The 226,056-nt window shown below is 61.6% G+C and carries 220 protein-coding genes, 2 tRNA genes, 1 other RNA gene and 1 pseudogene (1 of these 224 only partly in view); 127 read left to right on the top strand and 97 right to left on the bottom strand.

What is annotated here, in order from left to right; all coding sequences use genetic code 11:
- Positions 1-310: the 3' portion of a nucleotide exchange factor GrpE gene (locus M8744_RS07400; protein WP_251411772.1), read on the top strand. The gene continues 254 nt to the left of window position 1, outside the view; 310 of the gene's 564 nt are visible here — the last part of the coding sequence; its start codon lies beyond the left edge, outside the window; it ends in the stop codon at positions 308-310.
- 4 nt (positions 311-314) lie between these two features.
- Here the strand turns inward: M8744_RS07400 and mutS are convergent, their stop codons facing one another.
- Entirely contained in the window at positions 315-2,921 is a 2,607-nt protein-coding gene (gene mutS / locus M8744_RS07395) for a DNA mismatch repair protein MutS (protein ID WP_251412448.1), read from the bottom strand.
- A gap of 149 nt (positions 2,922-3,070) precedes the next feature.
- On the opposite strand from mutS, the gene M8744_RS07390 reads away from it, so the two are divergent.
- Both M8744_RS07390 and M8744_RS07385 read left to right on the top strand, forming a co-directional pair.
- Positions 3,071-5,326 carry an NADP-dependent malic enzyme gene (locus M8744_RS07390; protein ID WP_251411770.1) on the top strand — a complete coding sequence of 752 codons (2,256 nt, stop codon included), beginning with the start codon at positions 3,071-3,073 and terminating at the stop codon, positions 5,324-5,326.
- A gap of 49 nt (positions 5,327-5,375) precedes the next feature.
- Positions 5,376-6,248, top strand: coding sequence for a ribokinase (locus M8744_RS07385; RefSeq protein WP_251411768.1), 873 nt, complete (start codon positions 5,376-5,378; stop codon positions 6,246-6,248).
- On the opposite strand, the gene msrA is transcribed toward M8744_RS07385, so the two are convergent.
- The 3 genes from msrA to M8744_RS07370 form a co-directional block, all read right to left on the bottom strand.
- Positions 6,245-6,907, bottom strand: coding sequence for a peptide-methionine (S)-S-oxide reductase MsrA (gene msrA / locus M8744_RS07380; RefSeq protein ID WP_251411766.1), 663 nt, complete (start codon positions 6,905-6,907; stop codon positions 6,245-6,247). The two genes, M8744_RS07385 and msrA, sit on opposite strands and share 4 nt — an antisense overlap.
- A 190-nt stretch (positions 6,908-7,097) precedes the next feature.
- Entirely contained in the window at positions 7,098-7,379 is a 282-nt protein-coding gene (locus M8744_RS07375; protein WP_251412446.1) for an SCP2 sterol-binding domain-containing protein, read from the bottom strand.
- Between the two features lie 76 nt (positions 7,380-7,455).
- Positions 7,456-8,685: an argininosuccinate synthase gene (locus tag M8744_RS07370; RefSeq protein ID WP_251411764.1), complete on the bottom strand. Its 1,230-nt coding sequence runs from the start codon at positions 8,683-8,685 to the stop codon at positions 7,456-7,458.
- Between the two features lie 132 nt (positions 8,686-8,817).
- On the opposite strand from M8744_RS07370, the gene ilvA reads away from it, so the two are divergent.
- Complete coding sequence (gene ilvA, locus M8744_RS07365) at positions 8,818-10,056, top strand: threonine ammonia-lyase IlvA (RefSeq protein WP_251411762.1); 1,239 nt, start codon at positions 8,818-8,820, stop codon at positions 10,054-10,056.
- Here the strand turns inward: ilvA and M8744_RS07360 are convergent.
- Complete coding sequence (locus M8744_RS07360) at positions 10,053-10,382, bottom strand: Hpt domain-containing protein (protein WP_251411759.1); 330 nt, start codon at positions 10,380-10,382, stop codon at positions 10,053-10,055. The two genes, ilvA and M8744_RS07360, sit on opposite strands and share 4 nt — an antisense overlap.
- A 148-nt stretch (positions 10,383-10,530) precedes the next feature.
- On the opposite strand from M8744_RS07360, the gene M8744_RS07355 reads away from it, so the two are divergent.
- Positions 10,531-11,814 (top strand): PP2C family protein-serine/threonine phosphatase, encoded by a 1,284-nt coding sequence (locus M8744_RS07355; RefSeq protein WP_251411757.1) that lies wholly within the window; start codon positions 10,531-10,533, stop codon positions 11,812-11,814.
- Here the strand turns inward: M8744_RS07355 and M8744_RS07350 are convergent.
- Entirely contained in the window at positions 11,811-12,248 is a 438-nt protein-coding gene (locus M8744_RS07350; protein WP_251411747.1) for an NUDIX hydrolase, read from the bottom strand. The genes M8744_RS07355 and M8744_RS07350 overlap by 4 nt on opposite strands.
- Positions 12,249-12,324: 76 nt before the next feature.
- On the opposite strand from M8744_RS07350, the gene hslO reads away from it, so the two are divergent.
- From hslO to M8744_RS07315, 7 genes are all read left to right on the top strand, one after another.
- Entirely contained in the window at positions 12,325-13,317 is a 993-nt protein-coding gene (gene hslO / locus M8744_RS07345; RefSeq protein WP_251411745.1) for an Hsp33 family molecular chaperone HslO, read from the top strand.
- Complete coding sequence (locus tag M8744_RS07340; protein WP_434481353.1) at positions 13,307-13,906, top strand: CoA pyrophosphatase; 600 nt, start codon at positions 13,307-13,309, stop codon at positions 13,904-13,906. The genes hslO and M8744_RS07340 overlap by 11 nt, the downstream gene beginning before the upstream one ends.
- Complete coding sequence (locus M8744_RS07335) at positions 13,906-15,054, top strand: CCA tRNA nucleotidyltransferase (RefSeq protein ID WP_251411743.1); 1,149 nt, start codon at positions 13,906-13,908, stop codon at positions 15,052-15,054. Before M8744_RS07340 ends, M8744_RS07335 begins: the two co-directional genes overlap by 1 nt.
- 53 nt (positions 15,055-15,107) lie before the next feature.
- Complete coding sequence (locus M8744_RS07330; RefSeq protein ID WP_251411741.1) at positions 15,108-16,937, top strand: ABC transporter ATP-binding protein; 1,830 nt, start codon at positions 15,108-15,110, stop codon at positions 16,935-16,937.
- 39 nt (positions 16,938-16,976) lie between these two features.
- On the top strand, positions 16,977-18,200 hold the full coding sequence (locus tag M8744_RS07325; protein WP_251411739.1) for a class I SAM-dependent RNA methyltransferase: 1,224 nt from the start codon (positions 16,977-16,979) through the stop codon (positions 18,198-18,200).
- Positions 18,201-18,233: 33 nt separating this feature from the next.
- Positions 18,234-19,013, top strand: a complete 780-nt coding sequence (locus M8744_RS07320) for an ion transporter (RefSeq protein ID WP_251411737.1) — start codon at positions 18,234-18,236, stop codon at positions 19,011-19,013.
- A gap of 77 nt (positions 19,014-19,090) precedes the next feature.
- On the top strand, positions 19,091-19,579 hold the full coding sequence (locus M8744_RS07315) for a L,D-transpeptidase family protein (protein WP_251411735.1): 489 nt from the start codon (positions 19,091-19,093) through the stop codon (positions 19,577-19,579).
- On the opposite strand, the gene dalA is transcribed toward M8744_RS07315, so the two are convergent.
- A complete protein-coding gene (dalA, locus tag M8744_RS07310) occupies positions 19,580-20,086 on the bottom strand; it encodes a divisome-associated lipoprotein DalA (RefSeq protein WP_256474140.1) in 507 nt (168 codons plus the stop codon).
- 173 nt (positions 20,087-20,259) lie between these two features.
- Here dalA and M8744_RS07305 point away from each other — a divergent pair, with 173 nt between their 5' ends.
- Both M8744_RS07305 and M8744_RS07300 read left to right on the top strand, forming a co-directional pair.
- A complete protein-coding gene (locus tag M8744_RS07305) occupies positions 20,260-20,871 on the top strand; it encodes a L,D-transpeptidase (protein WP_251411733.1) in 612 nt (203 codons plus the stop codon).
- Positions 20,872-21,016: 145 nt separating this feature from the next.
- On the top strand, positions 21,017-21,199 hold the full coding sequence (locus tag M8744_RS07300; protein ID WP_251411731.1) for a hypothetical protein: 183 nt from the start codon (positions 21,017-21,019) through the stop codon (positions 21,197-21,199).
- A 132-nt stretch (positions 21,200-21,331) separates the two neighbouring features.
- Here the strand turns inward: M8744_RS07300 and hemH are convergent, their stop codons facing one another.
- Both hemH and M8744_RS07290 read right to left on the bottom strand, forming a co-directional pair.
- Complete coding sequence (hemH, locus tag M8744_RS07295; protein ID WP_251411729.1) at positions 21,332-22,399, bottom strand: ferrochelatase; 1,068 nt, start codon at positions 22,397-22,399, stop codon at positions 21,332-21,334.
- A 76-nt stretch (positions 22,400-22,475) separates the two neighbouring features.
- Positions 22,476-23,300, bottom strand: a complete 825-nt coding sequence (locus tag M8744_RS07290; RefSeq protein WP_251411727.1) for an SAM-dependent methyltransferase — start codon at positions 23,298-23,300, stop codon at positions 22,476-22,478.
- Between the two features lie 25 nt (positions 23,301-23,325).
- On the opposite strand from M8744_RS07290, the gene M8744_RS07285 reads away from it, so the two are divergent.
- The 4 genes from M8744_RS07285 to M8744_RS07270 are packed head-to-tail and all read left to right on the top strand — an operon-like array spanning position 23,326 to position 25,622.
- Entirely contained in the window at positions 23,326-24,048 is a 723-nt protein-coding gene (locus tag M8744_RS07285) for a ComF family protein (protein WP_251411725.1), read from the top strand.
- Between the two features lie 39 nt (positions 24,049-24,087).
- Positions 24,088-24,348 (top strand): glutaredoxin 3, encoded by a 261-nt coding sequence (gene grxC / locus M8744_RS07280; RefSeq protein ID WP_251411723.1) that lies wholly within the window; start codon positions 24,088-24,090, stop codon positions 24,346-24,348.
- A 4-nt stretch (positions 24,349-24,352) separates the two neighbouring features.
- Complete coding sequence (locus tag M8744_RS07275) at positions 24,353-25,189, top strand: carbon-nitrogen hydrolase family protein (protein WP_251411721.1); 837 nt, start codon at positions 24,353-24,355, stop codon at positions 25,187-25,189.
- Complete coding sequence (locus M8744_RS07270; protein WP_251412437.1) at positions 25,182-25,622, top strand: MarR family winged helix-turn-helix transcriptional regulator; 441 nt, start codon at positions 25,182-25,184, stop codon at positions 25,620-25,622. Before M8744_RS07275 ends, M8744_RS07270 begins: the two co-directional genes overlap by 8 nt.
- A 121-nt stretch (positions 25,623-25,743) precedes the next feature.
- Here the strand turns inward: M8744_RS07270 and ubiG are convergent, their stop codons facing one another.
- A complete protein-coding gene (gene ubiG, locus M8744_RS07265; protein WP_251411718.1) occupies positions 25,744-26,490 on the bottom strand; it encodes a bifunctional 2-polyprenyl-6-hydroxyphenol methylase/3-demethylubiquinol 3-O-methyltransferase UbiG in 747 nt (248 codons plus the stop codon).
- A gap of 49 nt (positions 26,491-26,539) precedes the next feature.
- Between ubiG and pip the strand changes: the two genes are divergently transcribed.
- The 5 genes from pip (at position 26,540) to infB (ending at position 32,997) form a co-directional block, all read left to right on the top strand.
- The gene (gene pip, locus M8744_RS07260) at positions 26,540-27,523 is read left to right on the top strand and encodes a prolyl aminopeptidase (RefSeq protein WP_251411715.1); all 984 of its coding nucleotides are present in this window, start codon (positions 26,540-26,542) and stop codon (positions 27,521-27,523) included.
- A gap of 130 nt (positions 27,524-27,653) precedes the next feature.
- Positions 27,654-28,226 carry a ribosome maturation factor RimP gene (rimP, locus tag M8744_RS07255; protein ID WP_251411712.1) on the top strand — a complete coding sequence of 191 codons (573 nt, stop codon included), beginning with the start codon at positions 27,654-27,656 and terminating at the stop codon, positions 28,224-28,226.
- A 4-nt stretch (positions 28,227-28,230) separates the two neighbouring features.
- On the top strand, positions 28,231-29,865 hold the full coding sequence (nusA, locus tag M8744_RS07250; RefSeq protein WP_251411709.1) for a transcription termination factor NusA: 1,635 nt from the start codon (positions 28,231-28,233) through the stop codon (positions 29,863-29,865).
- A gap of 22 nt (positions 29,866-29,887) precedes the next feature.
- Positions 29,888-30,520 carry an RNA-binding protein gene (locus tag M8744_RS07245; protein ID WP_251411706.1) on the top strand — a complete coding sequence of 211 codons (633 nt, stop codon included), beginning with the start codon at positions 29,888-29,890 and terminating at the stop codon, positions 30,518-30,520.
- A complete protein-coding gene (gene infB / locus M8744_RS07240) occupies positions 30,517-32,997 on the top strand; it encodes a translation initiation factor IF-2 (protein WP_251411703.1) in 2,481 nt (826 codons plus the stop codon). The genes M8744_RS07245 and infB overlap by 4 nt, the downstream gene beginning before the upstream one ends.
- A 66-nt stretch (positions 32,998-33,063) precedes the next feature.
- Here infB and M8744_RS07235 read toward each other — a convergent pair whose 3' ends face one another.
- From M8744_RS07235 to M8744_RS07220, 4 genes are all read right to left on the bottom strand, one after another.
- Positions 33,064-33,201: a hypothetical protein gene (locus tag M8744_RS07235; RefSeq protein ID WP_251411701.1), complete on the bottom strand. Its 138-nt coding sequence runs from the start codon at positions 33,199-33,201 to the stop codon at positions 33,064-33,066.
- 89 nt (positions 33,202-33,290) lie between these two features.
- Positions 33,291-33,689, bottom strand: a complete 399-nt coding sequence (gene mutT, locus M8744_RS07230; protein WP_251411698.1) for an 8-oxo-dGTP diphosphatase MutT — start codon at positions 33,687-33,689, stop codon at positions 33,291-33,293.
- The gene (gene argJ / locus M8744_RS07225; RefSeq protein ID WP_251411695.1) at positions 33,686-34,912 is read right to left on the bottom strand and encodes a bifunctional glutamate N-acetyltransferase/amino-acid acetyltransferase ArgJ; all 1,227 of its coding nucleotides are present in this window, start codon (positions 34,910-34,912) and stop codon (positions 33,686-33,688) included. Before argJ ends, mutT begins: the two co-directional genes overlap by 4 nt.
- A 3-nt stretch (positions 34,913-34,915) precedes the next feature.
- Complete coding sequence (locus M8744_RS07220; RefSeq protein ID WP_251411692.1) at positions 34,916-35,761, bottom strand: peptidylprolyl isomerase; 846 nt, start codon at positions 35,759-35,761, stop codon at positions 34,916-34,918.
- 176 nt (positions 35,762-35,937) lie between these two features.
- Here M8744_RS07220 and secA point away from each other — a divergent pair, with 176 nt between their 5' ends.
- From secA to M8744_RS07205, 3 genes are all read left to right on the top strand, one after another.
- On the top strand, positions 35,938-38,670 hold the full coding sequence (gene secA, locus M8744_RS07215; RefSeq protein WP_251411689.1) for a preprotein translocase subunit SecA: 2,733 nt from the start codon (positions 35,938-35,940) through the stop codon (positions 38,668-38,670).
- A 117-nt stretch (positions 38,671-38,787) separates the two neighbouring features.
- A complete protein-coding gene (locus tag M8744_RS07210) occupies positions 38,788-39,816 on the top strand; it encodes a hypothetical protein (RefSeq protein WP_251411686.1) in 1,029 nt (342 codons plus the stop codon).
- A gap of 29 nt (positions 39,817-39,845) precedes the next feature.
- A complete protein-coding gene (locus M8744_RS07205) occupies positions 39,846-41,405 on the top strand; it encodes a substrate-binding domain-containing protein (RefSeq protein ID WP_251411683.1) in 1,560 nt (519 codons plus the stop codon).
- On the opposite strand, the gene radC is transcribed toward M8744_RS07205, so the two are convergent.
- From radC to dnaK, 3 genes are all read right to left on the bottom strand, one after another.
- Positions 41,402-42,169 (bottom strand): RadC family protein, encoded by a 768-nt coding sequence (gene radC, locus M8744_RS07200; protein WP_251411680.1) that lies wholly within the window; start codon positions 42,167-42,169, stop codon positions 41,402-41,404. The genes M8744_RS07205 and radC overlap by 4 nt on opposite strands.
- 96 nt (positions 42,170-42,265) lie before the next feature.
- On the bottom strand, positions 42,266-43,423 hold the full coding sequence (dnaJ, locus tag M8744_RS07195) for a molecular chaperone DnaJ (RefSeq protein ID WP_251411677.1): 1,158 nt from the start codon (positions 43,421-43,423) through the stop codon (positions 42,266-42,268).
- Positions 43,424-43,500: 77 nt separating this feature from the next.
- Positions 43,501-45,420, bottom strand: coding sequence for a molecular chaperone DnaK (dnaK, locus tag M8744_RS07190; protein WP_251411673.1), 1,920 nt, complete (start codon positions 45,418-45,420; stop codon positions 43,501-43,503).
- Positions 45,421-45,602: 182 nt separating this feature from the next.
- Here dnaK and M8744_RS07185 point away from each other — a divergent pair, with 182 nt between their 5' ends.
- The 6 genes from M8744_RS07185 (at position 45,603) to M8744_RS07160 (ending at position 52,142) form a co-directional block, all read left to right on the top strand.
- On the top strand, positions 45,603-46,211 hold the full coding sequence (locus tag M8744_RS07185; protein ID WP_251411670.1) for an alpha-ketoglutarate-dependent dioxygenase AlkB family protein: 609 nt from the start codon (positions 45,603-45,605) through the stop codon (positions 46,209-46,211).
- 120 nt (positions 46,212-46,331) lie between these two features.
- Positions 46,332-47,177: a flagellar motor protein MotB gene (locus M8744_RS07180; RefSeq protein WP_251411667.1), complete on the top strand. Its 846-nt coding sequence runs from the start codon at positions 46,332-46,334 to the stop codon at positions 47,175-47,177.
- Between the two features lie 88 nt (positions 47,178-47,265).
- Entirely contained in the window at positions 47,266-48,567 is a 1,302-nt protein-coding gene (locus M8744_RS07175; RefSeq protein WP_251411665.1) for a flagellar hook protein FlgE, read from the top strand.
- A 21-nt stretch (positions 48,568-48,588) separates the two neighbouring features.
- Entirely contained in the window at positions 48,589-50,037 is a 1,449-nt protein-coding gene (gene flgK / locus M8744_RS07170; protein ID WP_251411662.1) for a flagellar hook-associated protein FlgK, read from the top strand.
- Between the two features lie 3 nt (positions 50,038-50,040).
- Positions 50,041-51,042 (top strand): flagellin, encoded by a 1,002-nt coding sequence (locus tag M8744_RS07165; RefSeq protein ID WP_251411659.1) that lies wholly within the window; start codon positions 50,041-50,043, stop codon positions 51,040-51,042.
- Entirely contained in the window at positions 51,042-52,142 is a 1,101-nt protein-coding gene (locus M8744_RS07160; protein ID WP_251411656.1) for a flagellar basal body P-ring protein FlgI, read from the top strand. The genes M8744_RS07165 and M8744_RS07160 overlap by 1 nt, the downstream gene beginning before the upstream one ends.
- A 100-nt stretch (positions 52,143-52,242) precedes the next feature.
- Here the strand turns inward: M8744_RS07160 and fliP are convergent, their stop codons facing one another.
- Genes fliP through fliF form a run of 4 tightly spaced genes read right to left on the bottom strand, consistent with a single transcriptional unit; the run spans position 52,243 to position 55,454 of the window.
- Positions 52,243-52,980, bottom strand: a complete 738-nt coding sequence (fliP, locus tag M8744_RS07155) for a flagellar type III secretion system pore protein FliP (protein WP_251411653.1) — start codon at positions 52,978-52,980, stop codon at positions 52,243-52,245.
- Positions 52,977-53,270, bottom strand: coding sequence for a FliM/FliN family flagellar motor switch protein (locus tag M8744_RS07150; RefSeq protein ID WP_251411649.1), 294 nt, complete (start codon positions 53,268-53,270; stop codon positions 52,977-52,979). Before M8744_RS07150 ends, fliP begins: the two co-directional genes overlap by 4 nt.
- Entirely contained in the window at positions 53,263-53,853 is a 591-nt protein-coding gene (locus M8744_RS07145) for a FliH/SctL family protein (protein ID WP_251411646.1), read from the bottom strand. The genes M8744_RS07150 and M8744_RS07145 overlap by 8 nt, the downstream gene beginning before the upstream one ends.
- Positions 53,850-55,454: a flagellar basal-body MS-ring/collar protein FliF gene (gene fliF, locus M8744_RS07140; RefSeq protein ID WP_251411643.1), complete on the bottom strand. Its 1,605-nt coding sequence runs from the start codon at positions 55,452-55,454 to the stop codon at positions 53,850-53,852. The genes M8744_RS07145 and fliF overlap by 4 nt, the downstream gene beginning before the upstream one ends.
- A 128-nt stretch (positions 55,455-55,582) precedes the next feature.
- Here fliF and M8744_RS07135 point away from each other — a divergent pair, with 128 nt between their 5' ends.
- From M8744_RS07135 to M8744_RS07095, 9 genes are all read left to right on the top strand, one after another.
- Positions 55,583-56,110, top strand: coding sequence for a flagellar basal body-associated FliL family protein (locus tag M8744_RS07135; protein WP_251411640.1), 528 nt, complete (start codon positions 55,583-55,585; stop codon positions 56,108-56,110).
- An 11-nt stretch (positions 56,111-56,121) separates the two neighbouring features.
- Positions 56,122-56,478, top strand: a complete 357-nt coding sequence (locus M8744_RS07130; RefSeq protein ID WP_251411637.1) for a hypothetical protein — start codon at positions 56,122-56,124, stop codon at positions 56,476-56,478.
- Positions 56,475-57,065: a MotE family protein gene (locus M8744_RS07125; protein WP_251411634.1), complete on the top strand. Its 591-nt coding sequence runs from the start codon at positions 56,475-56,477 to the stop codon at positions 57,063-57,065. The genes M8744_RS07130 and M8744_RS07125 overlap by 4 nt, the downstream gene beginning before the upstream one ends.
- A gap of 71 nt (positions 57,066-57,136) precedes the next feature.
- Positions 57,137-58,006, top strand: coding sequence for a flagellar motor stator protein MotA (gene motA, locus M8744_RS07120; RefSeq protein WP_251411631.1), 870 nt, complete (start codon positions 57,137-57,139; stop codon positions 58,004-58,006).
- Positions 58,003-60,249, top strand: a complete 2,247-nt coding sequence (locus tag M8744_RS07115) for a hypothetical protein (RefSeq protein ID WP_251411629.1) — start codon at positions 58,003-58,005, stop codon at positions 60,247-60,249. The genes motA and M8744_RS07115 overlap by 4 nt, the downstream gene beginning before the upstream one ends.
- Positions 60,250-60,504: 255 nt before the next feature.
- Positions 60,505-62,595: a flagellar biosynthesis protein FlhA gene (gene flhA / locus M8744_RS07110; protein WP_251411626.1), complete on the top strand. Its 2,091-nt coding sequence runs from the start codon at positions 60,505-60,507 to the stop codon at positions 62,593-62,595.
- Positions 62,592-63,365: a flagellar biosynthetic protein FliR gene (locus tag M8744_RS07105; protein WP_251411623.1), complete on the top strand. Its 774-nt coding sequence runs from the start codon at positions 62,592-62,594 to the stop codon at positions 63,363-63,365. The genes flhA and M8744_RS07105 overlap by 4 nt, the downstream gene beginning before the upstream one ends.
- Positions 63,362-64,447, top strand: coding sequence for an EscU/YscU/HrcU family type III secretion system export apparatus switch protein (locus M8744_RS07100; protein ID WP_251411619.1), 1,086 nt, complete (start codon positions 63,362-63,364; stop codon positions 64,445-64,447). The genes M8744_RS07105 and M8744_RS07100 overlap by 4 nt, the downstream gene beginning before the upstream one ends.
- Positions 64,444-64,824 (top strand): hypothetical protein, encoded by a 381-nt coding sequence (locus M8744_RS07095; RefSeq protein ID WP_251411615.1) that lies wholly within the window; start codon positions 64,444-64,446, stop codon positions 64,822-64,824. The genes M8744_RS07100 and M8744_RS07095 overlap by 4 nt, the downstream gene beginning before the upstream one ends.
- Before the next feature lie 12 nt (positions 64,825-64,836).
- Here M8744_RS07095 and M8744_RS07090 read toward each other — a convergent pair whose 3' ends face one another.
- From M8744_RS07090 to M8744_RS07050, 9 genes are read right to left on the bottom strand one after another with little or no spacing between them, the layout of a single operon-like run.
- On the bottom strand, positions 64,837-65,343 hold the full coding sequence (locus M8744_RS07090) for a flagellar basal body-associated FliL family protein (RefSeq protein WP_251411613.1): 507 nt from the start codon (positions 65,341-65,343) through the stop codon (positions 64,837-64,839).
- Positions 65,344-65,354: 11 nt separating this feature from the next.
- Positions 65,355-66,083: a flagellar basal body L-ring protein FlgH gene (flgH, locus tag M8744_RS07085; protein WP_251411609.1), complete on the bottom strand. Its 729-nt coding sequence runs from the start codon at positions 66,081-66,083 to the stop codon at positions 65,355-65,357.
- Entirely contained in the window at positions 66,083-66,502 is a 420-nt protein-coding gene (gene flgA / locus M8744_RS07080) for a flagellar basal body P-ring formation chaperone FlgA (RefSeq protein WP_251411607.1), read from the bottom strand. The genes flgH and flgA overlap by 1 nt, the downstream gene beginning before the upstream one ends.
- Positions 66,503-66,507: 5 nt before the next feature.
- Positions 66,508-67,293: a flagellar basal-body rod protein FlgG gene (flgG, locus tag M8744_RS07075; protein WP_251411604.1), complete on the bottom strand. Its 786-nt coding sequence runs from the start codon at positions 67,291-67,293 to the stop codon at positions 66,508-66,510.
- 15 nt (positions 67,294-67,308) lie between these two features.
- Positions 67,309-68,022, bottom strand: coding sequence for a flagellar hook-basal body complex protein (locus tag M8744_RS07070; RefSeq protein ID WP_251411601.1), 714 nt, complete (start codon positions 68,020-68,022; stop codon positions 67,309-67,311).
- Positions 68,023-68,043: 21 nt separating this feature from the next.
- Positions 68,044-68,313: a flagellar biosynthetic protein FliQ gene (locus tag M8744_RS07065; protein WP_251411598.1), complete on the bottom strand. Its 270-nt coding sequence runs from the start codon at positions 68,311-68,313 to the stop codon at positions 68,044-68,046.
- Positions 68,313-68,600, bottom strand: coding sequence for a flagellar hook-basal body complex protein FliE (gene fliE / locus M8744_RS07060; RefSeq protein ID WP_251411595.1), 288 nt, complete (start codon positions 68,598-68,600; stop codon positions 68,313-68,315). The genes M8744_RS07065 and fliE overlap by 1 nt, the downstream gene beginning before the upstream one ends.
- Positions 68,601-68,627: 27 nt before the next feature.
- Positions 68,628-69,017 carry a flagellar basal body rod protein FlgC gene (gene flgC / locus M8744_RS07055; protein WP_251411592.1) on the bottom strand — a complete coding sequence of 130 codons (390 nt, stop codon included), beginning with the start codon at positions 69,015-69,017 and terminating at the stop codon, positions 68,628-68,630.
- A gap of 10 nt (positions 69,018-69,027) precedes the next feature.
- Complete coding sequence (locus M8744_RS07050) at positions 69,028-69,375, bottom strand: FlgB family protein (RefSeq protein ID WP_251411589.1); 348 nt, start codon at positions 69,373-69,375, stop codon at positions 69,028-69,030.
- Between the two features lie 123 nt (positions 69,376-69,498).
- Between M8744_RS07050 and M8744_RS07045 the strand changes: the two genes are divergently transcribed.
- The gene (locus M8744_RS07045) at positions 69,499-70,857 is read left to right on the top strand and encodes a FliI/YscN family ATPase (RefSeq protein WP_251411587.1); all 1,359 of its coding nucleotides are present in this window, start codon (positions 69,499-69,501) and stop codon (positions 70,855-70,857) included.
- Here M8744_RS07045 and M8744_RS07040 read toward each other — a convergent pair.
- The 6 genes from M8744_RS07040 to M8744_RS07015 form a co-directional block, all read right to left on the bottom strand.
- The gene (locus M8744_RS07040) at positions 70,854-71,657 is read right to left on the bottom strand and encodes a DUF1217 domain-containing protein (RefSeq protein ID WP_251411584.1); all 804 of its coding nucleotides are present in this window, start codon (positions 71,655-71,657) and stop codon (positions 70,854-70,856) included. The two genes, M8744_RS07045 and M8744_RS07040, sit on opposite strands and share 4 nt — an antisense overlap.
- Positions 71,654-72,055, bottom strand: coding sequence for a flagellar biosynthesis repressor FlbT (gene flbT, locus M8744_RS07035; RefSeq protein WP_251411581.1), 402 nt, complete (start codon positions 72,053-72,055; stop codon positions 71,654-71,656). Before flbT ends, M8744_RS07040 begins: the two co-directional genes overlap by 4 nt.
- Positions 72,052-72,429 carry a flagellar biosynthesis regulator FlaF gene (gene flaF, locus M8744_RS07030; protein WP_251411578.1) on the bottom strand — a complete coding sequence of 126 codons (378 nt, stop codon included), beginning with the start codon at positions 72,427-72,429 and terminating at the stop codon, positions 72,052-72,054. The genes flbT and flaF overlap by 4 nt, the downstream gene beginning before the upstream one ends.
- A gap of 76 nt (positions 72,430-72,505) precedes the next feature.
- The gene (locus tag M8744_RS07025) at positions 72,506-73,714 is read right to left on the bottom strand and encodes a flagellin N-terminal helical domain-containing protein (protein ID WP_251411575.1); all 1,209 of its coding nucleotides are present in this window, start codon (positions 73,712-73,714) and stop codon (positions 72,506-72,508) included.
- A 228-nt stretch (positions 73,715-73,942) separates the two neighbouring features.
- The gene (locus M8744_RS07020; protein WP_251411572.1) at positions 73,943-74,224 is read right to left on the bottom strand and encodes a flagellar biosynthesis protein FlgN; all 282 of its coding nucleotides are present in this window, start codon (positions 74,222-74,224) and stop codon (positions 73,943-73,945) included.
- A 58-nt stretch (positions 74,225-74,282) separates the two neighbouring features.
- Positions 74,283-74,555: a rod-binding protein gene (locus M8744_RS07015; RefSeq protein ID WP_251411569.1), complete on the bottom strand. Its 273-nt coding sequence runs from the start codon at positions 74,553-74,555 to the stop codon at positions 74,283-74,285.
- 111 nt (positions 74,556-74,666) lie between these two features.
- On the opposite strand from M8744_RS07015, the gene fliK reads away from it, so the two are divergent.
- The 3 genes from fliK to M8744_RS07000 all read left to right on the top strand — a co-directional run bounded on the left by fliK (position 74,667) and on the right by M8744_RS07000 (position 77,922).
- Positions 74,667-76,301: a flagellar hook-length control protein FliK gene (gene fliK, locus M8744_RS07010; protein ID WP_251411566.1), complete on the top strand. Its 1,635-nt coding sequence runs from the start codon at positions 74,667-74,669 to the stop codon at positions 76,299-76,301.
- Between the two features lie 10 nt (positions 76,302-76,311).
- Positions 76,312-76,980: a flagellar hook capping FlgD N-terminal domain-containing protein gene (locus tag M8744_RS07005; protein WP_251411563.1), complete on the top strand. Its 669-nt coding sequence runs from the start codon at positions 76,312-76,314 to the stop codon at positions 76,978-76,980.
- A 69-nt stretch (positions 76,981-77,049) separates the two neighbouring features.
- Positions 77,050-77,922 (top strand): phosphotransferase family protein, encoded by an 873-nt coding sequence (locus M8744_RS07000; RefSeq protein WP_252409403.1) that lies wholly within the window; start codon positions 77,050-77,052, stop codon positions 77,920-77,922.
- Here the strand turns inward: M8744_RS07000 and ubiB are convergent.
- Both ubiB and ubiE read right to left on the bottom strand, forming a co-directional pair.
- Positions 77,919-79,454, bottom strand: a complete 1,536-nt coding sequence (gene ubiB / locus M8744_RS06995; RefSeq protein ID WP_251411560.1) for a 2-polyprenylphenol 6-hydroxylase — start codon at positions 79,452-79,454, stop codon at positions 77,919-77,921. The genes M8744_RS07000 and ubiB overlap by 4 nt on opposite strands.
- Position 79,455: 1 nt before the next feature.
- Positions 79,456-80,208 (bottom strand): bifunctional demethylmenaquinone methyltransferase/2-methoxy-6-polyprenyl-1,4-benzoquinol methylase UbiE, encoded by a 753-nt coding sequence (gene ubiE / locus M8744_RS06990; protein WP_251411557.1) that lies wholly within the window; start codon positions 80,206-80,208, stop codon positions 79,456-79,458.
- A gap of 90 nt (positions 80,209-80,298) precedes the next feature.
- On the opposite strand from ubiE, the gene mutM reads away from it, so the two are divergent.
- The 7 genes from mutM to gyrB all read left to right on the top strand — a co-directional run bounded on the left by mutM (position 80,299) and on the right by gyrB (position 89,278).
- Positions 80,299-81,150, top strand: coding sequence for a bifunctional DNA-formamidopyrimidine glycosylase/DNA-(apurinic or apyrimidinic site) lyase (gene mutM / locus M8744_RS06985; protein ID WP_251411554.1), 852 nt, complete (start codon positions 80,299-80,301; stop codon positions 81,148-81,150).
- 64 nt (positions 81,151-81,214) lie between these two features.
- A complete protein-coding gene (locus tag M8744_RS06980; RefSeq protein ID WP_251411551.1) occupies positions 81,215-81,991 on the top strand; it encodes an enoyl-CoA hydratase in 777 nt (258 codons plus the stop codon).
- A 199-nt stretch (positions 81,992-82,190) separates the two neighbouring features.
- Complete coding sequence (gene rpsT / locus M8744_RS06975) at positions 82,191-82,454, top strand: 30S ribosomal protein S20 (RefSeq protein ID WP_251411548.1); 264 nt, start codon at positions 82,191-82,193, stop codon at positions 82,452-82,454.
- A gap of 530 nt (positions 82,455-82,984) precedes the next feature.
- The gene (gene dnaA, locus M8744_RS06970; RefSeq protein ID WP_251411545.1) at positions 82,985-84,367 is read left to right on the top strand and encodes a chromosomal replication initiator protein DnaA; all 1,383 of its coding nucleotides are present in this window, start codon (positions 82,985-82,987) and stop codon (positions 84,365-84,367) included.
- 156 nt (positions 84,368-84,523) lie between these two features.
- Complete coding sequence (dnaN, locus tag M8744_RS06965) at positions 84,524-85,642, top strand: DNA polymerase III subunit beta (RefSeq protein ID WP_251411542.1); 1,119 nt, start codon at positions 84,524-84,526, stop codon at positions 85,640-85,642.
- Positions 85,643-85,656: 14 nt separating this feature from the next.
- Positions 85,657-86,769, top strand: coding sequence for a DNA replication/repair protein RecF (gene recF / locus M8744_RS06960; protein ID WP_251412422.1), 1,113 nt, complete (start codon positions 85,657-85,659; stop codon positions 86,767-86,769).
- Positions 86,770-86,860: 91 nt separating this feature from the next.
- Complete coding sequence (gene gyrB, locus M8744_RS06955; protein WP_251411539.1) at positions 86,861-89,278, top strand: DNA topoisomerase (ATP-hydrolyzing) subunit B; 2,418 nt, start codon at positions 86,861-86,863, stop codon at positions 89,276-89,278.
- 76 nt (positions 89,279-89,354) lie between these two features.
- On the opposite strand, the gene M8744_RS06950 is transcribed toward gyrB, so the two are convergent.
- Positions 89,355-90,179 carry an ABC transporter permease gene (locus tag M8744_RS06950; protein WP_251411536.1) on the bottom strand — a complete coding sequence of 275 codons (825 nt, stop codon included), beginning with the start codon at positions 90,177-90,179 and terminating at the stop codon, positions 89,355-89,357.
- 133 nt (positions 90,180-90,312) lie between these two features.
- On the opposite strand from M8744_RS06950, the gene cysQ reads away from it, so the two are divergent.
- From cysQ to M8744_RS06910, 8 genes are all read left to right on the top strand, one after another.
- Complete coding sequence (cysQ, locus tag M8744_RS06945; protein ID WP_251411533.1) at positions 90,313-91,110, top strand: 3'(2'),5'-bisphosphate nucleotidase CysQ; 798 nt, start codon at positions 90,313-90,315, stop codon at positions 91,108-91,110.
- On the top strand, positions 91,107-91,907 hold the full coding sequence (locus tag M8744_RS06940) for a 3-deoxy-manno-octulosonate cytidylyltransferase (RefSeq protein WP_251411530.1): 801 nt from the start codon (positions 91,107-91,109) through the stop codon (positions 91,905-91,907). The genes cysQ and M8744_RS06940 overlap by 4 nt, the downstream gene beginning before the upstream one ends.
- Complete coding sequence (locus M8744_RS06935) at positions 91,904-93,130, top strand: glycosyltransferase family 2 protein (protein ID WP_251411527.1); 1,227 nt, start codon at positions 91,904-91,906, stop codon at positions 93,128-93,130. The genes M8744_RS06940 and M8744_RS06935 overlap by 4 nt, the downstream gene beginning before the upstream one ends.
- Before the next feature lie 161 nt (positions 93,131-93,291).
- Positions 93,292-94,185, top strand: coding sequence for a UTP--glucose-1-phosphate uridylyltransferase GalU (galU, locus tag M8744_RS06930; protein ID WP_251411524.1), 894 nt, complete (start codon positions 93,292-93,294; stop codon positions 94,183-94,185).
- A 17-nt stretch (positions 94,186-94,202) separates the two neighbouring features.
- On the top strand, positions 94,203-95,441 hold the full coding sequence (locus M8744_RS17815) for a glycosyltransferase family 4 protein (RefSeq protein ID WP_251411522.1): 1,239 nt from the start codon (positions 94,203-94,205) through the stop codon (positions 95,439-95,441).
- A 49-nt stretch (positions 95,442-95,490) separates the two neighbouring features.
- Positions 95,491-96,501 (top strand): glycosyltransferase family 2 protein, encoded by a 1,011-nt coding sequence (locus tag M8744_RS06920; protein ID WP_251411519.1) that lies wholly within the window; start codon positions 95,491-95,493, stop codon positions 96,499-96,501.
- 16 nt (positions 96,502-96,517) lie between these two features.
- Positions 96,518-98,215, top strand: a complete 1,698-nt coding sequence (locus M8744_RS06915; protein WP_251411516.1) for a beta-1,6-N-acetylglucosaminyltransferase — start codon at positions 96,518-96,520, stop codon at positions 98,213-98,215.
- 3 nt (positions 98,216-98,218) lie between these two features.
- A complete protein-coding gene (locus M8744_RS06910; protein WP_251411513.1) occupies positions 98,219-99,646 on the top strand; it encodes a nodulation protein NodH in 1,428 nt (475 codons plus the stop codon).
- Between the two features lie 22 nt (positions 99,647-99,668).
- On the opposite strand, the gene M8744_RS06905 is transcribed toward M8744_RS06910, so the two are convergent.
- From M8744_RS06905 to M8744_RS06870, 8 genes are all read right to left on the bottom strand, one after another.
- Positions 99,669-100,133 (bottom strand): PTS sugar transporter subunit IIA, encoded by a 465-nt coding sequence (locus M8744_RS06905; RefSeq protein WP_251411509.1) that lies wholly within the window; start codon positions 100,131-100,133, stop codon positions 99,669-99,671.
- A gap of 48 nt (positions 100,134-100,181) precedes the next feature.
- Positions 100,182-100,748 (bottom strand): ribosome hibernation-promoting factor, HPF/YfiA family, encoded by a 567-nt coding sequence (gene hpf, locus M8744_RS06900; protein ID WP_251411505.1) that lies wholly within the window; start codon positions 100,746-100,748, stop codon positions 100,182-100,184.
- A 241-nt stretch (positions 100,749-100,989) separates the two neighbouring features.
- Positions 100,990-101,748 (bottom strand): LPS export ABC transporter ATP-binding protein, encoded by a 759-nt coding sequence (gene lptB / locus M8744_RS06895; protein ID WP_251411502.1) that lies wholly within the window; start codon positions 101,746-101,748, stop codon positions 100,990-100,992.
- 5 nt (positions 101,749-101,753) lie between these two features.
- Entirely contained in the window at positions 101,754-102,242 is a 489-nt protein-coding gene (gene lptA / locus M8744_RS06890) for a lipopolysaccharide transport periplasmic protein LptA (RefSeq protein WP_256474136.1), read from the bottom strand.
- Positions 102,239-102,859: an LPS export ABC transporter periplasmic protein LptC gene (gene lptC / locus M8744_RS06885; protein WP_251411499.1), complete on the bottom strand. Its 621-nt coding sequence runs from the start codon at positions 102,857-102,859 to the stop codon at positions 102,239-102,241. Before lptC ends, lptA begins: the two co-directional genes overlap by 4 nt.
- Positions 102,860-102,869: 10 nt before the next feature.
- Complete coding sequence (locus M8744_RS06880; protein ID WP_251411496.1) at positions 102,870-103,481, bottom strand: ribonuclease D; 612 nt, start codon at positions 103,479-103,481, stop codon at positions 102,870-102,872.
- A 76-nt stretch (positions 103,482-103,557) separates the two neighbouring features.
- Complete coding sequence (locus M8744_RS06875) at positions 103,558-104,856, bottom strand: malonyl-CoA decarboxylase (RefSeq protein WP_251411493.1); 1,299 nt, start codon at positions 104,854-104,856, stop codon at positions 103,558-103,560.
- Between the two features lie 113 nt (positions 104,857-104,969).
- Positions 104,970-105,056: transfer RNA gene (locus M8744_RS06870), tRNA-Leu, on the bottom strand.
- 142 nt (positions 105,057-105,198) lie between these two features.
- Here M8744_RS06870 and M8744_RS06865 point away from each other — a divergent pair.
- The gene (locus M8744_RS06865) at positions 105,199-106,179 is read left to right on the top strand and encodes a complex I NDUFA9 subunit family protein (protein ID WP_251411491.1); all 981 of its coding nucleotides are present in this window, start codon (positions 105,199-105,201) and stop codon (positions 106,177-106,179) included.
- Here the strand turns inward: M8744_RS06865 and M8744_RS06860 are convergent, their stop codons facing one another.
- Positions 106,180-106,983 (bottom strand): undecaprenyl-diphosphate phosphatase, encoded by an 804-nt coding sequence (locus tag M8744_RS06860; protein WP_251411488.1) that lies wholly within the window; start codon positions 106,981-106,983, stop codon positions 106,180-106,182. It abuts the gene before it with no gap.
- A gap of 222 nt (positions 106,984-107,205) precedes the next feature.
- Here M8744_RS06860 and M8744_RS06855 point away from each other — a divergent pair, with 222 nt between their 5' ends.
- From M8744_RS06855 to queG, 6 genes are all read left to right on the top strand, one after another.
- Positions 107,206-108,648 carry an NAD(P)-dependent oxidoreductase gene (locus M8744_RS06855; RefSeq protein ID WP_251411485.1) on the top strand — a complete coding sequence of 481 codons (1,443 nt, stop codon included), beginning with the start codon at positions 107,206-107,208 and terminating at the stop codon, positions 108,646-108,648.
- Positions 108,649-108,716: 68 nt separating this feature from the next.
- The gene (locus M8744_RS06850) at positions 108,717-109,259 is read left to right on the top strand and encodes a hypothetical protein (RefSeq protein WP_251411482.1); all 543 of its coding nucleotides are present in this window, start codon (positions 108,717-108,719) and stop codon (positions 109,257-109,259) included.
- A gap of 14 nt (positions 109,260-109,273) precedes the next feature.
- A complete protein-coding gene (gene gltB, locus M8744_RS06845) occupies positions 109,274-113,803 on the top strand; it encodes a glutamate synthase large subunit (protein ID WP_251411479.1) in 4,530 nt (1,509 codons plus the stop codon).
- A gap of 114 nt (positions 113,804-113,917) precedes the next feature.
- Entirely contained in the window at positions 113,918-114,688 is a 771-nt protein-coding gene (gene mtgA, locus M8744_RS06840; RefSeq protein WP_251411476.1) for a monofunctional biosynthetic peptidoglycan transglycosylase, read from the top strand.
- Positions 114,689-114,753: 65 nt separating this feature from the next.
- Entirely contained in the window at positions 114,754-115,419 is a 666-nt protein-coding gene (fzlA, locus tag M8744_RS06835; protein WP_251411473.1) for an FtsZ-binding protein FzlA, read from the top strand.
- Between the two features lie 93 nt (positions 115,420-115,512).
- The gene (gene queG, locus M8744_RS06830) at positions 115,513-116,562 is read left to right on the top strand and encodes a tRNA epoxyqueuosine(34) reductase QueG (RefSeq protein ID WP_251411470.1); all 1,050 of its coding nucleotides are present in this window, start codon (positions 115,513-115,515) and stop codon (positions 116,560-116,562) included.
- Here the strand turns inward: queG and M8744_RS06825 are convergent.
- Both M8744_RS06825 and rbfA read right to left on the bottom strand, forming a co-directional pair.
- Positions 116,559-117,302, bottom strand: a complete 744-nt coding sequence (locus tag M8744_RS06825) for a phosphodiester glycosidase family protein (RefSeq protein WP_251411467.1) — start codon at positions 117,300-117,302, stop codon at positions 116,559-116,561. The genes queG and M8744_RS06825 overlap by 4 nt on opposite strands.
- Positions 117,299-117,712, bottom strand: coding sequence for a 30S ribosome-binding factor RbfA (rbfA, locus tag M8744_RS06820; protein WP_251411465.1), 414 nt, complete (start codon positions 117,710-117,712; stop codon positions 117,299-117,301). The genes M8744_RS06825 and rbfA overlap by 4 nt, the downstream gene beginning before the upstream one ends.
- 83 nt (positions 117,713-117,795) lie before the next feature.
- On the opposite strand from rbfA, the gene dapB reads away from it, so the two are divergent.
- Positions 117,796-118,605, top strand: coding sequence for a 4-hydroxy-tetrahydrodipicolinate reductase (gene dapB / locus M8744_RS06815; protein ID WP_251411462.1), 810 nt, complete (start codon positions 117,796-117,798; stop codon positions 118,603-118,605).
- A 68-nt stretch (positions 118,606-118,673) separates the two neighbouring features.
- Positions 118,674-119,033 (top strand): dihydrodipicolinate reductase, encoded by a 360-nt coding sequence (locus tag M8744_RS06810; RefSeq protein WP_251411459.1) that lies wholly within the window; start codon positions 118,674-118,676, stop codon positions 119,031-119,033.
- A gap of 18 nt (positions 119,034-119,051) precedes the next feature.
- Here the strand turns inward: M8744_RS06810 and M8744_RS06805 are convergent, their stop codons facing one another.
- Complete coding sequence (locus tag M8744_RS06805; protein ID WP_251411456.1) at positions 119,052-119,231, bottom strand: DUF1674 domain-containing protein; 180 nt, start codon at positions 119,229-119,231, stop codon at positions 119,052-119,054.
- A gap of 63 nt (positions 119,232-119,294) precedes the next feature.
- Here M8744_RS06805 and M8744_RS06800 point away from each other — a divergent pair, with 63 nt between their 5' ends.
- On the top strand, positions 119,295-120,560 hold the full coding sequence (locus M8744_RS06800) for an RsmB/NOP family class I SAM-dependent RNA methyltransferase (protein WP_251411453.1): 1,266 nt from the start codon (positions 119,295-119,297) through the stop codon (positions 120,558-120,560).
- 67 nt (positions 120,561-120,627) lie between these two features.
- Positions 120,628-121,878 carry a Zn-dependent hydrolase gene (locus M8744_RS06795; RefSeq protein ID WP_251411450.1) on the top strand — a complete coding sequence of 417 codons (1,251 nt, stop codon included), beginning with the start codon at positions 120,628-120,630 and terminating at the stop codon, positions 121,876-121,878.
- A 99-nt stretch (positions 121,879-121,977) separates the two neighbouring features.
- Here M8744_RS06795 and M8744_RS06790 read toward each other — a convergent pair whose 3' ends face one another.
- Both M8744_RS06790 and M8744_RS06785 read right to left on the bottom strand, forming a co-directional pair.
- The gene (locus M8744_RS06790; protein WP_251411446.1) at positions 121,978-123,297 is read right to left on the bottom strand and encodes an ammonium transporter; all 1,320 of its coding nucleotides are present in this window, start codon (positions 123,295-123,297) and stop codon (positions 121,978-121,980) included.
- A gap of 26 nt (positions 123,298-123,323) precedes the next feature.
- Positions 123,324-123,662, bottom strand: a complete 339-nt coding sequence (locus tag M8744_RS06785) for a P-II family nitrogen regulator (RefSeq protein WP_251412397.1) — start codon at positions 123,660-123,662, stop codon at positions 123,324-123,326.
- 143 nt (positions 123,663-123,805) lie between these two features.
- Between M8744_RS06785 and M8744_RS06780 the strand changes: the two genes are divergently transcribed.
- Together M8744_RS06780 and M8744_RS06775 are read left to right on the top strand one after the other, a co-directional pair.
- Positions 123,806-124,210, top strand: coding sequence for a hypothetical protein (locus M8744_RS06780; RefSeq protein WP_251411443.1), 405 nt, complete (start codon positions 123,806-123,808; stop codon positions 124,208-124,210).
- Complete coding sequence (locus M8744_RS06775; RefSeq protein WP_251411440.1) at positions 124,128-126,125, top strand: transglycosylase domain-containing protein; 1,998 nt, start codon at positions 124,128-124,130, stop codon at positions 126,123-126,125. Before M8744_RS06780 ends, M8744_RS06775 begins: the two co-directional genes overlap by 83 nt.
- Before the next feature lie 36 nt (positions 126,126-126,161).
- On the opposite strand, the gene M8744_RS06770 is transcribed toward M8744_RS06775, so the two are convergent.
- Positions 126,162-126,800, bottom strand: a complete 639-nt coding sequence (locus tag M8744_RS06770; RefSeq protein ID WP_251411437.1) for an MlaC/ttg2D family ABC transporter substrate-binding protein — start codon at positions 126,798-126,800, stop codon at positions 126,162-126,164.
- Positions 126,763-127,554: an MlaA family lipoprotein gene (locus M8744_RS06765; RefSeq protein ID WP_251411434.1), complete on the bottom strand. Its 792-nt coding sequence runs from the start codon at positions 127,552-127,554 to the stop codon at positions 126,763-126,765. The genes M8744_RS06770 and M8744_RS06765 overlap by 38 nt, the downstream gene beginning before the upstream one ends.
- 186 nt (positions 127,555-127,740) lie before the next feature.
- On the opposite strand from M8744_RS06765, the gene M8744_RS06760 reads away from it, so the two are divergent.
- The 6 genes from M8744_RS06760 to M8744_RS06735 all read left to right on the top strand — a co-directional run bounded on the left by M8744_RS06760 (position 127,741) and on the right by M8744_RS06735 (position 133,687).
- Complete coding sequence (locus M8744_RS06760; RefSeq protein ID WP_251411431.1) at positions 127,741-129,474, top strand: type I secretion system permease/ATPase; 1,734 nt, start codon at positions 127,741-127,743, stop codon at positions 129,472-129,474.
- 35 nt (positions 129,475-129,509) lie between these two features.
- Positions 129,510-130,778, top strand: coding sequence for an HlyD family type I secretion periplasmic adaptor subunit (locus tag M8744_RS06755; protein WP_251411428.1), 1,269 nt, complete (start codon positions 129,510-129,512; stop codon positions 130,776-130,778).
- Positions 130,779-130,934: 156 nt separating this feature from the next.
- Positions 130,935-131,396 (top strand): RidA family protein, encoded by a 462-nt coding sequence (locus M8744_RS06750; RefSeq protein ID WP_251411425.1) that lies wholly within the window; start codon positions 130,935-130,937, stop codon positions 131,394-131,396.
- Positions 131,393-132,157 (top strand): glycerophosphodiester phosphodiesterase family protein, encoded by a 765-nt coding sequence (locus tag M8744_RS06745; protein ID WP_251411423.1) that lies wholly within the window; start codon positions 131,393-131,395, stop codon positions 132,155-132,157. Before M8744_RS06750 ends, M8744_RS06745 begins: the two co-directional genes overlap by 4 nt.
- Positions 132,158-132,206: 49 nt before the next feature.
- Entirely contained in the window at positions 132,207-133,394 is a 1,188-nt protein-coding gene (locus tag M8744_RS06740) for a GNAT family N-acetyltransferase (protein ID WP_251412396.1), read from the top strand.
- Positions 133,391-133,687 carry a 4a-hydroxytetrahydrobiopterin dehydratase gene (locus tag M8744_RS06735; RefSeq protein WP_251411420.1) on the top strand — a complete coding sequence of 99 codons (297 nt, stop codon included), beginning with the start codon at positions 133,391-133,393 and terminating at the stop codon, positions 133,685-133,687. Before M8744_RS06740 ends, M8744_RS06735 begins: the two co-directional genes overlap by 4 nt.
- Before the next feature lie 97 nt (positions 133,688-133,784).
- Here M8744_RS06735 and M8744_RS06730 read toward each other — a convergent pair whose 3' ends face one another.
- Together M8744_RS06730 and M8744_RS06725 are read right to left on the bottom strand one after the other, a co-directional pair.
- On the bottom strand, positions 133,785-135,761 hold the full coding sequence (locus M8744_RS06730) for an acetoacetate--CoA ligase (protein WP_251411417.1): 1,977 nt from the start codon (positions 135,759-135,761) through the stop codon (positions 133,785-133,787).
- Between the two features lie 77 nt (positions 135,762-135,838).
- Positions 135,839-136,327, bottom strand: coding sequence for a peroxiredoxin (locus M8744_RS06725; protein WP_251411414.1), 489 nt, complete (start codon positions 136,325-136,327; stop codon positions 135,839-135,841).
- 103 nt (positions 136,328-136,430) lie between these two features.
- Between M8744_RS06725 and M8744_RS06720 the strand changes: the two genes are divergently transcribed.
- Positions 136,431-137,642 carry an NAD(P)/FAD-dependent oxidoreductase gene (locus M8744_RS06720; RefSeq protein WP_251411411.1) on the top strand — a complete coding sequence of 404 codons (1,212 nt, stop codon included), beginning with the start codon at positions 136,431-136,433 and terminating at the stop codon, positions 137,640-137,642.
- Complete coding sequence (gene rsmD, locus M8744_RS06715) at positions 137,639-138,199, top strand: 16S rRNA (guanine(966)-N(2))-methyltransferase RsmD (protein WP_251411408.1); 561 nt, start codon at positions 137,639-137,641, stop codon at positions 138,197-138,199. Before M8744_RS06720 ends, rsmD begins: the two co-directional genes overlap by 4 nt.
- Positions 138,200-138,224: 25 nt before the next feature.
- Here the strand turns inward: rsmD and map are convergent, their stop codons facing one another.
- Positions 138,225-139,034, bottom strand: coding sequence for a type I methionyl aminopeptidase (gene map / locus M8744_RS06710; RefSeq protein ID WP_251412394.1), 810 nt, complete (start codon positions 139,032-139,034; stop codon positions 138,225-138,227).
- 94 nt (positions 139,035-139,128) lie between these two features.
- Entirely contained in the window at positions 139,129-139,830 is a 702-nt protein-coding gene (sfsA, locus tag M8744_RS06705) for a DNA/RNA nuclease SfsA (protein WP_251411406.1), read from the bottom strand.
- A 48-nt stretch (positions 139,831-139,878) separates the two neighbouring features.
- Between sfsA and M8744_RS06700 the strand changes: the two genes are divergently transcribed.
- From M8744_RS06700 to M8744_RS06685, 4 genes are read left to right on the top strand one after another with little or no spacing between them, the layout of a single operon-like run.
- Positions 139,879-140,601, top strand: coding sequence for a competence/damage-inducible protein A (locus tag M8744_RS06700; RefSeq protein ID WP_251411403.1), 723 nt, complete (start codon positions 139,879-139,881; stop codon positions 140,599-140,601).
- Positions 140,601-141,329, top strand: coding sequence for a GNAT family N-acetyltransferase (locus tag M8744_RS06695; protein ID WP_353049788.1), 729 nt, complete (start codon positions 140,601-140,603; stop codon positions 141,327-141,329). Before M8744_RS06700 ends, M8744_RS06695 begins: the two co-directional genes overlap by 1 nt.
- Entirely contained in the window at positions 141,326-141,898 is a 573-nt protein-coding gene (locus M8744_RS06690) for a peroxidase-related enzyme (protein WP_251411397.1), read from the top strand. The genes M8744_RS06695 and M8744_RS06690 overlap by 4 nt, the downstream gene beginning before the upstream one ends.
- Positions 141,895-142,818: an OmpA family protein gene (locus tag M8744_RS06685; RefSeq protein WP_353049787.1), complete on the top strand. Its 924-nt coding sequence runs from the start codon at positions 141,895-141,897 to the stop codon at positions 142,816-142,818. Before M8744_RS06690 ends, M8744_RS06685 begins: the two co-directional genes overlap by 4 nt.
- A 57-nt stretch (positions 142,819-142,875) precedes the next feature.
- On the opposite strand, the gene M8744_RS06680 is transcribed toward M8744_RS06685, so the two are convergent.
- The 3 genes from M8744_RS06680 to M8744_RS06670 all read right to left on the bottom strand — a co-directional run bounded on the left by M8744_RS06680 (position 142,876) and on the right by M8744_RS06670 (position 145,159).
- Entirely contained in the window at positions 142,876-143,256 is a 381-nt protein-coding gene (locus M8744_RS06680; RefSeq protein ID WP_251411394.1) for a rhodanese-like domain-containing protein, read from the bottom strand.
- Between the two features lie 13 nt (positions 143,257-143,269).
- Positions 143,270-144,166 (bottom strand): MBL fold metallo-hydrolase, encoded by an 897-nt coding sequence (locus M8744_RS06675; protein WP_251411392.1) that lies wholly within the window; start codon positions 144,164-144,166, stop codon positions 143,270-143,272.
- Positions 144,167-144,244: 78 nt separating this feature from the next.
- Complete coding sequence (locus tag M8744_RS06670) at positions 144,245-145,159, bottom strand: LysR family transcriptional regulator (protein ID WP_251411390.1); 915 nt, start codon at positions 145,157-145,159, stop codon at positions 144,245-144,247.
- 96 nt (positions 145,160-145,255) lie between these two features.
- On the opposite strand from M8744_RS06670, the gene M8744_RS06665 reads away from it, so the two are divergent.
- Positions 145,256-146,482: a urate hydroxylase PuuD gene (locus M8744_RS06665; protein ID WP_251411387.1), complete on the top strand. Its 1,227-nt coding sequence runs from the start codon at positions 145,256-145,258 to the stop codon at positions 146,480-146,482.
- Here the strand turns inward: M8744_RS06665 and mbfA are convergent.
- Positions 146,479-147,453 (bottom strand): iron exporter MbfA, encoded by a 975-nt coding sequence (gene mbfA / locus M8744_RS06660; protein WP_251411384.1) that lies wholly within the window; start codon positions 147,451-147,453, stop codon positions 146,479-146,481. The two genes, M8744_RS06665 and mbfA, sit on opposite strands and share 4 nt — an antisense overlap.
- A 117-nt stretch (positions 147,454-147,570) precedes the next feature.
- Between mbfA and M8744_RS06655 the strand changes: the two genes are divergently transcribed.
- Positions 147,571-148,191 carry a TetR/AcrR family transcriptional regulator gene (locus tag M8744_RS06655; RefSeq protein WP_251411381.1) on the top strand — a complete coding sequence of 207 codons (621 nt, stop codon included), beginning with the start codon at positions 147,571-147,573 and terminating at the stop codon, positions 148,189-148,191.
- A gap of 6 nt (positions 148,192-148,197) precedes the next feature.
- Here M8744_RS06655 and M8744_RS06650 read toward each other — a convergent pair whose 3' ends face one another.
- From M8744_RS06650 to M8744_RS06635, 4 genes are all read right to left on the bottom strand, one after another.
- Entirely contained in the window at positions 148,198-149,922 is a 1,725-nt protein-coding gene (locus tag M8744_RS06650; protein ID WP_251411378.1) for a hypothetical protein, read from the bottom strand.
- A gap of 99 nt (positions 149,923-150,021) precedes the next feature.
- Positions 150,022-150,735 (bottom strand): NYN domain-containing protein, encoded by a 714-nt coding sequence (locus tag M8744_RS06645; protein WP_251411375.1) that lies wholly within the window; start codon positions 150,733-150,735, stop codon positions 150,022-150,024.
- Positions 150,736-150,828: 93 nt separating this feature from the next.
- Positions 150,829-151,311 (bottom strand): GNAT family N-acetyltransferase, encoded by a 483-nt coding sequence (locus M8744_RS06640; protein ID WP_251411373.1) that lies wholly within the window; start codon positions 151,309-151,311, stop codon positions 150,829-150,831.
- An 86-nt stretch (positions 151,312-151,397) separates the two neighbouring features.
- Complete coding sequence (locus M8744_RS06635; RefSeq protein ID WP_251411370.1) at positions 151,398-152,528, bottom strand: S-(hydroxymethyl)glutathione dehydrogenase/class III alcohol dehydrogenase; 1,131 nt, start codon at positions 152,526-152,528, stop codon at positions 151,398-151,400.
- Positions 152,529-152,674: 146 nt separating this feature from the next.
- On the opposite strand from M8744_RS06635, the gene M8744_RS06630 reads away from it, so the two are divergent.
- Entirely contained in the window at positions 152,675-154,336 is a 1,662-nt protein-coding gene (locus M8744_RS06630) for a Y-family DNA polymerase (protein ID WP_251411367.1), read from the top strand.
- A 5-nt stretch (positions 154,337-154,341) separates the two neighbouring features.
- On the opposite strand, the gene M8744_RS06625 is transcribed toward M8744_RS06630, so the two are convergent.
- Complete coding sequence (locus M8744_RS06625) at positions 154,342-154,809, bottom strand: SRPBCC family protein (protein WP_251411364.1); 468 nt, start codon at positions 154,807-154,809, stop codon at positions 154,342-154,344.
- A 66-nt stretch (positions 154,810-154,875) separates the two neighbouring features.
- Entirely contained in the window at positions 154,876-155,868 is a 993-nt protein-coding gene (nudC, locus tag M8744_RS06620; protein ID WP_251411361.1) for an NAD(+) diphosphatase, read from the bottom strand.
- Positions 155,869-156,050: 182 nt separating this feature from the next.
- Between nudC and M8744_RS06615 the strand changes: the two genes are divergently transcribed.
- Both M8744_RS06615 and ffs read left to right on the top strand, forming a co-directional pair.
- Positions 156,051-157,928, top strand: a complete 1,878-nt coding sequence (locus M8744_RS06615) for a bifunctional 2',3'-cyclic-nucleotide 2'-phosphodiesterase/3'-nucleotidase (protein ID WP_256474134.1) — start codon at positions 156,051-156,053, stop codon at positions 157,926-157,928.
- A 43-nt stretch (positions 157,929-157,971) separates the two neighbouring features.
- Positions 157,972-158,068, top strand: an RNA gene (ffs, locus tag M8744_RS06610) — signal recognition particle sRNA small type.
- Positions 158,069-158,086: 18 nt separating this feature from the next.
- Here the strand turns inward: ffs and M8744_RS06605 are convergent.
- Together M8744_RS06605 and M8744_RS06600 are read right to left on the bottom strand one after the other, a co-directional pair.
- On the bottom strand, positions 158,087-159,136 hold the full coding sequence (locus M8744_RS06605; protein ID WP_251411355.1) for a zinc-dependent alcohol dehydrogenase family protein: 1,050 nt from the start codon (positions 159,134-159,136) through the stop codon (positions 158,087-158,089).
- Positions 159,137-159,204: 68 nt separating this feature from the next.
- A complete protein-coding gene (locus tag M8744_RS06600) occupies positions 159,205-160,191 on the bottom strand; it encodes a zinc ABC transporter substrate-binding protein (protein WP_251411352.1) in 987 nt (328 codons plus the stop codon).
- A 113-nt stretch (positions 160,192-160,304) separates the two neighbouring features.
- Between M8744_RS06600 and M8744_RS06595 the strand changes: the two genes are divergently transcribed.
- The 8 genes from M8744_RS06595 to M8744_RS06560 all read left to right on the top strand — a co-directional run bounded on the left by M8744_RS06595 (position 160,305) and on the right by M8744_RS06560 (position 168,329).
- Positions 160,305-160,784 carry a Fur family transcriptional regulator gene (locus M8744_RS06595; RefSeq protein ID WP_251411349.1) on the top strand — a complete coding sequence of 160 codons (480 nt, stop codon included), beginning with the start codon at positions 160,305-160,307 and terminating at the stop codon, positions 160,782-160,784.
- A complete protein-coding gene (locus tag M8744_RS06590) occupies positions 160,781-161,533 on the top strand; it encodes an ATP-binding cassette domain-containing protein (RefSeq protein WP_251411345.1) in 753 nt (250 codons plus the stop codon). Before M8744_RS06595 ends, M8744_RS06590 begins: the two co-directional genes overlap by 4 nt.
- Complete coding sequence (locus M8744_RS06585) at positions 161,533-162,333, top strand: metal ABC transporter permease (RefSeq protein WP_251412379.1); 801 nt, start codon at positions 161,533-161,535, stop codon at positions 162,331-162,333. Before M8744_RS06590 ends, M8744_RS06585 begins: the two co-directional genes overlap by 1 nt.
- Positions 162,334-162,460: 127 nt before the next feature.
- Entirely contained in the window at positions 162,461-164,551 is a 2,091-nt protein-coding gene (locus M8744_RS06580; RefSeq protein ID WP_251411342.1) for a 3-hydroxyacyl-CoA dehydrogenase NAD-binding domain-containing protein, read from the top strand.
- A gap of 10 nt (positions 164,552-164,561) precedes the next feature.
- Entirely contained in the window at positions 164,562-165,749 is a 1,188-nt protein-coding gene (locus tag M8744_RS06575; protein ID WP_251411339.1) for an acyl-CoA dehydrogenase family protein, read from the top strand.
- 3 nt (positions 165,750-165,752) lie between these two features.
- Positions 165,753-166,823, top strand: a complete 1,071-nt coding sequence (locus M8744_RS06570; RefSeq protein WP_251411334.1) for an acyl-CoA dehydrogenase family protein — start codon at positions 165,753-165,755, stop codon at positions 166,821-166,823.
- 62 nt (positions 166,824-166,885) lie between these two features.
- The gene (locus M8744_RS06565) at positions 166,886-167,638 is read left to right on the top strand and encodes a class I SAM-dependent methyltransferase (RefSeq protein WP_251411331.1); all 753 of its coding nucleotides are present in this window, start codon (positions 166,886-166,888) and stop codon (positions 167,636-167,638) included.
- 40 nt (positions 167,639-167,678) lie between these two features.
- Positions 167,679-168,329, top strand: a complete 651-nt coding sequence (locus tag M8744_RS06560) for an RluA family pseudouridine synthase (RefSeq protein WP_251411328.1) — start codon at positions 167,679-167,681, stop codon at positions 168,327-168,329.
- Between the two features lie 89 nt (positions 168,330-168,418).
- Here M8744_RS06560 and M8744_RS06555 read toward each other — a convergent pair whose 3' ends face one another.
- Positions 168,419-169,858 carry an aldehyde dehydrogenase family protein gene (locus M8744_RS06555; RefSeq protein ID WP_251411326.1) on the bottom strand — a complete coding sequence of 480 codons (1,440 nt, stop codon included), beginning with the start codon at positions 169,856-169,858 and terminating at the stop codon, positions 168,419-168,421.
- 253 nt (positions 169,859-170,111) lie between these two features.
- On the opposite strand from M8744_RS06555, the gene M8744_RS06550 reads away from it, so the two are divergent.
- The 4 genes from M8744_RS06550 (at position 170,112) to M8744_RS06535 (ending at position 173,426) form a co-directional block, all read left to right on the top strand.
- On the top strand, positions 170,112-170,765 hold the full coding sequence (locus M8744_RS06550; protein WP_251411323.1) for a peroxiredoxin: 654 nt from the start codon (positions 170,112-170,114) through the stop codon (positions 170,763-170,765).
- A gap of 212 nt (positions 170,766-170,977) precedes the next feature.
- Positions 170,978-171,481: an ATP-dependent zinc protease family protein gene (locus M8744_RS06545; protein WP_251411319.1), complete on the top strand. Its 504-nt coding sequence runs from the start codon at positions 170,978-170,980 to the stop codon at positions 171,479-171,481.
- Positions 171,478-172,383, top strand: a complete 906-nt coding sequence (rimK, locus tag M8744_RS06540) for a 30S ribosomal protein S6--L-glutamate ligase (protein ID WP_353049786.1) — start codon at positions 171,478-171,480, stop codon at positions 172,381-172,383. The genes M8744_RS06545 and rimK overlap by 4 nt, the downstream gene beginning before the upstream one ends.
- Entirely contained in the window at positions 172,380-173,426 is a 1,047-nt protein-coding gene (locus M8744_RS06535; RefSeq protein ID WP_251411313.1) for a succinylglutamate desuccinylase/aspartoacylase family protein, read from the top strand. The genes rimK and M8744_RS06535 overlap by 4 nt, the downstream gene beginning before the upstream one ends.
- Positions 173,427-173,433: 7 nt before the next feature.
- On the opposite strand, the gene M8744_RS06530 is transcribed toward M8744_RS06535, so the two are convergent.
- Positions 173,434-174,006, bottom strand: coding sequence for a L,D-transpeptidase (locus M8744_RS06530; RefSeq protein ID WP_251411310.1), 573 nt, complete (start codon positions 174,004-174,006; stop codon positions 173,434-173,436).
- Positions 174,007-174,276: 270 nt separating this feature from the next.
- On the opposite strand from M8744_RS06530, the gene rnr reads away from it, so the two are divergent.
- From rnr to rpsO, 3 genes are all read left to right on the top strand, one after another.
- Positions 174,277-176,550: a ribonuclease R gene (rnr, locus tag M8744_RS06525; protein WP_251411307.1), complete on the top strand. Its 2,274-nt coding sequence runs from the start codon at positions 174,277-174,279 to the stop codon at positions 176,548-176,550.
- Positions 176,551-176,705: 155 nt separating this feature from the next.
- On the top strand, positions 176,706-178,010 hold the full coding sequence (locus M8744_RS06520) for a lytic murein transglycosylase (protein WP_251411304.1): 1,305 nt from the start codon (positions 176,706-176,708) through the stop codon (positions 178,008-178,010).
- Between the two features lie 137 nt (positions 178,011-178,147).
- Positions 178,148-178,417: a 30S ribosomal protein S15 gene (gene rpsO, locus M8744_RS06515; protein ID WP_251411301.1), complete on the top strand. Its 270-nt coding sequence runs from the start codon at positions 178,148-178,150 to the stop codon at positions 178,415-178,417.
- A gap of 67 nt (positions 178,418-178,484) precedes the next feature.
- Here the strand turns inward: rpsO and M8744_RS06510 are convergent, their stop codons facing one another.
- Positions 178,485-179,201, bottom strand: a complete 717-nt coding sequence (locus M8744_RS06510; protein WP_251411298.1) for an SGNH/GDSL hydrolase family protein — start codon at positions 179,199-179,201, stop codon at positions 178,485-178,487.
- A 347-nt stretch (positions 179,202-179,548) separates the two neighbouring features.
- On the opposite strand from M8744_RS06510, the gene pnp reads away from it, so the two are divergent.
- Genes pnp through M8744_RS06495 form a run of 3 tightly spaced genes read left to right on the top strand, consistent with a single transcriptional unit; the run spans position 179,549 to position 183,343 of the window.
- Positions 179,549-181,687 (top strand): polyribonucleotide nucleotidyltransferase, encoded by a 2,139-nt coding sequence (gene pnp / locus M8744_RS06505; RefSeq protein ID WP_251411295.1) that lies wholly within the window; start codon positions 179,549-179,551, stop codon positions 181,685-181,687.
- A gap of 13 nt (positions 181,688-181,700) precedes the next feature.
- Positions 181,701-182,603 (top strand): glycosyltransferase family 2 protein, encoded by a 903-nt coding sequence (locus M8744_RS06500; RefSeq protein WP_251411292.1) that lies wholly within the window; start codon positions 181,701-181,703, stop codon positions 182,601-182,603.
- Positions 182,600-183,343: an FkbM family methyltransferase gene (locus M8744_RS06495; protein ID WP_251411289.1), complete on the top strand. Its 744-nt coding sequence runs from the start codon at positions 182,600-182,602 to the stop codon at positions 183,341-183,343. Before M8744_RS06500 ends, M8744_RS06495 begins: the two co-directional genes overlap by 4 nt.
- Positions 183,344-183,388: 45 nt before the next feature.
- Here M8744_RS06495 and dapE read toward each other — a convergent pair whose 3' ends face one another.
- Entirely contained in the window at positions 183,389-184,552 is a 1,164-nt protein-coding gene (dapE, locus tag M8744_RS06490; protein ID WP_251411286.1) for a succinyl-diaminopimelate desuccinylase, read from the bottom strand.
- Between the two features lie 292 nt (positions 184,553-184,844).
- On the opposite strand from dapE, the gene M8744_RS06485 reads away from it, so the two are divergent.
- Positions 184,845-186,443, top strand: a complete 1,599-nt coding sequence (locus M8744_RS06485; RefSeq protein WP_251411283.1) for a Hint domain-containing protein — start codon at positions 184,845-184,847, stop codon at positions 186,441-186,443.
- Complete coding sequence (locus M8744_RS06480) at positions 186,443-187,537, top strand: Hint domain-containing protein (protein WP_251411280.1); 1,095 nt, start codon at positions 186,443-186,445, stop codon at positions 187,535-187,537. The genes M8744_RS06485 and M8744_RS06480 overlap by 1 nt, the downstream gene beginning before the upstream one ends.
- On the opposite strand, the gene M8744_RS06475 is transcribed toward M8744_RS06480, so the two are convergent.
- The 5 genes from M8744_RS06475 to M8744_RS06455 form a co-directional block, all read right to left on the bottom strand.
- Complete coding sequence (locus M8744_RS06475) at positions 187,534-187,857, bottom strand: DUF8846 family protein (protein ID WP_251411277.1); 324 nt, start codon at positions 187,855-187,857, stop codon at positions 187,534-187,536. The two genes, M8744_RS06480 and M8744_RS06475, sit on opposite strands and share 4 nt — an antisense overlap.
- Positions 187,858-187,903: 46 nt before the next feature.
- A complete protein-coding gene (locus tag M8744_RS06470) occupies positions 187,904-188,302 on the bottom strand; it encodes a rhodanese-like domain-containing protein (RefSeq protein WP_251411274.1) in 399 nt (132 codons plus the stop codon).
- 107 nt (positions 188,303-188,409) lie between these two features.
- The gene (locus M8744_RS06465) at positions 188,410-189,444 is read right to left on the bottom strand and encodes a sodium:calcium antiporter (RefSeq protein WP_251411272.1); all 1,035 of its coding nucleotides are present in this window, start codon (positions 189,442-189,444) and stop codon (positions 188,410-188,412) included.
- A gap of 81 nt (positions 189,445-189,525) precedes the next feature.
- Entirely contained in the window at positions 189,526-190,353 is an 828-nt protein-coding gene (gene dapD, locus M8744_RS06460; RefSeq protein WP_251411268.1) for a 2,3,4,5-tetrahydropyridine-2,6-dicarboxylate N-succinyltransferase, read from the bottom strand.
- A 129-nt stretch (positions 190,354-190,482) separates the two neighbouring features.
- Positions 190,483-191,403 (bottom strand): threonine/serine dehydratase, encoded by a 921-nt coding sequence (locus M8744_RS06455; protein WP_251411265.1) that lies wholly within the window; start codon positions 191,401-191,403, stop codon positions 190,483-190,485.
- A 76-nt stretch (positions 191,404-191,479) separates the two neighbouring features.
- Between M8744_RS06455 and M8744_RS06450 the strand changes: the two genes are divergently transcribed.
- Complete coding sequence (locus tag M8744_RS06450) at positions 191,480-192,322, top strand: LOG family protein (protein WP_251411262.1); 843 nt, start codon at positions 191,480-191,482, stop codon at positions 192,320-192,322.
- 46 nt (positions 192,323-192,368) lie between these two features.
- Here M8744_RS06450 and M8744_RS06445 read toward each other — a convergent pair whose 3' ends face one another.
- The 5 genes from M8744_RS06445 to M8744_RS06425 form a co-directional block, all read right to left on the bottom strand.
- On the bottom strand, positions 192,369-192,578 hold the full coding sequence (locus M8744_RS06445) for a hypothetical protein (protein WP_251411259.1): 210 nt from the start codon (positions 192,576-192,578) through the stop codon (positions 192,369-192,371).
- A 115-nt stretch (positions 192,579-192,693) separates the two neighbouring features.
- Positions 192,694-193,413 (bottom strand): gamma-glutamyl-gamma-aminobutyrate hydrolase family protein, encoded by a 720-nt coding sequence (locus M8744_RS06440; RefSeq protein ID WP_251411256.1) that lies wholly within the window; start codon positions 193,411-193,413, stop codon positions 192,694-192,696.
- Positions 193,410-194,360, bottom strand: a complete 951-nt coding sequence (locus M8744_RS06435; RefSeq protein WP_251411253.1) for an amidoligase family protein — start codon at positions 194,358-194,360, stop codon at positions 193,410-193,412. The genes M8744_RS06440 and M8744_RS06435 overlap by 4 nt, the downstream gene beginning before the upstream one ends.
- Positions 194,361-194,363: 3 nt before the next feature.
- A complete protein-coding gene (rlmN, locus tag M8744_RS06430; RefSeq protein ID WP_251411250.1) occupies positions 194,364-195,557 on the bottom strand; it encodes a dual-specificity RNA methyltransferase RlmN in 1,194 nt (397 codons plus the stop codon).
- Positions 195,558-195,777: 220 nt separating this feature from the next.
- Complete coding sequence (locus tag M8744_RS06425; RefSeq protein WP_251411247.1) at positions 195,778-197,106, bottom strand: amidase; 1,329 nt, start codon at positions 197,104-197,106, stop codon at positions 195,778-195,780.
- 53 nt (positions 197,107-197,159) lie between these two features.
- Between M8744_RS06425 and M8744_RS06420 the strand changes: the two genes are divergently transcribed.
- Positions 197,160-198,416, top strand: a complete 1,257-nt coding sequence (locus tag M8744_RS06420; protein WP_434481351.1) for an FAD-dependent monooxygenase — start codon at positions 197,160-197,162, stop codon at positions 198,414-198,416.
- Between the two features lie 87 nt (positions 198,417-198,503).
- Positions 198,504-199,088, top strand: a complete 585-nt coding sequence (locus M8744_RS06415) for a glutathione S-transferase family protein (RefSeq protein ID WP_251411241.1) — start codon at positions 198,504-198,506, stop codon at positions 199,086-199,088.
- A gap of 109 nt (positions 199,089-199,197) precedes the next feature.
- Here M8744_RS06415 and M8744_RS06410 read toward each other — a convergent pair whose 3' ends face one another.
- On the bottom strand, positions 199,198-200,364 hold the full coding sequence (locus M8744_RS06410; RefSeq protein WP_251411238.1) for a TIGR03862 family flavoprotein: 1,167 nt from the start codon (positions 200,362-200,364) through the stop codon (positions 199,198-199,200).
- 148 nt (positions 200,365-200,512) lie between these two features.
- On the opposite strand from M8744_RS06410, the gene M8744_RS06405 reads away from it, so the two are divergent.
- A complete protein-coding gene (locus M8744_RS06405) occupies positions 200,513-200,836 on the top strand; it encodes an HNH endonuclease (RefSeq protein ID WP_251411235.1) in 324 nt (107 codons plus the stop codon).
- Between the two features lie 105 nt (positions 200,837-200,941).
- Here M8744_RS06405 and M8744_RS06400 read toward each other — a convergent pair whose 3' ends face one another.
- Positions 200,942-201,553 (bottom strand): enoyl-CoA hydratase/isomerase family protein, encoded by a 612-nt coding sequence (locus tag M8744_RS06400; protein WP_251411232.1) that lies wholly within the window; start codon positions 201,551-201,553, stop codon positions 200,942-200,944.
- Positions 201,550-202,305 (bottom strand): SDR family oxidoreductase, encoded by a 756-nt coding sequence (locus tag M8744_RS06395; protein WP_251411229.1) that lies wholly within the window; start codon positions 202,303-202,305, stop codon positions 201,550-201,552. Before M8744_RS06395 ends, M8744_RS06400 begins: the two co-directional genes overlap by 4 nt.
- Positions 202,306-202,440: 135 nt before the next feature.
- On the opposite strand from M8744_RS06395, the gene M8744_RS06390 reads away from it, so the two are divergent.
- The 5 genes from M8744_RS06390 to lpxK all read left to right on the top strand — a co-directional run bounded on the left by M8744_RS06390 (position 202,441) and on the right by lpxK (position 208,621).
- Positions 202,441-203,955: a DUF2125 domain-containing protein gene (locus M8744_RS06390; RefSeq protein WP_251411226.1), complete on the top strand. Its 1,515-nt coding sequence runs from the start codon at positions 202,441-202,443 to the stop codon at positions 203,953-203,955.
- Between the two features lie 194 nt (positions 203,956-204,149).
- Positions 204,150-205,496 carry a TldD/PmbA family protein gene (locus M8744_RS06385; RefSeq protein WP_251411223.1) on the top strand — a complete coding sequence of 449 codons (1,347 nt, stop codon included), beginning with the start codon at positions 204,150-204,152 and terminating at the stop codon, positions 205,494-205,496.
- Positions 205,483-206,268: an inositol monophosphatase family protein gene (locus M8744_RS06380; protein ID WP_251411220.1), complete on the top strand. Its 786-nt coding sequence runs from the start codon at positions 205,483-205,485 to the stop codon at positions 206,266-206,268. Before M8744_RS06385 ends, M8744_RS06380 begins: the two co-directional genes overlap by 14 nt.
- Before the next feature lie 152 nt (positions 206,269-206,420).
- Positions 206,421-207,623 carry a 3-deoxy-D-manno-octulosonic acid transferase gene (locus tag M8744_RS06375; protein WP_251411217.1) on the top strand — a complete coding sequence of 401 codons (1,203 nt, stop codon included), beginning with the start codon at positions 206,421-206,423 and terminating at the stop codon, positions 207,621-207,623.
- Positions 207,624-207,625: 2 nt separating this feature from the next.
- Positions 207,626-208,621 (top strand): tetraacyldisaccharide 4'-kinase, encoded by a 996-nt coding sequence (lpxK, locus tag M8744_RS06370; RefSeq protein ID WP_251411214.1) that lies wholly within the window; start codon positions 207,626-207,628, stop codon positions 208,619-208,621.
- A 24-nt stretch (positions 208,622-208,645) separates the two neighbouring features.
- On the opposite strand, the gene M8744_RS06365 is transcribed toward lpxK, so the two are convergent.
- Positions 208,646-209,293: a GntR family transcriptional regulator gene (locus M8744_RS06365; RefSeq protein WP_251411211.1), complete on the bottom strand. Its 648-nt coding sequence runs from the start codon at positions 209,291-209,293 to the stop codon at positions 208,646-208,648.
- 31 nt (positions 209,294-209,324) lie between these two features.
- Positions 209,325-210,017 (bottom strand): M48 family metallopeptidase, encoded by a 693-nt coding sequence (locus tag M8744_RS06360; RefSeq protein WP_251411208.1) that lies wholly within the window; start codon positions 210,015-210,017, stop codon positions 209,325-209,327.
- Between the two features lie 112 nt (positions 210,018-210,129).
- On the opposite strand from M8744_RS06360, the gene M8744_RS06355 reads away from it, so the two are divergent.
- From M8744_RS06355 to M8744_RS06345, 3 genes are all read left to right on the top strand, one after another.
- Complete coding sequence (locus tag M8744_RS06355) at positions 210,130-210,456, top strand: TIGR02300 family protein (RefSeq protein ID WP_251411205.1); 327 nt, start codon at positions 210,130-210,132, stop codon at positions 210,454-210,456.
- 85 nt (positions 210,457-210,541) lie between these two features.
- Positions 210,542-210,617: transfer RNA gene (locus tag M8744_RS06350), tRNA-Ala, on the top strand.
- Between the two features lie 184 nt (positions 210,618-210,801).
- Entirely contained in the window at positions 210,802-211,092 is a 291-nt protein-coding gene (locus M8744_RS06345; protein WP_251411202.1) for a hypothetical protein, read from the top strand.
- A gap of 36 nt (positions 211,093-211,128) precedes the next feature.
- On the opposite strand, the pseudogene M8744_RS06340 reads toward M8744_RS06345, so the two are convergent.
- From M8744_RS06340 to M8744_RS06315, 6 genes and pseudogenes are all read right to left on the bottom strand, one after another.
- Positions 211,129-212,121: pseudogene (locus tag M8744_RS06340) on the bottom strand (recombinase family protein); the annotation flags it as partial.
- Between the two features lie 26 nt (positions 212,122-212,147).
- Positions 212,148-212,495 (bottom strand): hypothetical protein, encoded by a 348-nt coding sequence (locus tag M8744_RS06335; protein WP_251411200.1) that lies wholly within the window; start codon positions 212,493-212,495, stop codon positions 212,148-212,150.
- Positions 212,496-212,613: 118 nt separating this feature from the next.
- The gene (locus tag M8744_RS06330; RefSeq protein WP_251411197.1) at positions 212,614-213,324 is read right to left on the bottom strand and encodes a hypothetical protein; all 711 of its coding nucleotides are present in this window, start codon (positions 213,322-213,324) and stop codon (positions 212,614-212,616) included.
- 24 nt (positions 213,325-213,348) lie between these two features.
- A complete protein-coding gene (locus M8744_RS06325; RefSeq protein WP_251411194.1) occupies positions 213,349-213,726 on the bottom strand; it encodes a hypothetical protein in 378 nt (125 codons plus the stop codon).
- Entirely contained in the window at positions 213,723-215,399 is a 1,677-nt protein-coding gene (locus M8744_RS06320; protein WP_251411191.1) for a type IV secretory system conjugative DNA transfer family protein, read from the bottom strand. Before M8744_RS06320 ends, M8744_RS06325 begins: the two co-directional genes overlap by 4 nt.
- Before the next feature lie 387 nt (positions 215,400-215,786).
- Entirely contained in the window at positions 215,787-216,209 is a 423-nt protein-coding gene (locus M8744_RS06315) for a hypothetical protein (RefSeq protein ID WP_251411188.1), read from the bottom strand.
- Positions 216,210-217,236: 1,027 nt separating this feature from the next.
- On the opposite strand from M8744_RS06315, the gene M8744_RS06310 reads away from it, so the two are divergent.
- From M8744_RS06310 to M8744_RS06290, 5 genes are read left to right on the top strand one after another with little or no spacing between them, the layout of a single operon-like run.
- Positions 217,237-218,280 (top strand): DNA adenine methylase, encoded by a 1,044-nt coding sequence (locus tag M8744_RS06310; protein WP_251411185.1) that lies wholly within the window; start codon positions 217,237-217,239, stop codon positions 218,278-218,280.
- The gene (locus tag M8744_RS06305; protein ID WP_251411182.1) at positions 218,277-220,502 is read left to right on the top strand and encodes an Eco57I restriction-modification methylase domain-containing protein; all 2,226 of its coding nucleotides are present in this window, start codon (positions 218,277-218,279) and stop codon (positions 220,500-220,502) included. Before M8744_RS06310 ends, M8744_RS06305 begins: the two co-directional genes overlap by 4 nt.
- A complete protein-coding gene (locus M8744_RS06300; protein ID WP_251411179.1) occupies positions 220,492-221,067 on the top strand; it encodes a hypothetical protein in 576 nt (191 codons plus the stop codon). Before M8744_RS06305 ends, M8744_RS06300 begins: the two co-directional genes overlap by 11 nt.
- Positions 221,060-222,178 (top strand): AAA family ATPase, encoded by a 1,119-nt coding sequence (locus tag M8744_RS06295; protein ID WP_251411176.1) that lies wholly within the window; start codon positions 221,060-221,062, stop codon positions 222,176-222,178. The genes M8744_RS06300 and M8744_RS06295 overlap by 8 nt, the downstream gene beginning before the upstream one ends.
- Positions 222,179-222,183: 5 nt before the next feature.
- Positions 222,184-223,476 (top strand): McrC family protein, encoded by a 1,293-nt coding sequence (locus M8744_RS06290; RefSeq protein ID WP_251411173.1) that lies wholly within the window; start codon positions 222,184-222,186, stop codon positions 223,474-223,476.
- Here the strand turns inward: M8744_RS06290 and M8744_RS06285 are convergent.
- A complete protein-coding gene (locus M8744_RS06285; RefSeq protein ID WP_251411170.1) occupies positions 223,462-225,774 on the bottom strand; it encodes an AAA family ATPase in 2,313 nt (770 codons plus the stop codon). The two genes, M8744_RS06290 and M8744_RS06285, sit on opposite strands and share 15 nt — an antisense overlap.
- Positions 225,775-226,056: the final 282 nt, after the last annotated feature.

Genomic DNA, 226,056 nt, shown 5'->3' with positions numbered 1-226,056 from the left:
TTACGACAATCTCAAGCGCGCACTCGATGCTGCCACCGATGAACAGCGCGAAGCATTTGGCCCGTTGCTTGAAGGCGTGGAGCTGACGCTGCGCGAGCTGCAGAATGTTTTCAAGAAGCATGGCATCGAACGTATCAGCCCCGTCGAAGGCGACCCGTTCGATCCGCAGCTTCACCAGGCGATGTTCGAAGCGCCCGTGCCCGGCACGACACACGGGCAGATCATTCAGGTTTCGGCCGAGGGGTTCATGCTCTATGACCGCCTGCTGCGTCCGGCACAGGTGGGCGTGTCGTCGAATACCGGCGGCTGACGGCCTATCCGTCGTTCAGCTTGGCGCGCAGGTCATACAAGACCTGTAGCGCCTCGCGCGGGCTAAGGTCATCGGGGTGAATTTCGCGCAATTGGGCCTCGATCGCGCTTGATCTGAGGGGCGCGTGCGGCTCCGGGGCCGGCGCCGCGGCGAAAAGCGGCAAATCGTCAATCAACGCCTTGGGTTTGGTCGCGCCTTCACGCTCGCCCTTTTCCAACGCATCAAGAACCACCCGTGCACGGGCGACCACGCTGTCGGGCAGGCCCGCCAGCTTTGCCACCTGCACGCCATAAGACCGGTCGGCCGCGCCCTTGCGAACCTCGTGCAGGAAGATCACCTCGCCTTCGTGTTCACGCACGGAGACGGTGGCGTTGTCCACGCGGCCCAGTTTACCGGCCAGTTGCGTCAGTTCGTGGTAATGCGTGGCGAACAGCGCGCGGCACCCGTTGACCTCGTGCAGGTGCTCTAATGTGGCCCATGCGATGGACAGCCCGTCATAGGTGGCCGTGCCGCGCCCGATTTCATCCAAGATCACCAGTGCGCGATCATCGGCCTGGTTCAGGATGGCCGCGGTCTCCACCATTTCCACCATGAAGGTGGACCGCCCCCTCGCCAGGTCGTCCGAGGCGCCGACGCGGCTGAAAAGCTGGCTGACCAGCCCGATATGGGCGCGCGTCGCCGGCACGAAACTGCCGGCCTGGGCCAGAAGGGCGATCAGCGCGTTCTGTCGCAGGAATGTTGATTTACCGGCCATGTTAGGGCCGGTCAGCAGCCATATATCCGCCTGATCCCCCAGCGCGCAGTCATTGGCGATAAAGGGCGCGCCGCCCTGTTGGCGTAGCGATTGTTCCACGACCGGGTGTCGCCCGCCCTCAACCTCGAGCGCGCGACCATCGTCAACAACTGGACGCACCCAATTTTCACCGCGCGCAAGGTCGGCCAGGGCGGTTGCCAAGTCGATCTCGGCCAGCGCGCGGGCGGCTTGTGCCACCTCGGCTGCATGGCTGAGAATCTCTGACTTCAGCCTGTCGTAGAGCCACTTTTCGATCTCGATCGCACGGCCGCCCGCGTTCAGGATGCGGGTTTCCATTTCGGACAGTTCGACCGTGGTAAACCGCACTTGGTTTGCCGTGGTCTGGCGATGCTTGAACCGTTCGTCGGCGTGCATCTTGTCAGCATGGGTGGCTGTCACCTCGACGAAATAACCCAAAACGTTGTTGTGCTTTACCTTGAGCGAGGCGATGCCCGTCGCCGCTTGATACTCCGATTGCATCTTGGCGATCACGCCGCGCCCTTCGTCGCGCAGTTGGCGCATCTCGTCCAGTTCGTCATCATACCCGGCGGCGATGAATCCGCCGTCGCGCGCCAGCAAGGGCGGTTCGGCAATCAGGGCCTGGCCCAGCAAATCCAGCACTTCATCATGGCCCGAAAGGTTCTGTTTCGCCTGAAGCAGGACTCTGGGCAGGTCGTCGGGCAGGGTGCCGGCGATATGCACGGCCTGTTCCAGCCCGTTGCGGATTGCCGCCAGGTCACGCGGGCCGCCCCGGTCCAGCCCCAATCGCGATAACGCGCGATCAAGGTCGGGCACCTTTCGCAAGGCATCGCGCAAATCACGGCACAACAGGGCCTGTTCGGTCGCGAACTGCACCGATTCCAAGCGGGCCTGCACAACGTCCAGCACGCGCGACGGGCTGGAAAGTCGCCTTTCAAGCAGGCGTGCGCCCCCCGCTGTCATCGTTCGGTCGACGGCGGCCAGCAAAGACCCGGCCCGCCCGCCAGACAAGGCGTGCGTGATCTCAAGATTTCGGCGCGTGGCCGCGTCGATCTGCATCACGCGGGTCTCGGCCTCGCGCACAGGCGGGCGCAGCAAGGGCAGTTTGCCCTTTTGCGTAATCTCCAGGTATTCGACGATCGCGCCCATCGCCGAAACCTCGGCGCGGCAAAAGGCACCGAACGCATCAAGCGAGCCGACGCCAAACAGGGCACAAAGGCGCTTTTCGGCCCCTTGGCTGTCAAACGCGGCGCGGCCCAAGGCTGTAAGCGATGCACCGGATTCAGACACTGTTTCGGCCAAATCGGTTTCTTGCGCCTCGGATACGATCAGTTCTGACGGGGAGAGCCGCGCCAGCTCGGGTCCCAGTCGAACGGGCGTCAGCGGCATCACGTGAAATTCGCCGGTGGAAATATCGACCCAGGCCAACGCGCTGACGTCGCGCACCGTCACGAAGGCGGCGAGATAGTTGTGACGCCGCGCCTCCAGCAGCGATTCCTCGGTCAATGTGCCGGGCGTGACGAGCCGCACGACATCGCGCTTCACCACTGATTTCGAGCCGCGCTTCTTCGCCTCTTCGGGGCTTTCCATCTGCTCGCAGACGGCCACGCGAAACCCCTTGCGGATCAGTGTCAGCAAATAGCCTTCGGCCGAATGGACGGGCACGCCGCACATCGGGATATCCTGATCAAGGTGCTTGCCGCGTTTTGTAAGGGCGATATCCAGCGCCTCGGCGGCTGCCACGGCGTCGTCGAAAAACAGCTCGAAAAAATCGCCCATGCGATAAAATAGCAGCGCATCGGGGTATTGCGCCTTGATTTCGAGATATTGCGCCATCATCGGCGTGACGTTCGACACCGTAGACCCCCTTTGGTTTCGCGCGACCTTACAAATGGCGGGCACCACGTCCAAGACCAAACCGCAAAAGGTTGAGGCAAAACCAACGGCCATGTAAGAAGCATAAGCCCCATGCAATCAAAGGCCATCAGATGTCGAAAAACCGTATCACCCGCGAAGAGGCATTGGCCTTTCATCTTGAACCCACCCCCGGCAAGTGGGAGGTGAACGCAACCGTCCCCATGACAACGCAGCGCGACCTTTCGCTGGCCTATTCGCCCGGCGTGGCCGTTCCGTGCGAGGAGATCGCGGAAAACCCCGAACTGGCCTATGACTACACCAACAAGGGCAACCTTGTGGCGGTCATTTCCAACGGCACCGCGGTTCTCGGTCTGGGTAACCTGGGCGCGCTGGGCAGCAAGCCGGTGATGGAGGGCAAGTCGGTTCTGTTCAAGCGGTTTGCCGACGTGAATTCGATCGACATCGAGCTTGATACCGAAGACGTTGATGCCTTTTGCAACGCCGTGCGGCTGATGGGGCCGACATTCGGGGGGATCAACCTCGAAGACATCAAGGCGCCGGAATGTTTCATCATTGAACAGCGCCTGAAAGAGGAAATGGATATTCCCGTTTTCCATGACGATCAGCATGGGACAGCGGTGATTTGCGCGGCGGGGCTGATCAACGCGCTGCACCTTTCGGGCAAGAAGATCGAAGATGTGAAAATCGTGCTGAACGGGGCCGGTGCCGCGGGCATCGCCTGTGTCGAACTGCTGAAACGCATGGGCGCGCGGCACGAAAACTGCATCGCCTGTGACACCAAGGGCGTGATCTACCAGGGTCGGACCGAGGGTATGAACCAGTGGAAATCGGCCCATGCCGTCAAAACCGAGGCGCGAAGCCTGGAAGAGGCGATGGTGGGCGCCGACGTGTTTCTGGGGGTCAGTGCCAAGGGTGCGGTAACTCAAGCGATGGTTGCCAGCATGGCCGACAACCCGGTTATTTTTGCCATGGCCAACCCTGACCCGGAAATCACCCCCGAAGAGGCGCACGAGGTTCGCCAGGACGCCATCGTTGCCACGGGGCGCAGCGATTACCCCAACCAGGTCAACAACGTGCTTGGCTTTCCCTATCTCTTCCGTGGGGCGCTGGATATCAACGCGCGCGCCATCAATGACGAGATGAAGATTGCCTGCGCCGAGGCGCTGGCCGAGCTTGCACGCGAAGATGTGCCCGACGAGGTTGCGATGGCCTATGGCCGCAAGCTGACTTTCGGGCGCGATTACATCATTCCCACGCCTTTTGACCCGCGCCTGATTCACCGTGTACCGCCAGCCGTGGCCCGCGCCGGGATGGAAACCGGCGCCGCCCGCCGCCCGATCATCGACATGGATGCTTATGAGCTGGGCCTGAAAACCCGGATGGACCCGACAGCCAGCATATTGCGCGGCATTAACGCCCGGGCCCGCAACGCACAGGCCCGCATGATCTTTGCCGAAGGCGACGATGTGCGCGTGCTGCGCGCTGCCGTGATGTATCAGCGCCAGGGCCTGGGCAAAGCGCTGGTCGTTGGCCGTGAAAAGGACGTGAAGGAAAAGCTGGAAGCCGCGGGTTTGGGTGACGCCGTTCGTGAGCTCGAGGTCGTGAACGCCGCCAACACCCGGCATTTGGAAACCTACAAGGAATTCCTGTATCAACGCCTGCAACGCAAGGGGCACGACCGGCACGATATTCACCGCCTCGCCGCGCGCGACCGGCACGTGTTTTCGGCGCTGATGTTGGCGCATGATCATGGCGATGGGATGATCACCGGCGCGACCCGGAAATCGGCCCACGTGATGGAGCTGATCAACCACGTCTTCGACGCGGATGCCGCCAATGGTGCTGCCGGCGTGACGGCACTGCTGCACAAGGGCCGAATAGTTCTGGTGGCTGATACGCTGGTGCACGAATGGCCGGATGAGGAAGACCTGGCAAACATCGCCCAGCGTGGCGCCGACGTCGCCCGCCACCTTGGGCTTGATCCGCGTGTTGCCTTTGTTTCGTTTTCCACGTTCGGCTACCCCCGGTCAGAACGGGCCGAAAAGATGCACCTGGCGCCCCGCGTGCTGGAGCGTCGCGGCGTGGATTTCGAGTTCGAAGGCGAAATGACCGTCGACGTTGCCCTGAACCCGCAGGCGCAGGCGAATTACCCGTTTCAGCGCCTGTCGGGCCCGGCGAACATCCTCGTGGTGCCGGCGCGGCACTCTGCCTCGATCAGCGTGAAATTGATGCAGGAAATGGCCGGTGCCACCGTGATCGGGCCGATCCTGTCGGGTATCGATGCCTCGATCCAGATCTGTTCGTCCAACGCCACCGCAACCGATATTCTGAACATGGCGGTTCTGGCCTCGTGCAAGGTGGGGTGATGAGTGCACCCCGTGCCGGCCACGATAACCTTGGTGCCGGGGGCGCCGCATGACGATCTATAACCTGGGCTCGATCAACGCCGATCATTTCTATGCCGTCCCGCATTTGCCGGGTGCGGGCGAAACGTTGGCGGCCACCGCGCTGACAACCGGGCTGGGCGGCAAGGGAGCCAACCAATCGGTGGCCGCCGCGCAGGCCGGTGCCGAGGTTGTGCATATGGGTGCGGTCGGGCGCGATGGCGCCTGGGCTGTCGACCGTCTGGCCAGCTACGGGGTGCAGACGCAGGCGATTGCGGAAACGGAAACGCCCACCGGCCATGCCGTCATCTGTGTCGATCCGGCTGGCGAGAACCAGATCATACTCTATCCCGGCGCGAACCATGCGCTTGGCGCCGATCAACTGGCGGTTCTGGATGCTGCGGGTTCGGGCGATTGGCTGATTTTGCAAAACGAAACCAACCTTCAGGCCGAGGCCGCAAAGCGGGCGCGGGGGCAGGGGGCGCTGGTTGCCTATTCCGCCGCGCCTTTCGCAGTGGATTCGGTGCGGGCCATGATGCCGCATGTCGATCTGTTGCTTTTGAACGCTGTCGAGGCACGGCAATTGTCGCGGGCGCTGGGCGTGGCGGTGGCTGACCTGCCTGTGCCGCAGATCGTGGTTACAAAAGGTGCAGACGGCGCCGAGTGGATCGGGCCGAACCGTGGTGAAACAGTCTCTGTTCCCGCGCAAGAAGTGGATGCGGTCGACACCACCGGCGCGGGCGATACATTTGCCGGGTACATGGTCGCCGGATTGTCGCAGAGCATGGTGCCGGGCGATGCGCTGCGCCTTGCGGCAGCGGCCGCCGCGTTGAAGGTTACGCGCGCAGGCACCGCCGATGCGATTCCTACCAGGGTCGAGGTTGACGCATTTCTAAAGATCTAGCTGGCAAAGGGTGCTGCGCCGCCCCACAATTGCCGCACGCGGTCATCGCGCCCGCAGGCTTCGCGATAGCGTTCATAGGCTTTTGACTGGCGAATTGGACCGAACCGGGTGACCATCAGCCTGTCGCCCTTGTAGTAATCCTGGTGATAGGCCTCGGCCTTGTAAAACGTCTTTGCATCCACGATCGGCGTGACGACCTTTTGCCCCAACTCTTGCCGCGCGTTGGCAATGGCTTGCTGTGCAAGCTCCTTTTCAGCTTGATCAGAGACGAAAATAGCCGTTCGGTAGCTTTCGCCGCGGTCGCAGAACTGGCCGCCCGCATCGGTTGGATCAACCGAACGCAGGAACATGTGCAGCAGTTGCGCCCGGCTTACCTGTTCCGGGTTGAACATGATCTGCACCGCTTCGTAATGCCCGGTACCGCCGCGCGTGACCTGCTTGTAGGTCGGGTTTTCGGTGCTGCCCCCGGTATAGCCCGAGACAACTTCCTCCACGCCTTTTACCTTTTCGAAATCGGCCTCGACGCACCAGAAACACCCGCCCGCCACGGTCAGAACGCGTGTTTCGGCGGCGTGGGCCTCGCCGTTCTGTGCGATCCATCCCAGCGCGATGGCCAGGGTCAGGGTGATTGCCTTCAGATTCGCCAGTTTGTTTTTCATTGGCTTGTCCTCCGTATGCTTTCACGCAGGATGCCCCTGTCGCGGCTGTCTGCATAGCCGTTGCAACGCAATGTCACGCAACGGTGACAGCGCGTGACGGGCTGTGCGCGCCGGTCGAAAGGTCGCGTGGTCGCGGACGCTGGCGTGGCAGCCACGTCTTTTCCACGCAGGAATCGCGCTGAAACAGGCTCTATTTCAGCAGCGACCCTAGTTTCATCGCCACCGCCGGGTTTCCGCTTATCTTCAGCTTGCCCATCATCACCCCGGTCATCGGGTTCAGTTTGCCCGCCAATAGCGCCTTGAGGTTCTCAAGGCTTAACCGGATGGTGCAATCAGTGTCACGGTCAACGGTCGATGCCATGTTGTCGGCCAGCACCAGAACACCATCGGCACCGCAATCGAATTTTAGCGAGCCCTCAAAGCCCTGGCCGTTCAGCCCGGTGTTGATCCGCTCGGCGATGGTGTTCAGCATGGTAGCCTCGGAATGAAAAATGCCCGGCAAGGGTGCCGGGCATTTGCCGCCTTGTGCAAGGGTGACGTTGCCGCCCCTAGCCTTTGAGCCGCCGGTCGCGCGCTGCCAACAATTTCAGCCGCAACGCGTTGAGCTGGATAAAGCCCTGCGCATCGGTTTGATCGTAAGCGCCGGCATCTTCTTCAAAGGTCACATGCGCCTCGGAATACAGCGAATGATCTGACCAGCGCGCAACGGTGCGCGCGGCGCCCTTGTAGAGCATCAGTTTGACGGTGCCGGTCACGTGCTCCTGGCTTTTGTCGATCAGGGCTTGCAGCATTTCGCGTTCGGGGCTGTACCAAAACCCGTTATAGATCAGTTCAGCATAGCGGGGCATGATCGAGTCTTTCAGGTGCCCGGCGCCGCTATCCAGCGTAATCTGCTCGATTCCGCGATGCGCTTCGAGCAGGATGTCACCGCCCGGGGTCTCGTAGATGCCACGTGATTTCATACCGACAAAGCGGTTTTCAACGAAATCCAGCCGTCCGATGCCATGCTTTTTGCCATATTCGTTTAGCTTGGTCAGGATCGTTGCCGGGCTCATGGCCGTTCCGTTGATCGAAACGGCGTCACCCTTTTCAAACCCGATCTCGATATACTCGGGCTCATCCGGCGCTTGCGTGACCGGATCATCGGTGCGCTGATAGACATATTCGGGCGCCATTTCACCCGGATCTTCAAGCACCTTGCCCTCGGAAGATGTGTGCAACAGGTTCGCATCCACGCTGAACGGCGCCTCGCCGCGTTTGTCCTTGGCGATGGGAATCTGGTTCTGCTCGGCAAATTCCAGCAACTTGGTGCGGCTGGTCAAATCCCATTCGCGCCAGGGTGCGATAACCTTGATATCGGGGTTCAAGGCATAGGCCGAAAGTTCGAACCGAACCTGGTCATTACCCTTGCCCGTGGCGCCATGCGCCACGGCGTCGGCGCCGGTTTCTGCGGCGATCTCCACCAGCCGTTTTGAAATCAGCGGCCGCGCGATCGAGGTGCCGAGAAGATACAGGCCTTCGTAAACCGCGTTGGCGCGGAACATGGGAAAAACGAAATCACGCACGAATTCTTCGCGAATATCTTCGATATAGATATTCTCGGACTTGATGCCCAGCATCTCGGCCTTCTTGCGGGCGGGCTCCAACTCTTCGCCTTGGCCAAGATCGGCGGTGAATGTCACCACCTCGCAACCATATTCGGTTTGCAGCCATTTGAGGATGATCGAGGTATCAAGGCCACCGGAATAGGCCAGCACGACTTTCTTGGGCGCGGACATGGGACTCTCCAAGGAAAACAGGTTCGCCATCGCCTAGCGTCTTTATGCGCCGGGCGCAACATGGGCCCCGTATGCCAAAGAATACCGTGCGTCGTCTTGCAAAGGCCCGATTTGCCCGCCATCACGTAAGACATGACAAGTTTTCAGGATATGGCCCGCGTGGCCGAACGCGCCATGCGCGAGGTGTTTCCAGAAACGCCGCTGCAATTGAATGCGCATCTTTCTGATCGCTTCGATGCCGAGATATGGCTCAAGCGCGAAGATCTGACCCCGGTCCGCAGCTACAAGTTGCGCGGGGCGTTCAATGCCATGCGCAAGGTGCTTGAGGGCCAGCCCGACCAACAGTTGTTCGTGTGCGCAAGCGCGGGAAACCACGCACAAGGCGTGGCCTACATGTGCAGCCATTTCGGTGTGAAGGGCGTTATCTTCATGCCGGTGACAACACCACAACAGAAAATCCAGAAAACCGAGATTTTCGGGGGCGATGCCGTTGAGATACGCCTGACAGGTGACTTTTTCGACGACACGTTGGCCGAGGCGCAGGCGTTTTGTGCCGATCAGGGCGGGCATTTCCTGGCACCGTTCGACGATGACGACGTGATCGAGGGGCAGGCCAGCGTCGCGGTGGAAATCGCGGTGCAGATGGGCGGCGCGCCTGACCATATCATTCTGCCCGTCGGTGGCGGCGGGCTGAGCGCGGGGGTGCGTTCGTTTTTCGGGACGCGCTGCGCATACACCTTCGTCGAACCGGCCGGTGGGCGCAGCCTTTATGCCGCGGTACAGGCCGGCAAGCCGGTAACACTGGATCGGGTCGATAGTTTTGTTGATGGCGCTTCTGTAGCGCGGATCGGCGCCCGACCGTTCGAGCGTCTGCGCGATGTGTCGGCCACGGATGTCATGGCGGCACCGGAAAACCGGATATGTGGCACAATGCTGGACATGCTCAATGTCGAAGGCATCGTGTTGGAACCCGCCGGCGCACTGGCCGTGGATGCGCTGGTGGATGTGGCCGATGCGATCCGTGGCAAGCGCGTGGTCTGCGTGACATCGGGTGGGAATTTTGATTTCGAGCGCTTGCCCGAAGTCAAGGAGCGGTCAATGAACTGGCAGGGATTGAAGAAGTATTTCATCCTGCGCCTGCCGCAACGCCCCGGTGCATTGCGCGATTTTCTGGATATGCTGGGACCAGATGACAATATCACCCGGTTTGAGTACCTGAAGAAAAACAGCCGAAACTTCGGGTCGGTCCTGATCGGGATCGAGACCAGCCAGGCCGATAATTTCCCGATCTTGTTCGAGCGCGTGAACGCCCGCGGCTTTGCCTTCCGCGATGTGACGGATGATGAAATCCTTGCTGATTTCCTGATTTAGGCCGGTCGGCCCTGAACCGAGGAAAGAAAGCTGGCGCGCGACGCATCATAGCATTGAAATAGCCCGGTCATATCGACCTTGTCCTGTTCGCCGGCTTTGCACCGCACCTCGCCGGTCTGGCAAAGCTGCGAGAATTCTGAAAACCCGAGGTTCAACGCGCATCCCTTCAAGAAATGCAGCTCGGGGCCAAGCGCATTGGGCGCCACGCCATTGCGCAACCTGTCAATGCCTTCATCGACCTCTTCCAGGAACAGGTCGACGATTTCGCAAAAGCAATCTGCGCCAACCTCGTCTCGCAAACAATTGACGCGTGTCCAGTCGATCATGAGGCAACCTCCGCTGCGCAGTGTTCACGGCTGGGGTTAACAGAACCCAAGCTCCGGAAGACCGGATACGGCAAATTCTACCGTTTACATTTTCTTAAAGCGCCAGGAGCCAAGACGGAGGAAACCGAAAAACCGAAAGGCGGGTTTCTTGCAGGTGTCACCACTCAGGCGAATAACAGACAACCCCTGCGATGCAGGGGCCTTGTCTGTCCTCGTGGTGGATGACAGCCGTGTACAGCGGCGAATATTGGTGGCGTCGCTGCGCCGATGGGGTTTCGTTGTGAATGAGGCCGACAGTGGGCAAGCGGCGCTGAAACAGTGCCGATCCAGACCGCCCGACCTGGTGCTTAGCGATTGGATGATGCCGGGCATGGATGGGTTGGAGTTCTGCCGGCACTTCCGTGCGTTGCCGCGCGACGGTTACGGGTATTTCATTCTTTTGACGTCAAAAACCGAGAAGGACGCCGTGGCGCAAGGGCTGGATTGCGGGGCAGATGATTTTCTGACCAAGCCCGTCAATACATCCGAATTACGCGCGCGCATCAATGCCGGGCAGCGCGTCCTTCGGATGGAGCGTGAATTGAAGGGAAAGTCCAAGCGTCTGGCCGGCGCTCTGGAAGAAATCCAGGGGTTGTACAACGCGGTTGACCGCGATCTTCTCCAGGCGCGAAAGATACAGGAATCCTTGGTGCCTGACCGGTTTTGCAGCTTCGGGAAAACGCAGGTCTCGATGCTGCTGAAACCCTGCGGCCATGTGGGCGGTGATCTGGTCGGGTTGTTCTGCCCGGGCGAAAACCGGCTGGGCGTCTATTCGATCGACGTGTCGGGCCATGGCATCACGTCAGCGTTGATGACGGCGCGCCTCGCCAGTTACCTGAGTGGCCGTTTCCTTGACCAGAATATCGCGTTGATGCGCAGGCTGGAACGGTTTCACGTCATGCGCCCGCCGGGCGAGGTGGCGCGCATCCTGAACGACCGACTGCTGTCTGATACCGGGGTCGAGGAATACCTTACAATGGCTTATGCCAATGTCGATCTTCGGTCTGGTCATGTGGAAATGGTGCAGGCCGGGCATCCGCACCCCGTGGTGCAACGCGCCAATGGCCGGGTTGAATTTCTGGGCAAGGGCGGCCTGCCAATCGGGTTGCTGCCCGGCGCTGAATACAGCTCTTTCAATATAAGGCTGCAGGCGGGTGATCGGCTTTTGCTTTATTCCGACGGCTTCACGGAAAGCGAAAGCGCAACGGGCGATATGCTGGGCGAAGAAGGGTTGGTAACGCTTCTAAAAGCGCAAACGGCGCGCAAGGGCCCTGAAATGTTGGATGACATGCATTGGCAATTGACCCAACACGAGGGCGGCAGGCAGGCTGATGACGTTTCCGCCGTTCTGCTTGAATATGGCGGCCCGGAAAATGAAGACAGGGCCCTTTAGGCCACGAACCGTGTGACGAAATGGCGGTCACCGCTATTGCCCAACTCTTGCGCGGCGCGGTGTGACGACACCCAGACATCGCGGTGGTCAGGTTCGGTTGGTGGGCCGATCCGCCTGACAGGTCGCGCGTGGTAGATCACGCACAGCTTCTCGGCCCATAGATCGTACTCGGGCATATAGACGAAACGTCGAAAGGCCCCGAGGCGGCGCGGCGCGGCGATTGTCCATCCGGTTTCTTCAAATACCTCGCGGTGCAAAGCGGCCAGGGGCGATTCGCCCGGATCGATTCCCCCGCCGGGCAATTGCAACTCGGGCCTGGGTTGGGCCTGAAAGGTCAGCAGCAATTCCTCGCCGCGCGGCAGAATTGCATAGGCGCCCGGCCTGAGACGGTACTTGACGTCGTGTCGCGGTGTGGGGCCGAAACGCGGGATCATTACACCCTCCTTGGACAGCGCCTTGCGACGCCTATATGGAGACGGTATGCCAAAGCTAGGCCCCAAAGGAAATCCCATGACCATCGGTTCGAAACTCGCCTGGGACGACGTCGTTTTGCCGTTCCAGCTGGACAACTCGGATATGCGCGGCCGCGTTGCGCGGCTTGACGGGGTGCTGGATGGCATCCTCAAGCAACATGACTATCCGCCGCAAGTCGAAGCGCTGGTCGCCGAAATGGCGCTACTGACCGCGTTGATCGGGCAGACGATCAAACTGCGTTGGAAGCTGTCACTACAGTTGCAGTCGAATGGCGCTGTTCGGATGATTGCCACCGACTATTTCGGCCCGCAGGCCGATGGGCAGCCTGCGCGCATCCGCGCCTACGCCAGCTATGACCCCGAAAAGCTGTCTAAAGGTACGCCGTTCGGCCAGGTGGGCGAGGGGTATTTCGCCATCCTTATCGACCAAGGCAAAGGCATGGCCCCCTACCAGGGCATAACGCCCCTGGCAGGTGAATCGCTGGCCTCGTGCGCCGAGGCTTATTTTGCCCAGTCCGAGCAGTTGCCGACGCGCTTCGCGCTGTCATTCGGCAAATCGACCGAGGCCGGCGGCCAGGAACATTGGCGCGCGGGCGGCATCATGCTGCAGCACATGCCCAAGGCTTCGCCTCACGTTGCCGGGGGTGGTTCGGGCGAAGGCGGGTTGCTGAAATCGGATGATGTTGTCGCGCAGGACAAGCGCGAAGACTGGAACCGGGTGAACATCCTTCTGGACACGGTCGATGAGCTTGAGTTGATCGGCCCAACGATCACCTCGACTGACCTGTTGGTGCGCCTGTTTCACGAGGAACAGCCACGCGTATTCGATGCCCAGCCTGTTCGGTTTGGCTGCACCTGTTCCGAAGATCGCGTGCGGCAAAGCCTTTCGATCTACTCGGCCAAGGATATCGAAAAGATGACCACCGAAGAGGGCCGCGTGACGGCCGACTGCCAGTTCTGTGGTGCGCATTATGACCTTGACCCGCAAACACTGGGTTTCGAGGCGACAAAGGACCCGGATAGTGAGTGACCCCCTTGCCGCTGTGATGGCCGCCTTGGGCCGGAACAGTGCCGCATCATCGGATTTCGACCTGAATCCCGATACGGTTCTGCCCGAGGGCCGCAAGCTGCGTCCGGCTGGTGTTTTGGTGGGGCTTCTGTCGCGGCCGAACGGGGTACAGGTGATACTGACCAAGCGGTCCAGTCACCTGAAACACCATCCCGGCCAGATCGCCTTTCCGGGCGGCAAGGTCGATCCGGGCGATGCCGACGAGGTTGCCGCTGCCCTGCGCGAGGCGCAAGAGGAAATCGGGCTTGACCCCGCGAACACCGAAGTTCTGGGTACGCTGCCCAGCCATGAAACCGTTACGTCGTTTCTGGTCACGCCGGTTATCGCCCGCATCCACGAGCCTTTCGAATTCATTGCCGAGCCCGGAGAAGTGGACGAGGTGTTCGAGGTGCCGTTGGCCCATGTCACCGACCCCGCGCAATTCAGCGTGCAATCAAGGCGCTGGCGCGGCACGATGCGGCACTATTTCACCGTTCCCTGGGGCCCCTACTATATATGGGGCGCCACCGCGCGTATCCTGCGCGGAATGGCGGACCGGATGCAGAATTGATGCGGATCACCGATGATTGGATAAATGAACCGGGTTTGCAGCGTGTTTTCGCGCTACTGACCGATGCGGGGCATCAAGCGCTCCTTGTGGGTGGGTGCGTGCGCAACGCGCTGTTGGGCGCGCCCGTTTCTGATATGGACATTGCCACCGATGCCCGCCCGGAAACCGTTCTGCGCCTGGCGAAAGGGTCGGGCATCAAGGCCGTGCCTACGGGAATCGATCATGGCACCGTGACTTTGGTGGAAAACGGTATCCCACACGAGGTAACGACCTTTCGGCGCGACGTGGCAACCGACGGCCGCCGTGCCGTCGTCGCCTTTGCCGATGACGTGGCCGAGGATGCGCGCCGTCGTGATTTCACGATGAACGCCCTTTATGCCCGCGCCGATGGCACGGTGATCGACCCGTTGGGCGGCCTGCCCGATCTGCAGGCGCGGCGCGTTCGTTTTATCGAAGATCCAACCCAGCGCATCGAAGAGGATTACCTGCGGATATTGCGGTTTTTCCGCTTTCACGCCTGGTATGGCGATGCGCAGGCGGGCCTTGATGCGGACGCGCTGGCCGCCATTGCAACACATCTGGATGGTTTGCCCAAACTGTCGCGCGAACGGGTCGGGGCGGAAATGACCAAGCTGTTGGCAGCGCATGATCCGGCACCCGCGGTCGCGGCGATGCGCGGCGTTGGCGTGTTGGCCGCGGTGCTGCCCGGTGCCGATGACACGGCACTTGCGCCACTTGTGCATCTCGAGGGGCAACATGCGATTTCGCCCGATCCCATGCGCCGTCTGGCCGCGCTGGGCGGGCACGAGGTTGACGAACGTCTGCGCCTGTCCAAGGCAAACGCACGGCGGCTGGCAGAGTATCGGGCCGGGTTGGAGGCTGACCTGCCCCCGGCCGCCTTGGGGTATCGCCACGGCGGCGACGCGGCCCGCGATATCTTGCTATTGCGCGCCGCGATGATGGGGCAGCCGCTCGATCCGCTCGCGGTCGCACGGGCATCCGAGGGCGCGGCGCAGGTGTTCCCCGTCAAGGCCGCCGACCTGATGCCGGAGTACCAGGGCCCTGCTCTGGGTGTGCGCCTGAACGAGTTGGAACAACGCTGGATCGACTCGGGCTTTGCCCTGACGCGTGATCAGCTATTGCGTTGACCCTGCGGCGCATTGCGCCAGTATTCAGCGGGTTCGCTGCAAAGAGAGGCCCATTGCAACATCTGATCAATCCGTTTGCCCGCGCCGATGGCCCGCCGCCGCAAAAGCTGGCGCGTTTCTTCGGTTGGGCGCTGAAAGGCGCGTGGCCGGTGTTGATCCTGGCCACGATCGCCTCGGCGGTGGCGGGGATGATGGAGGCGGGGACCGCCTTGATCCTTGGTTGGGTGGTGGATGGCGCGATTGATGCCGGGCGCGACGGTTTCCTGACACCGGCGAACATCGCGCTGTTGGCGGGATCGGTCTTGTTTTTCATGATGTTGCGCCCGGTGGCCTTTGGCCTGTCTTCGGCGGCGAACGCCATGCTTGTGCAGCCGAACCTGAACCCGCTTGTCCTGTCGCGGCTGAACCGCTGGACGCTGGGGCAGGCGGTGCGCTTTTTCGACAATGATTTCGCAGGCCGTATCGCGCAGAAACAGATGCAAACCGCGCGGGCCATAACCGATGTGGTGGCCGAAACCATCAACGTGGTGGCGTTTGCGCTTGCCTCGCTGTTGGGTTCGGTCGCGCTGCTGGTGGCCATTGATGGGCAGGTGGCGTTGGCCTTCATGGGGTGGCTGGTCGTTTATTTCGCGGCAATCCGCTGGTTCTTGCCGCGCGTGCGCGAAAGGGCCGGCCGGCGGGCCGGGGCGCGTGCCCATGTATCGGGGCAGATCGTTGACACGATCACGAACATCAAGACGGTCAAGCTGTTTGCCCATGACGCCCACGAAGACCGTGCCGCCCTGACCGCAATGGAGGGGTATCGCGCCAGTGCGCTGCATTTCGGGCGTTTGGCGGCGGGGTTTCGGTTGGTTCTGATGACGCTGGCGGGGGTATTGCCGGTGCTGCTTGTGGGGCTGACCCTTTGGAACTGGCAGTCAGGCAGCGCCAGCGCGGGCGATATCGTGGCCGCCGGCGCCGTGTCGATCCGAATTGCGCAGATGACCGGGTGGGTCAGTTTCACGCTGATGACGATCTATTCCAACGTGGGCGAGGTCGAGGATGGGATGCGCACGCTGGCCCCGCCCGTGCGGCTGGAAGATGCGCCCGATGCGGCCGAATTGAACGTGCCGCGCGGCGAGATCCGGTTTGACCATGTCAGCTTTGCCTATGGACGTGATGTGGGCGGCGTGTCGGATATCGATCTGACCGTGCGCCCGGGCGAAAAGCTGGCCATCGTGGGGGCATCGGGTGCGGGCAAATCGACGCTTGTGTCTTTGCTTCTGCGGCTGCACCAGCCCGAACAGGGCCGCATCCTGATTGATGGACAAGATGTCGGCATGGTCACGCAGCAAAGCCTGCGCCACGCTATCGGGATGGTCACGCAGGAAACTGCCATGTTCAACCGCTCGGCGCGCGACAACATCCTTTATGGCCGCACCGATGCCGGCGACGATGCGATGATCGTTGCCGCGAAAAAGGCCGAGGCGCATGACTTCATTGAAGACATGCAAGATCACAAGGGCCGGCGCGGGTACCAGGCCCACCTGGGGGAACGGGGTGTGAAACTGTCGGGTGGCCAGCGGCAACGCATCGCGCTGGCCCGTGCCATCCTGAAGGACGCGCCGATCCTGGTTCTGGACGAGGCGACGTCGGCACTCGATTCCGAGGTCGAGGCCGCGATTCAAAGCGCGCTTGAACGCGTGATGGAGGGCAAGACAGTGCTGGCCATCGCGCACCGCCTGTCGACGATCAGCCAGATGGACCGCATCATAGTGTTGGATCGGGGCCGCATCGTCGAACAGGGCACCCATGACGAGCTGTTGGCAGCCGACGGGCTTTATGCACGGTATTGGAACCGGCAGTCAGGCGGGTTCATGGGGATGAGCGACGCCGCCGAATAGGGCTTTGCCCGCGCGGTTTGGCGCGATATGTGCGCGCTCATGGAACGTCATGAAATAAAGCGCCTGGGCCATCAGGGAGACGGGATCGCACCGGGCCCCGTTTTCGCGCCGCTGACCCTGCCGGGCGAGGTGGTCGACGGCACGCGTGACGGTGCGCGACTGGACGATGTAAAGATCGTCACGCCCTCGCCGCACCGGGTTGCACCGCCCTGCCGGCATTTCAAATCCTGTGGTGGTTGCCTGCTTCAGCACGCCAGTGATGATTTCGTGGCCGAATGGAAACAAGACGTGGTGCGCACCGCGCTTGAATCGCAGGGGCTGGAGGCTGAATTTCGGCCCATGCATACCTCGCCCCCGCGCAGCCGCAGGCGTGCAGGGCTGTCTGCGCGGCGCACGAAGAAGGGCGCGATTGCCGGGTTTCACGGCCGCGCTTCGGGCACGATCGTTGAAATTCCGGATTGCCAGTTGGTGCATCCCGATCTTCTGCCTGCGCTTGCGTTCGCACAACGGCTGGCGATCCTGGGCGGCAGCCGCAAGGGCGAGCTATCGGTGATGGTGACCCGTACGCTCAACGGTTTGGATATTGCCGTGACGGGCGGCAAGTCGCTTGACGGGCCGTTGCGATTGGCGCTTGCGCAAGAGGCCGAGGCCGCCGGGCTGGCCCGCATCGCCTGGGAGGACGAGGTGATCGCCACCCGCATGCCGCCCACGCAGCGCTTGGGCAGGGCCGAGGTGTCGCCACCGCCCGGGGCCTTTCTGCAAGCAACCGAGGATGGCGAAGCGGCCTTGCTGGCCGGTGTCGCGCAGGCGGTGGGCGATGCCGCGCGGGTGGTCGACCTGTTTGCGGGCTGCGGCACGTTTTCCTTGCCGCTGGCCGAGCGGGCCGAGGTGACAGCCATCGAGGGTGACGCCGAGATGCTGCGCGCGCTCGATGGCGGATGGCGGATGGCGCAAGGGCTGAAAAAGGTCACGACCCGGCCACGCGACCTGTTTCGCAACCCGCTTATGGCTGACGAATTGGCACGGTTCGATGCCGCGGTGATCGACCCGCCCCGTGCCGGTGCTGCCGCGCAGGTGGCCGAGCTGGCCCAAAGCGATTTGCCGGTGGTGGCGATGGTATCATGCAACCCCGTGACATTCGCCCGCGACGCACGCGTGATGGTTGAAGCGGGCTGGCGATTGGATTGGGTGAAGGTTGTCGATCAATTCCGCTGGTCGCCACATGTGGAGCTTGTGGCCCGTTTGACGGCCCCCCATATCTAGGCGCAAATCAAATCACCGAGGGGACGGTTTCACATGCGGGCACGGCTGGCCGAATTTCTGGAAACGGCATTGGTAAGAAACGGCATTATCGCCGTTATCATATTCAATGCCGTGATCCTTGGGTTTGAAACCTCGGACAGCGTTATGGCGCAGGCTGGCGGTTTGATCCTGGCTTTGGATACGATTTGCCTTGCCATCTTCATCGTCGAGATCGCGCTGAAGCTGGTGGCGCATGGGCGGCGCTTTTTCACCTCGGGCTGGAACCTGTTCGATTTCACGATCGTGGCCATTGCGCTGGTGCCGGCGGGGCAGGGGCTATCGGTACTGCGCGCGCTGCGCATCCTGCGGGTTTTGCGCGTTGTCTCGGCCACCCCGCGTTTGCGCCGCGTGGTCGAGGGGCTGTTTTCCGCCCTTCCCAGCATGGGGAGCGTGTTCCTGTTGACGACGCTGGTGTTCTACATCGGGGCGGTCATGGCGACAAAGCTGTTCGGCGATGCCTTTCCGGACTGGTTCGGAACCTTGGGGCGGTCGGCCTATTCGTTGTTTCAGATCATGACGCTGGAAAGCTGGTCGATGGGCATCGTGCGCCCGGTGATGGAGGTCTATCCTGCGGCCTGGACGTTCTTTGTGCCGTTCATCCTGGTCACCACCTTTGTCGTGGTGAACCTCGTGGTCGGCCTGATCGTGAATTCGATGCAGGATGCGCACCACCAGGAAGACGTGGAACGCACCGATGTCTATCGTGACGAGGTGCTGAGCCGCCTTGCCGCGATCGAGGCCAAGCTGAATGCGCGTGACGACAGCCAGGGCTGAATTTTCTGGCGCGGCGTGTGCGTGGTGGTGTAGTCATGCGCCACAGGAAATAACGATACGTGGCAGGGCGTCAGGCGATGGTTCGAATACTGGTCATTCTGGCAACGATGCTGGCCCTTACGGGCTGCGCCAGCAAGTTCAAAACCTATACAGGCCCCGAGGTGACGCATGTCGTCGTCAACAAGGGCGCGCGCAAGATGTATCTGCTGCATCACGAGAAAGCGTTGAAAGCCTACGATGTCGGGCTGGGCTTTAACCCGGTAGGCCACAAGCAGCACGAGGGCGATGGGCGCACGCCCGAAGGCACCTACATCATCGACCGGCGCAACCCCGATAGCGAGTTCCACCTGTCGATCGGAATCAACTATCCGCGCAATACTGACCGCCGATCGGCCCGCGAGGCCGGGGTCAGCCCGGGCGGCGATATCTTCATTCACGGACGCCCGTGGCAATACCGCAAGGGCGGGCGCGACTGGACGGCGGGTTGCATCGCCGTGACCAACGGCGAGATGGAAGATATCTATGCAATGGTCAGGAATGGCACGCCGATCACGATAAACCCGTGATCAGCTGCCCATTATCAGGGTCCACCAGATCTTGCCGTTTTCTTCCTGGTGCCAGCTGAACCCCATTTTTCGCGCCTTTGGCTCGACGATCACGCGGCGGGTGGTTGGCTGCTCCATCCACGCGGCAAGGGTTTCCAGTTCGGTTTCGTAGGTTTCCGAGATGTTTTCGCCCAGCATCGTGCCCGTATAACCCACGCGGCGCACCCGATCGATGGGCGACGAGCCATCAGACCCGAAATGCCAAGGCCGGTTCTGCACCGACATGTCGCGCGAATGGGTGGTGGCAGCGGCCGTCAATTGTGCGTCAAGCTCTACCTCGGGGGCGCCGGCGGCCCGTCGCAGCGCGTTGACCGAGTCGAGCATCCGGTACTGAACGCGGGCCTTGTCGGCCGCGCCTATCCTGTACACCTTCGGCAAGGGTTTGCCGTCGGGCCCCAGCGTCTGCGTGGTCGGTGCGCAAGCGGTTACGCCAAGGGCAAGGGTCAGCAATAGGGCTGCAATACGCATGATATCGTCCGCCATTTGAATGTGAAGGTGCCCTGCCATATCGCGGCCGGCGTTGTGTTTCCAACCCACTTCGGCGTGAGTTGGCCAAATGACGCCAGTTTGATTTGCGACTGCGGCTTTCGCGCCATAATATACCTGCTGGAACAACAGAAGCCATGTCTTCGGAGAATGAAATGACCAAGTACTCGCCCAAGCCCATGAACCGGCGCGCTTTTCTTGCGGCGGGCACCGCGATGTTGGCAACCCCGTCCCTGGCGCAAACGCAATCCGGCATGAACCCGAATGATACTGTTGTTGTCGAGCGCGACATAAGCCCGGCGGTGCGTCGCAATGTATCCAGCTTCCGAACGCTTGAATGGAAGCCGTATTTCTCGGATCTCAAGAATGGGGCAATCCTTGTCGATATCGACAGCCGCGCGCTGCATTTCTGGTCGGAAGACGAAAGTATCTACAAACTTTACCCGTCATCCGTGCCGCTGAGCGAGGATCTGACCCGCCGCGGCCGTACGCGCGTGACGGTGAAAGATCCGTCACCGGACTGGCGCCCGACACCGTCTATGAAAGAGCGCAATCCCGACTGGCCGGATTACGTGCCGCCGGGGCCGGACAACCCGCTGGGCACACGCGCCCTTCATCTTAGCTGGACATATTACCGGATCCATGGCACCCACGATACGCGCAAAATCGGGCGGCAATCATCGAATGGCTGCATTGGCCTTTACAATGAACATATCGAGGAATTGTTCGAACTGGCCAAAGTGGGCACGCAGGTGTTGCTAATTTGACGACATTTTGGCCGTACCTGCGAAGCCCCGTTAAACGGGGTTTGCAATCGCGGGTTTTTACTGCTTTACCAAATGTTACGAGGTAAGTCTTGGGTGCTTGTCGTCGCATTATCAGTGTGCGACAGGCGAATATCTGGAGGATAACATGAAGAAACTCGTTCTGGCCGCCGCTCTGTCCGCAGCCGCAACAACCGCTTTCGCCGGCAACATGTCGGAACCCGTGATCGAAGCACCGGTCGTGGTGGAAGAAACTGCAAGCTCGTCGGCTGGTGGCATTGCCATCCCGCTGATCCTGCTGGCAATCGTCGCAGTTGCTGCTGCCGACTAAGCCTGCGGAAACGCAAGAAGAAAGGCGGTGGATTTTCCACCGCCTTTTTTTGTGCCTTTGCCCCGGAAATTCGCGTTGCCTGGTGGTCGCGCAGATGGGAAAAGACCCATCCGCGCAATTCGCATCACCCGATCAGGCGGTTTCAATCCAGCCTTCAAGCTCGGTGTTGATCACGTCGCACAACGCCTCGATATGCGCGGGCTCGTCATTGAGGCAGGGAATATAGGTGAATTTCTCGCCACCCGCCTCTTCAAAGCTTTCCTTGATCTCTTCGTTGATCTCTTCGAGCGTTTCGATGCAATCGGCCGAAAAGGCCGGGGCAATGACGGCGATGTTCTTTTTGCCTTCCTCGGCCAGGTGCGCAACGTGTTCCACCGTATAGGGGCGCAGCCATTCTTCTGACCCGAATACCGACTGGAAGGTGGTACAGATCTGGCTGTCGTCCCATCCCAGCCGTTCTTTCAGAAGGCGCGTGTTTTTCTGGCACTGGCAATGATAAGGGTCGCCCTCAAGCAGGTACCGCTTAGGCATCCCGTGATAGGAACACACCAGCATGTCGGGCTTGGTTTCCATCTGGGCGTAGGCGCGATCTACCGATTGGGCCAGCGCATCGATATATTTCGGATGGTCGAAATAGGCCGGAATCGTGCGCGCGGCGGGTTGCCATTTCTCTTGCATCAGCGCGCGAAAGAACTCGTCATTCGCGGTGGCCGAGGTGGCGCCGGCCTGTTGCGGATATAGCGGAACGAACAGGATGCGGCGGCATCCCGCCTCAACCATCTTGCGCACCTTCGACTTGGTCGAGGGGTTGCCGTAACGCATGCAGAAATCAACCATGACCTTGTCGCCATACTGCTCTTGCATGGCCTTGGAGATTGCGGCGGTCTGATCCTTGGTGATCGTCATCAGCGGGCTTTCGCCCTGCTCTTCGTTCCAGATGCTTTTGTAGGCTGCACCGCTGGTAAAGGGGCGCTTGGTCAAGATGACCAGTTGCAGAAGTGGCTGCCACAGCCACGGGCTGTAGTCGATCACCCGGCGGTCCGACAGAAATTCATTCAGATAGCGCCGCATCGACCAGTAATCGTAGTTGTCAGGTGTGCCAAGGTTGGCCAGCAGAATGCCGATCTTTTCTTTCGGAATGGCGGGGTGATCCGCCGGTGCATGTTCGGGGCGTATGGCCGTGTTTGTCGCATCCAGCATGGCGGGCCTCTTGGTTTTTGTTCTATTCGTGAATTTGCATGAGTTCCTGCGGGAAATAAGCGTTATTCCGCCCAGGTCAATCGCGAAGCTTGGTTTCCTGTGTGCCCAGCGCATCGGCCAGGCGGCTTTGGGCCGACCCGGGGCGCAGGGGTTTCGGTTGGCTGTCGTCGGGTGCCCAGCCGGTAAGAATGACCAGCTCGAAGGTTTCGGTCATGCGCCCTGCGGCGTCAGCGGCCAGTTCGGCATGGATAGCCGAAGCACGGGCAAACACGGCGCGGCGGGTAGGGTGACGCAACCGTGCCGCCAAGGCGTTGCCCTCGCCCATGGCGCGCAGGTCGCGCATCAGGGCCAGCGTATCGGCATAAGATACTTTCAGCGGCACCGAGTCGGCCACGGGCAGCGCCAGCCCGGCCCGCTGCAGCAACGCCCCCATGCCGCGTATCTCGGCCATCGGGGCAACGCGCGGCGACAATCCGCCCGTGATCTGTGACTCGGCCTCGGCCAGCGCGGTGCGCAGATGGGCAAGCGTTTGGCCGCCAAAGGCCATGGAAAGGAACATCCCATCGGCTTGCAGCGACCGTCGGCATTGAATCACCTGGCCGACAGGGTCATTCGCCCAGTGCAACGCCATGGCATGTATCACCAGGTCGTGCGCGCCCTGATCGAGGGCCAGAACCTCGTCATCCGGCACGATCTTGGCATGCGGCATGGCCGATGACCAGAAATCGGGAAAGCCGGTGACGATGGCTGGCTTGGTAAACGCCCTGTTAACCATGGACAGGCGATCCTGAACCTCGTCTAGCGCAGCCTCGTGCAGGAACAGCTCCGGGCCTTGCGCAATGGCGCGGGCTCGGTTGCGCGCCAGGGCGCTACGGTCTGTCAGGCGGGGCGTGTCTGTCATGTGACCGGGATATAGAGGCAGGGCGATGACACTTCAAACCTTGATCCGCATGGTCTATCCGCCGCGCTGCTTGCAATGCGGCGACATGGTGGAAAGCGATTTTGGCCTCTGCGGGCCTTGTTGGCGCGATACACCCTTTATCGGCGGCGTGGTTTGCGACTTGTGCGGCATGCCTCTTCCCGGGGGCGAGCCGGGCGAAATCGCCCATTGTGACGACTGCCTTGCCATTGCACGGCCCTGGGCACGCGGGCGCGCCGCGCTGTTGTACGAAGGCAACGGTCGGCGCCTGGTACTGGCGCTCAAGCATGGCGATCGTCACGAAATTTCCCGGCCCGCGGCGCGCTGGATGGCCCGGGCCGCCCGGCCGCTTGTCCGGCCCGGTGTCATCCTTGCACCCGTTCCCTTGCACTGGTCGCGCCTTTTGCGTCGTCGGTTCAACCAGTCGGCCTTGCTGGCACAGGCCCTGTCGCGTGAAACCGGGTTGCCCTGCTGCCCTGATCTGCTGTGCCGCCATCGCAGGACGGAGCCGCTGGAATGCAAGTCGCGCGATGCCCGCTTTGCCGCGCTGTCCGCGGCCATTTCCGTGCACCCGAAACGCGCGAACATCTTGCCCGGCCGCGCGGTTTTGCTGGTCGATGACGTAATGACATCCGGGGCTACCCTGGCCGCCTGCACCGAGGCCTGCCTGGCCGCCGGCGCGGCACAGGTTTGCACGATCGCACTGGCACGCGTTGCCAAGCGCCCCTAAATCCCCTTAAGACATTGGAAATTCAAAAAGGGGTCTTTCATGCAACAAATCGAAATCTACACGTCACCGCTTTGCGGCTTTTGCCACGCGGCAAAACGCCTGCTGGGCCAAAAGGGCGTGACCTTTTCCGAAATCGATGTCTGGGCCAACCCTGACCGCAAACCCGAAATGATCGAGCGTGCAAATGGCGGGCGCACGGTGCCACAGATTTTCATCGGTGCGACGCATGTTGGCGGTTGCGACGAGCTTTATGCCCTGGAACGCGAGGGCAAACTTGATCCGCTCCTGACCGGGCGCTGACGAAATGCGCGCGGCGCTGCTGCAACTCAGTTCAGGGGATGACCCCGAGGCGAACCTGCCCGTCACGATGGGCATGGTGCAGCGGGCCGTTGACCAGGGCGCCCAGCTGGTGCTGACGCCCGAGGTGACGAACTGCGTTTCGGCCAGCCGCACCCGCCAGCAACAGGTTCTGCGCCACGAAAACGATGACCCGACGCTTGCGGCGATGACAGGCGCCGCGAAAAAGGCCGGCGTCTGGATCTTGATCGGATCGCTTGCGTTGAAAACGGATGATGCAGATGGGCGTTTTGCCAACCGCTCGTTTCTGATTGCGCCTGATGGTCAGGTCGCGGCGCGCTATGACAAGATCCACATGTTCGATGTTCAGGTCAGCGAAACCGAAACCTACCGCGAAAGTGCAGGCTACCGTCCGGGCGATCGTGCCGTGCTGGCACGGGCGGGTGATGCGATGCTGGGCATGACCATCTGCTACGATCTGCGGTTTGCGCATCTTTATCGCGATCTCGCGCAGGCGGGCGCCGATGTCCTGGCGGTGCCCTCGGCGTTTTCCCCCGTCACGGGCGATGCGCATTGGCAACCGCTCCTGCGTGCCCGGGCCATCGAGACGGGGTGTTTCCTCCTGGCGCCCGCGCAAACCGGCACCCATGCCGCCAGTCGTGGCCGGGCACGCCAGACCCACGGCCATAGCCTGGCCGTCGCGCCCTGGGGCGAAGTGCTGCTGGATGCCGGCACCGACCCGGGTGTGCATGTTGTCGATCTAGACCTGTCCCGGGTCGCGCAGGCCCGGAGCCGTGTGCCATCGCTGACACATGACCGAGATTACGAGCCGCCCGATGCCTGACGCCACCAGCCCCTTGGCAATTGCGCTCTTCAGCGAATTGCTGACCGCGGACCAACTGGTGCGCAACCGCCTGTCACGTGTCCTGCCCAAGGGAATGGAGATTTCGCATTTCTCGGTTCTCAATCACCTGGCCCGCGCCGGGGGTGAGCGCAGCCCGGCCCAGCTTGCCAAGTCTTTCCACGTCACACGCGGCGCCATGACCAACACGCTCGGCAAGCTGGAATGGGCAGGTTACGTGCATATCCGCCCCGACTGGGATGACGCGCGGCGCAAGATGGTCGCGATCAGCCCGGCGGGCCGAAAGGCGCGTGATGCCGCCCTGGCCGCAATCTCGCCGATGATCTCCGAACTGGCCGACGAATTGGGCGAGGAAAAAGTGCGCGCCGTACTTCCCATCCTGCGCGAGTTGCGCGTGAAGCTGGAAGATGATTGATATCTTCCTCTTGCGCCAAATACCCCGGGGGTGAGGCCGAAGGCCGAGGGGGCAGCGCCCCCTGACCGGCATCGCGCAGGCGATGCGAAACCGGTGCGCGCGGCACGCGCGCTCCTTCGGGTCAGGCGGGCTTGGTGCTGGCGGTGACGTAGTTCACGCTCAGGTCGCGCGCTGACAGCGACCAGTTCCAGGTGACGGGGTTGAACACGAACCCCTTGCGGTCGACGGGCGTCAGCCCTGCGTTGCGGATCAGGTCATACAATTCGTCGGGCGTGATGAATTTCTGCCATTCATGCGTTCCCTTGGGCAGCCAGCGCATCACGTATTCCGCGCCGACGATCGCCATGGCAAAGCTCTTGGCATTGCGGTTGATGGTTGAACAGATCATCAGCCCGCCGGGCTTCAGCAACTGCCGGCAGGCGGTCAGATAGGCCAGCGGGTCGGACACGTGTTCGACCACCTCCATGTTCAGCAACACGTCGAACTGCTCACCCGCCTCGGCCATCGCTTCGGCGGTGGTGTGGCGGTAATCGATATCCAGGCCCGATTGCTCGGCATGGATCTGTGCAACGGGAATGTTGCGCTCGGCCGCGTCCGCGCCCACAATGTCAGCGCCAAGGCGCGCCATCGGTTCGCTCAACAGCCCGCCGCCACACCCGATATCCAGGATACGCAGCTCGGCAAAGGGCGCCTCGGCCGTCAGGTCACGGCCGAATTCCCCGGCTATCTGCTGCGTGATATAGTCCAACCTGCACGAGTTCAGCATGTGCAACGGCTTGAACTTGCCCTTCGGATCCCACCATTCGGCGGCCATCGCCTCGAATTTGGCGACTTCGCCCGGGTCCACGGTCGTTTGAGCGGTTTGCATTCTGCTCTCCGTATGCTCTTTTGTATCTGGCAACCTATATAGGGCGCTTATGGATAAATACTCAGGTCAAAACAGCGCGGTTCGTCACCTTTACCCGTCTATCGATCCATTTGATCAGCGGATGTTGCAGGTGAGCGACGGGCATACGCTTTATGTCGAGCAGTCGGGAAATCCGGGCGGCTTGCCTGTCGTCGTGCTGCATGGCGGGCCCGGCGGTGGGTGCAGCCCGGTGATGCGCCGTTTTTTCGATCCCGAAATCTATCGCATTGTTCTGTTCGACCAGCGCGGTTGCGGGCGGTCGCGGCCCAATGCCAGCGTGCGTGCCAACACGACCTGGCACCTGGTCGAGGATATCGAGACGATCCGCTCCGAGCTGGAAATCGAAAGCTGGATGGTGTTCGGTGGGTCCTGGGGGGCGACGCTGGCGCTGATCTATGCGCAGGCGCACCCGATCACGGTGCGCCACCTGATCTTGCGCGGCGTATTCCTGGCCACGCAAGCCGAGCTTGATTGGTTCTACGGCGGGGGAGCAGGCAAGTTCTGGCCCGAGGTCTGGGCACGATTCGTCGATCCGATCCCCGAGGATGAGCGTGATGACCTGATCGCGGCCTATCACCGGCGGCTGTTTTCCGGCGACATGCATACCGAGATGCGTTTTGGAAAGACATGGTCAGCCTGGGAAAATGCGCTGGCCTCGATGGGTATGAACGGCCGCGCGGGCGAGGCGCCGGGCGATTACGCACGCGCATTTGCCCGGTTGGAAAATCATTTCTTCACCAACAAGGCCTTCTTGGAGCGTGACGGCCAGATCTTGCAGGACATGGGGCGGATCGCGCATATTCCCGGCGATATCGTGCAGGGCCGGTATGACATGATCTGCCCGCCACATTCCGCCTGGATGTTGGCGCAGCGATGGCCCGAGGCCGAACTGCACATGGTGCGCGATGCCGGTCACGCCCTGAGCGAGCCTGGAATCAGCTCGGAACTGCTGCGGATCATGGACAGCCTGGCCGAGGCGGAAAAAGAAGGTTGAGGGAAACCGCTTGCAGACTCGGGCATGACGGCCTATATCCCCATCAACAGCGGCGCGCTGGGGTCCACTCCCGGCGCCCACCGGAACGTTGAACGGGCCGCGCGCCCGTTTTTTTGTGTTTGGAGCACGCATGAGCGACCTGATCGCCAAAACCGCCATTGACCGGCGCATTGCCGAGATCATCGGCCCCGTGATCGAGGACATGGGGTTCGAGCTGGTACGCGTTCGCCTGATGGGCGGCAAGACGAACACCCTGCAGATCATGGCCGAGCGTCCCGCAGGCGGGATCGAGGTTGATGAATGCGCCGAGATTTCGAACGCCGTCAGCGCCGTTCTGGATGTCGAAGACCCGCTTACCGATCAGTATGTTCTGGAAGTTTCCAGCCCCGGCATCGACCGGCCCCTGACCCGTCTCAAGGATTTCGAGATGTACGAGGGCTACGAGGTCAAGCTGGAGACCTCGGAAACGATTGATGGCCGCCGCCGGTTCAAGGGCGTGTTGGCCGGGGTCGAGGGTGACGAGGTGCTGGTCAACGTGACCGAGGGCACGATTGGCCTGCAATACGACTGGCTGTCCGAAGCCAAGCTGGTGCTGACCGACGACCTGATCAAGGAAATGTTGAAGGCGCGCAAGGATGCGGGCGTTTTGAACGAAACATCGTTTGACGAAATAGAAACCGAAGACGGTTCCCAGGAGGACTGAAACAATGGCCATCACTTCTGCAAACCAGCTTGAGCTTCTGCAAACGGCCGAGGCCGTGGCCCGCGAAAAGATGATCGACCCCTCGCTGGTGATCGAGGCGATGGAAGAGTCGCTCGCGCGGGCGGCCAAGTCGCGCTATGGCAGCGAAATGGATATTCGCGTGTCGATCGACCGCAAGACCGGGCGCGCAACCTTTACCCGTGTGCGCACGGTGGTCGAGGACGAAGAGCTTGAGAACTACCAAGCGGAAATGACGGTCGACCAGGCGCGTCAATACATGGAGAACCCGCAGGTCGGCGATACCTATTCCGAAGAGATCCCGCCCGTCGACATGGGCCGGATCGCGGCCCAAAGCGGCAAGCAGGTGATCATTCAGAAAGTGCGCGAGGCCGAGCGCGACCGCCAGTTCGAAGAGTTCAAGGATCGCGTGGGCACCATCATCAACGGCGTCGTCAAGCGCGAAGAGTTCGGCAATGTCATCGTCGATGTCGGCCGGGGCGAAGCGATCCTGCGCCGCAACGAGAAAATCGGGCGCGAGGCGTATCGCAATGGTGATCGTATTCGCTGCTACATCAAGGATGTGCGCCGCGAAACGCGTGGCCCGCAGATCTTCCTGTCGCGCACGGCACCGGAATTCATGGCCGAGCTGTTCAAGATGGAGGTGCCTGAAATCTACGACGGTATCATCGAAATCAAGGCCGTGGCCCGCGACCCCGGTTCACGCGCGAAGATCGCGGTGATTTCCTATGATGGTAGCATCGACCCTGTCGGCGCTTGCGTTGGTATGCGCGGCAGCCGCGTGCAGGCCGTGGTGAACGAACTGCAGGGCGAAAAGATCGACATCATCCCCTGGAACGAGGATATGCCGACCTTCCTTGTGAACGCGCTGCAACCGGCCGAAGTGTCCAAGGTGGTTCTGGATGAAGATGCCGAGCGCATCGAGGTTGTCGTGCCCGACGATCAGCTTTCGCTGGCTATCGGTCGCCGTGGCCAGAACGTGCGCCTTGCCAGCCAGCTGACCGGGCTGGATATCGACATCATGACCGAAGCCGAGGAATCCGAGCGCCGCCAGAAGGAATTCGAGGTGCGCACCAAGCTGTTCATGGATACCTTGGACCTGGACGAGTTCTTTGCCCAGTTGCTGGTGGCCGAAGGCTTTACGAACCTCGAAGAAGTCGCCTATGTCGAACTGGACGAACTGCTGGTGATCGACGGCGTGGACCAAGATACCGCGAACGAATTGCAGGCACGTGCCCGCGACGTGCTGGAAGAGCAAGCGCGCGCCGCGATGGAACGTGCCCGCGAACTGGGGGTCGAAGACAGCCTGGTTGAGTTCGAGGGCCTGACGCCGCAGATGATCGTTGCGCTGGCCGAGGATGACGTCAAGACGCTGGAAGATTTCGCCACCTGCGCCGACTGGGAACTGGCCGGCGGCTGGACGACGGTGAATGGCGAGCGCGTCAAGGATGACGGCCTGTTGGAGCCTTTCGAGGTAAGCCTTGAAGAAGCCCAGGCAATGATCATGACGGCGCGCGTGCAACTGGGCTGGGTGGACCTGGCCGATCTTGAATCGGATGACGCCGAAGCCGGCGAGGCTGACGAGGACGAGGACGCCGATACCGAGGAGGCAAGGGCCTGACCCAGGTCTCGGGGGCGCACGCATGACGCGGGGCGGGAAAAAGAAAGCGTCGGTTGACGGCGCGGAACGCAAGTGCATCGTCACCGGTGAAACCGCGCCCAAGGCCGGGCTGATCCGGTTCGTCGTCGGGCCAGATGCCACCATCGTGCCCGACCTGGCCGAAAAGCTGCCCGGTCGGGGTATCTGGGTCAGCGCGGATCGCGCGGCCATTGACAAGGCGGCACGCAAGGGCCTTTTCTCGCGCGCTGCGCGGACCAAGGTGAACGCGCCCGACGATCTGGCCGAGCGCGTCGAGGCAATGCTGGCCCGGCGGGTTGTCGACCTGTTGGGTCTTGCCCGGAAAAGCGGCGGCGCCGTGGCCGGGTTCGAGAAGGTCAAGGATTGGCTGGCCAAGGACGAGGCCGAGGTGCTGATCCAGGCCAGTGACGGTTCGGGCCGGGGCAAGTCAAAGCTGTCGACGCCGCAGGGCGGGCGATTCATCGGTTGGTTGACGGCCGACGAGCTTGGATTGGCCTTTGGGCGACAAAACGTTATACACGTTGCGCTTGCCGCTGGTGGTTTGGCGCCACGTGTTGTAGAGGAAGCCGCAAGACTCAAGGGTCTGCGCCTCTTAGACGGCGGGGATTCTGCCGGAAAGGATAAAAGACGCACATGAGCGACAACGACGGAAAGAAGACTTTGGGTGTACGTGGCGGTCCCCGTGCGGGGAACGTGAAGCAGAGCTTTAGCCACGGTCGTACCAAGAACGTCGTGGTGGAGACCAAGCGCAAGCGCGTTGTGAAGCCCAAGTCGGGCGCCACGACAAAGCCATCTGGTGCGGCTGGCGGTCAGTCTCATGCCGGATCGAGCGCTGGCAAACGGCCTGCGGGAATTTCCGATGCCGAGATGGAACGCCGCCTGAAGGCGCTGCAGCAGGCCAAGGCGAAAGAAGCCGAAGACGCCGCAAAGCGCGAAGCCGAGGAAAAGGCCCGCGCCGAAGAGCGTGATCGCCGCCGCGCCGAGCAGGAACAGAAAGAGCGCGAACAGCGCGAAGCTGAAGAGCGCGCCCGCGCCAAGGCCGAGGAAGAAAATCGCGCGCGCCGCGCGGCAGAAGATGTTGCCAAGCGCGAGGCCGAAGCCCCCGCGCCGGCACCTGCCGAAGAAGCCGCGCGTGGCAAGCCCAAGGAAAAAGAGCCGCCGCGCAAGGTTGAACGCGAAGACCGCAACCGGAGCAAGATCAAGGGTGACGGCGGTCGCCGCGCGGGCAAGCTGACGCTGAACCAGGCGCTTTCGGGCGGCGAAGGTGGCCGCCAGAAATCGATGGCCGCGATGAAGCGCAAGCAAGAGCGCATGCGCCAAAAGGCCATGGGTGGCACGCAAGAGCGTGAAAAGGTCGTGCGCGACGTGCAGTTGCCGGAAACCATTGTTGTCAGCGAACTGGCCCACCGGATGGCCGAACGCTCGGCCGACGTGGTCAAGGAACTGATGAAGATGGGCATGATGGTCACGCAGAACCAGTCCATCGACGCGGATACTGCCGAACTGATCGTCGAGGAATTCGGCCATAGGGTTGTCCGCGTGTCGGACTCCGATGTCGAAGACGTGATCAAAGAGGTCGAGGACAAGGAAGAAGACCTGAAGTCGCGCCCGCCGGTCATCACGATCATGGGCCATGTCGACCACGGCAAGACATCGCTTCTTGATGCGATTCGCGACGCTAAGGTTACCGCCGGCGAGGCCGGAGGTATTACCCAGCATATTGGCGCCTACCAGGTCACGACCGAAAGCGGCTCGACCCTGTCGTTCCTCGACACGCCCGGCCACGCGGCCTTTACATCGATGCGGTCGCGCGGTGCGCATGTGACGGATATCGTTGTGCTGGTGGTTGCTGCCGACGATTCGGTCATGCCGCAGACAATCGAGGCGATCAACCACGCCAAGGCGGCGAAGGTGCCTATGATCGTCGCGATCAACAAATGCGACAAGCCGGCAGCCGACCCGGACAAGGTGCGCGCAGAACTGCTTCAGCATGAAGTTGTTGTCGAGGCGATGTCGGGCGATGTGCAGGATGTCGAAGTATCAGCCATTACCGGCAAGGGCCTGGACGAATTGCTTGAGGCGATTGCACTTCAGGCCGAGCTTCTTGAACTGAAGGCCAACCCCGATCGCGCCGCCGAGGGCGCCGTGATCGAGGCCCAGCTGGATGTGGGCCGTGGCCCGGTTGCCACGGTGCTGGTGCAAAAGGGCACCCTGCGCCAGGGCGACATTTTCGTGGTTGGTGAACAATGGGGCAAGGTGCGCGCCTTGATCAACGACCGCGGTGAGCGCGTGAAAGAGGCCGGGCCGTCCGTGCCTGTCGAGGTTCTGGGCCTGAACGGCACACCCGAGGCGGGTGATGTGCTGAACGTGGTCGACACCGAGGCGCAGGCCCGTGAAATCGCCGAGTATCGCGAACAGGCCGCCAAGGACAAACGTGCCGCGGCGGGTGCCGCAACCACGCTGGATCAGTTGCTTGCCAAGGCCAAGGAAGACGAAACCGTTACCGAGCTGCCCATTCTGGTCAAGGCAGATGTGCAGGGGTCGGCCGAAGCCATCGTTCAGGCGATGGACAAGATCGGCAACGACGAGGTGCGCGTGCGTGTTCTGCACTCCGGTGTCGGTGCGATCACCGAAACCGATGTGGGCCTTGCCGAAGCTTCGGGTGCGCCGATTCTCGGCTTCAATGTGCGGGCCAATGCCTCGGCACGGAACACGGCGAACCAGAAGGGCGTGGAACTTCGCTATTACAGCGTGATTTACGACCTTGTCGACGATGTGAAAGCTGCGGCCAGCGGCCTGCTGTCGGCAGAGATCCGTGAAAAGTTCATCGGCTATGCCCAGATCAAGGAAGTGTTCAAGGTTACGGGCGTGGGCAAGGTGGCCGGTTGCCTGGTTACCGAAGGCATCGCGCGCCGCAGCGCCGGTGTGCGCTTGCTGCGCGATGATGTCGTGATCCACGAGGGCACCTTGAAAACGCTCAAGCGTTTCAAGGACGAGGTACCCGAGGTTCAGTCGGGCCAGGAATGTGGTATGGCCTTCGAGAATTATGACGATGTTCGCCCGGGCGATGTCATCGAGATTTTCGAGCGTGAGGAAGTGACCAGAACGCTGTAAATGCACCCGAAAAGGGAAAAAGAAGGGCTGCCATTGGGCGGCCCTTTTTGTTTTGGCTGATGTCGATCAGGCGGCTTTCGGTTTTACCGGGGTGCCCGCGTATTCCTTGTCATCAACACGGATGACCACCTTGCCGTTTGGCAGTTTACGAACAAGCAGCCCCTGAATCGAAGCGTAATTTCCGATCGTGATGGTGTGCAGCATGCCTTTTCTCCTGATAGGGAAGGTAAGGTATAGGCTGTCAGAAAATAATCAATTTCTTAATTTTCTCTTACGCAACAAGATTACGTGACTTACACCCAGTCACGCAGGATCGGAATCAGCGGCAAGTCGGCCGGTGGCATCGGGTAGTCACGCAACTCGCGAGAATATGCCCAGGACAGGCTTTGCCCTTCTTTCGGTTGCGGAATCCCATCCCATTTCCGGCACGCATAGAGCGGCATCAGCAAGTGAAAGTCATCATAGCCGTGGCTTGCAAAGGTCAGTGGCGCGAGGCAGCTGTTCCAGGTCTCGATCCCCAGTTCCTCGTGCAATTCGCGCACAAGGGCCGATTCAGGGGTTTCGCCGGGCTCAACCTTACCGCCCGGAAACTCCCACAAGCCAGCCATTGATTTGCCCTCGGGGCGTTGCGCCAGCAGGATGCGACCATCGCGATCAATCAGTGCAACGGCGGCGACAAGCACGATTTTCATGACCGGTAATCCGCGTTGATCGAAATATATCCATGCGTCAGGTCACAGGTCCAAACGGTGGCGCTGCCCGTGCCCAAACCCAGATCGACCGCGATAACGAGTTCAGCGTTTGTCATGTAATCGGCTCCGGCCTCTTCGGAATAGCTGGGTGCGACCCAACCGTTTTCCGCCACCAGGATATCGCCGAACCGTATGGTCAGCCGGTCACGGTCGGCGGCGGCGCCTGATTTTCCGATGGCCATGACAATACGACCCCAGTTCGGGTCTTCGCCGGCGAGCGCCGTCTTGACCAGCGGGGAATTGGCAATGGAAAGGGCATGGGTACGCGCATCTTCATCGGTGGCAGCGCCTGAAACGGCAACTTCGACGAACTTCGTCGCGCCTTCGCCATCGCGCACGACCTGGTGGGCCAAATCCAGCATGATGTCGTGCAAGGCGGTCTCGAATTCCGGCGCATCATCGACCGTCACGCCCGAGGCCCCGGTTGCCGCGCAAAGCAGCGTGTCGGATGTCGAGGTGTCGCTATCCACGGTGATGCAGTTGAACGTCTTGTCCGTCAGCCGCGCCAGCATGGCTTGCAATGCAGGTTGCGCAATGGCGGCATCGGTGAAGATATAGACCAGCATCGTCGCCATATCAGGTGCGATCATCCCAGACCCTTTGGCGATGCCGGCAATACCCACCTTTTGGCCGTCGATACTAAGCGTGCGGCCTGCGCCTTTGGGAAAGGTATCGGTTGTCATTATGGCGCGGGCGGCATCCTCGATCTGACCGGGGGCCAGGCTCTCTGACAATTCGCCCAGCTTGGCGACGATGCGATCATGCGGCAATGGTTCGCCGATGACGCCGGTTGATGCGGTGAACACGCGCGCCACCGGCACGCCGGTGGCCTTTGCCACGGCCTGAGTGATGGCCTGAACTGATTCCACCCCGCGCCCGCCGGTGAAGGCGTTTGAATTGCCCGAATTCACCACAATCGCGGCGCCCTCATCAGTGGCACCGCCGATCTTTTCCTGGCAATCCAGCACCGGGGCCGAACGCGTGGCCGAGCGCGTGAAAACACCGGCAATCGCGGTGCCCGGCGCAAGTCGCGCCAACATCACGTCTGTCCGACCCTGGTATTTCACCCCGGCCGCCACGGTGGCGATTTCAACGCCACCAATGGCAGGAGGCTCGGGGAAACTGGCCGGAGCCAGCGGCGAAACGGCCAGTGCCTTGCCCATCTGTTACTTCTCCAACAGGTCGATATTTGACAGAAGCGATTTGTCGATACCTTCGACCGCGCGTTCGACAGTGGCGGCGTCGGTCAGTTCTTGTACGCGAGCTTCGACAATCTGTTGCTGCAGCTGCATTTCCAACTCTTCCCGGACCTCTTCAAGTGGAGGCACATCTTTCAGGCGGGTTTCGTTCAGCCGGATCACATGCCAGCCAAACTGGGTCTGCACCGGGTCGGAAATGCCTTCGGCGTCAAGCTGGTTCACCGCCTCTTCGAAGGGGGGCACCATCATGCCGGCACTGAACCAACCCAGTTCGCCGCCATTGGGGCCGGACGGTCCGGTGGAGTGATCCCGGGCCAGCTGGGCAAAATCATCGCCGCCACGGGCACGGTCGACCAGCGCGGCAGCCTCCTCCTCGGATTCGACGAGGATGTGGCTGGCGTTCCATTCGCGGCTGGGCTCGGCATTGGCATACTGGGCTTCATAGGCTTCTTGCAGAGCCGCATCGGTCATGGCGCCGGCAAGCAGGTCGTCGACGGCCTCGGCGGCAAGAAGCTGCCGCTTTTCGTTCTCGACCGCCATTTCGACGCGGCGCGGCGTATCGTCGAGCGTTTCCGCCAGCACGCTTTGTTGCACAAGCTGGTTGAGAATCCCGTCAAACAACACCTCGTCGGGCAGTTGGTTATAATCCTGCGGCAGGTTCGCGCGCACCAGGATCATATGGCCCAGGGTGATGTCCTTTCCGTTCACCGTGGCCACCACGGTTTCGGATGTCGGCGTATCCTCGGCCAACGCGGGCAGGGGCAGGCACAGCGCCAAAGCGGTTGCGGCAGCAAATGTGAGACGTTTTGACATAAGAACAGTTCCTTTCATGGGCACCAATGGCCCCTGACGTTGACACTTTACCAGCCGCCCCTTACGTAGCCTTGTGGCCGGTTTGGCTGTTATTTCCCGCCCGTTCTAGGCGGTGTGGAAACAGCGGGCAAGCGAATGGCCCGCACTATTTTGTCAATGACCGGAACGGATGGATCATGCTGGGATTCGGAACTCTCACCCGAAAGGTGTTCGGCACCCCGAACGACCGCAAGATCAAGGCTACGCGCCCCCTGATTGAAAAGATCAATGCGCTGGAGCCCGAGTTCGAAAAACTCAGCGACGCGGGCCTGATCGAGAAGACGGAAGAGTTCCGCAAGCGCGTGGCAGAGGGCGAGGCGCTGGATGCCATCCTGCCCGAGGCGTTTGCCAATTGCCGCGAAGGCGCCAAGCGGGCCTTGGGCCTGCGGGCCTTTGACGTGCAGCTGATGGGCGGGATTTTCCTGCACCAGGGCAACATCGCCGAAATGAAGACGGGTGAGGGCAAAACGCTGGTCGCCACCTTGCCGGCCTACCTGAACGCGCTTGGTGGCAAGGGCGTGCATATCGTTACCGTGAACGATTATCTTGCCCGACGCGACGCTGATTGGATGAGCAAGGTTTATTCGGCGCTTGGCATGACAACCGGCGTGGTAGTGCCGCAGCAGCCCGATGACGAAAAGCGCGAGGCCTACGCTGCCGACATCACCTATGCCACGAACAACGAACTCGGGTTCGATTATCTGCGTGACAACATGAAGGCCGAGCTGTCGGACATGGCGCAGCGCGGGCACAACTTTGCCATCGTGGACGAGGTCGACAGCATTTTGATCGATGAGGCGCGTACGCCGCTGATCATCTCGGGCCCGTCGCAAGACCGTAGCGACCTGTATGTGACGATTGACCGATTCATCCCCGAAATCCAGGACTCGCATTTCACACTGGATGAAAAGCAGAAAAACGTGACCTTCACCGACGAGGGCAACGAGTGGCTTGAGGAGCAGTTGCACGCGCGCGGTATCCTGCCCGAGGATCAATCGCTTTATGACCCCGAAAGCACGACGATCGTGCACCACATCAACCAGGCATTGCGCGCGCACAAGCTTTTCCAGCGGGACAAGGATTACATCGTGCGCCCTGCCACCGGCCCGGGGGCGCAGGGCGAGAACGAGGTTGTACTGGTTGACGAGTTTACCGGCCGCATGATGGCGGGGCGGCGCTTGTCGGACGGGTTGCACCAGGCCATCGAGGCAAAGGAGGGCTGCCCCATCCAGCCCGAGAACGTGACGTTGGCGCAGGTGACGTTCCAGAACTATTTCCGCCTTTACGACAAGTTGGCCGGCATGACCGGCACCGCTGTCACAGAGGCCGAGGAATTCCAGACGATCTATGGCCTTGGCGTGGTCGAAGTGCCTACGAACAGGCCGATTGCCCGTAAAGACGACGACGATGCCGTGTATCGCACCGCCGACGAAAAATTCGCCGCTATCGTGGAAACCATCAAGGAGGCCAGCGAGAAGGGTCAGCCGACCCTTGTGGGCACCACGAGCATCGAAAAATCGGAATATCTGTCGCAGCTTCTGACGCAGGCCGGGATCAAGCACAATGTTCTGAACGCGCGCCAGCATGACAAGGAGGCCCAGATCATCGCCGATGCCGGGCGCCTTGGCGCGGTGACCATCGCCACGAACATGGCGGGCCGTGGTACGGACATCAAGCTGGGCGGCAACGTCGATTTCCAGATCATGGAAGCGATCGAGGCCAACCCCGATGCCGACCCCGAGGAAATTCGCAAGAAGATCGAGGCCGAGCACGACGCCGACGAGCAAAAGGTGAAAGAGGCCGGCGGCCTTTTCGTCCTGGCCACCGAGCGCCACGAAAGCCGCCGCATCGATAACCAGCTGCGCGGCCGGTCAGGCCGTCAGGGCGACCCGGGGCGCAGTGCCTTTTTCCTGTCGCTGGAAGACGACCTGATGCGCATTTTCGGCTCGGAGCGGCTGGACAAGGTGTTGTCGAGCCTGGGCATGAAAGAAGGCGAGGCCATCGTGCACCCATGGGTGAACAAATCGCTGGAGCGCGCGCAGGCCAAGGTCGAAGGGCGAAATTTCGATATACGCAAGCAGTTGCTGAAATTCGACGACGTCATGAATGAGCAGCGCAAGGTGATCTTTGCCCAACGCCGCGAGATCATGGAGGCGAAAGACCTTTCGGAAATCGTGGCGGACATGCGCCACGAGGTGATCGCAGACCTGGTCGAGCAATACATGCCGCCCAAGACCTATGCCGACCAATGGGATACCGAGGGGCTTTATGCGGCCTGTATCGAATACCTTGGCATCGACGTGCCGGTGATTGACTGGGCCAACGAGGAAGGCGTGGACGATGATGACATTGCCGAGCGTCTGGAAGAGGCCAGCGACAAGCTGATGGCCGAAAAGGCCGAGGCATTCGGCGCCGACACCATGCGCCAGATCGAAAAGCAGATCCTGCTGCAAACCATTGATGGCAAGTGGCGTGAACACCTGTTGACGCTAGAGCATCTGCGCTCGGTCGTGGGCTTCCGTGGCTATGCGCAGCGCGATCCGCTGAACGAATACAAGTCGGAAAGTTTCCATTTGTTCGAGACCATGCTGGATAGCCTGCGCACCGAAGTGACGCAGAAGCTGTCACAGATCAGGCCGCTGACCGAACAGGAACAGCAAGCCATGGTGCAAGAGCTTGCTGCCCAGCAAGCCGCGCAACAGGCTGCCCTGGATCAGGCCACTGCCGAGTCCGAGGCCCGCACGGTGGCCGAATTGGAGGGTGGTTTTGATGAAAACGACCCGTCCACTTGGGGAAATCCGGGCCGAAACGAAGTCTGCCCCTGCGGTTCGGGTAAGAAATTCAAACATTGCCATGGTCGCGTCGTCTAAGCGCCGCGACGAGATTGTTACTGCCGAAACGTCAGACAAACACCTGATGCGCGCCACATCGGCGCCGTTTTCACCGCGCATACAAATCCTTGAACCAGTCGGTTTTTGGAGGTCGGTATGTTTGATCCGAAACGGTATATCATGGCCGGGGGCACGGTGATCGTGGCGCTTGGCATCGGGGTTGTAATGCAGCGGTCGCCGCAGCCCGTGCCGGACACATCTGCGCAAACCGCATCGCTTGATACGCGCAGCGATGCCGCTGTGGACACACCTGTTCCCATGTCCGGCAAGGCCCCCGAGCAGCCGAAGCTAGAGGTCAGCGACGTGTCTTTCATCTCGGCCCCGGATAAACCGATGGCCGTCGAAACAGAGATGTCACAAGCCCCGGCCCCAATTGAAATAGCCGCGCTGGACGCCAAGGCGCCCGCGACGGAGTCACCCCCCGCTGTGCCCCTGTCTGAGGTCGAGGCGTGCGAGCCGGTGATGACGGCAACGCCGGCACCCGCTGGCATGGTTGACCTGGCTGTCAGTGCGAGCTGTATGCCTGACGCGCGCATGACATTGCATCATAACGGCATGATGATATCGGTCCTGACGGATGACGAGGGCAATGTGCAATTGCGTGCGCCGGCCTTGGCGTCCGATGCGCTGTACATCGCATCGTTCGAGAATGGCGCGGGTGCCGTGGCGCGCGCCAACCTCGATGATCTGGATGCCTATCAGCGCGTCGTGTTGCAATGGCGTGGCGATGCCGGTTTCCAGGTACATGCCCTTGAATACGGTGCCGACTATGGCGATGCGGGGCATGTCTGGCGCGACGCCCCGGGTGACATCGGGCAAATACTTGAAGGGCAAGGTGGTTACCTGACCACGCTTGGTGACCCCGATCTTCCCGATGGGCTGCGGGCCGAGGTTTACACCTTTCCGGTTGGAGCCGCGCGGGACGGTGATGTCATTCTGAGCGCCGAAGCCGTGGTGTCTGAGGGCAATTGCAACCGGGATATCGAAGGCCAAGCGATCGAACTTGGGGTCGGAGGCACGCTGAAAGTTCAGGATCTGATGCTGACCGTGCCATCCTGCGATGTATCGGGTGACATTCTGTTGTTGAAAAACCTGTTCCAAGACCTGAAAATCGCCCGCAACTAGAACAACAGCGTCAGGGGCGCATTTCCTTCATGAAATACTGTCGTGCGGCGTTTTGCGCCGCACTTTTCCTTGCCTTGGGGGCATTCACGGCGCTGGCACAAGACGTCACCCTGACGTCGCGCGACGGGTCGGTTGAAATCAACGGCACATTGTTGGGGTTCGACGGTGAGTTCTACCGGGTCGAAACCATTTACGGTGAACTTACCGTAGATGGCTCGGGCGTTCTGTGCGAAGGCCCCGGTTGCCCCAATCTTACAGCCTTTGTGGCCGAATTGCGGATGTCGGGCGCCGATACGATGGGTTCGGTTCTGATGCCCGCCCTGGTCGAGGCATTTGCCCTGCGCAATGGCCTGTCGGCCACGCGCCAGGCGGGTGAGGGCGCGCGGTTCACCTATCTGCTGCGCAATCGCGAGACAGGCGAGTTGATGGGCCGGTTTCACATCCATGCAACCAATACCGACGAAGGTTTCGCCGACTTGCTGGTGAATGACGCTGATATCGTGATGTCGCTGCGCGAGATACGCGATGCAGAGGCGGAACGCGCGCAAGAGGCTGGCATGGGCAACCTGCGCGGGCCCAGGCGCGCGCGCGTGCTGGCGCTGGATGCCCTGGTGCCTATCGTGTCCCAGGACAACCCGGTGGCCGACATCACGACAACCGATCTGGCGCACGCCTTCTCGGGCCAGATTGACAATTGGCGTGACCTTGGCGGGCCGGATGCGCCGATAACCCTTCACCTTCGCGACGGGCGCTCGGGCCTTGGTCAGGCCGTGGTTGACCGGCTTTTGAACCCGGCCCGCGCCGAGCTTGCACCCGGGGTCGAGCGGCATGACTCGAACGATGCGCTGGCCAGGGCGGTGGCCGATGACCCTTTTGGGCTAGGGCTGGCGTCGGCCGCATCGCTGGGTCTGACCAAGCAACTGGCATTGTCAGGGGCCTGCGGCTTTACCCTGCGGGCCGAACGGCGCAACGTGAAGACCGAGGATTACCCGCTGACAGCGCCGCTTTTCCTGTATCTGCCCGCACGACGATTGCCGAAACTGGCGCGCGAATTCCTGACTTACCTGCGTGGTCCGCAAGCGCAGTTGGTTATACGGCGTGCCGGGTTTGTCGATCAGACCCCCGAGGAAATACCTGTTGATGCCCAAGGCAACCGGTTTGCAAACGCGATTTCCCAAGCCGGCGAGGAAATAGGGCTGGAAGAGTTGCAGCGCATGGTCAGTGTCTTGTCACCCATGCGGCGATTGACCACGACGTTCCGGTTCGAGCAAGGTTCAACCCGGCTGGATGCGCAATCCAGGTCGAACGTCGAGCAGTTGGCCCGCGCGCTGGAGGCGGGCACATATGACACGCGCGAGTTGTTGTTTGTTGGTTTTTCCGATGGCGAAGGGTCGGCCCGGATCAACCGCGAAATTTCTGTGCGGCGGGCCGAGGCGGTGCGCCGCGCGGTTCAGATTGCGGCCGAGACGGCGAACCTTTCACGGATCGGGCTGGAGGTTGACGCGTTTGGCGAGGCGATGCCGATGGCTTGCGATGACAGTGCGTGGGGCCGACTGGTCAACCGGCGGGTCGAGGTCTGGGTGCGCTAAAGCAGCCCTTGCTCTCGAAAGCTGAGCTCGCGTGACTTACCGATGATCAGGTGGTCGTGCAGCGTGATCGACAGCGCTTGCGCGGCGTTCTCGATCTGCCGGGTCATCGCGATATCCGCCTGGGATGGGGTTGGGTCGCCCGACGGGTGATTGTGAACCAGGATCAATGCGCTGGCGTTCAGCTCCAATGCGCGTTTCACAACTTCGCGCGGGTAGACGGGCACATGATCGACCGTGCCGCTTGCCTGGGCTTCATCCGCGATCAGCACGTTCTTGCGATCAAGGAAAAGCACCCGAAACTGTTCGGTATCACGGTGCGCCATGGTGGTATGGCAATAGTCCAACAACTGGTTCCAGCTGCTGACAACGTGGCGCTGCATCACGCGGGCGCGTGACAGGCGCTGAGCCGCGGCCTCGATGATCTTCAACTCGCAAATGACCGAAGGGCCGATGCCCTTGATCTCGGAAAGACGGGTTGCAGGGGCGGTGACGACACCGTTGAAGTCGCCAAAGCTGTCAAGCAATTCACGGGCCAAGGGTTTCACATCCTGCCGTGGAATGGCCCGGAACAAAACAAGTTCCAGCAATTCGTAGTCGGGCATGGCCTGCGCACCGCCGTCCATGAACCGTGCGCGCAATCGCTTGCGATGATCGGCGATATACGAGGGCAGACGCCCCGAGGGCAGGGGCGCCTGTCCAGCGGCCTCGTCCGTGTTGAACAGCGGCAAGGGCATTTCACCAAGGGCATTGCGTGGCTGCGTCATGGCGGTAGAATGTGCCCGCCTTGATGAACGGTTGGTTAATGCACAAAGAAAAAGCGCGCCCTGTGAGGGCGCGCCTGTCGCGTGGTGCTTGCGGTATCAGCCTTTCATCGAATCCCAGAAACCCTTGACCGACGAAAAGAAGCTTTTGCTTTCTGGGTTGTTGTCTTCCGACAGAGCCTCGAATTCGCGCAACATCTCTTTCTGGCGGCTGGTCAGGTTCACCGGGGTTTCAACGGCAAGTTCAATGAACATGTCGCCATATCCACCGCCGCGCAGGGCTGGCATGCCTTTACCGCGCAGACGCATCTGGCGGCCAGATTGGCTACCGGCCGGTATCTTGACGCGTGAACGGCCACCATCGATCGTCGGTACCTCTATATCGCCGCCAAGCGCGGCGGAAGTCATCGAAACCGGTACGCGGCAAAAGAGATTCGTGCCGTCGCGTTCGAAGATGTCATGCGGCGCGACATCGATGAAAATGTAAAGGTCACCCGAGGGGCCGCCGCGCATTCCGGCTTCGCCTTCTCCGGCCAGGCGGATACGGGTGCCGGTTTCAACACCGGCAGGGATATTCACCGACAGTGCGCGGTCTTTTTCCACACGGCCTTGCCCGCCGCAGACCTTGCAGGGGTTCTTGATTGTCTGCCCTAGCCCGCCACAGGTTGGACAGGTGCGCTCGATCGTGAAAAAGCCCTGTTGCGCCCGCACCTTGCCCATACCCGAACAGGTGGGGCAAGTGGTTGGCTCGGCACCGCCTTCGGCGCCCGAACCGCTGCACGCGTCACAGGCCACGGATGTCGGCACGTTGATGGTTTTCTGGAGGCCCTTATAGGCCTCTTCCAGCGTCACGCGCAGGTTATAGCGCAGGTCGGCGCCACGCGCGGCGCGTTGCCGGCCGCCAGCAGCGCCACCTCCGCCCATTCCGAACAGGTCGTCGAAGATATCGGAAAAGGCGCTGGCGAAATCGCCCTGCCCATGGAAGCCGCCGCCGCCTGGGCGCGCACCGCCGCCACCGCCGCCCATACCACCTTCGAAGGCGGCGTGGCCGAACCGGTCGTAGGCCGCTTTTTTTTCGGCATCTTTAAGAATTTCGTAGGCTTCGTTGGCCTCTTTGAACTGCGCCTCGGCATCGGGGTTGTCCGCGTTGCGGTCGGGGTGCAGCTCCTTGGCCTTCTTGCGGTAGGCTTTCTTGATTTCTTCGGGCGTCGCGCCCTTGGAAATGCCCAGCACATCGTAAAAGTCACGTTTTGCCATTGGGGGTCCCCCTTTGGCGGAACGAAAAGGGCCGGCCCGGTGCCCGGACCGGCCCTGATTGGTTCCGCAAAGCGCGCTTACTTGCGCTTGTCGTCGTCCAGATCTTCGAAATCGGCGTCAACGATGTCGTCGTCACCACCCGTGTCCGAGGCGTCATCCGCTGCGGTGGGGCCGTCTTCACCTTCTTCGGCCTGCGCCTTGTAGATGGCTTCGCCCAGTTTCATTGCCGCTTCGGTGACGTTCTGGATGCCGGACTTGATCTTGTCGGCATTGTCTTTTTCCAGCTCGTCCTTGAGCGCGGCCACGGCCAGCTCGATCGCCTCGATCGTCGAGGGGTCGACCTTGTCGCCGTGCTCTTCCATCGACTTTTCGGTCGAATGGATCAGCGACTCGGCCTGGTTGCGGGCCTCGACCAGTTCTTTGCGGGCCTTGTCGGCCTCGGCGTTTTCCTCGGCTTCCTTGACCATCTTTTCGATGTCGTCATCAGACAGACCGCCCGACGCCTGGATTGTGATCTTCTGTTCCTTGCCGGTGCCCTTGTCCTTGGCGCTGACCGACACGATGCCGTTGGCGTCAATGTCGAACGTCACCTCGATCTGGGGCATGCCACGCGGAGCAGGCGGGATGTTTTCCAGGTTGAAGGCGCCCAGAAGCTTGTTGTCGGCGGCCATCTCACGCTCGCCCTGGAAGACGCGGATCGTCACGGCCGACTGGTTGTCTTCGGCGGTTGAGAAGATCTGGCTTTTCTTCGTGGGGATCGTGGTATTGCGGTCGATCAGGCGGGTGAACACGCCGCCCAGCGTTTCGATGCCCAGCGACAGCGGCGTGACATCAAGCAGGACAACATCTTTCACGTCGCCTTGCAGCACGCCGGCCTGGATGGCAGCACCCATGGCCACGACCTCGTCGGGGTTCACGCCCTTGTGCGGCTCCTTGCCGAAGAACTTGGTCACTTCTTCCATGACCTTGGGCATGCGGGTCATACCGCCAACCAACACGACCTCGTCAATGTCGCTGGCGGACAGGCCTGCGTCTTTCAGCGCGGCCTGGCAGGGCTTCATCGATGCTTTGATCAGGTCGCCCACAAGGCTTTCCAGCTTGGCGCGGGTCAGCTTCATCACCATGTGCAGCGGCGTGCCGCTGTTCGGGTCCATCGCGATGAACGGCTGGTTGATCTCCGTCTGGCTGGAACTGGACAGTTCGATCTTGGCCTTCTCGGCAGCTTCCTTGAGCCGCTGCAGGGCCATCTTGTCCTTGGTCAGGTCGACATTGTGCTCTTTCTTGAACTCGTCCGCTAGGTAGTTGACGATTCGCATGTCGAAATCTTCACCGCCCAGGAACGTATCCCCGTTGGTGGATTTCACTTCGAACAGGCCGTCGTCGATTTCAAGGATTGTCACGTCGAACGTGCCACCGCCAAGGTCATACACGGCAATGGTCTGGCTTTCTTCCTTGTCGAGGCCATAGGCCAGTGCGGCTGCTGTCGGCTCGTTGATAATGCGCAGAACCTCGAGGCCGGCAATTTTGCCTGCGTCCTTGGTGGCTTGGCGCTGGGCGTCGTTGAAATAAGCCGGAACGGTGATGACTGCCTGGGTCACTTCCTCGCCAAGATAGCTTTCGGCGGTTTCCTTCATCTTGCCGAGGATGAAGGCCGAGATTTGGCTGGGGCTGTACTTTTCACCCTTCACCTCAACCCATGCGTCGCCGTTGCCGCCGTCAATCACGTTGAACGGCATGTTCTTCTTGTCCTTGGCTAGGTCCGAATCGTCGAACCGACGGCCGATCAGCCGCTTTACGCCAAAAATCGTGTTGGTTGCGTTGGTCACGGCCTGGCGCTTGGCCGGTTGGCCCACCAGACGCTCGTCGTCGGTGAAGGCGACAATCGAAGGCGTCGTACGCGTGCCTTCGGAGTTTTCGATGACCTTCGGCTGCGAGCCGTCCATGATCGCCACGCAGCTATTGGTGGTGCCGAGGTCGATACCGATCACTTTACCCATGTTTTCGATCCCTTTCTTTTCAAGGCGATGAAACGAGGCCAGGACCCGTTATGGCATCCCTGCCCCGAATTGTTTGTGCGACACCGATGTGCGGTGCGCTGCTTCTGGGCGTATATAAGGAGGGGTGTTTCACCCTGCAAGCACCGCAACTAGATGGAATTGATGAATCACGGGTAATTTTCATGACGGTCAGCCCACATAACTTGCGCGGAGTCCTTTTGTATCGGGGTTATCTTGAAACCGCGGCCCAGAAACGCCTGGTTGCAGCGCTGCGCGACGTGGTTGCCGCCGCGCCGATGTTTCATCCTGAAACGCGGCGTGGAAAGCAGATGAGTGTGCGCATGACATCGGCCGGGCGTTTTGGATGGATCAGTGACCGGCGTGGCTATCGCTATGAACCGCGTCACCCCTCTGGGGCCGATTGGCCGCCGATCCCACCGCAGGTACTGGACGTCTGGCGCGAATTGGTGACCGACTCGAGCGACCCGGACTGCTGTCTCGTGAACTATTACGGTGAGGGTGCGCGCATGGGCTTGCACCAGGACAGGGACGAAGCGGATTTTTCATGGCCGGTTCTGTCAATCAGCCTGGGCGACGAGGGTTTGTTTCGTGTTGGCAATATCGAGAGGGGGGGAAGCACCGAGAGCCTGTGGCTGCAATCAGGCGATGTGCTGGTAATGGGCGGCGCGGCGCGCCTGGTCCATCATGGTGTCGACCGCATCAGGTTCGGGTCGTCCAGCCTTTTGCCGAAACATGGACGGTTGAACCTGACTTGTCGGGTCGTCACCTGATTTTGCATTGTTTTGCTTAGAATTGCCCGTTCCTGGCTTGATCCTCACCAGTCCGATTAACGCACTGGCAACAAGTATTGCGCTAACCCTTGTATCGGGTGAGTAAAAAAGGTGGTGGCAATGGGCGCGCAAGGCAATGCGGTGCCAGTCATCATCAAGCGGAAAAAGGTCATACGCGGTGATGGGCACCACGGCGGGGCGTGGAAAGTTGCCTATGCCGATTTCGTGACCGCCATGATGGCATTTTTCCTTTTGATGTGGCTGCTGAACGCAACAACGGAAAAGCAACGTAAAGGGATCGCGGATTACTTTACGCCGACCGTGCCGATGGCGCGTGTTTCTGGTGGCGGCGAAGGCATATTCGGCGGCAACAGCGTGTTTTCCGAAGAAGTTTTGCCAAGAAATGGAACGGGGGCGACAAATCTGCGCCCGACCGAGGAAAATAAGGCTCGCGGCGAAAGCGGCGTGTCTGAAACGGATCGGGAGACTGGGGCCGAAGAAGAAGCTTTCAAGGTTGTCGAGGCAGCGCTGATGGGGCGGGGCGGCGAAAGCATGGTTCACGACGACCACTTGAAGCATATCTTGACACGCGTCACCGACGAAGGCCTGGTTGTCGAAGTTTTTGACCTGGAAGGCGCCCCCTTGTTTCAGGGGGCGACGGCCCAGCCCACGGCCTTGCTGCAAGAGTTGTCAGCCATGTTGTCGAGGGTATTTGCCCTGGTCCAAAACCCATTGGCAATCGAAGGCCACGTTGCCGCACGCCCGCTGGTGCTTGTCGACAACCCGGTCTGGCCCTTGTCGGTCGACCGCGCGAATGTCACCCGGGGTTTGATCGAAGGGCAGGAATTTCCGGTTGACCGAATTCGCCGCGTTACCGGCCATGCCGATCGCGAACCGGCAACACAAAACCCGATGTCGATTCGAAACAATCGATTGGAGCTTGTATTGCTGCGCACGTCGCGTTGATCGGATTTTATCTATTAGCGCGGTGTTAAGCCAACGCCCTTATGCCTGTGTCCAGAAGATTTGGCTGATGCAGCAGAAAGGCGTATCCATGACGATTTCCTCTTCGCTCAATGCCGGCGTGGCGGGGCTGGCGGCGAATGCCAGCCGCCTGGCATCGATTTCGGACAATATCGCGAACTCAGCAACCTACGGGTACAGGCGGGTCGAAACCGATTTCCATTCCATGGTTCTTTCGAACTCGGGCCGTGCATACGCGGCCGGGGGCGTTCGTACGACCAACCAACGCCTGATCGACCAAAGCGGTTCACTCGTGACAACGTCAAATGCGACAGATCTGTCTGTGCGCGGCCGGGGGTTCCTGCCTGTTGCAAGGGCAACCCAGGTTGGCGTCGGGAATGGCGATACCACGATGTATCTGTCAACCACCGGGTCATTTCGAACCGATGCCGATGGATACCTGCGCACGGAATCAGGGCTTACGCTGATGGGCTGGCCAGCCTTGGCGGACGGATCCATCCCAACTTATCCGCGCGACACATCGGCCGGGTTGGTTCCCGTGCAGGTCAATGCAAACCAGTTTACCGGAGAGCCGACCACGCGTATGTCGCTCGGCGTGAACCTGCCAGCGGTTGCAACTTCGGCCGGCGCATCGGGTGAAGTAGAGGAACTCTCGGTCGAGTATTTCGACAACCTTGGAACATCGGAGAACCTGTCGGTCGAATTCTCTCCAACGGTTCCGGCCACGGGCTCGTCAAACGCATGGACCATGGTCATCAGGGATTCCGCGTCTGGTGACGCAGTGGTCGGTGAATACAATCTGATATTCGATGACGGGCGCAGCTCGGGAGGTACGCTGGCGTCGGTCGCGACCGTATCCGGGGGAGGGTATGATCCGACCACGGGCACGATGATTGTCGATGTTGCCGGCGGGCCGATGGAAATCAATATCGGGCGTCCCGGTGAAAGCGGCGGGCTCACGCAGCTTTCCGACAGTTTTGCGCCACTTTCCATTTCCAAGGATGGATCGCCCGTGGGCAACATGACCTCGGTCGAGGTCGATGAGAACGGTTTCGTTTATGCGCTTTTCGATACCGGGGTCTCACGTCGCATCTACCAGATTCCGCTGGTCGATATGCCCAACCCGAACGGCATGGTGGCGCTGGATCAGCAAACCTATCTGCCGTCGCCCGATAGCGGAACCTATTTCCTGTGGGATGCAGGGGATGGGCCGACCGGGGACGTGGCGGCCTATTCGCGCGAAGAGTCGACCACCGATGTCGCCGGTGAACTGACCACCATGATCAAGACCCAGCGCGCCTATTCCTCGAACGCGAAGGTCATACAGACCGTCGACGAGATGTTGCAGGAAACCACCAATATCAAACGCTGATCCTGACGAAAGGCGAACGCAATGAGTATTTCTGGCGCGCTTTCAAATGCCCTTTCCGGGCTTACCGCCGCTTCGCGTGGGGCCCAGGTCGTTTCCTCGAACGTGTCGAACGCGACAAACGAGGGGTACATGCCGCGAAGCCTGGAATTGGCCTCTCGCGTCATCGGCGGGCATGGTGGCGTTACGGTCACTGGAATGACGCGACATGTCGATCTTGCCCTGCAATCGGATCGCCGCTTGGTGGATGCCGATAATGCAAACGCCCAGACACGCAGCAGTTTCCTTGAGCCCGTTTCGGACATCGCCGGACTGCCCGGCGCCCCGGGTGCGCTTGGCACGATCCTTGCCGAATTCGACGCAGCTTTGGTGTCGGCGGCCAGCCAGCCGAACGTGACAACGCGGCTTGATATCGCGGTTTCTCGGGCCAAAGAAGTGGCGCAAGCGCTCAATACGATGTCGGGCGATTTCCAGCAGCTTCGTGAAAAGGCTGATCGTACCATTGATACGCAGGTGATGCGGTTGAATACGCTTCTTGAAGATCTGGAAGGTATGAACGCCCGCATTTCCCCTGCGACCGGTCATGAAAAGGCCGCGCTGCTGGATCAACGTGACCGGATGCTGGACGAAATCAGCCAGATCGTGCCGATCCGTGTGGCGTCACGCGCGAATGATGCTGTTGCGCTTTATACGCCTAAAGGTGCGATATTGCTGGAAGGTCAGGCAGCTGAAATCGGCTTTGCACCGACACCGACGATCATGCCCCACATGACGGCTGCGGCCGGCCTGCTATCCGGGCTTACCATCAACGGAAACCCGGTTTCGGTCGATCCGGCGGGTGGGTCGCTGGGCGGTGGCTCGCTTGGGGCGTTATTTGACATGCGCGATCGTACACTGGTCCGGGCACAGGCCGGCCTCGATGCCGTGGCGCGCGACCTTGCGGAGCGTTTCCAAGTTACAAGCCTTGATCCCACCCTGTCGAGCGGCGATGCAGGCTTGTTCACCGATGCTGGCGCAAGCGTTGTCCCGGTGAACGAAACGGGGCTTGCTGGCAGGCTGTCCGTGCACGCGGCGGTTGACCCCGATTCCGGTGGGGCGACTTGGCGGATGCGTGACGGGCTGGCCGCAGTCACGCAGGGGTCTACCGGCGACGGGCGCTTGTTGACGGCGATGAGTGCAGCACTTGGTGCGACGCAGAAGCCGGAATCGCCCGCTTTGCCGGCGGTTGGCCGATCGCTGCATGGCCTGGTTGCCGATCTGCAATCAAACGCAGCATCGGATCTCAATGAACAGCACCGTCGAAATGCCTTTGTGACCGCACAGCGCGACGCATTGCTGACCCTCGAACGGGAAGGCGGTGTGGATACCGATGCCGAAATGCAAAATCTCATGCGTCTCGAGCAAAGCTATGCCGCCAATGCACGGGTAATCGAAACCGTCGGCAAATTGATCGACACGTTGATGAGGATCTGAACGATGACAATCACGACGCTTGGCGATCTGGCGACACAATTCATGCTGCGGCAACCGAATGTCTCGTTGCGCAGCGAAATGCAACGGCTCAGCACCGAATTGGCAACCGGCGAAACGGCCGACCCGATCAGGCATCTTGGCGGTGATCTGCGCGCATTTGCCGACCTAGAGCAGCGCCTGACCGGAAATGCCGCTTTTCGACAGGCTGCGCTCGAAGCGTCTACCGTGACGGATGCAATGCAATCTGCACTGGGTAATCTGCAGGACATGGCAACCGATTTGTCGGCAGATCTTGTATCCCTTGCCGAGGCGGCCCAGCCTGAAACGTCCCAGCTTGGTGCAAAAACAGCGCAAGATACATTCGGCCGCGTTGTTGGCGTTCTGAACACGCGTGTTGCCGGTCGCAGCCTGTTCGCCGGAGCGGCAGTGGGGCAATCCGCGCTTGCCGATTCCGAGGCGATTTTGGCGGACATCCGTTCAGCGGTTGTTGGCATGACGTCTGTTGCGGATATAAGGGCCGCCCTTGATGATTGGTTCGAGATGCCCGGGGGCGGGTTTGAAACCGTTGGATACACCGGTGCCGGAGACTCGGCTCCACCCTACCAGGTCGCACAAGGCGAAATGGCACAGCTTGATCTGCGCGCAGACCAGCTAGTTTTTCGCGAAACGCTTAAGCTGGTGGCATTTGCAGCCCTCGCTGACGACCCGTCATTGGGGGTTGCGACGCGACAGCAAATTTACGCGGCCGCGGGCACAGAACTTTTGTCTGTCCAGGGCGGTATCACGTCAGCCAGGGCCGAGTTGGGGGTTGCGCAATCTCGACTTGAGGAAACAACCGTGCGTCTTGCGTCAGAGAGCCTGGCGCTTGAACAGGCGCGTGGTGCCCTTCTCGGGGTCGACCCTTACGAGACGGCGACACGCCTTGAAAGCGTCCAGTCGAATCTTGAAAACCTGTATACGGTAACAGTGCGCCTTTCCCGGCTGTCTTTGACGGAGTTCATGTGATGCGCATTGCACTGGTGGTCGCGGTCGCGGCAGCCTTTCCCGTGAACGCACTGGCAAGTCCTGTGCGAATAAAGGATCTTGTCGAGTTTGATGGGGTTCGCGGTAACGACCTGGTGGGGTATGGCCTTGTGGTCGGCTTGAACGGCACGGGGGACGGTATACGAAACGCACCCTTCACCGAGGAAATCATGACCAATATCCTCGAGCGACTTGGCGTGAATGTCAGCGGAGAGCAATTTCGCCCGAAAAACGTGGCCGCCGTTTTCGTGACCGCAAATCTTCCACCATTCGCGCGGGCAGGCAGTCGAATCGACGTTACGGTTTCTGCTGTCGGCGATGCCAAGAGCCTTCTGGGTGGTACACTTATCATGACGCCATTGAACGCTGCAGACGGCCAGATATACGCGGTGGCGCAGGGTACAGTGATCGCCGGTGGCGCGGTTGCCGAAGGTCAGGGCGCTGCCACGGTTGAGGGCGTGCCCACGGCAGGATCAATCCCTTCGGGCGCGTATGTCGAGCGCGAAATTGATTTCGATTTCACGCAGCTCAGCATGTTGCGCCTGGCATTGAGAGAACCCGATTTCACGACAGCGGCGCGCATCGAAACACGCATCAACGCAAGTTTTGGACGTGAGGTTGCAGTGATGCTGGATGCCGGTACCGTCGAGTTGAATGTCGGCGCAACCCGAGCGCGCTCGCCAGCGCATGCTCTTGGCCGCATCGAAAATCTGTCGGTCGAACCCGAACGTCGGGCGCGTGTCGTTGTCGATCAGCGGTCAGGTACCATCGTGATGGGCGAAGATGTGCGAATTTCCCGGGTTGCGGTGTCTCAGGGCAACCTGACCCTGCGCATCCAGGAACGGCCGTTGGCCATTCAGCCCAACCCGTTCACAGATGGCGAAACCGTTGTCGTGCCTAGAACCGAAGCCGAGATTCTTGAAGAACCCGGAATCGGGCTGGCAGAGGTGCCCGAAGGTACCTCGCTGTCCGAAGTCGTGGCCGGCTTGAATGCACTTGGCGTGTCGCCGCGCGACATGATCGACATTCTGAAAAGTATAAAGTCCGCGGGTGCCTTGCATGCAGATTTCGTGGTGCGTTGACCGGAAAACGCGCGTTCCACGCGGGCTTGCTGCGCAGAAACTGAACTTCTTGCTCGTCCTGCGTGCGTAGCTTGGTGATCGCCGATTGCCCCGGTCGGGCTCAAAAATAACCGCGAACCAAGGCACCTGCGATAAGAGCCCATCCGTCCGCGATCACGAAAAATGCCAGTTTGAACGGAAGAGAGACAATGACCGGCGGCACCATCATCATTCCCATGGACATCAACACGGCCGAAACAACCAGATCGATGATCAGAAACGGGAGAAAGACGAGGAAACCGATTTGAAACGCCCGCGCAATCTCGGAGAGCAAGAAGCTCGGGATCAGGACTGAGAGCGGGGCATCTGCATCGGCGGGTATTGTCTCGAGGTCGGAACGAAGGGCCGCGAGCGTCTCAAAGGTTTCCGGGTCTACACGGGCTGACATGAAGGCGCGAAAAGGCTCCAGCGTTGCCAGAAAGGCATCTTCCAACGCGGATTGCCCATTGATGAACGGATCAATCCCTGCGGCCCAAGCTGTTCGTAGCACCGGGTCCATGACGAAATATGTCAAGAACAACGCCAGGGTCACGATCAGCATGTTCGGGGGGGCCTGCTGTAACCCGATGGCTTGGCGCAAGATCGACAAGACCGTGACAATAAACGGAAAACACGTGATCATTACCGCAAGGCCGGGAACGAGCGACAGAAGCGTTATGAGCGCAAAGAGCTGAATGGTTCGCGTGGTGAGCGAATCGCCCTCGCCGATCGTGATCGAAACATCCTGGGCCATTGCCGACTGTGCAGTCGCAAGCATGAGAAGGGGGATGAAACCCAACAGGCCGCGACGCCGTGTCATTCCAGGCCATCCTCGAAGTCGCTGACCTCTGTCAACCGCACGGCCAACTGGCCCGGCATGTCGCCATCTACCTCTTCGAGTTGCCCACGGGCAATCAATCTGTCGCCGACAAAAAGCTCGACAGGGTCGTCGACGCGCCGGTCAAGCGGCAAGATCGAGTTTTCGCCCATCTGCAGAAGATCACGGATAAGCGGCCGGGCTCGACCGACCGAGATGGTAATTTCGATCGGCACCGAAGAGAACGCCCCCCCGAGATCGCCAGCAGGCAAGATCTGGTCACTGTCAGCCATATACTTTGTCCTCCTTGAGTGTCCCGAAACAGGAAAGAATCATTTGCTGGATTTCCCCGAGCGCCGAGTCGAGATCGATCATCCGCTCGCGCTGGCCAAGCCTGAGAAACGCCTGGCCCTCGCCCAGCGTCGCATCGGCCTCAACCGACAAATCGACAGTTCCGTCTTTCGGGGCGAGCGCCTCAACGCGTTCCACCTGGTCCGGGTTGACCGTCAGAACGAGCCTGCCCCTGCCCATCTCGCGGATGAGTTTTGCGAGCTCTTCCGAAATTCGGGTTTCAAACGCCTGTTGTGCAGTTTCCGGCAACAGCGTGTTGGAAAGACCCGCGAACAAAGGTTCGAGGTTACGAAGAATCGCGGTTTCCGCTTCGTGCAGGGTGAAAGTTATGTCCTGCAGGTTCTGAGCGAGCTCGTTCTTTACGTGGGCCTGCTCCTTGGAATGGGCCTCGGCGGCATCTTCCCACCCGGCCTGATAGCCATTCTCGAAAGACACCAGGCGCACTTCCTCCAATGCCTGGTCGGTCATTACCAGCCGGTCAGAAGACGTGGTACCGAAGTCTTCAAGAAGTTGCTGCATGCTCATCTTGCCGGTTCCTCGTCTTCCAGCCAATTACGTAGGATTTCGAGCGTTTCGTCCTGACGTTCCGCGATCAGGGTACGCAGCCGCTCTACGGCGTCGGACTGCTCCGATGGATCAACCGGCGCCAAGTTTGTGCCCTGGCTGATCGGTGTCGTGGGAATGAAATTGCCGTCTTCATCTTCGATCTCGCCAGTCAGAAGTTCAGAAACGGCTCTGTTGTGTGCAGCATCAGCCGGCGAGGGCAATGATGTTGGCCCGCCGTCATTCGACCCGGCCAGCACCGGCCTTACGACAAATAGCCCGAGTAGCAGGGCCACGATTGCCAGAACGGCCATCTGGATCAGCGACATGGCGTCGAGTGCCCACCGGGCGAAAAGGCTAGGGGTTGCGATCGTCCCGACAGGGTCGGCAGGCTCGAACATCATGGACTTCAATGTGATGACATCGCCGCGCTCTTCGTCGAACCCGACGGCAGAGGCCACCAGATCGCGCAGTGCATCGAGTTCGTCCTGGGGTCGCGGCTCAAGGTTTCGTTCACCATCGGCGGTCGTCGATGCAATCCCATTGACCAGTACGGCGACCGTGAGCCGCTTGGTACCCCCAGCCGCGCGCTGGATCTCGCGCTCGGTTTCCGAGACCTCGAAATTTATCCGTTCACGGCTTCGGTTGTTCTGGCTGTTGCTTGAGCCGGCGTTGCCGGCCTCGCCATCGGGCAGATTCGACGCGACAGTGACGTTGCCATCGCCTGTGTTCTGCGAAGTGTCGGTACTTTCTTCGGTTTCGGTACTGATTGCGACACGACCGTTCGGGTCAAAACGCTTTTCACGAATCGATTCGCTTTCGTTCACGGTTTCAAGTGTGACTTCCACCACGGCATTTCCCGATCCGACGCGCGCCTCAAGCAGGCGCTGGACCTTGTCACGCAGTGCTGCGCTGCGATCCTCGGCCGAGTTTGAAGGGCCTTCTGGCTCGGTTCCGGCGACGATCGCGCCTGTGCCGTCGACAATCGTCACATCCTCTGGCTGCAAACCTGCCACGGCTGCGGCCACCAGGAATCGCAATGCGCGTGCTTGGGGCGGTGGCAGGGCGCCACCGGCCGTGGTTACGGCAACAGAGGCCGACGGTCGCAAATCGCGCCGGAATGGATTGCCGCCGGTCGCAGCAATATGCACCCGGGCTGACGTGATTGCCGGGCCTGCCAGGATTGTGCGGGCGAGCTCGCCTTCTTTGGCGCGCCAGTAGGCAGCATCGAACATCTGTGATGTCGTGCCGAACCCTGACAACCCATCCAGCAGTTCATACCCTTTGGCGTTGTTGGCTGGCAGGCCTTCGCTGGCAAGTGTCATCCGAAGCGCGTCACGCTTGGTTGCTTCTACGAAAATGGCACCGGCACGCACGTCATGGATCACGCCTCGCTGCTCCAGCGCGCGGACGACTTCGCCCGCAGCGCCGTTTTCCAGCCCGGAATACAACAGGGCCATACTGGGTTTCGAGGCCATCCTGGCCAAGCCGACGACTGCGGCAAGCATGGCGATGCCGGCCAAGGCTATGATGATCTTGCGCTGCATTTCTAGCGCATTCCAGCGGTTCAGGATTTGCTGCACGACTGACCTCCGATCAACAGGGCATTCTGCGCCTGTTCCTTCCGAGCTATGGCGGAACAGGCTTAACAATCGGTTAGTTTCTAATGGGTTATGCAGATCGGTAACGCAACGAAGCCCCAGGTGACACGATGGCCGAAGCCACTGTTGATGAAGAGCCCAAGAAAACCTCAAAGTTCATGCTGATCCTTGGGGTCGTGCTGGCGCTTGTCGGTGGAGGCGGTGGATTTTACGCGGTCTACTCCGGCTTGATTCTCAAGCCTGCGCTGGGCGATACCAAAGACGCCCTGGCCGCGCAGGAGGATGGGAATCATGCCACGCAAGACTCTGCGTTAGAGATCGAAGCGTTGCCCCTTGGTGACAGCGTTTTCGTACCGCTCGATCCAATCACCATCTCGCTCGCCCCCGGCACCGGGAGCCGCCACTTGCGATTCAGCGCGCAATTGGAAGTCCTGTCCGACTACGAGTCCGACATTCGGGCGCTGACACCACGCATCATAGATGTGCTGAACAGTTATCTGCGTGCTGTTGAAACCCGCGACTTGCACGACCCGACGGTCCTTTCCCGGCTGCGGGCACAAATGCTGCGCAGGGTTCAGGTCGTTGCCGGAAATGATGCTGTTCGCAACCTCTTGATCATGGAATTCGTCCTGAACTGAAAGGGAAGTTTATGGAACTGATCGCCGATATTCTTCTGGTGGCCGGTGCGCTCGGCGCCGGTTTGTATTGCTTCATCCTGGCGCGCCGATTGAGCCGCTTCAACGACCTTGAAAACGGAGTCGGAGGCGCTGTTGCCGTGCTATCGGCGCAAGTTGACGACCTGACCAAGATGTTGGCCACGGCGCAGAAAACCACGACGGAGTCTGCCGACTCCCTTAGTGGGCTCACTGATCGGGCCGAAGATGTTGCAAAACGGCTGGAATTGCTTGTCGCCTCGATGCACGACCTTCCCCAGCCCGCTCAGGAAGATGTAAAAGAACCCATGTTCGTGCGCCATGGCCGTGCGGATGAGGAGGCGCGGCCATGAGCGAGCGGCGCAAACGGCGCAGTGGCCGCGGGACACTGGCCGTCATCGCATTTCTTTTGATCGGATCTGCGCTGTTACGGGTTGGCTTGGGGGCTGATGCGGCACTTGCCGTAAGCGATGACGCCCCAGTGCCAGCGGAAACCGGAGATGCGAATACTGCACAGAGTTGTGAACCGCCAAAGGATATCGCGCCGTTTCTGGATGCACTGAATGCGCGGGAAGCTCGGCTCGATAAGCGTGAGGCACAGGCTCAAGATCGCCTGCACGCGCTTGCCGTTGCAGAAGAGGAGATTCAGCGAAAACTGCAAGAGCTTCTTGCTGCAGAAGAATCCCTGCGCGCGACAATCGCCTTGGCCGATACCGCCGCAGAAGATGATATTGACCGTTTGGTGGCCGTCTACGAGGCGATGAAGCCCAAGGAAGCAGCGGCACTTTTCGAGACCATGGACCCTGGTTTTGCCGCGGGCTTTCTCGGGCGCATGCAACCTGCCGCGGCTGCCGCGGTGATGGCCGGCCTGACCCCGCAGATGGCCTATTCCGTAAGTGTCATCCTAGCTGGCCGAAATGCTGACGTCCCGACGGAATAACGCAAGCTGCTGAGGGTTTCTTAACTGCTGACATGCAAGAACGCATTCAGTTCTAATTCGCGGAGGCGTCAATGCTGGGCATTTTTGGCATCATCATGATTTTCGCCATGGTTTTTGGCGGTTATCTGGCGGCAGGCGGTAAATTGGGGATCATTCTCAAGGCGCTGCCTTTCGAACTGATGATAATTGGCGGGGCCGCGGTCGGGGCTTTCCTGATCAGCAATGACATGGGGGCGGTCAAGCATACCGCCAAGGATATTGGAAAGGTTTTCAGGGGGGCCAAGTGGAAGCCGGATGATTACCGCGATCTGCTTTGCTTGTTGTTCGAATTGGTTCGTCTTGCGAAATCCAGCCCGGTTGCAATCGAGGAACATATCGAGGCACCGGATGAGTCCACTATTTTTTCGAAGTACCCTCGCATTCAATCCGACAAGGAAGCGATCAACCTGATTTGCGACACGATGCGCTCGGCCTCGATGAATTATGATGACCCTCACCAGGTCGAAGAAGTTCTTGAAAAGCGGATTGATGCAAACCTGCATCATGCCCTGCATGGCAGCCATGCCTTGCAGACCGTTGCCGATGGGCTGCCTGCTTTGGGAATCGTGGCTGCGGTTTTGGGGGTTATCAAGACGATGGCATCGATTGACCAGCCACCCGAGGTACTGGGCAAAATGATTGGCGGGGCACTTGTCGGGACATTCCTGGGCGTTTTCCTGGCCTATGGTCTGGTTGCCCCCTTCGCCGGCAAAGTGAAGGCCGTGGTAGAGGAAGATGCCCATTTCTATCAGCTGATCCGTGAGGTTCTGGTCGCAAACCTGCACAACCATCCTGCCAATATCTGCATCGAGGTTGGACGGCAGAATACCCCATCGCATTACAGGCCGGATTTCGATGCCCTTGAAGATGCATTGAAGACGCTCAAACAGGATGCAGCATGATACGAAGACTCTGCTCAATACTGCTCTTCTTTTCGCTTTTTCCAACCGCGGTTGCGGCCCAACAGGCCATTGTTCGTTCCGGCGAACATGGTGATTTCACACGGTTGGTCGTTGGTCTGCCGCGTGGGGCGGAATGGGAAATACAGAAGGCAGAAAAACGGGTCATTCTGCAGATCGGTTCGGGTGTCACCAGTTTCGACCTTTCCAGTGTATTTCAACGGATCGACCGGTCGCGGGTTGCTTCGGTCAGCGCAGGAAATGTCCCCGGGCAACTGATTATTGATATCGGGTGCAATTGCTCGGCCAAGGCGTTTCTGGCCGGCCCTCGGATGCTGGCCCTGGATATTGCCCCGATGCCAATTGATGCGGGTCAACAAGCTGATGCAACAGGGCCCGTCTCGAAAACTCTCAGCTTCGGAAGTGCGGTGGTCCAGGTGCCCCGAATGGGCTTGCAAATGGCTTTGCCCGATTTTCCGTCAGAGGGCGGCACCAACACGACCGGGGCCATAGGAATGTTTGCCGAAAAAATGGTGGCAATCGAACTCGCGGGTAAAGCAGAAGAACGTCTTTTGCGACAACTTGGACGCGCCGCTACGCAAGGGCTTTTGGCTCCCAACGCCGGCATCGCACTTCGTTCAGCATCGACCCGGGCAAGCTCGCAGCCTTCCAGCAAGACTTTCTCCAAGTCACCACGGTTGCAAACGGACATTCCTTTGGTCGCATTGTCCAGCCAGGATGCCGATTTCCTTGGCGCAAAAGGTTCGGAAAATCAAACCATGGGGGGTGCCGACTGTATCCCGGATGATGATTTTTCGGTGGTAGACTGGGGTGCTGACAGTTTCCACGCTGGTCTGTCGCATTGGCGCGGGCAGCTGTTTGGTGACCTTGACCAAATCAATGAAGACGCAGCGTTGGGTTTGGCAAAACACTATATCCATTACGGTTTCGGGGCCGAGGCGCGGCAGTCTCTTCGCTTGCAGGACAAGCCTGAGCCACTCTTGGAAATCATGTCACACCTCGTCGACGGTGACCCGGTGGCTGATCCTGGGTCGCTGCCCGCGCAGGCAAGCTGTGAGGGCCTTGTCTCGTTGTGGGCGGTTCTCTCGGCAGAGGAGGGGCGGCAACCAACCGATGTTAATCATAAAGCCGTTGTTCGGCACTTCGCCGCCTTACCTCGGCATCTCCGCCTCGGGTTGGGGCCCGATTTGGCAATGCGGTTGGCCGGCTACGGCCACGAAGAGGCGTCCGAACTGATCCTGCGCAGGATGGACCTGGCAGCTGACCGGAAAACGCAGAATCAAGCACTTGCCGAGATTGGCATTTCCAAACGCGCGGCTGATCAGGAAAAGGCGCAGAAACTTCGCAAGGTGGCCGTCGCGCAGAATACTGAGCAATCGCCCATGGCGTTGGCGGCAATCATAGAATCCGAGGTCGCGGCGGGGCGGCCTATTCCGGGGAAAACCGCCGAACTTGCTGCAGCATTTGCATTCGAAAACCGCAGTGGTGAGAACGCTGACATCCTGGCCTGGGCCGATGCTCTGGCACATGCTGGGGCTGGCCAATTCGCGTTAGCCCTTTCCAAGCTGGATGCCCTTGATCCGGAAAATATTGCGGCGCGGCCTGCACGGATTTACGCTCTGCTTCGGACAAACGCACCAGATGCCCTGTTTCTGGAGCTGATTTTTCAGCGATTGGATCAGGCCAAAGAGCTTCCGGAAGACGAAGTGAATCGGCTTGCTGAACGCGTGCTTTTGCTCGGGTTCCCGGAAGACTCCATGAAGCTGTTGATGAATCCGGCGGGTGGTGACGAGGCGCGGGAAAGGCGCCTGTTGCGTGCAGAGGCGGCGTTGAAAATGACGCGCCCACGGCAGGCCGAGGCAGAGTTGCTTGGTTTCTCGGGGCCCGATGTCGACGCGATAAGGGCGCGTGCACGCAGCATGGCCGGCGATCATGCGATTGCCGCGCGGGTTTATGCAGACCTCGAATCCGAGGGCGATGGGAGGCGTTCGGCTTTCCTTGCAAGCGAGTGGGCAGATCTTGCCCAAACCGATGATCCTGCACTATCCGCATTTGCCGCGTTGAAGCTGACCGAGAACGAGGCAACGCCGAATGAGGCTGTGCTGGCAAGAAACCAAGACTTGCTTGACCAGAGTGCGCGCGTGCGGGAAACACTGGACCAGCTAATTTCAAGTTTCGCGTTTGATGATTCCGCGAACAACTCTGACCAAGCCGGTTCGCCGTAACCGAATCGAAAGACACCGGGCCTAACCCTGTTCTCACAAGCAGAATGCTGCGGAGGGCCGGAAAATGAAAAAGCGGGAAATCCCCGACTTGGCTTGGCGAACGGGCGCGCCTTATCCAAAGGCTGTCACGGTGGCGCACCGTTTGCCCGATATCTTGGAAAGTCCGCTTGGCGCAGGTGAATTTTACGTTGCTGGACAGGTGACACTTGCAAGCCGGCTGTTTGGCGTGGCGCCCCAAATGTCGGAGCGTGGGTAATGCCGTCGGGCTTTTCGGCGCAGGCCGTTTTCCAACCCACCGTGTTGCTGGCGCTCGCCTTGATGGCGGTCATCGTGATGATGATTCTGCCCATGCCCGCATGGGTTCTTGATGTGGGATTGTCCGTATCCTTTGGTCTTGCAATCCTTATCTTCACCGTAACGCTCTTCGTCGAGAAACCGCTGGATTTCTCAGCGTTCCCCACGATCCTTCTGGCATCCTTGATGCTTCGACTTTCGCTTAACGTTTCGTCCACCAAACTCATCATTGGCGAGGGTCACACCGGGACGCGGGCAGCGGGCGGTGTCATCGAAGGCTTTGCCAATTTTGTTATGGGCGGAAGCCTTTTCTTAGGGCTGGTCGTCTTTGGCGTTCTGTTGATCGTGAATTTCATGGTCATCACCAAAGGTGCGGGCCGGATGGCCGAAGTCGGCGCCCGTTTTGCTCTTGATGGGATGCCAGGCAAACAACTTGCGATCGATAGCGACCTGTCCGCAGGGGCCATAGACCACGTCGAAGCACGTGCTAGGCGCGAACGTGAGCAACAGGAAACGACCTTCTTCGGCTCGCTCGACGGGGCATCCAAATTCGTCAAGGGCGATGCGCTGGCCGGGCTGCTGATAACCTTGTTGAACCTTGTCATGGGGTTGGTGATGGGTCTTGTGGTCCATGACCTGCCAATTGCCACTGCTTTCGAAACATACGCCATCCTGACCGTCGGTGATGGCTTGGTCACGCAAATTCCTGCCGTCATAATCTCGATTGCCGCGGCACTCCTTCTTGCGCGGGGCGGCACTGTTGGCGCGACTGACACGGCATTGGTGGCACAATTGGGCAAACATCCCGCAGCCCTGGCCACGGTGGCCGTGCTGATGCTGCTTTTCGCCTTGGTGCCAGGCCTTCCCTTTGTACCCTTTGTCATGGGCAGCGGTGTTCTGGCCACTGCCGCGCTCATGGTGAACAGGCGCAACAGCGTGGCCTTGGAATACGGTGACGCCTTGCCCAAAGAAGTAATGCCTGCGCCACAGCCGTTGGGCGATGTGCTGGATCTCGATGATATCCATGTGGAGTTCGCCTCAGACCTTGTCGAAATGGTTCTGGATGCAGGCACCGGGCTAGACGTGCGGATCGCGAACATGCGGCTTCATGTGGCCAAGGCATTTGGCCTAATTTTGCCGGAAATTCGCCTGACCGATGACGCCGGGCTGCCGCCCGGAACATATATCATTCGTATACAGGGGGTGGAGCAGGTGCGCGCTCGCCTGTTTTCTGATCGCGTCCTGGCGCTTCTGCCGGAGGGCGATGTCTCGGTTCCGGCGGGAGAGGATGTTGCAGAACCCGTTTATGGTGCGCCAGCGCGTTGGATCGACGAGGACGCCAGGGAAAAACTGACCCTTGAAGGGGTGACGATCGTCACGCCGGCCGAAGTGCTGGCCACGCATCTACTGGAAACGATCAAGCGCAATTTCTCGCGGCTTTTGACTCTCAAAGCCTTGCAGCGACTGCTTGATGAAATGGTTAACTTGTCTGATCCAAAACGCGCCGAGGCGAACCGCACCCTTCTGGACGAAATGATACCTGATCGTGTTCCGCTGGATTTGCTGCACCGCGTCACGCGTCTTTTGCTAGAGGAGCAGGTATCCGTGCGAAACCTGCCACTCGTCCTTGAAGCGACTGCCGAGGCGCGATCAGCGGGATTGGCCGCGCCTGACATGATTTGCGAGCATGTTCGCCAGCGTTTGGGCTTCCAACTGGTTGCAGGGCTGAAAAGAGACGATGGCTCTCTTCCGCTTATTCAACTGGCGCCCGAGTGGGAGGATACGTTCACCAGTTACCAGGTCGACGGCGAACGCGGTGCACTTGATGTTGCCCTCCCGCCTGATCTTTTCGCGCGGCTGACCGACGGGGTCGCCGAACAGGTTTCCGCTGCTGGCGAGCGTGGCGTGTTTCCAGCGCTTGTCACCGCATCTCGTCGCCGTCGGTTTCTTCGGGCGCTTCTTGCCGCGAAAGGGTTGAGCACTCCGGTCTTGTCTTTCGAAGAGATTGGTGCCGATGCCCACCCCTCTCTTGTTGGAACGGTTGCCGCATGATCGACCAGGCGGCGAGCATTCTGGGGTTGTCGCAGCTGGCCCTTTGGCACGGATTTGTCGTTTTCTTGCGGGTGGGTGCACTTGTTACCTTGTTGCCGGGGTTCGGTGAAACGGCGGTGCCCCTGCGGATCAAGCTTGGCTTGGCGCTTGCCTTCACGGTTCCGGTCGCAGTTGCGATCGACCCGTTCGCCGGCGTTCCCGACTGGCCCGATCTTGCATGGCTGTTGATTACCGAGCCGCTCTCAGGGGCATTGCTGGGGGTCAGCCTGCGCCTTTTCGTCCTTGGTCTGTCAACTGCAGGCTCCATCGCGGCGCAATCCACCTCACTTGCACAGATTTTTGCCACTGCCGGGGGGGATCCGCAGCCGGCCATGGCACATATGCTGGTCATTGCCGGGCTGGCGCTTGCAATGATGGCGGGCCTGCACACGAAGGCCGTCATTTTCGTCATTCTGTCCTACGACATGTTCCCGCCAGCGCGACTTCCTGATGCTGAAACCGTATCAACCTGGGGCGTGGGCCTGGTGTCAAAAGTGTTTGCACTTGGCTTCATGCTGGCGGTGCCATTCGTGATCGTTTCGGTTCTCTACAACCTGACATTGGGCGTTATCAACAGGGCGATGCCGCAGCTCATGGTGGCGTTTGTCGGCGCGCCGGTTATTACCTTTGGCGGGCTTGCGCTGCTCATGCTGTTGTCGCCGCTGATGCTACAGGTGTGGCTTGCCGCGATCGACGGGTTCTTGCTTGTGCCGCACGAGGTTGCGAGATGAATGGCGCGTCAGGTGAGGACAGCGACAAAACTCACGAGCCAACCCCACGAAAACTGGAGGAAGCACGCAAGAAAGGAGAGGTCGCACGATCACAGGATCTTTCGGTATCTGCGGCCTATGGCGGTTTGCTTTTGGCACTTCTGTTGACCGGCGCCAGCAGCGTAGAGGCGCTGGGTATGTTGTTTCGTAGCCTGATCGAGCACGCCGATGGCTGGCGTGAGGTGTTCTTCAACGGCTCTGCAAGCCGTCCGGCAAAAGGTTTGATCGTACAAAGCATGGCTGCCATTGCGCCCTGGTTTGTCACTCCGGCTGCGCTTGTCCTGCTCACGGTGATTGCCCAGCGGGCCTTCATCGTGACACCGTCCAAGCTGGTGCCCAAACTCAACCGAATTTCGCTGATTGCCAACGCGAAGAACAAGTTTGGCCGCGGGGGTCTTTTCGAGTTTGCGAAAAGCTTTGCGAAGCTGGTGATCTATTCGATTGTCTTGTTTGTTTTCCTGAACGCGCGGCTGGAAGAAATGTCAGCAAGCGTACAGACAAGCCCGGGTATCGCCATGACGATGCTGGGGCGCTTGTGCATCGAGTTTCTCTTCGTGGCCCTGGTTGTTGCCCTGGTCCTTGGTGGAATCGACTACCTTTGGCAGTGGCATGAACATATGCGCAAGAACCGGATGTCCCACAAGGAAATGCGCGACGAGCATAAGGACACCGAAGGCGACCCGCAAATGAAGCAGACGCGGCGCCACAAGGCACAGGAAATCGCGTCGCGCCGCATGATGCAAGATGTGCCGCGGGCCGATGTCATTATCGTGAATCCGACGCATTACGCGGTCGCATTGAAATGGAGCAGGGCACCGGGCTCGGCCCCGGAATGTGTTGCCAAGGGCGTGGATGAGATTGCCAGGCGGATTCGTGAAATCGGGTTTGAAAATGGCGTGCCGGTCCAGTCGGACCCACCGACGGCGCGGGCCCTTTATGCGTCGGTCGAAATCGGGGAGGAAATCGCGCCCGAACATTATCGCGCAGTAGCGGCCGCGATCCGGTTTGCCGATGGGCTCAGGCAAAAGGTCAGAAGGCGATGAACAAGGACAAGGCCGATCAAATCGCCCGCCTGACATCGGTGATGTTCCGTCGGCGACAGGCCGAACTGCAAGCATTGCATGTCGAAGAAAACCGTCTGCGGGATGCAATGGCGGCACTGGATGAGAACCGTGTTCAGACAAAATTGGCCGATTGCGCAAACCCTGTACGGCAAAGCCTTGGTGCCGATGTTCTTTGGCAAGGCTGGCTTGATACCCAGCAGCGTGAGCTGAGCATGGAGCTTGCGCGCCTTCGCGCGGCGAAGGAAACCCTGTTGCATAGCTTGAAAAAGGCGCTTGGGCGTCAGCAGGTGGCCGAGCACCTGCAGAAAACCGCTGCGCAAAGACAGCGATCCAGGGCGGACAAGAGGCAAGGTTGATACCGGTTGGGCTCAGACATCCTGTCGCCCGATGTCGGTAATCAGTATATCCGACACATCATGCCCGATCACGCCTTGTGCGGCATCCAGTAAGGCATCACGTAATGATCCCATGTTGGCAGCCGAGGTGAAAGCACCACGAAACCCACCAATATTCGCGTGATCGAACAGTACCTGCAAGAAAACGTCACGGAGTTTGGGCTCTCTGGTGTAAATCGTTTCGCGCGCTCCGGGTGCGGCCTCGATGCTGAGTGACAGCACGACCATCGCGGCCACGCGATCCTGTTCTACGACAGGCACAACGAATTGGTTGCTCAACTTGATGTATTCCGGAATTGCTGGCTGAGCGCGCGTGTCTTTCACGGCGATGCCGGCACGCTTGGTATCCGAGGGCGGAGAAGGCGCGCATTCCGACAAGGTTGCGGCCTTTTCGGGGGCAGGTCGCACCATCGCACCTGCCACGACGCCACCGCCGGTGCCCATGGCGGCAAGCAAGATCGGTAAAAGCGTGCGAAACATGTCTGGTCTCCTCAGAACGGCAGGACCGCATCCAGAATCTGCTGGCCGTAGCGTGGTTGCTGCATGTCCGAGATCTGGCCGCGGCCGCCATAGGACACGCGAGCCGAAGCGATCTTGTCGTAGGTAACTTCGTTTCGGCGTGAGATATCCTCGGGGCGCACATAGCCGGTGACCAGCAATTCGCGCATTTCGTAGTTCACGCGCACCTCTTGGCTACCTGATACCGCGAGAACCCCGTTGGGCAGCACCTGGGTAATCGTCGCGGCCACCCGCAGCGTCAGTTTCTCGTTGCGACGGACCGAGCCGCTGCCCGAACTTGACGAGGTGGACCCGATCGATACCGCTTCTGCCATCGAGGCTCCTTCTGGCAGGCGCTTGTCGAGGCGCTGTGGTATCCCGAACAAACCTGGTACGCCCAGGCTTTCTGATCCGTCGCGAGCGCGTTGCGTACTGTTTGAAATTTCGGCCTCATCGTCGATTTCGATTACGACGGTTAGTATGTCGCCACGGCGCATCGCCCGCCTGTCACCCAACAGAGATCGACGACCGGAATGCCACAGCGAAGAATGATCGACGGGGCGTTGAACCGTTTGCCGCATCGGCAGGCCCGGGTTGAACATGGCGTTGTGCGCCGGGCTTTCCTGGGTCGGAGTGAAATCCGGCGCCTTGCCGATGTGGTCGGCGCGGACGCAAGCGGACAAAACCAACAGCGCGGATAGACAGAGCAAGCGTGAACGCATCACTTCATACCTTTCACCAGAACCGTACCATCAGCCTGAACCTGGCCCATGACCGGACTACGCGACGACAGATTCAGAACACGTATGGTTTCGCCTACCCCGGCACGATCAAGGGCGCGCGCCTCGGTTTGGATATGCAAAACGGACGACTCGAACACCAGGGGAACGATCTGGTTGCGTTCGATGATTGCAGGAGGGCCAACATCACCGGGGCGAACCGGCCTGCCGGCATATATGGTGACGCGGGCTTCTTGGCCGACGATTAACGCGGGATCGGCCAGGCCCACATCCGGACCCGTGTGCAAGATCAGATCGCTGGCGGAAACGATCGTCTGTGCACGCAAAGTGCGGGCGGCAACCAGCATGTCGGCATGCGCCGGAAATGCCAGGCCAACCAGGATCAGGGCAAGCCATAGCATGGTCATCACCGTACCTGCGCTGTTGCGCCCAGCATCTGGTCGGCTGCGGAAATGACCTTTGAGTTCAACTCGTAGCCGCGTTGCGCTTCGATCAGTTCGGTGATTTCCCGTACGGGATCGACGGAACTGTCTTCAAGATAGCCCTGCCGCAAGGTGCCCAACCCGTCCTGACCGGGTGTTGTTACCAATCCCGGACCGGATGCTTCGGTTTCGGTGAAAAGGTTTGATCCGATTGCTTCCAGCCCCTTGGCATTGGTAAAGCCTACCAAGCTGAACTGCCCCAAAACCTGCGCCTCGGTGGCAAGATCGAAATAGGCATAGACTTCGCCATCGGCGTTGATCGAGATCGAGCGCGCATCCGTCGGGATCACGATTTCTGGCTGCACGGGGAACCCGTCTGAGGTGACAATCAACCCGTCGCCGCTGCGTTTCAGGCCACCGTCACGGGTGTAAGCGGCCTGCCCCGAGGGTAGTGTCACCTCCAGGAATCCTTGCCCGTCGATTGCGACATCCAGATCGCCGCCAGTTTCGCTCAGCGCGCCTTGTGCAAGGTTCATCGATACGGCCGCGGGTCGCACGCCCAGGCCAAGCTGCACGCCGGTTGGCAATATGGTGCCATCGGCGGCGTTTACCGTCCCGGCGCGGGCGGCTTGCTGATAGTGCAGATCGGAGAATTCTGCCCGCCGAGCATTATAGCCCGTGGTCGACATGTTGGCGAGGTTGTTGGAAATCGTTTCAACCCGCATCTGTTGGGCGGACATGCCCGTTGCGGCGATCTTCAAGGCACGCATGGTGGCCTCCTGCGGTTAGCGGATGAATGTCTTGACGGCGGTCCGAATGCGCTCATCTTCGGCTTCAAGGAATTTCTGCCCCATCTCGTAGGCACGCTGGACCTCGATCATGCGGGCGATCTGGCTGATCGGGTCGACATTCGACGATTCCAGAAACCCTTGCAGGATCTGGCCGGCTTCAACTGGTTCCACACCGCCGTCTGCGCGGAACATCACGCCGTCCTCGCGGATCATGCCGTTGGGATCTGCCGGTCGGTAAAGCCCGATCTTCCCCAGGGGGCGCCCATCGTCGCTAATCGTGCCGTCAGCAGAGATGCCAATGTTCGCGGCATCGGGCGGAACGAAAACCGGCGCACCGCCTGCATCAAGAACGCGAAAGCCGTTTGGCGTTACCAGGTCGCCTTCGGCATTCGGTGTAAAACTGCCTGCACGGGTCAATCGTTCGCCCCGTGATGTTTCGACCATGAAAAACCCCTCGCCCTCGATCGCAAGGTCGAAACGCCCGTTCGTTCGGGTCAATGCGCCCTGCATGATCGACGTGTTGCGCACATTTCCCGTGGCCATCGAAAGGGACGGACCGTTTTCAACCCGCTTTACATGTTCCGAGAAAATCAGCCCCTCCTGCCGAAAGCCGGTCGTGGCCATGTTGGCGATATTGTTCGCCACTACCCGCATTTCGCGCATCAAGCCCGACTGCCGGGTGAGCGTGGTGTAGCCTGCATTATCCATGTACTGCCCCCGTTTGCCCTGTCAGCCGCCGACCATCAGCGGCACCAGCGTATCTTGGAAAAAGCTGACCAGTGTCTTGGTCATGAAGCCCATCGAGACCCAGTAGACCGCGACGATTGCCCCGAGTTTCGGAACGAAGGTCAGGGTCATTTCCTGGATCGACGTCAGTGCCTGGAAAAGCCCCACAGTGACGCCGGCGATCAACGCGACCGAAAGGATCGGCACCGAGGTTATCACCGACACCCACAGGCCCTGGCGCAGCGTGTCGTAGAATACGCCCTGGTCCATCATCAGACGGGCATCCGCAGGATTTCCTGGTATGCTTCGACAACCTTGTCGCGCACGGTCACTGCGGCTTCGACCGCAAGTTCGGTTTGTGCCAACGCCTGCACCAGCGCATGAGGATCTGCGCCGCCCGTCATGGCGGCCTGGGCTGTTTGCTCGGCCTGTTGCAGCGTCGCCGTGAAATCCCGGGCCAGGTTCACCGCCGCTTCGCCGGCAGTGCCAGTGCCTTGCGGTTCGGTTGCGGGGCGGGCCGCGGCATAGTTCTGCCCGGCGAGTGCGGAAATCGCTTGCATCGTTCTCTCCTTCTGGATCTTCGGGGTTTACCGGCGCAACAGGTCCATCAATGCCGACGACATCTGCCGTGTCTGGTCGAACATTTTCAGGTTCGCCTCGTAGCTGCGTTGGGCTTCGCGTGCGTCTGCCACCTCGATCACCAGGTCGACATTCGACCCGAGATAGTGCCCGGTCTCGTCGGCCATCGGATGCGCGGGATCATAAACTTGTTCCAGGTCACCGCGATCAAGCGTGACACGCCCCGGATTTACCATGCTCACGCCCGCGCCTCGCATCGTGGCCTCGAACGGGATCGTCTTTCGCCGGTATCCTGGTGTATCCGCGTTGGCGATATTTTCAGACACGTGGCGCAGGCGCTGGGCTTGGGCATTCAGCCCGCTGGTGGATACTTCGAGTGATCTTGAAAAGTCGCTCATGCCGGTCTCCTCAACGACGTCCGATCGCGCTGCGCAGAATGGTCAGCGAACTCTTGTAGATGGCCAACGCCCGGTCATGCTGCCGCTTGGTGTCGACCGCGTGCAGCATCTCTTGCTCGATCGTGACGTTGTTGCCGTTGGGGTTGGTGCCGGCGCCGTCGCGCGCCACGGTTTCAAAAGACATCTGGCCAGCAACTGTGCCATTCAGATGCCTTGTGCGCGTGGCCTTTTGCACGGTCTGGCGGTCTGAAACCATGTCGGCAAAGGGCGGCAAGTCATGCGCCTTGTAGCCCGGCGTGTCGGCATGGGCCATGTTCTGCGCGATGGTGGCCTGCCTGGCGCCAGCATGGCTTGCCATGGCGTGTGACAGACGAAAAATCTGCAAATTCGCAAACATCGGGGCTTCTCCCTCGGTGACCTATACCGATGCTTAACCGTGATTCCTTTAGAAATTGTTTTCGAAAGATTTTTGGAGAGTGCGATGCCCCAGCCCAAATCCATGCCGGAAATCGGCAGCCTGACTTCGGTTCGTGACGTAGGCCGTGTAGTTGCCGTTTCGGGCGGTTTGGTAAAGGTGCAGGGGCTTGGCACGTTCGCCCGGCTGGGAGATCAGTTGCGTCTTTTGCGCAAGGGGGCGCTGCCGCTGATGGGCGAGGTTCTGCAACTGGGGAAGGATGCGTTGACCATGCTTCCGGAACACGCTCTGACCGGCGTCTCACTGGGGGATCGGGTCATCTTGGCAGGGCCGGCCCATATAGCGCCCTGCGACGGGTGGATTGGCCGCGTGATCGACCCAATGGGACGCCCGCTTGACGGGACGCCCCTTCCGCGCGGCGATGGCGGGCGCGACTTCCTTTCAGCGCCGCCGCCAGCCGCGCAGCGCCGTGGCCTGGGACAAAGGTTGGAAACGGGAATGCGCGTTTTCAACACATTGTTGCCCATCGTACAGGGGCAGCGCGTCGGGCTTTTTGCCGGTTCTGGCGTCGGCAAGACGCATCTGCTTGGGCATCTGGCGCGGTACATGCAGGCCGATGTCGTCGTGATCGCCCTTATCGGAGAGCGCGGCCGCGAAGTTGGCGATTTCGTCGGCAAGGTTCTCGGCCCCGAGGGCATGGCACGGTCGGTGGTGGTGGCGGCAACGTCAGACCAATCGCCGCTATTGCGGCGGCGATGCGCCTGGACGGCTATGACAGTGGCCGAATATTTCCGCGACCAGGGGTGCAACGTCCTGTTTCTGGCCGACTCCATCACCCGCTTTGCCGAAGCGCATCGTGAAATCGCCGTGGCCTCGGGCGAGGACGCGGCGTTGCGTGGCTATCCTGCTTCGACCGCGCATACCATCATGGCCCTGGCCGAACGCGCTGGGCCGGGCGCTGGAAGCATGGGGGATGTTACCGCGTTGTTTACCGTTCTGGTGCCCGGATCGGACATGGAAGAGCCGGTGGCAGATATCTTGCGTGGCGTCCTTGACGGCCACGTGGTTCTGGATCGCAAGATCGCCGAGCGAGGACGCTATCCTGCGATCGACCTTCCGCGCTCGGTCTCGCGCAGCTTGCCCGACGCCGCGACTGAGGCTGAAAATGCGCTGATCGGCGAAGCGCGGCATTTGCTTGGTGTGTATGACGAAAACGACATGATGATCCGGGCGGGGCTTTATGCAGCAGGCAGCGACCCGACCCTGGACAGCGCAATCTCAATCTGGCCCGAGCTTGATGCGTTTCTTGCCGAGAACGAAAGCCAGGCAAGCACAAATAGTTTTGCCCGGTTGCGTTTGATCTTGCGACGCGCGAGCGCCCCGCGACCAGTGCAGCCGGGATCTGCCAGCCACGCAACACGTTAATTCCGGCGTGGGATGTTTTGCAGCAGGCTTAGCGCGACCGAGGCCGGGCCGGTCACGACAGCCTCGGCAACTTGTGTCCGCAACAAGTATCGTTGAACCAGCTGTTCGCGCACCTCCGGCCTTGCCAAGTCTCCGACGCTTTCCAGGCCAAGCTGGCCGCGCGCCTTTTCCTGGAAAACCTGCAGTTGCTGATCAATGTCGATCTGGCCAAAACTTTTGGGCAGACCCAGCGCAACCTCGAATACCTCGCGCAGTGGGGCGGTGCCCATGATGCGAAACCACCGGGCGTTCTCGCTGCTCGAACCGCCTGCGATCTCTGGCAACTGCCGATCGGCGTTCAACGCCAGCCGCATCGCATTATCCTGTTCGCCGACGGCCTGCTCGAACTGCTGCTTGCGATAAAGCGCCACCGTTTTCGCGCCGAAATCGCTCAACTTGGTGTTTGGTACCGGGAAATCGCCGAAACCAAATGCCTTGGAAAAGCTTTTGTATCTATCATCGGCCAGCCTGTTCGACAGCGCGTCGCTTTTCAGCGTACCATCTTCCAGCACTTTGCGGATGAAAAAGCGGTTGTCGATATCACTTTGCAGCCCATGGGCGCCCAATGCGACCCGCAATAGCCGCCTGTCGGATACCAGTTGTTCCGCAGTGTCGATCTTACCGATCTTCTCAAGAAAATAATCGGTGTCGCGGGTGATTTGCGCACCCGAGTTGAATGTGGCGGTTTGAGTATCCATCGTGCGCTGCAAAAAGCGCCACCCGGCCAACCCGGCCATCGGCAGGACGGGTTGAAAGCTCATTTTGCGGCGGCCAAAAGCCGATCTTCGCGCGGAATCAAACGGCGCAGCGCCTTGAGGCATTGGTAATAGCGGCGCGAAATCAGCGCCTCGGTGGCTATCGTCAATTGTGTGCGGCTGTCAGCGTCTGTCAGCACCTGGCTCAGTTCCTCGATCCGGCGAAGCAATTGGTGCTGGGCATCATCCGGATCGAGGTCGCCGGACAACACCAGCTGCGCTGCGTAACAGACGCGACGCACGGGTGTTTGTGCGTCCTCGGGGTGGATGGCATCCCGGAGGCGCAGGATGTTCGCATCAGGCGTGAGGATCGACAGCCGCGTGCGACGGTCACCGTTTTCGATAACGGCGCCATTCACCAGAACGCGTTCCTTCGGGTTCAACTTCAGGACCAAACCGCTCATGTGTCTTTGCCTTCCTTGCGCAAGCCCCGCATGATGGCCGTGTTAACCTCGACCAGCGGTCCGACTGGTGCATTTCCTTTCAATACGTTGCGGCTGTAGGTTTCCGTGAACTCAGCCAGATAAAAGAGCCGCGCCCGCAAATCGGCAGGCAAAGCATTGTCCTTGTCGGCTACCGATATCGCCAACGTGTTCCAGAGGCGACGGTTCTCGTGGATGGCTTCGGCCAGTTTGGAAAACCCGCCTTTTCCTTTGCGTGCCGAGGCTGCAAGGCGTTGCGTGACGCGCGCGAAAACCTCGTATTCGCCACTGCGCGGGGTGCGGATCGGTGTGGCGTTCGATTGGTAGGCGCGCTGTGCCAGACGTTTGGTGTTCACGTCTTATCCTTCCGATTTGCGATTTCCGGGAGATTCAAGGTCCGGGGGCGCCGTGACGCCCCCGGAACGCCAGCGTTTAACGGAACAACGACAGCAGGGTCTGCGGCGCCTGGTTGGCGATCGACAGGGCCTGGACCCCCAGCTGCTGTTGCACCTGCAACGCTTGCAGACGCGCCGAAGTTTCCTCCATGTCGGCATCGACCATCGCCCCGATACCGGATTTCAGCGAGTCGCCGAGGTTCGAAATGAACTCGGACTGGGTTTCGATCCGGCCTTCGATCGAACCGAACGACGCGGCGGCGTTGATCGCGGTGTCGATCAGGCCTTCGATGTTGCCAAGCGCCGCCGCTGCCCCGGAATCGGTACTGACATCGATTGCCGCCAGCGCGCCAAGGCCGCCAGAGTTGGCATTGGTGAATTGGCCCGAAACTTGCAGCGAATCCGCACCATCATTGGTGACGACCAATGTGCCGGCGTTTGCACTGTTGTAATCGACCGTCACCTGGAGGTCGGTGGCCTCAATCGCGTTCTTGAGGTTCACGGCGATCACGTCTTGGGGGGTGGTGCTCGCCACGTCTTCGTCGGTCACCGTGTAGCTGACAGAGTCCTCGCCCAGTTGCAGCGTGATCTTGTCCCCGGTCGCATAGGTCGGGTTTGCGATGACGATGGTGCCGTTGTCGTCCGTTCCCCCGTTTCCATCGAGTGAGAACCCGAACGCATCGGCCGAATCGGCAGCCACCCCATCCGTGCCGGTAAAGGACGCCTTGGCCGTGTAGCCCCCGGTTGACAGGTTTTGTGCGTTGACGGTGATCGACGAAGCGCTGACGCCGGTACCGCTGCGGTCAAGCGACGCCAATACCGATGTGGATGCGGTGCTGCCATCGACCAGGTTCAGACCGTTGAACTGGGCTGCACCCACGACTGCGCCGATCTGTTCCTTCAGCGCGGTCACATCGGCGTCGATCTTGGCACGGTCGACATTGTCTTCCTGCGCAGCGACGATCTTTGCCTTCATCTGGTTCAAGAGCTCGGTGGTGGTTTCTGCCGCTTCACGCGCCACAGCGACCGTCGATTCGCCCAGCGACAAGCTGTCCGAAATGGCCTTGAGGCCATTTACATCCGATTCCATCACCTTGGAAATCGCCCAGACTGCGGCGTTGTCCTTGGCGCTCGATACCGACTTGCCCGTTGAAATCTCGGATTGCACCGAGGCCATGTTCTTGTTGATGGAGCGCATGGTTTGCAGCGCGACCATGGCGCCGTTGTTGGTCAGAATGCTCGACATGATATGTTCCTTCAGTCAAAAAGGCGCTTTCCGCCCGATTGGGTTCCCGACGCGCGTATCGCGGCCGGATCGACCGTCTTCTGACGAATGCGACAACGGCTCCAACCGCGGTCGCGCCACCAGCAAGGTGCGGGAACAACCTGCCGCTCAAAGACCTAAGAGAACGCTAATCCAACTCTCCCATCTCGAATGTATTTGATTGAGTGTTTTGTATAATTCGAAGGGTTCTCAGGCGCGGCGCTCGACGCTGGGTCGGTGCATTCCGTCGATGCTTTGACGGTTGCCACTTTGGTCATAGGTGTTCAGCGCGCTGCGGACATCACGCAGTGCCTGCAGCCGACGGGTGACGGCGTTTATCCCCTTCAGCGCGCTGTCGAACAATTCCTGATTGCGCTTTGCCTTGGCCTGAAGACCGTCCAAACCGGATTTTGGGAGCTTGGCCAAGGTATTGACCAGCTTTTCTTTTTCTTCGGCCAGGCGCGCCAGGTTTTCAACATCGCCCGCCAGCAAGGCGGCCCTTTCCTTGTCAAGAAGGTCATCGAAAGCGTTACGGGCTATTGTTGCTTGATCAGTCATTCGGAATCTCCTTCAATGCGTGAAAGATCGTTTCGGCCAATCCGACACCGCCGCGCTCGGCCATTGCGCGCGCCTGTTCCTGCAAAAGAAATGATGCGAACTGGTCTTCGCCGATGCCACCTCCGAAAGCGTCCGGCGTATTGCCCAACCCTGCGGTTTTCAACATTTCGGCGAGAAAGCTTGCCTCAAGTTCGATTGCAGCCTTGCGCAGATGCGTGTCGGCTGTCTTTGGCGCAGCTCCGGCCATCGGCGGGATTTCGGTCATATTGGCTGTTCTTTCAATTCGATGGATTTTTCCGAACATGGACCTGGGACAGTAAAGAAGCAGTAACCACCGATCCGCATATTCGCTCTGTCGATCCAGAACGGAGCCGCAATGACACCTTTATCGCCCCAGTTGGGAAGCAGTCCGCAGACGCAGGCGGGACAGCCGCGTAAAACGCTACAGTCCCTAGCTCATAAGGCGTTTTCAGAAGAATACGTTGCGCAAGGCGCGCCTGATGATGCGCGGCATCCTCCGGCCATCGACAAGGTGGCCGATCACGAGTCTGCGACTGCCGAGTCCAGGCCCGAGGATATGGAACGGCCTTTGCTCGACCTTCAACACCCTGGTGAAAATGTGGAAACCACGCTGCCAATCACCGAAACAGCACGCCGGAATGATACCCTGCTTGGCTCGGAGAGGGATGAGGCCGAAGGCCGGATGGCCCAAGGGCAAATCACTGCCCTGTGGCTCGATCACGCAGCAAAGAACCCACAAGAACGTGAAGTCGCGCCGGGTCGGCCTGATGCAAGCGTGTTACGGTTCGGGCGCGATACAGCAAGTGGTGGTCTTGCAAGAGGACCGGACCATTCCGATGGCTTGGTGTATGCCAAGGCAGCGGGCGAAACCGACCAGCAGTCGCGGATACCAGAACCGCTTGGATCACCAGATAATGCGAAAAAGGGCATCTCTTTGACGACATTGACGTTGAATGACCAAACCGGGATGGGCCAAGACCGGATAGCGCGTGGGCAAGCAGACAGGCGCAGCGAGGCACTGGCAAGACCCCAGTTCTTCGCGGGCGATGCGAGTGGTTTCGCAAGGGGTACGCCGGGACAAGACAAACCGCCGACGGTCGAACTGGCCGAGTATCCGCAGATCAGAACGCGCGCACCGGGAAAGATAGAATCGACATCCCCGGCATCGGTATCGCTGGTTCCGGCAAGCCCAGTGAAAGCGGTTGATAAAGGCGCGAATACCATGCCGGGCCCGTCAACCGACCGGCTGCAAGCACCCGAACTTGGTCTTTTAGGCAGATACCACAGTGCAGGGCCGGAAAATAAAACAGCGCGCAAAGAGCCGGGCAGAGGGCACCAAGTTGCGATGCAAGGGCTTGTGTCAAGGCGGGGCGCCGTTACCCAAGCCATGGGGCAAAACATGCAGGTCTCGTTTCAAACGGCGGGCGCACCCTTCGGCACAGCACCGGAGCAAGACGTGGCTGACCCATCGGTGATCGAGGCGCGTGGTTCCCTGATGTTGCATGGCTCGCCAGATGGTATTGCCGACCGGATACCGGGGTCGCCCGCGCCTGCTGCCGAAACTGCGGCGCGAGCGGGCGCGATACACCTCGCCCAGGCCGTGGCGCGGCAGATGGCTGAAGCCGTTCCGCGCCTGGCCGATGCGGCTTTGGAAATCACTCTGAACCCAGAAGAGCTGGGCCGCCTGCGCCTGACCCTTGTGGGCGCAGATGGCGGGCCACCCGTATTGCACGTCACTGCGGAACGCATGGATACGCAAGAGCTGGTCCGCCGCCATGTCGATTTGCTGATGCGCGAGTTTTCGGCGCAGGGGTTTGGCGGATTGACTATTGATCTTGGCCAGCGTCACCAGCGCACGCCGGCGCCGCCCACCCTGGTCATCGGCGAAAGTGACCCCGCGGCAGAGCCTGACAACACATCTTCACCTTCTGTCGTCGGGCGCGGGCCCGCGTCAATGCTGCCCGGTGACCGCGTGGACATCAGACTTTGAGGAGCCCGATATGACCGACTTCAACACCATTCAACCGGCCTTTTCCCAAACTGCGGCGACGCAAGCCACGTCCGTGCAGGCGCAGGCCACTTTAAGCTCGGATTTCGAGACTTTCCTGAAAATGCTGACCGTGCAGATGCAGAATCAGGACCCCTTGAACCCAGTCGAAAGCTCGGAATACGCGGTGCAGTTGGCGACCTTTTCGTCAGTAGAACAACAGGTGCTGACAAACGATCTCTTGGCCACTCTCGTGGGCCAATCAAGTGGCAACATATCGCAGATCGCCAATTGGGTCGGCATGGATATCCGTGTGGCCGGTAGCGCGAGTTTCGATGGTGAGCCGGTCGCGATATGGGCCGAGCCGGCGCCGGGCGCCGTTCAAGCCGACCTAGTGGTCCGCGACAGCGGCGGCAACGAGATCACGCGCACAGGTGTCGAAGGCAGTGGCGGGCGCTTGACCTGGGATGGACACCTGGTTGGTGGCGGAAGCGCACTGCATGGCGCATACCGTTTTGAGATTGAAAGCCGGGCCGAGGATGGCACGGTAATCGATGTTTCAGACGCCGAGATTTATACCCGCGTTGTCGAGGTGCAAAGCACGCCCCGAGGACTGGAATTGCTGACCGAAAGCGGTGATACCGTGCCGGCAAGCGCCGTTACCGGGTTGCGCCAAGCCTGAGCCCGCGGTTGTTTGCGCCTGAACGGCCCCCTAGGATGTCCGTGCTGAACGGGACCCAGGTGCTGGAACATGATGACGGCTTATTTCCAATCGCAGCGCCTTCCACGCATCGCGTCGGACGCTGCGCTTTCGGGCCTGCTGCCCGAGCGTGCGCATTGGGTGCCGATGCCGGGCGGGCGCACGAACCATATCTGGCGTGTCGAGAGTGATCAGGCGCCGCTGGTGGTCAAGCTTTACATCAAGCAGGCCGGGACACCGCTTTTCCCCAACGATGACAGGGCGGAATATGCGGTCTTGCAGCATCTTGCCGGGTCGGGGTTGGCGCCACACCCTGTTGCGCATGTTGCAACTGCCGCTGGACCATGTGTCATATATCGGCATGTGCCCGGCAGCCATTCGTCGTCTGACCCGGCTGGAATTGGCGCGGTTTTGCGCCATCTTCACCGGATCGCGCCACCGGCCGGTTTGCGCCATGTTGCCAGCGGCAGCGCCGCAATTTTACGGAAGGGCGATGAAATTTTGGCTCAATGTGAAGATGACGCGGGTTTGCGTGCGTTTCGGCCAAAACTCGCGGTCGGTGCAACCGCTGACCCGGTATTTCTGCATGGTGACCCGGTGCCCGCCAACATTCTTGCCACCGCGCAGGGGTCATGCCTAATCGATTGGCAATGCCCCGCAGTGGGGGATCGCTGCGAAGACCTGGCAATTTGCCTGTCGCCGGCGATGCGGTTTCTTTACGGTGGCCAACCGCTGGGCCGGGAGAACGAGAACAGATTTTTACAGGCTTATGGTGATCCGGCTACCGTGGCGCGGTATCGTGCATTGGCCCCGGCATTTCACTGGCGCATGGCGGCCTATTGCCAATGGCGCGCGCAACGACGCGAACCTGATAACAGCCATGCAAAAGAGCTGGAGTTATCGGCCCTGCGTGCGCTGGCTTAACCCATCAAGTGCAGGATGAGCGCGGTGCCGGCCGCGCCACCAAGCGCACCGACAGCGACACCCAGCCACACGACCCAGCCACTGCGCGTCCTGGGGGCTTCTTTTCCACTGGCCTGACGCACCAATGCGTCTTCCACGAGGCCGGGCAAACGCGGGCCAAAGCGCGCCAGGACCATCGCCGTTTTCCCCAGGTCGCGCGCCAGCGCGGCGGGGCCAATGGATTGCCGGATATAGTTTTCCACGACGGGCTGTGCCACTTTCCAGATGTTGATCTGGGGATTGAGCGAGCGCGCAACCCCTTCGACCACGACCATGGTGCGTTGCAGCAGGATCAGCTCGGTCCGTGTTTCCATCCCGAACCTTTCCGTCACCTCGAACAGGTAGTTCAGCAGCCGACCCATTGATACCTTCGTGGCGTCCAGGCCGAAAATGGGTTCGCCCACTGCGCGCAGGGCCCTGGCGAATTCATCCACATCGCGATCGGCGGGCACATAGCCCGCCTCGAAATGGACCTCGGCCACCCGTTTGTAATCCTTGCGGATAAAGCCATAGAGAATCTCGGCGTAGACGCGGCGGGTATATTCGTCGATATGGCCCATGATCCCGAAATCGTAGGCGATGATGTCACCATCGGGCGCGACCTTCAGGTTACCCTGGTGCATGTCCGCATGGAAAAACCCGTCGCGCAGCGCGTGGTTCAGGAACAGTTGCAGCACCCGTTCGCCCAGTTCGGCACGGTTGTGGCCTGCCGCGTCCAGTGCCGCGTTGTCGCCCAGTGCCACGCCCTCCGCCCAGCCCATCGTCATCACGCGCCGCCCTGAAAACCGCCACTTGATTTCCGGCAGCGCAAAGCCAGCGTCATTGGTGGTGTTGGCCGCGAACTCGCTTGCCGAGGACGCCTCGAGCCGCAAATCCAACTCTCCCATGACAACGCCTTCGAAATGGGCGATCACATCGTTGGGGCGCAACCGGCGGGCAAAGGGGGCCAGAAATTCGATGACATCGGCCGCCAAGTAGAACGCGTCGATATCCTTTCGGAAAGCGCGTTCGATGCCGGGGCGCAGCACCTTGATGGCCACCGCTTCGCCCGTGTCGCGCAGCCGCGCCTTGTGCACCTGCGCGATCGAAGCCGCCGCGACGGGTTCGCTGATCTCCAGGAACACGTCATCGGCCGGTTCACCAAGCTCGGATTCGATGCTTTTGCGCGCCGCGGCCAGCGAAAAGGGCGGCAGCTTGTCCTGCAAGACGCGCAGCTGGTTGGCCAGTTCATCACCCACCACGTCGGGCCGGGTCGAAAGCACCTGCCCGAACTTGATATAGGCCGGGCCCAGTGCCGTAAGCGCGCGGGTGGCGGGTGGCATGGACGGGTCACCCTTGTAGCCCAGCCAGCGAAATGGCCAGACGATGGCGCGCAATACGATTCGCACGCTGCGCGGCGCGTCGAAGGCGTCGAGCACGACTTTCATGGCCTCGGTGCGTTCCAGCGTGGCGCCAGTGCGGATCAGCCGCCAGATGTTGTGGGGCCCGCGCATATCAGAGCTTCCAGCCAGAATGCAGGCAGGCGATGCCCATGCTCAGGTTGCGATATTTTGCATTCTCGAACCCTGCGGCGCGCACCATGCCCAGAAAGGTTTCCTGATCCGGAAACTTGCGAATCGATTCCACGAGGTATTGGTAACTGTCCCGATCATTGGCGATGGCCTGCCCAAGACGGGGGATGATGTTGAATGAATACAGGTCATAGACCTTCTGCATAAGGTCGTTCGGGATCTGGCTGAACTCGAGAACCATCAACCGGCCACCGGGGCGTAGCACGCGAAACGCCTCGTTCAGGGCCTCTTGGGGCCGGGTGACGTTTCGTATACCGAAGCTGATCGTGTAGGTGTCAAAGGTGTTGTCGGGAAAGGGCAGGGCCATCGCGTCGCCCACCACCCAATCGAGGCTGTCGGAAAGGCGCTCGGCCTCGGCGCGTTTGCGGCCTTCGATCAGCATGGGTTCGGTCAGGTCAAGAACCGTGGCGTGGGCGTAGCCTGCCCGCGCGAGATAGCGAAAGGCGATATCACCCGTGCCGCCCGCCACGTCCAGCAGGCGCGTGCCGGGGCGCGGGGCCAGCCAATCCATCATCGCATCTTTCCATATGCGGTGGATGCCCATGCTCATCGCGTCGTTCATCACGTCATATTTCGAGGCGACCGAACCGAACACGCCACGCACGCGGCCCGCCTTTTCGGATTCGGGGATGTCCTCAAAGCCGAAATGGGTGGTTTTCTGTTGCTCGTCGCTCATGGGGCTTGCCGTTCCTTTTTCTCTGCCTTTCTTATAGGGCGCTGGCTGGGCGCTGCAATGCGCCCTTATGTCTTGAAAGGACCGCAGCCCATGCCCGAACTGCCCGAGGTGGAAACCGTGCGCCGCGGCCTGACCCCCGTTATGGAGGGCCAGGTAATCGCCCGGGCGCAGGTCAACCGGCCCGATTTGCGCTGGCCCTTTCCGCCCGACATGGCGGCGCGGCTGACGGGGCGGCGTGTGGCGGCGCTGCGGCGGCGGTCAAAGTATATCCTGGCCGATCTCGATTCGGGTGAAACCCTGCTGATTCACCTGGGAATGTCGGGGCGGATGCTGATTTCGGGCGATCCCTTGGGGGTTTTCGTACATGATCACCCGGCGCTGGAAAAGCATGATCACGTGGTGTTGGACATGGAGAATGGCGCACGCATCACCTTTAATGATCCGCGCCGTTTTGGCGCGATGGACCTGTTGCCGACAGCCACGGCCGACCAGCACAAGTTGCTTTCCGTGCTGGGGCCGGAACCGCTGGGAAATGACTTCAACGAACCGCACCTGATCGCCGCGTTCGCTGGCCGAAACACGCCGGTAAAATCCGCGCTGCTCGATCAGCATATCGTCGCCGGGCTGGGAAATATCTATGTGTGTGAGGCACTTTACCGTGCAGGCATTCACCCCGGTCGCAAGGCCGGGCGCATCTCGGCGCGTCGTGTCGCCGCACTGGTGCCGATCATCCGGCAGGTGCTGGTCGATGCCATCGCCGCGGGCGGATCTTCATTGCGTGACTTTCGCCAGGCGGATGGTGAGCTGGGGTATTTCCAGCACGCGTTCGATGTTTATGGCCGTGCAGGTCAGCCGTGTCGCAGGCCCGATTGCGGCGGCACCATCGCGCGGATCGTGCAATCCGGACGGTCCAGTTTCTACTGCCCTGCTTGCCAAAGATAGCTTGAACCGTGACGCAAGACTGGTAAGCGTTACGTCCTGATCGAAACAAGCGAAAGCAAACTTCATGGCCTATGAGACGATCATCGTCGAAGTAGAAGACCACGTCGCCCTAATCAAACTCAACCGTCCCGACGCGATGAATGCCCTGAACGACCAGCTTCTGGGCGAGCTCTCGGACGCGTTGGCGGCGGCGCAAAACAACGATAAGGTGCGCTGCATCGTTTTGACTGGTAGCGAAAAGGCATTCGCCGCTGGCGCCGACATCAAGATGATGAGCGAGAAAAGCTTTGTCGACGTATTCGCAGGCGATCTGTTTACCGCCGAAACCGATGCAATCTGCCGCGTGCGCAAACCGATCATCGCGGCGGTGTCGGGATATGCGCTGGGCGGCGGGTGCGAGCTGGCGATGATGTGCGATTTCATCATCGCATCGGATACCGCCAAGTTCGGGCAGCCCGAGATCAACCTTGGTGTCATGGCCGGTATCGGCGGTACCCAGCGCCTGACCCGTGCCGTTGGCAAGGCCAAGGCAATGGACATGAACCTGACCGGGCGCTTCATGGATGCCGAAGAGGCCGAACGTGCCGGGCTGGTCAGCCGTATCGTGCCCTGCAAGGAACTGATGAAGGAAACCTTGGCGGCTGCTGGCAAGATTGCCGAGAAATCGATGATCACGGTGATGGCGGTCAAGGAATCGGTAAACCGTTCGTTCGAAACGACCCTGTCCGAGGGCATGTTGTTCGAGCGCCGCGTCTTCCATTCGCTTTTTGCGACCGAAGATCAAAAGGAAGGCATGGCCGCTTTCCTGGAAAAGCGCACCGCGCAATTCCGCGACCGTTAATTCAACACGGGGCCGCCACGATGGCGGCCCTGTTTTCTTTTGTGGTTTTCAAGCGCGCGATGTTGCGCTATAGGCCACGACCATAAATGCGCGTGTAGCCCGCTCTGGCTCGAATTTTATCCGGCCTTCTGCCCTGCCGGATCGGGTTTGCATAGTGCAAGACATTTGAACCGAACCCGAAAGACAAAGGTCAGACATCATGGCAAATACGCCCCAGTCGAAAAAACGCGCTCGCCAGCTCGAGCGTCGCACTGCCGTAAACAAAGCCCGCCGTTCGCGCATCCGCACCTACCTGCGCAAGGCCGAAGAGGCGATCGCCTCGGGAGACAAGGTTGCCGCGCAAGCTGCGCTGCAGGCGTGCCAGCCCGAACTGATGCGTGGCGTCAGCAAGGGTGTTTTCCACAAGAACACCGCATCCCGTAAAATATCGCGACTCGCGGCGCGGGTTAAGGCTTTGGGCTGATACAAGGCGTAGCATGATCCAGTATGATTTTGCTCGGGGCGTTGCAGTGATGCAGCGCCCTTTTTCATGACATCAATGGATTCAATGCGCTTCTGCGAATGCGAAAGATTCTTTTTCGTGAAAGATAGAGTCAAGCGTGAAGAACAGTTGCCGCGCTGTTCGCCATCTTGCTAATTTCCACCCTGCGAGTCACATCGCCTTGGGGGGACAGGTTAGAATCGAGCGCACGGAACAGGCGCGCGTTCGGTTATATGGAAAAAACTCGCGCCTTGTTGCCGGCGCATGGTTTTTCCAAGGGGCGTTCTGCGGCCCAACCCGTCCGACAAGATATTCGGTGCATGATCACCGTGCGTAAACCCGGAGGAGGGACTCCGTGCACGTGATCCTTGCCGAACCAATAAATGCAACCCGAACACGGGTGGCGACCAGCTGAGCAGTGTCAGCGGGGTAGTGATTTTTTGCATTCTACGGGCGACGAGCCGTGGGGGCGCAGTGCGTTTTGGAATAAGCGGCGAGCAAACGGGGAAAAGATGACGCAGGAACAATGGGGTCAGGTGTGCAAGAACTTGCTGGGCAGTGTTGGGCAGAACAACTTCACCAACTGGATTGAGCCGATCGAATTCCTGGACATCCGCGAAGGTGTTGCGGTGTTCAACGTGCCGACCAGCTTCATGGGCAACTATGTCTCGCAGAATTTCGGTGACCTGATACTGCATCAACTGACCCGCGCCGGCGAGGATGTGCGCCGTCTGCAGTTCCAGGTCGCAACCAATAACCCTGCCCGCGCCGAGAGGCATCAAGCCGCAAGCCGGGTTAATGGTGCCGACATGACCGCAAAGGCCGCCCCCACGCCTGCCGCACAGAACGAACTTTTGCCGGGCGCCCCGCTGGATGCGCGATTCACCTTTGACAATTTCGTGGTCGGCAAGCCCAACGAACTGGCCCACGCCGCGGCCAGGCGAGTCGCCGAAGGCGGGCCTGTCACCTTCAATCCGCTGTTTTTGTATGGTGGCGTCGGGTTGGGTAAAACGCACCTGATGCACGCCATCGCGCATGAACTCAGGGCGCGCCAGCCCGACCTGAACGTGGTATACTTGTCGGCCGAGCAATTCATGTATCGTTTCGTTCAGGCGTTGCGCGATCGCCGCATGATGGATTTCAAGCAGCTGTTCCGCGCGGTCGATGTTCTGATGGTTGATGACGTGCAGTTCATTGCCGGCAAGGACAGTACGCAGGAAGAATTCTTCCACACTTTCAATGCGCTGATTGACGCCAACAAGCAGATCATCATTTCGGCTGACCGTGCGCCGGGCGAGATCAAGGATCTTGAGGACCGTATCAAAAGCCGCCTGCAATGCGGGCTGGTGGTCGACCTGCACCCCACGGATTACGAGCTTCGGCTAGGCATCCTGCAATCCAAGGTCGACACGTTCCGCAACCAATACCCCGACCTGGTTCTGGCGGATGGTGTGCTCGAATTCCTGGCCCATCGCATCAGCACAAATGTTCGTGTTCTCGAAGGTGCGCTGACGCGGCTATTTGCTTTTGCGTCGCTTGTGGGCTGCGAAATCACCCTGGACATGACCCAGGATTGCCTGGCCGATGTCTTGCGTGCCTCGGAACGCAAGATCACGATCGAGGAAATTCAGCGCCGGGTGGCCGAGCATTACAATATCCGCCTGTCCGACCTGGTCGGACCCAAGCGCGTGCGCAGCTTTGCCCGCCCCCGTCAGGTGGCCATGTTCCTGTGCAAGCAACTGACCAGCCGCAGCCTGCCCGAGATAGGCCGCCGTTTCGGCGGGCGTGACCACACCACGGTGATGCATGGTGTCAAACGGATAGACGAGCTGCGCGTGCAAGACGGGCAGATTGCCGAAGATATAGAAATGCTGCGCCGCACGCTTGAGGCGTAAGCGCAACTGACGGCAGGGCGTCGGGCTGGCATTGCTTGCCGCCCTTGACGCCCTTTGCATTTCCTTGGACAACCAAACAAAAGCCTTGAGCAGGTGGTGAAATGCGATACCTTGCTGCTCCCGGCGATAGTCCGGCATCGGAGAGGAACGAGGGTCATGAAACTCAGCATCGAACGCGGCACGCTGCTCAAGGCCGTTTCTCAGGCGCAATCGGTTGTCGAGCGGCGCAACACCATTCCGATTCTCGCCAACGTGTTAATCGAAGCCGAAGGCTCGGAGGTGCATTTCCGTGCCACCGATCTGGACATCGAGGTTGTGGACAAGGCCCCCGCCCAGGTCGAGCGGGCCGGCGCAACAACTGTTTCGGCTGTCACGCTGCATGAAATCGTGCGCAAACTGCCCGACGGCGCGTTGGTGACGCTTACGGATGACGGTGCCAACGGGCGGCTTTCCGTCACCGCCGGCCGGTCGCAGTTCAACCTGGCGACGCTGCCGAAGGAAGATTTCCCGGTAATGGCTTCTTCGGAATACAGCTCGAACTTCACCGCGGATGCGCCGGTGTTGCGGCGCCTTTTCGACAAGTCGAAATTTGCCATCTCGACCGAGGAAACCCGATATTACCTGAACGGTGTCTACATGCACGTGGCTGAAGCCGATGGTGGCAAGGTGCTGCGCTGCGTGGCCACCGATGGCCATCGCCTGGCCCGGATCGACGCCGATCTGCCGGCGGGCGCCGAGGATATGCCCGGCGTGATCGTGCCTCGCAAGACCGTGGGCGAATTGCGCAAGCTGCTGGAAGACGACGATACGAAAATCGCCGTTTCGGTCAGTGAAACCAAGGTTCGCTTTGCCGCACCCGACATCACGCTGACATCCAAGGTGATCGATGGCACCTTCCCCGATTACACCCGTGTCATCCCGCAAGGGAACACGCGCAAGATGGAGGTGGATGCGAGCGAGTTTGCCGCCGCCGTCGACCGTGTGGCAACCGTTAGCTCGGAACGTTCGCGCGCGGTCAAGATGCAGTTGGACGAGGATCGTCTGATCTTGTCGGTCAACGCGCCGGACAGCGGTGCCGCCGAAGAAGAACTGGCCGTGGCCTATGGTGACGAGCGGCTGGAGATCGGGTTCAACGCGAAGTACCTGCTGGAGATTGCCAGCCAGGTTGACCGTGAAAATGCCGTGTTCCTTTTCAATTCGGCGGGTGATCCCACGCTGATGCGCGAAGGCAACGACACCAGTGCGGTCTATGTTGTCATGCCCATGCGGGTGTGACGGCCAGCGCCCGCGTGCCCGGCCTTTACCTGTCTGACCTGACGCTGTCGCATTTCCGCTCGCACCTGTCGGCGCGGCTGTCGCTCGATGCGCGGCCGGTGGCAATTCATGGCCCAAACGGTGCGGGAAAGACCAACCTGATCGAGGCTGTTTCGCTGTTCTCGCCCGGGCGCGGCCTGCGGCGCGCCGCAGCACAAGACATGGTGCGCCGCCCCGAAGCTCTGGGTTGGAAAATCACCGGAATCCTGCACGCGCCGGGCGGTGCCCGTGAGGTTGAAACCTGGTCCGAAAACGGGGCTGCACGGCAAGTGCGTATTGATGCGAAGGCCGGCACACAACTGGTGCTGGGCCGCATCGCGCGCGTGTTGTGGTTGGTGCCCAGCATGGACAGGCTCTGGATCGAAAGCGCCGAAGGGCGACGGCGATTTCTGGACCGCATGACGATGAGCTTCACCCCCGATCATGCCGAGGTGGTGCTGAGTTACGAAAAGGCCATGCGCGAACGCAACCGCCTTCTGAAAGACCAGGTGCGGGACGGGCATTGGTATGTCGCGCTGGAACGCCAGATGTCCGAGTCGGGTGCACAGATCCATGCCAATCGCCAGGCGGCGCTGATCCGGCTTGATGCCGCGCAGACCGAGGCCGAAACGGCCTTTCCCGCCGCCCGGTTGGAGTTGGTGCAATCCGAAGGCGCCATGCCTGAAACCGTGTCTGATTTGCGCGAGGCGCTGTCCGAGGGCCGGTTTCGCGACCTGGCCGCCGGGCGCACGCTGATTGGCCCGCACAGGACCGATCTGTTTGGGGTCTACGCCGCCAAGGGCGTGCCCGCGCGCGATTGTTCAACTGGCGAACAGAAGGCTTTACTGGTGTCGCTGGTCCTTGCCAATGGCCGCGCGCTTGCGCGTGATTTCGGCGCGCCACCGCTGCTTTTGCTGGATGAGGTCGCGGCACATCTGGATGCCGGCCGTCGTGCCGCTCTTTATGATGAGATCTGCGCGCTTGGCGCACAGGCCTGGATGACCGGGACTGGGGCCGAGCTGTTTGCCGAGCTTGGGGATCGCGCGCAATACATCGAGGTGACCGAGGAAAACGGCACCTCGATCACCCGGCAGAGCGATCCGGCGTAGCCTTCGCAAGATCCCGCAAAATATGGTGTATCCGCGTGACATTCCCCACCACGGATCGTATAAAAGCGCCATAAGAACAAGGAAGTCCTAAATGGCAGAGAACGCGCAGACCTCGCAGGAATATGGTGCAAGTTCCATCAAGGTTCTCAAGGGGTTGGAGGCCGTCCGCAAGCGGCCCGGCATGTATATCGGTGACACCGACGACGGGTCGGGCCTGCATCACATGGTCTACGAGGTCGTTGATAACGGCATCGACGAGGCTTTGGCGGGCCACGCCGACTACGTGCGGGTCACGATTCACGCCGATAGCAGCGTGTCCGTGCGCGACAACGGGCGCGGCGTGCCGGTGGATATCCACGAGGGAGAAGGCGTTTCCGCAGCCGAGGTCATCATGACTCAGCTGCACGCGGGCGGCAAATTCGATCAGAATTCCTACAAGGTGTCGGGTGGCCTGCACGGGGTGGGGGTTTCGGTGGTGAACGCCCTGTCCGATTGGCTGGAGCTCCGCATCTGGCGCAATGGCAAAGAGCATTACGCAAGGTTTGAACGCGGCGATACGGTCGAGCATCTCAGGGTTACTGGCGACGCCGAGGGCGAAACCGGCACCGAGGTGCGGTTCCTTGCGTCGACCACCACGTTTTCGAACCTCGATTACAGTTTCGAAATGCTGGAAAAGCGCCTGCGTGAGCTGGCTTTTCTGAACTCGGGCGTGCGTATCATTTTGCAGGATGAACGCCCCGCGGAACCCGTGAAAACCGAGCTTGTATATGAAGGCGGGGTCAGGGAGTTCGTGAAATACCTCGACAGGTCGAAATCCGCGATGATCCCCGAGCCGATCTTCATGGAAGGGGAGCGGGACGGTATCGGTGTCGAGGTCGCGATGTGGTGGAATGACAGCTACCACGAGAACGTCCTGCCCTTTACCAACAACATCCCGCAGCGCGACGGCGGCACCCACATGGCGGGCTTTCGCGGCGCGTTGACCCGGACGTTGGGCAAGTATGCGCAGGAGTCGGGCATCGCGAAAAAGGAAAAGATCAGCTTTACCGGCGATGATGCGCGCGAGGGTCTGACCTGCGTTCTGTCGGTCAAGGTGCCCGATCCGAAGTTCAGCAGCCAAACTAAGGACAAGCTGGTCAGTTCCGAGGTGCGCCCCGCGGTTGAAAACCTTGTGAACGAAAAGCTGGCAGAGTGGTTCGAGGAGCATCCGAACGAGGCCAAAATGATCGTTTCCAAGATCGTCGAGGCCGCGCTTGCGCGCGAGGCTGCCCGCAAGGCGCGCGAACTGACCCGCCGCAAGACGGCGATGGATGTGAATTTCCTGGCCGGCAAGCTGAAGGATTGTTCCGAGAAAGATGCCAGCAAGACCGAGCTGTTCCTTGTCGAGGGCGACAGCGCCGGGGGCTCGGCGCAGACAGGGCGCGATCGGCGCACGCAGGCCATCCTGCCCTTGCGCGGCAAGATCCTGAACGTGGAGCGCGCGCGGTTCGACAAGATGTTGTCGAGCCAGGAAATCGGAAACCTCGTGATGGCACTGGGAACGGGTATCGGACGCGACGAGTTCGACATCTCCAAGCTGCGTTACCACAAGATCGTCATCATGACTGATGCCGACGTGGACGGTGCGCATATCCGCACGCTTTTGCTGACGTTCTTCTATCGTCAGATGCCCGAACTGATCGAAGGCGGATATCTCTATATCGCGCAACCACCACTATACAAGGTGATGCGCGGCAAGTCCGAGGTCTATCTGAAAGACCACACCGCTCTGGAAGATTACCTGATCAACCAGGGCACCGACGGGGCGGTGCTGCGCCTGGGCAATGGCGAGGAAATAATTGGCCAAGATTTGGTGCGCGTTGTCGAGGAAGCCCGCCAGACCAAGCGTATTCTGGAAGCGTTCCCAACGCATTACCCTCACCATATACTGGAACAGGCGGCGATTGCAGGCGCGTTTGAAACGGGTCGTGCCGATGCTGACCTCCAAGGTGTGGCTGATGACGTGGCCCGCCGGTTGGACCAGGTTGCCTTCGAGTACGAGCGCGGCTGGCAGGGTCGTATCACGCAGGATAATGGCATTCGCCTGACCCGCGTGGTGCGCGGTGTCGAAGAGGCGCGTACGCTGGACGGGCAAGTTCTGCGCTCGGGCGAGGCGCGGCGTCTGGGCGCGATGACACAGGCGTTGCGCGCGGTCTATACGCAGCCCGGACACCTTGTTCGAAAGGATCGGCTGACTGACATTCACGGCCCGCTAAACCTTTTGCAGGCGATCTTGATCGAGGGTGAAAAGGGGCTGCAACTGCAACGCTACAAGGGGTTGGGTGAAATGAACCCAGACCAGCTTTGGGAAACAACGCTGGACCCGAATGCGCGCACCTTGTTGCAGGTCAAGGTCGATGACATGGCCGAGGCGGATGACCTGTTCACCAAGCTCATGGGTGACGTTGTGGAACCGCGCCGTGAGTTCATCCAGAAAAATGCGTTGAACGTGGAAAATCTGGATTTCTAAGGGTTGGGTGCCGGGCGTGGGTGCCCTTTGCCAAGTTTAGCCGACAAACGGGGCGTTGGGTGGACCGCGGCGTGATTCAGCGCCGCGCGTCCCAACTGAGCGAGGCGTGACGGCGTGTGTAAAACTCGCCCATCAGCCCTATCATCAGCAGCACAAGCCCCACCCAGAACGCGTATTCCCAGTTTGAATAGCGCGGGAAGTAGTTGATGAAGACATAGCCGCGCGCCTGGTCGATGCTGTGGAACAGCGGATTCCAGTCGAACATTGCCAGCATGTAGGCGGGCAGGGTGTTGGCCACGAACATCTTTCCCGAAGCGATCATGTTGGCGCGCTGATAGATCGTGGTGAAAATGCTGACGAAAGTGGGAAACCACGGCTTGATCGCCAAGAGCAGCACCCCCAACCCAAGGCCCGTGAACCATGCCAGCATGATCATGCCGAAAGCCGAGGTGGGATCCTGAATCTCGAATGGCGTAAAAGCCACGTCATAGATGAACAAGATCACGAAAAGCGACAACACCTGAATATAGAGTGTCGACAGGGCCGCGGCCATGATCGCGATGATCGTGTTCATTGGGGCGTGCTTCATCATCGGCGAGGCGGGCCCTTCAGCCCCCACGACCGCGCCAAGCGTCTTGGCATGTGTCATGTAAAGGAAGATGCCCGACATGATATAAAGCAGAAAATCGCCTCTCAGGGCAGCGCTACGCAGACCCAACACCGAGAACAGCACGTAAAATGCCAGAACGAAGATCGCCACTTGCAACATGTTCATGACAAGCGCCATCAGCGCGTTGCCATGTGCCTTGCGCACGCTGCGCACGGTGCTGTGATAGATCAGCTCGAATATGGTCAGCGCCGAGAAGATGCTTGACTGACGCATGGGGCGTTGTTGAAACATGGCCTCACTGCTCCGCATGTTGTGGGGAATTGCCACGGAATTCTTGCTGACCCTATGGGCTTGTACCATAAGGGGTAACGCCGGAATTGGCAATTCGTGCCGCGAATGGCGGCCCACAGGCAGGAGAAATCATTTGGATTACGAAAAACTTACACAGGTCATGCGGCGGCTGGCGCTTGAGGCCGGCGACACGATCATGGAAATTTACAATGCCGATGATTTTGACGTTAAGGTCAAGTCCGACGAAAGCCCGGTGACCGAGGCCGACGAGGCAGCGGATGCGCTGATCTCGTCGGGGTTGCGCGCTGAGTTTCCCGACATGACCCTGGTAACAGAAGAGCAGTCAGAATCGCACGGCCAGACGGCCAACACTTTTCTTATCGTTGATCCGCTGGACGGCACGAAGGAGTTCATCAAGCGCCGTGGTGATTTCACGGTGAATATCGCCTATGTGGAAAATGGTGTGCCGACACGCGGCGTGGTTTATGCCCCCGCCAAGGGTCGGATGTTCCTGACCTTGGCAGATGGCAGCGCGGTTGAGGAGCAGGGCCCCTTTTCCAAGGAAAAGATGGGCACCGCCCGACCGATCCGGGTCAGTGATGCCGACAACGGCGCGTTGAATGTCGTGGCGTCGAAATCGCACCGCGACGAGGCGACCGACGATTACATAAACAAATATGCGGTGGCGGATATAAAATCGGCAGGCTCGTCTTTGAAATTCTGCCTTGTGGCCACGGGCGAGGCCGATCTTTACCCCCGTGTTGGCCGCACGATGGAATGGGACACCGCCGCCGGCCATGCGGTTTTGCATGGCGCGGGCGGCCGCGTGGTGCGGTTCGACGATCATAGCCCGCTGACCTACGGCAAGGCTGGCTTTGCCAACCCGTTCTTCATCGCTTTTGCGCCCAGCGTCGATCTGAAATCGGCATGAGCGTACTGGTCGTCATTCCGGCACGCTTCGCCTCGTCGCGGTATCCGGGCAAACCGCTGGTGGGGCTTACCGGCGCCAGCGGCGAAACCCGCAGCCTGGTAGAGCGCAGCTGGTGGGCAGCACGGCAGGTTGCCGGTGTTGAAAAGGTCGTGGTGGCCACTGATGACGACCGGATTCGCGAGGCTGCGCAAGGGTTCGGTGCCGAGGTGGTGATGACCTCGACTGATTGTCAGAACGGCACGGAACGCTGTGCCGAGGCGCACGCGGTCCTGGGTGGTGGCTTCGATATCGTGGTAAACCTGCAAGGAGACGCACCGTTGACGCCGCATTGGTTCGTCGAAGACCTGGTAAGCGGTCTGCAAGATGATCCAAACGCACACGTGGCCACGCCTGTTCTGCGTTGTGATGGGCGCGCGTTGAACGGTTTTCTGGATGACCGTCTCGCAGGTCGCGTCGGGGGCACGACGGCCGTGTTCGGGGCGGGGCGGCATGCCCTCTATTTCTCGAAAGAGGTGATCCCGTTTACGCCGCAACGCTATGACGACGACGCCGACACGCCGGTTTTTCACCATGTGGGCGTCTATGCTTACCGCCCCGACGCCCTGGCCGAATATCCCGGCCTTGCTACCGGCCCGTTGGAGCAGCTCGAAGGCCTGGAACAGCTTCGCTTTCTTGAACACGGTCATGCCATTCTGTGTGTCGAGGTGGCCGCGCGTGGGCGCCAGTTCTGGGAATTGAACAACCCCGAAGACGTGCCCCGTATCGAGGCGATGATGGCCGAGATGGGGATGGAATGACCGCCCTGCGGGCCAGCGTTGTCATCGTCAGCCGTGGCCGACCTGACGCGCTGTGCCTGTGCCTGGCCGGGATCGCCCGGTTGCGCAATGTCGAATACGAGGTGATCGTGGTCGCCGATCCGGTCGGGCTGGCTGCCGCTCGGACCTTGCCGTTTGCCTCTGATCTCAAGCTGGTCGAGTTCGATCGTGCCAATATTTCCGAGGCACGCAACCTTGGCATTGCACAGGCGGCAGGCGATGTGGTGGCCTTTATCGACGATGATGCCGTGCCCGAGCCGCGCTGGCTGGCGCACCTGATCCGGCCCTTTGATGATGCGCGGGTTGCAGCGGCCAGCGGATTTGTTCGTGGGCGCAATGGAATATCGTTTCAATGGAAGGCGCGTACGGTCGACACCACCGGCCGGGCGTATCCTGCGGATGTTGATCCGCTGGCCGTGACCCTGCTGCACCCCCCCGAGGGCCGCGCGGTCAAGACCGAGGGCACGAACATGGCGGTGCGCCGCGAGGTTCTGGCCGAGATAGGTGGTTTTGATCCGGCGTTCCGCTTCTACCTCGATGAAACCGACCTGAACATGCGACTGGCCCGTGGCGGCTATGCAACCGCCATCGTTCCCTTGGCGCAGGTGCATCATGCCTATGCCCCTAGCGCACGCCGAAACGCCGAGCGTGCTGTGACCGATCTGCACGAAATCGGCGCCTCGACATCGGTGTATTTGCGCAATCACCACCCGCACCCCGATGCCTGGCCTGCACTTGTCGCGAGCATACGCGCCGAGCAACGCCAGCGCCTGATCGCACAGATGATTGATGGCCGTCTTGAGCCGCGTGACGTGCGCCAGAATCTTCGGCGGTTTGACGCCGGAATAGCCGAAGGCCGACACAGACCGCCGATGCCGGTGGACCGAATCGTACCTTCGCCAAGTGATTTTCGGTTTTTTCCCAGCCTTGCCACCGGCCCAACCGAGATATTGGCGGGCCGACTATGGAGTGGCGCACGCCTGCGTTGCGAAGCGTCGCAACGGGCCGAAAATGGCGCTACTGTTTCGCTTTACGTTTTTTCCCACACGGGTCTGTTCCACTCGGTCCGATTCTTGCCCGAAGGTGTGTGGCTGCAGCGTGGGGGTCTGTGGGGGCGTAGCGACAGGACTGACCCGCTTTGGCGATGGTGGAGGTTCGAGAGTAGACTGAAACACGAGATCGCGCGCACGACGGGTGTCAGATAGGTGCAAAAACGTTGACTTTTTGGCCTTTTGACAACTTAAGTTTCTGATCTGGTCCAATTCCGCGCATTTCTAAGTGTAGGGTCGTAAAGTTGTGACTAGAAGTGTAGACTATTTAGCGCAATAGGCGTTTTGCATTCTAAAAAAGGGTTACGAGGCAACAGATGAAGAAGAAGGTAACAAAAGCAATTTTTCCCGTCGCGGGCTTGGGCACAAGATTCCTGCCGGCAACGAAATCTGTTCCGAAAGAAATCATGACCCTGGTCGATCGCCCGTTGATTCAATATGCGATCGATGAAGCCCGGGCCGCCGGTATCAAGGAATTCATTTTCGTCACGTCGCGTGGCAAAAGCGCATTGGAAGATTATTTCGACGAAGCGCCGCAAATTGAACAAAAGCTGCGCAAGGACGGTAAGACCGAGCTTTTGGAAACGCTCAAGTCCACCAACATGGAGTCGGGTGCCATTGCCTATCTCCGCCAGCACAAGCCGCTGGGCTTGGGCCATGCCGTTTGGTGTGCGCGGCGCCTCATCGCGAACGAACCGTTTGCCGTCATCCTGCCCGATGATGTGATTTCAGCCGAAAAGCCCTGCCTGCAGCAGATGGTCGAAGCCTATGAAGAGACCGGCGGCAACATCGTGGCTGCGATGGAGGTGCCGCCCGAAAAGGCCAAGTCTTACGGCGTTCTCGATATCGAAAAAGACATGGGGTCGATGGTGTCGGTCAAAGGCATGGTCGAAAAACCCGCGCCAGGTACCGAACCGTCGAACCTGGCCGTGATCGGGCGCTACATCCTGACACCAGCCGTTTTGCAGAACCTGAACAAGTTGAAAGTCGGCGCCAGCGGTGAAATTCAGTTGACCGATGCGATTGCCGCGCAGATCGGCAGTGAGCAGGGCGTCTATGGTTACCGGTTCCGCGGACAGCGCTTTGATTGCGGCTCAAAAGCCGGTTTCTTGCAGGCTACCGTTGCCTTTGGCCTGTCGCGCCCCGATTTGCGGGACGAGCTGTCGCAGTATCTGCAAGAGATCGTCGCGCACGACAAGGCAGCCGAGTAAAGCGGCCTGCGCCCGCAGTGATCGGCACGCCACTTGGAAACGATGCTTACATCCTAGACCTGTCGCGGCTTGTCAGCCGCGCCGGGCGCGTTGCGACCGGCGTTGACCGGGTAGAGCGCGCCTATCTGGATCATTTGTTGGGGCTTGATGCGCCGGTGTTTGCCCTTGTGCGCACCGCCTACGGCTATGCCTTGCTGGATCGGGCGGGTATGGGGCAACTGGCTTCGCGCCTTGAGAGAAAGCAGCCGTGGGGCCCGGTCGATGTGCTATCACGCTTGCGGCGGGGCCTGTCTTTGGCGCGGAAACGGGCCGAGGCAGATGTGCGGCGCCTCGCAATGGCCCGCTGCTTGCCGTCGCACCTGCCCCGCATGTTGGCCCGATCCGTGCCGGGCGGGGCGATCTATCTGAACGTAGGCCATTCCAACCTGACGGAACGCGTGCTGCGCGCAGTCAAGCAAGGGGCAAGGGCGCGTATCGAGGTGATGATCCATGACACGATACCGCTGGATTACCCCGAATTTCAGCGCCCCGAGGTGGTCGCGCGCTTTGGCCCTATGCTGCGGCGTGTCTGTGCGCAGGCTGATCGGATCATTTGCAATTCGCATGTGACGGCGGCGGACGTGACCCGCATTGCGGACCAGTGGGGCGCGCTCCCCCCGCTGGTCGTGGCGCATCTGGGCGTTACAGCCCCCAGACCGGCGCCCGAATGGCCGCACCCTGCCGGGCTTGACCCGCGTCGCCCATATTTCATCACCGTCGGAACGATCGAGCCGCGCAAGAACCACGCCTTTCTTCTGGATCTCTGGTCTGCGCTGGCCCAGTCGGGGGCTAGGCCGATGCCGCAATTGCTGATCTGTGGTGGTCGCGGCTGGCAAAACGCGAATGTGTTCGAGCGGTTGGATCGCGACGCGATGATGGGGCGCGATGTGTTCGAGCACCCGGACCTTACCGATGCACAGTTGGGCGCGGCCATGACAGGCGCGGCAGGGTTGCTGTTTCCCAGCCTTGCCGAAGGCTTTGGCCTGCCCCCGGCCGAGGCTGCGGCCATGGGTGTGCCGGTGATCTGCAACGATCTGCCCGTCTTTCGGGAAATTTTGGGCGACATTCCCGTTTACGCAGACGTGAACGAAATATATCATTGGCAAACAACGATAATGGCACTTGTTGCCGAAATCAGGGCAGGCAGAAAGAGGCAGCCGGCAGCCATGCCTTCGTGGGAAACGCATTTCAATACCGTCTTAAACAAGCCGGTATAGTGCCGAGTTGGGTGCTAAAAAGCACCAGGGTAGAACAAGGATTACGATATTGGGGGTGTGGCAGTCATATCGGCTCAGGCTTCAACGCAAGCGCTGGTTGATCCGCGCCTTTCGTAAACGGCGTGAACTGCGATCGGTCATCAATCGCACCGCGCAGATCAAGCCGGGCGACATCCTGCTGTTTTCGACCCAGCGGAATGAAGTTACGCGTCTGCCCTATTTCCTGAAATACTATCGCGACATTGGCGTGAATCACTTTGTTATCGTCGACAACGATAGCGACGATGGATCATTGGATTACCTGGTCGACCAGCCTGACGTATCGGTTTGGTATACGCGGCACAGCTACAAGCGGTCGCGGTTCGGCGTGGATTGGCTGAACTGGTTGCAGCGAAAATACGGGCATGAGCATTGGACACTGGTTGTCGATCCTGACGAGTTTCTTGTTTACCCGTTTTGCGACACTCGGCCCTTGCGCGCGCTCACGGATTGGCTGGACGCCTCATCGATCAAGTCGTTCTCTGCCATGCTGCTGGATATGTATCCGAAGGGGCCGATCGACGAGCAACCCTATCGCGCCGGGCAGGATCCCTTGGAAATTGCCAGTTGGTTCGATGCGGGGAATTACACGATTTCGCGCAACCATCGTTTCGGAAACTTGTGGATCCAGGGCGGGCCACGGGCGAGGGTCTTCTTTCCCGACATGCCGGAAAGCGCGCCTGCGTTGAACAAGATCCCGCTGGTGAAATGGGACAGGCGCTATGCCTATGTCAGCTCGACCCACATGTTGCTGCCGCGGGGCCTGAACCTTGTCTATGATGAATGGGGCGGTGAAAAGGCAAGCGGCGTGCTGCTGCACACCAAGTTCCTGGACACGTTCACCGTGAAAGCCGCCGAAGAGCTGACCCGCAAACAGCATTACGCGGCAAGTGTGGAATACAAGGCCTATGCTGCAGCATTGCAGGACAACCCCGATCTTTGGTGCAAGTGGTCGGAAAAATACATAAACTGGCGGCAGTTGGAAATTCTGGGGCTGATGTCCAAGGGCAACTGGGCATGAGGTGGATCGCAGGCCAATGACAGTCGGGATCGTCATGCTGGTGCATACCGCGCTGGGCCGCGCCGAGCAGGTGGCGCGGCACTGGCATGCCGCGGGCTGCCCGGTGGTGATCCATGTTGACCGAAATGTTGCGCGCAAGACCCATGATGCCTTTGTAAAGGCGCTGTCGGATTTGCCTGACCTGCGGTTTTCACGCCGCCATCGCTGTGAATGGGGCACGTGGGGCATCGTCGCCGCATCACAAAGCGCATCGGAACTCATGCTGGAGGAGTTTCCACAGGTCCGGCATGTCTATCTTGCCTCGGGGTCATGCTTGCCATTGCGCCCGGTGCAGGAACTGATCGACTACCTGGCAGCCCGGCCGCGCACCGATTTCATCGAAAGCGCAACCACCGCTGACGTGCCCTGGACGGTAGGCGGGCTGGATCATGAGCGGTTCACGCTGCGCTTTCCGTTCAGTTGGAAAAAGCACCGCCGCCTGTTTGACGCCTATGTTCGCCTGCAACGCCGCCTGCGGCTGCGTCGGCAGATTCCGCGGGGCATCGTGCCACACATGGGCAGCCAGTGGTGGTGCCTGACGCGGCAGACGCTGTCGGCCATCTTGCAAGACCCCGAGCGTGAAACGTACGACAGCTATTTTCGCAAGGTCTGGATCCCCGATGAATCCTATTTCCAGACGCTGGCGCGATTGTATTCCACCAATATCGAAAGCCGCTCGTTGACCTTGTCGAAGTTCGATTTCCAAGGAAAGCCACATATCTTTTACGACGATCACCTGCAGCTGTTGCGGCGATCCGATTGCTTTGTGGCGCGCAAGATCTGGCCCCATGCTGATCGCCTCTACGAGGCATTCCTGACAGATGCCGCCGGTGCGATGAAGCGGACCGAACCGAACCCCGGAAAGATTGACCGCATCTTTGCCAAGGCTGTGGAAAAACGGACACGCGGGCGCCCGGGCCTGTATATGCAAAGCCGGTTTCCCAATTCCGATTGGGAGAACGGTTTGACCTCGGGGCGGTATTCGGTCTTTTGCGGCTTTGCCGATCTGTTCAAAGATTTCGAGCCTTGGCTGCACAAGGCAACAGGTGCGCGGGTGCACGGGCACCTGTTTGGCCCCGAGAGGGTTGAGTTTGCGCAGAACCAGACCACGATGAACGGCGCGCTTTCCAGCGACGCGACGCTGCGCAACTACAACCCATGTGCGTTTCTGACGAACCTGATCTGGAATACACGCGGCGAGCGGCAGTGTTTCCAATTCGGGCCGGCCGACAACCAGGAAATCAACTGGTTGATTGCCAAGGATCCAAATGCGCAGATATCGGTCGTATCGGGGGCTTGGGCTGTGCACTTGTTCAATTCCAATCGGAATTTTGCCGATATTCGCAAAGAGGCCGCACATTTGCAGCGTGTCGAAAGCGAGTTTCTGAACGTGCTGCGCAGCCCGTATTCCAAGGCGCGCATCCGTATCTGGACAATGGCCGAATTCATCGAGGCCCCGATGGAGCCCCTGCAATCCATCATCGACGAGATTGGCAGCAAATCCTTGCGGCGCCTGGCCGAGGTGCCGAAGATGGCCGATCTGAAGGGGTTCGGGCAGTTCTTGCAGAACCTCAAGAACCAGGGGATGCACCCCTACCTGATGGGCGATTTCCCGGTTGCGCGGGACCTGGACCCACAGCAAAGCCGCCCACGCAAACCTTACCTGGTCAAGTAACGCATGTCGCAACCCTTCGATTACTTCGTCGTCTTCGCCGAGATGCGGACCGGCTCGAATTTTCTGGAAACCAACCTGAACGCCTATGACGGGGTCACCTGTCATGGTGAGGCGTTCAACCCCCATTTCATCGGTTATCCGAACCGATCCGAGATTTTGGGTGTCACGCAAGCGATGCGCGATGCCGATCCGTTAAGGTTGGTGACAACCATTCGTGATCAGGCCGGGGGGCTTGGTGGCTTTCGCTTTTTCCACGATCACGATCCGCGCGTGCTCGAGGTTTTGCTGGGCGATCCTCGTTGCGCCAAGATCGTGCTGACGCGCAACCCGGCGGAAAGCTATGTAAGTTGGAAGATCGCACAGGCCACAGGACAATGGAAACTGACAGATGGCCGCCGCCGCAAAGACAGCCGCGTGACATTCGACCGCGATGAATTCGAGGCGCACCTGGGTGCGCTGCAAGAGTTTCAGCTTAGGGTGATGAACGCGCTTCAGGTGACAGGTCAAACAGCCTTCTACGTGGATTACGAAGACCTGCAAAGCGTCGAGGTGATGAACGGGCTGGCCCGTTGGCTTGGGGTGTCCGACCAATTGGACAGTTTGGATCAAAGCCTGAAAAAACAAAACCCCGAGCCAATGTCTGAAAAGGTCACCAATTTCGAGGCAATGGCAGAGGCATTGGCACGTCTTGACAGGTTCAACCTGAGCCGCACACCCAATTTCGAACCGCGTCGCGGTGCCCAGGTGCCCAGCTTCGTGGCCGCGGCGCGGGCGCCGCTGTTATACATGCCTGTCCGGTCCGGACCCGAGGCGCAGGTGATGGCATGGCTGGCCGCCTTGGATGGCGTCGGGCCGGAAGACTTGCACAGCAAGTTCAGCCAGAAAACGATGCGTCAATGGAAGCGTGCCCACCCCGGCCACCGCAGTTTTACAGTGCTCCGTCATCCGTTGGCTCGGGCGCATGATGCCTTCTGCCGCAGGATCCTGACGGTTGGGCCCGGCGGCTATGCTGAAATTCGCAAGACCTTGCGCAAACAATTCAAGCTGCCGATCCCTGGACGTGAGCCCGGCGAAGATTATGACAGGCGGGCGCATCGCGCGGCCTTTGTCGCTTTCTTGGAGTTTCTGAAGAAAAACCTGAACGGCCAAACGGGCATCCGCGTGGATGCCGGTTGGGCCAGCCAGGCCAGCGTGCTTGAAGGCTTTGCCAATTTTTCCCTGCCCGACCTGATCTTGCGCGAGGAAGATATGCCCCGCACCTTGCCTGATCTGGCCAGCCAACTGGGCTGTGCCAGCGTGCCGCAGGTGCCCGAGGCCGATCCGGCCGGTCCTTTCGATCTGGCCGATATTTACGACAGCGAGATCGAGAAACTGGCCGCGCAGGTGTATCAGCGCGATTACATCATGTTCGGATTTGAAAGCTGGGGCTGAAAGGTCGGCCCTTGCACAAGTGTCAGGCGGCCTGCACCGTCTGACCTTCGGTCAGAATGGTATACAGCGTTTGCGCATCCTTGTTGGCGCGCAGCTTGTTGCAGATCGATGCCTCGCGAAGGGTGCGCGACACCAGCGCTAGTGCCTTGAGATGCTCAACGCCTGCCTCTTCAGGTGCGAAGAGGCCAAACACGATATCAACAGGTTGCCGGTCGACCGCGTCGAAATCGACCGGCTTTTCCAACTGGATGAATACGCCGATAACCTCGGTCACACCATCAAGGCGCGCATGAGGCAAGGCAACGCCATGTCCGACGCCGGTCGGGCCAAGCGACTCGCGCTCCATCAGGGCTTCTACCGCGCGATTGGCATCGATTCCGTAAGCGCTCGATGCCAGGTCACCCAAGTCATGCAAAAGACGCTTTTTGCTCGAGCTCGAGGAAATGACTTTGACTGCCTCGGGCTTGAGGATCTTCGAAAGTTGCATGTGCCTGTATCTCCGGCGGGCCGCGTTACCGCGGCCCATACGCTTTTGTCAGTTGGGGTCAATCCAGCCTATATTGCCGTCTTCGCGGCGATAGACCACGTTCAACCCTTCCTTGCCTTCGTTCCGGAACACCAAGACCGGCGCCCCTGCGAGTTCCATCTGCATCACCGCTTCGCCAACCGAAAGGGCAGGTATGCGGGTTTCTATTTCAGCGATGATAATCGGCTGGAGGCTTTCCGGCTCCGACTCGTCACCATCCTTTTCAGAGGCGAGGATATACGAGGGTGCGTTCATAAGTTCAACCGGTTCGGCACGCTCGCGGTGATGGTCCTTCAGCCGGCGCTTGTAGCGGCGCAATTGCTTGTCCATCTTCGCGTTGCAGCCATCAAACGCGGCATAGATTTCGTGCGCGCTCGCCTTGGCCTGCGCGGTCAGTCCGGTCGACAGATGCACAACGGCTTCACACACGAACTCATGCCCAGACTTTGAAAAAACCACGGTCCCGTCAGTGGGGCGGCCGGCATATTTTGCAATGGTCGAGCCCAGCTCATCCTTGACGTGGGTCTGAAGAGCCTCGCCGATATCGATTTGCTTGCCGGTGATCTGGTAGCGCATCTTGTCTCCTTTGCGTGACAAATCGGGGTTTGTCCGGTCGCGGGATGCGACCGACTTTTATTATGCCCGAATGCTGGTAAACGACAGTTTCAAGGGCTGCGACCTTACCGGCCCAGAAGTGCAGGGCTGTCGCGGCGTCGGTGCGGAAACCTTGAATGTCATAACTCTATTTGAGATGAGTCGGCCCGCAACTGTCAATCGAAACCGGGTAAACAGCGCGAGATCGCGGCATTATGCCGGGTCAGGACATACGGAAATTATCGCCCAGGTAAACGCGCCGCACATTGTCGTTTTTCACCACTTCGTCTGGCGTGCCGGACATCAGAACCTTGCCATCATGCAGGATATAGGCGCGATCGACGATTTCCAGCGTCTCGCGGACGTTGTGGTCGGTGATCAATACGCCGATGCCGCGTTTTTTCAGGTCGGCCACCAGGTGACGGATATCGCCCACGCTGATCGGGTCGACCCCGGCAAACGGTTCATCAAGCAACAGGTATTTCGGATCGGCAGCCAGGCAGCGGGCGATTTCGACGCGCCGCCGCTCCCCACCAGACAGCGCAAGCGCGGGCGCGCGTCGCAGGTGTTCGATGGAAAATTCGCTTAGCAACTCTTCCAGCCGCTCGCGGCGTTTGTGCCGGTCCTTGACGGCGATATCCAGAACAGCCGAAATGTTGTCTTCGACGCTGAGGCCGCGAAATATCGACATTTCCTGTGGCAGGTACCCGATGCCAAGTTGGGCACGTCGGTACATGGGCAGGTTCGTCACGTCGCGACCGTCAAGCATCACTTGCCCGGCCTCGGTATTCACAAGACCGGCGATCATGTAGAATGTCGTCGATTTGCCACAACCATTGGGCCCCAGCAGGGCCACCACCTCGCCGCGGTTCAGCTCCATGCTGAAATCACGGATCACGACCCGTTTCTTGTAGCTTTTGCGCAGGTTCAGGATGTGCAGCCCAAGATCACCCTTGGTGACGGTCAGTTCAGGGCGGGCCATGCGCATCATTCCTGCTGTTGCAGGATGGTTTTCACACGCCCCTGCATCTGTGCCGCACCTGTATTGAGGTTCACGGTCATCTCGTCTGATGTCAGCGCGTTGCTGCCCTGTGTCAGCAGCACGTTGCCGCTCATCACGACCACGCCGCTGTCTATGTCGTAATCGGCGCGCTCGGCCTCGGCCGCGTCGGGGCCGCTGACCAGCGTTACGCCGCCCGTTGCCTCAAGTCTGCGGATGCGGCTCTGATCTTGGTTATACACAACACGCACCTGCTGCGCGCCCAGGCGCATTTCGCCCTGGCCGATCACGACGTTGCCAGTGAACACGGCGGTGTTGTTGTCCTGGTCCACCGAGAGCGCGTCGGCACTTAGTTCGACCGGTTTCGAGGTATCCTGCCGGATGCCGCCGAAGGCGACGCTTGCACCCTGTGCAAAAAGGGATGCCGGCACCAAAAGCAGGCAGCACAGAACCAATGCGTTACGGATAAAAGTCAAGGCTTTCCCCCCGGGTTTTGAGGATCGTATATCAGCTTGACGCGGTTTGTGAAAAGTAATCGTGCATGGCCGCTTGTCGAATCGCTTTCAAGTTGCATGCGCCCGGCGGAAAAGCTGCCAAGTGGTCCAGTCCCCTGAATCGGGCCTGTGCTGGTCACGTTCAGCACGTTGAGCGAGGTCGTCAGCTCTTCCGTCGTGATCCGGTAGCCGGTCGAGCTGGTCACGACAGCGCCACCGATCAGCCGGGCTTGTTGCAGGCTGGTGTTCACTTCGCCCTGATTGGCGTTGAATTCGACCGACGCCCCGCCCGAAAGATCGATCTTGGCCGAAAGGTTCTCGGCCAGAAAGCGATCTCCATCTTCCGGGTCGAGTTTCGCGGAACTTGCGGTAAGCGAAATGAAATCGCCCCGTTCGGTGGAGCCGGCAAAATTAGGTGCAGTCACGCGCTGTTCGCGAACGCGTTCTTCGATTTCACCTTGGCTGAAGGGGATGGATTGTGTCGGGTCGATATCGCGGGACAAAAGGAAAAGCGTCGACAGCAGCCCCAGCGCCGCAATAGGCAAAGCGATCCGCAGCCAGGCAATCAGGCGCGGGTAGTATCTGTCGCGGCGGCTCATGCACGGGCGCCTAGTGGGCGAAGATGTCGGTTTCGGGCCAGCCTTCAAGATCCAGTCGGGCGCGCATCGGCAGAAAGTCGAAACAGGCTTGTGCCATTTCGGTTCGCCCTTCGCGGGCCAACATATCATCAAGCACCGATTTCAGCCGGTGCAGATGCAAAACATCCGATGCGGCATAGTCCAGTTGCGCGGTGCTCAGTTCGGATGCGCCCCAGTCGCTGGATTGCTGTTGTTTTGAAATGTCGACGCTCAAGATTTCCTGCAGCAGGTTCTTTAGCCCGTGGCGATCAGTGTAGGTGCGCACCAGCTTGCTGGCAATCTTGGTGCAATAAACCGGCGCCGTCATGGCGCCAAAAGCGTTGTAGAGCGCCGCGATATCGAAACGACCAAAATGAAACAATTTCAGGATATCGGGGTTTTCCAGCATCGCGCACAGGTTGGGTGCCTCTGTCTGGCCCTTCTCGATCTGAACCAGGTGTGCATCGCCATCGCCGCTCGACATCTGGACCACGCATAGTCGGTCACGATGTGGGTTGAGCCCCATGGTCTCGCAATCGATCGCAACGACCGGACCGAGATCCAGCCCGTCAGGAAGGTCGCCTTTGTAAAGTTGGTTTCCCATGTCCGTGTCCTGCCTAAGTCGGGGGTTGGCCGATGTTATCGAGTTTGCGGGGGGTGAGTTCAACCAGTTTGTCGTTTCATCGCTTTGCGGCCTGGGCCGACAGGCTGCGCATTTCCGACGATAGGGCAATCTCGGAATTGGTAAGGTAGGCTTGGTGGTTGGCCTCGATCCGGGCGTCGTCGTAAAGATAATTCACCATGGCTCCCCAGGAATTTTCGATGCCCCGCACGCTTTCATCGGCCCCGGCGTGGACATGGGCAAGCATCGCACCGTTGCCAAGGTGGAAATGCGCCACCGGGTCAAGCGCGCCGCCACGCGCCCGGCGTGCGCGGGTCAGGTAAAATGCAGTGATTTCGCGCAGCACGGCTGGGTCGGGAGCCGTATCCGGTGCAAGGTCGCGAAGCGCCGCAACGTGGCGCGCGGGAAGTTGCGGTTCTTCCGCGTTTACCTGTTCTTCCAGCCACTTGCGCAATCCGGGAACGGGCGACAGCGTGACAAAAGTGTCAAGCTGGGTCTGATCGCGGCGCAGCTCTTCGACCACCTGCTTGATCAGGAAATTGCCAAAAGAAATTCCGCGCAGCCCTCCATGGCAGTTCGAGATCGAATAGAACACCGCAACACGCGCGTTCTCTGGTGCGATGCGTTTGCGGGTCGGGTCTAGGATAGCGCCGATCGCGCCGGGTATCTCGCGTGTCAGCGCCACCTCTACGAAAATTAGTGGATCATCCGGCATGGCCGGATGGAAAAAGGCAAACAGCCGGCGGTCGGGGTCGCCGACGCGTTGGCGCAGGTCATCCCAGCCGCGGATCTCATGCACGGCCTCGTAGGTGATGATATTTTCCAGGATGTTGGCGGGTGTGCGCCAGTCGATTTGGCGCAGCTCCAGGAAGCCCCTGCTGAACCACGAGGCAAAGAGATGGCGAAAATCCTGATCGAGGCTGGCCAGTTCGGGGTTGCCGCGCGTTTCGCGCAAGAGATGGGCACGCAGCTTGACCAGCCGTGCCGTGGCGCCGGGCACACGGTTGAGTGCGCGGATCAATTCCTGGGTTCGTGGCTCGGCGGCGAAATGCAGACGGCGTGCAGCGGTGACATCGCCCGGCACATAGGTTGCCAATGCGTGCTGAAGCCGGGTTTCGTCAGGGCCGAATTCGGCAGCGATACGGGCAAAGGCTGCATGACGGTCTTCTTGCGTCGCTTGTTCCAGGCGGTCGAGAATATGCCGGGCCAGCACGAGGCCGGAAACCTCGCTGCGGGTGCCGAGCAAAGAATGGCACATATCAACGGTATCTTGGTTGGCTCTGCCACGGCCCAAAGAGCCCAGGCCCGACCCGGCAAGTCGGCGAAAAAGATCGGAAATGAAACGGGTTTCTGCCATCTTGTGCTCCTGCCTGTGCCGGTTCGCGGCGGCGTGCCGTTAGCGTCGGGCAGGGACTATACGACAGCTCTGCGTCATGGTCACGCAACGAAGATTTCAGAAGGTCAGGAAAATGGTGCCCAGGAGAGGACTCGAACCTCCACGTCCATAAGGACACTAGCACCTGAAGCTAGCGCGTCTACCAATTCCGCCACCTGGGCAGGTGTCGTGAGCAGGTCGTTTAGACCTGCCGCGCATTGGTGTCAACGGAGATTTCACAATTTTTACAGTTCGTCCAATCACCTTGTTCCTGCGCGCGGATGGCGGTAGGAAAAGACAGGATTATTCAGGCCGGAGGCTGTCATGTCGAAACTCGTCACCATCTATGGCGGATCGGGCTTTGTGGGCCGGTATATCGTGCGGCGCCTGGCCCGGAACGGCTGGCGCGTGCGCGTGGCCGTGCGCCGCCCGAACGAGGCGATGCATGTCAAACCTGACGGCGTGGTTGGCCAGGTCGAGCCGGTATTTTGCAACATCCGTGACGACAACAGCGTGCGCAGCGTGATGCACGGGGCCGACGCCGTGGTAAACTGCGTGGGCACCTTCGACGCGGGCGGCAAGAACAATTTCGATGCCGTGCAGCACGAAGGCGCCGAGCGCATCGCGCGTATCGCGGCCGAAGAGGGCGTCGCGCGGATGGTGCACATCTCGGCCATCGGGGCCGATACGGATGGCCCCAGCCGCTATGCCCGCACCAAGGCAATGGGCGAAGAGGGCGTGTTGCAGCACATGCCCGGCGCGATGATTCTGCGCCCCTCGGTGGTGTTCGGGCCAGAGGATGCGTTCTTCAATCGCTTCGCCAGAATGGCGGCGTCGCTACCCGTGTTGCCGCTTGTGGGGGCAGGCACGAAATTTCAGCCAGTCTACGTTGGTGACGTGGCCGCGGCCGCGACGATGGGCGTCGAAGGTCAGGCCAGCGGTATTTATGAGCTTGGTGGCCCTGATGTGCGCACCTTCCGCGAGTTGATGCAAGAAATGCTCGGGGTGATCCAGCGCCGCAAGATCATTCTGAACATGCCGTTCTGGGTCGCGCGGGTCATGGCTTTTGGTCTGGACATGGTGCAGGCCGCGACGTTGGGGCTGGTCAAGAACAGCATGATCACCCGAGACCAGGTCAAAAGCCTGACTGTCGATAACGTGGTGTCGCCCGATGCCAAGGGGTTTGCCGATCTGGGTATTCAACCTACCGCAACCGAGGCGGTCTTGCATGAATACCTTTGGTCCTACCGGCCCTCGGGGCAATATGCGGCGCTCAAGAATTCTGCCAGGAATCTGCGCACCTGATCAGCTGTATCCGATCCAGAGCAGCACCCCGCCCAGTATCACGCGGTAGATCACGTAAGGCGTAAAGCTGACGCTGCGCAACAGCCGCATCATTAGTGACAGCGCTGCAAGCGCCGCGACAAAGGCAAACACGGCGGCGATGGCGCCGTCGCGCGCAGCGGCCGAATTGGCAGTTGCCGCCACTTCGAAACCCAGCAACGTGCCACTGGCGAAAATGACGGGTATCGACATCAGCATGGCGATCCTGGCGCCGTCTTGGCGGTCATAGCCCAGCATCCGTGCGGCGGTAATGGTGATACCCGACCGCGAAGTGCCCGGAACCAGCGCCACGGCCTGCCACAGCCCCATTTTCATGGCATCCGCCATGCCCCAATCGCTGACCTGCTTGTCGTTTGCGCCGCGTTGATCGGCCCAATACAGCAACAGCCCGAACAGCAGCATGGTCCAGCCGATAACCGTGATGCTGCGCAGCGCATCGTTCAGGCCGGTGACCTTCAGGACCAAGCCAAACAACACGGCAGGTATTGTTGCAACGATCAATAGCAGCGCCAGCCGCGCACCGGGTGTGTCGGCGCGACCGACTGCAAGGCGGGGTAATCCCGCCAGGGCAGCACGGACATCGTCGCGAAAATAGATGATCACGGCGAAAAGCGTGCCGACATGAACGGCCACGTCAATGATCTGGCCCTGATCGGACATGCCGGTCACGCCGGGCAGAAGGATCAGGTGCCCCGAAGAGGAGATCGGCAAAAACTCGGTAATGCCCTGCACGACGGCAACTAGAAAGATGTGGAAGAGGCTCATGCACGTCGGCTCCCTTGGGTGAATCCTTTGCTAGCGTTGTTCGAATCAAAGGTGAAGCAAGCATATAGGTCCGAAGTGGTCATAATTATTGCATGGAAACCGCAGTTTGCACGAACCATGCGGCAAGAAACCGCAAAATAGGTCAGCATAAGTTACTTTTATTTACACAGAGGGTAGAATATACGGACGCGACTGAATGAAATCCAAGCGGAGGCTTCGACCGTGGCCCAGCAACCGATGTTGAAATTCGTTACGATCCCGCGCGACATGCCGGACAAGCGCGGCGCGGACGAGCGCAGGAAAGATTTCGATGAAATCTATGCCGAGTATGCTGCCGAAAAGGCGGCTGAACAATCGGCGCGCTGCAGCCAGTGCGGCGTCCCCTATTGCCAGTCGCATTGCCCGCTGCACAACAATATTCCCGACTGGCTGCGCTTGACCGCCACGGGCCGCCTGCAAGAGGCATACGAGGTCAGCCAGGCCACCAACACCTTTCCCGAAATCTGCGGACGCATCTGCCCGCAGGATCGCCTGTGCGAAGGTAACTGCGTGATCGAACAGTCGGGCCACGGTACCGTTACCATCGGCGCAGTTGAAAAATACATCACCGACACCGCGTGGGAAAAGGGATGGGTCAAACCGATCACCCCTTCCCGGGAGCGCCCCGAGTCTGTCGGAATCATCGGCGCGGGCCCCGGCGGGTTGGCCGCCGCCGATATGCTGCGCCGCGCCGGTGTGCAGGTCACGGTTTACGATCGCTATGATCGCGCGGGCGGCCTGATGACCTATGGCATCCCCGGTTTCAAGCTGGAGAAGGATGTGGTGATGCGCCGCAATGACCAGCTGGCGCAGGGCGGCGTGGAATTCGTGATGGATTGCAACGTGGGCGAGGATATATCTTTCGACGAGATCCGCGCCAAGCATGACGCCGTTCTGATTGCCACTGGCGTCTATAAAAGCCGCGACCTGGGCGGGCCGGGCGCGGGGGCGCAAGGCATCGTCAAGGCGTTGGATTACCTGACCGCATCAAACCGCGCCGCCAATTTCGGCGATAGCGTCCCCGAGTACGAAAGTGGCGAACTGAATGCCAGCGGCAAGAAGGTTGTCGTGATCGGTGGTGGCGATACGGCGATGGACTGTGTGCGCACGGCGATCCGGCAAGGGGCAGAAAGCGTCAAATGTCTGTATCGTCGTGACCGCGCCAACATGCCGGGCAGCCAGCGCGAGGTGCAGAACGCCGAGGAAGAAGGCGTGCAATTCGAATGGCTGACCGCGCCAAAGGGCTTTGCCGAAAAGGAGGGCAAGGTCTCGGGTGTGATGGTGCAGAAAATGCGCCTGGGCGCCCCGGACGTGACGGGCCGCCAAACCCCCGAGCCGATCGAGGATGCGGATTACGTCGAGGATGCCGACCTGGTCATCAAGGCGCTTGGCTTCGAGCCCGAAGAACTGCCCCGGCTCTGGGGCGTGGACGGGCTGGAAGTGACCCGCTGGGGCACCATCAAGGCCGAGTTCACTAGTGGCAAGACCAGCCTGGATGGCGTCTTTGCCGTGGGTGACATCGTGCGCGGTGCGTCGCTTGTTGTCTGGGCCATACGCGATGGCCGCGACGCGTCCGAGGCGATCCTTGAGTACCTGGGCCAGTCGGCCGCCGTGGCTGCGGAATAGGCCGGAACGGCGGACGGATCTGAAATGACACGCGTCGGTAAAACCGAAGCAATTGAAGGGGGCACCGAATGACGATGCGACAAACCCTTTTCGCGGCGTTGCTGCTGGCCACGCCCGCGACAGCCGAGAACCCGCCTTATGCCGGGCAGGAGGCGCGGGACATCGCCTCGCTTTCAGCCGAGGACCAGCGCGCCATCATGGCGGGCGAAGGCTGGGGGCTGGCCCTGCCCGCCGAGTTGAACGGGTATCCGGGCCCGCTGCACGTGCTGGAACTGGCCGATGCCTTGGGCCTGTCCGATAGTCAGCGCACCGAGGTTCAGGCGGTGTTCGATGCGATGAAATCCGACGCGCAAGAGGCGGGCCGCGCCTATGTCGAGGCCGAGGCAATGGTAAGCCACATGTTCCGTGCGGGCCATGCCAACGACCAGCGGTTGAACATGATGCTGCACCAGTCGGCCGAGGCACTGGCGGCGCTGCGGGCTGTGCATTTGCGCGCGCACATGGTGGTGACCTCGATGCTGAGCGACGAACAAGAAGAGATTTACGCGCAAAAGCGCGGCTATGACGGGGCGCATGGCGGGGCCGATCACGGCACCCATGCCCACCACTGAAAAGGAGGCCTGAAATGACCAAGTTTGATGCCGATTGGGCGCGCCGCGAAGAGGCCAAGCGCAAGTGGCTGGCCGAGACTGGCCTTTATTCCGAGGCCGAGGAAAAGGCCAACTGTGGTGTGGGCCTGGCCGTGTCGATAGATGGCAAGCCCAGCCGCAAGGTGGTGGAAAACGGGATCAACGCGCTAAAGGCGATATGGCACCGCGGTGCCGTTGATGCCGATGGCAAGACGGGCGATGGCGCGGGCATTCACGTGCAAATCCCGCCTGCCTTCTTTTATGACCAGATCGAGCGCACGGGCCACGCCCCCCGCAAGGATGAACTGATGGCGGTAGGCCAGGTCTTCTTGCCGCGCACCGATCATGGCGCTCAGGAAACCTGCCGGACCATCGTCGAAACCGAAGTGCTGCGTATGGGGCACTACATCTACGGTTGGCGGCATGTGCCGGTGAACGTGGGTGTGCTGGGCGAAAAGGCCAACGCGACCCGCCCCGAGATCGAACAGATCCTGATTTCCAACGCCAAGGGACTGGACGAGGAAACGTTTGAGCGCGAGCTTTACGTTATCCGCCGGCGCATCGAAAAGGCAGCCGCGGCGGCAGGCATCAACAACCTGTATCTTGCGTCGCTGTCATGCCGGTCGATCATCTACAAGGGTATGATGCTGGCCGAGCAGGTCAGCGAATTCTACCCCGACCTGCAGGACGAGCGGTTCGTTTCGTCCTTTGCGATCTATCACCAGCGTTACAGCACCAACACCTTCCCGCAATGGTGGCTGGCGCAGCCCTTCCGCATGTTGGCCCATAATGGCGAGATCAACACGCTACGGGGCAATGTGAACTGGATGAAAAGCCATGAAATCCGCATGGCCAGCGCCGCCTTCGGCGATATGGCCGAGGATATCAAGCCGATCGTGCAATCGGGCAGCTCGGATTCGGCCGCGCTCGACTCGGTGTTCGAGGTGCTGGTGCGTGCCGGTCGCAACGCCCCGATGGCCAAAACGATGCTGGTGCCCGAAAGCTGGTCGAAGCAGGCCGTTGAATTGCCGCAATCTTGGCGGGACATGTATTCTTATTGCAACAGCGTGATGGAGCCGTGGGACGGCCCCGCCGCGTTGGCCATGACCGATGGCCGTTGGGTTTGTGCCGGACTTGATCGCAACGGGCTGCGCCCGATGCGCTACGTGATCACCGGTGACGGTATGCTGATTGCGGGGTCCGAGGCGGGCATGGTGCCGATCGACGAATCCACGGTGCGCGAAAAAGGCGCGCTGGGTCCGGGCCAGATGATCGCCGTCGACATGGCCGAGGGCACGTTGTTCCATGATGTCGAGATCAAGGACAAGCTGGCCGCAGCGCAGCCCTTTGGTGAATGGGTTGGCAAGATCACCGAACTTGACGAGGAACTGGCCAAGGTCACCGAAAAGGCGATTTACTCGGGCGACGCGCTGCGCCGCCGCCAGATCGCGGCCGGCTATACCGTTGAAGAACTGGAGCAGATCCTGTCGCCGATGGTCGAGGATGCCAAGGAAGTGCTGGCCAGCATGGGGGATGATACGCCCAGTGCCGTTCTGTCCAAGACATATCGCCCGTTGTCGCATTTTTTCCGGCAAAGTTTCAGCCAGGTGACGAACCCGCCCATCGACAGCCTGCGCGAATACCGGGTGATGAGCCTGAAGACGCGGTTTGGTAACCTCAAGAACGTGCTGGACGAAAGCAGCAGCCAGACCGAGATCATCGTGCTGGACAGCCCGTTCCTGGGCAACGCCCAATGGGAACGCGTGGTCAAGGCGTTCAACGCCGACATGGTCGAAATCGATTGCACATTTGCCGGGGGGCCGGGTGCGCTCCAGGCGGGGTTGGAACGTATCCGCGCCGAGGCCGAGGATGCCGTGCGCAGCGGCGCCGGGCACCTGGTGCTGACCGACCAGCACCAGGATGCCGACAGGGTCGCCATGCCGATGATCCTGGCCACCAGCGCAGTGCACAGCCACCTGACGCGCAAGGGGCTGCGAACCTTCTGTTCGTTGAACGTGCGCAGCGCCGAATGCATCGATCCGCATTATTTCGCAGTGTTGATCGGCTGTGGTGCGACCACGGTCAACGCCTACCTGGCCGAAGATTCCATCGCCGACCGGATTGAGCGTGGGCTGCTTGACGGCCCGCTGACCGAGGCGGTCGCGCGCTACCGCGAGGCGATCGACCAGGGCCTTTTGAAGATCATGGCCAAGATGGGGATCAGCGTGATCTCGTCCTATCGCGGCGGCCTGAACTTCGAGGCGGTGGGCCTGTCCCGCGCGATGTGCGCCGAGTATTTCCCCGGCATGACCAGCCGCATCAGCGGTATCGGTGTCAGCGGTATCCAGAAGAAGGCAGAAGAGGTCCATGCCCGCGGCTGGAAATCGGATGCGGTGATGCCCATCGGCGGATTCTACAAGGCGCGTAAATCGGGCGAAACGCACGCTTGGGGCGCGCAGACAATGCACATGATGCAGATGGCCTGCAACAAGGCCAGCTACCAGATGTGGAAACAGTATTCCGCCAAGATGCAATCGAACCCGCCGATCCATCTGCGCGACCTGCTGGCGATCAAGCCGATGGGTGAAGCGATTGCGATCGAAGAGGTGGAATCGATTACCTCGATCCGAAAGCGCTTTGTGACGCCAGGCATGTCGCTTGGGGCGCTCAGCCCCGAGGCGCACAAGACGCTCAACGTGGCGATGAACCGGATCGGCGCCAAGTCTGACAGCGGCGAAGGCGGTGAAGACCCCGCGCATTTCGTGCCCGAACCCAACGGTGACAACCCCAGCGCCAAGATCAAGCAGGTGGCCTCGGGTCGCTTCGGCGTGACGGCGGAATACCTCAACCAGTGCGAAGAATTGGAAATCAAGGTCGCCCAGGGCGCCAAGCCTGGTGAGGGTGGACAGTTGCCCGGCATGAAGGTCACCGACCTGATCGCGCGGCTGCGTCATTCGACCAAGGGCGTCACGCTGATTTCGCCGCCGCCGCACCACGACATCTACTCGATCGAGGACCTGGCGCAGTTGATCTATGATCTGAAGCAGATCAACCCGCGCGCCAAGGTGACTGTTAAACTGGTGGCATCCTCGGGCGTGGGCACCATTGCCGCGGGTGTGGCCAAGGCCAAGGCTGACGTGATTCTGATTTCGGGCCATAACGGCGGCACCGGGGCCAGCCCCGCGACCAGCATCAAGTACGCGGGGCTACCGTGGGAGATGGGCCTGACCGAGGCACACCAGGTTCTGGCGATGAACAACCTGCGCGACCGGGTGACGCTGCGCACCGATGGCGGGTTGCGCACGGGCCGTGACATCGTGATGGCCGCGATGATGGGCGCCGAAGAATACGGCATCGGCACCGCCGCACTGATCGCCATGGGCTGTATCATGGTGCGCCAGTGCCAGTCGAACACCTGCCCCGTCGGTGTCTGCACCCAGGACGAGAGCTTGCGCGCCAAGTTCACCGGCAATGCCGACAAGGTGGTGAATCTGATCACCTTCTACGCGCAGGAGGTGCGCGAGATCCTGGCCAGCATCGGGGCACGCAGCCTGGATGACGTGATCGGACGGGCCGACCTGCTGACGCAGGTCAGCCGTGGCAGCGCGCATCTGGACGATCTTGACCTGAACCCGATGCTGATCACCGTCGATGGTGCTTCGGAAATCGTCTATAACCGTGACAAGCCGCGCAATGCCGTGCCCGATACGCTGGACTCGGAAATCGTGCGTGATGCCGCGCGGTTCCTTGAGGACGGCGAAAAGATGCAACTGTCTTACGCGGTGCAGAACACGCATCGAACGGTGGGCACCCGCCTCAGCAGCCATATCGTGCGGCGGTTCGGAATGCGCAACTCGCTCCAGCCCGATCACCTGACGATCAAGCTGACCGGCAGCGCTGGGCAGTCGTTGGGGGCTTTTGCCGCGCCTGGGTTGAAGATCGAGGTGTCGGGCGATGCCAACGATTACGTCGGCAAGGGATTGTCGGGTGGTATCATCGTGGTGCGCCCCCCGATGGCCAGCCCGCTTGTGGCCAGCGAGAATACCATCATCGGCAACACCGTGCTGTATGGGGCGACCGAGGGCTGCCTTTTTGCGGCCGGTCGTGCCGGGGAACGGTTCGCCGTACGCAACTCGGGCGCCAGGGTCGTTGTCGAGGGCTGTGGCAGCAACGGCTGCGAATACATGACCGGCGGGATCGCCGTGATCCTGGGTGAAATCGGTGCCAACTTCGGTGCCGGCATGACCGGGGGCATGGCCTATCTTTACGATCCCGACGGGATGGCGCAGCCGCTGATGAACATGGAAACGCTGGTGACCTGCCCGGTCACGGTGGCCCATTGGGAAGCGCAGTTGAAGGGGCTGATCGAACAGCACCTGGCCGAAACCGGCAGCCGCAAGGCCGCCGACATCCTGCAGCATTGGGAAAGCGAGCGGGGTAATTTCCTGCAGATCTGCCCCAAGGAGATGCTTAACAAGATCCCGCATCCGTTGAGTCAGGAGCAGGACGCGATTCCCGCCGAATAAGACCAAGGCAAGGCGCCGCCGGGCCATGGCCCGGCGGCGCGCCTGCACGAATACCGGCGCACGCGTAACGGGCGCTTTGCAGTGGCGGGTGGCTGGCGTAAGGTCGCGCGCATCATGGCCCGATCGAGCAATAGGAAAACCGGCAAGTCAAAGCGCAAGACGGCGGCGAAACCCGGCGCCGATCCGGTGCGCGCGGCCTTTCGCGTGGGGATCAGCCCGTTGCGATGGCTGCGGCGCTGGGTATTGCGCGGCCTGTTGGCCGCGGTGCTGCTGCTGACGCTTTGGATAGTGGCTTACGGCGCGATCAACCCGCCAACGACACCCTATATCCTGTCGGAAAAACGCCGCTTGGGTGCGGTGGACCGCATCTGGGTCCCGTTCGATGCGGTGGCGCCGGTGATGGCGCGCAGCGTGGTTGCTGCGGAAGATGCCAACTTTTGTGCGCATTGGGGCTTTGACATGTCTGCCATACGCGCCGCGCTTGAGGACGGCGGGCGGCGCGGTGCGTCAACCATCAGCCAGCAGGTGGTCAAGAATGCCTATCTTTGGCAGGGGCGCAACTGGGCCCGCAAGGCGCTTGAGGCGGTGATGACTCCTGCGGTCGAGGCTGCGTGGTCAAAGCGACGCATACTTGAGGTGTACCTGAATATCGTCGAGTTCGACGAGGGAATTTTCGGCGTCGAGGCAGCTGCGCGGCACTATTTCGGGGTCGGGCCAGATGCTCTGAGCGCGGCGCAGGCCGCACGGCTTGCGGCTGTATTGCCCAACCCTAAGGCCCGCGATGCCGCCCGGCCTGGTGCGTTTGTGCAGCGCCGCGCCGCCAGCATCATGGATGGGGCGGAGACGATCCGCCGGGATGGGCGGGCCGCCTGTTTCGAGGATTGAATTTCCGCTTCCAAGCAGGCATTCAATGACAACGTTCCCAAAAAGGTCTGAATGAAAGCGCCCGCATGGCCCGATTGTATCACGTTCCCCTATCGCCATTTTGCCGCAAGGTGCGGCTGACACTGGCGGAAAAGAAGATCGAATGCGAACTGGTCGAAGAGCGGTACTGGGAGCAGTCACCGGATTTCCTTCGCCGAAACCCGGCAGGCAAGGTGCCTGTTCTGAAGATCGACGGCAAGACGTTGGCCGAAAGCACGCCGATCTGCGAATGGCTGGATGAAACCCACCCCGAACCCGCGCTGATTCCGCAAGAGCCGGATGCACGATACGAGGTGCGCCGCCTCGTGGCATGGTTCGACGACAAGTTTCATAACGAAGTCACCAGCAAACTTCTGTACGAGCGGGTGAACAAGAAGATGATGAAGCAGGGCTTTCCCGACAGCGGCAACGTGAAATCCGGGGCGCGGGCAATCAAGTATCACCTGGACTACATGGCCTGGCTGCTGGACCGGCGCCGTTGGCTGGCGGGCGACGTGATGACGCTTGCCGATTTCACGGCGGCTGCGCATCTTTCGGCGCTTGATTATATCAGCGACGTGGACTGGAACCGCAGCGACGTGTTGAAAGACTGGTATGCCAAGATCAAGTCGCGCCCCGCGTTCCGCAGCATATTGGCCGACCAGGTGCCAGGCTTTCCACCGCCGGCGCATTATGCCGACCTCGATTTCTGATCCGGCGCCGCGGGCCATGCCCGCGCCCATCGGCGGCGGGCTTTGCCCTTCCTGCGCTTGTGTTGCATTTTCCAACAGAGTTTGCAGGTCAGGATGACAGAAGATCTGAAAGCCAGGTTGGTGGCTCAGGCCCGGGCCGAGGGGTTCGACCTGGCCCGGATTTGTCGGCCCGATGCGGTGCCCGAGGTGCCCGCGCGGCTGGCTGCGTTCCTGGCGCATGACTATCACGGGCAGATGGGGTGGCTGGCCGATCGCGCACATTGGCGGGGCGACCCGGCGGTTCTGTGGCCCGAGGCGCGTTCGGTTATAATGCTGGGCGAGAGTTACACCCCCGAGGATGATCCGATGTCTCTGCTGTCGGAGCGTGACCGGGGGGTGATCTCGGTCTATGCGCGGGGAAAGGATTATCACGACCTGGTAAAGAAGCGGCTCAAGCGATTGGCGCGCTGGCTTATCGCCGAGGCCGAGGGAGAACACCTTGCCCCCCCGGAGGTAAAGGTGTTCGTCGATACCGCGCCGGTGCCGGAAAAGCCGTTGGGACAGGCCGCCGGTCTGGGTTGGCAGGGCAAGCACACCAACCTGGTAAGCCGGGATCTGGGCAACTGGTTTTTCATCGGTTCGGTCTTTACCACGCTGGAATTGGCGCCCGACGCGCCCGAAACCGATCATTGCGGCTCGTGCCGCGCTTGTCTTGATGTCTGCCCGACCGATGCCTTCCCCGCCCCTTACCAACTGGATGCACGGCGCTGCATTTCTTACCTGACGATCGAGCACAAGGGGCCGGTCGACCCTGAATTGCGCTCGAAAATGGGCAACCGCATCTATGGCTGCGACGATTGCCTGGCGGCGTGCCCGTGGAACAAGTTTGCCGTGACCGCGCGCGAAATGCGCTATGCTGCGCGGCCCGGGTTGGTCGGCCCGCACCTGGCGGACCTGGCGGTGTTGGACGATGCCGAATTTCGCGCGCGGTTTTCGGGCAGCCCGATAAAACGCATCGGGCGTGACCGCTTTGTGCGCAACGTGCTTTATGCCATTGGAAATTCCGGCGATCCCTCGCTGCGCCCTGTGGCGCAAGGCTTGACCGAAGATGCCGACCCCACGGTTGCCGATGCCGCGCGCTGGGCGGTGATGCGTCTGGGCTAATCGGCCGGTTCGACAATCCCGACGATGGGCCCCATGCGAAACCCCGGGTCCGAGCGACCAATCATGGGGGCGTGCAGCCGCGAGATATTGCCATCGAAGTAAAGCGCATTGGGCGTTTTCAGCGCGTCCCGGAAAAGCTGTGCAAACTGATGAAATGTCACCGCGCCTTGCGATATCGCGAAATAAGCGGTTTGGCCATCGGCGCTGGTGCCCACGCCGTTTCGCACGAAGCGGGATGTGCTGTCGGGCAGGAACCGCGGATGTAGCGCCCCGTCGATCACCAGCATTGGCCCCGACTGCGTGGCATATCGACAGTTCGGCGCCTGTTCCAGGAAACTGCGTGTTTCAATCACGTCGGCGCGGTCTTCACGGATGCAGAAAACACCGTTGGGCAAAAGCCCGAAATTACCGGAGCCTGCGGACGAGATGACATGCATCTTTTCCTGGCCGTCTTCCACGTAATGCCCGACCGGCGCCCGGTCCGGGTGATACATGCCCGCATTCATGGCAAAGCCAAGCTGCTGACCGTTCCTGGTCAGTTGCGTGTCGATATTCGTGAAATGCCCGTATTTCGCGCCTTGAGGGTTATCGAGGAACAGGCGCAGATCTTCCTTGCCGGCGTCAACCGCGCAGACGGTATAGGTATTGTCCTCGTGGGACATGTCATGACAGTCAACGGCCAGTGCCGGGGCGGCCGCCAACGCCACAATCAGCGCGATGGTGGCGCGCAGGCGCATCATTCGTCGTCCTGATCGTCCGTTTCGACATCCCGGCGTACGTCCTCTTTCGCGAAAAGGCGGCGGGTTTCGTCAAGCCGGTCAAATGTTTCATCGATTCGGAAGCGCAGGTCGGGGGTGAATTTCAGCCCGACTTTCTTGCCGATCATCCGGCGCAGTTCACCCTTGTTGCGTGCCAGCAGTTTCAGCACGTCATCCTGCCCGTCGCCGCCCAGGGGAAGCACATAGGCCGTCGCGATGCGCAGGTCGGGCGAGGTGGTAACCTCGCCCACCGTGATCGACAGGCGATTAAGGTCAGGGTCATGGATATCGCCGCGCGCCAGTACCTCGGACAGGGTGCGGCGGATCAATTCACCCACGCGCAGCTGACGTTGACTGGGGCCGGGACCATCTTGGAATTTGTTCTTTGCCATGCAACCGCATTTAAGGCTTTGTCGAGCCTTTGCCAATGGGCCGCGCGTTCGGTATGAAAACGCAACGAAACAGGAGCGAAAACATGACCGACCTGCCGGGAATCGTGGTGACAGGCGCCTCGGGGCGCATGGGGCAGATGCTGATCCGCACGGTGCTGCAAAGCGACAAGGCCAAACTGGTCGGCGTGGTCGAGCGTGCGGGCCATGACTGGATCGGGCAGGATGTCGGCGTGGCCATGGGCGGCGCGCCGCTTGACTTGCATGTGACAGATGACGCGTTGGAAGCGTTTTCGCGCGCGCAGGCGGTGATCGATTTCACCGCGCCCGCCGCGACGGTGGAATTTGCCGGGATCGCGGCCCAGGCCCGCGCGGTTCATGTGATCGGCACAACGGGGTTGAGCGACGAGGATCTGGCCAAGATAAAGGCCGCCGCGCGCCATGCTGTTGTGGTGCGGGCGGGCAACATGAGCCTGGGCGTCAACCTGTTGGTCCAATTGACGAAAAAAGTGGCCGCTGCGCTGGACGAGGATTTCGATATCGAGGTGATCGAGGCCCATCACCGCCACAAGGTCGACGCGCCGTCGGGCACCGCGCTGATGCTGGGCGAAGCGGCCGCCGAAGGGCGCGGTGTGATGCTTGAAGCGGTCAGCGACCGCGCCCGCGACGGGATGACCGGCGCGCGCGAGCGCGGGCATATCGGCTTTCACGCCATTCGCGGTGGAGACATCGTGGGCGAACATGATGTGATGTTCGCGGCGGATGGCGAAAGGATCATCCTGCGCCATGTGGCCAGCGACAGGGCCGTGTTCGCGCGTGGCGCGCTGAAGGCAGCGCTTTGGGGGCAGGACAGGAAGCCGGGTGAATACGACATGGTGGATGTTCTGGGGCTGTGACCCGGGCAGAGTGATCCGAAGCAGCGGCTTTTACGTATCCTATGTGTTTTCGGACAAGGATATGCGCCATGACCCGCTTGTTTGCACTTTGCCTTGCCTTGATTATTGCCGCCCCCGCATGGGCCGAAGAGTTCCAGACCGTGCGTGACAGGGGTACGTTCCTTTCTCTGGTCAAGGACAGGGATCTCAGGATCTCGTTCTGGGGTATTCGCTTGCAGGTGACACCTGACGGCAAGATCGAGGGCAAGGCGCTGGGTCGGCCGGTGTCGGGTCAATGGCAATGGCAAGGGGGCTATTTCTGCCGTGATCTTTACTGGGGCGAGCGAGATCTTGGCCCGAATTGCCAGCAGGTGCAGGTGCAAGGCCGCACGATACGGTTTACCTCTGACAAGGGCGACGGGCAGTTTGCCGATCTGACGTTGAACTAGCGGTTCGGCCCGGCGCGATCAAAAGTCGATCGCGAGCCCCTTATTTTCCCAATCGCCGTAGCGGATGGGCTCGGGTCCGTCACGGCCACCCAGTTCCTTGGGAAGCGCCTGGGCCTCGGCTTTCTTGCGCCGTTCCTCGGCCTCGGCCAGGGCCCGTTGGGCGGCGGGGGGCAGGTCTTTGTTTTGGGTATCTGACATCTGGCTTTCTTCCCTTCGCTGCCCCTGATATACGCCGCTGGCCCCGCACAACAAGGTTTCCCGATGACGAATCCCGCCTCATTTGCGCGCCGCAGCGCCGTTGCCATGCTCGACAAGGTTCTTGGCGAGGGGCGCTTGATGGCCGAACTGGCCGGCCTGACCGAGCGGCTTGACCCGGCCGACCGCGCCCGCGCGCAACGGCTGACCGTGCAGACCCTGCGCGGTTTGGAACGTGCTGACCGCTTGCTCTCCCGGCATCTTCGGAAGAACCCGCCCTTGCACGTGCGCAACATCCTGCGACTTGCCACGGTTGAGCTGTGCATGGGCGGTGACGCGCATGGTGTCGTCAACGACGCCGTGGCCCTGACGGCGGCAGACCGCAAGGGACAGCACATGAAGGGGATGGTCAACGCGGTGTTGCGCAAGATCGCCGAAGGCGGGCCAGCGGCCTGGGCCAACCTGCGGGTGCCGCGCTTGCCCAAATGGCTGCGCGCGCCACTGGCCGATGCCTGGGGGGGGGCTGCCATCGCCGCGATGGAGGTTGCGCATTTCGCCGGTGCCCCGCTTGATTTGACGGTGAAGGACGATGCCGAAGGCTGGGCAGACAGGCTGGGCGGGGTGGTGACGCCCTTTGGATCGGTTCGACTGAAAGAGGCGGGGCAAGTTTCGGCCCTGCCGGGCTTTGCCGAGGGTGCCTGGTGGGTGCAGGACGCCGCCGCCGCGATACCCGCGCGGCTGTTGGCCACGCAGCCCGGCGAGGCAGCGCTGGATATGTGCGCGGCCCCGGGGGGCAAGACGCTGCAACTGGCGGCCGTGGGGGCTGATGTGACCGCGCTGGACCTGTCCGAGGCGAGGCTGGCCAGGGTGACGGAAAACCTGGCACGCACCGGGTTGACCGCGCGCGTAGTTGCCGGCGATGCGCTGGAACACGAGGGGCGCTATGATGCGATACTGCTTGATGCCCCCTGTTCGGCGACAGGCACGATCCGCCGGCATCCCGATTTGCCACATGCCAAGGATGGGTCAGAATTTGGCGCGTTGATCGAGATGCAAGCGGCAATGCTGGATCATGCGCTGAGTCTTCTGCGTCCCGGTGGGCGGCTGGTATTCTGCACCTGTTCGCTGTTGCCCGATGAAGGCGAAGTGCAAGTGGACGAGGCGTTGGCCCGCCACGATGGCCTGGTGGTCGACCGCGCCGCGGTGCAGGCGTTGCCGGGGGTCGATCCGGCATGGATCACCGAGGAGGGCGGGTTGCGCCTGCGCCCCGACTATTGGCCCGACCTGGGCGGGATGGACGGGTTCTACATGGCGCTTTTGCGCAAGGGATAGCCTGCGCATGCTTGACACCCCCTGTGCCAACGCCAATCGTTGGCGCACAAGCAAAATGGGGGCAATCATGACGGCACCGGGCGAGAACCTGCGGATCAATGGCGACAGGCTGTGGAACAGCCTGATGGAGATGGCCAGGATCGGGCCGGGCGTTGCGGGCGGCAACAATCGCCAGACCCTAACCGACGAAGACGCCGAGGCGCGCGATCTGTTTCAAAGCTGGTGCAAGGCCGCGGGATGCGAGATGGGGCTGGACAGCATGGGTAACATGTTTGCCATGCGCCCAGGCTCTGACCCGGACGCCCTGCCGGTTTACGTGGGCAGCCATCTGGATACCCAGCCGACGGGCGGCAAATACGACGGCGTCCTGGGTGTTTTGGCCGGGCTGGAAATCGTCCGCACCTTGAACGACATGGATCTGCGCACCCGCCACCCGATTGTTGTGACCAACTGGACCAACGAAGAAGGCACGCGTTTCGCGCCGGCGATGCTGTCGTCGGGCGTCTTCGCCGGTGTACATTCCGAGGATTGGGCCAAGGATCAGCGCGATGCTGGCGGAAAGCGGTTTGGCGATGAACTGCGCCGTATTGGCTGGGAAGGGGAAGAACCCGTGGGCGCGCGCAAGATGCACGCCTTTTTCGAATTGCATATCGAGCAGGGCCCCATACTCGAAGCGGAAGGCGTGGATATAGGCGTGGTCACGCATGGGCAGGGGTTGTGCTGGTTGCAGGTAACGGTCACGGGCCGCGACAGTCACACCGGCTCGACACCGATGCCGATGCGGCGCAATGCTGGGCTTGCCATGGCGCGCATCATCGACAAAGTCGATGAAATCGCCTGGAACCACGCACCCGATGCGGTGGGCGCGGTCGGCCATGTCGAGGTGTTTCCCAACTCGCGCAACGTTATCCCGGGGCGGGCCGTGTTTACCGTCGACTTTCGAAGCCCCGACAAGGGCGTGATCGCCGACATGGAGCAACACCTGAGGGAAGAGGCGCAGCGGATCGTGGACGAGATGGGCCTGAGTGTCGATTTTGAGCAGGTTGGCGGGTTCGATCCCGTGACCTTTGACAAGGGATGCGTGGCCGCGATCCGTGACGCGGCGGACCGGCTGGGATACAGCCATCGCAACATCATCTCGGGCGCGGGGCACGACGCCTGCTGGATCGCCCGCGCGGCGCCGACCGCCATGGTGATGTGCCCTTGCGTGGATGGTTTGAGCCATAACGAAGCGGAAGAAATCAAGCCGGAGTGGGCTGCTGCCGGGGCGGATGTGTTGTTGCATGCCGTGATCGAAACCGCGGGTGTCATCGGTTGACGAAGCGACGGCTCCGGTCATCGTCGTCAATCCGCACCAATAAAAAACCCGGGCGCGAACGCCCGGGCCAAGTGCAACAAGAACTGATGGAAGGAGGTATCAGCCCTTGGAGAATTCCGGATAGGCCTCCATCCCCAGTTCTGACATGTCGAGGCCGTTGATTTCTTCCTCTTCACCGACGCGGATACCCATGATGGCCTTGAGGATAAGCCAGACCACCAGGCTGACCACGAAGACGAACGCGCCGATGGCCACGATGCCCACGATCTGCGTGCCAAAGGACGCATCCGTGTTGTAGACGGGCACAATGAAGGTGCCCCAGATGCCGGCCAGCAGGTGAACCGGGATGGCACCTACCACGTCGTCGATCTTCAGCTTGTCCAGCATCGGCACGGTCACCACGACGATGATACCGCCAATGGCACCGATCCAAAGTGCCCCGAACAGGCTGGGGGCTAGAGGTTCAGCCGTGATCGAAACCAGGCCTGCCAATGCGCCGTTCAACGTCATGGTCAGGTCGGGCTTCTTGTAAAGTGCCTGGCTGAGCAGAAGGGCAGCAATGGCACCAGCGGCCGCGGCCATGTTGGTGTTGGCGAAGATGCGGCTGACATCGGTTACGTCACCCACGGTGCCCATCGCCAGCTGCGAACCGCCGTTGAAGCCGAACCAGCCCAGCCACAGGATGAATGTACCAAGCGTGGCAAGCGCCAGGTTCGAACCGGGGATCGGAACGACCTTGCCATCCTTGTTGTACTTGCCGATGCGCGGGCCAAGTACCAACGCGCCGGCCAAGGCCGCGAAGCCACCTGCCGCGTGCACCAGCGTCGAGCCTGCGAAATCGGAGAAGCCCATTTCACTCAGCCAGCCGCCGCCCCACTGCCAGGATGCCTCGATCGGGTAGATGATGCCGGTAAGGATCACCACGAAGATCAGGAACGGCCACAGCTTGATCCGTTCGGCAAGTGTGCCGGACACGATCGAGGCGGTGGTGGCGCAGAACATGAGCTGGAAGAAGAAGTCGGAGCCAACCGACGCGTAATCGAGCGAGGCATCTGCTGCGGCCAGCCCCACGGGCTCAAGCGCGGTGATCGCGAACCATGGGCCCATCCAGCCCTCGATCATCCATTCGCCCGGATACATCAGGTTGAAACCGATCAGCCAATACATGATCGCCGCGATGGAAAAGAGCGCGATGTTCTTGGTCAGCTGCATGGTCACGTTTTTCGACCGCACCAGCCCGGCTTCGAGCATGGCAAAGCCGGCGGCCATCCAGAACACGAGGAAGCCACCGATCAGGAACAGCAGGGTGGTAAAGATGTAAGGGTTGATATCGGGCGCAGCCTCTGCCTCTTGCGCCAGACCCATCGAAGGCAGCGCAGCCAAGGCGGCGGCAAACCCCAGTTTCGTCAGAAGTTTCATAATGATTTCCTTTCCCCCGGCGCGCCTTAAAGCGCGTCCTCGTTGGTTTCGCCGGTGCGCACACGCACGGCTTGTTCCAGGTCCAGCACGAAAACCTTGCCGTCGCCGATCTTGCCGGTCTTGGCAGTCTTGGTAATCGTTTCGATCACCTGGTCCGCCATGGCGGTGTTGACGGCGATTTCCAGCTTGATCTTCGGTACAAAATTCACCGCGTATTCTGCCCCGCGGTAGATTTCGGTATGGCCCGACTGGGCACCGAAGCCTTTGATTTCCGTTACCATCATCCCGCGAACGCCGATTTCGGTCAGCGCTTCGCGGACCTCTTCGAGCTTGAACGGTTTGATCGTCGCAATGATCAGTTTCACCTTGGTCCCCTTTGCGGTCTGCGGCGGTGGGTTCCCGCCAGTTTGCAGATGCAGAAAACCGGACAGAACAGGACCAACGGAAGATTCGGCGCCTTGGGAGAGGGCAGAAAACTGGACAAAACGCATAAATAATAATCATATAATTGGAAAAGATTAAAAATTGTGCACCACAAAAAAGCGTCAGCCGGCATGACAGGGTCTACAACCGGCCTTTTGACAGGTATAAATGGGCCAAAGGCGCAAGCTCGGGCAGGGCAGAGATAGACAATGAGCAATTCAGGTCGCCGTCGGCCGCCTCTCGTGGCGGAAAAGCGGTATTCGAAATCGGCACGGAAAGCGAAGAAGGCGCCGCCGCGCAAACCGGCAGCGAAAAAGACCGCGCGCAAGAAGCCCGTGCGCCGGCGGAATCCGATCGTTGCGTTCTTTCTGGCGATACTACGCTTTTTCTGGCGGATCATCTGGGCCGTGTCATGGCGGCTTGGCGCCGTGGTGGTTCTGCTGATCGCGCTGGCGGTTGGTTATGTCTACACGACTCTGCCCGGTTATGATCAGGTGCTCGATGGACGGCAGCGCGGTTCTGTCACCTTGCTTGATGCAAGCGGCGCCAAGTTCGCATGGCGCGGCGATCAGTTCGGTGGCGTTGTCACCGCGGACATGGTCAGCCCGCATCTGAAAAACGCCATCATCGCGACCGAGGACAAACGGTTCTATCGTCACCTGGGCCTTAGCCCGCGCGGTATTGCCAGCGCGGTACGTATCAACCTGAGCGAAGGACGCGGTCCGTTTTCGGGGCATGGCGGGTCGACCATCACCCAGCAGACCGCGAAGTTGATGTGCCTGGGCGTCGAATATGACCCCGATATTTGGGAAAGCGAGGCCGCCTACGAGGCGGATTGCCGACAAGGTTCGTTGTGGCGCAAGGCGAAGGAAGCGATCTATGCCCTGGCGATGGAGGTCAAGTATACCAAGGACGAGATCCTGACGATCTATCTGAACCGGGCTTACATGGGCGGCGGGGCATTCGGTGCCGAGGCCGCCGCGCAGCGGTTTTTCGGCAAGACAGCGGGGCAGGTGACGCCCGCCGAAGGCGCGATGTTGGCCGGGCTGCTTACCGCGCCCACGGCGCTGGCCCCCACCACCAACCTGGAACGCTCCCAAAGCCGGGCGGCCTTGGTGATCGGGTTGATGCGCGACCAGGGTTACCTGACCGAAGAACAGGCCCGCGAAGCATTGGAGTCTCCCGCCCGATTGTCCGAGGCCGCCGAGGCGCAGGCCGGTGGCTATTTCGCCGATTGGGTGATGTCGACGGGGCCCGAATTCTTTACCCGCAACACCTCCGAGGACGTCATCATTGCCACTACGCTTGAACCGCGTATTCAGCGCGCAGCCGAAGATGCGATGAAACATGTTTTCGAGTCAAAGGTTAGCGAAGAGTCAAAGGCTCAGGCCGCCATCGTGGTGATGAGCGCCGACGGCGCCGTGCGCGCGATGGTGGGCGGGCGCCAGACAAAGGTAGTGGGCGCGTTCAACCGCGCCACGCAGGCATTGCGACAGACCGGCTCGGCCTTCAAGCCGTTCGTCTATGCGGCCGCGCTTGATCTGGGCTATTCAGCGGCGGACGTGATCGAGGATAGCGAGTATTGTGTCAACGTGCCGGGATCGGGGGAATGGTGCCCTCAGAACTATGACCGGAAATTCCACGGACGCGTCACCCTGGCCGAGGCGTTGCGCGTGTCGCTGAATATTCCGGCTGTGAAGGTGGCACAAAGCGTCGGCCTGGACCTGGTGCGCAGGGTCGCCGCCGATTTCGGCATTGATTCAGACATGGCTCTGGGGCCGGCCTTGGCGTTGGGCGCGTCGGAATCGACCCTGATCGAAATGACGGGCGCCTATGCAGGTATCCTGAACGGCGGTTCCGCAGTCACGCCCTACGGGCTGGTTGAACTGCGAATCCTGGGTGATGATGACCCGGTCATGACCGCGACGGGTGGTATCGGCGAACGCGTGATACAGCGCGATGCCGCGGCAGAGCTGACTTGGATGATGCACCAGGTCGTGGCCCAAGGCACCGGGCGCCGTGCCGCCTTGCCCGACCGGCAGGCGGCTGGCAAGACGGGCACCACGCAGGCCGCCCGAGATGCTTGGTTCATCGGGTTCACGGCGGATTACGTGGCGGGTGTCTGGATGGGCTATGACGACAACACGCCCTTGAAGGGTGTTACAGGGTCGGGCCTGCCGGCCGAGATATGGCACGAAACCATGGTGCGCGTTCACGAAGGCATGCCGCCCCGCGACCTGCCAATGGCCCCGCCCGAGGGCGCCGGAGCATTCACTGAAGAAACAGTGCAGCAGCAAGGTACGCGTGATCGGCGCACGCGCGATGGCATCGAAACATTGCTGGAAGGTCTGTTTGGACGCGACGTGGAATCCGGCCAAACACCCACGCCCCAAAGCAACCGCTAAGACATGGCTTGCCCAGCTCGGGTGCCGGGCAAGGCGTCAGCTTGTTGCGCGCAGGTCGGCGATCATGCTGTCGATGTCGCCACCGCGCCGATCCAGCATTGCGCCTATTTCGGTGCGCTCGGTCAGAAGCATGTTCACCCCTTCGATGAAGAGGTTGAAAAACTTGTCGCTCCCCGAACGGTCGGAGACTAGGAATGTCACGTCGAACGGGGCCTCGCCACGCAGCTTGGCAAGGCTTTTGACCTCGATAAAGCTTTTGACGCGGCGTGCGGCCTGCACTTCTATCTTGCCGCCGATGAACTCGCGGAATCGCCGACCATACTTGACCGAGATATAGCGCTGGAATACATCGGTAAAATTGCGCAACTGCGCCGGTGTGGCGCGACGCGCGTCAACACCCAGCGCATAGCGCGCGATTGTCGGCACGTCGGCGTAACGGGCAAAGATGCGCTCGAATTCGCGAAGCATGGCGGATTCGGACTTGCCCGAGCTGATCACCGCGTTGATATCGGCAACCAGCTTGTCGACCAGCAGTTTCGCGTTGGCCTCGGACATGGCAAACGCCGGTGTGGGCACCCATGGCAGGGCAGCAAGCCCGGCACCGAGAAAGCCCAGAAAGCCGCGACGGGTCGGACGATCAGTCTTGTGCGTAGGGATCGGCATAGGGGTCATCATAAGGGTCCTCGTAACTCGGTTCGGTGCCAGTGGCATATGGATCATCATATGCCGCGTCGGCACCCAGCTCAAAGCGGCGGTTCTGCAGATACATCATTCGTGACTGGGCATAACTGTCAGCGCTTTCGTAAAGCACCGAGTCGATCATGCCGCCAAATCGGCCGCGGTCGCCTACCCGCGCGGCGATGCGCGCGCTGCGGGCATAATTGCTTTCCGGGGTCGGCAGGGTGTTGGTCAACGGGTTGGTGAATATATCGACCAAACGCCCGGCGGTGTCGCGCTGTGTCGATGGCCCAAACACCGGAAGCTCGACATAGGCGCCTTCGCCCACGCCCCACGTATACAGGGTTTCGCCGAAATCGGTTTTGAATTCGGGCATTCCCAGCGCGCCGGCCATGTCTATCAGCCCGCCAAGGCCGATCGTCGAATTGACCGCAAAGCGCATCGTGTTCATGATCGCGCCTTCAGCGTTGCCTTGCAGCACGTGGTTCACCAGGTGGCTGGGCTCGCCCAGGTTGTCGGCGAAATTCGAAACACCTTCTTGAACGGGCGCGGGTACCACGCTGACATACCCGTTGCCAGCAGGCCGCAGTAAGGCGCGATCGACCTTTCGGTTGAACTCGTGCCGGGTACGGTTTTCTTCCTCGTACGGGTCGTTCACACCACTTTCGACCGGCGCGGAACAGGCCGAAAGCCCGGCAACGGCCAGGACGGCAAGCGATATGGAAAAGCGATGGGCAGCGTTATGGGGCAATGTATATCTCGGGTTTATGTTTACGTAGCTATGTAATGTAATTGTTAGACAAGCCCACCCCCGGTTAAGGGGTTCACGCCTCATGTGGCAGATTCGCGACAGCAAGACAAAAACATTTGATCAGACAGGCCCACATGGCAAGACTGTGCCGAGCAAGCCTGATTTTAACAACCGGCGGTAGAGCGGATGGCATCACGAACGATACAGGCCGGGCGCGCGGAATTGGCAGCAGCACGCAAGGAGAGCCGGACGCTTTACTGGTTTGTCGGCATTTTCAGCTTTTTCGCCAACCTTCTGATGCTGACCGGTCCGCTTTACATGCTTCAGGTTTACGATCGGGTGCTTGGCAGCCGCTCGGTCGAAACGCTCATCGCGCTGTCCATCCTTGTCGTGTTTCTTTACGGGATGATGGGCCTGCTCGACTATACCCGCGGTCGGATCATGGCCAGGGTCGGGGCACGGTTTCAATCCCGACTCGACCGGCGCGTATTCGACGCGGTCATCCGAAAATCCGCACTCAAGCCCGACGAAAGAACCCGCGGCGGTTTGCGCGACCTTGAAGCCGTTCAGCGCCTGATGTCTTCGCCGGTACTGATGTCGGTGTTTGACATGCCTTGGACCCCGTTCTTTCTGCTGGGGATTGCCATTTTCCATCCCTGGCTGGGCTATCTTGCCCTTGTCGGCGGCGGTGTTCTGATCGTCGTGACGATTATCAATCAATACGTGACGCAGCGCCCGGTCACGCAGGCCAATTCCGAGACGTTCCGGGCCGAGAACGTCTCGACGCAGATCCAGTCTGAATCCGAGATGATCCAGGCCATGGGTATGCGTGACGCGGCCTTTGCGCGCTGGCAGGTGTTGCGCGACCGCTCGCTTGACAGCCAGATCGGCGCGGCGGATCTGGCAGGCACGTTTTCGGCCATCACCAAGACCTTTCGGCTGTTCCTGCAATCGGCCATGCTGGGGCTGGGGGCCTACCTGGTCTTGCTGGACGAGTTGACGCCGGGTGCAATGATTGCCGGCTCCATCCTTCTGGGCCGGGCGTTGGCCCCCATAGAAATGGCGGTAAACCAATGGCCCCAGGTACAGCGGGCCATTCGCGGCTGGCAGAACCTGGCCGAATTGCTGGGCGAAGTGCCGCAGGAAAACCCGCGCACCGCCCTGCCGCAACCGCGTGCGATTCTCGATGTACAGCAGGCCACCATTGTGCCCCCGGGGGAAGCACAGGCCGCGTTGCGGATGGTCAGTTTCCGGGTTGAACCGGGGCAGGCGGTGGGCGTGATCGGGGCGTCCGGTGCTGGCAAATCGACCCTGGCGCGGGCCATCACCGGGGTCTGGCGGCCCGCAGGCGGCAAGATCCGGCTGGATGGCGCATCGCTGGATCAGTACGAACCTTCGGTGCTGGGGGAACACGTGGGGTATCTGCCGCAACGTGTGCAGTTGTTCGATGGCACGATTGCCGACAATATTGCGCGGCTGTCAGCGCAACCCGACCCGCAGAAAGTGGTGGCCGCCGCCAGGAAAGCCGGTGCGCACGACATGATACTCAAGCTGCCGAACGGCTATGACACGCAGGTAACGGCGGCGGGCGGTCGCCTGTCGGGCGGGCAAATTCAGCGCATCGGGCTGGCCCGTGCGATGTATTCCGACCCGGTGATCCTTGTGCTGGATGAGCCGAATTCGAACCTCGACAACGAAGGCAGCCAAGCCCTGAACGCCGCGATCCGCCAGATGAAGCAAGAGGGAAAATCAGTGTTGATCATGGCGCATCGGCCCGCTGCCATCCAGGAATGTGACATGCTTTTGATGCTGGAAGCAGGGCATCGCACGGCCTATGGCCCGAAGGACGAGGTGCTGCGCAAGGTCGTACAGAACCACCAGGAAATCACGCAAAGCCAGGGTGGGGGTGGCGTGAGATGAGCACGGCAAAGACACGCTTTTCGATTGCCGGATCCATGACGCTAGGCATCATCACGCTGGTGGTCCTGGTTGGTGGATTCGGGGGATGGGCTGCGTTCACCAACCTGTCGGGCGCCATCATCGCCGGAGGCCAGATCGAGGTGGATCAAAACCGGCAGGTGGTGCAGCACCCCGATGGAGGGGTGGTTGCAGACATCCTTGTCGATGAGGGCGACACAGTGGTGGCTGACCAGATGCTGATCCGCCTGGATGCCAGCCGATTGCGTTCGGACCTGGCGATTGTCGAGGGGCAACTGTACGAAATCCTGGCGCGGCGTGCCCGGCTTGAGGCCGAGCGGGACGGCGTGGATGCCTTGCAATTCGACCCTCTGCTGAGCCGGGCCGTGGCCGAGCGGGCCGAGGTGCAAGACCTCATGGATGGCCAGCGCCGCCTCTTCTCGGCGCGCGCCGAGTCGATCGCCAACGAGGTGGATCAGCTTAAAAAGCGGCGTGGACAGATTGCAAACCAGGTGGATGGCATCGCCGCACAGCAAAAGGCGCTCGATGAGCAACTGACTTTGATCGAGAGAGAACTGACCGATCAGCAATCGCTTCTCGATCGTGGCTTGGCGCAGGTGAGCCGCGTGCTGACCCTGCAACGGGAACGGGCGCGGCTGAGCGGGCAGATGGGCGAACTGGCGGCGCAGAAGGCGCAGGCCGAGGGGCGCATGACCGAGATCGACATCGAGGTGATCAAGCTGCGCAACCGCCACCGTGAGGATGCGATCAGCAACTTGCGCGATCTGCAATTCCGAGAACTTGAACTGGTTGAACAGCGCCGCGCCCTAAAAGAGCGGCTGGATCGCCTGGATATTCGTGCGCCCGTGGGCGGGGTGGTTTACGGATTGCAGGTTTTCGCGCCCCGCTCGGTCGTTCGCGCGGCCGACCCGGTACTGTTCGTCGTACCGCAGGATCGCCCGCTGGTGATCGCGGCGCGGGTGGACCCGATCCATATCGACCAGATCAGCGTGGGCCAACAGGTGACGCTGCGCTTTTCCGCGTTGGATCAACGCACGACGCCTGAGCTGACGGGAACGGTGCAGTTGATTTCGGCTGACGCCTTTACCGACGAAGGCCGCGGAATTTCCTATTACCGGGCCGAAATCACCCTGAGCGAGGGTGAGCAGGCCAAGCTGCCCGAGGGAGTCAGCCTGATTCCGGGTATGCCGGTCGAGGCGTTCATCCGTACCGCCGACCGCACGCCGCTGGCATATCTGGTGAAACCGCTTACCGATTATTTTGCCAAGGCCTTTCGCGAGGGGTGAGGCCCGGTTCGCGTGGGGGCGCTGCCCCCGTCGCCCGCTGGGCGACTCCCCCGGGGTATTTTCGGCAAGAGGAAAACTGGGGCGGCGAGACAAAGCGGTTTTCAAGCCCGTGCGCCGGCGCTAGCGTGCCGCCAGACAAGGATACAGGAGACCGACATGAGCGCTATCGAATCACGTCTTGCCGAACTGGGCGTCACCTTGCCCGACGCACCCGCGCCCGCGGCGAATTACGTGCCCTACGTTGTGTCGGGGAACATGGTTTACGTGTCCGGGCAGATCTCGATGCAGGATGGGGCGCTGATCACAGGTAAACTGGGCGCTGACACGGAGACAGCAGCCGGCGCCGCAGCAGCCAAAACCTGCGCAATCTCGCTGTTGGCGCAGCTCAAGGCGGCCTGCGATGGCGATATCGACCGGCTGGTGCGGGTGGTGAAGCTGGTGGGATTTGTCAATTCGACGCCGGATTTCACCGAGCAGCCCAAGGTCATCAACGGGGCTTCCGATTTCCTGGTCGAGGCGCTGGGCGACAAGGGACGGCACGCGCGTTCGGCCGTGTCGGCGGCGTCGCTGCCTTTGGGCGTGGCGGTTGAAATCGAGGCGATTTTCGAGATCGCATGATGTTGCCGCACAGCTTTTTGCGCGCGCCGGTGGCGCACCGCGCGTATCATGACCCGACGCAGGGACGTATTGAAAACAGCCCCGCCGCCATCGATGCGGCGATTGCGGCCGGTTACGCCATCGAAGTGGATGTGCAGTTGTCGCGCGATGGCCGGGCAATCGTGTTTCACGACTACGACCTGGATCGGCTGACCGATGAGACCGGGCCGCTAAGGTACCGCGATGCAGAGGCGCTTGGCCGGATCGGGTTGTCTGGTGGCAATGACACGATACCGACATTGTCGCAGGTGTTGGCGCAGGTGGCCGGGCGCGCGCCGCTGTTGGTCGAGATAAAGGACCAGGACGGGACGCTTGGGCCTGCGGTCGGACGGTTGGAACAGGCGGTTGCCGATGAACTGGCGGGCTATTCGGGCGACCTGGCGGTGATGTCGTTCAACCCCAATTCGGTGCGTGTCTTTGGCGGCATGGCCCCGCATGTGCCACGCGGCCTGGTGACATGCGGTTTCGCGACCGAGCATTGGGCGCCCGTGCCCCGCCAGCGCCTTGAAAGGCTGGCGGAGATCCCTGACTTCGACGCGGCCGGCGCCTGTTTCATCAGCCATCACATGGCCGAGCTGGATGCGCCGCCCGTGGCGCGGCTCAAGTCGCGGGGTGTGCCTGTTCTGTGCTGGACAGTGCGTTCGCCCGCGCAAGAGACAGTGGCGCGGCAGGTGGCCGATAATATCACCTTCGAGGGCTACGCCGCAGAAATCCCGGCTTGAAGCCCAGGTGCCCGGCCCCAGATTACCCGGGATGATGAAGGGCGGCGAGATGAACGGAACCGAGGTGGAAATCGAGATCGTGCAGCACCTATCGTCGGTGGATGCCGCCGACTGGGATGCCTGCGCCTGCCCCGAGGCCGCTGATGGCGGTGCGCCCGAGGACCCGTTCACCACTTACCGCTTTTTGAAAGCGCTGGAAGACAGCGGCTCGGTCGGGCCGGGCAGCGGCTGGGCGCCGCATTACCTGCTGGCGCGCGCCGAGGGGCAGTTGATCGCCTGTGCGCCGCTCTACCTGAAATCCCACAGCCAAGGGGAGTATATTTTCGACCATTCCTGGGCGCATGCGTATGAACGGGCGGGTGGGCGCTATTACCCAAAGTTCCAGATCGCGGCCCCGTTCACCCCGGTAACCGGTCGCCGGTTCCTGACCCTTCCCGGGGTCGAGGAAACCGGAATGGCTGCGCTTGTGCAGGGCGCTGTCGAGATCGCGGCAAAGAACGGCATCTCGTCTGTGCATGCAACCTTTTGCACGGGTGCCGAGGCTGCGGCGGGCGAAAAGCTGGGCTTGATGGCGCGGACTGGCAGCCAGTACCATTGGGAAAATCCGGGGTACGAGGATTTCGACGAATTCCTGGCGGCGCTGAGTTCACGCAAGCGCAAGACCATCCGCAAGGAACGCCGGCGCGCGCAAGATTTCGGGGGTGAGATCGTGCAGGTGACGGGCGACGCCATCCGCCCTACACATTGGGACGCGTTCTGGGAATTCTACCAGGACACGGGCGCACGGAAATGGGGGCGCCCCTATCTGACGCGACAATTCTTTGATATCGCTCACCAAACCATGCGCGACGACATTCTTCTGGTGCTGGCGATGCGTGATGGGCAGCCGGTGGCGGGGGCGTTGAACTTCATAGGCCGGACGGCGCTTTTTGGCCGGTATTGGGGCTGCATCGAAGATCATCCCTGCCTGCATTTCGAGTGCTGCTATTATCAGGCCATGGATTATGCGATCGCGCATGGTCTGGATCGCGTGGAGGCGGGCGCGCAGGGCGAACACAAGATCGCGCGCGGATACCTGCCACGGCATGTGCATTCGCTGCACTGGATTGCAGATCCGGGCTTTGCCAAGGCGGTGGCGCAGTTCCTGCGAGCCGAGCGGGGCGCGGTGGAGGAAGAGGTCGAGATCCTGACGGATTACGGCCCATTTCGAAAGACAGAAATGAGGGAACAGGAATGACCGAAAAGCTGAGTGATACGGGGCGCAAGACGATGTTGCAGCCACTTTTGGAAAGCGGATGGAGCCTCGACGAGGGCCGCGACGCGATATCTAAGAAATTCGTGTTCGACGATTTCGTAACGGCCTTCGGTTTCATGACTAGGGCGGCGCTCTGGGCCGAGAAATGGGACCATCACCCGGAGTGGTCCAATGTCTACAAGACCGTGAACGTGACTCTGACCACGCATGACGTGGAGGGGCTGTCATCGCTGGACGTGAAACTGGCGCGCAAGATGGACCAGATCGCGGGATAAAACGCGCCCAAGGCACGTGGGCTTACATTCATCCGGTGCAAAAGCCCGGTTTCGATATCGGAAAGGGGGGTATTGCCCCTTTCTTCGATACTTGCCGTTAAGCCGCGGTTTCGAGGAAACGACTGGCGTAGGCGTCATACCAGTCCAGGCATGTCGGGTTTGCCATCGCGTCGGGGGTGGCGACCTTTTCCATCGGTTGGCCCAGCAAGCGCTTCTTTATGGGCACTTCCATCTTCTTGCCGGTAAGCGTGTAGGGGATGTCAGGCGCGGCCTCGATGCGATCGGGCACGTGGCGCGGGGATGCGCGAGATTTCAGGTCGGCCACGATCTCGGCGCGCAGGTCATCGGTAAGCTTTGTGCCCTCGGCCAGTTTGAGAAACAGAATCATGCAGCTATCGCGGCCCAGGTATTCGAGATCGACCACAAGGCTGTCAGCAACCTGGTCGCGATCTTCGACCACGCGATAGATGTCGGCAGTGCCCATACGGATGCCGTGTCGGTTGATGGTAGCATCGGAACGGCCATAGATGATGGCCCCGCCTTCCGCCGTTATCTTTACCCAGTCGCCGTGGCGCCAGACACCGGGATATTGTTCAAAATAGCTGGATTTGTAACGCGCGTCGCCCTTATCGCCCCAGAAATAAAGCGGCATCGAAGGCATGGGCACGGTGCATACAAGCTCACCCACCTCGTCGATCAGCGGTTGGCCCGCATCGTCAAACGCCTGAACCGCGGCACCAAGCGCCCGGCATTGCATTTCGCCCACGCGCACTGGCAGCGTGGGATTTCCGGCCAGAAATGCCCCGGCAAAATCCGTGCCGCCAGCGATGGGGGCCAGCCAGATGTCTTGGCCCAGCTCGGACCAGATCCATTCATAGGCTTCGGGCGGCAGGGGCGACCCGGTGGAACCCACGGCACGCAGCGTGTCGAGCCGCGCCACCTCGCGCGGTTTCACGCCCGCCTTCATGCAGCCGATGAAATATGCCGCGCCCGCGCCAAAAGAGGTGGTGCCGGTGCGGTCGATAAAGCGCCACAGGCGGCCAGGGTCGGGGTGGTCGGGGTTGCCCTCGGCCAGGGCGATGGTGGCACCCGTCAGCAGGCCCGCGACCTGTGCGTTCCACATGATCCAGCCGGTAGAGGTGAACCAGCTGAATGTCTCTTTCGGGCCCAGGTTGCCATGCAGCCCCTGCAACACAAGCTGTTCCAGCACGATGCCGCCATGCCCGTGCACGATGGGTTTCGGGCTGCCGGTGGTGCCTGACGAATACACCACCCAAAGCGGATGATCGAAAGGCAGTTTCTCTGGGTCGGCCGCGGCGGGGTCGGCCAGCAGGTCGGCCCAATCGTGGCGGCTGGTGTGACGCGGATCAATGCCGGTGCCTGCATCGAGCGTGATCCAGTGGTCGAGCGTTGGGAGCCCGTCGATCAGGGCCTGCACCTCGGGGCTGCGATCGCGCCATTTGCCGGTAAAATCATAACCCGAGACGGTAAAGATGGCCTTGGGTTCGATCTGGTTGAACCGTTCCAGCACCGTGGGCGCGCCCATGTCGGTGGCGCAAAGCGACCAGGTGGCGCCGATACTGGCGCAGGCGAGGAAAGCGATGATCGTGTCGGGTGTGTTGGGCAGGTAGCCCACGACGCGGTCACCTGTTTCGATGCCCATGCCGCGCAGGCTGGCGGCGAGCGCACCGACGCTGGCCTGCAATTCGTCCCATGTGACGGTGGTCAATGTGCCGTCTTCGGCCTCGTGATGGATCGCGGGATGGCCGGGGCGAACGTGGCGCAGCACCTGGTCGACGTAATTCAGCGACGCACCGGGAAACCAGACCGCGCCGGGCATGGCCGATTTGGCCAGCGCGCTGTCGAATGGGGTGGGCGAAATCAGACCGTGATATTCCCAGATCGAGCGCCAAAAGGCATCGGGGTCGTCGATCGACCACCGCCAAAGCTCGTCGTAATCGGAAAATTCAAGCTCACGTTCGGCGGCAAGCCAACGCATGTAGGCCGCCATCGTGCTGCTTTCGGCGAACTCGGCCGATGGTGTCCAGATGCCGTTTTCCAATGTCATTGTCATGCTCCCCCGGTTTCCTCGGGCGGCATGGTTCGCGGGGGCGGCGCGGGTGTCAAGCCCGCCCGCCCGCACGTTGTGCTTTACATCGCGTCCAGCAGGCCTTCCCCGGCCGAGGTTTCGCAGGCGCCGGGGTTTTCCTCGGCGTTCAGCACCTTGACCACGCCATCCTCGACCAGCATCGCATAGCGCTGCGAGCGGGCCACCAGGCCCGCGGGCGGTGCGTCGAAATCCATGCCGATGGCCTTGGTGAATTCGCTCGACGGGTCGCCCAGCATGGTGATGCCGGCATCGGTGGCGCCGGTTTCCTTGCCCCAGGCCCCCATCACGAAGGGATCATTGACCGAGATGCAGATGATCTCCTCCACGCCCTTTTCGGTGAACTGGTCCTTGGTGCGGATGAAACTGGGCACATGCGCCGAATGGCAGGTCGGGGTAAATGCACCCGGAACGGCGAAGATGGCAACCTTGCGACCCTTGAGCTTGTCGGACAGCTTCACCTGCTCGGGGCCTTCTGCGCCCATCTGGGTCAGTGTCGCGTCGGGCAGCGTGTCTCCGGTTGAGATGGCCATGATATATCCCCTTCGTCCTTGGTTGGGTTTGCGTTTCCTGTAGGTCAGGATATAGGCTCCGCCCGGATACAAAACCAACCGAAATATTTTTAGGGGGTGGGCGATGTCCCATGTGGTTGTGGTAGGCGCCGGGCAGGCGGGCGCGTCACTGGTGGCAAAACTGCGGTCATCCGGTTTCGACGGGAAGATCACGATGGTCGGTGAAGAAGCTGCCCCGCCCTATCAGCGGCCTCCCCTGTCCAAGAAATACCTGCTGGGCGAGTTGGAGGTCGAGCGGCTGTATTTGCGGCCCGAAAGCTATTACGCCGAGAACGCGATCAACCTGCATCTGAGTGAGGCCGTCACCGCCATCGACCCCGCCGACAAGGTGGTGATCGCGGGGGGGCGCAGCCTGGCCTATGACCAGTTGGTACTTGCCACGGGGGCGGAGCCGCGACGCCTGCCGCCGGCCATCGGCGGGGCGTTGCAGGGCATCTATACCGTGCGCAACCTGCGCGATGTCGACGCGATGGCGCCCGAGTTTCGCGATGGCGCAAGGGTGCTGATCGTCGGCGGCGGGTATATCGGGCTAGAAGCTGCGGCGGTGGCCGCCAGCAAGGGCTTGCAGGTGGTTTTGGTGGAAATGGCCGACCGCATCCTGCAACGTGTGGCCGCGCCAGAAACCAGCACGTATTTCCGCGATCTGCACCGCGCGCATGGCGTCGATATTCGAGAGGGTGTGGGCCTGGAAAGATTGACCGGCGGTGATCGCGTCACCGGCGCTGTTCTGGCAGACGGGACCGAACTCGAGGTGGATTTCGTGATCGTGGGCGTCGGCATCACGCCCGCCACCGAACTGGCCGCGGCGGCAGGGCTGGAGATTGACAACGGCATCAAGGCCGACGCGCAGGGTCGCACCAGTGACCCTGCGATCTGGACGGCGGGTGATTGTGCCAGCTTCCCGCACGCGGGCGGACGGTTGCGGCTGGAATCCGTGCCCAATGCGATCGACATGGCCGAATGCGTGGCGGAAAACATCATGGGCGCAGAAAAGACCTATGTGCCGCAGCCTTGGTTCTGGTCCGACCAGTATGACGTGAAACTGCAAATCGCCGGTTTGAACGCCGGGTATGACAGTGTTGTCACGCGCCCCGGCGACAAGGAGGGAGCGGTGTCGTTCTGGTATTTCGCCGGCGACCGGTTGCTGGCCGTGGATGCGGCAAATGACCCGCGCGCCTACATGGTGGGCAAGCGGCTGATAGATGGCGGCAAAACCGTTGACCCGACATTGATCGCCGACCAAGACACCGATCTGAAAACCCTGTTGCGCGCGTGAGGATCATCGCCGGAGAGTTTCGCGGTCGCCCGCTGGCCAGCCTTGGCAAGGGCGATACGGCGGCGCATCTGCGCCCCACCACCGACCGAACGCGCGAAAGCCTGTTTTCGGTTTTGCAGGGCGGGCGGTTTGGTGACCCGATCCCGCAGGCACGGGTGCTGGATCTTTTTGCCGGAACGGGCGCGCTGGGGCTTGAGGCGCTGTCACGCGGGGCAGACTGTGCCTGTTTCGTGGAAAACGGGCGCAAGGCGCAGGGGTTGATTGCGAAGAATATCCAGACGCTGGGCGTGGGCGATCGCGCGCAGCTTGTGCGCCGCGATGCCACGCGGCTCGGCCCCAACCCGCAGTCGCCCTTTGGCCTTGTCTTTCTGGACCCGCCTTATGGCAAGGGGCTGGGCGAAAAGGCGCTGGCCGCGGCGCGTGCCGGTGGCTGGGTTGCCAGCGGGGCGTTGATTGTCTGGGAAGAGGGCGCAGACATCACCTTGCCCGACTGGGGCGTCCTGCAAGACCAGCGCAATTATGGCGATACGCTGATCACGCTGATCCGCGCGGCGTGACAGGCCCGGGCAATGGCGGGCAACCCTAGCTCCAGGTCGGGTGGAACCGGCCCGTGGGCGACAGGGTAAAGATATCGACCCCGTCCGCCGTCACCCCCACGGAATGTTCGAACTGTGCCGACAGCGACTTGTCGCGGGTGACCGCCGTCCAGTCATCGGCCAGCACCTTGGTTTCGGGGCGACCCAGGTTCACCATCGGCTCGATGGTGAAGAACATCCCCTCTTGCAAAAGGGGGCCGGTGCCGGGGCGACCGTAATGCAGCACGTTGGGTGGGGCGTGGAACACCCGGCCCAACCCGTGCCCGCAGAAATCGCGGACAACCGACATGCGGTGGCTTTCGACGTAGGATTGGATGGCATACCCGATATCGCCGAAAGTGTTGCCGGGCTTGACCGCCTCGATCCCCAGCATCAGCGCGTCATGGGTGACCTGGATCAGCCGTTCGGCCTTGCGTGACAGTTTGCCGGCCACGTACATGCGGCTTGTATCGCCAAACCACCCATCGACGATCACCGTCACGTCGATATTCAGGATATCGCCGTCCTTCAGCTTCTTGTCGCTGGGGATGCCGTGGCAGACCACATGGTTGAGCGAGATGCAGCTGGCATGCTTGTATCCCTTGTAGCCGATCGTGGCCGATTTCGCCCCGGCGGCGTTGACCTTTTCCTCGATAATGCGGTCGATCTCGCCGGTGGTCTGGCCAGGCACGATATGCTCGGCGATCTCATCCAGGATCTGCGCGGCCAGCGCGCCGGCCTTGTGCATGCCGGCGAAATCCGCCTGTTCATATATACGGATGCCTTCGCGCGTTACGCGGCCCTTGAGTTTGTCGATCACTTGGCCCGACCCTTTGCCGAATTTAAAAAACACAGGCCCTACTTAGGGGAGTTTTCGACCAAGGGCCAGAGTGTCGAACCGGACAGGACAATCACGGAGCGTCAAAAGGCAGCGCACGGCCCAGGCCGATTTCCGATGGCGTGATCTGGCAGTCGAAGGCCAGCACCTCGACTCCCGCAGCAATGGCGGCTTTCAGCCCTTCGGCATAGGCCGGGTCAATATCTGCGGCGATGCCAACGCGTTCGCAATCGGTACGTTGCACCAGGTACAGCATGACCGCGCGGGCACCTTGCGCCTTCACCACGCTCAACTCGCCCAGGTGTTTCAACCCGCGTGCAGTGACACTGTCGGGAAACTCGGCCAGGCCGGGTTGGCGCGAGAGGGTGACAGACTTGACCTCAACATAGGTATCGGGGCCATTACCCGTCAGCAGAAAGTCGATACGCGAGTTTTCCCCGTATTTCACCTCGGGCCGCACGCTTGGGGCCGCAAGGCCCGGCACCTGCCGCGCGATCAGCGCGTCGCGCAGGGCACGGTTGGGCACGGAGGTATCGACGCCGGTGAAATGTCCACCGGGATGTTCCACCAGCCGCCAGCCGTATTTCAGTTTCTTGCGGGGGTCGTCGTTGGGTTCTAGCCAGATGCGCGCGCCCGGTTCGGCCAGACCCATCATGGAGCCGGGGTTGGCGCAATGCGCAGTGATTTCCGAACCGTCCTCCAGCCGCGCATCCGCCAGAAAGCGTTTGTAGCGGCGGATCAGCGTCGCGGGAACAAGTGGGGTTTGAAAGCGCATGGATCGGGGCCTATACCGAGTGCATCGCCCACGCAAGGAGAGCTGCCCATGACCAACCCAACCTCTGCCATGATCGTTATCGGCGATGAAATCCTGTCGGGGCGCACACGCGATTCAAACATGCATCACCTGGCGCAAGAGCTGACAAAGGTGGGCATCGACCTGAAAGAGGTGCGCATGGTCAGCGACGACCCCCATGCCATCGAGGGGGCGGTGCGCGCGCTGAGCGCGGCCTACACCCACGTCTTTACCAGCGGTGGGATCGGGCCAACCCATGACGACATCACCGCCGATTGCGTGGCGCGTGCCTTTGGCCGCGCCATCGCCGTGCGTGACGATGCGCGGGCGATCCTGCAGGCGCATTACGACCGCATGGGCACCGAATTGAACGAGGCGCGGTTGCGCATGGCGCGCATCCCCGAAGGTGCCAAGCTGATCGACAACCCGGTTTCGGCGGCACCCGGTTTCATCATCGAAAACGTCCATGTCATGGCCGGGGTGCCCACCGTGTTCGAAACGATGGTGGCCAGCGTTCTGCCCACGTTGGTGGGGGGCAAGCCGTTGCTGTCGCAAAGCCTGCGCGTGTTCCGGGGCGAGGGCGATATTGCCGGACCGCTTGGTGAATTGGCAACGGATTTTCCCGACCTGTCGATCGGGTCTTACCCGTTCCAGAAAGATGGCGTTTACGGTGCGCAGATTGTCATTCGGGGGCAGGATGGCACACAGGTAGATGCCGCGATGACGCGGCTTTGCGCGGTTTTCGGCGAATGATGCCCGGGGCGCGAACCTTTTATGAGGTGGTGGATGCCACCTGGCCCGCGGCAACCACCCGCCGCGAGGGCCCGTGGCTTATCCGGGAGGGGCAGGGCGGCGGGCAGCGTGTGTCGGCCGCCACGGCAATAGATCCGGTTACGCCGGCCGACATTCCGCAAGCCGAGGCCGCAATGCAGGCGCTGGGCCAGCCCCGCCTGTTCCAGGTTCGTGCCGGTGACGAGGCGCTGGACGCCATGCTTGATGCGCGTGGATATGTCGTTGTCGATCCGGTCAACATCTATGCCGCTCCGGTCGAGGCGGTTGCCACCGAACGCCCGCCCCGCATCACCACCTTTACCGTTTGGGAGCCGTTGGCCATCCAGATCGACATGTGGGCCGCAGGCGGTGTCGGGCCGGGGCGCATCGCGGTGATGCACCGGGTCAAGGGGCCCAAGACCAGCCTGATCGGGCGGTTGAATGATCACCCCGGAGGAACTGGTTTTGTCGCCATCCACGATGGTGTCGCCATGGTTCACGCGCTTGAAGTTTTGCCGCATCAACGCCAGCAGGGAATGGGCCGGTATTTCATGCGTGAGGCCGCGTTCTGGGCGCAAGCCAACGGTGCCAGTCACCTGGCGGTGGTTTGCACGCAGGGTAACGACGGCGCCAACGCGCTCTATTCTTCCCTCGGCATGACGCTTGTGGGACAGTATCATTATCGCAAGTACGAGGAGGATATCGCATGAGCGGCGACGACATGCCCACAGCCCTTAACCTGCCACAGGTCGATCCGTTGCCCGAGTCGACACGGAAATATTTCAACATCTGCCAGGAAAAGCTGGGATTGGTCCCGAACGTTCTGCGTGCCCACGCGTTCGACATAGACAAGCTCAACAGTTTTTCGGCGCTCTATAACGAGCTGATGATGGGCGATAGCGGGTTGAGCAAGCTGGAGCGCGAGATGATCGCGGTGGCTGTCAGCTCGGTCAATCGTTGCTTTTACTGCCTGACGGCGCATGGCCAGGCGGTGCGGGCGCTTTCGGGAGATCCTAAACTGGGCGAGGCCTTGGTGATGAATTACCGCGTTGCCGACATCACTCTGAAACAGCGCGCGATGCTGGATTTCGCGGTCAAGATGACCGAAGAAAGTCATCGCATCGAAGAAGAAGATCGCCAGACGCTGCGCGAGCATGGCTTTTCCGATCGAGATATCTGGGACATTGCCAACGTGGCCGGGTTCTACAACATGACGAACCGTGTGGCATCGGCGCTCGATATGCGACCGAACGACGAGTACCACGCCCAGAACAGATGATGCTTCGTGCCATCCTTGCCTTGCTTTTGTCGGTTGCCCCGGCGGCCGCGCTTGAACTGGGGCTGCCCAGCAACGCGCGCGTGACGGCGGAAACGGTTTCCAGCCTTGACAGCTACCGCCTGCCGACAGGCCGCTACGATGCTGGGAACCTGCCGGCGCGCGTTATCGAAGGCCGCGTGGAACGCCGGGCGTGGCGTATCGACGGGCAGGGCCTGACCACGATGCAGATACTGGGCCCGTTGCGAACGCAGCTTGAATACGCAGGATACGACATCCTGTTCGAATGTGCCGATACGGTTTGCGGCGGATTCGACTTCCGGTTCGAGATCGAGGTGCTGCCGGCCCCGGCCATGTATATCAGCCTGTCCGATTTTCGGTTTCTTTCCGCACGAAAAGACGCGCAGGACCATATCACGCTTTTGGTCAGCCGCACCGGCAATGCCGGCTATGTGCAGCTTGTGCGCGTTACCGGCGAAGCGGCCGAAAACGTCCCCGGCGTTTCCGTGTCGGACAAGCCGGATGGCAACCTTGATGGCGGCGCAACCGGGGTGGCCCAGTTGCTTGTCGCACAAGGTTATGCGGTGCTTAGCGATCTGGATTTCGGAACCGGCTCGTCAGAGTTGAGCGAGGGCAGCTATGCCTCGCTTTCTGCGTTGGCGGCCTTCATGCAGGACAATCCGCAGGCGCGTATCGCCCTGGTCGGCCATACCGACGCGGTAGGCGCGCTTGATGGCAATATAGCCTTGTCACGGCGGCGGGCCGCCTCGGTGCTGGAGCGGCTGGCGGAGTCGTACGATGTGCCGCGCGAACGAATGGCCGCCGAGGGGATGGGGTACCTTTCGCCCGTCGCGCCCAATACGACTGCCGCAGGACGCGAGGCAAATCGCCGGGTCGAGGTCGTGTTGCTGAACACCGAATGACGCATGCAACCGGATGTGTCTGCCGCCCCATCACCGGGACGAGGCGGCAAGGATGGTTTATTCCGGCGTAACGCTTTGTGGCGCGCCGGTGGCCATGTTGGTGCCGATAAAGGGCTTTTTCGCCTCTTTCCAAGCGCCAAAGCCACCTTCCATATGGGCGATTGGCGTCACGCCTGCCGCAATTGCGGCACGGGCCACGCGTTCCGAACGAACGCCCGACCCACAGTGGAACACGATGCGCTTTTTCCCCTGGTCGGGCAGCTTGTCGCCCTTGAAGAATGCCAACGGCATCAGCAACGCGCCCTCGATATGTTCGAACATGTATTCTTGGGGTGTTCGCACGTCGATCAGGACGATCTCGTTGGCGTCAAAGGCCCGGGCGACCTCGTCCACCGTCCAGGTTTCGAACGTCGCATCGCCCACTTTTTCGGATTTCATTCGCGCATCTCCTTCAAAATTTGTTCGCAGGGATCTTGAAGTAAGAATGACCATCGTCTTCGGTTGGCGCAAGGCGTCCGCCGCGCAAGTTTACCTGCAATGCATACAACATCCGGTCAGGCAGTTTCAGCGTGGCGTCGCGGTCGTCGCGCAATTTGCGGAAATCGGCCTCGGACGTGCCGCCGCCCAGGTGCTTGTTGTCTGCCTTGTGTTGCGCCACCGTGGCTTCCCACGCGGGATCGGTGCGATCGCCCACCGGCGGATAATCGTGGCCCACGAACAGGCGCGTTTCGTCGGGCAGCGACAGGATGGATTGCAGGCTGTCCCAAAGGTCCTTGGATGAACCACCGGGGAAATCGGCCCGGCTGGTACCGGCATCCACATGCATGAACGTGTCATGCACAAAGGCGGCATCGCCCGCCACATAGGTGATCGAGCCCAGCGTATGGCCGGGGTGCAGCATGACCTTCACTTCGACTTCGCCGATCTTGAACGTGTCTCCATCGGCAAACAGGCGGTCGAAATCGCGATCCACATCGAAGGCCTCGGGCAGGTTGTAGAATTTTGCCCACAGCTCGGCGATATCGCGGGTTTTTTCACCGATGGCATTGGGTGCGCCGGTTTTTTCCTTCAACCATGCGCTGGCCATCATGTGATCGGCATGGGGGTGGGTATCAAGCACCCATTCCACGTTCAGCCCTTGTGCCTCGACGAAATCCAGCACCTCTTGCGCGCTGTCGGTGCGGGTGCGGCCATGCGCGGGGTCGAAATCCAGCACCACGTCGATAAGCGCGGCCTTTTTGGTGGCTGGATCGGCGGCGACATACATGATCGAGCCGGTGTCGGGATCATAGAACCCGGTAACTTCGGGCGAATTTGGGCCGGTCGAGGGGCTCGTGCGCGTGAACATTCAAAATCTCCTTGTGGTCATAAGATGCGTTTTACATGCAGATAATAGAATGTTTTGGGATGACAAGGGGGGCCATCCCTAGCCCTGCAATTCGCGCAACACGCGCTTGCAATGATCCACCATGTACTCGGTGAATACCTGCACCTTGGGGTCGCGATAGCGGCGCGAGGGCGACAGGCAGGCCAGTTGCGTGGGCAGGGGCGGCGTGTCGATGGCCACCGGCACCAGCGCGCCGCTGGCCAGATGCGTGGCGACCTCGAACAGCGGTTTCATCACGATTCCCGCCCCGTCCAACGCCCAGCCGGTCAGCACATCACCGTCGTCGCTTTCCAGCGGGCCCGTGATCTCGAACCGCCTGGGGCCATCAGGAGTTTGCAGGGTCCATTGAAATTCGCGCGCGCCGGGAAAGCGCAGGTTCAGGCAGTCATGCCCATCCGCCACCAGGGCCGCGCCGTCGCGGGGCATGCCCCGCCGTTCGATATAGGCGGGTGCGGCGCACAGAACGCGGGGGCATTCCTCGATCACGCGCACCTTCAAATCGCTGTCGATCAACGGCCCAAGATGAAAGGCCAGGTCCAGCCCCTCGCCGGTCACGTCGATTACCCTGTCCGACAGGCGCAGGCGGATATCGATCTGCGGGTATTCGGCCTTGAACGCGGGCACCGCGGGCGCGATGAATCGCCGCCCCACGCCAAGGGGCGCGGCGACGAACAGCGTGCCGCGCGGGGATTGGTTGGCCTCCATCACCGCTGCCTCGGCGGCGTCGATTGCCTCAAGGATACGGCACGCACCGTCATAGAAAAGCCGACCATGCTCCGTGGGGCTTAGGGCGCGGGTGGTGCGGTTGAACAGCCGCACGCCCAAGTGCTTTTCCAAGTCGGCGATCCGCGCCGAGGCGACCGCAGGCGAGGTGCGCTGATCGCGGGCGGCGGCACTCATGCTGCCCAATTCATAGACACGCATGAACATCCGGATGTTGTTCACATAAGCCATTTTCAGAATCTTTTTGAAACTGTTCCCGCAGTTGCAGGATTAACAGATAAATACCCGATACGATACCCTACCAGGACGCAAACAGGAGTAGTGCCGATGTATGACCTTGCCGCGATGGGTTCCTGGGCCGAATTCGCCATTCGCTGGCTGCACGTGATCACCGCGATCGCGTGGATCGGCTCGTCCTTCTATTTCATTGCGCTGGACCTGGGCCTGCACCGCGACCGCAACCTGGACAGCGGCGCCGATGGCGAGGAATGGCAGGTGCACGGGGGTGGCTTTTACCACATCCAGAAATACCTGGTCGCGCCCTCGAACATGCCGGACGGTCTGGTGTGGTTCAAATGGGAAAGCTATTCCACATGGCTTTCTGGTTTTGTCCTGTTGGCGGTGGTCTACTACCTGGGGGCCGAGTTCTACCTGGTCGATCCGGCGGTATGGGATATCGCGCCGGGCTGGGCGATCGTGATTTCCATGGCTTCGCTGGCCTTTGGCTGGTTGGTTTACAATTTCCTGTGCGATCGGTTCGTGAATGCCAATCAGACGGCGCTTATGGTGGTGCTGTTCGTGGTGCTGGTCGGCATGGCCTATTTCTACAGCAGCGTTTTTTCCGGCCGCGCGGCGCTGCTGCATCTGGGCGCGTTCACGGCCACGATCATGTCGGCCAACGTGTTCTTCATCATCATCCCCAACCAAAAGGTCGTGGTGGCCGACCTGATCGCTGGCAACAAGCCTGACCCGAAATATGGCAAGATTGCCAAGCAGCGCAGCACGCACAACAACTACCTGACGCTGCCGGTGATTTTCCTGATGCTGTCGAACCATTACCCGTTGGCGTTTGCCAGCGAGTATAACTGGATCATCGCGTCACTCGTTTTCCTGATGGGGGTGACGATCCGGCATTTCTTCAACACCATGCATGCGCGCAAGGGGATGCCTTGGTGGACATGGGCCGCCACCACGGTGCTTTTCATCCTTGTCATGTGGTTGTCGACCGCGCCGATGTTCCGCGCCGACGAGCCGGATGAGGCGGCAAGCGGCGCGGCCCTGCAATTCGCCCAGGCCGAAGGGTTCGACGACGTGCATGACATCGTGATGGGCCGCTGTTCAATGTGTCACGGTGCCGAGCCATTCTACGAGGGCGTGCTATGGCCGCCCAAGGGTGTTCGGTTGGATAACGAATACCAGATCGCGCGGCAGGCCAAGGCGATTTACCTGCAATCGGGCCTGACCCACGCGATGCCGCCCGCCAACCTTACCTACATGGAAGAGGAAGAGCGGCAGAAGATCGTCGCATGGTATCGCGCCGCCACGGGCGGTTAACCGCTGCCGATCAAGGCGCCGGCGGCAAAGACCAGCGCACCGCCCACCACCACCTGGAAGGTTGCGCGTAGAAACGGCGTTTCCATGTACTTGTTCTGAATCCAGGCAATCGCCCACAGCTCGACAAACACGACGGCGAAAGCGATGAAGGTTGCGGTCCAGAAATCCGGGATCAGATAGGGCAGGGCATGACCGAGCCCGCCCAGCGTTGTCATGACCCCGGACGCGATGCCGCGTTTCCATGGGCTGCCCCGGCCCGACAATTCGCCATCGTCGCTGGCGGCCTCGGTAAAGCCCATCGAGATACCGGCCCCCACCGATGCGGCAAGCCCCACCAGGAACGTGGTCCAGGTATCCTGCGTGGCAAAAGCGGTGGCAAAGATCGGCGCCAGGGTCGAGACCGAGCCATCCATCAACCCGGCCAGGCCAGGTTGAACCCAGGTCAGAACGAACTGCCGGTGTGATTTCCGTTCCTCGGTTTCGCGGGCACCCTCGGTCAGGTGTTCATCCTGCAAGTCGCCGGCGGTGACCTGGTGCCCGGCTTCGGCCGCTGCCAGGTCGCCCAGCAACTTACGGGTTTCGGCGTCCTGCGTGCGCTGCGCTGCCGTAAGGTAGAAATGCTCGGCGTCGCGCTCCATCGCCTCGGCCTCTTCGCGGATACGTTCGATGCCAAGGTTTTCCACCAGCCAGATTGGGCGTCGCGCATAATAGCCTGCAACATGCTCGCGGCGGATCAGCGGGATCACCTCGCCGAACCGTTTGCGGTGCAACTCGATCAGGCGCTGGCGGTGGCCATCTTCTTCGGTGGCCATTCCATCGAAAATCTTGGCAGTGTCGGGGTAGTCGGGGCGCAGCATTTCAGCATAAGAGCGATAGATGCGAGCGTCATCCTCTTCGGACGAGATGGCAAGGGCCAGCACCTCTTGCTCGGACAGATCGCGGAAATGGCGGCGTTGCGTGAAGAAGCGCATCATGGACTCCTTTTTTAGAATTATTCTAAAATATACGGTGCAATTTTCGACGCAAGCCCAATGCTTGCCCGCGATGAACCGTCCGGTCTACAATCCCGCGAAGGGGAGGCTTTGTCGATGGACGCTATCGCCACAGCGCCGATCCGCAAGGGGCGCAAGTACGACCAGGTGTTGCATGGCGCCCGCGAGGTGTTCATGCGCGACGGGTTCGAGGGGGCCTCGGTCGACGATATCGCGCGCGTGGCTGGCGTGTCGAAGGCCACGCTTTATGCCTATTTCCCTGACAAGCGGATCTTGTTCTTCGAGGTGGTGCATAGCGAATGCGAACGCCAGGCCGAACTGGCGGGCAGCCGTATCGACGAATCCGCCCCGCCGCGTGATGTGCTGACAACGGTGGCGTGGCAGATCGTGCCTTTCCTGCTGTCGGATTTTGCCCGCAGGATATTCCGCATCTGCCTGGCCGAGTCCGACCGCTTTCCCGAACTGGGGCGCGCCTTCTATGAAAGCGGCCCGGCGCTTGGCCGGGCGCGAATGACAGGCTACCTGCGCGAGGCGGCCGCGCGTGGAGAACTGCGCATCGACGATTTTGACCTCGCCGCCGAGCAATACAGCGAGCTATGCAAGGCGCATGTCTGGACCCGATCGGCCTTTGGCGTGCAGACCGAGTTTTCGCAAGCCGAACTGACCCGCGTGATCGACGGCGCGGTCGATACATTCCTGGCGCGCTACGGGGTGTGACGTGCCTCAGTGCGGACGGAGCAGGTCAAGCAATTCGTCCAGCCCGCTTGCTCCTTCCTTGGTGGCGAAGTGCTCGACATCGCCGAATTGAAAGACTGAATACCCGGCGAAGATCATGGTATGAGACTTGCCTGCCTCGCGGTCGACCATGATCGTTGCCCTGGTTTCGCAGCCGGCTTCACCACAGACACCGGCAAGCTCGATACCGTTCCGTTCGATGATGCGGGGCATTCGGGTGACGGTGCTCAGCGACGTTTCAAAGAATTCCAGGGCCTTTTCCCCGTCTTCCGATTGGCGGATAGCTTCGTGCACTTCGGGCAAGGCCAGAAGATCGAAGAAATTGCCGCCCTTCACCTGGCCTGTCGGTTTGCCCGGGCGCTGCGCGGCGGCGATTCTTGCGGCCTGCTGTTCCAGCTTTTTCTGCCGCTCCTCGCGGCGCTTGGTTTCTTGTTCCTTGCGCGCCCGCTCGGCCTCGGCTGCCTGCATGCTGCGTTCGGGCGGCAGGTCAATCCGGGTCGAGGGGCCGGAAACCGACGCCGGCCGGGCACGATCGCCGGAATTAGAAGCCAGATGATAGGCGACCGAACGAAAGACGCTGGGCTTTTCGTTCTCATGGGTCAAAGTAACCAGCAACCGGCCCTTTTCCCATTCCACCCTGACATCGCGCGCCTGTCTGCATGATCCGAAGGCCTCGGACAGCACAATCCGGTTGCGGTCATTCAGGGCCGCCCAGCGATAAGCCTCGGGGCAGTCATCGGGCAGCATCGGGCCCGAAAAGCGCAGCAGGGCAAATGCTTTGGTTTGTGCCATGATATCGGCGCTGCGGGGCGCGAAATCGGGCGTCACGACCGTGCCGGCATGTTGGACCAGAACCCCGCCATCGTCGGAGTCGACAAGCTCCAGCCGCGCCGAGTCGGCCTCTTGCTTGCTGATGCGGCCACCCGCCTGAAGGGGAAAGGAAATGCTGTCGGCACTGTCATGATGTGTCACCGGCGGCGGAGCGTCGGCCTGCCACCCGGGCGCAAGATAGACGACGTAACCTTCGAACCGGCCGTTTGCACGGTTGAAAAGCTTGATCCGGCCATCTTCGATACGGATGTCGGCACATTCATCGCCAAGGCAGATGTGATCTGGACCGTGGCTGGTTTGCGCAACCTGCCGCACGCCACGCGCGCCAAGATAAGCACCGCTTCCGCCGTTACGCAGGTCAATGGCGAAAACGCCGACGCCAAGGTCGTCGACATATATTCGCCCGGGCAGCGAGGCACCCAGCTCTCCTTTCCACGAAGCCGGGTCGTGCTGGTGCCGGCCCGACCTTGCCGCGAAGATGCGCGAGGTTCCGTAAGTGTCTTCCTGGTCATAACGCCAGGTTCCGTCACCATTGGGGTGAACGGTGGCCCAACCGCGCCCTATGCCATAATCATGGCCGCGCTTGCAGACCTCGGTTTCGTCACTGAAAGCAAAGCACAGAATATCGTCGGCCGGGGCGTGCCACAGCGCTTGGCCGGTGTTGCCGGTCGCATAGGTAAAATACGCCTGCTTGTCGTGGCCCAGGTAAACCGACCAGACCGAGCCGCTTTCGACAGTGGCACCGAAAAGCGTGTGCCCGCGCAGGCTCGTCAATGGCGGCATGGTTTCCGACGCGATGGCGGGGCTGGCAAGACAGACAAGGGCTGGAAAGATCGGGGAAAGCAGGCGGCGTGCAAGCGCGGTAAAAAAACGGGTCGGCATGAAAGGGCTCTTTACAGGAGACGCGATTGGCAATCCATCGCATGACATGCGTGGCGCAATAAGCGTTTCCCTGATTGTATTCAATAGGTTGAATTAATCTCAGTCGATACGCCGGACCAACAATTGGTTGCCCGGACCTATCTTGGTTTCAAACACCTTCAACTCGGCGACCAGGTCGCTCAACTTGCGTTTTCCATAGGTGCGGCTGTCGAAATCGGGGTGATCGGCCTGGATCTGCTGGCCCAACCGGCCCAGGGGGTACCATTCGTCGTCCTGGTCGACCTTTTCCATCGCGTCGAACAACAACTGCCGCGCCGCCTGCATCGCATCCTGGCTGAGCGCGGGTTTTGGGCTGTCTTTCTTCGGTGCTTCGCTTTGGGCGATGTTCTCGATCGCGACAAAACGATTGCAGGCATTTTTCAGCGCCGGGGGCGCCTTGGACTCGCCGATGCCGATAACGGTCAGGCCCTGTTCTCGTATGCGGCTGGCCAGCCGGGTGAAATCGCTGTCGGAACTGACCAGTACGAAACCGTCGAAATGGCCCGCATGCAGAATGTCCATCGCGTCGATCACCAGCCCGATGTCAGAGGAATTCTTGCCCCTGGTCGCGGCGGTTTGCTGATACTGCACCAGCCCCAGCTCTTGCGCGACCCGCGTCCAGCCCGACAGGTGATTGTTGCCCCAGTCGCCATAGACGCGACGCAGGCCCGGCTCGCCGAAACTGGTCACCTCTTTCAGGATCGCATCGGCGTATTTCGCGGGCACGTTGTCGGCGTCGATCAGTACGGCCAGAAGGGGGGTGTCATTGGGCAAGGGGCATTCCTTTGATGGTTGCTGATGGTTGCGCAGGGCTGGTTCAAGTGTCGCATTGCAGGGCAGCGGATGCCAGAGGTTTCGCCAAGGCGTTTACAGCGCCCGAAACATCACCAGCGCGTCGACATCGCCCCGCACGGGGTGGTGGAACGCATTGGGCAGACGACCCACCGTCTTGAACCCCGCGCGCTCCCAAATGGTGATGGCGCGGGTGTTCGTGCTGACGACAAAGTTGAACTGCATCGCACGAAAGCCAAGGTCAGGCGCCAGCGCAAGCGAATGATCCAGCATCGCGCGGGCCACGCCCTGCCCGCGCGCGGCGGCATCGGTGACGTAGCCACAATTGCACACGTGGCTGCCACCGCCTTTCTGGTTGCGTACAATGTAGTAAGTGCCCAGCACGGTGCCATCCTGTTCGGCCAGCAAGACCCGCCGCTCGGGGCCAAACCAATAGGCCAGGGCATCCTCACGGCTGATATCGGGGTCGATCGCGTAGGTGTCGCCGGCGCGAAACACCGGCTCCAGAAGCGCCCAGACGGCATCGTGATCGGCTTGTGTGGCAGCGCGGATCTTCATCTTTGGTCTTCTTCCTCACCCCGGTTGCGCCGCGCGCCTCATGTCACGGGATGTAGGCCGGGCTTTTAGCCCGGCTTACCCTTGTCTCAATAGATCACGACCGAGCGGATCGACTCGCCCTTGTGCATCAGGTCGAACGCGTCGTTGATCTTTTCCAGCGGCATGGTGTGGGTGATCATCGGGTCGATCTCGATCTTTCCGTCGACATACCAATCGACGAATTTCGGCACGTCGGTGCGGCCCTTGGCCCCGCCAAAGGCGGTGCCTTTCCACGTGCGGCCCGTGACAAGCTGGAAGGGGCGCGTGCTGATTTCCGCGCCGGCCGGCGCCACCCCGATGATGACCGAAACGCCCCATCCGCGGTGCGAACATTCCAGTGCATCGCGCATCACCTGCACGTTGCCGGTGGCGTCGAACGAGTAGTCGACACCGCCGATCTGGTCGCGCTCGGTTTTCGTCAGGTCGACGATGGCCTGCGTGATGGTGCCGTCGATTTCCTTTGGATTGATGAAATGGGTCATGCCGAACTTGCGCGCCATCTCGGCCTTGTCGTTGTTCAGATCGACGCCGATGATCATGTCGGCACCGGCCATGCGCAGGCCCTGGATCACGTTCAACCCGATCCCGCCCAGGCCGAATACGGCGGCCGTGCTACCGATTTCCACGCCTGCGGTATTGATCACCGCGCCGATGCCCGTGGTCACGCCGCAGCCGATGTAACAGATCTTGTCGAATGGTGCGTCGGGCCGCACCTTGGCCAGCGCGATTTCCGGCATGACCGTGTGATTGGCAAAGGTCGAGCAGCCCATGTAGTGATAGATCGGCGTGCCATCCAGCATCGAGAACCGCGTGGTGCCGTCCGGCATCAGGCCCTGGCCCTGGGTGTTGCGGATCGCGGTGCAAAGGTTCGTCTTGCCCGACAGGCAACTGGGACATTCGCGGCATTCGGGCGTGTAAAGCGGGATCACGTGATCGCCCGGTTTCAGCGTTGTGACGCCTTCACCCACCTCGACCACCACGCCTGCACCTTCATGGCCCAGGATCGCCGGAAAGATCCCCTCGGGGTCAGCGCCCGACCGAGTGAATTCATCGGTATGGCAAATGCCGGTTGCCTTGATTTCCACCAGAACTTCGCCAGCCTTTGGTCCGTCCAGGTTCACGTCCATGATTTGCAGCGGCTTGCCGGCCTCGAGGGCCACGGCGGCACGTGTGCGCATTTTCTTTCTCCCGTAATGCAGATTGCATCCAGCGTTAGCGAAACGTCCGGCGGATGCAAGCACTCCCGGCAAATCTGCCACGGCTGGGCATGGACTCGAAACAGCCTGACGCTTACAAGAACATAAAGTGAACAAATGATGCTGCCATGCCCCGTAAACGCGCGCTTTCAATCTGGTTTCCGCGATTGGGTGCCGAACGTCTGTTGCGTGTCATTCGCGCGCCGGATTGGTCGGTGCCCTTTGCCGTATTGCGTGACACCGGGCAGATGCAGGTGATTTCGTCGCTCAACCTTGCAGGCAGCCAGGCCGGGCTGCGTGTGGGGCAGCCGCTGCGCGATGCGCTGGCGATGTGTCCGGGGCTGGCCACGCGGTTGCACAACACGCAGGCCGAGGCGACGTTCCTGGCGGCATTGCGGCGCTGGGCCACGCGGTTTTCGCCCTGGGTGGCCGAGCAGGGGGTCGATGCGCTGATGCTGGATATCACGGGTTGCGCGCATCTGTTCGGCGGCGAAGAAGCGCTGACCGCGCGTATTCAGGATGATTGCGCGCGCCACGGGCTGAGCGTGCGCTGCGGGCTGGCCGACACGCCTGGCGCGGCCTGGGCGCTGGCGCGGTTCGCAGGCGATGCGCCGGGCCATAGCCGCAGCGGCGACGCCATCGACCAGGAGGCCCGCGCCACCCGCGCCCGTGCCGTCAAGCGCCGCCACTGGGAACGTGGCGGCACGGCGCCGTTACGTGATGCCGTCACCATACCGCGCCCCGCGATTGCCGCGCCGGGCCAGACCCGCACGGCGTTGGCGCCGCTGCCCGTGGCGGCGCTGCGGCTGGAGCCTGGTACGGTGGACAAACTGGCCCGCCTGGGCCTGCGCCGCATCAGTGACCTGGCAGGCCAGCCCCGTGCTGCGCTGGCCCGGCGCTTTGGTGTCGGCCTGGTGCAACGGCTGGATCAGGCGTTGGGCGCGGCGCCCGAACCGATCAGCCCTGCCCGCGCCGACACGGCACTGGCCACGCGGCTGACCCTGCCCGACCCCATCGGGCTGGAGGCGGATATACTGGCCGCGCTTGACCGGCTGTTACCGCGCCTCTGCGCGATGCTGCGCGACCGGGGGCTGGGCGTGCGGCTGGTGCGGCTGCAGGCGTTTCGTGCCGATGGCAGCATGGGGGCGATCCAGGCCGGGCTGGCCCGCCCGATGCGCGAGCCTGACCGCATTCGCCCCCTTCTGGCGATGAAGCTGGATGAGCTGGACGCCGGGTTCGGAATCGACATGCTTCGGCTTGAAGCGGTGCAGGCCGAGCCGCTGCACGACATTGCCCATGCGGGCCATGCCGTGGCCGCGCAGGCGGCACGCGGGCGCATGGCCGAGGGCACCGCGCTGGAGGATCTGATCGGCCGGATGGGCGGACGCATCGGGCTGGAGGCAATCACCCGACGCCATCCCGGAGACAGTCACATACCGGAAAAGGGGGCGCAGGTGCTGGCCGCGGCCTGGTCATCCGCCCATGACGGACTGTGGCCAAGCCCCCCGGCACCACGCCCCTTGCTGATGTGGCGCCCCGAGCCCGTCACCGCGCCTGACCGCCCGGCTCTGCCCGTGCAATTCCGCTGGCGTCGCCGCGTTTATCGCGTGGCCAGGGCCCGCGGCCCCGAGCGCATTGCACCTGAATGGTGGCTGGACGACCCCGACTGGCGATCGGGCACGCGCGATTACTGGGATGTCGTCACCGAAGACGGCACGCGGCTTTGGCTGTTCTTTGCTCATGGTGCCGCGCTCAGCCGTGGATGGTTCTGCCAGGGCAGTTTTGCCTGACACGATCAGGCCGAGCGGTTGTATCGGTCTTCCATGTTCTTGGCGTAATCGGCCAGCCGCAGGTGAAACTTGCGGTTCAGATTGCTGCGCGCCAGCTTCAGCGATTGCAACAAAAGCCGGGCGGCCAGTGTCTTGGGCGCCAATTTCAGCGAAACGCTCATCCGGGTGTGTCGCCGTGACAGCGCGACAAGGTCGATCACCATTTCCCCGTCCAGGTCGGGCGAGCCGCCGGTAAACACCATCTGGTTCGGGCGGTCATAGGCGGACAGGGTGATGGAAAGCTTGCGTTCCCGGCCACGCAGCATGAACCGCGCTTTCCAACTCATGCCGACGCCGGGTTGACGCAGGTTGTCGGTGCGCCGGACCTCGGCGCCGCGGCGCATGGCGGCGCGTTCGAACGTGTCGAAATCCGAAACCATGTCGAAAACGGCGTCGATCGGGGCGGCGATATCTTCCTTGCTGGCAAATTTCATTATGCTGCTCGTCGGGCTTGGCGCGAAAAAAATGCACCGTTTTCCTTTTTTGAGGGGAGTGTCGCCTTAATCCAGCCTGTCCGCAAGCCAGTTGCGCAGCAAAAAGCCCGCAATCGCACCCTTGCGCGGTGCAAGAATCTTGTCGTGTTGCCCTGCCATCACATCCAACATCTCTTCGCGTGTCACCCACAGGGCGTCTTCGATCTCGATCGGGTCGATCGTGATCTCGTCGCTAGTGGCCTCGCCCCGGCAGCCCAGCATCAGCGAGGCTGGAAAAGGCCAGGGCTGACTGGCAAGATAGCTGACCGCGCCCACGCGCACGCCGGCCTCTTCCCAGACTTCGCGGCGCACGGCGGCTTCGATGGTTTCGCCGGGCTCGATGAAACCGGCCAAAAGCGAATACATGCCTTCGGGCCACCCGTGGCTGCGGCCCAGCAGCACCTTGTTGCCGCGCGTGATCAGCATGATGACAACCGGATCGGTTCGCGGGAAATGATGTGCGCCGCAGGCGGCGCAGTCCCGTTGCCAGCCGGCTTGTGTCATCGCGCCTTCGGCACCGCAGCGCGCACAAAAGCGATGGCTGCGATGCCACAGATACAGCGCCCGCGCCGTTGCGGCCAGTTCCGCGTCCCGCGGTGAAATCCGGGTCATCGCGGCGCGCAACTCGCGGAAACGCTGCGTTTCGGGCAGGGCGGGATGGTGCTGCTCGGACCGGTCGAGAAAGCTGTTGAAGGCGCTGTCATCCACCGTTTCAGGGAACCAGGCCGACAGGTCATGGGCAAAGACGGCGTTGCCATCCTCGCGACCCAGCAGGATGGGCGGGATGGCGGCGGCATCGGCCAACACCGGGTGATCCATCGGCAGCCGCACCAGCTCGGTGCCGGGTCGGCCCTGATCGTCGGGCGGGCTATCGGCGATCAGCGGTTTGCCGCGCCAAAGCGCGATGGTGCGGCTGTCGGCGGCGCGGGCCAAGTCTTTCAGTGCGGCCGGGTCGCTGCGCAGTTCGGCCGCGCGATCCAGGCCTGAGCCACCGAATGTCACCGTTTCCGCGATACGCATGTGCCTGATCCCCGTTCCTGTCCAACCGGCGCGACCTTGCCAGCGCGTGGCGCGAAAGAAAAGCGCGCATCGCGGGTTGCCGCGCCTGCGGCATGATGTAAGTTGATGGCCGATGGTAGAAACCTACCGGGAAAACGGCAGCGACCGGGGGCTGCGCCAATGGCCTGGATGGACGGGGAAAATTGACGTCTGATTCCAGAAATTGTCCAGTTAAAGCAGCTTCTTCACTGGCATTGCGGCTGTTGGCAACCAGCGATTTGCACGGGCATTTGATGGCCTATGACTATGCCGCCGACCGCACGCAGCCCGGGGTGGGCCTTGTGCGCACGGCCAGCCTGATCGGGCAGGCGCGTGGCGAAGTCTCGAACAGTCTGTTGGTCGATAACGGCGACTTCCTGTTCGGCACGATGATGGCCGATGCCTGGGCAAACGCGGCTGTGTCGCAGCGCGAGAACCCGGTGATCGCGGCGATGAACGCGCTGTGTTTCGATGCGGTCGGGCTGGGCAATCACGAGTTCAACTTCGGCCTTGAGACGCTGGATGTAGCCTTGGCCCAGGCGCAATTTCCGGTTCTGTGTGCCAATGTCTTGCCACTTGGCCGCGATGTGCCCTTTCGTGCAAAGCCGTCTTTTTTGCTGCGCCGCCAATTGGTGGATGACGATGGGGGTCGACACAGCCTGTCGCTGGGGCTGGTATCCGTGATGCCGCCCCAGGTGATGCAATGGGATGCGTCTTACCTGGCTGGCCGGGTTGAGGCCCGGGGAATAGTCGATACCGCCCGTCTTGAGGTAAAGGCCCTGCGCGCCGCCGGGGCCGACATAGTGGTGGTCATGAACCATTCGGGCCTGGGCGATGGCAGCGCCGACCCTTCGGCTGAAAACGCCGGCCTGGCCCTGGCGCGGTTGCCCGGCGTCGATGTCGTTCTGTGTGGCCACAAGCATCGTTGCCTGCCTGGCGCGTTTTACGAGGGGCGCGCCGATGTGGATGCACAGGCCGGGGCGCTGGCCGGAGCGCCGGCCGCGATGCCGGGGTGCTGGGGCAGCCATCTTGCCGTGATCGACCTCACGCTGGCAAATGAAGGCGCGGGCTGGCGCATTTCGCGCCACCGCGCGGAATTGCGCGCAATCGCCTTGCGCGACAAGGGGGTGCCGAAAGCGCGGGTCAGGGATGATCCCGCTATCGCACGCATTGCCGCGCCTGCCCATGCGGCCACGCTGCGCCAGATCCGACGCCGGGTTGGCAGGATCGACACGCCCATAAGCACGCATTTCTCACAAGTGGCGCCTTGTGGTGTGACGGCACTGGTGGCCGCGGCGCAGGCGTGGCGCGCCGCTCAGTTGCTGCCGGACAATACGGGCCAGCCCCTGCTAAGCGCGGCGGCGCCGTTCCGTTGTGGTGGTGCCGGTGGCCCCGAGGACTATACCGTTTTGCAGGCCGGGCCGGTTCTGGCAAAGGATATCGGCGCGATATACCCGTTTCCCAACCGGTTGCAGGTGTTGCGCGTGCCTAGCCGGCAAGTGCTGGAGTGGCTGGAGCACAGCGCCGCGCAGTTCCGACAGCTTTGCACGGGTGAGCCTGACCAGCCCTTGGTTGACGATGCGTTTCCCAGCTACAATTTCGATATCATCCACGGGCTGCACTACGAGATCGACCCAACCCAGCCCCCGCGGTTCGACGCGCAGGGCGGTTTGTGCAACGCGACGGGCCGACGGGTGCGGAACGTGCGATGGAACGGCGCGCCCCTTGCCGAGGATGACACTTTCCTCGTGGCCACGAACAGCTATCGCGCGCAAGGCGGTGGCAACGTCGCGGCGCTACGTTCAGCCGAGAGTGTTCTGGATACCGACGAAACGCTGACCGACGTGCTTGAGGCTTATCTGAAGGCCGGACATGGCGTTCCTGCAGGTGATCAGCCTGTCTGGCGCTTTGCCCAAAGGGCCGGTGTGGCGGCGCTGTTTCGCAGCGGGTCATCGGCCGGGGAAAGCCCTGCGCCTTGTGCGCGTATCGAACGGGTCGGTCACGATTCCGGCGGCTATTCTTGGTTTCGGCTTGAATTGTGATGGCGGGTTGCGAATCCGCCTTTGCCAGCCTATATGCCGTGTCGAGAGGTTGGCGCGGGCAAGCGCCTCGCCAACCCGGTCAGGTCCGGAAGGAAGCAGCCGTAACGAGCCCCGCTTGGGTCGTTGTCCAGCCTCTCACCTTTCCCGCACTATTTGGGTCAGCAGGTAAAGTCGGTGATCACCGTAACGCCCGCGCCCTGGAAGCGATCCATCGCGCGCAATGCGTTTTCGGCCTGGCCAAGGGCGATGCGACCCGTGACCAGCGACGAGACATCCAGCCGCCCCGCCGCGATCATGCCGAACAGCGCCGGAAAGCGCCGCGCCGCCATGCCGCGTGAACCCGCGATGCTGATCTGGCGGGCATAGACCAATTCCAACAGTTGCAGCGGAACGGTTTCGTGCGGGCCCAAAGGCATGCCGATCTGCACGTGGCGGCCGAGTTTGCGCAGCCCGCGCACCGAGTTTTCGAACGTTGCCGTCACGCCCAGCGCCTCGACCGACAGATGTGCGCCGCCGCCTGTTGCCGCGCGCACCGCCGCGCCCACATCATCAAGGTCCGCGACATTCAGCGTGGCGGTGGCCCCCAGTTGCCGGGCCATGGCGAGCGCGTCGTCCTTTACATCGATGGCCAGAACTTGCGCGCCCAGCGCCGCACCGATCATCACCGCCGACAGGCCAACACCGCCGCAGCCATGTACGGTCAGCCACTCGCCCGGGCGCAGATTGCCGCGGTCCACCACGGCGCGGAAAGCCGTCGTCACGCGACACCCCATGCCCGCGGCCGCGTCGAACCCCAGCGCGTCGGGCAGGTGAACAAGGTTGAAATCGGCACGCGGCACGGCCAGGCGCTCGGCAAAGGCGCCCCATCCGGTGAACCCGATCACCTGCTGTTGGTTGCAGGTGGTAGGGTCTCCGCTGCGGCAATCGAGGCAATGTCCGCACCCCAGGATGAAAGGCGCGGTCACCCGGTCGCCCACGGCAAAGCCGTGGACATCCGCGCCGACCTCTTCGATCACGCCGGCGAATTCATGGCCCATCACATGGGGCAGCGCCACGTCAGGGTCGGCGCCTTTCCAGGCGTGGTGGTCTGAACGGCAGACACCGCAGGCCATGACCCGCACCACGACACCGTCGTGCGGGCAGTCTGGGTCATCCACGGTTTCCAATGACAACGTGCTGTCGAACCGCTCCATCACCAATGCTTTCATGGCTTGCCCTCCTACGCCGTTTGAATGGCACAGAAGCGCAAGCCGCCGATGGTGGCAAGAGCCTGTGTTCAGTCTTGCCCACCCAGGCAAGTAGCAAAGGCTGTGCCCATCGCGCGCAGCGTTTGGGGGTAAAGATCGGGCCCCTCGTTTGCCGTGGTACCCATGGGGTCAAGCGAGGCGGTGGAAAGCCCGTCAACATCCAGCGCCGCGATAATTCCCGGATCGAACTGCGGTTCGGTGAAAATACAGGTCACGCGCAGGTCTTTGATCTTTTCGCGCAACTCGGAAACGCGGCCCGCGCTTGGCGCAGTAGCATCCGACAGGCTGATCGACCCTGCGGCGGAAAGGCCGAACCGGTTTTCGAAATACTGGTAGGCATCGTGAAAGACGACGAAGCCCGAACGGCCTTCGGGCAGGCTGTCGGTAATCTCGGCCTCCAGCGCGGCCAGTCGTTCCATGCCGGCCGTCGCATTGGCGCGATAGGTCGCGGCATTGTCCGGGTCGAGCTCGGACAGTTCGGCAGCGATGGCTTCCAACCAGGCGGCGCCGTTCTGCGGGTCAAGCCAGGCGTGCGGGTCCAGCGACGTGTCGTCATGTGCGTCCTGATGGGCGCCGTGCACATCGTCGTCATGTCCATGATCGTTTTTTGCGGCATGGTCCGAGTGGTCATGATCGTCAGCATCATCCGCATGGTCATGCCGTTCGAACATGGTGCCAGCGCGCTTTTCCAGCAGCGTCGTCCCCGGCGCGTCCAGCAGTTGCACCACATGCGCCTGCCCGGCCAGCGTTTCGACGGGCTGCATAAGCCAGGGTGTCAACCGCTCGCCCACCATCACCACCAGGTCTGCATCGTCCAAGGCGCGCGCCTCGGACGGACGCAGCGAGTATCCGTGCGGCGAGGCGCCCGGGCGCACCAACAGATCGGGTTGGCCCAGGTCGCCCATGACCTGAGCGACAAGGGAGTGAATGGGCGCGATATCCGCCGTCACGCTTGGCGTATCGGCAAAAGCGGCGGTAGAGGTCAGCAACAGGGCGGCAAGGGCAGGGCGGATCATGGGATACCTCGGTTTTTGGAGAACTCCGGTGTGTATAAATGTAATAACATTACATAACAAGAGGAATGTTATATTATTGCACTTCCATGGCCGGTGCCCTAGTGTGAGACGCCATGACCCAGACTGCTTTTCATACCCACGATCACGCGGCCTGCATCGCCGATGCGATTGCCGCCGCCGAGGCGTATTGCGCCGCCAAGAAGCTGCAATTCACGCCCGTTCGGCGCCGCGTTCTGGAGATCCTGTTGGAAAAGCACCGCGCGCTTGGGGCTTATGACATCCTGTCCGACCTGGATGCCGAGGGATTCGGCTCGCAGCCGCCGGTGGTGTATCGCGCGCTTGATTTCCTGGTGACACACGGGTTTGCCCACAAGATCGAACAGTTGAATGCGTATACTGCCTGCACGCATCCCGGCGCCGATCACGTGCCGGCCTTTCTGATCTGTCGCGCTTGTGGCGCCGTCGAAGAGGCGACCGCGCAGCCGATGCAAGGCCCGCTGGGGCGGGCCGCGCGCGACGCCGGTTTCACCATCGAGCGCGCGGTGATCGAAGCGCAGGGCCTGTGTCCCAAATGCGTGGAGCACCCGGCATGAGCCTGATTTCGGCACATGGCGTGGGTGTCAAGCTTGGCGGTCACCAGGTTTTGTCCGGGGTGGATTTTGCCATCGACAGCGGCGAGATCGTCACCATCGTCGGCCCGAACGGATCGGGCAAATCCACGTTCCTGCGGGTGCTGATCGGTGCACAGCCCGTCACCTCGGGCCGGATCGTGCAGGCAGATGGGCTGCGGATCGGATACGTACCGCAAAAACTCCATATAGACCCGACCCTGCCGATGACGGTGGGGCGATTCCTGTCGTTGCCCCGCCGCCACCCCGCGGCCGAACTGGCGCAGGCGCTGATCCGCGCGGGGGCGCCGCATCTCGAAGACCGCCAGATGGTCGATCTTTCGGGCGGGCAGTTCCAACGCGTGTTGCTGGCCCGCGCACTGCTGGAACGGCCCGACCTGTTGATCCTGGACGAGGCGACACAGGGCCTTGATCAGCCCGGTTCGGCCGCGTTCTATCGCCAAATCGAAGAGGTGCGGCGCGAACTGGGCTGTGCCGTGCTGATGGTCAGCCATGAACTGCACGTTGTCATGGCTGCCAGCGACCGGGTGATCTGCCTGAACGGGCACGTGTGTTGCCAGGGCACGCCCGAGGTCGTGGCGAGCGCCCCGGAATACCGCGCGCTGTTCGGAACAGGCACCCAGGGTGCGCTGGCGCTTTACCGGCATGATCACAACCATAGCCACGATGCCGATTGCGACCACGCCAGTCACCGCCACGAGGAAGATGCATGATGGCCCTGTTTGACGATTTCCTGGTGCGCGCCGCCTTGGCCGGGATAGGTGTCGCATTGGCCGCAGCGCCCATGGGCTGTTTCGTCGTGTGGCGCCGCATGGCCTATTTCGGCGATGCCACGGCCCATGCGGCGATCCTGGGGGTGGCGCTGGCACTGGCGCTGGATATCCCGGTTTTCGGCGGGGCGGTGGCGGTAGCACTTGTCATGGCCCTTACGGTCAGTTCCCTGTCGGGGCGGGGCTATTCGATGGACACGCTGCTGGGCGTTCTGGCCCATTCAGCGTTAGCCTTTGGCCTTGTGGCGGTATCGTTCCTGACGGATGTCCGCATTGACCTGATGGCTTACCTGTTCGGCGATATCCTAGCCGTGTCGCGCGGTGATCTGGCGGTGATCTGGGGTGGTGCGGTTCTGGTGCTGGCCTTGCTTTTATGGCGGTGGCAGCCCCTGCTGACGGCCACGCTCAGCCCCGATCTGGCCTATGCCGGCGGGCTTGATCCGCGGCGCGAACAACTGGTCCTGACGCTGGCGCTGGCACTTGTGGTTGCGGTTGCAATCAAGGTGGTCGGCGTGCTGCTGATCGCGGCCATGCTGCTGGTGCCCGCCGCAACCGCGCGGCCCTTTGCCCGAACGCCAGAACGGATGGCATTGCTGGCGGTGGGTGTTGCGGTTGCCTCGGTGCTGGCGGGGCTTTGGGCGTCGTTGAAATTCGACACGCCGACCGGGCCCAGCATCGTCTGCGCGGCGGCGTTAATGTTCCTGTTCGTGCTGCTGTTACGCGGAATACGCCAACCAGCATGACGCTACGTATTTCGCAGTGCGAAACGAATTTCCGTCAGTTGACGGGCCATTGCCCGCGCTTTACGTTTCACGCCTGAATACGGGTCGCGGCAGGCGACCCCAAACCACACGGACACCGGGGGAGCGCATGGCCGAATCTCGTCAGGTCAATGACCTAATTTCCATTGAACGTCAGGGCGACATCGCGCTGATCTGCATCGATAATCCGCCAGTCAACGCCACGGGCCAACAGGTGCGTGAGGGCCTGCAAAAGGCGGTTGAGCAACTGAATGCCGAAGGCGGCGCCAAGGTCATCGCGATATACGCAGCCGGGCGCACCTTTGTCGCCGGTGCAGATATCAAGGAGTTTGGCAAACCCCCGCAACCACCCGCGCTGCCTGACGTGTTCAACATAATCGAAGACAGTGAAATCCCTGTGACCTCGGTGATGCACGGCACCGCGCTGGGCGGTGGGTTCGAACTGGGCCTTGCCACTCATGCCCGCATCGGGATCGAAGGGTTGCGCGTCGGCTTGCCCGAAATCAACCTTGGCCTTTTGCCGGGCGCCGGTGGCACGCAGCGCGTCCCACGCCTTGCCGGTATCCCCATGGCGCTGGACATGGCGCTGTCGGGCCGGATGGTGCCCGCGCAAGAGGCGCTGGAAAAGGGGCTGATCGACCGGCTTGAGGCAGGCGACCCACGCGACGTGGCAATCGCCGCGGCGCAGGATGTGCTGGATGGCAAGCTGCAAACCCGCCGCACCTGCGACCTGGACACGCCCAAGGACGATGCCGCGCTGGAAGAAACGGCCACGATGCTGCGGAAAAAGCAGCCGCACATGTTTTCGCCTCACAAGATCGTCGAAGCGGTGCGCGCATCCTACCTGCCCCGCACCGAGGGGATGGCCATCGAACGGCAGGCTTTTGTCGATAGCATGGACACGCCGCAGCGCGCGGGCATGATCCACGCGTTTTTCGGCGAACGCGCCGTTTCGGGTATCCCCGAGGCCAAGGGCGATACCCGCCCGCTAGATCGTATCGGTGTGATCGGTGGTGGCACGATGGGGTCGGGCATCGCCACATCGTGCCTGTTGGCCGGCATCCCCGTCACGCTGGTCGAGGTTGCACAAGACGGGCTGGACCGTGGTGTTGCCACCATCACCAAGAATATCGACGGCGCGGTATCGCGCGGTAAGCTGGCCGCCGACAAGCGCGACGCGGTTCTCGGGATGCTGACGCCCACGCTGGCGATGGAGGAGCTGGCGCGGGTCGACCTGGTGATCGAAGCGGTGTTCGAAAAGATGGACGTCAAGCGCGACATCTTCGGCAAGCTCGACGGTATCTGTAAGCAGGGCGCCGTTCTGGCCTCGAACACGTCGTACCTGGATATCAATGAAATCGCGGCCTGCACCAGCCGTCCGCAGGATGTGCTGGGCCTGCATTTCTTCTCGCCCGCGCATGTGATGCGGCTGCTGGAAATCGTGCAGGGCGAAAAGACCGCCGCCGACGTGTTGGCAACCGGGTTCGCGCTGGCCAAGAAACTGAAAAAGGTCGGTGTGCTGGCACAGGTTTGCGACGGGTTTATCGGCAACCGGATTCTGGCGCATTACTCAAAGGCCGCAAGTTACCTGGTGCTGGATGGCGCCAGCCCGCAACAGGTGGACGACGCGCTGGAGGGGTTCGGTTTCGCGATGGGTCCGCATAAAGTGGGCGACCTGGCCGGGCTGGACATTGGCTGGATGACGCGCAAGCGCAAGGCCGATACCCGCGATCCGAACGAACGCTACGCCGGTGATGTGGCCGACCGTATCTGCGAAAATGGCTGGTTCGGGCGCAAGACCGGCAAGGGCTATTACGTCTATGAAGGTGGCGCCCCCGTGCCCAACCCGGAGGTCGCAACCATCATCGACACGGTGCGCACCGAAAAGGGCATCACCCCGCGCGAATTCACCGATCAGGAAATCATCGATCGGTACATGACCGCCATGATTTCCGAGGCCGCCCGCGTGGTCGAAGACGGCACCGCGAAGCGCCCCGTGGATGTCGATATGGTGTTCTTGTTCGGCTATGGCTTTCCGCGCTTTCGCGGCGGGCCGCTTCATTACGCCGACACGATCGGTGCGGCCGAGCTGGTCGAACGTATCAAGACATACGCAAAGGAAGACCCCCATTACTGGCAAGTGCCGCCCATCCTGGAAAAGATGGCCCAAGACGGCACCAAATTCGCCGACCTGAACTAAGGAGCCGAAAATGGACCTGAGCTTTACCAAGGAAGAAACGGAATTCCGCGACGAGGTGCGCAGCTACCTGGCCGAAAACCTGCCCAGGGAAACGAGTGATGCCGTCCGCCGTGGCGGTGAACTGACCAAGGAGATGATGGAGGAATGGCACGCCATCCTTCATCGCAAGGGCTGGCTGGCCACGATTTGGCCCAAGGAATTCGGCGGCCCCGGCTGGACGCCGGTGCAGAAACACATTTTCGAGGAAGAGTGCTGCCGTGCCTATGCGCCGCGCATCGTGCCATTCGGCCTGAACATGTTGGGGCCGGTTCTGATCAAGTTCGGCACCAAGGAACAGCAGGATTATTACCTGCCGCGCATCCTGGATGGTACCGACTGGTGGTGCCAGGGCTATTCCGAACCGGGCGCGGGCAGCGACCTTGCCAGCCTGAAAACCCGTGCCGTGCGCGACGGCGACGAATGGGTCATCAACGGCCAGAAAACCTGGACCACGCTGGGGCAGCACGCCAACAAGATCTTCTGCCTGTGCCGCACCGACCCTGACGCCAAGAAGCAAGAAGGTATTTCCTTTATCCTGGTCGATCTGGACACACCCGGAATCGAAATGCGCCCGATCAAGCTGATCGAGGGCGGGCACGAGGTGAACGAGGTGTTCTTTACCGACGTGCGCGTGCCCGCAGAAAACCTGGTGGGCGAGGAAAACAAGGGTTGGACCATCGCCAAGTACCTGTTGACGCATGAGCGCACCGGGATTGCCGGCGTGGGCTTTTCGATGCAGTCGCTGGAAGAGGTCAAGGCGCTGGCCCGCAAGGTCAAGCGCGGCGGCAAGCGCCTTATCGAGGATCCGCTGTTCGCGGCACGCATTGCCCAGGCCGAGATTGACCTGGAGGCGATGAAGATCACCAACCTGCGGATGTTGTTCAAAGCGCAGGAAATGGGGGCTCCGGGTCCGGAAACCTCGATTCTCAAGATCAAGGGCACGGTCATTCACCAGGAACTGAAAGACCTGGCCCGCCGCGCCCTTGGGCCGGTGGCCGCGCCTTTCCCCGGCTACCTGGCAGATGGCAACATGATGTTTGGCCCCGACGGGAGCGAGCACAACGCCGCGCGCTATTTCAACAATCGCAAGACATCGATCTTCGGTGGCTCGAACGAGATTCAACGCAATATCCTGTCCAAGGCCGCATTGGAGCTGTAACAGATGGATTTCAACCTGACAGAGGACCGGCAGATGTTGTCGGACAGCCTCAACCGTTTCCTGGCCGACAAGTACCCGGTCGAGCACCGAAACAAGGTGGCCTATGACCTGCCCTGCCACGACCCTGACAAGTGGGCCGATATGGCCGAACTGGGCGCGCTGTTTGCGCTGGCGCCCGAGGATGCAGGCGGTTTCGGTGGCAGCGGGTTCGATATTTCCGTGGTGTTCGAGGCCCTGGGCCGCGCGCTGTGCCCCGAGCCGGTGCTGGGCGCCACGATGGCTGCCCGTATCCTGACGAAACTGGGCGCCGACCAGGATGCGCTGCTTTCCGGCGCCACGAAATACGCCGTGGCGCTGGCCGAGGTTGACGCACCCTACGACCCGGCCGGCATGGATTGCGAGGCCAAGCCCGAAGGCGAAGGGCACGCCCTGTCGGGCCGAAAGACATCCGTTTATGGCGGGCAGGTGGCCGATATATTCCTAGTGGCGGCCATGCTGAATGGGACGCCGGCCCTGTTCGAAGTGCAGGCCGGTGATGCGCAGGTCGTGGGTTACCCGATGATGGATGGCGGCGGCGCGGCGGAATTGCTGCTGGATGCCACCAAGGCCCGGTTGTTGTCCGAAGATGCCGCCGCGATCATCCAGGACGCGGTGAATGCCGGTATCGTCGCACTTTGCGCCGAAGCGGTGGGCGCGATGGACGTGACCCACGCCACCACGGTTGATTACCTCAAGCAGCGCAAGCAATTCGGCGTGCCGATCGGCAAGTTCCAGGTATTGCAGCACCGCGCCGTCGACATGCTGACCGAGATCGAGCAATCGCGCTCGATCACCATCAAGGCCGCGGCCGAACTGGATGGGCCGGATGCGGCACGCTTTGCCTCCATGGCCAAGAACATGATTGGCCGCGCCGCACGCCTGGTGGCCGAAGAGGCGATCCAGATGCATGGCGGCATCGCAATGACGTGGGAATACCCGGTGTCGCACTATGCCAAGCGGCTGGTGATGCTGGATGCGCAACTGGGCGATACCGATTACCACCTGTCACGGATCATGGATGACCTGGCCGCCTGACCTGTTTTGATATAGACAAAGAAACCGCGCCAACCCCGGCGCGGTTTTTTTCGGGTAACTCCATGGACGATCTGGACTTGCTGATCGACCTGCACCGCACCGCCGAGCGGCAGGGGCCGGGCAGTGACGAGGCGACACGACAGGCGCTGGCCCTGTCCGGGCTGCGTGGTCAGCGGGCATTGCGCGTGGCCGATATTGGCTGTGGCACCGGCGCGGCGACCCGCGTTCTGGCGCAAGATCTGGACGCACAGGTGATGGCGGTGGATGTCCTGCCCCAGTTTCTTGAGGTCCTGAAAGCCAAAGCTGAAAATGCAGGGCTGTCCAACCGGATAGAAACGTTGACCGCCTCCATGGATGACCTGCCCTTTGCACATGACAGCCTCGATGCGATCTGGTCGGAAGGGGCGATTTACAACATCGGGTTCGAGGCTGGCATCAAAGCCTGGCGGCCCCTGCTGAAACCGGGTGGCGTGTTGGCGGTGTCCGAACTGACATGGCTGACCAAAACGCGGCCGCAGGAACTGACGGATCACTGGACGCAGGAATACCCGCAGGTGGCCACGGCCGCCGAGAAGATCGCGCAACTACAGGCGGCAGGATACGTGCCCGTGGGGTATTTCCCGCTAGGCCACGACTGCTGGATGGAGCACTACTATTCCCCCATGCGCGCGCGGTTTTCCGCCTTTCTGGCACAGCATGACACCAAGGCCGCACAGGCCCTAGTCGCGGCGGAAAGATGCGAAATCGACCTGTACGAGCGCCACAGCGATTATGTCAGCTATGGCTTTTACATCGCCAGACGCCTGCCCGATTGACCACATGGACGCCACGCGCGCGCGCAGATAAAAGCCGTGCATGACCGACAGCTATTCACCCCCCGATACCCCGCTCGACATCCTGCATGACGATCACGAATTGCTTATGGTCAACAAGCCCGCGGGCCTGTTGTCGGTGCCGGGCAAGGGGCCGAACCTAGCCGATTGCCTGCTGGCACGCGTGCAGGTCGCCTTTCCCACGGCATTGCTGGTGCACAGGCTGGACCGTGACACGTCGGGCGTGATGGTGTTCGCGCTGACGCCCCATGCGCAACGCCACTTGGGCCTGCAGTTCGAAAAACGCAAGGTCAAGAAAACCTATGTCGCGCGCGTTGCCGGGCGGCTGGAGCCGCGCAAGGGCACGGTCGATCTGCCGCTGATCGTGGACTGGCCCAACCGGCCCCGGCAGATGGTGTGCCACGACACGGGCAAACCCGCCCAGACCGATTGGCGCGTGACCCGCTATGACCAAGGCGAAACGCGGGTGCGGCTGATGCCCCATACCGGGCGTAGCCATCAGTTGCGGGTTCACATGCAGGCGCTGGGGCACCCGATCCTTGGTGATCCGTTCTATGCCGAGGGGTCAACCCGCGATGACCATTCTAGGTTGATGCTGCATTCCGAGGAATTGCGCCTGCGCCACCCGGATGGGGGTATGGGCATGACGTTCAAGGCCAAGGCCCCGTTCTGAGCCGGAAGTATCTTGGTCTGCCGTGCAACCCCGGCAGACAAAAGAAAAGGGGGCGCCGAAGCGCCCCCGTTGATCCGGTTTCGCGGTGATCAGGCCGCGTCCCAGCCGGAAACGGCCTTGACCTCGAGGAAATCCTCGATGCCCCAGACACCGCCTTCGCGCCCGTTGCCCGACTGCTTCATCCCGCCAAAGGGCGCGCCCGCGCCGCGCGGGTTGCCGTTCATTTCCACCATGCCCGAGCGAAGCTGCTTGGCCACGCGGTTGGCTCGTGTGCCATCCTGGGTTTGCACATAGTTCGTAAGGCCATAGACCGTGTCATTGGCGATTTTCAAGGCCTCTTCCTCTGTCTCGAAGGGGATGATCGACAGGACCGGGCCAAAGATTTCCTCGCGCGCGATCGTCATGTCGTTGGTGACATCGGCAAAAACCGTGGGGCGCACGTAAAAGCCCTTGTTGAAGTTCTCGGGGCGACCCGTGCCACCGGCAACCAGGCGCGCGCCTTCGTCGATGCCTTGCTGGATCAGGCCCTGGATCTTGTTCCACTGCGCCTCGTTGACGACGGGGCCGATGTGGCGGCCTTCCTCGTTCGCGGGGCCTACCTTGACGGAATTCGCAACTTCGGTGGCGGTTTCAACGGCCTTGTCGTACACGCTTTTCTGTACCAGCATCCGGCTGGGGGCGTTACAGCTTTGGCCGGTGTTGTTCATCATGTGCAGCACGCCGCGCTTGACGGCCTTGTCGTCGGCATCGTCAAAGATGATGTTGGCGCCCTTGCCGCCCAGTTCCAGGTGAACCCGCTTCAGCGTATCGGCAGCATTCTTGGAAATCGCGATGCCTGCGCGGGTCGAGCCGGTAAAGCTGACCATGTCGACATCGGGGTGGCCCGAAAGTTGGCTGCCGACGCCAGCGCCGTCACCGTTCACCAGGTTGAACACGCCCTTGGGGAAGCCGGCCTCGTCCATCATTTCGGCAAAGAGCAGCGCGTCGAGCGGGCTTTCCTCGGACGGTTTGAGAACCATCGTGCAGCCTGCGACAGCCGCGGCGATAACCTTGAGCGTGATCTGGTTCATCGGCCAGTTCCAGGGCGTGATCAGCGCGCAGACGCCCACAGCCTCGTGGATAATGCGATCATTCGGGGCATGATCGCCAAGGGGCCGGACGAATTCGAACCCTTCGGCAGCCTTGAGGAAATTCTTGATATGGCCATAACCCGCGCCCCATTGCGCGCTGCGCGCCAGGTCGATCGGGGCGCCCATTTCCATGCTGATGGCCTGGGCCATTTCCTCGGACCGGGCCTTGTAAATATCGGCCAGTTTGCGGATCAGGTTCAGCCGATCTTCGACCGGGGTGGCCATCCAACCCGGAAAAGCGGACTTGGCGGCGGCGACGGCGGCATCGGCGTCGGCCTGGCTGCCCAGCGAGATCACGGCGCAGGGCTCTTCAGTGGTGGGGTTGATAACGTGGTGGTCGCGGCCCTCTTTCGGGTCGACCCATTCCCCGTTAATATAGAATTGGCGTTTTTCGATCATGTCGGTTCCTCCGCAGAAAGGTGTTCCACCGACCGTGTGGTCGGTGATTTGGCAGCACTCTGGCACCAGTCCGGGCATAGGACAAGCGGCGTCGCCGGAATTTGATCAAACTAGCGCAGCGCGTGATCTGGCACCTTTTGCGACATGCTGTCACGCTGCGACAATCTTTGCGGGGCCGGGTCTGGTAATCCTGAGTTTAGAATGTATCTAAGAAATGGAATATGAACCCGACCATTTTGAGAGGATTTGACAAATGGGCCTGAGAATCAACGACATCGTTCCCAATTTCACCGCCGCTACCGATCAGGGCGAGATCAAGTTTCACGACTGGATCGGCGATAGCTGGGCAATTCTGTTCAGCCACCCCAAGGATTTCACCCCGGTCTGCACGACCGAGTTCGGCGCCGTCGCGCAACTGGCCGATGAATGGGAAAAGCGCAACACCAAGGTGATCGGCCTTTCGGTCGATGGCGTGGATGAGCACGTGCAGTGGAAATCGGACATCGAAGGCTATGCCGGTGCCAAGGCCGGGTTCCCGATCATCGCCGACGAAGACCTGGCCGTTTCCAAGGCGTTCGACATGCTGCCAGCCGAGGCATACCTGCCCGATGGCCGTACGGCGGCTGACAGTGCCTCGGTACGGTCGGTGTTCATCATCAGCCCCGACAAGAAGGTGCAACTGATCATGACCTACCCGATGTCGGTTGGCCGCAACTTTGCCGAGGTTCTGCGCGCGCTGGATGCGCTGCAGGCGACCTATGGCACCCCAATCGCCACCGGCGCCAACTGGACGGCGGGCCAGGACGTGATCGTGGCGCTGACGCTGTCGGATGACGAGGCACGCGAGAAATTTGGCGAAATCGACGTGAAACTGCCTTACCTGCGCACGACCAAGCACAACGCCTGATCGCGGCGTTGTGCAGGAATGAACAAGGCCCCCGGTTTTCCGGGGGCCTTTTTTGCGCGCCCTGTACCGAATTGGTATTGCGGGGCTGTGCTCAGGGCGGCGGGCCCCCCAACATCTGGCGGTCCGGTGATCGTGCCCGGACATACTTGGGGGCTTACCGGGGCATCGTCGCTGTGGCAGTGTGGGTGTCGTTGCCGCAAAGAGAGACGCGTATGACGACGACCCGCCGATCTACGAAAAAACCATCCACAATTATCGGCTGGCGCGAAAAGATCGCCCTGCCTGATCTGGGTATTCCGCTGGTTCACGCTAAGATCGACACTGGGGCGCGAACATCCGCCATTCATGCGACACATATCCGCCCGTTCGAGAAAGACGGGCGACAATGGGTCAAGTTCCACATCCCGCATGCCAGCGGTTTGCGCGCCCGCGACGTTACCGCGCCGCTATTGGGTGAGCGCGCGGTCAAGAACACCAGCGGCGACCCGCAGGACCGGCTGGTTATCGAAACGCTGATGATACTGGGCGGACGTCGCTGGCATATAGAGGTGACGCTGGCAGACCGTGCCAACATGACGATGCCGATCATCCTGGGCCGCACGGCGATTCGGCGGCGGCGTATTCTGGTCGACGCGGGGCGGTCGTTCCTGGTTGGGGCGCCTGTGATCGAAACGAACAGTCAGTCCGCGATGGGCCAAACCGAGGTTTCACAATGAAGATAGCCATGCTGACGCGGAACCCGCGTCTTTATTCGCACAAGCGCCTGGTCGAAGCCGCTGAAGAGCGCGGGCATACACTGGACATGATCAACACGCTGCGCTGTTCGATGAATATCGCCTCGCGAAGGCCCGAGATATATTATGATGGGGCAAAGCTGCCGAAATACGACGCCGTAATTCCGCGTATCGGGGCCTCGATCACGTTCTACGGGCTGGCGGTTCTGCGCCAGTTCGAGATGCAGGGCACCTATCCACTGAACGAGTCCGTGGCCATCGGGCGCTCGCGCGACAAGCTGCGTTCGATGCAGTTGCTTGCACGCGACGGGATCGGCCTGCCGGTGACCACCTTTGCCCACGATCCGAAAAAGGCCGAAGAGGTCATGTCGCTTGCGGGTGGAACACCCGTGGTGATCAAGCTTTTGGAAGGCACGCAGGGCATCGGCGTGGTTCTGGCCGACACCAACCGTTCGGCAAAGTCGGTGATCGAGGCGTTCCGCGGCGCGGGTGTGAACATCCTGGTGCAGGAATTCATCAAGGAAGCCGGCGGCACGGATATTCGTGCCTTCGTGATCGGCGGCAAGGTGGTGGCCGCGATGAAGCGCACCGGCGCCGAGGGCGAGTTCCGTTCGAACCTGCATCGCGGCGGGTCAGCCGCGTCAATCAAGATCACGCCCGAGGAACGCTCGACCGCCGTGCGCGCGGCCAAATCGATGGGACTCAATGTTTGTGGTGTGGATATGCTGCGATCGAATCATGGGCCGGTGGTGATGGAGGTGAACAGTTCTCCGGGCCTGGAAGGCGTTGAAAAGGCGACGGGCAAGGATATTGCAGGCATGATCATCGACTTCATCGGCAAGAACGCCCGCGATGGTGCGACGAAAACCAAGGGGCGCGGATGACAGCACGGCCTGCACCCTTTGTTCTGGCGGGGCAGGAAATAGCGCCCGGAACGCGCCGGATGATCGAGTTGCCGGTCTCGACCCTGTCGGATCATACGCCCGTCACCTTGTCGGTGCAGGTGGTGCATGGCCGCCGCCCCGGCCCGGTGATGTTTGCCAGTGCCGCCGTTCATGGTGACGAGGTGATCGGCGTCGATATCGTGCGGCGCCTGCTCCGTGCGAGGCCGCTGAACGGGCTGGCTGGCACGCTGATGGCGGTGCCCATCGTCAACACTTTCGGTTTTCTCAATCACTCGCGTTACTTGCCCGACCGGCGCGATCTGAATCGCTGCTTTCCGGGCTCGCCCTCGGGCTCGCTCGGGGCGCGGCTGGCACATATTTTCCTGACCGAGGTGGTGGCGCGCGCGGATTTCGGGATTGATCTGCATTCCGCCGCGATACAGCGTCAGAACCTGCCTCAGATCCGTTTGACGGCAGGCAACAAACGGCTGGCCCAGATGGGCGAGGCGTTTGGCGCCCCCGTCATGATGACATCCAGGCTGCGCGATGGATCGCTGCGGATGGCGGCCGAGGAGATGGGCGTTGACGTTCTGCTTTACGAGGCGGGCGAGGGTTTGCGATTTGACGAGCTTGCGGCACGCACCGGCGTGGCCGGGATTTTGCGGGTCATGCAGGCGCAGGGCATGATCGGCGCGCGTGGCGTGCCAAAGCTGCGGGCACGTCCCGTCGTATCGGACCAGTCCAGTTGGCACCGCGCCGAGGCAAGCGGGCTGTTCCGCGCCTGGCGCGGTATCGGAGACCTGGTGGCCGAGGGCGAGACGCTGGGCGCGATTTCCAATCCGTTCGGCCATGCCGAGATCGAGGTGGTTTCTGACATCCAGGGCATCGTCATCGGGCGCACCAACATGCCCGTCGTGAACGAGGGCGACGCCCTGTTTCACATCGCGCAGATATGGCGCACCGCCCACGCTGAAGCCGCAATGGAGGGGATGGAGGCCCACATGGAGGCACAGCCGCTGTGGGACGAGGACGAGATCATCTGAGCCAAGGCTAAGTGATCTGATCCCAGCGGGGGTAGAGCACCACGCGGGCACCTTTCTCTACCCGGTCGTACAGGTGAATGACGTGGTCGTTGACCATGCGTGCGCAGCCGTTCGAACTGGCGGTGCCAATCGTCCAGGGCTGGGTCGTGCCGTGGATGCGCAGATATGTGTCACGGTCGCCGTCGAACAGGTAAAGCGCGCGCGCTCCCAGCGGGTTGTTCGGGCCGCCCTTCATCCCGTTGCGATACTTGGCGTACTTGGCCGGGTTGCGCCGGATCATCGCGTTGGTGGGCCGCCAGCGGGGCCACTTGGCCTTCCATTTCATCGTGTACGTGCCCGGCTCCCAGTGTTCGGGCAGGGACACCGCGACCGTGTAGCGCCACGCCTTGTAATCGGGCAGCATCAGGTAAAGCGCATAGAAATTCGGGTCCACATGAATTTCACCAGCGGCGAAATACCGATCCATCGGCACGATTCGCGGTTCATGTTCGGGCGGTACGGAATAGGTGCGCGCATGGCCCAACGATGGCGTTACACAAGCGGCGGCAACCCCGCCCAACACGGCACGACGTGTCAGCATCAAGCAAATCCCCCAAAAGCAGCCCGAGAATACTAGTCAGCGCCGGCTTCTTCGATCAAGGCCCCGGAAGTTATGGCCGTGGCAAATATGCCGGTTTGCCGTCGTTTCGGGCATACCGGGCCAGATCGACACCAAGCAGGCATAGCTGGTGGGGCGTCGGTCATGGTCGTGGCGAGGGAAACCAGGCTACTGATCTGGAACCCGGCGCAAACCCGAAACCACCCGCGTTTCCCGCATGACGCGCCCGCGCGGCTGTGGTAACTGACGACCATGAGCAAGCTGCCCACCAAGGACGAAATCCTGCAATGGATTTCGGACAACCCGACCCTCACTGCGAAACGTGACATTGCCAAGGCCTTTGGTATCAAGGGGGCTGCGCGGATCGACCTCAAGCGTATGCTCAAGGAGCTTGAGGAGGCTGGCCACCTGCAAAAGCGCAAGAAAACCTATCGCGACCCCGACAAGCTGCCGCCTGTCAGCGTGTTGCAGGTCAGCGCGCCGGGGGCCGATGGTGACCTGTACGCACGCCCACTGGAATGGCAGGGCGAAGGGGTAGAGCCGGTGGTGTTGTTGGTGCCTCGTGCCAGCGATCCGGCCCTGGGCGAGGGCGACCGCATCCTGGCCCGCCTGCAAGAGGTCAAGGGTGAGGACCACCATTACGAGGCCCGCCTGATCCGCCGGATAGGCCAGAACCCGCAACGCGTGCTGGGTGTTTATCGGGCGGGTTCTGAAGGAGGGCGGATTCTGCCCATCGACAAGGGCGATGGCAAGGAATGGCAGGTGCCGCCAGGGGCCACCGGCGGCGCGCAGGATGGCGAGTTGGTCGAGGCCGAGCAATCCGGGCCCAAGGGGCGCATGGGCCTGCCGCGTGCGCGCATCGTCAACCGGCTGGGCGACCCGTCGGAACCCAAGGCTGTCAGCCTGATCGCCATTCACCAGCACGGCATCCCCGATACCTTTCCCGATGACGTGATCGACGAGGCCGACCGCATGAAACCGGCGGGCCTTTCCGGGCGGGAAGACATGCGTGACATGCCGCTTGTCACCATCGACCCGTGGGATGCCCGTGATCACGATGACGCTTGCTGGGCACATGCCGATGACGACCCGAAGAACGAGGGCGGGCACGTCATCTGGGTCGCCATCGCCGACGTGGCGCATTACGTCCGCCCCGGCACCGCGCTGGATCGCGAGGCGCGAAAGCGCGGCAATTCCAGCTATTTTCCCGACCGCGTCGTGCCCATGCTGCCCGACCGGCTGTCGGGCGACCTGTGTTCGCTACACGAGGGCGTGCCGCGTGCCTGTATCGCCGTGCGCATGCAGGTGTCGGCCGATGGCACCAAGATCGGCCACCGTTTCGTTCGCGGGCTGATGCGTTCGGCCTCGTCTTTGAATTACCAGGAGGTGCAGGCCGCCCGCGATGGCAAGCCCAATGAAAAATGCGCCCCCTTGATGGATCAGGTGATCGACCCGCTTTTCGAGGCTTACGAGGCATTGGTGTCCGCGCGTGGGCGAAGGCAACCGCTTGACCTTGACCTGCCCGAGCGCAAGATCGTGCTGTCAGACAAGGGGCAGGTGACCTCTGTCGATTTCGCCGAAAGGCTGGATGCGCACAAGCTGATCGAGGAATTCATGGTGCTGGCCAACGTGGCCGCCGCCGAAGAGCTGATCACCCGCCGCTCGCCACTGCTGTTTCGTGTGCACGAGGAACCCAGCCCCGAGAAACTGGATGCGTTGCGCGAAACCGCCGTAAGCGCGGGGCTGGTTCTGGCCAAGGGGCAGGTGCTGCAAACACGGCATCTGAACCGCCTGTTGGCCCAGGCCGAGGGCACCGAGCATGACGAGCTGATCAACATGTCCACCCTGCGCGCCATGACGCAGGCCTATTACAGTCCGCAGAATTTCGGGCATTTCGGCCTGGCCTTGCAGGCATACGCGCATTTCACCTCGCCCATCCGGCGTTATTCCGACCTGATTGTGCACCGTGCGCTGATCACGGCGCACAAGTGGGGCAATGACGGGCTGCGCCCCGATGATATCGAGACGCTGGAACAGACCGCCACGCATATATCAGAGACCGAGCGCCGCTCGATGATGGCCGAACGCGACACCACGGACCGCTACCTTGCGGCCTTCCTGTCGGAAAAGGTAGGCAGCACGTTTACCGGGCGTATTTCGGGGATCGCGAAGTTCGGAGTGTTCGTCAAACTGGACGAAACCGGCGCCGACGGCCTGATCCCGATGCGCAACCTCGGCGACGAATATTTCCATTTCGACCGCGACGCCGGCACGCTGCTTGGGTCGGATACCGGCACGGTGATCTCGCTTGGTCAGCGCGTGCGCGTCAAGCTGGTCGAGGCCGCCCCGGTGACAGGTGGCATCGCGTTGGAATTACTGGAGCTTGACGGGCAGGACATGCCAAGCCCCCGCGGCGGGCGATCGTCGCGCGGGCGCAGCAAGGGCGGGCCGGTGAAACGCAAGGCGGCCAAGGCCAAGCGCAAGGACGCATCGGTAAAACGCAAGCTGAAACGCAAGGCGCGCTGAACCAGGGAGCGCAAGGCCCAGGGTCCGAGCTGAGCTTGGCGGGCCGTGTCCTTTAGCGACAACAAGCAAACCACCGCCACCCGGCCACGGCGCCCTTTCCGCAAACGTGATTCCGGGCTACCATCGTTTCCAAGAAGAAAACAAAGAGGCGAGCAATGCGTGTTGGGTTTCTTTCGCCCGCGATAGCGGGTTTTATCACCATGGCAAGCATGGCCTGGGGCGGCCCCGTGGCCGAATCCGTCCGCCCCGAGTTGCGCCCCCTTGCCGCCGCGCCCGCGACAGACCGATCGGTGCGCCCGGCGCTGCGCCCTGCCGACCTGAACACCACGCCAGTACTGTCTACCAAGAACGCCGCTTTCCAACGCTGGGTCGAGCAATATAAGGCGCGCGCCCGTTCGCGCGGAATCAGTGCGGCAGTGGTCAATCGGGCCTTTCGTGGCGTGCAGTACAACACCGACGTGATCTCGAAAGATCGCAACCAGGCCGAGTTCAAGAAACAGATCTGGGATTACCTGGATAACGCTGTCAGCTCTGACCGGGTGCAAAAGGGGCAGCGCGCGCTACGCCGCCACAACCGCACGCTTTCCCGCATCGAACAGGCGTATGGCGTGGAAAAAGAGGTGGTCACAGCCGTCTGGGGGCTGGAAACCTATTACGGCGAAAAGCGCGGCACGCTTGACGTGATCGAGGCGATGTCCACCCTTGCCTTTGACGGGCGGCGCGGCGCGTTTTTCGAAAAGCAGTTGTTCGCCGCTCTGCAGATCCTGCAATCGGGCGACGTGGCTCCGCGCAACATGCAAGGGTCGTGGGCGGGTGCGATGGGGCATACCCAGTTCATCCCGACATCTTATCTGGCCTACGCGGTCGATTTCACCGGCGATGGCAAGCGTGACATTTGGTCGAACAACCCGGCGGACGCGCTGGCCTCGACCGCCGCCTACCTGAAAAGATTCGGTTGGAAAAAAGGCCAACCCTGGGGGGTCGAGGTGCGCGTGCCAAACGGGTTTGCGCCGACATCCGCGCGCCGGATGCCCTCGGACTGGGCGGCGCGCGGTGTTGTGGCGATGAACGGCCAGCCCGTGCCCGATTACGGCGCGGCCTCGATTCTCATGCCGGCGGGCACGGCGGGCGCGGCCTTCATGGTGTTCGACAATTTCAACGTCATAAAACGCTATAACAATGCCGATGCCTATGCGATCGGGGTTGGCCACCTGGCCGACCGAATAGCTGGTGGCCCCGCGATCCAGGCGAAATGGCCACGCGGCTATGACCCGCTGAACTTTGACCAGCGCAAGGAATTGCAGCGCCGGCTGCAACGCAAGGGGTTCGGCGTGGAAAAAATCGACGGCATCGTGGGCCCAAACACCGTCGCCGCGATCCGCGCGTTCCAGCAATCGGTGGGCGTGTCGCCCGATGGATACCCCAGCCAGCAGGTGCTGCAATTGCTGCGCAGGCGCTAAGCCCCCTTTTCAATCCGGCCGATTTCCCCTATACGCCCGCATCCGTACCGGGATTCCGGGGCGGCACACTCCATAGGACCTTGCTGGACGACATCCCGGCTTGCGCCCTGAACCCTTTGACATGACAGGAGACCCCGATGTCGATTACCGCAGAAGAAAAAGCACGCGTTATCAAGGAATTTGGCACCAAGGACGGCGACACTGGTTCGCCCGAGGTGCAGGTTGCAATCCTGACCTCGCGGATCAACACGCTGACCGAGCACTTCAAGACCCACAAGAAGGACAACCACGGTCGTCGTGGCCTTCTGAAACTGGTGGCTCAGCGCCGCAAGTTGCTGGACTACCTGAAGGGCAAGGAAGAGGCCCGGTATCGTGATCTGATCAAGCGCCTGGGCATCCGCCGCTAAGCGCAGGACAGACAACTTTCGTAAAACGCCCGTGCCCTCTGGTTGCGGGCGTTTTCGTTTGAACCCTTCAGCGCCGGGGGTCGAGCTTGCGGATCAGCGCCGCCACGCGGTTGCCGATCGCCGTGCTGCCCTTGATCGACGGGTGAATCCCGTCAGGCGCATGAAACGAACGGTCGCCCGATGGCACAAGATCGGCATTCGACAGGAAATGCACCCCTTCGATCTGCCGGGCCATGACGTTCAGCCGCGCCTCGAACGCATCGCCCTCGTTGCGGCAACCGTCGATCACGCTGTTCCAGCCGGGGCTGCGCAGGTAGCCCACGAAAACCACCTGTGCCCCGGTAGCGCGGATACGCTTGACCAGCTTGGGCACCTCGCCGCTGCGGCCATCGGCTGACACCATCCTGTCCATCCGCCGTTGGCAGCGCGAACAGCCGCATCCCAGCCACAGGTCGTTGCCGCCTCCTGTCATCACCACCCAATCCGGCGCATCGCGCCCGAATTGCGATGAGATTCGCATCCCCATCGCGCCGGTCATCGGCAGGTTATAGATCATGTGCGCGCCCGATACCGCGCGGCTTTCGACCGGCTCTTTCAGGGCGCGTGCCACCACTTGCGGGATCGAATGACCCGACAGCGTGTTCCACGACATCAGCGAATCCCCGATGGCGATGATGCGCGCATCAGGCTGGGGCGCACGGTCCACGCCCTGTGCTGCGCCAGGCGCAGCCACCGCAAGGGCCAGGCACAGCCCCGCTAGAATATTCTTCAGGAAAATTCGCACACCCGCCCCTGTTCAACTTGCTTGCACGCTCGTTCCACCCGGTCGAAGCGCGCACCATGCCCCATGACCCGGATAACAAAATTCGTCCCGCCTGGAAAGCTGCGCTGATGGAGATGGCGGGCAAACCTGTGCGCAGCCAACTGCGCCGTTGCACCTGAAAGAGGCCGCGCGGTGGCCACGGCAACTCTTTGCTTCCAAAACGGTCAAAAAACATGTAATGCGCGCACATCTGAGACGTGACGCTCTGACCCCGGCGCATGGAACGATGAAGGGGTCGGCGGCAATGGGGCCGCCATTCAAACGGGGACCCGGGATACGCTTGGGAGAGCCCCAGACAGGAAACGACGATGTTCAAAACTACGACGAAAACGATGCAGTGGGGCGATGAAACGCTCACACTGGAAACGGGCAAGGTTGCCCGTCAGGCAGATGGCTCGGTCATCGCCACCTTGGGTGAAACCTCGGTCATGGCCAACGTGACCTTCGCGAAGGAACCCAAGCCCGGCATGGATTTCTTTCCGCTGACGGTGCACTACCAAGAAAAATACTATGCTGCGGGCAAGGTGCCGGGCGGCTTTTTCAAACGCGAGGCGCGTCCGAGCGAAAAGGAAACACTGACCGCGCGGTTGATCGACCGTCCGATCCGCCCGCTGTTCGCCCCCGGTTTCAAGAACGAAACCCTGGTGATGTGCACGGTGTTGTCACATGACCTGGAAAACGACCCGGACATGGTTGCGATGATCGCCACCAGCGCCGCCCTGACCCTGTCGGGCGTGCCTTTCATGGGGCCGATCGGGGCCTGCCGCGTGGGCTATGCCAACGGTGAATACGTTCTGAACCCGACCGTCGACGACATGCAGGATCTGCGCAACAACCCCGAGCAGCGGCTCGACCTTGTTGTGGCAGGCACCAAGGATGCCGTCATGATGGTGGAATCCGAGGCGTATGAACTTTCCGAGGCCGAGATGCTGGGCGCCGTAAATTTTGCGCATCAGCAAATCCAGCCGGTGATCGACCTGATCATCGACCTGGCCGAGGATGCCGCGAAAGAGCCCTTCGATTTCCAGCCGCCGGATTACAGCGACCTCTACGCCGCCGTCAAAGCCGCGGGCGAGGAAAAGATGCGGGCTGCTTTCGCCATCAGCGACAAGCAGGAACGCACCTCTGCCGTGGCCGCCGCGCGCACCGCCATCAAGGAAGCGTTGACCGAAGAGCAACTGGAAGATCCGAACCTCAGCTCGGCCATGAAAAAGCTCGAGGCGACGATCCTGCGGGGCGACGTGGTCAAGGGTGGCAAGCGGATTGATGGCCGTTCGACCACCGATGTGCGCCAGATTGTCTGTGAAACCGGCCTGCTGCCGCGCACCCACGGTTCTGCCCTGTTCACACGCGGTGAAACCCAGGGTCTCGTGGTGACCACGTTGGGCACAGGCGACGACGAACAGTTTGTCGACGCGCTGCATGGGAACTTCCGCTCGAACTTCCTGCTGCACTACAACTTCCCCCCCTACTCGGTGGGTGAGGCTGGCCGTGTTGGCCCGCCGGGTCGTCGTGAAATCGGCCATGGGAAACTGGCATGGCGCGCGCTTCAGGCCGTGCTGCCGGCGCCGACCGATTTCCCCTACACCATCCGCGTGGTGTCCGAGATCACCGAATCCAACGGCTCGTCCTCGATGGCATCGGTTTGCGGTGGTTCGTTGTCGATGATGGATGCCGGCGTGCCGCTGAAATCGGCCGTGGCCGGTGTGGCCATGGGCCTGATCCTTGAAGATGACGGCACTTACGCGATCCTGACCGACATCCTGGGCGACGAGGATCACCTCGGCGACATGGATTTCAAGGTTGCGGGTACCGCCGAGGGCATCACCAGCCTTCAGATGGACATCAAGGTTGCGGGCATCACGCCCGAGATCATGGAGAAAGCCCTGGCCCAGGCCAAGGACGGCCGGATGCACATCCTGGGCGAGATGAACCAGGCCATCTCGGGCGCGGCTGATTTCTCGGTTCATGCGCCGCGCATCGAAACGATGCAGATCCCGACCGACAAGATCCGCGAAGTGATCGGGTCGGGCGGCAAGGTGATCCGCGAGATCGTGGAAACCAGCGGTGCCAAGGTCGACATCAACGACGAAGGCATCATCAAGATCGCCAGCCCCAATGCAGATGCCATTCAAAAGGCATACGACATGATCTATTCGATCGTGGCCGAGCCGGAAGAGGGCAAGGTTTACAAGGGCACGGTCGTCAAGATCGTCGATTTCGGTGCCTTCGTGAACTTCTTTGGCAAGCGCGATGGTTTGGTGCACGTGTCCCAGATCGAGAACCGCCGCCTGAACCATCCTTCGGACGTGCTGAAGGAAGGCCAGGAAGTGTGGGTCAAGCTGCTGGGCTTTGACGATCGTGGCAAGGTGCGCCTGTCGATGAAGGTCGTTGACCAGGAAACCGGCGAAGAAGTGACCAACGCGCCCGAAAAGGCCGATGATTGATACGCCCCCGTGCGTGAATGAAATTGACGAGGCCGGCCGCGTGTCGGCCTCGTCGCCTGTGACCATCGTCACGGTGGCCTATAACAGCATGGCGAAAATGCCCGACATGCTGGCTTCGGTGCCGCCGGGCACTCCGGTTGTCGTGGTTGACAATGGATCGTCCGACCTGGCCGCGCTGGCCACGTTATGCGATGCGCATGGGGCGACCCTGATCCGCAATGCAGAAAATCTTGGCTTTGGACGCGCCTGCAACCAGGGGGCCGACCATGCAAAGACGCCCTTTATCCTGTTTCTCAATCCCGATGCGCGGCTGTTTCCCGATACGCTGGATGAATTGCTGGCAGCGGCTGAACGCCGCCCCGATGTCAGCGCGATGAACCCCCGCATCGAAGAGGCCGACGGCCGCCCGCATGTCAAACGCAAAAGCCACCTGATGCCCCGATCCGAGTGGATGCCGCGGGGCTGGCCGGCGCAGGATCAAGAGGTCAGCGTATTGTCGGGCAGCGCCTTTTTCGTACGCCGCGAGGCCTTCGAATCCGTGGGTGGCTTTGACCCCGCGATTTTCCTGTTTCATGAGGATGACGACCTGGCGTTGCGCCTGCGCCGGGACGTGGGCCCGCTGTATTTCGCGCGTGCCGCGCGGGTGGTGCATCTGGCCGGTGAATCCTCGGCCCGAACGCCAAGGATCGCGGCGCTGAAGGCGTGGCACATGGGCCGGTCGCGCGTATACGCGGCGCGCAAACATGGGCAGCGCGGCGCCGGGGTCAAGGCGCTGGTGCAGGCGGTGGTGCAACTGTTGTCGCCCGACATGCTGTTGTCGGCACGCAAACGTGCCAAGAACTGGGCGTTTTTCCGGGGTGTTCTGGCCGAGATGTTGCGGCCGACAAGGCCCGGGCCGGAAAGGGACATGCCATGAGCCTCAAGACATTGCGCCGCGCGCTCTGGCTGCGCCTGCAAGAGATCCGGGGCCGCGAGCTGGCGCATTTCGCACCACATGGCGTGCCGGTGTCGGTGCCGCGCGGCGTTGATGATGCGCTGACCTACATGCTGGCCAAGGGCCGCCCGTACGAGGATGAAGAGGCCGGTATGGTCAAGGCACATCTGCAACCCGGCACCCCGGTGATCGAGTTGGGCGGATGCCTGGGCGTCGTGTCGGCGCTTGTGCGCAGCCGGATCGGTGCCGAGGCGCCTCATATCGTGGTTGAGGCCAACGCGCGCCTTATCCCCACGTTGACTGGCAACGCCACGCAGGGCGCGGCCGAGGGTCGCGCGCAGGTGATCAACGCCGCGGTCGATTACTCGGGTGCCCAAACCATTGCCTTCGAGACGGGCGAGAACGCCCATGTCGGGCGCATCGGTGGCAATGGTGGCACCCGTGTCGAGGTGCCGACAGTTACATTGGCCGATTTGGCCGAGCGGCTGGGGTCGGATCGTTTTGCCCTGATCTGCGACATCGAAGGGGCGGAACTGGCACTGTTCGAGCACGAGCGCGCAGACGTGTTGGCAAGGATCGAGTTGCTGGTGCTGGAAACACACCCGAAATTCTATGATCGCGGCGCGCAGCGCAAGGCCGAGCTGATGGCACGCCTTGCCGAGCTGGGCCTGCATGTCGTTGAAGAAAAGAACGACGTTCTGTGCCTCAAACCGGGGTCGTAGCCGATAATCCTGCACGGCGTTATCCGTGCAGACAACTGGCGGCCTTCAGGTGAAATAGTCACGCAGGATGCGGGTGTAGATGGATTTCAACTGGTGCACCTGCGCGGCGGGCACGCGCTCGTCAACCTGGTGCATGAAATGGCCGACCAGGCCGAACTCCACCACGGGGCAGTGGTTTTTCACGAAACGTGCATCCGAGGTGCCGCCCGTGGTGCTGAGCGTGGGCGTGACGTTGGTTTCGGTCTGCACGGCCTTTGAAACCAGGTCCGACAGCTCGCCCGGTGGGGTCAGGAATGCCTCGCCCGAGATTTTCAAACCCATGTCGATGGTCACGCCGAACTCGGCGGCCACCTTGTCGGCCTCTGCGCGCAGCCAGTTGGTCAGGCTGGCGCTGGTATGCGTGTCGTTGAAGCGGATGTTCACACTGGCCCGCGTCTTGGCCGGGATCACGTTGCTGGCCGGGTTGCCAGTGTCGATGGTGACGATCGCCAGAGTCGAAGGGTCGAAATGCTCGGTGCCCTGGTCCAGTTCATGGCTGGCCAGCCGATCCATCAGCCGGGCCAATGCAGGCAGCGGGTTGTTGGCCCGGTGCGGATAGGCGGAATGCCCTTGCACGCCTGTCACCGTGAAATGCGCCGTCATCGCACCGCGCCGCCCGATCTTGATCATCTCGCCCATGCGGTCGGGGCAGGTGGGTTCACCCACGAGGCAGACGCTCATTTTCTCGTTATTGTCATCCATCCAATCCAGCAGCGCAGTGGTGCCGTCGATGCTTTCGCCCTCTTCGTCGCCGGTGATGGCCAGGATCACCGCACCTTCAGGGGGCGTCTCGCGGACAAAGTCGATGGCCGCGGCCACAAAGGCGGCGACACCCGATTTCATATCGGTCGCCCCCCGGCCCCAGATCACGCCATCCGCGTCGAGCTCGCCGGAAAATGGCGGCTTGGTCCATGCATCGGCATCGCCCACAGGCACGACATCGGTATGGCCGTTGAACCCAAAGGTTCTTTCGTGCCCCTTGTCGCCCCAGCGTGCGAAAAGGTTCGAAACGCCGCCACGATCGACCCGCGTGCAGCGAAAGCCCCCCGCCTCAAGCAGTTCTTGCAACAGCACCAGCGCACCGCCTTCCTCGGGCGTGACCGAGGGGCAGCGGATCAGGTGGGCGGTCAGGTCGGCGGCGTCGATGTGTGGGGGCAGATCTTTTGGCATTGCGCTCTCCTTGCTGGTGGCTTCGGGTTAGCGCGGATGCCGCAGCTTGGCAAATGTGGCTCAAAAGGCGCAACCATTCGGCTTTTACGTAGGGCCCGCACACGTAAAGGCTTAACAGCCGGGCGAAAACAGTGCTAATTTTCAAATAATAAAAGAAACCCGAGGCAGGGTATTTCTCTGATGATCCGGAAAACCGGACACGGAGGAGCAGTAACAACCGGAATTTGGCGCGGGTGGGTGACCACCTTTCTGTGCCGTGCCTGCCTTGGACATAATTGTACGAGGCAGATAAATGGTAGCACCGTCCGAACTCCCGATCGACAGAAACGCCTCCGCCGTCGAGATGGCGGAAACCATATTCGGCGATGGTGTTACCATCGTCAGCGCGTCCTATACCGGGGACCGGGATTCATCGGGTATTTATACCGATGGCGATAGTGTTTCGCCCGAGGTCACGCCCGGCGACACGGGTGTCATGTTTTCCACTGGCGACCTGCGCGGCTTCACCAATGGGCCCGGCGGCCCTTGGTGGAACCCGAACCAAGCCAACGAAAGCAACAGTACCACCACAAATTCCAGCGGCCCGAACAATGTCGCCGATTTCAACGCCGCGGCTGGCACCAACACCTATGACGCGTCGTTCCTGGATGTCGATTTCATCCCCAGCGGCGACGTGATGACGATGCAGTTCGTTTTCGCGTCGGATGAATACCCGGAGTTTGCCTCGGGCGCCTACCAGGATTTCGTGGGTGTCTGGGTCAATGGCACGCAGGTCAACCTCGAAGTGGGCGATGGCGATGTAGACCCCAACAACCTGAATGCGGGCTCGAACGCCAACCTTTTCGTCGACAACACCAACGGTGACTACAACACCGAGATGGACGGATTTACCGTCACGATGACGCTGACGATACCGGTAGAACCGGACGAGGTGAACTCGATCCGTATCGGCATCGCGGATGTGGTGGATTCAAATTACGATTCAACGCTCCTGATTGCCGGTGACTCCGTGCAGACCGCGCTGGTCGCCGAGGCCGACAGCGATACGATCTATCCCAACGGTTCGGTCACCACCGATGTGCTGGCCAATGATTCCAGCAGCTCGGGCGGCAGCCTGACCATCACCCACATAAACGGGCAGCCCGTGGTCGTCGGCAGCACGATCACGCTGGCCACGGGCCAGACGGTGACGTTGAACTCCGATGGAACGCTGACCACGGAGGGCGACGGTGATATCGAGACGGTCAATTTCACCTACACGGTCGAAGATGACGCCGGCCAGATGGATACCGGGTTTGTAACCATCGATTCGATTCCGTGTTTCGTTGCGGGTACGCTGATCGCCACGTCATCGGGGCAGGTGCCGGTAGAGTGGCTTTCGCCCGGTGACATGGTGCTGACACGTGATGACGGGCCACAACCGCTGCGCTGGGTAGGGCGTCGCACGGTCACGGCGCGGGGTGCCTATGCGCCCATCTGTATTCGGGCGGGCGCGTTCGGCGCCCATCAGGAACTCTGGGTATCGCCCGAGCACCGTATCCTGATCCGCGACAGCTTGGCCGAACTGCTGTTCGGCGAGGCCGAAGTGCTGGTGGCCGCCAAGCACCTGGTCAACGACCACAGCGTGCGTCGTATCGAGGGCGGCGAGGTAGAGTATTGCCATCTGATGTTCGACCGGCACCAGGTGGTTATTTCCGAAGGTCTGGAAACCGAAAGTTTTCTGCCAGGCCCGCAAATCGCGCATAGTTTCGCCCCCGACACGCTGGCCGAGATCTGCGCCCTGTTCCCCGAACTCGACCCGGCAACCGGCGCTGGTTACAGCGCGGCGGCCCGACGTACGCTCAAAACTTACGAGGCCCGGATTCTCGCCAACATGCGGCAGGTGGCCTGATGGCCTGGATCGCGCTGACCGACCATTCGGAACAGTATTTCGCCCCGGCGGGATTGGGCTGTGACGCCGGCCGCGCCCCGGCGCTTGGCAAGGGCGATGATGCGCTGTTGGTGCGCGGCTCTCTGGTGATGGAGGTGCAGGTGGCCAGCGATGGCAAGCCCTTGCAACTGTTCGATTATAAAGGCGCGCCGCCCTGGCGGTTTCGTCTTTCGGTGCAGGCGATCCCCGAAGGGGGCGTGGTGCTCGTTATGGGGTTCGGCGGCGATGTGCAGCATGCTGCCACCCGGCTGGAGCGGGTGGGCGTGGGCGATGCGCTGCGCGTGACGGTTTCCTGGGATGCACCGTTGCGCTGGGCGCGCCTGGCGTTGGAACATGTCGGCACGGGGCGGATCGCGATGTCCGATATGTCCAACCCCAAGCCGCTGCCGCTTTCAGAACTGCGCCAGATGATGACCCGGTGCGGGCAGCGCCATATGAACCGGCACGTCAAGTTCCTGGCCATTTCCACCGCGATCGAACCGGTCGGCCCGATGCCCACGCTTACCGGGCATGTACCGCTTGCCACGCCTTGGGGCCTGCGTGACGTGGCGCAACTGCGCCGTGGCGACGTGGTGCACTGCGGCGATCGCGGCGGGGTGCCGGTGCTGCACAAGCTGCGCCGCGTTGTGCCAGCGCGCGGGTCGTTCAGGCCCATTCGCCTGCGCGCGCCATATTTCGGCCTGCGCCGCGATATTCTGGTCTCGCCCGACCAACGCCTGATCATCGGTGGCTCCGAGGTGGAATACATGTTCGGGCGCGAACGGGTGCTGGTGCCCGCCCGTCATCTGGTGAACGGCGTGTCGGCAATCTATGCCCAGGTCGGAACAACCATTGCATATCATGGACTTATCCTGCCCGGATGCGAGCCGGTCCAGGCCGCGGGCACACCGTTGGAGACGATGTTCATCGGCCGTATCCGGCGCAAGCCCGTGCTGTTAAAGGCCAGCCTTCTGGCCGGGCTCGACCGTAACAGCCTGCCCGAACACGCCTTGTCCACCTACCCGGTGCTGCGGCCTTTCGAGGCGATCATGCTGGCCGAAAACCGCGCGGCCTAGTCGAAGAACGGCGTCATCTGCGCCACGATCACCGCGTTCTCGGCTTGCGCGCGGGCCATCAGGTCGCGCTCGTCCTGGCTGATTTCTTCGCCCGCGTCTTCGCGCTCGGACAGGGTGCCGTGGCCGGTGACGTCCAGCGGTGCCATGTCGGCCTGTTTCAGGATGGCGACTGTTTCGCGCACGGCTTCGGCCTCGTCCACGCCGCTGGCGTAGCAAACCAGCCCGGCGCCCGTTGCTTCCTTGGGTAATCCGTCACCCTTCTTGCGGCCCAGTTGCACCACAAGGGTAAACACCTGCTGCGGTTTCTTGTCCTTCGCCATATTTAGCGCCCTTGTAAATATACCGAAACCGCGCGGTTTCGTATGGTTACCGCGCGGGTTTCCGAGGCTTTTCGCCAACCGGCCCGCCGGCCTTTTTCCAGCCGGAGAACCCGTCGGTGATATGGCTGACATTGTCCAGCCCCATCTCTTGCGCGACCTGCGCCGACAACGCCGAGCGCCAGCCCGAGGCGCAGTAAAAGACAAAGCGGTTGCCGGTCTGGAACTGCGGCTTGGCATAGGGGCTTTCGGGGTCGATCCAGAATTCCAGCATCCCGCGCGGGCAGTGAAAGGCGCCGGGGATCATGCCTTCGCGTTCCAGTTCGCGCGGGTCGCGCAGATCGACGAAGGTGACGCCGTCGGCCCCGTGCAGGTCCAGCAGGTCGGCGGCGGGGGCGTGGTCGATCACCTCGTTGGCGGCGGCAACCATGTCGGATACGCGTTTCATGAAATGGTCCTTTTGCTGTTCGCCCGGGTAGTGTTCCAGATCGCGTCGCAAAAGAAAACCGTCGCTGCCCCCTGAGCCTGGACCCGACCTTTGCGGAAAGGGAAAGCTCAGCCCTTCAGCCATACCTCGACGCCGACCGCCGTTGCATAGACCAGTATGATCAGCACCGACTCGCCCCCGATGCGGGCCGGCCCTTCGCGTTGTCGCAAGATCAGCCCCGACAGCAGGATCACCGTCATGAGCAGCCCCGTGGCGATCCAGAACAGGTCGTCCGGCCCGGCCGCGTGATATATCGACCCTTCGCGATAAGCCACGTCGGAGAACACCAGGAAAAGCGTGTCGAAGGTATTGCCGCCGATAATTCCGCCGACCGCCAGTTGCAGCGCCCCGCGCCGAACCGCCGTCAGGGTCGTGACCAGTTCGGGCAGTGATGTCACCACGGCCGTGCCGAGCGCCCCCACGAGACTAGAAGACAAGCCGAAACGCGCGATGAAAACCCCACCCGACTGGCTGATAACCCAGCCGCTGAGCCCCATCAGCGCCACCAGTATGGCGAAAAGCATGACATGCCGCCGCACGGGCTTGCCGGCTTCGCTCTCGTCCTCGGGTGCGTCCTCGCGCGTCGCCGAGGTCTTGACCGGGCGCCACATCGGTTGTTCGCGCATCGACATGGTCAGCTTTACACCCACCACGTAGGCCACGGCCATGATGACCGAGGCCGGATGCACGCCCCAGGCCGCCACGTCGGGCCCCGCCATCGCGGCGACGGGCAAGCTCAGAAACCCGATGAGCAGCACGGTCTGAAACAGGTTCGCCGGTTCGGCGGCAGCGTGTTCGAGGTTCGGCCCTCGGTAGAAAAGATCGGCCAGGGCCAGGAACAGCGTCTGTACTGCGATTCCGCCCACGGCGTTCGATACCGCGTAGCTGGGGTCGCCCTGCCAGGCCGCGCTGACCGACACGACGATCCCCGCCAGAGAGGTTGCCGCACCAAGCACAATGGCGCCCGCCACCGCCTCGCCCATCCGCGTGCGGTCGGCGATGATGTCGGCAAGCACCGTCGCCTTGATGGCCGCAAGCACGACCACCGCCGCCGCGCCCAGCGAGACGAGGACCAGCCAGAGGGTCGACAATTCCGCCATCATGCCTGCGCGTCCCGTTTCATCCTTGTGCCCAGGCCTTTGTGGGCGCGGGGTGGACTGCGGCCCGCGCCAGCGAATCGGCGATCAGTCGCGCAGCAGCTCGTTGATGCCGACCTTGGAGCGGGTCTGTTCGTCCACGCGCTTCACGATCACCGCGCAATACAGGTTCACGCCGTTCTTTGACGGCATCGAGCCGGACACCACGACCGAGTAGGGCGGCACCTCGCCATACATGACCTCGCCGGTTTCGCGGTCGATGATCTTGGTGGATTTGCCGATATAGACACCCATGCCCAGCACCGCGCCTTCGCGGATGATGCAACCCTCGACCACCTCGGAGCGCGCACCGATAAAGCAATTGTCCTCGATGATCGTGGGGCCGGCCTGCATGGGTTCGAGCACGCCGCCGATGCCCACGCCACCCGAAAGGTGGACGCCTTTGCCGATTTGCGCGCAAGATCCGACGGTGGCCCATGTATCAACCATTGTGCCCTCGTCCACGTAGGCGCCAAGGTTGACGAAGCTGGGCATCAGCACCACGCCGGGCGCGATATAGGCTGATTTGCGCACGACGCAGTTGGGCACGGCACGGAACCCGGCGGTTTTCCAATCGGTCTCGCTCCAGCCGGCGAACTTGCTGTCGACCTTGTCCCACCAGCCGCCGCCTTGCGGGCCGCCCGACTGGATTTCCATGTCCTTGATGCGAAAGCCCAGCAAAACGGCCTTTTTCGCCCATTGGTTCACGTGCCAGTCGCCGTTCTCCTGCCGCTCGGCCACGCGCAGCTTGCCGCTGTCGAGCGCGTTCAGCGTGTCTTCGATCGCCTCGCGGGTTTCGCCGGTGGTTTGCGGCGTGATCTGGTCGCGGGTTTCCCACGCGGCTTCGATGGCGGATTCAAGCTGGGCGTTGGACATGGGTTTCTCCCTCCAAAATGTTTCGTGCCCTATAAAGCGCGCTGCGCCTCTAGGCAATGCGCCACCGCCCCTGCCCGCGCTTGCCGGGCAAGCGCCGGAGGGTGGTTGCCGCCCCCGGTCACGCGCGGCTCAGGCCAGGGGGTCGGGGGCGATATTGCCGCCGCAGACCAGCACCGCCACCCGTTCATCCGGTGCGGGGGTGTAGGCCCCCGACATCAGCGCGGCCAATGCCGCAGCGCCCGCCGGTTCGACCAGTTGCCGGGCGGATTTCCATAACCAGTGTTGTGCCGCGGTTATGTCGCGGTCTTTCACCAGCACGCTTTCAATGCCCTGGGCCTGCGCAAGGTCGAAACAGATCTGCCCGATCTGTTTTGCCCCCAGCGCGTTCGCCGCGACGCCCGAAACCTCGACCGGAGCGGGCGCCCCTTTGGCAAGCGCGGTGTTGAGCGTGGGCGCGTTCGCGGGTTCCACCGCCACCACCTTGCGCCGGCCGGCCAGCCAGCCGATGGCCCCACCGATCAACCCGCCGCCGCCTACGGCGATCAGCACGGTATCGGCCTGTAACCCCTGATCTTCCCATTCGCGCAGGCAGGTGCCTTGGCCCGCCACGGTGTCGGGCGCATCATAGGCGTGGATCTGCGCGGCGCCCGTGGCCTTTTGCCATTCGGCGGCGCGTTCGGCGGCCTCGGCATAGGCGCCGGGCACAACCACCAGGTCGGCGCCGAGGTCGCGGATCAGGCTGATCTTGGTGGGCCCGGCGATTTCGGGCACGTAAATGCGGGCGTCATGCCCAAGGCTGCGCGCCGCATGGGCCACCGCCGCCCCGTGGTTGCCGCCCGAGGCGGCGACCAGGCCGGCCCTTGGCACCGGGCCGTTCAGTAGCGTGTTGAAGGCGCCGCGCGCCTTGAAACTGCCGGTATGCTGCATCTGTTCCCACTTTACCTCGATGGGGTGGGCCAGCCCGGGCAGGTCAAGCAGGCCAACGGGTGTGCGGCGCACATGGCCCGCGATGCGGTTGCCCGCGGCTTCGATATTCTGAACCCAGTCCATAGTTTCCTCATTCTGGCAAAGTCGGACGAAACCCTATAGGGCTGGCACAGACGTGCAAGCACAGGATTACCGAGTGATGAACGACGACCGCACCAGCCCGTTTCGCGACGCCGGTACCGACCGCTCGACCGCTGCCGAGGTGCCGGATACACCGCAGACGCGGGCGCCTGCCTACAGGTTGGCCTTTGCCGATGATGCGTTCTTGTGCCGAGATGAGTTGCGCCCGGTGCGCCTGCAGTTGGAACTGTTGAAGCCCGAGATGCTGCTGGATGAATACGGGGTCGAATCGACCGTGGTTCTGTTCGGCGGCGCGCGTATACCGGCGCCCGCCAACAAGGATCGTGCGCGCACCGAAACGCTGGCAGAGTTGTCGATCTATTACGAGCAGGCGCATCGGTTCGCGCGGCTGCTGACCGAGGCATCGCTGAAGGATGGCGGGCACAGGAACATCATCTGCACCGGCGGCGGCCCCGGCGTTATGGAGGCCGGCAACCGCGGCGCGGCCGAGGCGGGCGGCATCTCGATCGGGTTGAACGTCGTGTTGCCGCATGAGCAGGCGCCGAACGAGTATGTCACGCCCGACCTATGCTTCAACTTTCACTATTTCGCCATTCGCAAGATGCATTTTCTGATGCGGGCCAACGCGATCTGCATCTTTCCGGGCGGGTTCGGGACACTCGACGAGATGTTCGAATCGCTGACGCTGATCCAGACCGGGCGGATGCGGCGGGTGCCGTTCCTGCTGTTCGGGCGCAGTTTCTGGGAAAAGATCATCAACTGGGACGCGCTGGCAGAGGCCGGTACCATCAGCCCCGAAGACCTGGACCTGTTCCGCTATGTAGAAACGGCGGACGAGGCGCTTGAGATCATCGAGACCTGGGGCGATACCAGCCCGCGTGGCGACATTCCCGGGCGTTGAAGACTGCGCCGTTCCCGATCGGCAGGGCGCCGCCGCGCCCTGCGGGTCAGGAGGCTTCGGGCCGATCCAGGGGCAGGTCGCACAGTTCGACCTTGTGGCGCAGGGTCACCAGCTTGAGGCAATCGCTGGATTTGCGCACGTCATAGCCATACCCGGCAAGGCGGAATTTCCATTCCCGGTCCGACAGTGATTTCTTGCGCTCTTGGGTTACGAAATCGCGCAGCTCGTTGTTTGTTTGTCCTGTCTCGGTGAACATCGACTGATACCTTTCTACTCGTTGCCAATGAGGAAACGATGCCCGGGGATAATGGCGGTCATTGTTCACGAATTGGGTATTTTCGGGGCAAGGCAGGGGGATTGTTGGCCGTGGCTCAGCCCCGGCGCGTGTCCGCAGCCACGGCCGGGATTTGGGGCGCGTTGTCGCGCCGCGCGGCAGCGGCGCAAACCAGTGCGCGGAACAGGGAGCGCTGGCGATGGGCGTAGAACAGGTGCTCGGGGTGCCATTGCAAGCCGATGGCAAACGGGTCTGTCAGCCGCTCGATCGCCTGGATCATGCCACCTTCGTCGCGCGCCGAAACGCGCAGGCCGTCGCCCAATTGCTCGACCGCTTGCGTGTGCAGGGCGTTGACGCGCATCGGGTCGGTGTTCGACAGCTCTGCAAGGCGCGTGCGCGGTTCGATAATCACGGTCTTTCTCGGCAGGATGGTGCGCATGAACCGGCTGCCCTGGTACACGCCATAGGCATCCTGGTGCAGCGTGCCGCCAAGGGCCACGTTCAACATCTGGCTGCCGCGGCAGATGCCCAGCACCGGCTTTTCATGGGTCACTGCGTCGTCCACCAGCGCGCGTTCCAACGCGTCTCGCTGGGGGTCGAGCCGGGCCGAGGTGACAAGCCGCCCGCCGTAAAGGTCGGGCGATATGTCGTCGCCGCCACCGATGATGATGCCATCGACAGTGGCCACGTCCGCCGCGTGCCCCGCGCCCCAGCGAATGGCGCGGCCACCGGCCAGCCAGATGTTGAACGCCATCAGCGGAAAGATGCGCCAGCCCGAGCGGTTGGACGTGGTGACACCGATCAGCGGGCGGGTCATGTGGTGATGCCGACGCCGTCGAGAATGTCGCCGGCGCGGTCGGCCCAACTGCCGCGCGACAGGGTGATGGGCCCGTGGTCATCGCGCCATTCATGCGCGAGCCGCGCCAGAAGCGCGGCGTCGCCCGCGACACGTTCGACGGCGATCCAGCGGTTCCATTCGTCGGCAAGGCTCCAACCCGGTTCGTCGATCCGGCAATCGGGCAGGCGAAAGTGGAACGTGGGCCGTGCCGAGGTGGCCGCCCCGATCACATTCTCGACCCGGCCGGGGGCGAGATGGGCAAAGATGGGCAGCATATCCAACCCGAAATTGCGCGAGGGGCAATGTTCGAGGTAAAGCGCGATCAGTTCGGACAGGCCGATCTCATTGCCAGCCTCGATCAGGGCGCGGACAAATGCGGTTGGATAGGGGTCGGTAAAGGGCAGCGCCCGGCGGGTTTCGTCGATGGGCTGCGCTGCGCGCAACCAATCTTCGATCAGGGCGTAGGCCATGAGCGGGCGGTGGATATCTTCCACTTGTTCCGACGCGATCTGCACGTTGAAATGGATGCCGAAGCCAAAGAAAAGCCCCGCGCCACTGCCCTGCGCCCCCGCGTGGCGCAGGTCGGATACCAGCGCATTCAGGCGTTCCATCTGGTTCATGTCGAGCGGTGCTGTCACGATTTCGACCGGGATAACCTCGCGCCCGACGCGCAACAGCTCATCGCGCAGGCTGGACTGGTCGAATTTGCGCAGCGCGGTATCAAGATAGATCTCGAGATCGCCCAGGGCGCTGTCGGCCACCGTCCAGAACGGGCCGTCGTCCTGGGTGGCAGTGCCGCCCAGGCTGTCGGTGACGACACGGGCTACGCTGTCCTCGGGGATGCCGGCAAACTCGATCTCCACCCCGATCAGGCGCGGGGTGCCATCGGCGGCATCGGGCCGAGGAAGGGGCGCGAGATCCGGCATGGCTCAGGGGCGCAGGCCGGTTTCGGCCTCGATTTCCTTGCGGGATTTGCGCGCGCGTTCGGTGGCCGATTTCAACTGGCCGCAGGCGGCCATGATGTCCTCGCCCCGCGGGGTGCGGATGGGGCTGGCATACCCTGCCTTGTAGATGATGTCGGCGAATTTCTCGATCCGGTTCCAGTCCGAGCGTTCGTAGGGCGCGCCGGGCCATTCGTTGAACGGGATCAGGTTGATCTTGGCCGGGATGCCCTTGATCAGGTTCACCAGCCGGCGGGCATCGTCGTCGCTGTCGTTGACGCCTTTCAGCATCACGTATTCAAAAGTGATCCGTTCGGAATTGCTGACTTTTGGATACTCGCGCAGGGCGTTCAGCAGCGTTTCGATATTCCACCGCTTGTTGATGGGCACCAGCTTGTTGCGCACCTCGTCGGTGGTGGCGTGAAAACTGACGGCCAGCATGCAACCGATTTCAGAGGCCGCGCGCGCGATTTCGGGCACCACGCCGCTGGTCGACAGGGTGATGCGGCGGCGGGACAGGCTGATCCCTTCGCCATCCATCGCGATCTTCATGGCGTCGCGGACGTTTTCGAAATTATACAGCGGTTCGCCCATGCCCATCAGCACGATATTGGACAGCAGGCGCGGGCGCTGACCCATGCCCTCGCCCGGCTGGGGCCATTCGCCCAGGTCATCGCGCGCCAGCATGATCTGGCCGACGATTTCACCCGCCGTCAGGTTGCGCACCAGCTTTTGCGTGCCGGTGTGGCAGAAGGAACATGTAAGCGTGCAGCCCACCTGGCTGGAAATGCACAGCGTGCCGCGATCTTCCTCGGGGATGTAGACAACCTCGACCTCGTGGCCGCCATTGATGCGCACAAGGTACTTGCGCGTGCCATCAAGGCTGATGTTCCTTGACACGATCTCGGGCAGTTGGATGACGAAATGAGCGGCCAGCTTTGCGCGGTACTCCTTGGCGAGGTTCGTCATGGCGTCGAAATCGCGCACACCCCAGTAATAGACCCATTGCCAGATCTGGTTGACCCGCATCTTGGCCTGCTTTTCGGGCGTGCCCATTTCGACCAAGGCTGCGTGCAGCTGATCGCGGGTGAGGCCGACAAGGTTGCGCGGCCCGTCGGGCAGCTTGCGGGGGATCGTCATCACGTCTTGCGTGATGGGGGCGGTGGTGTTTGCTTCGGTCATGGCGCGTTGTCCTACAGGTCAGGGCGGCGTGTTACAGGAAATCGGGCCGCATGACAAAGGAATCAAGCCGCGTGACCTGATTGTGCGCGGCTGCGCCGCGCGCGATGGGTCGCGCCCGTGGCTTTCGGCCATCGGAAAGGGCTGTTCTGGTGCGCTTGCCGAACGTGACGCCGGTGGCCATCGGGGGCCGCCGGCCGACGTTTCCAGGCAAGATCAAGGGTTAGCCGAGCGCCTGTTCCGCAGCCGCCGAAAGGCGGAGCAGCCGCTCCTCTTGCATCGGGGCGGCCATCAGCATCAACCCGCAACCCGCGTGGCCCGTAGGCAGCGTCGTGGCGCAAAGCCCCATCAGGTTGCCCACGCGCGTGTTGCGCAGGGTCAGCAGGTTCTCGGTGACGAAATACTCGGAGTCCGATTCGAGCCGGGCCACGTCGGGGGGGCTGTTGGGCGTTGTCGGGCAGATGACAGCGTCATACCCCGCCATGCGCGCGGCCCATGCGGCGCGGTGCTGTTCCAGCGCGATCCACGCCGCCACGTAGTCGGGGGCCGAGAAATTGGCCCCCCCGCGGAACCGTTCGCGGACCTGGTCGTGCATCAGGTCGGGGGCGGCCTCGATCTTGTCGCGCCAGCGGCCATAGGCATCGGCGGTGTAAAGGACGGGGGCCAGTTCCATTGCCTGGGCGAGTTCGGGGGCTTCGACGGGTTCGATGGTGGCACCCGCCTTGCGCAGGCGGTCGGCCGCGTCGTGGAAGGCCGCGAGTGGGGCGTCGCGCACATCCTCAAGCACCGAGGTTTGCAGCGCGGCGATGCGCATGCCTTGCAGGCTGCTGTCGCGCAGGTCGGGGGCGCGGCTGCCCTCCATCGCGGCCATCAGCAGCGCGGCATCTTCGACGGTCCGGCACAGCGGGCCGATCGTGTCGAACGTTTCGGCCAGCGGCACGACACCTTCAAGCGAGAGCCGCCCGGCGGTGGTTTTCAGCCCCACGAGGTTGTTCCAGGCCGAAGGCACCCGCACCGAGCCGCCCGTGTCGCTGCCGATGCCGGCGACGGCCAGGCCGAAGGCCACCGATGTGGCAGCGCCCGAGGACGAACCGCCCGGCGCCAGTGCCGGGTCATTCACGTTGGGTGGCGTGGCCGTGACCGGGTTGAGGCCAAGGCCCGAGAAGGCCAGTTCGGTCATGTGGGTCTTGCCCAGGCAGACAAGGCCCTGCGCCGTGGCGTTGCGCAACAGGCGCGCATCGCGGGTTGGCACGCGGTCCTTGAGCAGCGCGCTGCCGGCCTCGGTCGCCACGCCGGCGGTGTCGAAAAGGTCTTTCCAGCTGATCGGCACGCCGTCGAGCGGCGAAATGCGCAGGCCCAGCTTCGCCCGTTCGCGCGCGGCGCGGGCCTCGGCGCGGGCACGCCGGGCGGTCAGGCGGGCATAGATGCGGGGGGTATATTCATGCGCGTCGATGGCGGAGAGGTAGGTTTCGGTCAGCTCGACCGGGTCGATCTCGCCGGATTCGATGCCGCGACCCAGGTCTGCGGCACTCATGCTTAGCCAGTCGCTCATGTCGGATGCTCCCCCGTTCTTGATCCGTCGCGACGGTAGCGGCACCGGGGCGCATGGACAATCCCGTTTGGGCGCGCATATTTGTAGCCATGACATATGACAGCGATATCCTGATCGTCGGTGGCGGGTTGAATGGCCCCGCGCTGGCCTTGGCGGCCGCGCAGGCGGGGCTTTCGTCGGCGGTGATCGACACGCAGCCAAAGGCGGTACTGGAAGGGGCGGCTTTCGACGGTCGTGCCTATGCGCTGGCGCTTGGGTCGGTGCGGATGCTGCGGGCGCTTGGGCTGTGGCAGGCGGTGGCCGACAAAGCCCAGCCGATGCTGGAGATCAAGGTAAGCGACGGGCGCGCGGGCGAGGGGCCGTTGTCGCCCTTTTTCCTGCATTTCGATCATGCCGAGATCGAGGAAGGCCCGATGGGGCACATGCTGGAGGATCGTTTTCTGCGCCGCGCCCTGATCGAGGCGATGGACGAGAATGACCGGGTGCGCGTGTTGAACGCGGCCACCGTGGTGGCGCAAGAGGTGGATGCGCAGGGCGTGACCGTTGAACTGGCCGACGGGCGCAGCCTGCGGGCGCGGCTTTTGGTGGGCGCGGACGGGCGGGCCTCGGGCACCGCGGCGCGGGCCGGTATCCGGCGCACGGGCTGGGATTACGGACAGACCGCGCTGGTGTGCGCGATCGACCACGAAAAGCCGCATGGGGGTATCGCGCACCAGTTCTTCATGCCGCCCGGCCCGCTGGCGATCTTGCCGCTGCCGGGGAACCGCTCGTCCATCGTGTGGTCGGAAACGCACGAAACGGCGGAGCGGTTCATGGCGCTGGACGATGCCGGCTTTCTCGAGGTGTTGCGCCCGCGCTTCGGCGATTTCCTGGGCGATATCGCGATTGCGGGCCAACGGTTCAGCTATCCGCTTAACCTGACCGTGGCGAACAGCTTTGTCGCGGCGCGCCTGGCGCTGATCGGCGACGCGGCGCACGGGATGCACCCGATCGCGGGCCAGGGGCTGAACGCCGGGTTCCGCGACGTGGCTGCCCTGGCACAGGTCCTGGGCGAGGCGCGGGCGCGCGGTGAAGAGATCGGCACCGCCCCGGTCTTGGAGCGATACCAGGGCTGGCGGCGCTTCGATACCGCGACGCTGGCGATGACCACGGATCTGACGAACAGGCTTTTCTCGAACGACAACCCGTTGCTGCGCGCGGTGCGCGACGTCGGCATGGGTGCGGTGAACGCGGTGCCGGGGCTGCGCCGTGGATTTATCCGCGAAGCGGCGGGGCTGACCGGGGACCTGCCCGACCTGATGCGCGGCTGATCTGACGCTGCGTCACGCGGGGGACGCTGGAAATCGCCGGCGATCTGCGGTTTTGTGCCCCGCGAGCGAACAGGGAAAGGAAACGCCATGTACCAGGTAATCGGTGGAACGCAGAGCCGTGCCTTTCGCGTCATGTGGACGTTGGAAGAGCTGGGGCAGGATTATGACCATATCGAGTGCAAACCGCATTCGCCCGAGGCCATGGCGGCGAACCCGTCGGGCAAGATTCCCGCGATGCGCGTGGGCGAGGATGTGCTGGCCGATTCGACCGCGATCATAACCTACCTGGCCGACAAGCATGAAATGCTGACCCACAAGGCCGGCACGATCGCGCGGGCGCGGCAGGACGGCCTGATGCACATGGTCCTGGACGAGATCGACGGCATCCTGTGGACGGCGGCGCGGCACTCGTTCGTTCTGCCCGAGGATCGCCGCGTGCCCGCGATCAAGCCAAGCCTCGTGTGGGAGTTCGAGCGCAATATCAAGCGCCTGGCCGAGGCGATGGAGGGGCCCTTCCTGATGGGCGAGGACATGACGATCGCCGATATCGTGGCGGCGCATTGCCTGAACTGGGCCTATGGCGCGAAATTTCCCATCGAGGACGAGCGGCTGTTGGCCTATGGCAAGGCGATGCGCGGGCGCGATGCCTTCAAGCGTGCCGCCGGGAAGTAACGGGAATTGCGCCGCGGGCCTTGCCCGCGTCGCCTTGGGAGGGGGCGCTGCCCCCTCATGGCCCGTGCCGGGCCAATTCACCCCCGGGGTATTTCCGGCAAGAGGAAGATCAGGGCCGGAACCGGGCGGCATGCCGACCTGCCCAGAGGCCGGTGGCAAGACAGGCGGTGATCAGGTAGCCGCCCGTCGGTGCCTCCCAGTCCAGCATTTCGCCGGCGGCGAAAGTCCCGGGGCGGGATTTGACCATCAAGCCTTGATCCAGCGCGTCGAAGCGCAGGCCGCCCGCGGTCGAGATCGCCTCGTCCAGCGGACGCAGGGCGGTGTTGGCGATGGCCAGGGATTTGAGCATTTCGGGCCAGCGCGCCATCGGCAGCTGGCCCGCCCCGCCCGTCATTTCGAAAACCAGCGCGGATTTCGCGGCCGGCAGGCGCAGCGTGTTTTTCAGCCAGTGCGACAGGCGGGCTTTCCTGGGGTTTTTCGGCAAACGCCGTGCCAGGGTTTCGGCATCGATGTCGGGCACCATGTCTAAGGTCAGTGTTGCGCCCGCGCGCAAGGCCGGGGTGAGGTGGTAGAGCCCGCCACCCTCGATCCCGCGGGCCGATATCACCGCTTCGCCGCGCGAGGTCGTGTTGCCGGCGCGCCATGCGACCGCCTTGAGCGGCTGGCCGAAATGGGGGCGCATATGCGCGGACCAAGGCACGGACAGGGCCGCGTTCGCTGGCTGGAAGGGCGCGGTTCCCGGAGTCCAATCGGCCCAGGCGCCATCCGAGCCCAGCCGCGCCCAGCTGGCGCCGCCGCAGGCCAGGACGGTGACAGCGGGCGCGAGGGTGCGCGGCCCGTCGGGGGTGTCGAACGTCACCGCCGTGCCATCCCATCCGGTCCAGCGCCAGCGACGGTTGAGCGTAACATCCATATCCCCGAGCCGGGCCAGCCACGCGCGCAGAAGCGGCGAGGCTTTCATGACGGTGGGAAAGACGCGGCCCGAACTGCCTGTGAACAGCTCTTGCCCCAGCCCGCGCGCCCAGGCCTGAACCTCGGTCGGGCCGAACTGTTCGAGCATCGGGCGCAGCCCGGGCGCGGCGTCGGCATAGGCGGCCAGAAAGCTGTCGAAGGGCTCATCCTTGGTCAGGTTCAGACCGGATTTGCCCGCCATTAGGAATTTGCGCGCGGGGCTGGGCATGGCTTCGGCCACGGTCACGGTGCGGCCCGCGCGTGCCAATGCCTCGGCCGCCATGAGCCCGGCCGGGCCTGCACCGATCACCAGCGCGTCGGTCATCGGGCATGGGTGGCGCGCGCGCCCCCGGTTTCGATGCCGCATTGCATGGCGCGGGTTGTGTCTTGGGCGGCGCCGGGGCGTGCGGGCGCGGTGCTGATCGTTGTCATGGGCCTTGCCTTTGCGCCGGTTCTGGCCATGTCTTGCCCTGATGCAGGACGTGACACAAGAGACAGGCCCCGGCGGGCACCCGGTTTGCGCGCTGTGCGGGCGCGAAGTGCCGCCCGATGCGCCGCAATCTTGGCACCACCTGATCCCCAAGTTGAAGGGCGGCAAGGGTGGGCCGGTCGTGCTGCTGCATCACATCTGCCACAAGGAGATTCACGCCACGCTGAGCGAGGCCGAGTTGGCGCGCGCCTATAACACGCCGGAGGCTTTGCGGGCCCATCCACGGTTGGCGCGTTTCGCGGCCTGGGTCGTCAGGCGGCCGCCCGGGTTCCTGTCGAAGGTACCTGGGCGGCGGCGCGGGCGGTAGCCTGCCGGGTATGGCCCCGCGTGGGGGGCGGCCCGCCTTGGACCTGCGGCCAAATTCCCCGGGGGTATTTGTGGCAAGAGGAAAAGTGCCGGTCGTGCCCTGGCGTTACGGGCGGCACATTCCCTTGATGCCCTGGGCGATTTCCGGTTTTGCGGCCAGCGTGTCGGCGGCCAGGTCACGGGCGGTTTGCAGCAGGTCCTCGGGCGAGACGATGCGATCGACCAGGCCGAAGGCCAGCGCCTCGTCGGCGGTGATCTTTTGCCCTGCCATCAGGATCAGTTTGGCCCGTGCCGGCCCCACAAGGGCGGCCAGCCGACCCGGATCGGAGGGTTGCGGCAGGTAGCCCAGTTTCATCACCGGGTAGAAGAACTTGGCCCCCGGCACCGCTATCCGCAGGTCGCAGGCCAGTGCCATGCCGTTCGAGCCGCCCGCCAGCGTGCCGTTGAGCGCGGCAATGGTCAGGCCGGGCAGCGCCGCGATGGCGGCCGAGAGCCGCTCCCAATCGGGCGAGGTGGCCATGCCGGCGCGGGCGGCATCGAGATCGGCGCCGGCGCTGAACACCTTTCCGGTGCCGGTGAGGATCAGCGCTCGGGCCTGTTGCGCGCCCTCGGCGATTTCGCACAGCCGGGCCAGCATTTCGGGCGTCAGGGAGTTGGCCTTGTCGGGGCGGTTCAGTGTGACGGTCCAGAGGTCGCCATCCTTGTCCAGCTCGATCATTGGCCAAGACCCAGTTTTGCGCGGATCGCCGGGTCGCGCAGTGAAATTTCCTGGCCAAGCCAGTCATCGGCATCGGGGGTGCACATCCACAAAAGGCATTGCGCGGGCCATTCCGGCGGGATGTGGTCGGTCCACTCCATCTGGCTGACGGGGTTGATGCCGGTGGCCTTGATCTCGCGCTGCATCTGCGTGGCCACGGTGCCGGGTGACAGGCCCATGATGCGCAGGCCGTTCTCGGCGCCTTCGAGATGGGCCGCGCGGGTGAGCATGGCGGCGCCGGCCTTGGAGGCGCAATAGTGGCTCCATCCTTCCAGCGGGTTGTGGGCCGCGCCCGAGCTGATGGTGATGATTGTGCCGCCGCCTGCCGATTGCATCACGGGCATGGCCGCGCGCATGCCGTGAAAGACACCTTTCAGGTTGATGTCGATCGCCTGGCCCCAGCCTGCGGGGTCGGCGGTGGCGATATGGGCGACCGGCTCGATCACGCCGGCGTTGCCCACCAATATGTCGAGCCCGCCGAAAGTATCGACCGCCATCTGAACGGCCGCAGCGACCTGTGCATAATCGGCCACGTCGCATGGCATGGCACGGGCCTGGGCGCCGATGTCGTTGGCGATGGTCGTGATGGCATCGGTGCTGCGTGCCGTCAGCACGACATTGGCGCCGCGTGCGGCGAACAGGCGGGCGGTAGCCTCGCCAATACCGCGGCTGGCGCCGGTGATCAGGGCGGTCTTGCCGGAAAGGGTGGACATCGGAGCCTCCTGCTGCTGCGTTCGTGCTTGTGGTAAACGGCTTGTGCCGCGTGGTCCAGCCCGACCCACTTGACGGGTGGCGGTCAAGAGCGGAAGCTGTTGCCCGAATTCATTCGGTTTTTGAGAGGGATCAAAATGACATTTGCAAGAGCGATCGGTGGTGCTGGCGTTGCGCTAGGCGTGCTGGCCGGCACACCTGCATGGGCCGAGGTCAGCCCGGAGCAGGTATGGGATGATTTCAAAGGGTACTTGCAGGGGTTCGGCTATTCCATCACCGCAGACGAGGCGCCGGGGGCCGGGGCGCTTGTTGTCAGCGATATCACCGTCACCATGGAAATGCCCGAGGAGGGTGGAACCGCCAGCTTCGATCTGCCGGACATGACCTTTACCGATGCCGGTGGCGGCACCGTCACCATGACGCTGCCCGTGCAGTCAAGCATACCCTTCATGGTCGATGTCGAGGGCGATGACGATATGTCGGGCGAGATGGAACTGACCCATACCGGGTTCTTGATGACCGTTTCGGGCGAGCCCGGCGACCTGGTCTATGATTACGAGGCCGGTGATATAACGGTGGGCCTTTCCAGCCTGACGGTCGAGCAGGAGGAGATGGATATCACGGCAGCCCGCACGACATTGCGGAACATGGAGGGGCAAAGCACCATCAAGGTGGGCGAGCTGCGCAACGTGGTGCAGAGCATGAACGCCAGCGTCATGGAATACGCGATCGACATGACAGACCCCGATGATGGCACCGGGCGGCTCATGTTCAATGGTCAGGCGGACGATCTGACCTTTGACGGTACGATGTCGCTGCCGTTGGAAGAGATCGAATCGGAAGATCCGAACGCGATGATCGAGGCCGGGTTCGAGGTAAACGGCGGCTATACCCACGCCGGCGGGCAATCCAATTTCAGCTTCGACGATGACGGAACGAGCGTGACGGGCACGACGCGCTCGGGTTCGGGCGCGTTCACGGTGCGCATGGGGGCCGATCAACTGGGTTATGACGTGGTGGCAAAGGATGTGGCCGTCAACGTCACCAGCAGCGATATGCCCTTTCCGGTCGAGATCGAGATGGCGGAAAGCGCGATGAGTTTCAAAATGCCCGTCTTGCCAGGCGAGGAGCCGCAGGATTTCGCGCTGGGCCTGACGCTGGCCGATTTTACCATGTCCGACATGATCTGGAGCATGTTCGACCCGGCGGGACAATTGCCGCGCGACCCGGCGACGGTCGCCGTTGACCTGAGCGGCACGGCGCGGCTGGACGGCCCGTTGCTGGATTCCGACACGATGGAAAGCAGCGAAGCGCCCGGCGAGCTGCGCACGCTTGATATCGGCAACCTGGTGCTGCGCCTGGCGGGTGCCGAACTGACGGGGCAGGGCGGCTTTACCTTCGACAATTCCGACACCAGCACCTTTGACGGTGTCCCGCGGCCCGAAGGGTCGGTCGATCTGCGGCTGGAAGGCGGCAACACGCTGCTGGACAGGCTGGTGAACATGGGGCTGTTGCCGGAAGAGCAGGCCACCGGCGCGCGCATGATGATCGGCCTTTTTGCCGTTCCTGGCGACGGTGATGACGTGTTGACCTCGACTATCGAGGTGAACGAGGCGGGCCAGGTTCTCGCCAACGGTCAGCGCCTGCGCTGAAACCAGCATCCCGAACGGACTGCGCGGGGCCCCGGGTGCGGGGCCCTTTGCGTTTCGCGGGCAGGCGCGGCTTTTCGGTCGGGGCCGTGCGCCCGATACCGCGTGCTGACTGCCGGGCACAGGCGGGCCGCCCTTGTGCATCGGGCGGCATGGCTCTACCTCTTGGCCACGTTTTTACAAGGGGATGATCCGGAATGACCGAAACGCTTGCCTCGCTTTGCGATGACTTGTTGACGGCGGCGCGGCGCGCGGGCGCGGATGCGGCCGATGCCATGGCGCTTGCGGGCACATCGGTGTCGATCGACGTGCGGGGCGGCGTGCTGGAGCAGGCCGAACGCTCGGAAGGGACGGATCTTGGCTTGCGCGTTTTCGTGGGCCAGCGGCAGGCCAATGTTTCGGCCTCGGACACGCGGCCCGAAACCCTTGCGGAAATGGCCGCCCGCGCGGTTGCGATGGCACGCGAGGCGCCCGTGGACCCTTATGCCGGCTTGGCCGACCCCGGCCAGTTGGCAAAAGATTGGGATGCCGCGGCGCTGGAAATGGCCGACCCCGCGCCCGAGCCCGACCCGAAGGCGTTGCAGGACGACGCGCGGGATGCCGAGGCCGCGGCACTGGCCGTTGACGGTGTGACACAGGTGCAAGGGGCCAGCGCGGGCTATGGGCGCACCGATGTCTGGCTGACGGCAACGAACGGGTTTTCGGGTGGGTACGGCCGCACGCAGCGCAGCCGCTCTTGCGTAGCGATTGCCGGCACGGGCAGCAAAATGGAGCGCGAGTATGATGGCGATGGCCGCATATTCCAGGCCGATCTTCGCAGCGCAGAGGATATCGGCCGCGTGGCAGGGGAGCGGGCGGTGGCCGCGCTGGGTGCGCGCAAACCGCCGACCGGCCAATATCCGGTGCTGTATGACGAGCGTATCGCGGCCAGCCTCATCGGGCATTTGTTGGCGGCGGTCAACGGATCGTCCATCGCGCGCGGTTCGTCGTGGTTGCGTGACGCGCTGGGGCAGCAGGTCTTGCCCGCGTCCCTGTCGCTGATCGAAGACCCGCTGCGCCCACGCGCCACCGCCTCGCGCCCGTTCGACGCCGAAGGTTTGCCCACGCGACGCCGTGCCATTGTCGAGGATGGTGTTCTGACCGGCTGGACGCTGGACCTGGCCACCGGGCGCAAGCTGGGCCTGCCATCGACCGCGAACGCTGCGCGCGGTACCGGCGCGCCGCCCAGCGCGACCACCTGGAACGTGGCGCTGACCCAGGGCGCCGCAAGCCGGGCCGATCTGATGCGTGACATGGGCACCGGGCTTTTGGTGACATCCATGATCGGGTCGACGATCAACCCCAACACGGGCGATTATTCGCGCGGGGCCAGCGGGTTCTGGGTAGAGAATGGCGAAATCACCTATCCGGTGAACGAATGCACTGTCGCGGGCAACCTGCGTGACATGCTGATGACGCTGGTTCCTGCCAACGATGCAAGGCCCTGGCTGGCGCGCGTGGTGCCGTCGCTTCTGGTTGAAGGAATGACCCTTGCCGGAAACTGATCGCAGGCTTTTGATGCAGGCCGCCCGCGCGGCGGGTGAGGTGGCGCGCGGTTACGTCGGCAAGACCCTTGAGATCGAGCACAAGCCCGGCGATGCCGGGCCGGTCACTGATGCCGATCACGCGGTAAATGCAACGCTGCACGAGGTTCTGCGCAGCGCACGCCCTGCATATGGCTGGCTATCCGAAGAAACCGAGGACACCAGTGACCGCATGGCGCGCGACCGCGTGTTCATCGTCGACCCGATCGACGGCACGCGCAGTTTCATCGAAGGGTCGGGTGCCTGGGCCCACTCGCTGGCAGTGGTCGAGAATGGCGAGACGATCGCCGCCGCCATTTATCTGCCGATGAAGGACAAGCTTTACTCGGCCGCGCGTGGACAGGGCGCATGGATGAACGACACGCCCATTCGCGCCACCGCGCGGCAAGAGTTGCAGGGCGCCACCGTGGTTGCGGCGACGCCGAATTTCGACCCGTCGAACTGGCGTGGAGGGGTGCCCGACATGCGCCGCACCTTTCGCCCGTCCTTGGCCTATCGGCTGGCACTGGTGGCCGAGGGCCGGTTCGACGCGATGCTGACCCTTCGCCCGAGTTGGGAATGGGATATCGCCGCGGGGGCGCTGATCTTGCGCGAGGCGGGTGCCCGCGTGACAGATCGCCTGGGTCGTCCGCTGCGGTTCAACAATATCCATCCGCAAGTAAACGGCGTGGTGGCGGCTGGCCCGGCGCTGCATGGCCAGTTGCAAGACAGGCTGGCGCCCTGGCCGGGATAGGCACGGCGATTGTGCCGCCGTGTCCGAGCGCCTAAGTTGGCGCGCGTAAGCAAAGGATGGGTGATGCCCTGTTTCCCCGACCATACAATGCGCGGCGCCTTTTACGCCGGCGCACTCATTCCGAAGGTGCGGTGATGGCGCGATCATTGGGATTGGCAGCATATCTGGCGCTGGCCGCACACCGGCCAAGCAATGGCTACACCCCTACCGGCCAACGCCCGGCAGGCGCATTGGTATGGGGACATGCGCCGGCCGCCGAGGAAGCGCATGCCCTGGCACATCTTTTCGGGCGTCTGCGGCAGTTGCGCGGCGATGTGTCGTTTCTGCTGACCTATGATGAAGGGGTGGCGTTGCCCGCAGATATCGTGGCGCATTTCGCGGTTGAAGCGGTGCCGCCGGAAAATCGTGATGCGATTGTCCTGTTTCTTGATCATTGGCGCCCCGATGTCTGCATCTGGGCGCGCGGTGCGCTGCGCCCGGCGCTGATCGACGCGGCCAGCGATGCGGGCACGGCAATGTATCTGGTCAACGCGCAGCACCAGGCGTTCGATTTCCGCGGCTTGCGCTGGCTGCCTGATCTCGTGCGGCGCAGCCTGGGCGCTTTCGACATGATTTTCGCACTTGATACCACGGCGCGAAACCGTCTGCTGCGCCTTGGCGTTGTGCCCGACGCGATCAGCGTATCCGGCCCGTTGGAAGAAGGTGGGAGCGCGTTGCCCTGTGACCAGGGCACCCATGAAAAGCTGGTTGGCGTCTTGCAGGGACGGCCCACCTGGCTGGCGGCGATGCTGCAACCCGATGAACTGCCCGTGGTGACCGAGGCGCATCGCGCGGCGTTGAGCCTGGCGCATCGTCTGCTGTTGGTGATCGCCCCCGACAACGCGATCGACGAGCCCGGCTTCGCGGCCGCACTGGATGACGAGGGCTGGCGCGTGGCCCGTTGGTCTCGCGGCGAACTTCCGGGGGAAACCACCCAGATATTGCTGGCAGATAGTAGCGACGAAATGGGGCTTTGGTATCGGGTCGCGCCTGTCAGTTTCATGGGCAGCTCGGTGGTTACGGGGGCGGGTGGGCGAGACCCGTATGGCCCTGCCGCGCTTGGCTCGGCAGTGTTGTACGGCCCGAATGTTGGCCGGTACCTGGGGGCCTATTCGCGCCTGGCCGCGGCAGGCGCGGCGCGCATCGTCAAGGATGCGGGCACCTTGTCGGCGGCGGTGACGCGGCTTAGCGCACCGGCACACGCGGCCGAAATGGCCCATGCCGCGTGGTCGGTCGCATCACAAGGGGCCGAGGTGACCGACCAATTGTTGGCGCTGATCGAGGATACCCTCGATCTGCTCGAGGTGGGGGAGTGACCATGCGCGCACCAGGGTTCTGGTTCACGCCGCCCGACCGGCCCGCGCTTGCCGCCCGCCTGCTGGCGCCGCTGGGCGCGTTTTATGCCCGTGCCACGGCGCGACGGCTGGCACATGGCGCGCGCGACCGGGTGGGTGTGCCGGTGATCTGCGTGGGAAACATCAACGCGGGCGGTACGGGCAAGACGCCCACGGTGATTGCCGTGATCGAGGCGTTGCGCGATCTGCATCTTGAGCCCGCGGTGGTATCGCGCGGATATGGCGGCACGATGGCAGGCCCGGTCGAGGTCGATCCCGCCCGCCACACCGCCGCGCAGGTCGGCGATGAGCCGCTTTTGCTAGCGGCCTTTGCCCGCGTATGGGTGGCGCGCGACCGTGCGACCGGCGCAGGCGCGGCGGTGTCGGCGGGCGCGCAGGTGTTGGTGCTGGATGACGGGTTTCAGAATCCGGGGCTGGCGCATGACCTGTCCCTGGTGGTGGTGGATGCGGCCAAGGGATTCGGCAACGGGCGTTGCCTGCCCGCTGGCCCCCTGCGCGAGCCGGTGGGGGCTGGCATGGCACGGGCCGATCTGTTGCTGTCGATCGGCGAGGACACGGCGCAGGCGGCGTTCGACGCCGCCTGGGGTGACATGGTGACGGTGCCGCATCTGCGTGGAACGCTGGCACCGCTGCAAACCGGGATGGACTGGACCGACACGCCATTCCTGGCCTTTGCTGGCATCGGCCACCCCGAGAAGTTCTTTGCCACCTTGCGGCGCCTTGGCGCGCACCTGGTGCGGGCCGAGGCGCTGGATGATCACCAGCCGCTGACCCATGCTTTGATGACGCGGTTGGAAAACGAGGCAAAATTACGCGGCGCGCAATTGGTGACCACGGAAAAGGACGCGGTGCGCCTGCCATCCGCGTTTCGGATGAAGGTGATAACCCTTCCCGTGCGTTTGCAGATCTCGGACGACGGGCCTTTGCGCCATGCGTTGAGGCGTGTTGCCGTGACCTAGGGTCACGGACCCGGCGAACAGGGCCTAGCGCGCCAGCATCCGCAGGCCCTGTGTCACGTCTGAACGCACGGCAAGGCGCAGGCCCGGCTCGTCGCCGGCCTTGAGCGCGGCAAGAATAAGCCGGTGGTTGTGCGGCGGCTCTTTCTGGCGCAGACGGCCATAAAGCGCGCGCATGGTTGGACCCAGTTGCAACCAGACGGTTTCGGCCATCGCCAGCATGGCAGGTGCCTGCGCGCGCAGGTAAAGCGCGCGGTGAAACTCCAGGTTGGCGCGGATGTAACCGACGGCATCCTGTTTCACGACCATTTCCGATACCGTGGCGTTGATCGTTGCCATCCGGTCGATCAGGGCCATGTGGGCGCGGGGCAGGGCCCGGCTGGCCAGTTCAACCTCGATCAACGAGCGAAGCGCGGCCAGTTCCTCGATCCGGTCATTGCTGAGTTCGGGCGTCGCGACCCGGCCAGAGCTGGACAGCGTCAGCGCGCCTTCGGCCACCAAGCGGCGCACCGCTTCGCGGGCGGGGGTCATCGATACGCCAAACTGGGTGCCGATGCCGCGCAGGGTCAGGGCCTGGCCCGGCGCGATCTCGCCATGCATGATCCGGGTGCGCAGCCCGCGATAGACGCGGTCATGGGCGGCTGGGGTCGGATCGGGGCGGGTGTTCAAAAGCATGTTTGATTTGTGATCACATCGACATTCGCCGTCAATCGGCAAAACGATAGCGGTGCAAACCCGACCCGTTTTCGCGCAGCCAGCGGCGTGGGGCGTCGTGCGGGCCGTAAAGCCGCCCGACTACCGCCCAGAAGGCGGCAGAGTGATTCATTTCGGCCAGGTGCGCCACCTCGTGGGCGGCGACGTAATCCAGCACATGATCGGGCGCCATGATCAGCCGCCAGGAAAACATCAGCCCGCCATCGCCCGTGCACGACCCCCAGCGCGACCGCGTGTCGCGCAAGGTCAGGCGGGCATAGGGCCGCCCCAGCACGGCGGCGTAGCCATCGGACGCCGCAGCCAGCCGATCGCGTGCCCGCTGCTTGAGAAACCCCTGCACCCGCGCGCCCATCCGTTCGGTCGGCCCGGGCACCTGAAGCGTATCCCCGGCCAGGTTCACAGCGCGCCCCGCCACTGGCACCACTTGCCGCATACGCCCCTGCACCGGCAGGCTGATGCCCTGCGCCACCCTTACCGGCGCGGCGTGGCCCGCCAGTGTCTGGCGCAGCCATTCGGCCTTGGACTGTGCGAAATCCAGCGCTTCGCGCTCGCTCACGCCCTTGGGGCATGTCAGCGTTACCCGACCGTCGAGCTGCGACACGCGCAGGGAAATTCGGCGCGCCCTTGCCGATTTCCGCAAGAGCACTGCAACAGGGGGGTTGCCGGGAAGGACGTGCTGTTCCATATCGCCTCCGGTGGATAATGCCGCAGCTGCGACATAGGCTTTGACACATCCCCGCTGTTATGGCAGGGGACGCGGATTGCCGACAAGATCAGAGATGCAAAGAGGGATCTCAATGGCCAAGGAAGAATGGGGCGTCAAGCGCGTGTGCCCGACGACAGGCAAGCGGTTTTATGACCTGAACAAAAATCCGATCGTCAGCCCCTACACGGGCGAGGTGGTCGAAGTCGAGAGCGGGAAGCGCAGCATGATCGCGGCGGATGCCGAAGATGCGCAGAGCAAGAAGGTCAAAGAGACCGAGTCCGATTCGAGCTCGGACCTGCTGGATGAAGAAGATGTCGAAGTCGAACTGAATGACGACATCCTGGATGATGAAGATGACGACAACGTTCCGCTTGACGATCTCAAGGACGTGGCGTCGGAAGACGGCGACGACACCTGAAGCAATGCGGGCGGAATTTTCCGCTTGATCCCGCCCGTGCCTTTGCCTAGATAGCGGCGCACAGGCCACAGGGTCTGACAATGATGGGGCCTTAGCTCAGCTGGGAGAGCGCCTGCATGGCATGCAGGAGGTCAGCGGTTCGATCCCGCTAGGCTCCACCATCCCGCACTTTTGGGTTGAAATTTCCGCTAACACCTTGAATGGAAAGGTGCTTTTAGCGGTTCGATAACCGTTATCGCGGCTGTATCGCAGAGGCTCTGCGAAAGCCAGTTTCAGCACTGTGCGTTTGAACGCAAAGCCGCCGTTTTCATATAGTTTCCAAGGGTTTCCGAGGAACGTCAGGGCGTGTTCGACAAATTCCTCCAGGCGTCCCTTCGGAGGCACTTTCAGAGCCGCTTGCTCGTCCAGCTTGATCTTCTCGCGTTCCAGCTTGTCGATCCGTTTCTCATACGCCTGAATCACCGAAGGACTGGTGGCTTCGACGATGCGGTCGAGCAGCGCTTCGATCTGTCCTTCGATATCCTTGGTCTGGGCTGCGAGCGTGCTTTGCTCCTGCCGCGCTTCCGTGAGCTTCATGTTCCATGCGTCAATGAACATAGCTCGCACCAGCTCATAGAGCTGTTTGGCGGGCTGTAGCGACCGCAGTAGCGCTTCCGCGCCATCTTCGATTTCGGCGCGCGGGATCGACTTGCGCTTCGACGCGCAGGACGGAGTATCGCACAGATAGTAGGGATAGTGCTTGTTCCGGCCTTTCGACCAGCAGGAGGTCATGGGTTCCCCACAATCGTCACACAGGACGAAGCCACGCAGCGGGAAGTCTTCGTTGATGTCCTTTCGCGTCGGTGCCTGTGCAGTGCCCTTGAGCCGCGTCTGGATGCGCTCGTGCAAGGCAAAGCTGATCAGGGGCTCGTGATGCCCTTTGCGCAGCCCTACGCCCCATTTCGGGGCTTCGATGTATCCGGCATAGGTCGGGCGTTCGAGTATTTCCCGAACCTTGGTGATACGCACCGAGCCGTCGCGGGATGATTTCGGGAAGTCTGGCTTCGACTCGAAGAAGCGCACGACCTCGCTCTGGGAAGAAAAGCGCCCCGAGGCATAGCCTTCGAGCGCCTCGGCAACGATGGACGCCACCGGCTCATCGCGCACAAGCAGCTTGCCGTGGACCCGATCCTTTTTGTAGCGGTAGCCGACCGGCGGGTGAAAGACGTAATAGCCTTTCTCCACGCGGGCTTTCATTTTCTGGATCACCTGCCGCCGGTTCTGCTCGCGCTCCAGCTCGCCTTGCGCGGCGAAGATCGTTTCGACGAATTTGCCTTCCGGCGTATCGTCGAGCTTGAAATTCAGGCATTCGATCTTTGCGCCGCGTGTAAGAAACTCGCGCCGCAGCTTGATGTGGAATTCGGTATCCCGCGCAAAACGCTTGAGATCATCGAATATGACCACGTAATTCTTGTCCGGCTGCGCATCGAGAAAACTCAGCAGCGCGACCATGCCAGGCCGCTTGATGAAATCGCCGCCGCCCGAAGCGTCGTCGGGGAACACGGCTTCGACATCGTAGCCTTGCGCCGCCGCGTACTGGCGGCAGCGATGTTCCTGACTGTCGAGCCCGCCGCCTTCGGTTTTCTGCCGCGTGCTGGACACGCGGCAGTAGATGACGGCGCGCATATCCTCTTTATGATTGTTTTTATGAGTCATTTAGCCTCCGGCTTGCCTGGCGGATCAGGCTTCTCAAAGGGTTTATCTGTGTTGTGATCCTCCAATATTACCCTATCGAAGGCCCGAGCGGGAGACGGACTGTCCGCCTCGTCATCTTTTCCACAGGCTTCTTGCAGCGGGTGGACGCCGTAGCCGAGCTCGACGAACGTCATCACGATGCTCCAAGCGGCCTGCAGAACATCTTCCTTCTGTTCCGGCGTCAGGTCTGACCCGTCCAGATATGCCTGATATCTGGCGACATCGACGGTAAGCGTCGGGCGCGCCGAAGCCGAAAAGGCTTCGAATATTGTTGAGGTGTTGTTGGCACCGGTATCGTATTTCATCGGTCTCTCCGATCTAAGTTCTTCATTCCAACACCTCTTTTTATTTTACCCGATTTTTCGGGATTTCCGCAAAAAGAGGCGGGTTATTTCTTTGCTGCAAAGCCGCATTGAGCGCGACCTAGCCCGTTTCTCTCCGTCTGAGTCCGCGCCAGTCCGCCTCGCTCTGAATTGATCCGCGCGCGTAGAGCGCGCGTTCAATGCTGCGCTTGATCAGCGTGGGCCGCGTCAGATCGCCGTAGACACTGGCAACACGGAGCAGACCGCCTTCGTGCTGGATCATCACGTCATGGCCCCTGCGGTGATTGGGCAGGATCAGCACGTCTTCGACGGCAGATCGCGCCACAGACTTCGAGCGAAAGACGCTGTGCCGGACGCTGACCTCATCGTCGTCTTCGTCGATGATGATCGTGACGTGCTCGCGATTGACCAGCCATGTGAACAGATCGAACAGGCCGAGTTCCAGGACGAGGATCGCACCGCCGATCCAGTAGAGCGCGAACAGCCAGCCACGCAGGTTTTCGAGCGGCACGTCCGTCACATCGGCACGTGCGACTGCCGCCAGCGCGTCGAAGGCGTTCGAGAGCGCCATCACGACAAAGGCCGCTTGCGCCAGAAGGAAGTTTTCATCCGGTTCGGCGGCGCGCTCCGGCGCGTAATGCGTGATCAGCGTGACCGCAGCCAGAAAGACGGCAATCAGCCAGATAGAAATCCGCATCTCGTATCCGCTCGATGGCAGCCGGTGCGCCGCTTTGATGCGCGCGCTGTTCCCGCGTGTCTGGAGGCACGGCTCGCCATCGATCCAGTGTTTTTTGAGTTCGAGAATGTTCATCGGTTCTTCCTCTTCGTCTTATCCTTATCCGCCCATGACCCTTGCGATCAGCGGCGCCCAATTGACCGGCAGCATGGTCACAACGGGGCAATCCCAGTTCGGCCCCAGTTGCTCGCGCATGCCCTGCACCCCGAAATACCGGCACTCGAAACAGCGCCCGCCATCGATGCAGCGATACGTCACCAGCAGATGCGGCGTGCCGTAAGCCACGGAGACAAAGACCAGAGCGCTGGCTCCCCATGTCAGAACGCGCGGCTTGATCAGCCATCGCAGAGCGGCGTAGATGCGCGCACCCGTGGTGCGCCGCCCCTGAAGCACGGCTGCCCGCTTTTCAGGGTCCGGCCTGCGCTTGCGCGGGCGCGGGGCGTTCCGGCTCACGACTTCGACCTTGATCCGGCTCATGACTCGCTCCTTGTTTTCGCGTAGCGCAGGCGGAAGACCGGCTTGCCGCCGCGCGGGTGATCGCCTTCCATCGGGTTCGGGTCGGCCCAGTCCCGCCACGGGAACACGTCCCAGTAGCGCGCCTTGGAGGCGAGGACGGGCGGGGCCGCCTTGACGAACAGGAGCTGACGGTCATCCGGCAGCGCCATGATCTCCTGTGGCAGCATGAGCGGCACGCCACGTTCGGAGACACTGACACCGACCTCATGCTCGTCACGCTGGCCGAGATTGTAGTTGCGCGTGATGATCGAGCGCTCGCCGAGCAGCCGCGAGAGCCGCTGCGCAAGCTCCATGTCCTGCACCGCGAAGAATTGCTTCACCTCGGACTGGCTCAGGATGATGTTGGTCGTCTCGCGCCCGTAAACCTGCGCCAGATGCGACAGGTCCTGCACGATTGCCCATATCCGCACGCCAAAGCCTGGCAGCAGCGTCAGCGCTTCGGCAAAGCCCGCGATCTTGCCCATGTTGGCAAACTCGTCGAGCAGGAACAGCACGGGCTGGTTGTTCTGGGGGATCACCGTCGCGTTGATCGCATGCCGCGCCACCAGTGCCAGCCACTTGCCGTAATCGCCGATCCGTTCGGCGGGGATCATGACGTAAACGGTTGTGGGCTTCATCTTGAGTTCCCTGAATTCGATATCCGAGCCGGACACGGCATCGGCCAGCGGTCCGCCAGGCCGGAACACCTGAAGCGCGTTGGATGCGCCGTTGCGGAAATCATCGAACTGGCGGGAGCCTTCCTCGAACTGGTGCAGCAATTCCTGTCCGTAGGCAGCAACCACGCCGTCGAGCGCCGTGGACTGCGCCATGTCGCGCAAGGTCATCTCCAGAACGTCGGTGCTTTTGATGACCCGCCACAGATCGGGCAGTGTGCAGCGCTGCGGTCTGCCGCGCGTTGCGAGATGGAGCTGCAAGCCTTCGAGCATATTGCGCGCGCCGTCGCGGAAATAGCGGTTCTTGTCGCCGCCTTCCGGTTCCGGCTCCAGCATGAAGGCATTGGCGCGCACCGCATCGCCAAGCTCGCCATGGCGGCGCGGATCGGCAGCCATGTCGATCAGGGGCTGGAGCGGGTTGTAGCGGTCGCACCGCAGGCCGTGCAGGTTCCACGGATTGAGGAAGATGACCTTGTGATCGAAAGCCTCCTCGCGGTGCTGTGCGGTGATCGCCGCCAGCTCGCCCTTCGGATCGGTGACAAACACCGAGCCGGAATAGTGCAGCAGGTTCGGGATCACGACGCTCGTGCCTTTGCCCTGACGGGCGGGCGCGACCGTCAACAAATGCGCCTTGCCGCCCGCGAAGAGCGGCACGCCATCCAGTGTGCCGAGAAACAGGCCGTTCGGATCGGTCAGGCCGAAATCCGCGCAATCGCGCAGATCGGCAAATGCCGCGTCTCCGTAAAGGCCGGTCGGGGTCTCCGCCTTCCGGCGTGCGGCTCTCAGCAACAGGACGCGGAAGCCGTCGAAGATACCATGCGCGATGCTCAAGAGGCCCGCTAGAAACAACAGCCCGAGAGCAAAGGCCGACACCGGATCACTCAGCGCGTCCAGCGGGCCGAGTAAATACCCCGTGCCTCCGGCAACAAGGCCGCCGACAAACATCCGGCCAAACGGGTTCGGTGGCCGCTGCGCGTGCATGGCACTATCCTTCGACAAGTTTTTTCTGCTGCCCTTTTATTTGGTTTCTGGCCGGAACGGTTTCGAAGGTTTTTTTGCGTGGGCGCGCAATTTTCTTGTGCGCTGAGTGAGCGCCTGTTCCGGCCAGAGGACAAAAAGAGCAAATGATTATAGACACTTGTCGATGGTCGCGGGGCGAGGCTACGCGTCGAAAAAAAATTTGCCGGATACGCTTGAAAGACTGGGAGAGCAGGCCGAAGCGCGCATGCCCAGCACGGGCGGTGCCGCCGATTTTTCCGCGATCAGGCCCGCAAACGCCAGTGTCAGAAGTCAGGATGACGGTCCCGACAGCCTTTTTTGCGGGTTGGTCAGACGTGCGTTACGGACTGTCAGCCCGCCGCGTCACCATCACCGCGCGTAGAACATCACGGAACACGCCCCGTTGCGCGTGACCTCTGTCGCGGTGCTGCCCGTGGGTTCGGCAGGCGGCGCGTCGGTGCTGTAATCCAGCCGTGCCAGTTGCCCGTTATCGAGAACATGGTAGCCGACATAATCGACGGGGTTTTGTCCGCAAACGGGGAAACCGTCACCCTGCGGTGCGCTCACGCGAAAGACACTGCCGCCCTCGCGCACGGGTTCGAGCGTTGCTTGCGGCCCCGTCGCAAAGCTCAGGCGGTCAGGCGTAACCGTCATCGCGCCCAGCCACTCCGCAGGGCGGCTGTAGGGTTCCCAGACGCCGCCGAAATCGCCACCGGCGCTTACAGTGCCAGGCAGGATCATGACAGCTACGATTGCAGCGGAGCAGATTAACGACCTTGACCAAATACTCATCACGAAATCCCCTCGACGCTGGCATCGCAGTCTTGTTGCTGGCACAACGATACCAGAAAATGCGCTCCGAAGCAGCCGACCCCGAAACCGGCGCGGCGCATGTTCACAGCCTCACGGTGCCGCCTGTACTACAAATGCCTGAATGTACTACATTTTGCCAATAAGACCGACCGCAAGATGTGTGTTGTACTACAACACATCTTGGCAAGGGGGCCGCTGCGCGCCCCCGTTGCATCCCCCAGCCCGTGGCTCTTTCAGGGCATTGAACCCATTCCAGAGCCAGCAGACCGTATCGCCGGTCAATCACTCGCAGGGCTTGGAGACGTCCCTCTCCACCTGCACCGAACCATGGATCAAAGGGCGTATCGCCGCCCCTTGAAACCCACTCGCAAGGGAGCCTTCGGCGCTCCCCTGCACCCCATCGACTTGGCGGGCGTTCCTGCCCCCAAGACCCCTGACCACTTCATGGAGACGACTTCATCGAGACCATGGAAGGGAGCTTTCGCGCTACCCTTGCCCTGGACCCATCCCATCGAGCAGGGGCGTGTCACACCCCTTGCACCCCTGAACAGGACTGCCCGCCCTGCGACCGACCAACCCTGCGCGGACAGGATACCGCCAAGCGCGGCCGCGCTGAACCGTTTACTGGGCCTGCCGCCGCTTACTGAACCCGGTTCGCCCTGTCTCTCCGCCAACAGCGGGCGATGCCCGACCGATGACCCTGTTCACTATATGTTGCCCCATTGCGCGTCAGTGTGCCAAGTTGTGGCAAAGCGTCGACTCGCAAGTGCAGGATAGCCACCGGATCACGGCACGGATGCCGTCGGACAACCATGTTAACGGGGGAATACCGGAAATGACAATACAGCCACGAACAGGGCGAAGTGCCACCGACGTTCTTTTTTTCTTGAAAATTGCTGCCAACAATCTGGAAACAGGAAACTTTTTCCGATACACTAACTAGCTAATAGCGGGTTTCCCGCCACGCAAAAACAGAACAAAATCAAACAAACGAGGCAGTGCGCGCATGTCATTCAGGTATATCGGTTCGAAAGCGCGATTGGTTGATGCAATCCTTGACCATATCGGAAAACCTGATGGTGGAAAATTCATTGATGCATTCTGTGGAACGGGGGCGGTTGCCGACGCGGCGTCTAAAGCCGGATGGCCCGTTCTCGTAAATGATCATCTTGCCAGCTCATCTATTATGTCTTTGGCTCGCGTCACCTCGCGTAAGCAGGTGCCGTTTAAGAAGCTTGGAGGCTATGAGGGTGCACTTGCCGCGTTAAATCGCGCTGAATCCGTGACAGGATTCATTTGGCGGGAGTATAGTCCCGCCTCGTCCGGTCATTGCGCCACTGAGCGTAAATATTTCACAGAGCATAACGCGCAAAGAATTGACGGCATCAGGCAGCAAATATCGGCTTGGTCGAGAGAAGGCGAAATCACCGACGCCGAAGCCTATGTGCTGATAGCCGATTTGATGGGCGCGGCGAACCGCGTCGCTAATACGGCGGGGACCTACGGATGCTTTCTCTCAAAATGGCAGCGGCAATCTTTGGATAGATTGGTGCTTTCACCGCGCGTCATCCCTGAAGAGGCTCCGGCTGCAAGTATGTCCAACCGCGACGTTCTTGAGGTGGAATGTAAGCCGGACGATACAGTCTATCTCGATCCGCCCTACACGAAACGGCAATACGCAGCCTATTACCACATCCTTGAAACCATCGCTCTCGGCGACGAACCGGAAGTCGTGGGCGTATGCGGTATTCGCCCGTGGCAGCACATTGCTTCGGATTATTGCTATAAGGTGCGCGCTGCCGACGCACTTGAAAAGCTGGTCGCAACGATCCCCGCGCGCCGCGTCTTTCTGTCTTACAGCGCCGAAGCACATGTACCGCTGGAGGTTCTTGGTGAAGCGCTACAAAGACTGGGCAATGTCGTGCGCAACGATCTGGAATCCGTTGGCCGGTACCGTCCGAACCGCGCGGCAAGCGAGGGCGGTTCCGAGGTTGGTGAGGTGCTGTTCTATGTCGAGAAAACGGCAGAGGCGAGTATGGTGGCGGCATGATATCATCTAACACGCTGGAACTGAGCCGTCTTGCGGAAATTGATGCGATTATCGAGAGGCTTCTCTCCGGTGTACGGACGGCCAGAAACGAATACCGTTTGCAGCTTCTTGAAGCCGCCGCATCGCGGATCGGTGGCTTCGACTTGCAAGCATTTCAAGATCAGTTCGGGATAGATGCGGCAAAGCCGCCAGACGAGCTTCTCGATGATGCCCGTGCCATCGTGCAGGCAATCGATGATTGCAACATCCATCCTGTACTCGCGCTTAGCGCCCTTGCGCGCGAATCCCTCGATGATGCCGAGCGCAAATCAAGCGGCGCCTATCATACGGATTTCAGGCTGGCGCTGCATCTGGCGCAATCTGTCGAAGATCGTCTCAAGCCGGATATGAAGGTGGTCGATCCGGCCTGCGGCGCCGGTATCCTGCTTGCCGCCGTATCCATCGTGGCTTGCGGCTCGGACCGGATTCTCACGAGTGACTGGCTGCGGAACAGCGTCTATGCCGCCGATCTCTCGCCTCTCGCCCTCAGAGGGACGCTTATATCTCTCTCGGCGCTGACGGATGACCTGGATGCGCTTCATGCCATGCGCGCGAAGTGGCGCATTCAGGATAGCCTTATGGCAACGGAAGCGGAGTGGGAGGCACTTGCGCCGGACGGCTTCGATCTCGTGATCGCAAACCCGCCGTGGGAGAAAGTGAAACTTTCCCGCCATGAATACCTCAAAGCCAACGGCGAAACGCGACACTACGGCTCAAGCTACGACAAGACGACCTTGACCGGGTACGAGGCCGCAAAAGCTGACAAGGCAAGGCTCGCTTCACGACTGGTCGAGCGATATCCGGCGCTGGCGAAAGGGGAACCCGATCTGTATGTCGCGTTCACCGAGCTGCTTCTGAAGCTGACGCGTCCAGGGGGCGGCGGGGCGCTGCTCGTTCCGGCAGGTCTGATCCGGTCTCTGAACACGCAATATCTGCGCAGGGAACTAATCGCGTCCTGCAAAAAGCTGACGGTCACCGTCCTCGACAACAAGGCGCGGCACTTTGCGATCGACACGCGCTTCAAATTCCTGCTGGTCGACTACACAAAAGCTCATCAGGCTGATTCCGCGTGCCGGAGTATCCGCCTGTCCCACGCGCGTGCCGACAGAGACGGGATCGAATCTTCACCAGCCGTCGCCCTGCCGGTTACTACGCTCAAGTCCCTGCGTCCCGATCTGACCATTCCGGAAGTCCGTACGGCAGCCGAATGGCGCCTGTTCAAGAAGATGCAGGGCAACGGGGTTTCGCCGGATTGTCCGGACTCGCCCTGGTATCCGGCAATCTGCCGCGAGGTCGATATGACCCACGGGCGGCGCTATTTCCGGAAATCTCCGGCACCGGACCGGTTGCCCGTTATCGAGGGCCGCATGGTCCAGCAGCATCGTCTGGGTTGCAAGGCTTACGCGTTTGGCGAAGGCAGAAGCGCCGTCTGGGACAACCTGCCGCCAGGCCGGAGCACCTTGCAGCCGCAATTCTGGATGCCGCGCACCGCGCTTGGTTCTAAGGCACGGGGGCGTATTGAACGCGTGCGTGCAGGGTTCTGTGACATCACCGGCCAAACAAACGAACGCTCGATGATGGCGGCGGTTGTGCCGCCAGAGGTCGTCTGCGGCAATAAAGTCCCGACAGTCGAGTTTCCGAATGATCCATCAGAAGAGCGTATCCTTCTATGGCTCTCGATCGTGAACTCCCTGCCTTTCGATTGGCTCTTGCGCCGTGTCGTGACAACTACTGTCAATTACTTTGTCTTGCTGTCCGTCAAGCTACCCCCGTTGGACATTGAAAGTCTGCCCGCACGGCGTCTCATCGAGATTGCACGCCAGCTCTCAATGTTCGACAGAAACGGCACCAAATCGTTCGAGACATGCTGGAAAATTGCGCAGCTTAAAGCCGAAGCCGACGTTCTGGTCGCAAACGCCTACGGCTGCACGGAAACCGATTTGCGGCTGATGCTCACGGATTTCCCGTTACTCGACAGGGGACAACCGCCACTGCACGGCGAATTTCAATCGACCATTACGCCGGATCTCCTTTTACACGCCTGGGCGCGTCGCAAGAAGAAGAAAAACGGTGCGGCAGACCAACGTGTGTCGGATGCAAAGCGCGCGGGTGCTGTTGCATATGTCAGCTCTGAATTTTCATCCTCGCTTGAAAGCATAGTGGAGGTTGCACGTGAGCAATAACGGATTGAATGTTGTACGTGTATTTTTGTTCCGCATTGATGATGGCGACCGTCGCAAGTTCATTGCAAAGGCGAACGATACGGATAGCGGCGGCGGCCCCCGCGATCTACGCGTACGACCGGAAGACCGGTTCTGGCCGTTCCTCGAACGCATGCTTTCCGGTCGTGAAACCGTCAATCGTCCCCGCACGGGCGGAACCACCGAGATTCTTGTAGATGACATCGTTTGGACAGACGGCGGGCAAGATAAAACGGGCCGACTCGAAATCTGGCCGCACCAGAACAATCGCCCCAATGAATGCCGTATGGCCAAAGTCTATCAATGGCATGCCGACCACCTGATCGAAGATGATCCGGACGGCGGACTTTCGGTGCTTATGCTCTTTCAACAGGAAGACGGCGTTATCCGGCTCTTCTTTACCACCGAGACCGTTCTCGAGACGGGGAACTGGGACCCAACGGTGAAGAACTTCTCGAAAAAATGGATTCAGGAGACGCAGCGCTATCGGGGTCCCAAATCGGCATTCCTGGATTTGAAGGAGAAGGAGAGCTACTGCGGTGGTTGATGCGAAGGAAGTCCTGAGCCTTTTGGAAGCGCGCCGGAACGTTCTTCTTTCCGGCCCGCCCGGTACGGGCAAGTCAATGTTGCTGAGCGAAGTCGCCCATCTCTTCGCAAACCGACGCACAGGGAGCACGCCGCGCTATGATCCGGACGCCGAGGTTCCGATACCGCCTGCCGCGACCTCCGGCCTGCCTGGCGATATCGGCAAGGCGAAGAACCGTAAGGTCTTTCGGGCTGTCCTGCATCAGTCCAGCAAGCATAGGGACTTCCTCACGGGCATGATGCCGGATGTTCGCGAAGGAAAGGCGGCCGGATCGTTTCGTATCACAGAAGGCATTCTTTACCGCGCCAGCGAGTTTGCCAAGGAACCCGAAAGTGCCGCGCTGCTGATCATCGATGAAGTCAATCGCGGCCCGACCGTGCAGGTATTCGGCGGCGCGATTGTAGCCATGGAGGCCGAGAAACGCCTTGGCGCGGACGGCAAGCCGACTAAAAATACGCAGTATTTTGACCTGCTTAATCCGGCCGACGGAGAGCTTGTCGAATATGCCTTTCCGTCGAAGCTCTATATTCTTGCCGCCATGAACCAGGCGGATGTATCGGTCGAGCCTCTTGATGTTGCGTTCCTGCGCCGTTGGGCGCCGCTCAACCTTGAGCCGTCGGTAAAAATACTCCGGGATCATTTCGGCCTGTCGGCGACTCCATCGGGCGCACTGCCCGCGACACCCACGTCGCCCGACGATGTATGCGAAGCCGCAGTCAGAGCCTTCGCGTCGGTAAACCAGCGGATCGCGCTCGGACGTGCGCCGGAGTTCCGGATCGGCCACGGCGTTCTTATGGCGCCGGACGGCAAGCCTGGAACGGTCGAGCAGGCGCTCGATCATTTCGCGACGTGCTGGCGGCTGGTGAAGACTCATGTCGATGAGGCATTCTTTGGGGATGTCAGGGGGTTGGCAATCGTCCTGAATGCCGATCAGGGTATCGCCGGAAATCCCTATACGCTTGAAGAAACGACCTTCGGGGACGCACCGAGAGCACAGATCAACGGCCCTGTCACGCTGACGCGGGACCATATCTACGGGTTGATGCTGGCGCTTGCCCAAATCGAAGAATAATCCCGATGCGAGAGTGGCAGCGCATCACCGCAACCGAGTACGCCAAGCCCGCCGCGCTGGCCGAACAAATCGCCCGCAAGAGCGATATCTCCGTCGGCAAGGCGCGCGAATTGTTACTCGGTGCCGGTGAACGGGTGCGTGGGATGCTTGGCCTTGATGCCGCGCCGATTGCTCTTGTCGGTGACAAGGTCCAGTTCCAGAACTTTGCCGGACTCCTTGTGCTCGCGCGCGGTCTTGAGCTTGAAGTTGCCCCGAAATTCCTCGGTGACGTTGAGGGCTGGCGGGAAGATTTCTTCCTGCTTGCAACGCTGTCTCACCATGGCCGGTTACTGGATGATGAAGGATTGCAGGCCGCAGCACAGGCAAACTCCGACCTCGCTACCCTGATTGGCCGGTCTCTGGTCGAGATGTATTGGCGGAATCACCGCCGTCCTCTCCGTACATATCGCCGTCTCAGGCGGACGGAGTTCGCGATCGACGGCGATTATGATCCCGAGGACCTGATCACACCGGCCGAAGACGGATTCGTACAAGAAGTCACGTCGTTTACCCGCATAAACCCGTACAACGGTGTTATTCGCGCTGCCGCTGCGCAGCTCGCTCCTGTAGTCCCCGACGCGGAAACCCGCGCCCGCCTGGAACGGGTCGCCGAGAACCTTCCACGTCAACGGGCGCCGTCACGCCTGGACAACCGGCAGGTTCCGAGCCGTGCAAGAAGCTGGCAACCCACATACGATCTCTCTCTTGATATTCTGCGGGGACTTGGCGGGGCCTACGACCCGAGAAACGCGCTGGCCCCTGGTTTCGTGATGACGACGTGGCAGGTCTGGGAACATCTGGTTTCGATTGCGCTGCGCTCGGGCATGGGCGGCAAGAACGTCTCTATTCAGGCCGGTCATCGGCTGGGCGTGCGGATGAAAGGTACCGAAAAGTCGCCGCTCACTGTATACCCCGATGCATTGGCAAGCGTTCACGAGGCGACAGGCATCCGCAAGGTGATCATCGATGCGAAGTATAAGGGGCATGTCGAACGGCGCGGCGCCCAGAGTGTTTCGAATGCGGATATCTACGAAGCGCTGGCGTTTTCCCGCGCGACGGCCGTCAACGATGTGGTTCTCGCCTATCCGAAGAGCGCCGATCCATCAAATCCGGAGCGTTGCACCGTTGGGAACGCCGTTGTGTTCTCCAACGTCACGGTGGAAGATGTGAATATCCGCGCGGTAGAACTCGGTGTGTGCGGTATTTCCAGGCGGGATGGCTTGAAGAAATTCGTAACGGCTCTCTCAGGCGTTATTTGAAGCAGCAGACGAATCCGCAGCATCCTCGATATCAAGGACTTCGGGCGCTTCCGCTTCAATCTCCGGTTCTTGCTCCGTCGCTTTGAGCGGCAATTCGGAGTAAGAATCTCCCATCATCATCTTGTAATGACCGTGATGGCCGGAGACTTCGAAGATGCGACGGAAGACGGACAAATACCGGTCAATCTGTCCCGGATCGCACGACATGAACAAGTCGTCATTGGCAAAGTGCGAGCCGTCATTAATCCAAGAGAAAAGCGAGCCGCAAATCATCTTTTCCTTGCCCTCGAACTCTTCAATAATTTCTTCGGGTGCGACACCGCCGAAAAACTTGAAGTAATGCTCCAGAATCCGGCGCATGACGTTCTGAATGGCGGTATCGGAAGGTGGGTCCTGCCGCACTTCCCGCCATAGTAGCTCGTAGCTCGATTTGATTGGATTCTCGGGGCTACGAATCAGCTCCGACCGGCTTGTGGACTTGCGAATGATCCAGAACGTCTCATCGTTCATGGCGTCGGCACCGCTGCGCCGCTTGTGAAACGTGATCTCCTTGTGAAAGTAGATGTTGTGGGTCAGCACGAAGACCTGCTTGATGGCACCCGCACCGTCGCGCATCTCGTTCACGATGCCCTTGATCAGGTTGCAGACGATGAACAGGATATCGGCATCGAGGCTCGAAACCGGATCATCGAATACGACAATCCGGTTCGTGTTGGCGCCGCTCGACGAGAACGAGCCCTTCACATGATGGTAGAAATACAGAAAGGTGATGAAGGATTTCTCGCCTTCACTCAGGGAGCCTTTGGCGTCCTCGCCGCCAGGACGTTTGACCTCGTAGAAGCCGTCATCGGTGCTTTCCACAAGGTGAAAATTCACGAAGCCGAAGGATTTGAGTAGCTTGTTGATCTCTTCGATTGTCGGCTTGATGCTCGTGATCTTCTTTTCGTTTTCCTCGATTTCATCGCCCTTGGCCTGCAACTCTTTGGTGCGTTCGTCGATCTTGGTCGACAAGCCGTTGATCGCGCTATCGAGTTTCAGCGCATCGGCTTTGTATTTGCCGTATATCGGCTTCGAATCTTCGAGAAGCCGCCGCCAGACCTGAGACGTCAGTGTCCGCTTGCGCGCGTCCAGGTTCGCCAGCGTGTCGTTGTTTACCTGGACACTGGCGTTTGCGGCATCAATGTGCGCGTCCACGGCCGCAAAAAGAGACGCTGTGTCCTTGAGTGTCGCGGCGGCACTCGGCTCCTTCCTTTTATCTTCAATCGTTGCGGCGTTGGCTTCCAATGCAAGGCGCAGCGTGGCGAGGTCTTTGTCGAACGCTTCCCGATCCAGAAACGGGGATTCGGTGACAGCCGTTGTACCATAGGCGTCGAGCAGGTCCGTAGACATTCCGGCGTAGTCCGCACGCAAACTCTCGATGGCCGCCAGATCGTTGACATAGCTCTCGTCAAAATACTCTTCGAGGCTCTGCCGGAACGCCGCATCGGTCTTTTGTTGGCAGAACGGACACTGATCATCCAGTTCTTTGAAGTATTCCCGCCCTTGTTGTACCCAGTCGCTGTTCCCGAGCTTCTCGATCAGTGCCGCGATATCCACATCAGCCTTGCCGATCACCTTCTTTGACAGGATTGCGTCGTTTTCGAGGGCCACGAGCGCGGTGCAATCGGGCTTTGGCACCGTCTGCGCGTGAGACAGCTCGTTCGAAAATACACTCGCGGCGTCGGTACGCAGGTCGGCAATGTCGCGAAGGTCTGCCTTGTTGTTCTCGGCCTCGTTAAGGTAGCGCTCGACAAACTTGGCCTTGCTCTTGTTCACACCGGAGAAGGCGTCGCTCAGCTCGTCGAACTTCGCCTTGGCCTTCCAGACGTCGTCCCTGAGCTGTACATCGAGATCATCGCGCTCCTTCGTCTTGCCACCCTGACCGTCGTCACCGTGAAGGGTCTTCCTCAGCCCTTTGAGCTTATTTGAAATATCTTCCTCTTCGGCCTTGAGCGCGGCGACCGTTTTCACGGCCTCAACATTGCCGTCTCCAAGCGTGTAAATGCCCTTGATGCTTCCAGGGGTGTCGAAATGCTTCTCGACGAAATCGCGGTGATACACGCGCGTTTCGAGCGGCGCACCTGCCGCCCACGTGATCGCGCAGTCGGGATGTGTGCCGCTACCGTCGATGACACGGGAAATCGTAGTCTTGCCGGACCCGTTCGGGCCAAAGACAAAGTTCAATGGCCGAAGCTCGCTCAGGAGCGTGCCATCTTCGTCATATGCGCCTTCATTGGCCAGTCTAATCGCTTCAATCATGTTGCATCGTCTTGGAACTGATCTTACCTGTCGGCAATGCTGCCATCTGCGTTCGCAGGCTGGCAAGGATTTTGCCGAAATACCATTGATTTGTTGTGGGAAAGTGGTGGGGCGGCGGTGATGCGGTGCTGTCGACGCTTCCTGCCAGTTCCTGTTCGCCTCGTGTGAGTACTCGATAACGAGCTAGTGTTCCGAGTCTGACGCATGCTACCGGTTTCCGCGAATTTCATCGAGGGCGTTCAGGGCGCGGCTCTCTCGGGCGAGGATATCGTCGGCGGTTTT

This window comes from Lutimaribacter degradans, assembly GCF_023703375.1.
Lineage (GTDB): Bacteria > Pseudomonadota > Alphaproteobacteria > Rhodobacterales > Rhodobacteraceae > Lutimaribacter > Lutimaribacter degradans.
This window is presented reverse-complemented; position numbering and strand designations above follow the sequence as displayed.

Coding starts and splice junctions, on each gene's coding strand:
- mutS (WP_251412448.1), bottom strand. CDS start 2,921: ATGATGGCGCAATATCTCGAAATCAAGGCGCAATACCCCGATGCGCTG.
- M8744_RS07390 (WP_251411770.1), top strand. CDS start 3,071: ATGTCGAAAAACCGTATCACCCGCGAAGAGGCATTGGCCTTTCATCTT.
- M8744_RS07385 (WP_251411768.1), top strand. CDS start 5,376: ATGACGATCTATAACCTGGGCTCGATCAACGCCGATCATTTCTATGCC.
- msrA (WP_251411766.1), bottom strand. CDS start 6,907: ATGAAAAACAAACTGGCGAATCTGAAGGCAATCACCCTGACCCTGGCC.
- M8744_RS07375 (WP_251412446.1), bottom strand. CDS start 7,379: ATGCTGAACACCATCGCCGAGCGGATCAACACCGGGCTGAACGGCCAG.
- M8744_RS07370 (WP_251411764.1), bottom strand. CDS start 8,685: ATGTCCGCGCCCAAGAAAGTCGTGCTGGCCTATTCCGGTGGCCTTGAT.
- ilvA (WP_251411762.1), top strand. CDS start 8,818: ATGACAAGTTTTCAGGATATGGCCCGCGTGGCCGAACGCGCCATGCGC.
- M8744_RS07360 (WP_251411759.1), bottom strand. CDS start 10,382: ATGATCGACTGGACACGCGTCAATTGTTTGCGAGACGAGGTTGGCGCA.
- M8744_RS07350 (WP_251411747.1), bottom strand. CDS start 12,248: ATGATCCCGCGTTTCGGCCCCACACCGCGACACGACGTCAAGTACCGT.
- hslO (WP_251411745.1), top strand. CDS start 12,325: ATGACCATCGGTTCGAAACTCGCCTGGGACGACGTCGTTTTGCCGTTC.
- M8744_RS07335 (WP_251411743.1), top strand. CDS start 13,906: ATGCGGATCACCGATGATTGGATAAATGAACCGGGTTTGCAGCGTGTT.
- M8744_RS07325 (WP_251411739.1), top strand. CDS start 16,977: ATGGAACGTCATGAAATAAAGCGCCTGGGCCATCAGGGAGACGGGATC.
- M8744_RS07320 (WP_251411737.1), top strand. CDS start 18,234: ATGCGGGCACGGCTGGCCGAATTTCTGGAAACGGCATTGGTAAGAAAC.
- M8744_RS07315 (WP_251411735.1), top strand. CDS start 19,091: ATGGTTCGAATACTGGTCATTCTGGCAACGATGCTGGCCCTTACGGGC.
- dalA (WP_256474140.1), bottom strand. CDS start 20,086: ATGCGTATTGCAGCCCTATTGCTGACCCTTGCCCTTGGCGTAACCGCT.
- M8744_RS07305 (WP_251411733.1), top strand. CDS start 20,260: ATGACCAAGTACTCGCCCAAGCCCATGAACCGGCGCGCTTTTCTTGCG.
- M8744_RS07300 (WP_251411731.1), top strand. CDS start 21,017: ATGAAGAAACTCGTTCTGGCCGCCGCTCTGTCCGCAGCCGCAACAACC.
- hemH (WP_251411729.1), bottom strand. CDS start 22,399: ATGCTGGATGCGACAAACACGGCCATACGCCCCGAACATGCACCGGCG.
- M8744_RS07290 (WP_251411727.1), bottom strand. CDS start 23,300: ATGACAGACACGCCCCGCCTGACAGACCGTAGCGCCCTGGCGCGCAAC.
- M8744_RS07285 (WP_251411725.1), top strand. CDS start 23,326: ATGACACTTCAAACCTTGATCCGCATGGTCTATCCGCCGCGCTGCTTG.
- grxC (WP_251411723.1), top strand. CDS start 24,088: ATGCAACAAATCGAAATCTACACGTCACCGCTTTGCGGCTTTTGCCAC.
- M8744_RS07275 (WP_251411721.1), top strand. CDS start 24,353: ATGCGCGCGGCGCTGCTGCAACTCAGTTCAGGGGATGACCCCGAGGCG.
- M8744_RS07270 (WP_251412437.1), top strand. CDS start 25,182: ATGCCTGACGCCACCAGCCCCTTGGCAATTGCGCTCTTCAGCGAATTG.
- ubiG (WP_251411718.1), bottom strand. CDS start 26,490: ATGCAAACCGCTCAAACGACCGTGGACCCGGGCGAAGTCGCCAAATTC.
- pip (WP_251411715.1), top strand. CDS start 26,540: ATGGATAAATACTCAGGTCAAAACAGCGCGGTTCGTCACCTTTACCCG.
- rimP (WP_251411712.1), top strand. CDS start 27,654: ATGAGCGACCTGATCGCCAAAACCGCCATTGACCGGCGCATTGCCGAG.
- nusA (WP_251411709.1), top strand. CDS start 28,231: ATGGCCATCACTTCTGCAAACCAGCTTGAGCTTCTGCAAACGGCCGAG.
- M8744_RS07245 (WP_251411706.1), top strand. CDS start 29,888: ATGACGCGGGGCGGGAAAAAGAAAGCGTCGGTTGACGGCGCGGAACGC.
- infB (WP_251411703.1), top strand. CDS start 30,517: ATGAGCGACAACGACGGAAAGAAGACTTTGGGTGTACGTGGCGGTCCC.
- M8744_RS07235 (WP_251411701.1), bottom strand. CDS start 33,201: ATGCTGCACACCATCACGATCGGAAATTACGCTTCGATTCAGGGGCTG.
- mutT (WP_251411698.1), bottom strand. CDS start 33,689: ATGAAAATCGTGCTTGTCGCCGCCGTTGCACTGATTGATCGCGATGGT.
- argJ (WP_251411695.1), bottom strand. CDS start 34,912: ATGGGCAAGGCACTGGCCGTTTCGCCGCTGGCTCCGGCCAGTTTCCCC.
- M8744_RS07220 (WP_251411692.1), bottom strand. CDS start 35,761: ATGTCAAAACGTCTCACATTTGCTGCCGCAACCGCTTTGGCGCTGTGC.
- secA (WP_251411689.1), top strand. CDS start 35,938: ATGCTGGGATTCGGAACTCTCACCCGAAAGGTGTTCGGCACCCCGAAC.
- M8744_RS07210 (WP_251411686.1), top strand. CDS start 38,788: ATGTTTGATCCGAAACGGTATATCATGGCCGGGGGCACGGTGATCGTG.
- M8744_RS07205 (WP_251411683.1), top strand. CDS start 39,846: ATGAAATACTGTCGTGCGGCGTTTTGCGCCGCACTTTTCCTTGCCTTG.
- radC (WP_251411680.1), bottom strand. CDS start 42,169: ATGACGCAGCCACGCAATGCCCTTGGTGAAATGCCCTTGCCGCTGTTC.
- dnaJ (WP_251411677.1), bottom strand. CDS start 43,423: ATGGCAAAACGTGACTTTTACGATGTGCTGGGCATTTCCAAGGGCGCG.
- dnaK (WP_251411673.1), bottom strand. CDS start 45,420: ATGGGTAAAGTGATCGGTATCGACCTCGGCACCACCAATAGCTGCGTG.
- M8744_RS07185 (WP_251411670.1), top strand. CDS start 45,603: ATGACGGTCAGCCCACATAACTTGCGCGGAGTCCTTTTGTATCGGGGT.
- M8744_RS07180 (WP_251411667.1), top strand. CDS start 46,332: ATGGGCGCGCAAGGCAATGCGGTGCCAGTCATCATCAAGCGGAAAAAG.
- M8744_RS07175 (WP_251411665.1), top strand. CDS start 47,266: ATGACGATTTCCTCTTCGCTCAATGCCGGCGTGGCGGGGCTGGCGGCG.
- flgK (WP_251411662.1), top strand. CDS start 48,589: ATGAGTATTTCTGGCGCGCTTTCAAATGCCCTTTCCGGGCTTACCGCC.
- M8744_RS07165 (WP_251411659.1), top strand. CDS start 50,041: ATGACAATCACGACGCTTGGCGATCTGGCGACACAATTCATGCTGCGG.
- M8744_RS07160 (WP_251411656.1), top strand. CDS start 51,042: ATGCGCATTGCACTGGTGGTCGCGGTCGCGGCAGCCTTTCCCGTGAAC.
- fliP (WP_251411653.1), bottom strand. CDS start 52,980: ATGACACGGCGTCGCGGCCTGTTGGGTTTCATCCCCCTTCTCATGCTT.
- M8744_RS07150 (WP_251411649.1), bottom strand. CDS start 53,270: ATGGCTGACAGTGACCAGATCTTGCCTGCTGGCGATCTCGGGGGGGCG.
- M8744_RS07145 (WP_251411646.1), bottom strand. CDS start 53,853: ATGAGCATGCAGCAACTTCTTGAAGACTTCGGTACCACGTCTTCTGAC.
- M8744_RS07135 (WP_251411640.1), top strand. CDS start 55,583: ATGGCCGAAGCCACTGTTGATGAAGAGCCCAAGAAAACCTCAAAGTTC.
- M8744_RS07130 (WP_251411637.1), top strand. CDS start 56,122: ATGGAACTGATCGCCGATATTCTTCTGGTGGCCGGTGCGCTCGGCGCC.
- M8744_RS07125 (WP_251411634.1), top strand. CDS start 56,475: ATGAGCGAGCGGCGCAAACGGCGCAGTGGCCGCGGGACACTGGCCGTC.
- motA (WP_251411631.1), top strand. CDS start 57,137: ATGCTGGGCATTTTTGGCATCATCATGATTTTCGCCATGGTTTTTGGC.
- M8744_RS07115 (WP_251411629.1), top strand. CDS start 58,003: ATGATACGAAGACTCTGCTCAATACTGCTCTTCTTTTCGCTTTTTCCA.
- flhA (WP_251411626.1), top strand. CDS start 60,505: ATGCCGTCGGGCTTTTCGGCGCAGGCCGTTTTCCAACCCACCGTGTTG.
- M8744_RS07105 (WP_251411623.1), top strand. CDS start 62,592: ATGATCGACCAGGCGGCGAGCATTCTGGGGTTGTCGCAGCTGGCCCTT.
- M8744_RS07100 (WP_251411619.1), top strand. CDS start 63,362: ATGAATGGCGCGTCAGGTGAGGACAGCGACAAAACTCACGAGCCAACC.
- M8744_RS07095 (WP_251411615.1), top strand. CDS start 64,444: ATGAACAAGGACAAGGCCGATCAAATCGCCCGCCTGACATCGGTGATG.
- M8744_RS07090 (WP_251411613.1), bottom strand. CDS start 65,343: ATGTTTCGCACGCTTTTACCGATCTTGCTTGCCGCCATGGGCACCGGC.
- flgH (WP_251411609.1), bottom strand. CDS start 66,083: ATGCGTTCACGCTTGCTCTGTCTATCCGCGCTGTTGGTTTTGTCCGCT.
- flgA (WP_251411607.1), bottom strand. CDS start 66,502: ATGCTATGGCTTGCCCTGATCCTGGTTGGCCTGGCATTTCCGGCGCAT.
- flgG (WP_251411604.1), bottom strand. CDS start 67,293: ATGCGTGCCTTGAAGATCGCCGCAACGGGCATGTCCGCCCAACAGATG.
- M8744_RS07070 (WP_251411601.1), bottom strand. CDS start 68,022: ATGGATAATGCAGGCTACACCACGCTCACCCGGCAGTCGGGCTTGATG.
- M8744_RS07065 (WP_251411598.1), bottom strand. CDS start 68,313: ATGATGGACCAGGGCGTATTCTACGACACGCTGCGCCAGGGCCTGTGG.
- fliE (WP_251411595.1), bottom strand. CDS start 68,600: ATGCAAGCGATTTCCGCACTCGCCGGGCAGAACTATGCCGCGGCCCGC.
- flgC (WP_251411592.1), bottom strand. CDS start 69,017: ATGAGCGACTTTTCAAGATCACTCGAAGTATCCACCAGCGGGCTGAAT.
- M8744_RS07050 (WP_251411589.1), bottom strand. CDS start 69,375: ATGGCAAGCCATGCTGGCGCCAGGCAGGCCACCATCGCGCAGAACATG.
- M8744_RS07045 (WP_251411587.1), top strand. CDS start 69,499: ATGCCCCAGCCCAAATCCATGCCGGAAATCGGCAGCCTGACTTCGGTT.
- M8744_RS07040 (WP_251411584.1), bottom strand. CDS start 71,657: ATGAGCTTTCAACCCGTCCTGCCGATGGCCGGGTTGGCCGGGTGGCGC.
- flbT (WP_251411581.1), bottom strand. CDS start 72,055: ATGAGCGGTTTGGTCCTGAAGTTGAACCCGAAGGAACGCGTTCTGGTG.
- M8744_RS07025 (WP_251411575.1), bottom strand. CDS start 73,714: ATGTCGAGCATTCTGACCAACAACGGCGCCATGGTCGCGCTGCAAACC.
- M8744_RS07015 (WP_251411569.1), bottom strand. CDS start 74,555: ATGACCGAAATCCCGCCGATGGCCGGAGCTGCGCCAAAGACAGCCGAC.
- fliK (WP_251411566.1), top strand. CDS start 74,667: ATGACACCTTTATCGCCCCAGTTGGGAAGCAGTCCGCAGACGCAGGCG.
- M8744_RS07005 (WP_251411563.1), top strand. CDS start 76,312: ATGACCGACTTCAACACCATTCAACCGGCCTTTTCCCAAACTGCGGCG.
- M8744_RS07000 (WP_252409403.1), top strand. CDS start 77,050: ATGATGACGGCTTATTTCCAATCGCAGCGCCTTCCACGCATCGCGTCG.
- ubiB (WP_251411560.1), bottom strand. CDS start 79,454: ATGCGCGGGCCCCACAACATCTGGCGGCTGATCCGCACTGGCGCCACG.
- ubiE (WP_251411557.1), bottom strand. CDS start 80,208: ATGAGCGACGAGCAACAGAAAACCACCCATTTCGGCTTTGAGGACATC.
- mutM (WP_251411554.1), top strand. CDS start 80,299: ATGCCCGAACTGCCCGAGGTGGAAACCGTGCGCCGCGGCCTGACCCCC.
- M8744_RS06980 (WP_251411551.1), top strand. CDS start 81,215: ATGGCCTATGAGACGATCATCGTCGAAGTAGAAGACCACGTCGCCCTA.
- rpsT (WP_251411548.1), top strand. CDS start 82,191: ATGGCAAATACGCCCCAGTCGAAAAAACGCGCTCGCCAGCTCGAGCGT.
- dnaA (WP_251411545.1), top strand. CDS start 82,985: ATGACGCAGGAACAATGGGGTCAGGTGTGCAAGAACTTGCTGGGCAGT.
- dnaN (WP_251411542.1), top strand. CDS start 84,524: ATGAAACTCAGCATCGAACGCGGCACGCTGCTCAAGGCCGTTTCTCAG.
- gyrB (WP_251411539.1), top strand. CDS start 86,861: ATGGCAGAGAACGCGCAGACCTCGCAGGAATATGGTGCAAGTTCCATC.
- M8744_RS06950 (WP_251411536.1), bottom strand. CDS start 90,179: ATGTTTCAACAACGCCCCATGCGTCAGTCAAGCATCTTCTCGGCGCTG.
- M8744_RS06940 (WP_251411530.1), top strand. CDS start 91,107: ATGAGCGTACTGGTCGTCATTCCGGCACGCTTCGCCTCGTCGCGGTAT.
- M8744_RS06935 (WP_251411527.1), top strand. CDS start 91,904: ATGACCGCCCTGCGGGCCAGCGTTGTCATCGTCAGCCGTGGCCGACCT.
- galU (WP_251411524.1), top strand. CDS start 93,292: ATGAAGAAGAAGGTAACAAAAGCAATTTTTCCCGTCGCGGGCTTGGGC.
- M8744_RS06915 (WP_251411516.1), top strand. CDS start 96,518: ATGACAGTCGGGATCGTCATGCTGGTGCATACCGCGCTGGGCCGCGCC.
- M8744_RS06910 (WP_251411513.1), top strand. CDS start 98,219: ATGTCGCAACCCTTCGATTACTTCGTCGTCTTCGCCGAGATGCGGACC.
- M8744_RS06905 (WP_251411509.1), bottom strand. CDS start 100,133: ATGCAACTTTCGAAGATCCTCAAGCCCGAGGCAGTCAAAGTCATTTCC.
- hpf (WP_251411505.1), bottom strand. CDS start 100,748: ATGCGCTACCAGATCACCGGCAAGCAAATCGATATCGGCGAGGCTCTT.
- lptB (WP_251411502.1), bottom strand. CDS start 101,748: ATGGCCCGCCCTGAACTGACCGTCACCAAGGGTGATCTTGGGCTGCAC.
- lptC (WP_251411499.1), bottom strand. CDS start 102,859: ATGAGCCGCCGCGACAGATACTACCCGCGCCTGATTGCCTGGCTGCGG.
- M8744_RS06880 (WP_251411496.1), bottom strand. CDS start 103,481: ATGGGAAACCAACTTTACAAAGGCGACCTTCCTGACGGGCTGGATCTC.
- M8744_RS06875 (WP_251411493.1), bottom strand. CDS start 104,856: ATGGCAGAAACCCGTTTCATTTCCGATCTTTTTCGCCGACTTGCCGGG.
- M8744_RS06865 (WP_251411491.1), top strand. CDS start 105,199: ATGTCGAAACTCGTCACCATCTATGGCGGATCGGGCTTTGTGGGCCGG.
- M8744_RS06860 (WP_251411488.1), bottom strand. CDS start 106,983: ATGAGCCTCTTCCACATCTTTCTAGTTGCCGTCGTGCAGGGCATTACC.
- M8744_RS06850 (WP_251411482.1), top strand. CDS start 108,717: ATGACGATGCGACAAACCCTTTTCGCGGCGTTGCTGCTGGCCACGCCC.
- gltB (WP_251411479.1), top strand. CDS start 109,274: ATGACCAAGTTTGATGCCGATTGGGCGCGCCGCGAAGAGGCCAAGCGC.
- mtgA (WP_251411476.1), top strand. CDS start 113,918: ATGGCCCGATCGAGCAATAGGAAAACCGGCAAGTCAAAGCGCAAGACG.
- fzlA (WP_251411473.1), top strand. CDS start 114,754: ATGGCCCGATTGTATCACGTTCCCCTATCGCCATTTTGCCGCAAGGTG.
- queG (WP_251411470.1), top strand. CDS start 115,513: ATGACAGAAGATCTGAAAGCCAGGTTGGTGGCTCAGGCCCGGGCCGAG.
- M8744_RS06825 (WP_251411467.1), bottom strand. CDS start 117,302: ATGATGCGCCTGCGCGCCACCATCGCGCTGATTGTGGCGTTGGCGGCC.
- rbfA (WP_251411465.1), bottom strand. CDS start 117,712: ATGGCAAAGAACAAATTCCAAGATGGTCCCGGCCCCAGTCAACGTCAG.
- dapB (WP_251411462.1), top strand. CDS start 117,796: ATGACCGACCTGCCGGGAATCGTGGTGACAGGCGCCTCGGGGCGCATG.
- M8744_RS06810 (WP_251411459.1), top strand. CDS start 118,674: ATGACCCGCTTGTTTGCACTTTGCCTTGCCTTGATTATTGCCGCCCCC.
- M8744_RS06805 (WP_251411456.1), bottom strand. CDS start 119,231: ATGTCAGATACCCAAAACAAAGACCTGCCCCCCGCCGCCCAACGGGCC.
- M8744_RS06800 (WP_251411453.1), top strand. CDS start 119,295: ATGACGAATCCCGCCTCATTTGCGCGCCGCAGCGCCGTTGCCATGCTC.
- M8744_RS06795 (WP_251411450.1), top strand. CDS start 120,628: ATGACGGCACCGGGCGAGAACCTGCGGATCAATGGCGACAGGCTGTGG.
- M8744_RS06790 (WP_251411446.1), bottom strand. CDS start 123,297: ATGAAACTTCTGACGAAACTGGGGTTTGCCGCCGCCTTGGCTGCGCTG.
- M8744_RS06770 (WP_251411437.1), bottom strand. CDS start 126,800: ATGATGACCCCTATGCCGATCCCTACGCACAAGACTGATCGTCCGACC.
- M8744_RS06760 (WP_251411431.1), top strand. CDS start 127,741: ATGGCATCACGAACGATACAGGCCGGGCGCGCGGAATTGGCAGCAGCA.
- M8744_RS06755 (WP_251411428.1), top strand. CDS start 129,510: ATGACGCTAGGCATCATCACGCTGGTGGTCCTGGTTGGTGGATTCGGG.
- M8744_RS06750 (WP_251411425.1), top strand. CDS start 130,935: ATGAGCGCTATCGAATCACGTCTTGCCGAACTGGGCGTCACCTTGCCC.
- M8744_RS06745 (WP_251411423.1), top strand. CDS start 131,393: ATGATGTTGCCGCACAGCTTTTTGCGCGCGCCGGTGGCGCACCGCGCG.
- M8744_RS06740 (WP_251412396.1), top strand. CDS start 132,207: ATGAACGGAACCGAGGTGGAAATCGAGATCGTGCAGCACCTATCGTCG.
- M8744_RS06735 (WP_251411420.1), top strand. CDS start 133,391: ATGACCGAAAAGCTGAGTGATACGGGGCGCAAGACGATGTTGCAGCCA.
- M8744_RS06730 (WP_251411417.1), bottom strand. CDS start 135,761: ATGACAATGACATTGGAAAACGGCATCTGGACACCATCGGCCGAGTTC.
- M8744_RS06725 (WP_251411414.1), bottom strand. CDS start 136,327: ATGGCCATCTCAACCGGAGACACGCTGCCCGACGCGACACTGACCCAG.
- M8744_RS06720 (WP_251411411.1), top strand. CDS start 136,431: ATGTCCCATGTGGTTGTGGTAGGCGCCGGGCAGGCGGGCGCGTCACTG.
- sfsA (WP_251411406.1), bottom strand. CDS start 139,830: ATGCGCTTTCAAACCCCACTTGTTCCCGCGACGCTGATCCGCCGCTAC.
- M8744_RS06700 (WP_251411403.1), top strand. CDS start 139,879: ATGACCAACCCAACCTCTGCCATGATCGTTATCGGCGATGAAATCCTG.
- M8744_RS06695 (WP_353049788.1), top strand. CDS start 140,601: ATGCCCGGGGCGCGAACCTTTTATGAGGTGGTGGATGCCACCTGGCCC.
- M8744_RS06690 (WP_251411397.1), top strand. CDS start 141,326: ATGAGCGGCGACGACATGCCCACAGCCCTTAACCTGCCACAGGTCGAT.
- M8744_RS06685 (WP_353049787.1), top strand. CDS start 141,895: ATGATGCTTCGTGCCATCCTTGCCTTGCTTTTGTCGGTTGCCCCGGCG.
- M8744_RS06680 (WP_251411394.1), bottom strand. CDS start 143,256: ATGAAATCCGAAAAAGTGGGCGATGCGACGTTCGAAACCTGGACGGTG.
- M8744_RS06675 (WP_251411392.1), bottom strand. CDS start 144,166: ATGTTCACGCGCACGAGCCCCTCGACCGGCCCAAATTCGCCCGAAGTT.
- M8744_RS06670 (WP_251411390.1), bottom strand. CDS start 145,159: ATGGCTTATGTGAACAACATCCGGATGTTCATGCGTGTCTATGAATTG.
- M8744_RS06665 (WP_251411387.1), top strand. CDS start 145,256: ATGTATGACCTTGCCGCGATGGGTTCCTGGGCCGAATTCGCCATTCGC.
- mbfA (WP_251411384.1), bottom strand. CDS start 147,453: ATGCGCTTCTTCACGCAACGCCGCCATTTCCGCGATCTGTCCGAGCAA.
- M8744_RS06655 (WP_251411381.1), top strand. CDS start 147,571: ATGGACGCTATCGCCACAGCGCCGATCCGCAAGGGGCGCAAGTACGAC.
- M8744_RS06650 (WP_251411378.1), bottom strand. CDS start 149,922: ATGCCGACCCGTTTTTTTACCGCGCTTGCACGCCGCCTGCTTTCCCCG.
- M8744_RS06640 (WP_251411373.1), bottom strand. CDS start 151,311: ATGAAGATCCGCGCTGCCACACAAGCCGATCACGATGCCGTCTGGGCG.
- M8744_RS06635 (WP_251411370.1), bottom strand. CDS start 152,528: ATGCGCACACGTGCCGCCGTGGCCCTCGAGGCCGGCAAGCCGCTGCAA.
- M8744_RS06630 (WP_251411367.1), top strand. CDS start 152,675: ATGCCCCGTAAACGCGCGCTTTCAATCTGGTTTCCGCGATTGGGTGCC.
- M8744_RS06625 (WP_251411364.1), bottom strand. CDS start 154,809: ATGAAATTTGCCAGCAAGGAAGATATCGCCGCCCCGATCGACGCCGTT.
- nudC (WP_251411361.1), bottom strand. CDS start 155,868: ATGCGTATCGCGGAAACGGTGACATTCGGTGGCTCAGGCCTGGATCGC.
- M8744_RS06605 (WP_251411355.1), bottom strand. CDS start 159,136: ATGAAAGCATTGGTGATGGAGCGGTTCGACAGCACGTTGTCATTGGAA.
- M8744_RS06600 (WP_251411352.1), bottom strand. CDS start 160,191: ATGATCCGCCCTGCCCTTGCCGCCCTGTTGCTGACCTCTACCGCCGCT.
- M8744_RS06595 (WP_251411349.1), top strand. CDS start 160,305: ATGACCCAGACTGCTTTTCATACCCACGATCACGCGGCCTGCATCGCC.
- M8744_RS06590 (WP_251411345.1), top strand. CDS start 160,781: ATGAGCCTGATTTCGGCACATGGCGTGGGTGTCAAGCTTGGCGGTCAC.
- M8744_RS06585 (WP_251412379.1), top strand. CDS start 161,533: ATGGCCCTGTTTGACGATTTCCTGGTGCGCGCCGCCTTGGCCGGGATA.
- M8744_RS06580 (WP_251411342.1), top strand. CDS start 162,461: ATGGCCGAATCTCGTCAGGTCAATGACCTAATTTCCATTGAACGTCAG.
- M8744_RS06575 (WP_251411339.1), top strand. CDS start 164,562: ATGGACCTGAGCTTTACCAAGGAAGAAACGGAATTCCGCGACGAGGTG.
- M8744_RS06570 (WP_251411334.1), top strand. CDS start 165,753: ATGGATTTCAACCTGACAGAGGACCGGCAGATGTTGTCGGACAGCCTC.
- M8744_RS06565 (WP_251411331.1), top strand. CDS start 166,886: ATGGACGATCTGGACTTGCTGATCGACCTGCACCGCACCGCCGAGCGG.
- M8744_RS06560 (WP_251411328.1), top strand. CDS start 167,679: ATGACCGACAGCTATTCACCCCCCGATACCCCGCTCGACATCCTGCAT.
- M8744_RS06555 (WP_251411326.1), bottom strand. CDS start 169,858: ATGATCGAAAAACGCCAATTCTATATTAACGGGGAATGGGTCGACCCG.
- M8744_RS06550 (WP_251411323.1), top strand. CDS start 170,112: ATGGGCCTGAGAATCAACGACATCGTTCCCAATTTCACCGCCGCTACC.
- M8744_RS06545 (WP_251411319.1), top strand. CDS start 170,978: ATGACGACGACCCGCCGATCTACGAAAAAACCATCCACAATTATCGGC.
- rimK (WP_353049786.1), top strand. CDS start 171,478: ATGAAGATAGCCATGCTGACGCGGAACCCGCGTCTTTATTCGCACAAG.
- M8744_RS06535 (WP_251411313.1), top strand. CDS start 172,380: ATGACAGCACGGCCTGCACCCTTTGTTCTGGCGGGGCAGGAAATAGCG.
- M8744_RS06530 (WP_251411310.1), bottom strand. CDS start 174,006: ATGCTGACACGTCGTGCCGTGTTGGGCGGGGTTGCCGCCGCTTGTGTA.
- rnr (WP_251411307.1), top strand. CDS start 174,277: ATGAGCAAGCTGCCCACCAAGGACGAAATCCTGCAATGGATTTCGGAC.
- M8744_RS06520 (WP_251411304.1), top strand. CDS start 176,706: ATGCGTGTTGGGTTTCTTTCGCCCGCGATAGCGGGTTTTATCACCATG.
- rpsO (WP_251411301.1), top strand. CDS start 178,148: ATGTCGATTACCGCAGAAGAAAAAGCACGCGTTATCAAGGAATTTGGC.
- pnp (WP_251411295.1), top strand. CDS start 179,549: ATGTTCAAAACTACGACGAAAACGATGCAGTGGGGCGATGAAACGCTC.
- M8744_RS06495 (WP_251411289.1), top strand. CDS start 182,600: ATGAGCCTCAAGACATTGCGCCGCGCGCTCTGGCTGCGCCTGCAAGAG.
- dapE (WP_251411286.1), bottom strand. CDS start 184,552: ATGCCAAAAGATCTGCCCCCACACATCGACGCCGCCGACCTGACCGCC.
- M8744_RS06485 (WP_251411283.1), top strand. CDS start 184,845: ATGGTAGCACCGTCCGAACTCCCGATCGACAGAAACGCCTCCGCCGTC.
- M8744_RS06480 (WP_251411280.1), top strand. CDS start 186,443: ATGGCCTGGATCGCGCTGACCGACCATTCGGAACAGTATTTCGCCCCG.
- M8744_RS06475 (WP_251411277.1), bottom strand. CDS start 187,857: ATGGCGAAGGACAAGAAACCGCAGCAGGTGTTTACCCTTGTGGTGCAA.
- M8744_RS06470 (WP_251411274.1), bottom strand. CDS start 188,302: ATGAAACGCGTATCCGACATGGTTGCCGCCGCCAACGAGGTGATCGAC.
- M8744_RS06465 (WP_251411272.1), bottom strand. CDS start 189,444: ATGATGGCGGAATTGTCGACCCTCTGGCTGGTCCTCGTCTCGCTGGGC.
- dapD (WP_251411268.1), bottom strand. CDS start 190,353: ATGTCCAACGCCCAGCTTGAATCCGCCATCGAAGCCGCGTGGGAAACC.
- M8744_RS06455 (WP_251411265.1), bottom strand. CDS start 191,403: ATGGACTGGGTTCAGAATATCGAAGCCGCGGGCAACCGCATCGCGGGC.
- M8744_RS06450 (WP_251411262.1), top strand. CDS start 191,480: ATGAACGACGACCGCACCAGCCCGTTTCGCGACGCCGGTACCGACCGC.
- M8744_RS06445 (WP_251411259.1), bottom strand. CDS start 192,578: ATGTTCACCGAGACAGGACAAACAAACAACGAGCTGCGCGATTTCGTA.
- M8744_RS06440 (WP_251411256.1), bottom strand. CDS start 193,413: ATGACCCGCCCGCTGATCGGTGTCACCACGTCCAACCGCTCGGGCTGG.
- M8744_RS06435 (WP_251411253.1), bottom strand. CDS start 194,360: ATGCCGGATCTCGCGCCCCTTCCTCGGCCCGATGCCGCCGATGGCACC.
- rlmN (WP_251411250.1), bottom strand. CDS start 195,557: ATGACCGAAGCAAACACCACCGCCCCCATCACGCAAGACGTGATGACG.
- M8744_RS06425 (WP_251411247.1), bottom strand. CDS start 197,106: ATGAGCGACTGGCTAAGCATGAGTGCCGCAGACCTGGGTCGCGGCATC.
- M8744_RS06420 (WP_434481351.1), top strand. CDS start 197,160: ATGGACAATCCCGTTTGGGCGCGCATATTTGTAGCCATGACATATGAC.
- M8744_RS06415 (WP_251411241.1), top strand. CDS start 198,504: ATGTACCAGGTAATCGGTGGAACGCAGAGCCGTGCCTTTCGCGTCATG.
- M8744_RS06410 (WP_251411238.1), bottom strand. CDS start 200,364: ATGACCGACGCGCTGGTGATCGGTGCAGGCCCGGCCGGGCTCATGGCG.
- M8744_RS06405 (WP_251411235.1), top strand. CDS start 200,513: ATGCAGGACGTGACACAAGAGACAGGCCCCGGCGGGCACCCGGTTTGC.
- M8744_RS06400 (WP_251411232.1), bottom strand. CDS start 201,553: ATGATCGAGCTGGACAAGGATGGCGACCTCTGGACCGTCACACTGAAC.
- M8744_RS06395 (WP_251411229.1), bottom strand. CDS start 202,305: ATGTCCACCCTTTCCGGCAAGACCGCCCTGATCACCGGCGCCAGCCGC.
- M8744_RS06390 (WP_251411226.1), top strand. CDS start 202,441: ATGACATTTGCAAGAGCGATCGGTGGTGCTGGCGTTGCGCTAGGCGTG.
- M8744_RS06385 (WP_251411223.1), top strand. CDS start 204,150: ATGACCGAAACGCTTGCCTCGCTTTGCGATGACTTGTTGACGGCGGCG.
- lpxK (WP_251411214.1), top strand. CDS start 207,626: ATGCGCGCACCAGGGTTCTGGTTCACGCCGCCCGACCGGCCCGCGCTT.
- M8744_RS06365 (WP_251411211.1), bottom strand. CDS start 209,293: ATGCTTTTGAACACCCGCCCCGATCCGACCCCAGCCGCCCATGACCGC.
- M8744_RS06360 (WP_251411208.1), bottom strand. CDS start 210,017: ATGGAACAGCACGTCCTTCCCGGCAACCCCCCTGTTGCAGTGCTCTTG.
- M8744_RS06355 (WP_251411205.1), top strand. CDS start 210,130: ATGGCCAAGGAAGAATGGGGCGTCAAGCGCGTGTGCCCGACGACAGGC.
- M8744_RS06335 (WP_251411200.1), bottom strand. CDS start 212,495: ATGAAATACGATACCGGTGCCAACAACACCTCAACAATATTCGAAGCC.
- M8744_RS06330 (WP_251411197.1), bottom strand. CDS start 213,324: ATGAACATTCTCGAACTCAAAAAACACTGGATCGATGGCGAGCCGTGC.
- M8744_RS06325 (WP_251411194.1), bottom strand. CDS start 213,726: ATGAGCCGGATCAAGGTCGAAGTCGTGAGCCGGAACGCCCCGCGCCCG.
- M8744_RS06320 (WP_251411191.1), bottom strand. CDS start 215,399: ATGCACGCGCAGCGGCCACCGAACCCGTTTGGCCGGATGTTTGTCGGC.
- M8744_RS06315 (WP_251411188.1), bottom strand. CDS start 216,209: ATGAGTATTTGGTCAAGGTCGTTAATCTGCTCCGCTGCAATCGTAGCT.
- M8744_RS06310 (WP_251411185.1), top strand. CDS start 217,237: ATGTCATTCAGGTATATCGGTTCGAAAGCGCGATTGGTTGATGCAATC.
- M8744_RS06305 (WP_251411182.1), top strand. CDS start 218,277: ATGATATCATCTAACACGCTGGAACTGAGCCGTCTTGCGGAAATTGAT.
- M8744_RS06290 (WP_251411173.1), top strand. CDS start 222,184: ATGCGAGAGTGGCAGCGCATCACCGCAACCGAGTACGCCAAGCCCGCC.
- M8744_RS06285 (WP_251411170.1), bottom strand. CDS start 225,774: ATGATTGAAGCGATTAGACTGGCCAATGAAGGCGCATATGACGAAGAT.